Origin of the sequence: Corallincola platygyrae, from assembly GCF_039544265.1 — a bacterium.
GTDB lineage: Bacteria > Pseudomonadota > Gammaproteobacteria > Enterobacterales > Neiellaceae > Corallincola > Corallincola platygyrae.
The window spans coordinates 1-167,309 of sequence record NZ_BAABLI010000009.1; the positions used below are offsets into that span (position 1 = coordinate 1).

Here is a 167,309-nt window from a genome sequence, read left to right on the forward strand (position 1 = left end):
GCGCTGAGTACGCTTTCTGTTTGAGAAAACTAGCTTTTCCATCATAGGTCTCCAATGTGTAAACCTATTTCAGGACGGGACAGTGGGAATAAAAAAGGCGACCATTAGGTCGCCTTTTTTGTCTTCGATGCCAACTAATAGCATCAATTTTCTATCAAAGTTACCGTTCCATCTACTGAACGATATTCAATAGCCAGCAGTGCGCTGTCTGGTGCTGCGTCATCACCGTTGGCACGATAAACGAATGTGCAAATGGATCTATCGCCGTTGCTATCCCGCTGTCGGTACGCTTGGTAATCCGCATCATTGTTGAGAGATACGGTTGGAGGGTTGTCCAACAATGTCGTCCAGAGCGAAGTGCAGCCGGCGTCGCCTCTACCCACGTTCCGCGGTGCGCCCATTGGATTGTTTTTGTCTATGCCCAAGGGATAGCCCTCAGCATTCATATCCAGCTCGCCACCTGCATAATCAGGCAGATCATTGAGCGGGCCGTTGGTGTTAGTGGTTTGCCAGCGGAAATGAGAAAAATCGATTGCCTGCGCAAAACTGGCTTTGACCGCAGCAACCTGGGATCGGTCAGCATCGTCAGACAGATTAATGAACTTACTGATGGCAACCACAGCCAGAATGGAAACCACCAGCAAAACAACAACTAACTCGATTAACGTAAAACCAAATCTTCGTTTCACTTACTACTTGCTCCCTAAACTGCAGGGGACTACTTGAGCGTTGCGATAAAGGCTTCAGATTCAGCTATGGCCTTGTTCATCTCCGTCATCAGCAACTCTGTGTCTTGTTTGATGCGCTGATATTCACCTTTGAGCGAGCCTATCGCTTGTGCATTTAAGTTGTGCTTGAGATACAGCGTGTTGTCCTTCAAGGCGGACAGCACCGGTGCCATTTTGCTCTCTGCACGACGCATCGACTTAAGCAGTTTGCCATACTGGCGTTCAGTGTCTTTGAGCTTCTGCGCACTTTGGCGTTTCAAAGAGGCGTTGGTGTATTGATCCAGCTCGTCTTGCCACTCATCAAACAGGGCATCTGCGACAGACTCGATTGAATCGATCCGTTCGCTGACCTCGTTTGCCGCATCTTCGCTACTCTCATAGGCGTCGAGGGTCTTTTCATACATATCCTGAAGCTCACCGCCGTCGAAGTTTATCAATGCGGACAGCTGCTCAAGCGCATCGCGAAACTCCTCTTGAGCATCAGCCTGAGACTCTTTCGCTTCTTCAACCCTGTCTTTTAAAATATCGCGCTTATGCACGCCCACTTGTTCCATCGTTGCATAGTAGGTGGACTCACACCCTGTAAGGGATAGGAAGCCGATTATCAGGCTTCCCCATAATACCAGGCTCTTAATCATAATTAGCTTCCTGATGGCTTGAATTTCGCTGCATCAATGATGCACCAGAGATGCAACAGCAGCCCTATGATGCCGGGAATTACCAGCCAATAAGTGCCGTAACACACAAAGGTAAATACAAAGAACAACAGTGCTGGCAGGATACGACCTTGCACCAATTGACCCAAACCAGGAATAAAGAAGCTACAAATTGCGGCGATTACATTTCCGCCAGACCCTTGACCAGACATAGTTATCTCCTTCTATCCGCTGGTATCCAATTAGTGAATAAGATTATGAATTTGCTATTGTATGTGTGAACTATTAAGACTTTAGACTTCTCCTATGGAAGATGGCAAGGGTATGCAGTCGATCAGCCAGCAGCAGGTGGTGCACTTCCTTAAAGTGCAATGGGCGCGCAGTCAGGCGCTTTTTATACATATTCGTCAACGTTTGCAGCAGGATCAGATCACCATGGTGGCGGGCTATTTGGCCTATGTCACGCTGCTCTCTTTGGTGCCGCTTATTGCTGTAACCTTCTCAGTTTTTTCGGCTTTCCCTGTGTTTCAATCGGTGCAGGGACAAATTGAAGACTTTGTTTTTAATAATTTCGTGCCAGCCTCCGGAGATGCTGTTCGTCAGCATCTCACTGGTTTTGCCGAAAATGCGAAGCGGATGACGGCGGTTGGTGTTGGCTTTTTGATGGCTGCGGCGTTACTGCTTATTTCGGCGATTGATAAAACACTGAATCGTATCTGGCGTATCGAAGGGGGTCGCCGGATGATCATTTCGTTTTCCATCTATTGGATGGTGTTGACGTTGGGACCGGTACTTATCGGCTCAAGCATTGCTGTAACTTCTTACCTGGTGTCATTGAAGATTTTCAGTGACAGTGCCATCAGTGGTTTGCTTCCAACCTTCCTTCGGATGTTACCTTTCGTGCTCTCTGTGTGTGCGTTTCTGATCCTCTATACCCTGGTTCCCAACACCTACGTGAAGCTTCGTCATGCCCTGGTTGGCGCTATCGTGGCAGCATCACTGTTTGAGATGACCAAGAAGGGGTTTGCTCTTTATGTCACCCAATTTCCCTCTTATGAGGCTATCTATGGCGCGTTGGCGGCGATACCTCTGCTATTCCTGTGGATCTATCTTGCCTGGTGTGTGGTTCTGATCGGTGCTGAGTTAACCGCAGCTTTGGGTGAGATGGAGCAACACGCTGAAGATACAGAAGAGCAAAATGATCAAGATCGTGAGGAGTTGAAGTGATCGCCCTGTTGCAACGAGTAAAAAATTCACACGTCGACGTCGCTGGGGAGTGTGTAGGAAAAATCGGCGCTGGTCTGATGATTTTGCTGGGCGTAGAAAAGGGGGACACCGATGCTCAGTGCGATAAGCTGGCTAAACGGGTGACCGATTACCGCATCTTTGAAGACGCTGAAGGAAAAATGAATCTCAGTTTGCTGCAGACTGGTGGTGAAATACTGGTCGTTTCTCAGTTCACGCTTGCAGCGGATACGCGCAAGGGGCTTCGGCCTAGCTTCAGCAGTGCCGCTCATCCCATTGAAGGGGAGCGGCTCTATCTTCGGTTTGTCGAGCGCCTGCGTAACCTGGGAGTAACGGTTGCGACCGGAGAGTTTGGTGCTGATATGCAGGTATCACTTCAAAACGATGGTCCGGTTACCTTCCAATTGCAGGCATAACTCCTTAGGGCTTAGCTCGTTGCGCCCTCAAGCATGGTGCTGATCAGGTCTTCGGCATTAAATTTGGTCAGAGCTTTGTTGGCGCCCGCGTCACGTGCCTGATCCATGCTGATGGTACTGGACAGTGACGTATGCAAAATAATGTAGGCTTTATTTAGCCGACTATCTGTGCGAATGGAGCGAGTTAACTCATAACCGTCCATCAGGGGCATCTCGATGTCACTGACGATGATATCGATGGCACCTCCCTCTTCAGCCATCTCCTGCAAAAAGGTCAGTGCTTCATGGCCGTTGTTACTGACAAAGTAGGAAGCGCCAATCTCATCAAGTGCATGAGAAATCTGTTTACGAGCAACCAAAGAGTCATCAACCAGCAGAATACTTTTATCAAGCAGTGGTGCCAGTGCAGAAGCGTCTATATTCAGTCCATTCGGAGAGGCTTGAGGTGGGTCGATCTCCTCAAGAATCTTCTCAACATCGATGATCTGAACCAAGCCGCTCTCAGTGCGTATCACACCCGTAATATAGGTTTGCGAGCCCAGGCTCTTTGGGGGCGCTGCAATGCGCTGCCAGTCGGACTCAATAATTTTGTCGATGCTCTTTACCAAAAAACCTGTCTGCTTTCGGCTGAACTCGGTGACTACAATGCTGCAGTTTTTCAGCTCTTCTTCAGGCACTGGCGGATAGCCAATCGCCATCGCCATATCAATCACCGATAGGGTTTCGCCCCGTAAGGTAGTTGCGCCGAGGATCGCTGGATGGCTATGAGGCAATTGAGTCAGTGATTGGAAGTTGACGATCTCTCGTACTTTCAATGTTGCAATGGCAAACGGTTGCTGATTGGTTAGAAAAAACTGCAGCAGGCCCTGCATGCTGTGATCTTGTTCTTTGCTCATAACTGCCAACGTCTAAAGAGTTTTAATCGAGCATAGCCGCGCAGCCTGGGGCTTCCAAGTGGCAAAACGCGAAACCGTGGTTTGGCTCTCGCATGAACTGGCCAGAGGTGTGATTGTCTAGGAGTGACGCAAAACTAATTGACAGCGTTGCTAAAAGGTCGGATAAAAACTGCTCAATAAAAATAATAAGTACGCTGGTGAAACCTCTTTTTCATCAGCGAGGGAAAACAGCGCTATGTTCAGACTGGTTGAACCGGATTCGGAAAAGGATTGGGATACCTATTATCACTTTCGCTGGAAAGTGATGCGGATGCCATTTCAGCTGCCTGAAGGCTCCGAAAAGGACGAATTTGATCCTTATGCTCACCATCGTATGCTGGTCGACGAAGAGGGCCAGCCGAGAGCCGTGGGACGCTTGTATCAGTCAAGCGCTGACGAGGGCCAGCTGCGCCATATGGCTGTTGACCCTGACTATCGAGGACAGGGGCTTGGATCAGAGATGATTGCCGCGCTGGAAGCGCTGGCGCGAGAATTAGGGATGAAGCGGATCGTACTCAATGCTCGTCAACAAGCGATCCCATTTTATGAAAAACAAGGGTATAGCGGTGTCGGAGAGGGGCCTACCCACTTCGGTAAAATCCATCATCAACAGATGCTCAAAGAGCTACCCGCCCTAAACGACAAAACCCGTCACGTAGACTGGTGCGAAGATTTGCAGGAGATTTGGCAAGACGGTATCCCCATTTCTCACGCACTGGGTATCCGTATCCTGCAATACACTGGGGAGCGTTTTGAAACGCGAGCAGCCTTTAACGCAAACATCAATCTGCATGGCTCCATGTTTGCCGGTAGCTTGTATGCGCAGGCCTGTCTGACTGGCTGGGGGATGGTTCATATGATGCTCAAAGAGCAGGGGGTTTCGGGCAGCATTGTTTTGAGTAAAGGGGAAATGAGTCACTTAAGACCAGTAGGTGATGAACCTACTGCCTATGTTAACCGCACTGACGTCGACGGGAGTGTTCACCCCTTACGCCGAGGTGAACAGGCGAACCTAAAAGTGACCGTGATGGTAGAGGAGGGTGATAACCCTATGGCCGCTCGCTTTGTGGGAGAGTACCGCGTACTGCCGTCTGAGAAAGATTAGGGGCTGTTGACCTTTACTGTTTGTTTTTGCAGCAATATGTTGGCGATTTAAGCGAGGCAGAGGCTGTAAAGTTGAGTGTCCCTCAATGATTAGCCGATAACGAAGCATAAATCACCAACAAATGCAGCCCCTTCTTTTTAAAGAAATTGGGGTTCGTTGAAACACTTTCTGAGCCGCGTCATTCGCCACTTAACTTAGATCGCTAAGTTACGTAGATCATTTCTTGCTCTGAACGTGTTTCACTCCAACAAAATCCATACACGAAAGGTCAACAGCCCATAGGCTCCGTTGCTACGGAGCCATCTCTGCTTGTGCTTTTTTCATTTCAAGTTCGGCAAATCGCGCAGCTTCAGGCAGTTGCTCAAGGAGCGCGTTTTCTTCTTGCTGCAGTTTCTCGGCATTTGCTTCAAAGTCAAATTGCTTAGGTGGTTTCACGCGGCCCTGATAAACAGGCTCACAACCATCACCAAAGTACTTTTCTGTACCACTGAATACGCCGCTGAATAAGCCGGTCACTGTACCTGTAATTGCGCTGGCGACCTGAACATCTGGGCCACTGAATGGGCCATCAATTGAGCGAGCCAACCTGACACATGCCTTTTCATCCAGCACGGTAGTTGTCAGCTTTTCAAACTGGCTTTGCGGAAGGTTAATTTGACCGAATAAGGCTATTCGATGCTCTTGCGTAGCAATCGCGGAGTTTTCAAATTTCATCACACCATCGGTAAAGACCAGATGGAGATCGGCATCAGCGAATTTGGTGTCGCCTCCTGCCAGTGCTCCTGCCGCCGCACCACTGATCGCTTTCGCTTTGCTGACCGCGAGACCGATTGGGCCTAGCAGCGCGAAGGCGCCAACATCGGTTAGGGTCAGCTCCTGGCTATCCAGGAAGTTATCCAGAGTGGTATCGATATCGATGTTCTGTAGTGTAAAGTTTTGGCCATCGATGTGAATCGGGCCGTTGAGACTCGATATGAGTGCATCGACAGACGCGGCTTCGCCTTTTATTTCGGTCTTAATGTTCACTCTGCCTGCCAGAGGGTAACCGGTGTCCAATGGGTCAAGTAGGGACAAGTCGACTTGCTTGGCATTAGATATGATTGAGAACGGTAGCTCTGAGTTTTGCGTCTCGACATTGCCCGATAAATCGATTTGGGCTGCGGGCCCTGTGACCTTTACCTGATCCAGCTTAAATGGCTGGCCTCCACTCAGAGAAACGTTGAGCGTATCGACCTTGTGACCCACTGCCTCAATCTTGGCACCGTCCAAAGTAAACACAAACGGTTGTTTGAGGATGTCTGGGTAACCGATCAGATGATATTCCTGAACGGGTGCGAGCTCCGACAGTGCCAGACTTAGATTCTCGGTTGCAAAGCTTGGCTCTGAAAGCGTTAGCGCGAGATCGTTAATTGTGACTTGTTTAATATTGAGTGAGCGCAAAGGCAGCAATGTTTCGGCCTCGTCGGCTTTTGCTGGTTCCGCCTGTTTTTCTATCTCAATGTCTTGGCTTTCCCCATCTTGTGCCTTGCTGTCTGTTCCGTCGTCTGATGGCTCTGAACGCCAAAGCTCATCAGATAGCTTCACGTTGCTAACGGTAAGGTTATCCACTACCAACGGTAAGCCTTGCTCAAGCGCAGCCGTTGCAGCCAATTCTATGGTGCCATCCAGCGCTTTCAGGCTGGACTCTGTCAGCTTGGCTGCACCGTCAGCAATTGACAGTTTGGCACCTATTGCTTCGATTGTGTGTGGAGGGTAGCTAAAGCGGTCGATTGCCAGACTGAGCTCACCCGATAGTCGTTCGGGCGCGATTTGGCTATCGGAGATGATCGCCAGTTGTTTGGCTTCGAATGTCAGGCCTTCGACCTTTGCTCCTGTTGATACCACATCACTGCTGTAGTGAATGTTGCTTAGTGTTGCCGTCTCCACAATCAGGGACGATATGGGTAAATCAATCTTGGGTATCTGTATCGGCTGGTGTTCAGAATGAACCGCTTGCTCTTTCGGCTCTTGCTCGGCGCTCGGCGTCGCTGTCAGCCCAAGAATAGAGTCTGACAGTTTAATGTTACTCAGTGTGAGTTCGTGGATGCGAGTGGCAAAGTTATCAGTAAGCGATGTTGTGCTCTTTAAAGCCAGCTCTCCCGACAGCAGGTTGATGCTGGCGTCGGTAATCTGAACACTGGCTTCACTCATTAATCCGTGTACGGTCAGATCGGTGGCTACGTGCTGTTGCCAACTGACTTCTTCAGCGAACAGGTAAATGGCCAAGTGCCAATTCTCAGGGACAATGGCTGCATCGCGAATGAGATCCCAGTCAGTGACGGAAACGGTAAGTTCTTTTAAACGGATTGGTTTGTCCAGGTCTTCCCAGCGCAATGACAGCCCATCGATATCAAGCTGTTTCAAAGAGAGCGCACTGAGAAAAATGGCTGCTTCACTGTCATCAACGGCTACTGGCTGTGCGATTTCATCCGGTTCGGAGAAGTCATCGACCAGCTGGTCCAGCATCTCTGGGCTGAGATCGACTTCGGGACGATCCAGGCTGATTCCGGCGAGCGTGATCTCTCTTTTGAACAGGGATATCTCATCGATCCTGAGAGCAAAACGCTCTAACCCGAGAATGGTTGTTTCTTGATAACGGAGATCAATGTCGCGGAACGTAATTAAGTAGGGATCGCCCAGGCTGTATTCTATTGGCGACTGGATAGAGAGAGTCAATGGTGTTGCATCGGCAACCAATTGCTCCAAGTCTGAACGAAACTTGTCTGCTTCAAACCACAGAAGAAACCCCGTGATAGCGACAAAGGGTAGCGCCAGGATGGCGATAAATATCCTTTTCAACCATATGCTTATTTTCATTTTTTACTCACAACCGGGCTACCTGTTCAGTATAGAGTAATACCAACCCGAATAAGAATATGAACTATCAGCGGGAATTTAAATCAGGTGATTGAAGGCATACTTGTTCTAAGCCGAAATCAGCTAACGCTGCATAAAGTGATTTAAAACCTGCCCAGGCTTCCTGGTTGACCATACATTTACTAGGATTGGTATAAATCAAAGACAGACCCGCAACTGAATCCGTTGCGGGTCTTTAATCTAAGCAGTTAAGCCAGGCGTACCGTTTCGTCGAAGCTGCTAGCAGCCTGTGCTTGCGCCACTTCATGGCCCACTTGGTTATTTAGCGTGTCAACCAATTGCTGGCATTGCTTAAACGGCAAGCCTTCAAGGGACAGCTTTCGGGGGCTGTCAGTATTGTCGAGATAAAGTGTTAACCTCGGTGAAAATCGGCCATCTATCTTTGCCATTTTTATATGGGTTGAGAGAAAAAACTGAGTTTGACCATGTTGGTCTAAGCGCAGTTGGCTGCCATTCCAGATCAGTTTGGTATCCTGGCCGAAATTATTGCTGATGATGACCATCAGTATGTAGATAGCGCTTAAAACCAGGCCTGGGGCAATAAAGTGACTGGTGAAAAGTAGGTCGGCAAAAGATATTTCACCGTCGATGGCTTCGCCACTGAGTGACGCAATTAACACTAAGCCGAGCCAGAAGAGGGCTTTTTGAGTGGCTTGTTGAAGGTTGTTAAGCATCCGCTGTTCAATAACACACAGTTCCATTGTGTACTCCTTTACGATCCGTGTTGCGAGCTTTATCAGTACGTTCCTGTACTGGCGTGATCCTACCTTAGCTTGCCATCAGAGGTCAAAAAATAAACACGGCCGCGAATGCGGCCGTGTTGACGATTGCGATGGAACACAATGCTTAGCGTTGCACTGCGATCTCTCTTGCGCGGAAGTAGAGGAATCTAATCATCTCGTATTCAAACGCTGATCCCGAACCGTAGTATCGGAATGGAATGTTCTTACGAGTGTCGATGGCTCGCAGCAACGCAAGAGCCAACTCTTCCTCTTCCTTCATACCTAGTTCACTGATAACGGCGTTGTAGACCAGAGTATCTACCAGCGTACCAAAGCCATCCCTTGCACTAGAGGGGCCAAGCAGTGGAATAACAAGATACGGACCGGAATTCACACCCCAGTGGCCAAGCGTCTGACCGAAGTCTTCCCGTTCTTTATAAACACCCATCTTCGTAGCTGGGTCCCATACGCCCAAGAGGCCAATGGTGGTATTCGTTGCAAAGCGGAACGCTGTTGTCATTGCGCGCTCACCTTTCAACTGCAGTACCGAGTTCATAAAGGTAGTAATTTCACCTAGGTTACTGAAGAAGTTAGTGACACCGTCTTGAACCAGCTCAGGTGTGATCCACTGGTAACCATTCACCACCGGTAGAATCACATATTCATCAGCCTTGGCATTGAAATAGTAGGCGCGGCGGTTAAAGCCTTCCCATGGATCGTTATTATTGGATATACCGTTATCTGCACGGTTTTCAGGCAGTGGCAATACCGGCTCGATCGCATCAGCCTCTAGTTCTGGAGTTGCACTACATGCGCCCAGAAGTAGTGCCAGGGCGGCCAGAGATACGTTTCTAAATTGCTTAAAAGTCATCATGATTGCTAGCTCCCTGCCTAATTATCTGCCGCGAAGAAAGCCAGCATGTGGTCAACCCAGACTTTTTCGTCCATGTTGCCGCAGTGACCTCCGTGAGGGAAAATCTTTGCGCGGTCACCAAAGGTCTTAGTGATAAAAGCAAGGTCGGGGCTGGTCAGAATGATGTCATCGGAATTGGTAACAACAGCAATCTTTTCTGAGCTCATCAGATACCCAGCCAAACTGGTAAGGCTCAACCGATCAATCATCTCGGCGCGATCCAAGCCAGGTTCTTTTTCTGAGAAAATAGGAATCATAGCGCGTTCAAAATAGGTCAGGAAACCTATCTGAGATCCGCGTGCAAAACTATGGCTGATACTTTCGTACTTACTGATGGTGTGGTTTTTATAGGTCAGAGCGCCCCAGTTTTGCATCACATCAATAGCGAATATCATATCTGTGGAACTGATACGGAACGCTAAACCTATCAATTGTGCGAGTTCGGCGTCATTTACACCGGCCTTCACAAACATGCTATAGAGGAATTCGTCCGAGAGTTCGACACGCTCAGCGTGAGACACATTTTCGCCGAGACGGGCAAAGATACTATCTATCGTGTTTTTAACCCCTTCAGTGCCGACTGACTCGACATAACCGTCAAGTTTAATCACTGAGTTGTAGAGGCTAACCGGAGGGTTAACGATAAACACTTTCTTGAAGTTGAAGACCTTCTGTTCTTCATCCAGCTTGCTGACGAAGGCTGAGTGGGCACCGCCCAGGCTGTAGCCTGTAAGGTAATAGTCGGTAACCTGCAGTTTGTCTCCAAGCTCACCTTGTGCATGTGCCAGGGTTTTCTGCATTACGCTGTATATTTCGGCGGCATCCTTCTCCAGATAACCTGGGATCTTCATTTCTGACGCCGCCACAATGAAGTTGGCATGTGTTGGAGAAGTTATTGAGATAACGTTGTAGCCCGCCTTATAGAATGCGCGCTCTAACGCCGTCATCTTGCCACCGTCAAATTTACCGCCTGTACCGGCAATGGAGAAAACCAGTGGTGCAGGTTTCTCTTGGTAAACGACGGAGTATTGAAACTCTTCGTGATACCAGAACACTTCTGGCGCATCCTGTTCTGGAAACAGGTCAATACCGTAAACCTTACGGTTGATATCTTCGAGTGCCGGCAAATCCGCTTTGTAGGCTTCGGGGGTGCCAAATACTGTCGCTTTGAAGGGGTCAGTAAATGGGAAATCATAAGCTTCGGCAGCAGATGCGGTGGCAGCACACAACCACATCGCTCCCATCAGGAGTATCCGTTTCATCATTCTTATTCCCGCATGCATTGGAAAACTAAGCCATTTCTTGCGAATGACTTAACTTGATTATGTCTTATTGTGGGTAGATTAGTAGTGCAAATGTGAAAAAAAAGTAAATAGGATGGTCCTGGACTAAACCGAACCATATTGAAGTTGGTAAGGTAACCAGCGTTGCTGCAGAGGGGAGACTAACTGCGGGTGATTTTGCACAATGCGCTGTGCCAGTTGTTGTGCTGAAGGTATTAAACCTTGGTCGCGAGTAAGGTCGGCGATTTTCATCTGTGCCAGACCGGTTTGTCGGGTGCCTAGAAGTTCACCCGGGCCACGAATTTCCAGGTCATGCTGCGCAATTTGAAAACCATCGTTGGTTTGGCGAAGTACACCGAGACGCTTAGTGGCTGTGTCAGAAAGCGGCGCGTGATAGAGCAATACGCAGTGACTGGTAACACTGCCACGACCTACACGGCCTCGAAGCTGATGCAACTGCGCTAAACCAAGTCGCTCAGGGTTTTCAATGATCATCAGACTAGAGTTGGGCACGTCAACGCCAACTTCAATCACCGTGGTGGCGACCAGCAGGTCTATCTCGCCAGCTTTAAAACTGGCCATCACAGCCTGCTTTTCATCCGCTTTCATTCTGCCGTGCACCAGGCCCACACGAATTTGGGGCAACAGTTCCTGCAGTGTAGCTGCCGTATCTTCTGCGGCTTGGCACTGCAGTACTTCTGACTCTTCAATCAGAGTGCAAACCCAGTAGGCCTGCTTGCCGTCGAGGCAAGCTTGACTGACACGTGATATCACTTCATCACGACGGGTATCAGGAACGGCGACTGTGGTGACAGGGGTTCGACCTGGCGGTAGTTCATCAATGACTGAGGTATCCAGATCGGCGTATGCTGTCATCGCCAATGTCCTGGGGATCGGCGTTGCCGTCATAATCAATTGATGCGGGTAGCACGACCCTTCTCCACCTTTCTCACGCAGCGCCAGCCGCTGATGAACACCAAAGCGATGCTGTTCATCAACGATCACTAGCGCTAGCTGCTTAAACTGCACCTGATCTTGAAATATGGCGTGGGTACCGACAATTAATTGAGCGTCACCGCTCGCGATCTGTTCAAGCGCCTGATTTCTGGCTTTTGCCCTCTGTTTTCCAGCCAACCACGCGAGTTTTATGCCCAAGGGCTCAAACCAGCCCGCCAAGTTGATGGCGTGTTGTTCTGCCAGTAGTTCTGTAGGTGCCATCAATGCCACCTGCTGACCCTGTTCCAACACAAGGGAGGCCGCCATCGCCGCCACCAGGGTTTTGCCCGAACCTACATCTCCCTGAACCAGTCGCATCATTGGGTGAGGCTGCCTCAAGTCTGCGGTGATCTCGCTGACAACTCTCTGCTGCGCGCCCGTCGGAGAAAACGGCAAACTGCTGAGCAAGCGAGACTGTAATTCCCCGGAGGACGTCACTGGCTGTGCCTGGTGTTGGTCACTTTGCCGCCTGAGCAGGCGCACCGATACCTGGTGCGCGGTAAGTTCCTCCAGTGCCAGTCGCTGCTGCGCGGGGTCCTGGCCTAATTCGAGGCGTTCCAGTGAAATATCAGGTGGTGGCCGATGCAGTCGTTGCAGTGCTTGGGTCAGTGATACCTTGTGTGTAAGCAGTTCGGCTGGTAGCAATTCAGCAAGTTGATGGCGACCCAGCATAGCGACCGCTTGGTCACTCAGTTTGCGCAAGCTTAATTGCTTTAGTCCTTCGGTTGTCGGATAGACAGGAGTCAGGGCCTGCTCCATTTCTCTCAGTTGTTCTGGCTCACCTATGGTGTATTCCGGGTGGATAATTTCCAGGCTTTGCGCCCCTGTCTTTACTTCACCAAAACAGCGAACCCATTTACCGACGACAAAACTGTTTTTCTGAGCGGCGCTAAAGGTAAAGAACCGCAGGGTGATAAGGCCGCTACCGTCGTTCACTCTGACCCTGAGCATACGCTTGCGGCCAAAACTGATATCGCAGCCAGTTATCTCTCCACAAACAGTACCCGTGATCCCGGGCATTAACGACGCAATAGGATAGATACGGGTACGGTCTTCATAGCGATAGGGCAGGTGAAACAGCAGGTCCTGCACCGTCTTTAAACCGAGTTTTTCCAGCTTTTCTGCCACCTTCGGGCCCACCCCTTTTAAATTGGCAAGGGGATATTGATCCAGTGTTGAGCGAAGCTTACTCGGTGCTGACATCGTTATGATTTATCCAGGTTACGCATACGGTCCCACCATGCCTTGTCAGCGACAATCTCTCCCTCTTGATCCAAAGGTGGATAAGGCAGACCTTTCTGATGGCACTGTTTGGCAAATATCGGGTGGCACGATTCAAACAGCTTTTTATGGCGTATCTTAGGATCTATCGGCTCTGGGTTGTCGTAACTTCCAGCAGCCATGCGCTGTCTTTGCGCCTCGTACAAGAGCACCGCGCAGGCGGCCGATACGTTGAGTGACTGAACCGCACCAAGCATCGGGATAGTGATATTTTTATCTGCGAGCTGAAGCGTTGAGTCTGACACGCCCTCTTTTTCATGGCCCATGATGATGGCCGTCGGCTGGGTGTAATCTATCTCGCGAAAATCAACGGAATCAGAACTCAAGTGTGTCACCAAGAGTTGGAATCCCTGCTGTTTGAGCGTTTGATAACAACTTTCACTGCTTCGGTGGATCTCCACATCGACCCAGCGCTGACTACCAGACGCTGTATTGCCCGATATGTACATCTCATCATCAGGCCAGATAGCATGAACCTTGGGGATGCCGACTGCATCACAGGTACGAATGATCGCCGCCATATTCATTGGCTTATGTACCTCTTCCATCACGACCGTTAAATCGGTTTGGCGTCGGTCTAGCAGCGCAGAGATGCGAGCGAATCGGCTGGTCTTTTCCATTGGCGGACTTTCGGTAAAAATCGGGCCGCGGAAGCGGCCCTGACTTAGTAATTTCTGTCTGACCTAGTCGATGACTAAGATGCCATCCATTTCAACCTGAGCCGCTTTTGGCAGCTCAGCCACGCCAATAGCTGCGCGGGCTGGGTAGGGCTGTTGGAAGTACTCGGCCATGATTTCGTTAACGGTTGCGAAGTGGCTCAGGTCAGTAAGGAAGATATTCAGCTTCACAATATCAGCCAACGAACCTCCTGATGCCTGGCATACAGCGCTCAGGTTATCGAAGACCTGGCGGACCTGGGCACTGAAGTCGTCACCAATCATTTCCATCGTGCTGGGTACCAGCGGTATCTGGCCTGAGAGGTAAACAGTATTGTCGACTTTTACGGCTTGAGAGTAGGTACCAATGGCTTTTGGCGCATTGTCGGTAGCAATGATTGTTTTTGCCATGCTTGCTGTTCCTGAATGTGTAGTTTTAGTTCCGATTACGGCTCACTTTGAGCACGTCAGGCATGACTCGGATCCTACGCATTACATTGGCCAGATGTACACGGTCTCTGATGGTAAGCACTAAGTGGATCACATAGAGGCGGCCATCTTTCTCTTCGGTACTCAAGCTGTGGATGTTGGCATCTGTTTCTGCAATCAGGGCTGTTAACTTTGCCAAGGCGCCTTGGTGGTTAACGATGTCGATTCGCAGTGCTGCCAGGAAGGTCTCATCGCCAAGCTTCGCTTCATCCCAGTCAACCACATAATAACGTTCAGGCTCTTTGTCATAACCGCGTACGTTTTTACAGGATTCGTGGTGGATCACCAGGCCCTTACCTGGACTCACATGAGCAATAATCGGATCACCGGGGATCGGGTGGCAGCACTTGGCATAACTAAGCAACAAGCCTTCTACGCCACGGATTGGGAATCGGGCATCATCTTTGCCCTCAGCCTGGTCAAGGTCTCCCATCAGGCGACGGGCAACCACGGCGCTCATCGCGTTGCCCAGGCCTACTTCGCTGAGCAGATTCTCCAGTGAAGGCTGACGCAAAGCGTCCAGCGTTTTATTAACCTGCTCATCTGAAATCTCTTCCAGACGCACTGAACCAAGAGCGTGGTTCACTAAGCGTCGTCCGAGGGCAACCGATTCTTCACTACGCAGTCGTTTTAACAACTGGCGGATCTTGGCGCGAGCCTTTGAGGTAATAACAAAGTTCAGCCAAGCGGCGTTAGGGCGGGCACCCGGAGAGGTGATAACCTCGACGGTTTGACCGCTCTTGAGCTTCTGCGACAGCGGGAAAGCCTTGCGATCAACACGTGCGCCAACACAGGTATTACCCACATCGGTATGAACGGCATACGCAAAGTCGACCGGGGTGGCACCGTCTGGCAGCTCGATGATTCGGCCATCAGGAGTGAAAACGTAAATCTCTTCCGGGAACAGATCTGTCTTAACGTTTTCAATAAATTCAAAGCTGGAGCCAGCACTCTGTTGCAGCTCAAGCAGGCTTTGCATCCAGCGACGCGCCCGAAGCTGCGCTGTTGTACTGGAACTGTCACCTTCCTGCTTATATACCCAATGGGCCGCGACCCCTTTATCCGCCATCTGGTCCATATCTTCGGTACGGATCTGGATCTCTACCGGTACACCGTGTGGGCCAACCAATGATGTATGCAGAGATTGGTAACCGTTGGCTTTAGGGATGGCGATGTAATCTTTGAAGCGGCCAGGACGTGGCTTGTACAGGCGATGCATTACGCCCAATACGCGATAACTGTCGTCAATTGAGTTAACGATGACACGGAAGGCGTAGATATCCATCACCTCGTGCAACTGTAACTCTTTGTTTTTCATCTTACGGTAGATACTGTACAGGTGCTTCTCACGACCGACGGCTCGACCGGCAACGCCAGCATCTTCGAGACGACCTTCAATTTCGTCCTTAATGCTGCGCATTAATTCTTTGCGATTGCCAGCGGCCTTGCGAACAGCTTCTTTAATGACGCGATAACGGGCCGGATACATGGCATGAAAGCCGAGATCTTCCAACTCGTTTTTGATGTTGTGGATACCAAGGCGGTTAGCTAGCGGCGCATAAACTTCCAGAGTTTCTCTGGCGATGCGACGACGCTTATCTGGACGCAAAACGAAAATGGTCCGCATATTATGGGTGCGGTCCGCCAGTTTGATCAGAATCACCCGGATATCGACAACCATCGCCATGATCATCTTACGGAAGTTTTCCGCCTGGGCTTCTTCTTTCGAATTGAACTGGATCTTATCGAGCTTGGAAACACCTTCCACCAAGTCAGCGATCGTTGGACCGAACAGTTCAGCCAGGTCCTCGCGACTAAGCTCAGTATCTTCAATAACATCATGAAGCAGAGCTGCCATTAAGGTCTCGTGGTCGAGACGCATCTCTGCAAGAAAACGGGCAACGGCGACCGGATGAGTAATATACGGGTCGCCGCTGGTACGCATCTGCCCTTGGTGGGCATCGCGTGATACTATGTAGGCTTGTTGAACCAGACTTACTTGGGCTGGTTCAAGATATCCGGAGATCTGCTCCTTCAATCCTTCAAACAGATACACTCGTGTTCGCCTACCTGTTCGTGATTAGCCTAAACGGCCTTCAGCAATGGCTGCAACAGCCGCCAGTTCAGCAGCTTCCTGTTCGCGAACAGCTTGCATATCTTCTTCGTCCATAGACGAAGTCGTTACCAGGCCGGCTTCGATCTCACGCAGAGCCAATACAGTTGGCTTGTCGTTCTCTTCTTCTACCAGAGGCTCTTTGCCTTCAACTGAGATTTGGCGTGCGCGACGAGCAGCAACCAGCACCAAGTCAAAACGGTTACCAACCTTGTCTACGGCATCTTCTACGGTTACGCGGGCCATCTGTCTCTCCAGTGTTGATGAAGTTTTATCAAAAGGGCGCGAATTCTAGCCGATCTGGCCTTATTCTGCCAATAGTTGAGTGAGCATATCCTTATGACGGATTGCTTGTCCAGCTTGAGCCAGTGAATGACTGCGCACCAGCGCCTCAAGATCGTCCAGCGCTTTTTCGAATTCATCATTCACAATAAGGAAGTCGTACTCGTGATAATGGCTCATTTCGGCACGGGCTTTGGTCATCCGTTTAGCGATCACTTCGTCGCTGTCCTGACCGCGATTGCTCAGGCGTTGCAGCAGGATCTCAGTGGACGGCGGCAGGATGAAAATGCTCTTGGACTCAGGCAGTTGCTCACGCACTTGTTGAGCCCCTTGCCAATCGATATCGAGAAATACATCGACACCCGCAGCCAGGCGCTGCTGGATATTCAGTTTGGATGTACCGTAAAAGTTGCCAAACACTTCTGCGTACTCGAAGAAGGCTTGTTTATCGATCAGCGACTTAAACTCCTCAACACTCACAAAATGGTAATGTTTGCCGTTCTCTTCGCCAGGGCGAGGGGCACGGGTAGTGTGGGAGATACTGACTTCCATTGCTGCATTCGCGTGGCGAGCCAGCAAGGCGGCGATCAGGCTTGATTTGCCTGCCCCAGAGGGAGCTGAAACGATAAAAAGAGTTCCTGGCGCGGTCATGTTGGTTCCTGGCGCAAGTGCTTTCACGGTCACTGAAAGGCGACATAGCCTAGCATGGCAGAAAAAAAATACAATTTCCGTCCAGCTGCAGAGGCAATAGAGAAAGCAGTTCAATCAATTGGTTGATTTTTGTGCGGCCAAACGTGACCTTTTTCACGTTTTGTTCGTTTTAGAAATATTTTGAAATAAATTCTGAACTTTCTTTGATCGGGCCAGTCACATAGATACAAGAAAGTGCTTTGGTTTTAGTCATAAACCGTTTCTTGTAAGACATTCCCTTATTCTTATCCTCGGCTAGTCCGGGGATTTTTTTTATGTATAGGAAGTACGGTATGTCGCGGGTGCAGGACGCACAGGAGCGACGATACCCAAAACACTACGCGGGGCACGCTGTGTACAGGCTGTACGGTCGAGAATTGCTCCTGCATTTACGACATTTCCACCATCCATGACGGTCGAATCTAACTAGGGTCTGTTGACCTTTCATGTATGGATTTTGTTCGAATGAAACACGTTTTGAGTAAGAAATGAGCTACGTAACTTAGCGGTCGAAGTAAGTAGTGAATGACGCAGCGCAGAACGTGTTTCAACGAACCCCATTTCCTTCAAAAGAAGGGGCAGCATTTGTTGGCGATTTATGCTTCGTTATCGGCTATTTGTTGAGGGCCACTCAANATCTCGCAAGCAATTTCGGCCCGCTTGTTTAGCCCGGTACAAGGCCTTGTCTGCGGCTTTTAGGACGACCATCGGCTGGTCATGTTCTTCGCTGCGTTCAGCGACGCCAATACTGATTGTAACTGATACGCGTCTACCACGGATGGCCTGGGAGCCGCGCTGTTGCTTGCCTTGTTTGGCATCTTTGGGGCGAGATGACTTGTCCCTTATCACCAGAGAGTAATCGGCGATGGCTTCTCGCACTGCTTCTAAATGGTCGATGCAATCGTCGATGTGCTTGCCCTTAAACAGGATGGTGAACTCTTCGCCTCCGTAGCGATAGGCTTTGCCGCCCCCTGTGACTTCGCCAATCCGTGCGGCAACCATCTTGAGTACATCATCACCGACGTCGTGACCGTAGGTGTCGTTAAATTTTTTGAAGTGGTCGACATCCATCATGGCGACAACATAACGTCTGCCCACCCCTTTGAATGCGTTTTCTAATGCGCGTCGTGCTGGTAGTCCTGTCAGTTGGTCTCTGAATGCCAGATAGTGCCCTTGAAACAGTACCGACAGCATAAGTACCACTGCCGATGTACAAAACATCAAGCTGGAGATGAGTGGTTTGTTGAACATGGCCCAGGTCAGGGTCATGGCTAATAAACAACCCAGTAGTGTGCCCTGCCATGCACATTGGTTTAACGCTTGTCTGAACAGCAATACCAAGGCCAACAACACCGCCAACAATAGGCTGTAGATAGGGGCAAAAATCGCTTCAGTAGGGCGAATATTGAAAGCTTGTTGCCAACTGGAAGGCTCCGCCACCGACGGCGTCCAAAAGATGGCCGCGACACCGACGAGCGCAATGGTGGGCAAAAGTAGCCAGATAAACTTGCGGTTAAGCGAACCCCACTCTGGCAAAAAGGACAAAGAGACGATAGAAAGTGGAGTGACTATCGTTAGCAGAGCAAACATCTGATGCGCATGCACATCTGCCAGGTTGATTTGCAGTTGGCTCTGAATCAGGGCGTAAGCCAAACCCAATATTAGCGCCAGTGCCACCGGCCGTCCGAGGCTATACATGTGACCAAGCCCTGCCGCGATCAACAATAGAAGGTAAGGTGCCCACTTTAGCAATTGCTGATAGTCGGCGCTGAGATCAGACAGTGGAGCCACCAGGAAAAGCGCCAATAGCGGAAGCAGGGTTGGTAAAGCGAGGGCTGTAACTACCGGCATTCAATCGGGGGAGCGAACCAAACAATGGCTCGACTATATCACTATGTGTTGTCAAATATCATGACAGTGATGGCGTTTTGGGAGGAGGTTGGCAGTCGTATGCCGCTGCGACTGCCAACCCTGTTGCTAGAAAGCGTATTTCACACTGAATGCATAGATGTCGTCCGCACTATTGCCATCGCCATCAGTACTGTCTTCAAACTTAATTTCGAATGCGAGATGAAAATCAGGTGTCCAACGGTAGCGAGAACCAACAACGTAATAATCTAACTCGGCTTCGCCCTGGTAATCATCGTCGTCTTCTTCGAGATGATTCACCGCGCCATAAACCTGAACGTTGTTTTCAAATCCCCACTGCACCAATGCTTCGTAGCCCTTGGCATCGTAGACGATACCATTGCTGTCTGATTCATGATTTTCGCTGACCGCGTAGACTAAACCGGCATACAGCCCTGGCTCACTGATGGTGCCGTACTTCGCACTAGCAGCAATGGCAATGTCATCGTCGGCAGTCGAACCGGCATTGCTTAACGAAATATCTGCTCTGTTGTATGCGGCACCAAGGATGATGCCAATAGGAGTGGTATAGGTAGCAGCGATTGAATACGCTTTATCGATTGTGGCTTCCAAGTCTGGGAAGTCATCAGGATCGAGGGCGATGGAATCGTCTTTGGCTTGATACTGTAGGCCCAACCAGAATGGTCCCCAACTATTGCGGTATTGCAGTGCTTTTTCTGCACGGCCGGTACCAGAAAGACCGCCATCTGTACCAAAGTTATAGGTACCACTGGCTTCACCACCAAAAGATTCGAGCTCATCTGTAGGGTAAGTCACTTCGTAATACACACCCCAACGTTTACCCATGGTGATCTCACCATAGTCATCATGGATGACACCTATGTACCCCAGTCGATTCCAGATGTTTTCTCCGCGGTCGTCGTTCGAGGTTAAGCCGTCACCTTGGGTAACTTTGAGTCCTGATTCCCCTTCAACGATATCAAGGCCCCACTCCAGAACCGCCATTGCACGCCAATCGTGGGTTAACTCGCGACCAAAATGGAAGCCGATTCGAGACGTACCATCTTTAATTTCATCATCATCGTCGGAGTGTTGCGCTTTTATACGGAAAAAACCTTTTATTTCAGCGGATTGCTTATCATCTTTGTAGACTTCTACAGCACTAGCCGGTTGTGAAATGAAGGCACAGGCGATGCCTGCACTAAGAAGTGAAAGTGCGCAAGATTTCATATCCGTTTCCTTGTCGACGTACCCAAGCTTGTATTTGTAGATTGAAATTATTATTGCCTTACGAGTCGAAGCTCTCAGGGTATCTACCTGTTAGAACAATAGTTTAGTGTAGTTTCTGAGTTTTGCTGCTTGATATCAAAGGACGTCTTGAGTGTTTGAATTGAGCTTTAGATATTGGTGTCGCCATTGATTTATCACCTCTGCACCAAAAGAGAGGGCGTAGCTGCCAGTTGGGTGAGTACCGTCTCGTGACATCGTACAGAATACATCGGTGCCTTTTTCATGATCGCTTTTTAAAGGGCTCGACAGCTCAACTAAATAGGAGGTGGGGGTGCTTGTGATGTTGATGACGTCACCATATGTTGCTTCTGCCGAATCTGTACCTGGCGCGATAACTAGCTTTGCCCCCTCAGGCAATGGTGAAGAAACTTGCAGCGCTTGCTCACCCCTGCTGACAGGGCCCTGGAGTTTTGCATTACAACTGAGTTCGCGCCACCGCCAACCATTTTTCGAACCTGTCCATGCCTCTCTCAGGTTGATGATGGAATGCAGCTCTTTGGGCAGGGGGTGTAGCCTATCTTCTAACTGCCAGCGATCACTGCCTGGGGGTGAAAAGCTGCTTTGTTGGGAAAGGCGACTTTGGTACCAGCGGCTGTTTTTCTTAGTTTTTGGAGTCAACGTTGTTTGGGTTATGGGAATCTCAGGCCACTGGTTGTTTAAGAATTTCCAAAAGACCTTCAACTTACCAAATAGGCGTTGACCATCTTTGGCATGAGCGTCGTTTGCTCCATGCTGACTCAGTATTTGAGTAAACCCAGGCGTTCCGCCATTCATGTCTGTGACGTCATCAATCAAACCAGATTTGAATGCAAATGCCCCGCGCTCTTTGCTGGACTGGTCCGATGGTCGGGTACCCTGCACGGAAAGATTGATAAAGGGGGTTCTGGTCGGCATTAGCGATAAGCCTTGAGTAACAAAAGATCGACCAAAGTAGTCTCCAAAGCCAATTGAATCTCCCACTATCAATACGACATCTCTCCCATCCCAGCCGTCTGTTACCATCGCGCTAGGCCCAAAGTAGTGCCTGAAAGAGGAATACCCATTATTATTTAGGGGGGCGCCAGCTAACAGTGACTGATGAGTTTCTATTGAAGAGCTGTAATGAACCCCGAGGCCACCACTATCACCGCTAGATTTTACTCGGTATGAAGTAACCTTAGCGCTACCTTCTTGCACCTTAGAGAAGGTTCGTACTTCGAAATGCTTTCTCTGCCAATTGGGAACAGGGAAAGGATCACTCCAACTGTTTTGCCCCGGTCGGATTGCCACTTGGGACTTACCATCAAAAGTGATGCGTCCGATGACCTCTCCGTCAACTAAAATTGAGGCTTCAACTAGAAGTTCAGTCTCTCCGGCTTTTTCTGGCGATTCTTGCCCCTGACTCTGGGTATACCAGTTCGAAAAGGCCAATCTAAACTGCTTAATCGGATAGTCCGGAGATTGACTAAACACCGAACTGGTCGACATCGAGGTTTTTTGGGATGTGGGGGCAGTTAGGTGAGTCATGGGATGTATATTCTCTGAAGCGAACATCCATTGCTGCTGTTCTTCAGAGAAACACGCTGTTGACGCTAACAGTGATATAGCGCAAAGCGTATAAGTTATTGTTTTAACTTTAAATGATATCTCAGTCTGCATTCAAAGCTATTCCATGTACTGAGTGTTTTAACCGGATACAAACCATAAATGCTTCGTCGCTTATGTGACAAGGGATACCGTGTGTTTTTATATATACGGAAAAGTGTATATGCGATTTTTCGTATATGTGTTAGGGTGCCACCCTATGAAACGAATTCTATTTTTATGCACAGGCAACTCTGCGCGCTCGCAATTGGCAGAAGTAGTGTTGAGAGTGATGGGCGAAGACCGATTTGAGGTCTGCAGTGCTGGCACCGCCCCTGAAACCGTTGATAGCAGGGTTTATCAAGTATTGTCAGAACAGGCCATCGAGCCGGGTGAGCTCACCAGTAAGGCGGTCACACAAGCCATGCTGGAAAACAGCGATCTGGTGATCAGTCTCTGTGATGATGCCAATCAGGAGTGCCGCACCCTGCCTGACGATATTTCCCATCTGCACTGGGAGCTGGATGACCCCAAATCCCACACTGGCCTGGATGCGTTTAGAAACACGCTGGCTGAGCTTCAAGAAAGGATTGGCTTGCTGGTTAAGTTTCAAGGCTCAGCTACCGCAGCGACCGTGGTCCCCAATCAGTTTTTCAAATCACTCACCGACACCACGCGTTTGACCATACTTATGCTGCTGCAGGATGAAGGCGAGCTAAGTGTCGGAGAACTGGTGGAGGCGCTTCAGCTTTCCCAGCCTAAAATCTCTCGTCATTTGGCGCAGCTTAGACAGCAGGGGGTATTGACCGATCGACGTAAAGGGCAGTGGGTGTTTTACGGGCTAAACAATGAACTTCCGACGTGGGCTGAGCATGTGATAGCGGCCACGCGCATTGGTAATCCGGCACTGATTAACAAAGAAAAATCGCGATTAAAAGTAATGGCAGAACGTCCATCTAAGGCAATCGCGTAACAACTAACTTATTTACAGTATTTAGACAGGCTAAGGGTCTCACGATGACAATTAAAGTAGGTATTAACGGGTTTGGTCGTATTGGTCGATTAGCGCTACGAGCGTCGTTCGACTGGCCTGAAGTTGAGTTTGTACAGATCAATGACGTTGCTGGTGATACGGCCACATTGGCACATCTGCTGGAGTTTGATTCTGTGCAGGGCCGCTGGCCACACCTTGTGGCGGTCGATGGTGACCAGATGATTATCGATGGCAAAGCGATCACCTGCACGCAGCAGCGCGACATTGAAGCCGTAGATTGGTCTGGCTGTGATGTGGTGCTGGAAGCGACAGGTGTGCACAAAAAAACCGAGATCCTGCAGAAATACCTGAAGCAAGGGGTTAAGCGAGTCGTGGTTTCAGCGCCGGTAAAAGAGCCGGGTATTGCCAACATTGTGATGGGCGTAAACGACAGCATTTTTGAACCAGAAAACCACCCCATAGTGACGGCTGCCAGTTGTACAACCAACTGCCTCGCCCCGGTGATTAAAGTGATTTACGAAAAACTGGGCATCGAAAGCTGCATGATGACTACGATTCACGATTTGACTAATACGCAGACCATTCTTGATGCACCGCATAAAGACCTGCGTCGCGCGCGCGCCTGCGGCATGTCACTGATCCCTACCACGACTGGTTCAGCGACGGCGATTACCGAAATTTTCCCTGAACTAAAAGGCAAAATTAATGGCCACGCTGTGCGTGTTCCACTGGCCAATGCGTCTCTTACCGACATTGTGTTTGAGGTATCAAGAGACACCAGTGTGGAAGAGGTTAACAGCCTGATTAAAGCTGCCAGCGAGAATGAACTGCAGGGCATTCTTGGCTACGAAGAAAAGCCGCTGGTGTCTATCGATTACAAAGGTGATCAGCGTTCAACCATTGTTGATGCCTTGTCCACCATGGTGGTTGGCAAACGCATGCTGAAAATCTACGCCTGGTACGACAATGAGATGGGTTACGCGACGCGGACCGCTGAGCTGGTGCGTAAAGTGGGTTTGGCAGATAAAGCCTAAGTGCACACCAGTGTTTAAAGTGTCTTAGCAGTAAGAGAACAGAGATCATGAGCCGACTTTCCAGCGAATTGCGCCAGTATCTGGTAGTGACCTTTAACTATTGGAACTTCACCCTGACCGATGGCGCACTGCGCATGCTGGTGGTGCTCTATTTCCATGGGCTGGGTTACTCGCCGCTGCAAGTCGCCATGCTGTTTCTGTTCTATGAGATCTTTGGCGTTATCACCAACCTGGTAGGTGGCTGGTTGGGTGCTCGCATGGGCCTCAACCGCACCATGAATGTTGGTTTAGCGATGCAGGTCGTCGCCTTGTTGATGCTGACGGTGCCGGATGCCTGGCTTAGCGTACCTTATGTGATGGCGGCGCAGGCACTGTCTGGTATCGCTAAAGATCTCAACAAAATGAGTGCCAAAAGCAGCATCAAGATGTTGGTGCCCAATGGCCAACAAGGCGCGCTGTATAAATGGATAGCCATTCTAACCGGCTCCAAAAACGCACTGAAAGGTGTGGGCTTCTTTATGGGCGGTGCATTGCTGGCCTGGATTGGCTTCCGCTCTGCCATGTGGCTGATGGCATCGGTACTCTTTGTGGTGTTGTTGCTCAGCCTCTGGTGGTTGAACAAAGACCTGGGCAAATCCAAAAACAAACCCAAGTTTTCCGATATGTTTTCGAAAAGCGCCAGCGTCAATATCCTCTCTGGTGCGCGCATGTTCCTGTTTGCTGCCCGCGATGTTTGGTTTGTGGTCGCGCTGCCAGTGTATTTAGGCGAAGTGTTTGGCTGGGATCACCACTATGTGGGTGGCTTTATGGCGCTATGGGTGATTGCCTACGGTTTTGTTCAGGGGTTTGCCCCCAGATTTACCGGCAAAGCACAAGGCAAACTGCCTGATGGAAAAACAGCCATGGGCTGGGCCAGCTTGCTGGCAGTGGTCACGTTGGGGGTAGCCCTGGGTGTTCAATTGGGATGGCAGCCGCAGACGGTGATCGTCGTTGGCCTGCTGATTTTTGGTGCCGTGTTTGCGGTTAACTCGTCGCTGCACTCTTATCTCATTGTCAGTTACGCCAAGGAGGATGGCGTATCGCTGGACGTGGGTTTCTATTACATGGCCAACGCCATGGGCCGTTTGATTGGCACAGTGCTGTCTGGGTTGGTATATCAGTATTGGGGACTGGCCGCGTGTTTGTGGTGCGCGGTGTTTATGCTGGTGACAACTTCGTTGATTTCTATTGCGTTGCCTCGGCATAAAACGGCATTATCAGCGTCAACCTGATCTCTGTGTAATCCAATCAACCTAGTCAAACCAAAATGAGCCAACTGATCGACTGCGACTTTCAACGCCATGGCGAGGCGGTCCGAGCCATATTCAACGATGCGATCCTTAATTCCACCGCATTGTACGAATATGAGCCTCGTAGTCTGGCTGATGTCGAGCAGTGGTTTACCCAGAAACAACAAGCTGGCTTTCCCATACTTGGTGTACTGACTGAAACTGGTGCTGTGACTGAGACTGATGCTGTGACTGAGAGTGCGGAGCTGATGGGCTTTGCCAGTTATGGCCTGTTTCGTGATAAACCCGCAGCCTGTCAAACCATGGAACACTCTGTCTACATTCACCCAGACCACAGAGGCAAAGGTTTGGGCGAGTTGTTGCTGCGTGCGCTGGTGAGAAGAGCTGAAGCCGATTCAGTGCATGTGCTGGTGGGCGCCATTGATGCTGACAATCAAGCTAGCATCCGTTTGCATGAAAAATTGGGATTTATACATGCAGGTACACTGACGCAATCTGCATTTAAGTTTGATCGCTGGCTCGACTTAGCGCTGTATCAGAAAACGCTGAACACCTCACCTATATTGCCAGAAACGCCTGAACAATCCTAAAACGCTATTTCATCGCCGTTCGTAATGGCTTTTTAGTGCAAACCCTGTCGCCGTAATAGTTGTCCTGATAATTGCACTCGCAAGCGTCCGCAGACTTTCTCGACGCACGTTGACTGGCGTTGCGCTGGGCTTCTGATTGAAACATGCCGATTTTGCTGAAAAAGTGATTCAAAACACTGTCTCCATCATGTTTACTGTGAGAGCAGGACTCTACGTGAGCTGACTTGTGCGAGAGCAGTCTGCGCTCATTGCTATGATTTCAGTGTTGTTGATCCCTCTGTTCTAGAAAAGTGAGTTAAAACGAAGCTGTTGTTCGATTTTTTCGATGGGTATGGGTGCAACACGCCCTATCAACCGATACTCAGCGCATCTTTGGCTATCTCAGAGAGCGCTTCGATACTCGACATCCGGGTAAAATTGGGCCTGAAAATAAAGGCAATTCGGCGATGAGGTCCCGGCTCACTCAGGTGCACCGCTGAAAGCGCTGGGTTTTGCGATATCAACTGTTCCAGCGCCATGGCGGGGATCAGTGTTGTCCCCAGGTTGCCCATCACCATCTGGATTAGGGTATTCAGGCTGGTGGCACCAAAGCCGTGATTAGCGGTTTGTTCTGTCAGTTTGCAGGCATCCAGAATATGGTCCTTCAGACAGTGGCCATCTTTAAGCAGCATCAGGTTGCTGTGATTCAGTTCGTCAGTAGTAATTTCCGCCTGTTGGGTATGTTTTTCACCTTTTAACGCGACCCAATAAAAGTCCTCCTGCCAGAATTCCAGACTCAACAAGCCTTCACACGGGTAGGGCAGTGCCAGTACCGCGGTATCTATTTCTCCTCGCTGCACCATATCCACAAGTACATGCGACTGCTCCTCAACGATATTCAATTGCGCATCGGGATAAGCCTGCTTAAGTGCGGGTAGAAGTTTGGGCAGCAGGTAGGGCGCGATGGTGGGGATCACCCCCACGGAGATGGGAAAACTCAGCGGGTGTTTCTGGCTATCAGCTAAATGCTGCAGGTCGTCCACCTGCAATATGATTTTTCGCGCTCTATCCAGCACCGCTTGCCCAAGCGGCGTTACCAGTACTTTCTTGTTATCACGTTCGAAGATCTGGATCCCCAACTGCTTTTCCAACTCATTCAGGCCCGTACTGAGGGTGGACTGGCTGACGTGGCAAAGCTCTGCGGCTTTTTTAAAGTGCAGAGTTTTTTCGGCGGCCAAAGCATAGGAAAGCTGTCGTATTGAGATCATGGTGACTCCGAGCGTGAAGATGCATGTTCAACGTTATACTACGATTTATATTCAAAAATATAGAACATTAAATTCAATACGTTCAAATTTACCAAATCATCGCGTCGGCCTAAAGTGTCTCCCGTAGCCAAACGACATTGCGTCTGAAAAGAATGTGTCTGAACAGACTGCAGCAAACAGAAACGCATTTAGCATTTTTTACAAGGAGGCCGACATGGCACTTATCAACACTAAGATCAAACCTTTCAACACGACTGCATTTAAAGACGGTGAGTTTGTAGAAGTGTCTGATCAGGACCTGCAAGGCAAGTGGGCTGTTTTCTTCTTCTACCCAGCTGACTTTACCTTTGTATGTCCTACTGAGCTGGGCGATCTGGCTGATCACTACGAAGAGCTGCAAAGTCGCGGTGTAGAGGTGTACTCAGTATCGACTGACACCCACTTCACTCACAAAGCATGGCACGACTCTTCTGACACTATCGGCAAGATCAAGTACCACATGCTTGGTGACCCAACTGGCGAAATCACCCGCAACTTTGAAGTGATGCGTGAAGGTCAGGGCCTGGCAGACCGCGGTACTTTCATCGTTGACCCAGAAGGCGTCATCCAGGCGATGGAGATCACTGCAGAAGGCATCGGTCGTGATGCTGAAGACCTGCTTCGCAAAGTTAAAGCTGCACAGTATGTCGCTTCTCACCCAGGTGAAGTATGCCCAGCAGCTTGGAAAGAAGGTGAAGAGACGCTGGCACCTTCACTGGACCTGGTAGGCAAGATCTAATTCGGCGTCCACCGAAAAGGCCAGCTACCCAGCAGGGTAGTTGGTGTATTGGGCCCGCCTCCACACGCATTAACTTGGCGCACGGTGGCGGGCTTTCATCGAAGTACTTGGCCGATAACCCCAAAATCAGGCCCATAGCCCGACAGCCGGTGGCAAAAACTTCTGTTGCTGCATCAACCAGAGAAGCGTTTGCCACACGTTGTCAGTGAATCAGTTTTAAGGAGTTCATTATGTTGACACCAGAATTATTGCAAGCCCTGAAAGGTTATGCCGCGAACATGCAGAAGCGTGTCACTTTCGTTCTGCAAAATGGCGAACACAGTAAACGCGCTGAACTGGCCGAATTCCTCGAGAAGTTTGCCAGCGTAGGCGACAAACTGGCGTTTGAACAACGCGATGAAACTGGCCTGCGCAGCCCAATCAGCTTCTATCTGGAAGTTGACGGTGAGCACAGCGGCATCATCTTCTCCGGTATTCCGGGTGGGCATGAATTCAACTCTTTGGTGTTGGCGATACTGCAGGCATCGGGCACACCACTGAAAATGGACGAGTCCCTTCAACAGATGGTGGCCGGGATCAACGAAGAGCTGAAGTTTGAAGTGTTTATCAGCCTGAGCTGTCACAACTGCCCGGACGTAGTTCAGGCGCTGAACCAGTTCGCGTTACTAAATCCCAATATCAGCAGCGAGATGATCGACGGCGGTTTGTACCCAGACCTGATCAAGCAGCGCGATATTCAAGGGGTGCCCAGTGTCTACCTGAACGGTGAACTGTTCGCTAACGGTAAAGTTACGGCTGCTGAGCTGATCGACAAGCTGATTACCCGCGACCCGGCGATCACCCAGGCCTCTGCCAGTGAAAGCCTGCCGCTGCAGGACGTGACTGTGATTGGCGGTGGTCCTGCGGGTGTCAGTGCGGCTATCTACAGTGCACGTAAGGGCCTTAAAGTGACCCTGATTGCCGACCGTATCGGTGGCCAGGTGAAAGACACCATGGATATCGAAAACCTGATCTCGGTGAAGAAAACCACGGGCCCAGAGTTGTCCGGTGCACTACAGGCACATATGAATGAGTATGACGTGACCTTAAAAGAGCACCTGAAAGTGGCCAATGTCGAAAAGGGTGATATCAAACGTGTGACGCTCTCTTCCGGCGAGGTGATCTCTACCAAAACGCTGATTATTGCGACCGGGGCCAAGTGGCGAGAACTGGGAGTGCCGGGTGAGAAAGAGAACATAGGGAACGGTGTGGCTTACTGCCCACACTGCGATGGCCCCTTCTTTAAGGGCAAAGATGTTGCCGTGATTGGTGGTGGAAACTCAGGCATCGAAGCGGCGCTGGACCTGGCCGGTATTGTAAAGTCAGTGACGGTGTTTGAGTTCCTGCCCGAGCTGAAAGCGGACAAGGTACTGGTGGAAAAGGCCGAAGCCAAAGCCAACATCAAGATCCTGAAAAATGTGGCGACACAGGAGATCACCGCCGCCGGTGGCAAGGTGAACGGTATTCAATATCAGGACCGCGAAACCGAGCAGGTAACTACTCAGACTCTGGATGGTGTGTTTGTACAGATTGGTTTGGTGCCTAATAGCGAGTTTTTGGGTGACCTGGTTGATAAGACCCGCTTTGGCGAGATCGTTATTAACGAGAAGTGCCAGACCTCAGAGCAGGGTATTTATGCCGCCGGTGACGTATCAACCGTGCCTTACAAGCAGATCGTTATCGCCATGGGCGAAGGCTCTAAAGCCTCACTGTCAGCCTTTGAATACCTGCTGACCCAAAGTGACCGCCTGGACGATTTGTATGAAGCGGAACAGCAGCAGGTGAAAGCCGCCTAAGGGCTATGTTCAGCTAGGAATCAAAAAAGCCGCTCAAGGAGCGGCTTTTTATTGTTCGACGTATTGAGTCGATTACTCAATATTCTGGATCTGCTCGCGCATCTGCTCAATCAGAACCTTCAGCTCAACCGCGGATTGCGTGACTTCCTGATTGATAGACTTAGACGCCAGGGTGTTCGACTCACGGTTGAACTCCTGCATCATAAAGTCCAAACGGCGGCCGATGGCGCCACCTTTTTTCAGGATCTTACGGGTTTCTGCAACGTGGGCTTCGAGACGGTCCAGCTCTTCCGCCACGTCCAAACGTTGTGCCAGCAGGATCATCTCCTGCTCAAGGCGGCCGGGGTCCAGCTCAGACTTAGCTTCTTCCAGCTTGGTGGTCAGACGTTCGCGCTGCCACTCCATCACGATTGGCATCTGCTCACGCACTTTTGCTACCTCGACCTGTACTCCTTCAAGGCGCTGGCTGATCATCGCTTCCAGGCTTTCACCTTCACTGGCGCGCGCGGCGATAAACTGGTTCAGGGTTTCATCAAACGCAGTCAGTAGCTCTTTTGATATTGCATCAATATCCGCTTCTTCTGACGCCATCACTCCCGGCCAGCGTAGGATATCAACCGGATTAAGGTGCATAGAGCCTGATGTTTGGTCCGACACCCATTGGGCGCAGCGCACCAGCTCTTTGGCCAGATCTTCATTGATATGCAGGTTGGCCTGCTTATCGGCATTGGCTTCAAAACGCAGGTTACATTCCAGCTTGCCGCGGTTCAGGCGCTTGCGGAAACGCTCTCTGAGCACTGGCTCAAGGCCACGGAACTGCTCTGGCAGACGCAGGTAGCTCTCCAGGTAGCGTTGGTTAACAGAGCGAACTTCCCAAACGGCTGTGCCCCAATCCCCTTTCAGGGTGTGGCGGGCATAGGCGGTCATGCTGTGAATTGTCATGGGTGACCTTACGGCTTGAATTTATAGTGATTGGCGGATTATAGGGGAGCACGGACGATCCTTAAACGCCTGATCGCCCTCTGGGATCAAAACTTGGTGTTACCAGGCCAGTTTTTCCCGCTGGAGTGTGATCTTTCCATCGTCGGTTTGCCGGGTAAGGATAAAGAGATCGCCAAAGGCATCGTGGTCCAGCGTTGCCAGCTCAGGCCCGCCCAATGCCTTGATAATCATAGGTACCGTATTGCTATGACCGACGACTAGCACGCTACCGCCTTCCGCGTTGCTCAGCGTGTTTAATACCGCGGTGGCTGTTGCATCGATATGTGCGGAAAGTGGTTTGTTCGCTGCAATGATTTCGATGGTCAATTGATGGACGTTTGCTGTGGGTGTGGCTGTTTGTTGGGTGCGGTCTAATTGGCTGGTGTATATGGCCTGAATCGGCACCTGTTTCAGTCGAGCGGCCAGAGCTTGTGCCATATTCTGGCCTCGCTCGTTCAGGCTGGGATTTTTGGATTTGTCTTTTGTCCCCAACTGTTCAACTACCTCGCCGTGGCGGATTAGATAGATGGTGTCGGTAGCTGCCAATGTGCTACTACAGAGGCTAAGAAAAACACAGGACAGAATGCAGTTGAGGGTGTTTCTGAACGTTCTGGTCATACCGTTTGTTTTTCTCCCTGTACGCTTTTTCCAGATATTAGCGGTGTTGGCTAAATCCTATGCGGTGCCAGCTCAATATGCTGCAGCTTGTTGCCTAACATCTCCACCCGGCCGATATATCTGTCTTCCCCCATGGAAGAGAATTCGAACTGAAAGATGCGCAGGAAATGCAGCTTGCCATCTTTACCACGGCGAATACGCAACTTCTGTTGATAGGCGGTGTAATCCAGCAGTTGCACGTTCATCTGCTCACAATGGGCGCGCGCAGCTTTGAGTGCCAGTTCCTTCACGGCACGTGAACGCCACCAGTAACCAGCAAATAGCATCAGAAGAATAAGCCAGAAAAAGCTGCTGAGATCGATATACATAAGCTCTGGAGCGCTGTCGCCTCGGTTGGAGTTAATCGGATGAATGAGATATCAAGGCTGGATAGCCAAGTTTATAAGTGGGGTATTCAAACCTAAAACCCAAGGCTTTGATGCGTTTGTTACTGCAACGTTTGTTTTGCCGACTGTCTGCCGGGCCTGATACCAGCTGAGGCCGTGGTGAATGCTGAAGCTCGGCGAGAAATGACATCACCTCATGCTGTGGCGCGGGATCATCATCGCTGCCCAGATAAATCTGCTGTAACGACGTGCCTGATAGGTGCTGGTCTATGAGGAAAGCCAGTAGCCGCGCACAATCATCCCGGTGAATGCGATTGGTATAACTCGGTGGCGTGCTCTGCACTTCCGTCAATTGCTGTGCTTTTTGCAGCAACCTTCCGCGACCTGGGCCATAAATTCCCGAGAAGCGAACGACTGTGCCGCTTTGCTGTTGGGCGAACTGCTCGCCTTCAAGCAGCACCTTGCCACTAAAACGTTTTGGTTCAGTGGCGGAGGATTCATCTACCCATTCACCGTCTTGTTGACCATAGACGCTGGTGGAAGAGACATAAAAAAGTTTGGGCTGCGTTTTTAAATGCTGCCAAAGCCGCTTCAGGCCGTCGACAAATACACGACGATAACCCGCTTCATCATGTTGGTCTGGGGTGGGTAGGTACACTAGGTAATCAAACTGCCCCGTAAGCTGAGCAACAGAATTATCCTGGCTCAGGTCTATGGCTTGGTATGCAAAGGTCGGCTCTTTAGGAAGTGAGCGCCGAAGCCCGGTTACCTGATGGCCTGCTTGGGTTAGCAGAACGCCAAGTTGCGTGCCTACGTCGCCGCAGCCTGCAATCAGCACCTTAACCATGAGGGAGGTTGCTCCCTGAGGATTTGTCAGCAGGCAGAATATTCTGTTCGTGTAACACGCGGTCGACCATGGCTTTGACTTCATCCACGGTGATCTGAGCCATCAGTTCAGCCCCTTTGACGCGGGTGGCCCAAGGCAGCTGTTGCCATGGCTTGCCGTGCTGCTCCTGGCATAATCGATCGTAGTGGTTGATCACATAATCAGGCCAGAGGTATGGACCGGTGCGGCGAGGATTAGAGTGGCAATATAAGCCTATAACCGGCGTGCCCTGGGTGACTGCCATGTGAGCGGGGCCGGTATCAGGGGCTAGTACCAGATGAGCCTGCCCGAGCAGCGCCAGAAGCTGCTTGAGGTTGGTCTGGCCCACATAGTTGGTGATATCGCCCTGGGTGGCCTGTTCAATCTGTTGCGCTAAGTTATTTTCTAGCGGTGTTGGGCCGCCGCACAGGATCACCTGCATGCCACGGTTAACTGCATGGTCCGCGATACTGGCATATCCCTCGATGGTCCAGTTGCGTTCCGCCTTGCTGGCTGCCGGCACAATAACCAAAGTAGGTTTGCCTGAATCAAAGAGGGGGGCAATGGCGGACTTGTCCTTTTCGTTTACAGGGATCTGCCACAACGGGTGTGGTGGCGCAGGTACGCCAATCGCTTCGCCAAACGCCTGGAAGCTCTCCAGCACGTGGGCATGTTGCTGTTCTTTGATGCGGCGGTTGGTAAACAGCCACTGACCTTCGCCGGCGCGGGCGCGGTCGAAACCATATTTTTTGTCGGCGCGAATAAACAGGCTCAATATGCTGGCGCGAAAAGCGATCTGCATATGCAATAGCACATCAAAGCGGCGTTTTCCCAGCTGCTGACGAACAGTCTTTATTCCATCCCAGCCCTGTTTTTTGTCATAAACGATGATCTCAACATCGGGCAGGCCTTCAAGTAGTGCCGCTTCAACTTTGCCCAGGATCCAGGTGATAGCAATGCCAGGATAGTGGCGCTGGATCTCCTGTACCGTGGCGACGGCATGGCATACATCGCCAATCGCGGAGAGGCGCAGTAAGCAGATTGAACGTGGGGCCGAAGGCGGTAACGAGGACATGATTTCCAATGGCGATGAACTGATTGCTGGTTATTATGCGTTTGCCTGACGGTTAGCGCAAAATCCTTGGAATTTCTGAGCAGGGCGTCGTAATGGTTAGTGGCTTACAACCCTTATCGGTGTGCCGTTTTTGGCGGCAAGAATATTTTCTTCCACCTGATCGACCAGCAGTTGCCGTGACTGCTGGCTGCCCCAGGCCAGATGAGGGGTAATAATCAGGTTCGGCAGGGAGACTTCCAAAAGCGGATTGCTGTTTACGGGCGGCTCTTTGCTGAGCACGTCGGTGGCAGCGCCGCCGAGTTTTTCGCTCAGCAGGGCATCCAGCAGCGCGTGTTCGTTTACGATGCCGCCGCGCGCCGTGTTTATCAGCAACGCATCTGGTTTCATTAAAGACAGGGCATTGGCATCAATCAGATCGCGGGTTTCCGCGGTCAAAGGGCAGTGTAGGGTAACTACATCAGCGTGTTTGAGCACACGTTTAAATGCTACGCGTCCGGGCCGGATAGTTTCTGCATCGGCCCGTTCTGCGACCAAGACCACCATGCCAAGCGCTTCGGCCAGATGTGCGACAGCTTTGCCGAGCGCACCGTAACCCACAATACCAATGTATTTGCCAGCCAGTTGCATGGGAGGGTGGTTGAGCATGGCGAAATGTGGTGCCTTCTGCCATTTTCGGTCACTGAGCAACTCACGGTTGGCGGGTAGCTGGTTTGCCAGTGACAGCATGAGGGCGAAAGTATGCTGTACAACAGAAGCTGTTCCGTAATTTCTGCAGTTAACTACGGTAACACCATGCTCTTCGCAGGCGATAAGGTCGATATTATTGACGCCTGTTGCGGCAACACAGATCAGCTTTAAATCGGGGGCGGCAGCCAATGCGGCGGCATCAATTTCCACTTTATTGGTGATGATAACGTGGGCTTCGGCGATTCGTTCGTGGAGCTGACTTTGCGTTGTATGGCCATGAAAGTGCCACTCTGTCAGTGACTTCTTTAGTTTTTCCAGCTTGAGATCACTGGGATGAAGAGAATCAAGATCCAGACAAACGCCTTGCCGCAGAGAGGGGAGGTGGATTGATTTCGGTTCACTCACTGATAACTTCGCCTTTTAACGCTCAACTACACGACTATAATAGTGGCCCCTAAAAGATATGTAGCAATTTATCGGAGCCCATATGCGCCCAAGCGGTAGAACCACAGATCAGGTACGCCCTATTAAAATCACTCGCAACTACACCTGCCATGCCGAAGGGGCAGTGTTGGTGGAGTTTGGTAACACCAAAGTATTGTGTACTGCCTCTGTCGAAACCTCTGTTCCGCGATTCCTGAAAGGGAAAGGCCAGGGCTGGGTTACCGCTGAGTACAGCATGTTGCCACGGGCTACCCATAGCCGCAATCAGCGAGAAGCTGCAAAGGGTAAACAAGGCGGTCGAACCTTAGAAATTCAGAGGTTGATCGCACGCTCACTGCGCGCTGCCGTGGATTTGGAAGCACTGGGGGAGAACATGATCACACTAGACTGTGATGTGTTGCAGGCCGATGGTGGCACCCGTACAGCATCTATCACTGGCGCTTGTGTTGCGCTGGTGGACGCGCTGAACTGGATGGTTGAACAGAAAATGCTGCCTGCCAGTCCGTTGAAGCAAATGGTTGCTGCTGTTTCTGTGGGTATCTACAAAGGTCAGGCAGTATGCGATCTGGAGTACCTGGAAGACTCTGACGCTGAAACCGATATGAACGTGGTGATGACCGATGCAGGCAAGATGATTGAAGTGCAGGGCACCGCAGAAGGCGAAGCATTCAGCTTTGAAGATCTGGATCAGATGTTGGCTCTGGCTAAAACGGGCATCGAAAGCATTATTGCGGCGCAGAACGCGGCATTGGCAGAGTAAGAGGCAAGCGGAATGAAAGATTATCAAAAAGCGTTTATCGAGTTTGCTCTGGAGCGCGAAGTGCTGCGCTTTGGTGAATTTACTCTGAAGTCTGGCCGCACCAGCCCCTATTTCTTTAATGCTGGCCTGTTTAACACCGGTCGCGATTTGGCGCGTTTAGGTAAGTTCTATGCTGCCGCGTTGCAGGATGCTGGTATCCAATATGACGTGTTGTTTGGCCCCGCTTATAAAGGGATCCCAATCGCCAGTGCCACCGCAGTGGCGTTGGCAAACGAGTATGATGTTGATACGCCATACTGCTTCAATCGCAAAGAAGCTAAAACCCATGGCGAAGGCGGTAATCTGGTGGGGTCACCCCTCTCCGGTCGAATTATGCTGGTAGATGATGTGATCACAGCGGGCACGGCTATCCGTGAATCAATGCAGATCATTGACGACAATGGTGCCGCTTTGGCGGGTGTGTTGATTGCTCTGGACCGTCAGGAGAAAGGTCAGGGTGACTTGTCTGCGATCCAGGAAGTGGAGCGTGACTTTGGTTGTGAAGTTGTATCCATCGTGACTCTAAAAGACCTGATTGCATATCTGGCACAGCAACCAGGCCGTGAGGCGGAGCTGGCTTCAGTTCAGGCCTATCGTGAGCAATACGGTATCGCGTAACGGCTCCTGAATAGCCGAGGATTAAAGCGCCTGAGGTGCAGTCTTACAGGCGTTTTAATCTCTCTTTGGTCACAACCACAATCCCATCTTCCGTGACCAGAAAGCGTTCTGCATCCAGTTCTGCATCTTCCCCAATCACTGTGCCATCGGGTATCACACACTCCTCGTCGATAATGGCATGATTGATCAGGCAGTTTTTACCTATCTTGGTTTGTGGCAGCAGGATGCAATGGTGCACTTCACTGCCTGCGGCGACACACACATCGTAGCTGAGTACACTGCGGCTTACTTCAGCACCAGAAACAATACTGCCTGCAGAGATCAGTGAGTCAGAAACAATACCGGGCTCACCATTCTTTCCTCTTGAGAGTTTACCTGGTGCGCGTTGTTCCTGGTGGCTGGTAATGGGCCAATAGGGGTCGTAAAGGTTAAGGCGGGGCAGGGGGGCCAATAGCTCCATATTACCGTCGAAATAGGCCTCAATGGTTCCTACATCTTTCCAATAGCCGGGATTGCCCTCGCTATCGACAAAATCATAAGCATGCAGGTGGCAGCCACTGGCAAGCGCTTTTGGCAGAATGTCATAACCAAAGTCGTTCTGCGACTCAGGGCACTGCGCATCATCGTGAAGCAATTCTTTTAGCAGCGGTTTATTAAACGCGTAGATCCCCATAGATATCCGGACCATGCCCGGTCGACTTTCGAGACCTTTAGTATCACTGGGCTTCTCTACGAAGCGCTGGATCCTGCCGTTGGCATCTGTGACAACCACACCAAACTGATGTGCCATATGGCTGGGCACTTCCATGGTGGAGATGGTGATATCGGCATTTGAATCTGCGTGCTGCTCCATCATTGTCAGGTAATCCATGCTGTAAACATGGTCGCCCGCGAGTATCAGTGCGTAGTCGATGGGGTGGCGTTCTAACAACCAGAAGTTCTGATGCACGGCATTCGCTGTGCCTGTGTACCAGTCACATTCGGCGCGCTGTTCTGCGGGCAGCACCGCAACGTACTGACCCTGCTCACCTGTGTATTTTCCCCAGGTGCGCTGAATATGCGCGATTAAGTAGAAGGCGTTGTACTGGGTTAGCACGCCAACGCGATGGAAGCCTGAGTTAAAACAGTTAGATAGTGTGAAGTCTATGATCCTGTACTTACCACCGAAGAAGGTGGCTGGTTTTGCTCGTGCTTGAGTTAAGTCGTGTAGTCGTGTTCCACGACCTCCAGCCAGAACCATGGTAAATGTTCGCTGGCAGACGTCAGGATAAAAGCGTGCGGGTGGCTTCATCACTTTCATAGGCTTAACTCTTTTCGCAAATAACCATTTGATGGTTAAGGGTTAATAAAGTTTAGTCTAAGCCTGCAGATTGTGAAGGAAGTCAACTTGTTGATTTTGTGTGAAAAATGTTGTGATTAATAAAAAGGCTGACATTAGTCAGCCTTTTTCAGCAAAGCTCGGAAGTTACTTGCCTGCGGCTCTGGCTTTAACTTCGCTGGTCAGTTGTTTTGCCCATGCATCCAGTTGCGGATAGAAAGCTTCGATGCCCTGTTCTTTAAGTACTTCAGGGTCAACGTCATCACCAGCCAGGCGTCTGACCGTCTGTGCTACCACTTTGCCACTTTCCTTATCGACGGCTTCGGCTTCCAGAAACAGCACTGGAACCTCATCTCGGTTGCCACTGGCTTCCATGGCACCCGCCACCAAAAGGGTGATAGGCAGGTACTGATAAAACTCCAGATCCGCTGAGCCAGAGCTAAAGCCGGTTATCGCCGGTTTTACGATAAGTGTGTTTGTGCCTTCAGCGCCTGTTTCGATCGCACCAGGAAGGTCTTTATCCAAAGCTTTAACCAGATACTCAGCAAATGCTGCTTGTTTATCTGCGGCAATGCCTTCTTCGTCGCTCAGCTTAGGAGATAACCAAATCTTCGCATCTTGTATTTCGACTGAAGCGTAATTTGCTACATCATAGTCGTCGGCATACCAGGCTAATCGCGTATCATCGTCTGGTACGGGTTTGAGTTTTGAGTAGTCTTCCAGATAGCCTGAGAATGTTTCCTGAGTTTCTGGAGCAGAGGCGCAAGCGCCAAGAAGTGCGATAGATAGCGTCAGTGCCAAAGGTTTCAACATAAGTAACGTCCTGCTTTATTTGAAGTATTTTATTCCTGCAGGCTTCTACATTAGAGAGTTTTGGTTAGAAAAAAAAGACAAGAGAAGTTGAATTAAAGAAAAAACGGGGCACATTCGAAAATGTGCCCCGCTTATAAGGAATTATGTCGTCCACCGAACATATGTCCTTTCAACTTCCATGTTGGCTATTTGCCTCGGCTTTTCCGTCAGCCTGTCCTTTTCTTATCCTTAAGAGGCGTTTATCCTAAACACCGCGCTTCATCCTGAAGCTGTTCCGTTATGAGTCAATCCAGACTCAGTCCTCTGCTTCCTGCATCGAACTCACCTTGAGGTCGAATAGAGACTTCCTGTCCCGTCCAAGTCAGTATCCATCTGACAGTTAAAATATTAGTTATCTGGTGCGCGTTAACAATGCGTTAAAAACAAAGTTTTTTTGTTATGAGTGGATTAAAAAACATTCGTTAGACCATAAAAATAAATAAAACATAAGGTTATGGTTAGGCGGTGGTTTGATCTCTGCGCAAAGATTCCTGAATGTCGCACACAAATGTAAGAGATCTCGCACAAGAAACTGAGGCGATATCTCTTTCTTCCACCAACTGACTTGCTTATCTGTTAGAAATGCTCAGGATAAAAATGCACTCATCAAGTCATAGAAAGGATACTGATGGCACTCATTGAGCTGGTTTATCGCAGCCGAACCGAAATCGAATGGACGCACTCGTCGCTGTCTGAATTGTTGGCGCACAGCCGAGAAAACAACCTGGTTGCTGGAGTCTCTGGTGTATTGCTATACCGCCCAGGAGAGTTCCTGCAGGTGCTTGAAGGGGAAGAGGCTGGTGTTATTTCATTGTTTCAACACATTTCGCAGGATCCTCGGCACTTCGATATCGAAACTCTGCGCATGGGTCAGATAGACGATAGAAACTTTCCGAAGTGGAGTATGGGCTTTGACGCGCCTGTCACAGCAAAACAATCTCAACCGGAGTTGGACAAGCTCGTACTAGACGGTGGTCTGTGTGATAAACGATTTGCGGCACTGAGGGCAAAGTTTTGTTCAGTGACTTATGAACTACTAAAGCAGTTTATTAATCGAGAGCTTTAGAGTGGTCTAGATAGCAAATTAGTGGTTTGGAATTTATTCGTCACAAAAAGAAGCGGGCACAGCTTTCGCTGTGCCCGACAATCGGTCTTGAAACATCCGGTTTCTATGGTGCTTTCCCTGCAGACTTCCGTATCAAGGTGGTTCCGATCCACATCCTAACCAATCCTTTGGAGGTCCTGGCGTCATCCTGACTTGTGACATATCCTATGCCACACTCTTCATCCTGAAGGTGTCCCTTAGCTCGTCCTGAGCGGTCCTTTCAGCGTCCTGCTAAGGCCTACTTCCATCTAAGCCCAACTGCGTCCCTACTTCTATCCTGAGGAAGTCAGCGTCCTGCTGACGTGTATAAGAATACGATCTTGCAGGTATTTAACAATGCATTAACCAGCAATTAGTATTTTTGAATTTTAATGTCACAAACGGAAGTTGATATAAAACATATATAAAACATGGTGATAGATTGATTTGTGAGAGTCTGACGATAGTCATGTCACACAGATCTCTCACGTGTTTGTGCGAGATCTCGCACAAGATTGATAGCCAATGTCGTAAAACGATTTGCTAATTAACTGTCGAACGGGTCACAGTTTTGATGCCTATGCAGCTGTTGTGGTTGTCCACTGGCACAGGAATCTTTATTGTTCTTCGCTAATAGAAGAGTTTTACTGCCGTGCGCTAACGTCTGTACGCGTGGTAACACGAATAAAAAGAACAAGCGCCCCAGCGGTTAAGTCCGTCAGGGCAGCGCCACCTAGGTGGATATCTCTCAGGTAAGTTGCCCGTGTCTTTTAGACACGGGCTTTTTTTATGTTCAAGGATGAACGGTATGACGCGGGTGCATGGATGCACAGGAGCGTCGATGTACAGGAAGAACGGGTGGTACTTGTCCCTCTCCAAGGGGAGAGAGACAGGGGAGGGATTCGATTGCTAGCCCAGACAGGCTCTCAATAACGGGCTTATTAAGCGTTCAGCAACTGACCTTTTAACATCAGCCATAAGGTGTCAAAGTCGGTACTTGGCTTGCGCTTAAAGTCACTGCGTACATATTGGCAGATACGGCCTTCGGCATACGCCAGCAGCATATTCGCCAGAATACCTTCGCTCACTTGGAAGCCTTGACCTTCACGTAGTGCTTTCTCGCGCAGTACCTGTTTGATGTGTACTTCTATTTTTTCTAGTAGAGATTGCACATGACCGCGAAGGCGAATGTGTTCACCGGTCAGAGCATCACCATTCAGGATCCGGCACAAACCCGGGTTACGCTCTGCAAAAACCAGTAGTAACTGAAGGATGTGATGTACGCGATTGAGTGTGTCTTTCTCTTCATCCAGGATCAGGTTGATACGAGACAATAGCGACTCGTCGATAAACGCAATCAGCCCTTCAAACATCTTGGCTTTCGATGGAAAGTGGCGATATAGGGCTGCTTCAGATACGCCCACTTCTGATGCCAGTTTTGCGGTTGTTATGCGCTCTCCTGGCGAGGTTTCCAGCATGCCAGCCAGGCATTGCAAGATCTCTTCACGACGGTTTTTTCGCTGCGTTGCAGCCATAAAATTCCCCTGTACTTCCTAGGGTCTGTTGACCTTTACTACTCTCAGCGGATTGCTGGGCCGAAACTACTTATGGCCAGAAGAGCCAAAGCCACCTTCGCCACGCTCACTGGCATGGAACTCGTCGACAATCGCTAGCTCGGCTTGTACAACAGGCACAAACACCAGCTGTGCGATACGGTCGCCAGGCGCAATGGTGAAGCTCTGGTTGCCGCGGTTCCAGCAAGAGACCATCAACTGTCCCTGGTAGTCTGAGTCAATCAGACCCACCAGATTACCAAGCACGATGCCATGTTTATGGCCAAGGCCAGAACGAGGAAGAATCACGGCCGCCAGTGCCGGGTCAGCGACGTGGATCGCCAAGCCTGTGGGGATCAGGAAGGTTTCACCCGGATCCAGTGTGATCTGGTCGTCTAAACAGGCGCGCAGGTCCATACCGGCTGAGCCAGGGGTCGCATATTCAGGGAGAGGAAATTCGTCGCCAATGCGTGAATCAAGGATCTTAACTTCAATCTGTTTCATCTGTTATTGCTTCCGATAAGCTTGGTTTACCTGCATCAGCAGCTGGCTGGCGAGGTTTGATTTGCTGGTCGCTGGCAGTAACAAACTACCATTGGTCCAATAAAGCGTGAGCGCATTCTGGTCGGAGTTAAATCCGATGCTTGGATCGCTGACGTCGTTTGCCGCAATCATATTCAGTTTTTTCTTTTCTAACTTACCGCGAGCGTATTTTTCGACGTCATGGGTCTCTGCTGCGAAGCCAACGGTAAAGGGGGCGTCAGACAATGCGGCAACATCTGCCAGAATGTCTGGGTTTTTCACCATGGTCACAACCATCTGATCGTTGTTCTTCTTGATCTTGGCATCAGCGACTATTTCTGGCCGATAGTCTGCTACGGCAGCACATCCAATAAAAATATCCTGTTGGCCAATTCGTCCCATGACAGCTTCGTGCATCTCCGTGGCACTGGTAGCGTTGATACGGTCAACGCCTTGTGGGCAAGTCAGTGATACCGGGCCACTGATTAGAGTGACCTGAGCGCCCATCTTCGCAGCCTGTTCAGCGATGGCATAACCCATCTTTCCTGAGCTGTGGTTACTGATGTAGCGCACGGGATCGATCGCCTCGCGAGTGGGGCCTGCGGTGATCATGAGCTTGACCCCTTGCAGTGCTTTGTCAGCGAAATGATGTTCTATATTGGCCAGGATCTCTGCGGGTTCAATCATACGTCCCGGACCGACATCACCACAGGCTTGTTCGCCCTCTGCAGGGCCCCAAATCAGTGCCCCTCGGGAAGCCAGAGTTTGCAGGTTATCCTGTGTCGCATGAGCAAGATACATCTGCTGATTCATGGCTGGCGCAACAGCGATTGGGGCATCGGTTGCCAGACAGGCAGTAGAAAGCAGATCGTTTGCCATTCCCACCGCCATGCGGGCAATAAGGTCGGCGGTGGCAGGGGCTATCACCAATAGGTCCGCCCATTTGGCTAACTCAATATGTCCCATCGCGGCTTCCGCCGCTGGGTCAAGCAGATCATCGCTGATCGGATAACCACTGACAGCTTGAAGCGTAAGTGGGGTGATAAAGGCTTTTGCGCCTTTGGTCATCACGATGCGCACATCGGCGCCACGCTCTTTCAGGCGACGGGTCAACTCAACACATTTATACGCAGCGATTCCCGCGCTGATCCCCAGCAGGATCTTTTTTCCTTGTAACGACATAGGACTGAACTGACTGAAAATTTCCGGCTACTTTACCACAGCCTTATATGGGATCTATGGCCAAAAGGGGCTTTATTGACCCGAGCTGGATTTTTATCTTTCATTGCGCTAAAAACGAACAGTCAACACGCACAGCAAGGCTTCTGGTGGCAGTGAATACTTACTGTTGGCTGTATGTTGTGTCAGCTTTTTCATACAGACAGGGGATCAGGGAGGATCCGAAATCATGGCAATTGTTGATTGGCCCAAGGGAGAGCGGCCGAGGGAAAAATTAATGGCACTCGGCGCTAGCGCGCTATCTGACGCTGAGCTATTGGCTATTTTTTTACGCACAGGTATTCAGGGAATTGATGCTGTCACGCTTTCGCGGCAACTGCTGGAACAGTTTGATGGCCTGCCTCAACTACTGCGTGCAAGCAAACGCCAATTTTGTTCTGCAAAGGGGCTGGGCGAAGCCAAATATGTGCAGTTGCAGGCAGTGATGGAACTCAGTCGAAGAGTTTTCAGCCACGCGATGCATGAAAGCGATGTTCTATCGGACCCGAAAAAGGTTGCTCAGTTTTTGCAGGTGAGGTTAGGGCAAAGTCCTATCGAGCAGTTTGCTGTGCTGTTGCTCGATAGTCAGAACCGAGTGCTTGAGCTCAAGGTGTTGAGTGAGGGGACAATAAACCAAGCGGCCGTCTACCCAAGAGAGGTGATGCGGGCCGTTATTGAATCCCATGCCGCGGCGGTTATATTGGCCCACAATCACCCGTCTGGGGTGTGTGAACCAAGTGAAGCAGACCGATTATTAACAGACAAATTGATCGCAACCCTGGCTTTTATTGATGTTCCGGTGCTGGATCATCTGGTAGTTGGGCGCCACAGTGCTGTATCATTCGCCGCCCGCGGGTGGATTTAATTTCTTCGAAGCGAAGTTTTTCTTGATCTACAGGTGGGACTGCTGTATAAAATGCGCCCTCCTGCGCCTTGGGCGACGGCCGTTAATAGGGGCGCGGTACGCTCGAGCTAAAAAGTTTTATATCGGAGACGACTGACATGTCTAAAGTATGCCAAGTAACTGGCAAGCGTCCGGTTGTCGGTAACAATCGCTCTCATGCGAAGAACGCGACCAAGCGCCGCTTTTTGCCAAATCTGCAATCTCACCGTTTTTGGGTTGAGAGTGAAAAGCGTTTTGTGAAGCTTCGTGTTTCTACCAAGGGTATGCGAATCATCGACAAGAAGGGTATCGAATCAGTTTTGACTGAGCTTCGTGCCCGTGGTGAAAAGGTTTAAGGGGCTAGATCATGGCGAAGAAAGGCGTTGCTGAAAAGATCCGTCTGAACTCATCAGCTGGAACTGGTCACTTCTACACGACGACCAAAAACAAGCGCACTATGCCTGAGAAGATGGAGATCAAAAAATATGATCCCGTTGTTCGCAAGCATGTGATGTACAAAGAAGGCAAAATCAAGTAATTGATTGCGTTTGATTTGTTTGAAAAGCCCGGCTTATGCCGGGCTTTTTGTTATGTACAGGAAGTACGGTATGACTCGGGTGCATGGATGCACAGGAGAGTCGATGTACAGGAAGTACGGTCGAAAAATTGCTCCTGCATTTTCGACATTTCCGCCATTCTTGGCGGTCGTATGACTCGGATGCATAGATACCTCGAACACACCACCCAAAACACTTTAATAGGTCACGCCCTGTTCATGGCGTAATAGCCTCTTAGCTATTCCTTAACTATCTACTTTCTATGACTATTTTCCTTTAGCTTCTTTGCCGATGCCTCCTTGCTGAGTTAGTGATAGCATGGCGTTTTGCGGTACTGGATAAGAGATAACAGCTATGGCACTCACTAAACGGCAATGGAATAACGTGCTGATCTTCGCATCGCTAAGCATGATTCTGCTGTTTAACGTCACCCACAAGCGTTGGCTTTCATCTGATGAACACGAACGTCTTGAACTTGTCCCTGCTGATGCAACGGTGTTAACGCTGGACCTTCCTGCCGCCTCTTTGGAGCTAATTGGCAAAGGATGGCGAGTGACACCTGCCGATGTCATTTCTCCTACTGAAGCTGAAAAACTGGTTCAGCAATGGTTGGGACTCTCGGCCACTCCTGTTCTGCCGGAATTTGAACAAGCCGCCAATGCTGCGTTGTCTCAACCCGACCTGGTGATCCGAGTGTTGCTTGCTGGAGAACAAAACCCGAGAACGATCTTGTTGGCCCGGACGAACCAACGCTGGTTTGTCGCCATGGGTGACAAGAGAGGCGAGCTGTCTGATTTAACCGTCAGGTTTATCCTGCCTGAATATATGAGGTCACCAAGATAAGTTATGCCTGAGTTACCAGAAGTTGAGGTGAGCTGCCGAGGTATTGCACCGCACTTGGAGGGAAAAACAATTACTCAAGTGGAAGTGCGAAACCCTTCCCTGCGTTGGCCTGTACCGGAGGAGGTGCAGCTGCTTGAGGGGCAAACTGTGTTGGCGGTTAAGCGTCGGGCCAAGTATCTGCTGCTGGAAACTAAGGCGGGCACGGCGATATTGCATTTAGGTATGTCGGGAAGGCTGAGAGTGATAGATGCATCTGAAGTTGCTGAAAAGCACGATCACGTCCAAATCCACCTTGATAGTGGCAAGATGCTCAGGCTGACTGACCCCAGACGTTTTGGTGCTTTTTTATGGGGGGCTGACGCTCCGCTCTCTCATCCACTTTTGCAAAAGCTTGGGCCGGAGCCGCTTACTGAGGATTTTGATGGCGAACGCCTCTATCAATTGAGTCGTGGACGGCGTTCAGCTGTTAAGACCTTCATTATGGATAATCATATTGTGGTTGGCGTGGGGAATATCTACGCTAACGAAGCATTGTTTGCTTCGGGTATCAGCCCCAAAACAGCGGCAGGTAAGATTTCTAAGGCGCGTTATCAACGCCTGACTGAAGAGATAAAGCGCGTGTTGGCGAAAGCGATTCAGCAGGGCGGAACGACCCTTAAGGACTTCACTCAGAGTGATGGTAAGCCCGGTTATTTTGTGCAAGAGCTGCAGGTATACGGAAAAGGTGGAGAGCCCTGTCCTGTTTGCGAGAGCCCGTTGAAAGAGATTAAGCTGGGGCAGCGCAGCACGGTGTACTGCGCGCAATGTCAGCGATAGCCAAGGCTATGCATTAGCGAATAAACCGCTGATAGGCAGCCTCCTGAGCTTCCAGCAACTCGATTTCATCAAACTCGATCAGCAGGCGGTCGCGTTTTACCGCAGCGATCTCATTACCCGTCGCTGCTGCAACCGAATAAAGGATATAGGCCTCTTTTAGCTGATACCTATCGTCGTAGTAGCTTTCATGAAGTGTCGCCAGATTCAACGCCGCTTTCTCGCTCCCCATCGAAACGGCTTGCTGATACCAGCGCTTGGCCAAGGACAAATCGATTGCACCATTGATGCCGTGTTGATAGACGACTGCCAAGTTATTCGCTGAAGGTGCGTGGCCTTTTGCTACCGCGCGTTCTAACCATTGAATCGCCTGTCGGCGACTGTTGTCGCTACCTTGGGTCAACAATTTAATGGCTAGTGTATTCTGCGCTTCTATATCGCCTTGTTGAGCCTCCCTTCGGTAGTAGCTGATGCTGCGGTTGCGTTTACCCTGATGCTCAAACAGGTCTAGCAAAGCTTTCGCCTGATTCGTATCAACATCTTGGCCGCGTTCTTTCAGATGACGCTCTAATGAACGTAGCTGGTACTCTGCAGCAGGATGATCTTGCTTGGCCGCTTGCCTATACCAGAACAGGATATCTGCTAGCTCGTCGCGGCTTTGAGCGCGCTCTTCAAGCAAACCTGCCAATTTGTATTGCGCATCTGGATCTCCTCGTTCGGCAAGTCGGGTCAGAAAATTCAGACTTTTTTCCATGTCGCGAGGTGCTAGCGTGCCGTATTCATAAGCAGAGGCGAGTGCAAACATAGCATCTTCATGACCACCATCTGCAGCGATAAGATAGTGCTGCAATGCACGGCCGTTATCCGCGACCACAAGTTCGCCAGTTTCATAGAGTAGACCCATCAGCATATTGGCATCGGCGTTACCTTTATTTGCCGAACTTTCCAGCCAGTACAAAGCACGGTCAGTGTCGGTCAGGATCCCATCTCCCTGCAGCAACTGCCTTCCCAACCTGGCTTGCGCGCCAGCATTGCCTGCCTCGGCGGCTTGTATAGTTAGCTCCAGAGCGCGTTGGCTATCGATAGCAACCCCTAAACCCTCTTCATAACAGATCGCCAGGTTACTTAAAGCTGAGGGCTGAGATTCAAATGCGGCCTTCTGGTACCACTGGAACGCCTGTTGATAATTTTGAGTGACACCGCGTCCCTGCCGAAATAGCACACCAAGGTTGTTTTGCGCTTTTAAGTGACCTTGCTGGGATGCCTGCAGATAATGTTCATAGGCGGCCGTGTAATCGGGCTCCCCCAGTAACTGGCTTTGATAAAGCACGCCCAAACTATATTGGCTGTCAACATGGCCACGCTGGGCTGATTGGCGCCAGTAGGATTCAGCATCCTGATAGTCACCTTCCTGGTAGGCTTTCATACCTTTTTCGTAATTGGCGTAGCAGAGGTGAGACCAAAAAAAGAGGGCAAAAGTGAATAGCGGCGAAACAACAACACGTCGCATTGTGGGTATCCTTATTATCGTTATTAGAGTAAATACTTGACTAAACTAGTCAAGAGATCCGATGAGTGCCAATCGGCTTAACGAAAATTGGATAAAAAATGTGCGGAAGATCGGAAAGCAACAGCTACATCATGCTTATGTTTTGCTGTTGCTTTGGACTATCAATTGAGCTGTAGGCTTTTGCATCACGAGCGCATAGGTTTACCACGACCTAAATTGCGTATCTTTTGCCTGAGGCTCAGTAGCCTCAAACTGAAGAAGTAAAAAACACGTTTTCGCAGCGTCGGTTTTTCCAATTCTGCGAAGTAACAGTGCCAGAATTTCTTCATCACAGTGGCGTCGTAATTCAGCGTGCTGCGGTAGATTTTGAATAACTCACGAGATACCAATATTTGATGGCGCAGGGAGCGAGGCGGCTGCTTGGTGGCCTTGCCAAAATCGATGATCACCGGTGCTTCGCCTGCTTTTATGAAGTTGTACAGGTAGGGGTCGTTGGTTGTGATCCCCTGCTGATGGAGCTTGGTCAGGTAGCGGGCAACACTTGGGAACTGTTTGCTCGACAGGCGTTCAAGCATGCTCCCCTGAATAAATTCACGCAGGTAAAGCGTGGTTTTTTTATCTCCTTCGACCCAAGTTTCAAAGCCATAGCTTTTCGGTCGTAATACACCTTGAATTTGCTCAAGAATTTCGTGCTCAGTTTGCCATGGAGCCCCTTTTTTCGATTTAGTCTTCGAGGTGTATTCAAATAGTTTGGCGACTATAGGTACACCCTCAAGGTCAATCGTCAGAGTGAGTCTTCTACCTTCACCAAAAGTTTGGTCGACCAGGGTTTTTCCTTCGCCTGCAAGGATGCGCTTGTGTATCGCTTTAAAATCGAAGTGAGGTTGTTCGGCCATGATGATTACTGTTTTCTTTCTGCTACCAGGCGCAGCAGCGCCTGACCAACATCGGGGTGTACAAATTGTTCGACATCGCCGCCATGCAAAGCAACTTCGCGAACAAGTGTGGATGAGATAAAAGAGTTGGATTCTGACGGGGTCAGGAACACGCTCTCTAACCCTGGCATCAAGCGTCGGTTCATATTGGCGAGTTGAAACTCATACTCAAAATCGGAAACAGCCCGTAGTCCACGGATCATAACATTGGCGTCGTGGGCTTTAGCGAAGTTAACTAAAAGCCCAGAGAACCCAACGACTCTGACTTTATCGGCTAGGTGCTGAGTGGCTTGTTCCGCCATCACAATGCGTTCTTGTAATGAGAACCATGGCTTTTTACTGGGGCTCTCTGCGATACCCACGATGATTTCATCGAACAACTTCGCGGCGCGTTCAATCAAGTCAGTATGACCATTGGTAATCGGGTCAAAAGTGCCGGGATAGATAACTCGCGTGGTCATTCAGAAAAGTCCTTAAAAGTGCAATTGTTGCCAATAATAGCGTTGCAGTAGGCGTGGTCAAATTATGAAAGTGGCTATCAATCAATGAAGTGTGCCGTCACAAAGTTCGCCATAAAGCACCAGATAGCGGCTTGCTAATTTATCGATGGAATAATTTTTAAGCTCATTGCTCGCCTGCTCGCAAAGTTTCTCTCGCTGGTCGGGGTCTGATGCAAGCTCAATCAATACCTCAAAAAGGCTTGATGTATCTCCTGCGGGAATCAATCGTCCCGTTTGATGATCCTCTATTAGGTCTGGTATGCCGCCAGCCTCACTGCCAATGACGACTGCTTTGTGCTGCCAGGCTTCAAGAATTGTTGAGCCCAACCCCTCAGTAAGAGACGGAAACAATAGGATATCTGTCGCAGACAAATAGTTGCCTATGTCCTGCTGATGGCCAAGAAAGTCCAAATTTCTCAATCCCGTAGCAAGCGCTTTCAACTTTTCTTCTTCCGGTCCCGAGCCCAGTATCAGAAACTGTAGACTTGGGTGTTCCGCTTGGCATCGACGAGCGACATCGATAGTGAGATGAACACCTTTATGGTGTAGTAATTTACCCACCTGAGATACGAGCAGCTTTCCTTTGTATTGGGATCGAATTTTCGCCACTTTATCTGCGTCCGCTGTAAAACTAGAAAAGGTGCTTGGGATAATGTCAGTGCGAATATTCTGATCCAGCTTATTCACTTGTGCAGCAATCGCCCTACTGAGACAAACGACCGAAGCGGCTCTCAAATAAGCGGCTCTTGTGGTTACCTTACTTTTCAGCGGGTTATCTACACGTCGGGTAATTATGTAGGGTATTTTCTTTAGTTTGGACTGTATTGCACACCAGTATACAGCTTTGCCATCGTGGGCATGAAACAGATCGGGTTTGAGCCGACTAAGCGCAAAGTGGCCAAGAAAGTGGTGGGTTACCTCAAAGGTCGTTATTCCGATATCCACTAACATTTGAGTTAAAGGCGAACCCTTGAGTACCACGACAGTTTGTTTCACACTCTGGTTACGCAACTCATTGATCAAATTGAAAGTTTGTCGCTCTCCTCCGCTGAACCCCCGTGCTAGGTTGACGTGACATATGTGCATTTCGCTGGTTTAACTCCGCTGCTTTGCTTGCTGTTTCTTAAGACGCAGCGCGCCTTCGAGCCGCTTTGGCGTCAGCAGAATGAGGCGTAATAGTTTGGTTCTAACAATGTCCGCCAAATTGCCTGGAATCGCGTGTGCAGGGTCGCAGTACTTCTTGTAAAGGCGCTGCCATGCTAGGTGGTGAATATAGGTGATTAAACTGCCAATGCGATTAGCGCGTTCATCACCACTGAATTTGGTATTTAAGCCCAAACCAATCACCTCAGGCTCTCCGATCACCAAGTTGTTGACGTAACAGAGGTCTGAGATGCGTTTCAGTGCTGGACTGTAATCGTGCAGATGTTTGATCTGAATGGAGGGATCGAACTTCTGCAACGCTTTTAGCCAGAATCGCTGGGTACAGTCGGGCATAAAGCAGGGGAAGCCATCGTGTTGCTCTTGGCCTTTGCGCGATTCGTCATAAACCAGGTCGTCAAACCAGGGGATATCCCACAGGGCCAGTACGTCCTCGGTCAGACCAAAATAGAAAAAGTCGCAGGCATGAAACACGACCGGCAGGCCTTTAGCGTAGTCGCGGGTAAAAGTGTTGTTTACCACCACGCGCTCTTTTAAAAAGCAGTACTCACTGGCACGCTTTGGAAAAGCCTGCTGTAGATGTTTGAAGGCGTCACTGGTCAGGAAGTTATCTGAACGCAGTTTCATCGCATACTTGGTTTTGACCCGCTTCAAGCCGTTTAGGGTCGAGACTAACTGGCGATTATTGTTGGTTTTGTCTGCAGTGCCATCGGCCCGATAACGGTTGATATTTGGGCCAGGATCTTTGTTGAGTAGCAACTCGTCGTAGTCCAAACCCTCTGTGGGCTGTCCTTCCCATGTGGATAGCAGGATATGTGCGCCGGGTAGGTATTTGCGAATACTGGCCAGAGAGCGAACTGTGATCCCCTCATCCATATTTCGGTCGGGTAGCGCCTGTACCGGCCCCTGAACGACAACAGTGATATCTTGGTTTGCAATACTCATGGTGTTATCGCTTACTCAGTTGCCAAAAACTCATCATATTCGCTGGGAACACCGCAAAAGATGACCTGCTCTCGCTCAATGAGGTGATAGTTTATCTGTTTGCCATTTTGGATCAGGAGGTTATAGAGCGGGGCGACATACAGTTCGCCATTTTTAAGCTCTTGCTCTGGCCTTTTGGCCTCGGCATCGAAAGCGTTAAGAAAGTCGCTTGCGTCAGAGAAGTAATAGAGGCCATCACTGCATAGGTCTGAAATCGGATTTTTCTCTGCCGTTTCAACTACCTTCAGGCTGCCAGGTGCTTCCGGGCGTGCATAGGACCAGTTATCGCCATCCCCTTTAAAGACTTCGAGGTAGCCATCCACTTGATCAACAAATGCCGGAAAACGGAAATTGGGCCGGAAAGTATCGATGTTAAAAATCGTGATAGGGCCACTTTTGATGCTGGCTTGGCGTAAGCCCAGTTCAACCGTTTCAGCTTGGCCTCGGGTTTCCCGATCTAATATGACTATCTGCCAGTCAGCAATGCCTAATGCTTTACAGCGAGTTTCGATAAAGGCGGGAGTGTCGTAGTCACTGCGGCAGATAAACAAAAACGGCTGACTTTCAAAATAGTGTTGAAAGCTTTCAACTGCATGGTCAAACAGCGGCTTTCCGTGCGCGGGTAACATGTATTTAGGCTGGGTGTAGCCCGCCTTGAAAAAGCGAGAACTGAGTCCTGCCATCGGTATTACGATCATGCTTTAGGCTCCGCAAACGGCAGGGCTTTCATGCGCTGGTACAAGCGCAATGCATTTGCCAGCAATGCCATTTGTCTTTGGTTGTCATCGTTGTGCAGTGGCAGCATAGAAAGAAACAGGTGAATCTGCATCGCTAACAGTTGCTTCTCTGTTCTATCTAAACCTTCTTCGCTGCGAGTGAGGAAAAGTGCTTCCACCTGATCATGGGTATCTGTTGTGGGCAGTGTGAATTCCAACTGATAATTGGTCTGTTTGAGTTGGTAGTAACCCGCAATAATAAAGTCGTATCGACCAACAACGGAATGTGCAAACTTTGCCAGATCGTAATCAGGGTTGCCGAAGATCGTTAGATTATCCTGAGTATCCAGACCTCGGGGATCGATCACTTTGATCGATTGGCTTCGAAAGTCATAAAGGATATTGCTGAAACACAGATCACCATGGACGACACAACCCACTTCAGGTTTAGGGATCTCGGCAAGGGCTTCGGCCGCTATCTGATGCAAACCAGGAACGGCTGAGCCGTTGAGCTGCCATGTTTGGTCGAGATCGATCTGGTTTTCGGTAGAGAACTGAGCGAGTCGCTCGCGGGTTTTTTCGCCGAATAACTTCTCTGCTGATATCTCTGTGTTAGCAGGTGCCGTGTGTTGACGACACTCTTTGAAAAAGTCTAAACAGGCCGCACCTATTCTGCGCCAGACAAAGGCCGGTAGATTACCGAACACCCACATCTCATTCAGGCTGGTTAGATAGAGGTATTCAATGGCGTAGCCGGGCTGATTGTCATCGTCCAATGCGCCAAGGAAGTTTGGCGTGAAACGTTTTAACGTCGTGGGCAAACTGGCAAACCAGTTGGCCTCGGCACGCATTTTCTGTTGTTTGTGACTGCGCTTTTGCACGACCCCATTCTGGATCGCCATTTGATTAAACACCCGCGTAGTCGATACATGGGTTTTAGAGCGGTAATAGGTATGCAGGTGGCCAAAATCAAACCACTCCTGGCATTCGATTGGCGTCAGCGGCTTGAGGGCCGCATAGCGATTAATGCCATCGATAAAGTTTCCGCGAGCCCGCGTGATCGACTGAATCAACAGACGTGCGTCTGAAAATGAGAAATAGCCATTAACCACAGATTCGGCTCTGCGGGTGACCAAGTCACTCTCCTGGAGTTGGCTTAGTGGCGGGGTCTGTTCATGGTTGTAAATCGCCCAAGCGTAGTTGTCATCAACCGGACTGAGCGTGATGGCATCCTGAGCTTGGGTTGGCAGGTCGTAGATCAGGGTGTCGCCATGGAGAATTCGGATCGGTCCATTGGCATGGCCTAACAGGTTCAGCGCGCAGATCACTGACTCACCCAAACTTAATCCTTCGGGTAAGAACAGCGGTTCGATGTTCAGCTCTTCCAGAATACGTCGATCGTACTCTGGCAAAGCAAACTCCTCGGGCAGGGACAGTACGATCCGCTCGTCGGCTGGCAGAACTTCTCTGTGGTATCGGTATAGGCGGCGATTACCTACCGGTAAAAATGCAGGAGGCAGGCGGCCAAACTCAGATGAGAACTCTTGCCCTATGTATGCCGCAGATGTGATCAGGAACATGCGTTTTTCTCTTGCTCGAGCAGGTCGCGGATCTCCTGGTCACTAAGTTTGGCAAATTCAGATGGCCGGATCGATTTATCATCGACATAAAAGCCATCAAAGCCACACCAGGGTTTACCGACTATCACTTCATCAAAGGGCACATCATGCTGCTTTAACCAGTCGAGAATGATAGGCAGTGTGTGAATATTAATTTTACCCACATTGCCCTCGTAAGTGCGCATATTGCGGGCGGTGTGGATCACTATCTCAAATCCCTGCGCTTTGTATTCTCTGAGCTTATTCACAACCGCCAAGTTTGGAGAGACATTTTTGTAATCACTGGTTTCTGCCGCAGTGATGGTGCCATCTAAATCAATAACGATGCGTTTCATCTCGCCTCTCAAGGTTTGAACGTGGTTTCGGATGATTGTGAATCAGTCACTTTGATGCTCTAGCGAAGTTTAAATCAAAAATGCCCGAGCAAAGGCTAATAAACCGTTATAATGCCACAACTTGCCTTACTCAAGGTATGACTAAACGCATTCATGGAGTCTGCTGCATGGCCCTCAAACTGTTAATTATTAGTTCCTATAAAGACACTTGGAACAGCGTAAGGCCCGAAGCAGAGATATTTATTGGCATGGCGAAACTGGGTGTCGATGTGACCCTGATGACCCAGGGCGATGCCGAATACGTGCCACGATTCAAAGAGCACGGCGTCAAGATTATCGATTACCACCCAGCGAAAAAGTTTCAGTGGAGCGCAATTAAGCGTATTCGCCAGGAACTGAAACAGGGGGGCTACGACGCCTGCTACATGTTTAATAACAAAGCGATCACCAACGCCCTGTTTGCTGCCATGGGACTGCCAGTAAAGATGGTGAGTTACCGTGGCCAGACTGGCAATATCTATCGCTACGACCCCACCTGTTATCTGACCCATCTGCATCCAAGGCTCGATGGCATCATCTGTGTGGCAAATGCAGTACGGGATGATTTGCGCAACCGCGCTTACCTGCCAGATGACAATGTGGTGACGGTATACAAAGGTCATGACCTGGATTGGTACAAGGATACGCCAACGGATCTGACTCAGTTTGGCGTACCAGCGGGCGCCTTTGTGGTCGGTTGTGTCGCCAATGCGCGTCCCCGGAAAGGGGTTCCCGTACTATTGCAAGCAACAGCGTTACTGCCTGAAAACGACGATATTCATATCCTGCTGGTGGGCGGCGGGATGGATAGCGACGAGATTAAACGCCAGATCGTCGCCAGTCCTATGGCTGATAGAATACATGTTGCCGGTTTCAGAAAGGATGCGCCTGCGATTATTGCTGCCTGTAACGCATCGGTATTGCCTTCGATTAAGCGCGAAGGCCTGCCCAAAACTGTCATTGAAGCCATGGTCTATGAAGTGGCACCGATCGTGGCAGATACTGGTGGCAGTGCCGAGCTGGTGGTTGATGGTGATAGCGGCTTGGTGGTGCAACCGGGTGATGCGCAAGGCTTAGCCGATGCCATGGCGCGTTTGTGGCAGGATCCGGCGTTCTGCAGGCAGATGGGGATCAGAGCTAAACAGCGTATTGAAGAGCACTTTCATACCGATCTGTCTGCCGCAGATACTAAAGCCTTCTTTGAGCGATTAGTTGGAAAAGATAAAGGGTAAAGCTCCTAAGATGTTCAAAATAACCGGCCGCAGCGCGCCCGGTTAGATCTTTTGATGCTTAGCTATCTGGCTTCTGGCTGACCGAAGCCCGGTGTTTGGATTGCTGGGTCAGCACCCAGAGTGCCAGGTACTTGTTGAAGACGTAATGGGTTGATTGGCACGCCAGCAGAAAGCCGTGTTTGCCATCCAGAAATCCCAGCTGGAAGAAATACTTCTTCACAAAACAGGCCAGGCTGTGGCCGACAATGCCAAACACGCCAGTGCGTTTGCCTTTGGCAAACTTAGCCTGACCCCAGTCGTTTGCGTAGCGCAGTGATTTGGCCATGTAGCCGTGGAATTCGTCCGCGGTGTAGTGCAGCAAGTCACCGCTGAGTGGCTTCACCTTAGACTTTTCGACATTCACTTTTTCATGCACCAGCGCGTCATCGTACTGATATCTGTCTTTGGCGTAGAGTCTGACCACACGATCTGGATACCAACCGCTGTGGCGAATAAAGCGGCCAAAAAAATCAGTCAGACGAGGCACGCTGTAAGCAAAGTCCGGTTCTGGTTGCGCCAATACCGCTTCGATAGAGCGACGCAACTCTGGCGTTACTACTTCATCACTGTCGAGCCAAAACACCCAATCTGAGCTGACCTCTGATTGCGCTCGCTGCCGCTGCGGACCGAAACCGGGCCAGCCTTCACTTTGTACTATTTTGGCGCCAGCAGCTTTCGCTATTTCAAGGGTGCCGTCAGTACTGCCGCTGTCTACGATGACTACCTCGTCTGCCCAGCCCACACTGGCCAGACAGGCCTTAAAACGTGGACCGGCATTTTTGGTAATCAGTGCGACGGTGAGTGAGGCGCGGGCGCTCATGCATCAGCTCCGGCAGGATTAGTTACTGCATCAAAAACGCGTTCGACGCTGATCTGCTTGAGACAGTTGTAATGGCCCAGTGGGCAGGTTTTCTCAAAACAGGGAGAGCACTCCAGCCCAAGGCATATGATTTCATTGTTTTCACTGAGCGGCGGCGTGAAGTCTGGGCTGGATGAGCCGTAAATCGCGACGGTATAAACGCCGGTAGCGGCGGCAACATGCATCAAGCCAGAGTCATGGGTGACGACTGCATCGGCCATGCTGAACAGGTCGATGGTGTCTGCCAGTTTGGTTTTACCGCAGAAGTTGTAAAGATGCGGCATCCCCTCTGGCGCGATCTGCTCGGCGGCGTCATTTTCCTTCGGGGAGCCTATCACCCACACCTGATAGCCCTTTTCTACCAGTTTCAACGCAAGCTCGGCGTGATAGTCGACCGGCCACTGCTTGGCCGGGCCGTACTCAGCGCCGGGGCAGATGCAGACAATGGGGCGGTCGGAGGACAATTCGAATCGGTTCATCAAATCGAATCGGTTTGCCGTATCGATTTCTAACGCTGGTGGCTCAATCTCATATGATTCTTCGGCAGCTTCTTGGGCGCTCACGCCCATGGAAAGAAACCGCTTAACCGTCATATCGTTGATCTTGCCATCAACCACGGTGGGTTTACGTTTGCGTACGTCGGTCAGCATCCAGTTGCGCAGTTCACCACCAAAACCGACTCGCTCAGGAATATCGGCAAAGTAGGGCACAAGTGCCGACTTGAACGAGCGCGGCAGTACAATGCCTTTATCATACTTACGGTCGCGTAATGACTTACCGAGAGCACGGCGGCCACCAAAAGCAAACTCACCATGGCCAAACGGCAGGTCGATGGTATCGTTCACCTCTGGCATACGCGCCAGAATTGGCAATGAGAAGGTGGGAGCGACGACATCAATCACCGCTTCCGCATCGCTGTTTTTGAGATGCTTAAACAGGCTTTGTGCCATCACCATATCGCCTACCCAGGCAGGCCCAACTACGAGATATTTCATTAACGCGACTTCTTGCTCATTGGTATTATTTCAAGACTACTTGTTCAGCCAAGCCAGGTACTCAGCGACGCCAGCGGCCACATCTTTGAACGGCTTGTCGTAGCCTGCATCACGCAATAGTCCCATATCCGCTTCGGTAAAACTTTGATAGCGGCCCTTGAGATGATCTGGGAACGGAATATATTCCACTTCACCTTTGCCATGATAGTTGATCACCGCTTCGGCAACTGCCTGGAAGGGTTCCGCCGCGCCTGTGCCCAGGTTGTAGATCCCAGATGGCGCCTTGCTCTGCCAGCACCAGAGGTTAACGTCACACACATCGCCAACATAGACAAAATCGCGGGTCTGGCCACCGTTGCTGTAGCCGTCACAGCCTTCAAACAGTTTTGGATTTTCGCCGGCTTTAACCTGATTATTCAGGTGGAAAGCGACACTCGCCATGCTGCCTTTATGCTGTTCACGCGGCCCATACACATTGAAATAGCGGAAGCCGATCACCTGACTGTCGATTTCTGGCAGTAGACGACGCACATACTGGTCAAATAGGAACTTGGAGTAGCCATAAACGTTAAGGGGCTTTTCGTTGGCTCGGTCCTCTTTGAATACTGGGCCCATGCCGTAAACGGAGGCTGAAGAGGCGTATAGGAAAGGGATTTGACGATCCAGGCAGTAATGCAAAAGATCTTTCGAGTACTGGTAGTTCACATCCATCATGAACTTGCCATCCCACTCTGTGGTTGCTGAGCAGGCGCCTTCATGGAACACAGCTTCAACATCGCCGAAGGATTCACCCGCGACTATCATGCCGAGGAATTCGTCTTTATCCATGTAATCGGCGATCTCACAATCCACCAGATTCACAAACTTGGTGCCATCTTTAAGATCATCTACGACCAAAATGTCGTCGCAACCTGCCTGGTTAAGGCTTTTTACCAGATTACTACCGATGAAACCGGCTCCACCTGTGACAATAATCATGTGCTGTTCCGCCAAACTGTTAACTAAATCAGGATTATGACTATCTATTTTGCCTCAAGTGCCCCTCAAGAGGAAAATAAGTCTTGCCGTCGCAGTTTAGTTGAACGGACAGATTTCAGGGATGTAAGCACACCATCGGCGACCCCAAATAATGAAAACTAAAGATCGCATCATTCAGGCCAGTCTTGAATTGTTCAATAAGCATGGCGAGCGCGCCATGACGACAAACCATATTGCCGCACATCTGGGTATTAGCCCCGGTAACCTCTATTACCATTTTCGTAATAAAGAGGACATTATTCGCCGCATCTTTAAAGAGTATGTGCATCACATCGACCGCAGTTTCCAGCCGCGGGATGATGGCAGCGTCTCTTTGGAAGTGATGATGGCGTATCTCGATGAGATATTTGAGAGCATGTGGCGCTTCCGATTTTTCTACAGCAATCTGCCGGAGTTGCTTAGCCGCGATCCGGAGCTTCAAGCCCAATACCTACCGCTGCAGGAAAAACTGGCAAAGCGCGTTATAGCGATCTTGTCGATGTTGCAAAAAGCAGGTGCGTTGAACGTTAAAGAGGATGACTTGGCGGATTTGGCCCATACGGTAAAGATTGTGGTGACATTCTGGATCAGCTACCAGACGACACAGGCACCGGATGTACAGATCACCCGCGCCACCATTTATGCCGGGGTTTTGAAAGTTCTGTTTATTCTTAAGCCTTATTTCGCATCTGAGTATCTGCCCGCAATGGAGCGACTACAGCGCCATTACCGCAAGCTTGCTGAGCCGCGTGTTGAGCCAGCTAAAGTGAGTTTTCCATGACGCCAAAACTACTGCCTTTATTGTTAGTGGGGGTATCTCTGCTAAGCGGCTGTCTTCCTACGCCTGAAGGGTATGAAGACCCTTATTCGCTATCTCAGGGTATTAAAGAGTCTGGGATGACAGATACCCGGATGAATGAAGAATTTTCACTGGCTAAATGGCGTCCTAAGAAAATCCTCGTTTTGCCCGTCAACTCTTCGGTTATGTCTAATAGCTTGGGTGGTTTGTCATTACACTCAGACCAATCAGCTGCTATGAACTTTCGAGAGCTAAAATTGCTCACCGAGCAAGCGCTTGTTAAGAGAGGGTATGTTATCGCAGAGGATATGGGTAACAATCCGGTTAGCCTTTTTGATATTGGTTGTCCGCTGGGCGAAGACTATGCAAGCATTCGCACCAAGCTATTTATGCCAAATAAGATTGACATCGAAGAGGCTGACAGTTTTGAAGCTGCGTTAAATCGCTTCAGCCCAGAGTGTATTTCGCGATCAGATGTGGATGCCATTTTTATCGTCAAATATGCCAAATGGTATGTTGATGACGAAGCTAAAAACGCCGATTTCGCTGTTAATTTAGCAACTGCTTTAATCGCTGGAGCCATCGGTGCCAACACTACCTCTACAGTTAATCATCGCGAAGGTGAGTACTTTGAAAGTGCAATGTTTAGCATGGATGGAAATCTGCTTTGGAGCCGGGTGACTTTTAATGAATTTCACTTCGATGGTGGCGTTATTGATTGGAGTTTAGAGCAGCTACCTAATTTCAATGAGACTGCACCCGAAATGAGAACGCGGATAATAAAGCAGATGATGGGCTGCGATCGCCCCGGGACTGTCTGCTATTGAGGACTCAGACGCTATGCTCCCAGTTATTTCTGTAGAAGCCCTGGCGGCGTTAATTGGTCAACCAGAACTGGTGATTTTTGATGCCACCATGCTGATGCCGACGCCCCAAGGAAAGGTTGCTTATCAACCATCCGAGATGATTCCTGGCGCCAAATACTTCAATTTTGATACCGAGATTTGTGATAAATCGGCATCACTTCCTCACATGATGCCCCCTGCAGATCAGTTTCAGGCACAGGTGCGTGAGCTGGGCGTAAATCAGGATAGTCATATTGTTGTGTATGACACATTGGGGCTGTTTTCTGCAGCTAGAGCTTGGTGGATGTTCCGCGCCATGGGCCATAAAAAGGTACAGGTATTAGACGGTGGATTACCAGCGTGGAAAGCCGCAGGCTCACCCACCACCGATGACATGGTCACAACACTGGATTCAGGTAACTTTGTTGCCAAGCCTCAAGTCGGAATATTCTGTGATGCTGCGGTAGTCCTCGAAGCGCTTAACCAAGAAGAAGTATGTGTGTTGGACGCCAGAGGGCGAGAGCGCTTTTTAGGTCAGGCCGCTGAACCTCGTCCTGGTATGCGCTCGGGTCATATGCCGGGCGCCAAAAACCTTCCTTTTGCCTCTCTGCTAAATGCAGACGGCACATTAAAACCTATCGAGCAATTAAGGCCGCTGTTTGAGCCTCAGGCTGGTGATGCTGAGAAATTTATCTTTAGCTGTGGCTCTGGTGTCACCGCCTGTATTCTTGCTTTGGTCGCTGAACTGCTCGGACATCACAGCCTGACGGTTTATGATGGCTCATGGAGCGAGTGGGGCAGTCGGCAAGATTTACCTGTCACGCAGGATGAACCTTGATATTGACTCAGTCTGCTCTGACCTGCGAATTCTCAGCCTTATTTTCAGTTCAACTATGCTATAAACAGCGCCGCATTTTCTTTATCAACAAAAGTGCTGTAGGAGCCTGAGCTTGCTGGTTGAACGCATCAAACACATCACCAATCCCAATTTTGAAAAAGCTGACGGTACGCCTCTGATTATTAAGCGGCGTGAAGGCGTGATTATCGCGGTAAGAACTGAGCAGCCTGAACGGTTATATCGGGTGTCGGCCGCTGTCGGGCGTGATGATGAGGGCAAGCCGCTAGGCTTTGTGAAAGTGACGCTGGACCATGTCGAGGACGCCCGAGAAGGCGCCCTGTTTGCCTGGCAAACGGCCTGCAAGCAGGCCAAACGAAAAACAGGCCAATCTTAACGCGCGTTGATGTAAGGCGTATTCACGCGCGCTTGTCGTTTTTTCTGCGGCATGTCAGCAGGCTTAAGCCCAATAGGCATAGGGTGACAGCTGCTGGCGCAGGTACGTCGATATCTGCGCGGGTGTTAGTAAACGAAAAGCTCAGATCATTAAAGTCGAATGGGCCGTTAAACAGGTCTTCAAAGCTCACTAAAGTCTCACCCGGCTGCCACTCAGACTGGACCCGTGCATGGGCTTGGCCGTCTGGATTGCGTGTGCTGTCGCCGGTGAAAAACTGATAGCTGGTGTCATTGACGTTTAATCTGAAGATCAGCTCGTCACCCGCGTCAAATGAGCCCAGATCCAGCGTATCGCCAATATTCGACGCGTGATTGTTAAAGATAAATAGGTCGTTGCTGGTATCGCCATCGTCACCCGGGTTGCCAAACGCATCTAGCATCAGATACAGGTCGTTGCTGTAATCTGCTGAATTTCCAAGATAAGTCGCAACCACAGAACCCGTCTGCTTCACCACCACGCCCAGTCCTTCAGTGCCGGGATCTGCAATGGGAAAAGCAAAAGCGAGTTTGCAGGTCAGCATAAGTGGGAGTGCGGTAAGCGAGATCAGTGATTTCATTTTAATATCCATAACTACAACATCAGTAAGCGGATAAAAACCATAAAGAAAAAATGGTTAAATTTCGAGCTGAAGTGTTTAAAATTTGAACCAAGCTCAAATTAAAGTTATTCCTAAACAAAGAGTTAGGCACATCCATGGAACAGCGCCAAACAGAGCATCTGTTTGTATATGGCACACTGATGCCGGGCGAAAGCAATCACCATTACCTGCAATCGGTTCCGGGTAAATGGCAACCGGCGGCTGTTATTGGTTGTTTTGCAAAGAGTGGTAGTGGCATCAACCGTGGATATCCGGTGCTACGTTTATCGGGTGCTAATTTATCGGGTATACATGTTGAGCGGGTGGAGGGCTGGTTACTTAGTTCAAAACAACTCAGGTTTTTGTGGCCCAGATTGGATAGGTTTGAAGGGCCTGGCTATCGACGCGTGCGATGTTTGGCAATAGTAAGAGCGGGCACCGAAGTGCCCGCTTGGATATATGAATCTTTATTCGGGCCCTAGCCCAGAACAACTGCTGTTAATAGTACTTCAGGTCCTGCACCTTGCCCCAGAATACGCGGTAGGAGAAAAAGGTGTAGAGCAGGATCACTGGCACCACCACAATCGCCCCCCACAGAATAAACTGCAGGCTTTCCGGCGCACTGGCTGACTCCCAGATGGTCAGCTTACCCGGCACGATATATGGGAAGAAGCTGTACCCCAGACCGCTGAAGCAGAACATAAAGATAAACATAGCGCCGATAAACGGCAGCCAGCAGCCTTTGTCCTCATCCAGTGGGAAACGCTTAAGCACCTGGTCAACCACCGCAAACAGGGCAAAACAAACCACAGGGATCGCCCAAACAAACAGCGCATTCGGGAAGCTCAACCAACGATTGAGAATATCTGGGTTAACCAATGGATTCATCGCACATACCGCCAGTACCCCAGAAAAACAGATCCAGCCAGCACGGCGTGCCCATCTTGCAGCACGCAATTGCAGCTCGTCAGAGGTTTTCATCACCAACCAGGCGGCGCCGATGTAGCAGTATGCTGCGGCGACACCAAAGGCCGCCAAGGCGCTAAACATATAAGCGGTTAGGCTATGCTCGAAGCCCATCACGTACATACCCAGCATATAACCCTGGGCAAGAGCGGTTATCAATGAACCTGCCTTAAAGGTCTTATCCCATGTTGGTTTGTTGGAAACCGCCACTTTGGCGCGAAAGTCGAAAGCGACACCACGCATAATCAGGCCGATTAACATGATAGCCGCTGGGATATATAGCTCTTTCAGGACCACGGAGTGAGCTTCAGGGAAGGCGATTAGCAGCAGACCAATGGCCAGTACCAGCCAGGTTTCATTGGCATCCCAGAACGGACCAATGGATGCGATCATACTGTCTGCCTGGGCTTCATTTTCCAGCGGCAGCATGATACCAACCCCCAGATCATAACCATCCAGAATGGCGTAGATAAGCACTGCCAGCCCCATCAGGCCGACAAAAATAGCGGGTAACCAATCTGCTGGGATCATGCTTTGCCTCCTTCAACTGCAGGCGTAGTTGATTTGTTATCCAGTTGGTGGAAGTTGGGATTCTCTTCCGGGCTGATCTCTTCAATCTCAATCGCCCTGCGTGCCATCAGGAACAAGGTACGTATGTATGCCACTAACAACACTGCGTAGGTGACCATGTACAGGGTGAAACTGAACCAGACTTTACCGGGTGGCACATCTGTGACGGCGTCTTGAATTGTGAGAACGCCCGTTACGATCCAAGGCTGACGACCAATTTCGGTGACGTACCAGCCAGCCAGAGTGGCGACCCAGCCAGCAAAGGTCATCACAACCAAACCTTTGAGTAACCAGGGGGAAAGCTCACCTTTGCGTTTAAGTTGCCATACGCCAATCCAGGCGGCGGCAATCATCAGGATGCCTATACCTACCATGACCCGGAATGAGTAGAAGACGGGGGCCACTGGCGGGTGGTCATCTCCAAATTCACTGATCCCTTTGATTTCACCATCCAGATCGTGGGTCAGGATCAGGCTGGCCATTTTCGGAATACCGATCTCAAAATGGTTGGTCTGATTCTCCTGATCTGGAATGGCAAACAGCAGCAGTGGTGCACCTTTCTCTGTATGCCAAACCCCTTCCATCGCAGCGATTTTTTGCGGCTGATGTTCAAGGGTGTTCAGACCATGGAAGTCTCCAACCACCGCTTGGGCAGGGGCCAAAATCGCGGCAAATATCAGGCTGGTTTTAAGAGTCAGTCTTGGCCCGCGCTTGTCATCGCCTTTGAGGATGCGATAGGCAGAGATCCCTGCCATCAGGAAACACGCGGTAAGGCCGGACGAAATCAGTACGTGGGTTAATCGATAAGGAAACGATGGATTAAAGATGATTGCCCACCAATCGACGGCGTGAGCGACGCCTTCACGCATCTCAAAGCCCACAGGTGTTTGCATCCAGGAATTCAGCGCAATAATCCAGAATGCTGACATGGTTGTGCCCAGTGCAACCAGAGCCGTAGCCAGGGTATGCAACCACGGTGGGACTCGGTTGATACCAAACAGCATAATGCCGAGGAAGGTTGCTTCAAGGAAGAAAGCTGTCAGCACCTCGTAACCCAGTAGCGGTCCGGCAATGTTACCAACTTTCTCCATAAAGCCAGGCCAGTTAGTACCGAACTGGAAACTCATGGTGATGCCGCTGACGACGCCGAGGGCAAAGGAAAGTGCGAAGATTTTCACCCAAAAACGGTAGGCACGCATCCACACCGGATCTTTGGAGAAATCGAAGCGGATTTTGAAATACATTAGCAACCAGCACAGTGCGATCGTGATGCTGGGAAAGAGGATATGAAAGCTAATATTGGCCGCGAACTGTATTCGGGAAAGCAGCAGCGTATCTAACATAGCGTTACCTTAGAAATTCTGGGGTGTTAAAACCCCAAGGTCACCAAATGAAATGTGTCAGCCTTTATCAGCGCTGCCACGTTTGAACTTTTCTGAAATATCGAGCACTTTGCTCACCCCTGCGCCCAAACGCATCAGCGTATTTAGCTTCTCTGGGCTCAGGCGTTGCAGCTCGGCGCTCCACTGGGTAATGGTTTCCAGCAAGTCGTGAATTTCCGTGACACGCTCGCGGGCATAACGCTCTGGTGGCGCTTCATTAGTGTCATCCATGATGTTGTTGCGAAGCAGCGATAACGTAGGATCTATCTCACGCTTGCGTCGCTCTTCGAATACCGTGTTGGCCATATCCCAAATAGAGCCTGCCGCAGCGTAATACTCCTTTCTGTCCCCAGGCAAATGGCGAAGTTGGATCAGCCGCCACGACTGCAATTCTTTAAGGCCCATGCTGACGTTGCCCCGTGAAACATTGAGCGCTTCACGGATCTGATCAGCGTTGAGCGCGTCTTCGCTCAACACGATCAGAGCCAGCATCTGGCCTACGGTGCGATTGAATCCCCAGCGGCTCCCCATCTCCCCAAAGTGGAGAACCAAAGACTCAATCATGGGTGTCATTTTCATAGTTTTTATAGTTTCAGAAATTTCTGAAAATTATAAACAGAAATTGACATGGATCAATATGCAGAATAGGGCTAGTTGTAGGAAGAAGTTACTAACGGAAGGGATATTGGGGGTAAGTTGGCGCTAAAATCTTCTAACCTACAGCTATATTGCGAGAATTATTTTTTCTGAAGGTAAGGCTAACAGATACCAAGGACGCTGACCTACTGAGTGTGAGAGGCAGTAGATAGCGCCATTGTCACTTAGTTAGCTACTCTAGCCCCTGATACAGGGTATCTATCCAGCGGTGCTCATCAATAAATCGCCACGACCAGGACTTCCACTCCGTGGGTACGCCTTCTGCTTTTAGCGTCTCGGCGGATTTACCAGCGGCTTTTGATTTCTTCACCCAATCGATTTGTGTTTCTAACATTCGTATCTTGGTGGCCAGATCGGCTTTGGTAGCCAATGGTCCATGGCCTGGGATGATTTTGGTATTGTCATCAGTTTGCTGATAGATGGCTTTGACATTGTTCAGATAGCCCATCACAGAACCACCGCGTTTTAGGTCGATAAACGGGAATCTGCCGCTAAAAAACAGGTCGCCCATGTGCAGGACGTTGGCGTTTTTAAACCAGATAACACTGTCACCATCCGTATGGCCGCTGGGATAATGAACGACCCTGATGGTCTCGCCATTGAAGTGAAACGTAACCCCATCATCGTAAGTCACCACGGGCATGGCGGATCTGGGTAACTCGTTGTTCTCAGACAGGCGCTCTAATACAGCGTGATGAGCAAAAATGGTGGCCTGCTGGCCAAAGTGCGCATTGCCGCCTGTGTGGTCGCCATGAACGTGGGTATTGACCACAAACTTAAGTGGGTTGGGTGAAAGCTCTTTCAGTGCCGCCGCAATCTTATCCGCCAGGGGAGCATATTGGTCATCCACCATTAGCATGCCATCTTCTCCGGCAGATACCCCAATGTTTCCGCCACTTCCGGTCAGCATATAGATCCCGTTACCCAGTGAAGTCGTTGTTATCTTCACCTTGGCGAAGCGGTCATCTGCCTGGGCTGCAAACACAATAAGCAGCAGAGAGATAAAAGCTAGAATCTTCATTTGATACCCATACGTCTGTGGTTTATCCCTATGTCCAAGATAGGGGAAGTGGTTTGGAATAACAAAACCTTACGAGTTGTGGCGTGGTGAAGATCATCAGTGCGACAGGCAATAAAAAACCGCGCTAAGGCGCGGCTTTTTATTGGTAATTCAGACTACTTAACTTTCCATTGCAGCGTGTTGCCAGCATAGAAGGGCACCATAGGCTCGCCCGCAACATCTACGGTGTCAGGGATCTGCCAGGGGTCACGTACCAAAGTCACTGTGCCGGTATTGCGTGGCAGGCCATAAAAGTCTGGGCCGTTGAAGCTGGCAAAGGCTTCCAATTTATCCAGGGCACCAATCTGTTCAAAGATCTCTGCATACAGCTCAAGCGCAGCGGGTGCACTGTAACAACCGGCACAACCACAGGCGCTTTCTTTGGTATGCTTGAGGTGAGGAGCAGAGTCGGTGCCAAGGAAGAACTTATTAGAACCACTGGCAACGGCTTCTTGTAGCGCCTGCTGGTGGATATTGCGCTTCAGCACGGGCAGGCAGTAATTGTGGGGCTTGATGCCGCCAACCAGCAGGTGGTTTCGGTTGTACATCAGGTGCTGTGGTGTCACTGTCGCTGCGACGTTGGCATCTGAGGCAAACACAAACTCAGCAGCATCCTTAGTGGTGATATGTTCAAACACCACTTTCAGCTGTGGGAACTTAGCCACAATGTTGCTTAGGTGTTGATCTATAAACGCCTTTTCACGATCAAACACGTCGATCTCGTCAGCCGTGACTTCGCCGTGAACCAGCAGCAACAAGCCTACTTCTGCCATCGCTTCGAAGGTGGCATCTAAACCTGCCAGGTCCGTCACGCCGTGGGCTGAGTTGGTGGTCGCATTCGCTGGGTACAGTTTACAGGCTTTAACCAGGCCGCCGGCGGCCGCTTCCCGTACCATCTCTGGAGTGGTGTTGTCTGTGAGATACAGAGTCATCAATGGCGTGAAGTTACTCTCTGCAGGCGTCGCACCTTGAATACGCTCATAATATGCCTTGGCATCCGCAGGGGTGACTACCGGCGGCTGCAGGTTCGGCATAGCGATGGCACGCGAAAACACCCTGGCGGTTGCGGGAACGGCGGTATGCAGCATGGCGTCATCACGAAGGTGGATATGCCAATCGTCAGGCTGAATGATGGTCAAAGTATCGGACACACGCGACTCCTAGATGGAAAACGAATTGGACCAGTCTGTAGCTGGTTAGTTATCCAAATAGTGTAACCTGCCTGTTGCAACTTGTCTGTGGATCACAGAGTACAAAACGGCTTGAAGAGATTCGCATTGTTCACTTTTAAATCAGCAAACTCTGCTCTAATCTGCCTTTATCTACCGTGTTACTGAGGTTCTGGAGTTCTTGATGGCGATCGCAACTGGCGTATCGGAAAGTAAGGTGCTGGAAAACGTGGTGATCCCACCGCGCCCCGAAGTGTTGCTGCAGGTAAGTGAAGAGCTCAAGCAAAACGAGCCTGATATCAGGAAGATTGGCGACGCTATCGCCAAGGATGTCAGTATTTCGGCTGGTGTCCTTCAGGTTGTTAACTCCGCCGCCTATAAACGCGAAAAAACCATTGAGTCTATTCATCAGGCCGTTATGTTGCTAGGCATGAACCGGGTTTACGCCGTCGTGCGAGCGGTCGCTCTGCGAAACATGGTAGCGGACAGCTATCACCTCGAAGCATTCTGGGACACCGCATCCAATGTTGCCAACGCCTGTGTCATGGTCGCTGAAGGTTTGGGCATGGGAGATGAACTGGATAATGCCTATCTGATGGGCTTGTTCCATATGGCGGGTGTGCCGGTGATGATGCACAACTTCGCCGATTATGGTCGTGTCAAAGCCACCGCGGATTGCAGTGGTTGGGATGCCGTGGTTGAAGAGGAGATGGCCAGTTACGGCACCTCTCACATCGCTATCGGCGCCCGTTTAGCTGAGAAATGGCACCTACCAGAAGCCGTTGCTGAGGCTATCTATCTGCAGTATTCCCCTGAACAAAGCCTGATTGATGCAGATGCATCAGAAGGCTTGGTGAAGATGATTGTGGTTCTGAAGATTGCTCGCCAGGCAATCATGGTGGCAAGTGAAGCGCTGGTAACAGAGAATGACTGGCACCATTTTGCTGAACATGTGGCCGAGCGTTTAGGCTGGTCCGAGAGTGAATTGGAGCAGTTTGTAGAAACTCTGGCCAACAACCTGCGAGAAGAATAAGTCGCTTATCAAATCTGATTGATCAGCCATCTGTATATTTGTGGCTGTAAGTAAGGGTTTACATCCTTTGGACTGTAAACCCGGTGAAATCCCCACCTGGACTATCCTCATAAAGCGCCCACCCGCTTTAAAATAGCGGGCTAAAATTTGTCTTCTACCGGTCTTCTATGCCGGCGTCTCAGACGGGGTCTATCAATGAATCAGGCGTTTTTCGACCGACTGCAGCAGCAGTTACAGGAAGTTACCGAGCAGGGATTGTTTAAACAAGAACGCGTCATCACCAGTGCTCAACAAGCCGCGATCGCGGTAACCGGCGACCAGCAGGTACTTAACTTCTGTGCCAACAACTATTTGGGTTTGGCTAATCACCCACGCCTGATCGAAGCGGCTAAGTCAGCATTGGATAGCCATGGTTTTGGTATGGCATCTGTGCGCTTTATCTGTGGTACGCAAGACCTACATAAGCAGCTTGAGCGAGAGCTCTCTGATTTCCTGGGAATGGATGACGCTATCCTCTACAGCAGTTGTTTTGATGCCAATGGTGGTCTGTTTGAGACGCTACTTGGCCCAGAAGATGCCATTATCTCTGATGCCCTCAATCACGCCTCGATTATTGATGGTGTCCGCCTCTGTAAAGCCAAACGTTTCCGCTACAGCAACAACAATATGGCTGAGCTGGAAGCTTGTCTGAAGCAGGCGGATGAAGCGGGGGCTCGCACTAAGCTGATCGCGACTGATGGCGTGTTTTCAATGGACGGTGTTATTGCAGATCTGAAAGCAATCTGCGATCTGGCAGATAAGTATGATGCACTGGTGATGGTTGATGATTCTCACGCGGTGGGTTTTGTCGGCGAGCAGGGCCGCGGCAGCCACGAATATTGCGATGTGATGAGTCGTGTCGACATTATCACAGGCACCCTGGGTAAAGCGATGGGTGGAGCTTCAGGCGGATACACTGCAGCAAAACAGCCTGTGATCGACTGGTTACGTCAACGCAGTCGTCCTTACCTGTTCTCTAACTCGCTGGCGCCAGCCATTGTTGGGGCGTCACTCGAAGTACTTAAACTGCTCAAAGAGAGCGGCGAACTGCGGCTGAAACTCAATGAAAACGCCCGGTATTTCCGCGAGCGTATGCAAGCTGCCGGCTTTACCCTTGCTGGTGCCGACCATGCCATCATCCCAGTGATGTTGGGTGACGCCAAATTGGCCAGCCAGATGGCTGATGAGATGCTCAAGCGTGGTATTTATGTGGTTGGGTTCTCTTTCCCTGTCGTTCCTCAGGGGCAGGCAAGGATCCGTACTCAGATGTCAGCGGCGCACACCCGCGAGCAGCTTGACCAGGCTATCGATGCCTTTATCGAAGTCGGTAAAGAGTTGAAGGTGATCTCATGACCATGATGAAGGGGCTGGCTAAGCTCAAGGCGGAGCCGGGCATCTGGATGACAGAGGCGCCACTGCCAGAACTGGGCCACAATGACCTGCTGATTAAGATCCACAAAACCGCCATCTGTGGCACTGACTTGCATATCTATAAGTGGGATGAATGGTCGCAGAACACGATTCCCGTGCCCATGATTGTGGGCCATGAGTATGTTGGCGAAGTGGTTGCTATGGGCCAGGAGGTCCGTGGTTTCAGTGAAGGTGATCGCGTCTCTGGCGAGGGCCACATCACCTGTGGTCATTGTCGTAACTGCCGTGCTGGCCGCCGTCACTTGTGCCGTAATACCGTGGGTGTAGGGGTCAACCGACAGGGTGCATTTGCCGAGTACCTTGTGATCCCCGCTTATAACGCATTCAAGATCCCAGAAGGGATCAGTGATGAAATGGCATCGATCTTTGACCCGTTCGGTAATGCCGTGCATACCGCTCTGAGTTTTGACCTGGTCGGTGAGGATGTACTGATCACAGGCGCAGGCCCCATAGGCATTATGGCGGTAGCCATCGCCCGCCATTGTGGCGCACGCCATGTGGTGATTACTGACGTTAACGACTACCGATTGAACCTGGCGGCACAAATGGGGGCTTCCCGAGTGGTGAACGTCGCTAAGGAGTCATTGGCCGATGTTATGGTTGAACTGGGCATGACCGAAGGTTTTGATGTCGGCATGGAGATGTCCGGTGTGCCGAGTGCTTTTTCTGACATGCTGAGCAAGATGAACCATGGTGGCAAAGTCGCATTGCTTGGCATTCCGCCTTCCGATATGGCTATTGATTGGAATCAGGTGATCTTCAAAGGTCTGGTGATTAAAGGGATTTACGGTCGCGAGATGTTTGAAACCTGGTACAAGATGGCGAGCCTGCTGCAGTCAGGCTTGGATATCTCGCCAGTGATAACCCATAGAATGGATGTATCAGAATTCCAGCAGGGCTTTGACATTATGGCCTCTGGCCAATGTGGCAAGGTGATTTTGGATTGGGGTAAGTAAAGCCCGTTTTGCTCACAGAGCGAATGGCTTAAACCTGTGTCACACCCTCAGTCATAAAACTGCAGTACAGACTTGCTACTGTGCGCGCATCGAGTCGGACAACTATTCAGTCAACGATTAAAGGTGCGACATGTCATCACAGTCTCGAATCTGCCCTGAGTGCGAAGGCACAGGTATCTTCACTCTGGTGAGTCAACGCGGCATGGAAGGCTTGTACCGCGAGGTTATCGACTGTCCTGAGTGCCAGGGATCTGGTATTCAGCTTCAGCAACAGCACAAGTTGGTAAAGCCTCAATGGCAGACCATAAAGCACTCAGCGACTCCATCGCTTTCTGAAGCGGCTAAATAGCATTACTAAATAACTCTGTTGAGTTCTTGAAAGGAAGCGGTATCGCTTCTTTTTTCATTGTTTATCCCCATTTTTGCTAGGTGTTTATCAACACGAGTCTGGCGTACACTGCCTATGACTAATGGGTAGGTGTGGTATGACTGACTTCCAACATATTGATATTGAAAAAACTAAGTCGATGCTTGAAGCCGGCGAAGCGTTGGTGGTGGATATCAGAGATGACGCTTCGTTTAGTGCTGCCCACATTCCAGACTCGATTCAATTGAGTAATGGCAACCTCGCTCGTTTCATGGCTGAGGCGGATTTTGATAAGCCTTTAATCGTGACCTGTTACCACGGAATCAGCAGCCAGGGGGCGGCACAGTACCTGGCGCAACAGGGTTTTGAGCAGGTCTACAGCATGGACGGAGGTTTTGAAGCCTGGCGTCGCAGCTATCCATTCAACTCCCTCACAGAAGAGTAATACCAATCCGCATAAGAATGACCAAGGTCGTCGGCTGGGGCATAATGGGGTCTTGGTTTTCGATTTGGTGATGCTGTGATTGAGATAGCCACTCTTTCTTCTCCCCGAGCCGCTCAGGCATTTGTAGATTACATGGCAACCAAGGGCGTTCGCTGTCAGCTTGGCTCGGCCCCTGAAGGGGTCGCCTTGATTCTGCTGGATCCCGAACATGAACAGCGAGTGCGTGACGAGTTGCAGCAGTTTGCGGCGAACCCCAGTGATCCCAAATACCTGGCCGCGTCTTGGGAGCGTACTGATAACGCTGGCGCGCAACTTGATTATGGTGCCCCCGGCACGGGTTTAATGCGTAACTTCTTGCTGCATATCGGTCCGGTCAGCCTGATTGGTTTAATCATTTGTGTTGGTGTGTTTCTGCTCTCATCCATCGGCCTTCACCCCTATGTTGCCTATTGGCTCAAGTTCTTCTCCTCTGTAGATGCTATGGCATCAATCGAACAGTGGCGTTGGCTGACCCCTGCGTTTATTCACTTCAGCTTTATGCACTTGGTTGGAAATGCGTTGTGGTGGTGGTATCTGGGCGGACAGTTAGAGCAGCGTGAAGGTAGTCGTGTACTACTTTTGCTGTTTTTAATGACAGCCGCAATTCCTAATCTGGCGCAGTTTATGTTGAGTGGCCCCAATTTCGGAGGGCTTTCGGGTGTGGTTTATGGGCTGTTTGGCTACTTCTGGGTCCGTGGCATGATGGCACCTAATGTGGGCTTGGGTTTAACTCCAGGTTTAACAGGATTCATGCTTATTTGGCTGGTGATAGGCTTTCTGGGTTGGTTCGGTCCACCCATGGCCAATATGGCGCATTTTGGTGGCCTGATTGTAGGAGCGGGTTATGCCGCTACCCGCAGTATCAATGGCAAGTCGAATAAAGATCAGGACATCGCCGTTTGACCCTGTTGGGGAGTGAGCGTGGAAATCTCATTTGAATTCGATCGCGCGCATAAAAAAAGCTGCCAACGGGCAGCTTTTTTTATCGAACAGGAACACATCAATGATAGATGTACTTGGTAAACAGCAGCTCAGCTGCCAGCTCCTGACCTGTTTCCTTCTTCAGTAACTGATTTACTGTGGTGAAACAGAGTTTACGGATCTCTTCACGACCTGCCAGTGATTTCACGCGCTCTTCTGGCTGGCGACCTAACACATCCACCAAGGCGGCACGAAGCAGGGGAGCATGATGCTCCATGATCTTCAGGTTATTTTCGCCCTCAACCATCAATTCGATAGTGACGCGGACAAAGCCGAGCTTTTTCCCTGTGCTGATATAGTTGGTGATAATGTCCGGCTCAAAGCCGTAATACATAAAATTACCGCCTTCAGCCTGGGCCGCTTTGGAGGTCAGGCCAAACACCATGCTCATGCATATAGCCACAATTAGATGGCGAAACTTCACTTCTTCTCTCTCCCGAATATCAAATCGAGCTAATTGTTGTCGATTATTTTGCAAAGTCTAAAGGGGAAGCTGCGCAACGCCAAGTGTTAGTCCCAGAAAAGTGTGGATATCTTTTGTTCACTGACAACTAAACTCGCTTGTGGCTTCCTGTTACTATATCGGCGTTTATTGACCAAAATTTAGTATCAAGTGACACAACCTGCTAAAAACTTTACTTTTCCTGTTGGCTTTCAGATGCAGTGGCAGGCGCCAGCCTGTCTTGAAGATGCGGATGAGGCGGTGACAGACTGGTTACTTGATCAAACCTCGTTGACCGCACGCTTAAAGCAACAATGCCAAACATTCACTGTCAAAGTGCTGGGTGAGGGAGTGCAGGCATTTACGCCCGACGAACAGATCCTTTTGCACTGCCGGGGACAACGTGGTTTTGTCCGTGAGGTTGTTCTGCTGTGCGATGATCGACCTTGGGTTTTTGCCCGCACTGTAGTCCCTAGCGCCACTCTCGAGCGAGGCAAAGAGCTGGGTCAACTTGGCTCTAAGCCCCTTGGCGCTTTGCTTTTTTCTACTCCAGGCATGTCCCGGGACCTGGTGGAATTTACTCAGTTGTCATCTGAGCATGGGCTGAATCAGTTGGCATTAGCCGAAGGTGCTCAAGCTAAACCACGTGAGCTGTGGGGCCGACGTTCTCGCTTTTGTCTGCCCGCTGGGGAGCTGTTGCTCTCGGAGATTTTTCTGCCTGATTGTCAGGCTTATCGATAGGAATCACTTGATGGATACCCGCCGCCTATCCGCCTATGGTCGACTGATGAGAGTGGATCGTCCCATCGGTACCTTGCTGTTGCTATGGCCAACACTTTGGGCGCTGTTAATGGCGGCAGAGGGATTGCCTAGTCTGCATTTGGCTCTTGTGTTTGGTGCCGGCGTATTCTTGATGCGCTCCGCGGGATGTGTGATTAACGACTTTGCAGATCGCAAATTCGATGGTCATGTAAAACGCACTGCCCAAAGACCCTTGGTGACGGGCGAGGCCACCGCGAAAGAAGCTATATGGCTGTTTGTTGGACTCTGTCTTGTCGCGTTTTTACTGGTGCTTACGCTTAACACCTTTACGATCATATTAAGCGTTGGCGGAGTGCTGCTGGCGGCCGTGTATCCATTTACCAAGCGGTTTACTCATCTTCCCCAGTTTGCACTCGGTGCAGCATTTAGCTGGGCTATCCCTATGGCCTTTGCTGCTGTTCAGGGGCAAGTGCCTGCCTATGCCTGGTTACTGTTCGTTGCCAATCTTTGTTGGACGGTTGCGTACGACACGCTATACGCCATGGTGGACCGTGATGACGACGAGAAGGTTGGTATCAAATCTACGGCGCGCCTGTTTGGACGTTTCGACCTGCTTGCAGTGGGTTTGCTTCAAAGCGCTACTCTGGTACTGCTTTTGGTGCTATTCAAGCAACTTGAATTGAGCTGGCCGGCCTGGCTTTCTTTGGCAGTTGCCGCGTTTCTCTTTGTGCGACAGCAGACTCAGGTCAAAGGCCGGGACAGAGATGCCTGCTTTAACGCATTTTTGGCCAACAACAGTGTGGGATGGGTTATTTCGCTGGGATTAGCGGCCAGTTATCTGGCGCCCGCTTGGTTTTTATCAGCTTGAAATTAGCTTTGGATTTTTATCTGTCCTGAGAAAAGAAAAAGGCTGCAATAACAGGCAGCCTTTTTTGTGATTGATAGTCGGTGTGTGACCTATCAGGCCACCGCTTCTTCAATGGTTTGTGCAATCTCGGTTGCCAGCAACATGCTCAGTTGCTGATGCAGTGATGACAATCGTTGGTGATCACCATCTTCACCGATGTATCCCTGCTCACGCAGTGATGAGATAAAGATCGAGAATACCTTCTTATCAAAGAACTCAGGGGCGCTGATGCCATGCAAAGCAGAGAGTCTTTCTGCAATTTTCTGGCTGCTCGACTCTAGCTGCCCACGCTCCAAACTTGGGTTGCGTGTCAATTGAGCCAGCGTAATGCAGTATCTTTGCAGCGTTTCCTGAATTACGTTAGCAAGCAAGATCAGCTGATTACGCTTGCTGGATTGGTGCGGAGGCACCTGCAACAGCTCGCCCTGTCGGATCAACAGCCCTAACTGCTCAAGTGCAGTCAGTTGCTGCTCAAACTGGGAAGACAGTGCTTCATCATCCCAATCCATAAACAGCTCGGCCTTCAGCATCGGATAGACTTCGCACACCGTTCGCTTAAGTGATTCGACGCTGATCTGACGGTGACGCAGCACGTTACAGGCGATCAGGCTGGGCAGGGCAAACATATGGATAATGTTGTTGCGGTAATAGGTCATTAGTACCGCGTTTTTACCCTCGAGACTGATGATCTCTCCCAAGCCATCTTCCTGTACTGCAAATTTGTCCATCTCCAGAGCGTGAGTGACCAAACTGCTTGCGTCACCCTCAGGCAAGGTTGATTGCGGGTGATAGGGCACAGCTTTCGCCAATGCCAGATAGAGAGTGATTTGTGCTTCAAGCGCTTTGCGGCTCAGCGAGCGTTGCTCGGCACAAAGCAGCGTAAGCGCACACAGGTTGATAGCATTAAGAGCACCCGCGTTGTTAATTTCACGCATCACACGCTGGCTGAGCTGATTAACCGTTGGGGTCAGCCAGCTCGGTTTTTGTGCTTCCAACTCATTGATAGAGTCGCGCCACTCAGGTGCATGCTGGTTCATAAAGCTGGTGAGCGGAATAGGGTCACCAAAGTTTACATAGCCTAAACCGAAGTTACGCAGCTTGCGTACGGCGCCGAGTACCTGCCAGGCGCTCTCTTTCTGTTTACGCTTGCCCTTAAGTTCCTTCATATAGGTGCCGATTTCCATTACGTGTTCATAGCCCAGATAAACGGGGACTAAAGTAATGGGGCGCTCACAGCCACCGCGTAGCAGTGTCTGTACTGTCATCGCCAGCATACCGGTTTTGGGTGGTAGCAGGCGTCCAGTACGACTGCGGCCGCCTTCGGTGAAATATTCAACCGAATAGCCTTTCTGGAACAGTAGGGCCAGATACTCACGGAATACCGTGCTGTAGAGCTTGTTGCCTCGGAACGAGCGGCGCATAAAGAACGCGCCACCACGGCGGAAAATGGGGCCCGCAGGCCAGAAATTCAGGTTAATACCCGCGGCGATATGCGGCGGTACCAAACCTTCGTAGTAGAGCACATAGCTAAGTAGCAGGTAGTCCATGTGGCTACGGTGGCAGGGCACATAAACCAGTTCATGGCCTGATTGCGCCAGGTTACGGACTTTTTCAGAATTATTAACTTTGATACCGCGATAGATGCGATTCCACAGCCAGGTCATAAAGCGGTCGAGAATGCGGATCAGATTGCTGGAATAGTTCGCAGCGATCTCGTCCATGTACTTAACCGCTTCCTCTTTGACGGCTTGTTCCGATTTACCCTTGGCCTGCACCTCATCATTGATCGCCTTGCGCATGGCGGGCGTGGTCAACAATTGCTGGAACATGGCCTGGCGGTCTGCAAGGCGAGGGCCTGTAACCATCAAACGCTGGCGATAGAAGTGCACGCGAGCGACACGAACGACGCGGTGCGCAGTGCGGTCATCAATACCAAAGTCGTTTGCCATACGGCGCAGTGACACGGGTTTGCTGAAACGGATAAAGCTATCGCGACCAAGGAACAGCACCATGATCATTTTGCGGAACCAGTTGGGTGAGCCTTTATCACCTAATCCGGCCAGCAGAGAAGGTTTTTCATGGCCTGGCGCGCGTCCCCAGTAGATTCCTGTGGGTACCAGCTGAACATCCAGCTCTTCATCACGACGGTGGGCTTCAAGTAAGCTCAATACCTGCTTACGGAAGGGCAGATCAGCTTCCTCTTTGTTGAACCAGCTTTTGGCTTGATCAACACAGATGATGCGAGACTGCAGGCGACCATTGATTTCTACCGGTTCAAATGGATCCGGCATCTCCAGCGCTGCACAGCGGCGGGCAAGGGCGACACGATCTGTGGCGCTATCTTCCTGCAGCACATAGATAACCGGCTTTTCAGGAACAAGCCCATGCTCTTCGATGGGGTTTTCGGGAATGGGTGTGCCTTTTACCAGCAGACGGACAGGCCACTCCAGCAAAGAGTGATACCAACGCTTTCGCTCGGCCATAGTGATAATTCAGTAACTTGTGAATAAGGTTGATGGGGCGGAAGATAGCAGAAATTCGCCCCGATGGCTTGTGTCTGAATCAGGCTTACGTCATTCCGCAAGCGGCATTTGGGCCAGTGCGCTGGCGATTTGCTCGCTAAGTTGCAGTAACAATTGGCTGTAGGCCTGGACTTTGCCTTCAGTCCCCGTTGCTGCGATCTCAGAGAATGAGAAGGCCTGATGTTTTAGCTCTTGGTGGGTTGCTGATAGCAATTGCCAGCTTCCCTGAAGCCTGGCCGCACCGTCGCTGCTTGCATCAAATCGGTCGACTGTAATTCTTATGGAGTGTTGCGGCTGCATGCCAACGACACCAAAAGAACGCAGGTGCTCAGAGCCCGTCAGCGTGGCCAGATTCTGCTTCACTATCAACGCTATCTCGGTATCGAGTTGTCCTGCCCACAGTTCATCGTCATGTATCTGGTAGGCGACATCGCTGTCACGGGAGACCATGCCCTGACGATTAAGGTAATCCGCCAGATAAACTGGACCTACAGTCAACGCCAGCTCAGGGTTCGTAAATTTTGCTTCTGACGCTTCAGCGCTCAGCAGGTAGTAATTGGTGGGTACCGAACTACTACAACCGGTCAGTCCGGTTAGCATGGTTGAGATAAGTAATGTTGCAGTCAGTGCATGCTTGGCAAACCCTGACATTGGCTTTCTTCCTTTCATCTCTGGTCTCACCCTCTACTTACCAAAAACGACGGACTCGGGGCGTCGCTGCAAGGTGTCGATTAATGTTCTGGCACTTTTCAGTGTGGCGTTTAGCTGTTGTAGGCTTTGTTCCGCAGAGTGCTTAAGCTGTGAGTCATGATCTGCCAGAGACTGATAGGTCAGCAGCGTCGCTTCGGCCTGGGCTAGGGTGGCGTCTACCTTAGCGAGTGTTTCGGTGCTCTGTGCGATAGTTTTTTGGCCTTCGGCAACCAAGCCTTCCGCACTTTTACTTAGGCCTGACACATCCTTTGCTGTTTGCTCAAACGTACTTAACGTACCCGAGAGTTGCGTTGTTAATGCTGGCATATCCCTATTAAGTTGCGCCAGCAAAACATTGAGTTCACGGCTGGCGTGATGCAAGTCAGCAAGACTCTCTTTCACTCCTTGGCTTTCGGTTAGCTGCCTGGTTTGCTCCAGAATAGCGTTGAGGTTATTGGCGATATCTTCAAGCGGTAGCTTGGCCACCTTCTCCATGGTTGACGAAAATGCCTGTCCAACAACTTCCAAGGCCGATGGCATGGTTGGGATCTGTGGGTATTTGAGATTACTTGGATGGAGTTCGCCTGATTGCATGGGCTCAAACTCGATCTGAACCATCAAACGACCGGTGACTAAACTTTGAGGCACCAGCTTAGCTCTCAATCCTTGGGTCGCACGCTCCATATCTTTATCTGCGACACCCTCAAAAAACTCGTTCAACAAGTCAGAATTTACATCGACCAGCACTGGGACCAGGATCTGGCGGGTCTTGGTTGCATAGTGGATCCTTACATCAACCACTTCGCCGATGGTGACACCCTGAAATGAGACTGGAGACCCTTTGACCAAGCCCTGAACGGAGCCCGGGAACACGACTAGATAACGCTCATAGGTTCTGAACAGGCGGTCTGAACTGAACATAATAATGCCCGCTACGAGCAGAGCTAACGCCGTTACTACAAACAATCCTATTTTTGCCGCGTTGGCATTTTGTCCCATTAGATCAGGCCTCTTCTAATAATTCGCCCCGGCGCAAAAACATCTGCACCTTGGGGTCGTTGCAATCAGCTAACAGTTGATTTGGGTCGCCTTGGGCGATCATGGTTTTTGTCTCTGGGTCGAGAAACACCGAGTTAGTACCAATAGCAAAGATACTGGCAAGCTCATGTGTCACCATGACGACGGTGGCCCCCAGGCTGTCCCTTAATTGTAGGATCAGGTCGTCAAGCAGTCGGGCGCTGACCGGGTCCAGTCCGGCGGAAGGTTCATCAAAAAACAGCACTTCCGGGTCCAGCGCAATGGCACGCGCAAGCGCTGCGCGTTTGCGCATGCCACCACTGATTTCAGATGGGTAATATTCACCAAACTCGGCCAAACCTACTAAAGCAAGTTTGAGCGCAATTACATCCCGAATATCTGAGGGGGTCAGGTCTGTGTAGGTTTCCAATGGCAGGGCGATGTTTTCAGCCAGGGTCATAGAGCTGATAAGTGCACCAGACTGATAGGTGATACCAAACTTTTTCACCATGGATTGGCGGTACGCGAAGTCGCATTCCCACATCGCCTCGCCATTAAAAAGGATCTCTCCTCTGGCCGGGGTTAGCAGGCCGATCATATGCTTCATCAAGGTGCTTTTGCCGCAGCCACTGCCGCCCATGATGATAAAGATGTCGCCACGGCCAATGGTGAAGTCGAGATCGCGCTGTATCAGCGTGCTGCCGTATGCCATGGTGAGGTCGCGAACTTCAATATGCGCCTGGGTCATATGCCGAGTACCGTTGTAATAATGGTGACGACGGCATCCACCACGATAATAAATACTATGGCCATTACAACGGCCCGAGTGGTTGCCTGACCTACCGCGGTAGCGCTTCGACCACAGGTGATACCATTCATGCAGCCAGCAACAGCGATAACCAGCGCAAACAGCAGGCTTTTCACAAACCCGATCACGAAATGATGTAGCGGTACCGTTGAGGTCATCTGCTCAACGTATTGGGTAATGGTTATATCCAACATCAATAGCGCAACCAAACTGCCGCCAGCAATACCCAGCACTGTTGAAAAGATGGTTAAAAGCGGCAGCATGATGAGCAGCGCAATAAAGCGCGGTAGCACCAGAAATTCCATCGGCTTCAGGCCCATGGTTTCCAGCGCATCTATCTCCTCGTTAACCTGCATACTGCCCAACTGAGCGGCGTAACTGGCACCGGTTCGGCCAGCCATAATAATGGCCGTCATCATGGCACCCATTTCGCGAGCCATACCCAGGGCGACCAGAGACGCGACAAATATAGAGGCACCAAATTGTTGCAGCTGAACGGCACCAACAAACGCCAGGATCATACCGATCAAAACACTGATAAGAGCAACAATCGGAAATGCGCTGGGGCCCGCATCTTCCATGCATAGATAGACATCACGCCAGCGTAGCTTGGTCTTGCCGGAGAGCATACGTCCCACAGCAAAAAGCAACTCACCGATAAATGCCATGCTGACTCGGGTACTTTTCCACCAAGCCAATGTTGCCAGGCCGACCCGTTCAACAAACGGTGGTTTGGCTTCGTCCCTGCGGGACATATCTTTGCGCTTGGGATGGCTGGCAGCGAGTGCGCGGAGTTGCCTTACACCTGTGGGGAGGGACGAGATGTCGACCTTGAGTTCGTGCTCATCGGCGTAGCCTTGAACCTTTTCTATCAGCACAACCAGTGCGCTGTTCCATTCCTCTATGCCCGCATCGACAAAAGTCAGGCGCTCGCCCGCCGCGACTTTGGTTTTGAGATCATTTAGCAGCTCGGCCACGCGGGTATCTCCGCGCTGAAGCAGCCACTTTCCTGTCAACGCCAGTTCCCAACCTGTATCGTCGGGAAGGCGGCTGATGTTCAACTCTTGCATGCAATTCGAACAGTGAGGGATCGACCTTGATGTTCTCAGTCTGCAGTAGTTTCTGCTGAACTGCAAAAGCAGAACTGAAAAAAGAATGATGAATCAATGGATTGTCCAATCTGAAAATACTGATCAAAAAAACAGCGATTGTACTTGCCATACAGTAGTTACTGTATATACTCACAGTGTACTGTATGAAACAACAGGTATTGATATGCGCCCATTGACGCCCCGCCAGGCGGAAATCCTGGCCTTGATTAAGGACAACATCGAAGCAACCGGAATGCCGCCTACGCGAGCTGAGATCGCTCGTCGGTTAGGTTTCAAGTCGGCCAATGCGGCTGAGGAGCACTTGAAGGCGCTGGCCAAGAAAGGGTTGATTGAGATATTGCCAGGTACTTCTCGTGGTATCCGAGTGATACCCCAGGAAGGTGATGAAGCCGCAGCGAATGATGATGGCTTACCTTTGATCGGTCAGGTTGCAGCGGGTACGCCAATCTTGGCGCAGGAGCATGTTGAAGCTCACTACAAGGTTGATCCTCACCTGTTTCGTCCGAATGCGGATTTTCTACTCCGCGTCCATGGCGACAGTATGAAAGATATTGGAATTTTGGAAGGCGACTTACTGGCGGTACATAAAACCACCACTGCGAATAATGGTCAGGTGGTTGTGGCTCGTGTCGGTGACGACGAAGTGACCGTGAAACGGTTCGAGCAGAATGGACGCCAAGTGTTGCTGCATGCAGAAAATGAAGCCTACTCACCTATCAAAGTAGACCTGGGTGCGGAGAGCCTCTCGATTGAGGGCCTGGCAGTGGGCGTTATTCGAAATGGAGAATGGTTATGAGCCAGTTTCAACAAGCCAGTCTGTACAGCCGCCGTTTTGTCAGAGCCGAGGTTAAGGCCAACACGTCTCGTGCTTGGAAACGCTCAGAACGTGCCAGCAAGTTAGTGAGTGTCGAAGGCCAACATCAATCACTTTTAAACAGTATTCTTGCCAGTCAGAAAAGTAATCAATGGGTCGTATTAGTCGCGGCGCCAGATAAGCAGGTCGTAGATTGGCTGGTCGCTAATGGTGTCGATGGAGGCCGTCTGCTGCAGGTGCATCCAACCAGTGATCGTCAGTTGATGGCCGCGGTAATGAATGGTTTGGCTTCTAATCATTGTTGCGCCGTTGTCGGCTGGACAGATCTTTTGGATGAAACTCAATGGCAGGCACTGATTAGCGAAGCGCAGTGCTACAACACCAACAGCTTTCTCTTTCACAGACCCGTAGGCCGTTGCCATACGGGAACCCCATGGTCTTCAGCTGCCCGCGCTGCTGCCATGGTTGCAAGTGTGTCGGTCCACTGATCCCCCACAGTTTCAGTGTTCCAACCTAAGCCGCCTTCAAGGCGGCTTTTTTTATGTACAGGAAGTACGGTCTAAAATTGCTCCTGCATTTTAGACATTTCCGCCATCCTTGGCGGTCGTATGCCCAACGCTGGCGCATGGTACCCAATACACTTCGCGGGGCATGCTAACGCGCAGGAGCGGCGATACCCAAAGGGCACGCTGTGTATAGGAAGTACGCCCAACGCTGACTCCAGCCAATAAGAACTATCAGGGCATATATCAAAGCGCCTTAAAACTACCGCTACCACTAATCTATCTAATTAAAACATCTGCCTAAGGCATAAAATCGAGATTGATAGCCATCGCCAGGCTTTTGACCTAGATCAATCTCTCATCGTCACTTCTAATTGCAGCCCCCTTCAAATTTTTTGATTAATTCTTAGACGATTCAGGAATTATGAACAATTCTTACTTCAGGCCCGACAGCTGCATCCGCGATAAAAAATAAACCATAACGTGGACAGTAGCCGCTGCTGGGGTTTTGGGGAAAACGCTCCTAAACGAGCGTTTCAAAAGTGCGAGGAGAAGCCTCTTGTTACGGACTGCCACACGCCTAACGGCTGGGGTTGGTGCCCTTCTGCCGCTAATTACTGCCGCAGCGGAAACGCCGCTGAATATGACCAAAGGGGTCACGGCTGTTAGCCAGGATGTCTACCAGCTCCACATGACCATTTTCTATATCTGCTGTGTTATTGGTCTTATTGTTTTCGGGGTGATGTTCTGGTCGATCATCCATCACCGCAAGTCTAAAGGCGTCAAGCCTGCCCAGTTCCATGAAAGCACCAAGGTAGAAATCTTTTGGACTGCTGTGCCGCTACTGATCTTAATCGGTATGGCAATACCGGCCACCCAGGTCCTGATGAACATGGATGACACCAGTGAAGCGGACGTTACCGTGTTGGTGACAGGTTCTCAGTGGAAGTGGCACTACAAATACATAGATGACGACGTCGAGTACTACAGTCTGTTGGCTACCCCCAGGGCAGAAATTGAAAACAAGTTAGCCAAAACAGATAACTACCTGCTTGAAGTTGACCGTCCGTTAGTACTCCCAATCGGTAAAAAAGTGCGGTTTCTGATGACCTCTGACGACGTTATCCACAGCTGGTGGGTACCAGAATTTGCGGTTAAAAAAGACGCCAATCCAGGCTTTATTAACGAAGCGTGGACAAGAATTGATGAGCCTGGCACTTACCGAGGCCAATGTGCCGAGCTCTGCGGTAAGGATCATGGCTTTATGCCTATCGTCGTTATCGCTAAACCAGACACTGAGTATCGGGCTTGGTTGACCAACCTGAAAGCTGAGCAAGCCCAAGCCAAAGCTGAAGAGCAAAAGCTGCTCGCTATGAGTATGTCTATGGAAGAGTTGATGGCAGAAGGTGAAAAGGTCTATCTGGCAGCGTGTGCCGCGTGCCATCAGCCAAATGGTGAAGGCCTGAAAGGTGTATTCCCGGGGCTAAAAGGCAGCCCGCTAACCATTGGTGATATTAACGGCCACATCGACATCGTCATACATGGCAAAAAAGGCACTGCGATGCAGGCGTTTGACAAACAGTTGAGCCTGCGCGAGTTAGCCGCCGTGATCACCTATGAAAGAAATGCCTGGGGCAACGATACCGGGCAGATGGTTCAACCCAAAGATGTGGATGCCCGCATCAAAAGTGCCATTTGACCGGAGGATATAGCTTATGAGCAGCGTAGCAGAGCCGGTTGACGGCCACGAACACCACCACGGACCAGCGACAGGCCTCAAGCGCTGGTTGTTCACCACAAATCACAAGGACATCGGCAGCCTCTACCTTTGGTTCAGTTTTGCCATGTTCCTGGTTGGTGGCGCCATGGCGATGGTGATCCGCGCAGAACTGTTTCAACCAGGGCTGCAATTGGTGGACCCTAACTTCTTTAATCAGATGACCACGGTACACGGCTTAATCATGGTATTCGGTGCCGTCATGCCAGCGTTTACCGGCTTGGCCAATTGGATGATTCCGATGATGATAGGTGCGCCAGATATGGCCTTACCGCGAATGAACAACTGGAGCTTCTGGATCCTGCCTTTTGCCTTCAGCATGTTGCTGTTCTCGCTATTTACCGAAGGCGGTGGTCCCAATTTTGGTTGGACCTTCTATGCACCACTGTCAACGACTTACAGCCCGGAAAGTACCGCGTTGTTTGTTTTTGCCGTCCATATCATGGGGATCAGCTCCATTATGGGGGCTATCAATGTGGTCGTAACCATAGTGAACATGCGGGCGCCGGGCATGACTTGGATGAAACTGCCGCTGTTTGTCTGGACCTGGTTGATTACCGCGTTCTTACTCATCGCCGTTATGCCGGTGTTGGCAGGTGCTGTGACCATGGTTCTGACCGATAAGTACTTTGGTACTAGCTTCTTTGATGCGGCAGGTGGCGGTGACCCCGTTATGTTCCAGCATATTTTCTGGTTCTTCGGCCACCCAGAGGTCTACATCATGATCCTGCCGGCGTTTGGCGTGGTCTCAGCGATTATCCCTGCGTTTAGCCGCAAACCCTTGTTCGGTTACGCGTCGATGGTTTATGCCACCGCTTCTATCGCCATCTTGAGTTTCCTGGTATGGGCTCACCATATGTTCACAACCGGAATGCCTCTGTTCGGGCAGCTCTTCTTTATGTACTGCACGATGCTGATTGCAGTGCCGACCGGGGTCAAAGTCTTTAATTGGGTGGCGACAATGTGGCGGGGGGCACTGACCTTTGAGGTGCCGATGTTGTTTGCCGTTGCCTTTGTGATCCTGTTTACCATTGGTGGCTTCAGCGGCCTGATGCTGGCTATTACGCCTGTCGATTTTCAGTATCACGACACCTATTTTGTGGTGGCGCATTTCCACTATGTGCTGGTCACGGGCGCTGTGTTCTCGATTATGGCGGCGGTCTATTACTGGCTACCGAAATGGACCGGGCATATGTATGACGAAGGGCTAGGTAAGATGCATTTTTGGTGCTCGCTGATTTCGGTCAACGTGCTGTTCTTCCCCATGCATTTCCTGGGCTTGGCCGGCATGCCGCGTCGCATTCCCGATTACGCTTTGCAGTTTGCAGATATCAACCAGATCGTTTCTATAGGTGGTTTTGCCTTCGGCTTATCACAACTGATTTTCCTTTGGTTGGTGATTAAGTGTGTCAGAGGTGGAGAAGCCGCTGCCGCTAAGCCTTGGGAAGGATCGGAAGGTCTGGAGTGGACGGTGCCATCACCTGCGCCTTACCACACCTTTACCACACCGCCTGAGGTGAAATAGGCATTTCGCGTTAGTGGATAACAGAAGGCGAGAACGAGACGGTATGAGTGAACGACCCCACAGCCAACCAAACAAGCCGGATCACAGACGACTGTTGATCAAGCTTGGTTTTGCTGTGTTGGGCATGTTTGGTTTCGCTTTCGCCCTGGTGCCGCTGTATGACGTTTTCTGCGATATCACAGGTTTGAACGGACGCACGTCAGATGTTGCCGCTGTCTATGATGGACCGACGATAGATACCAGTCGTAAGGTGACCATTGAGTTTATTGCCCGGACACAAGGGGAGATGCCCTGGGGTTTCAAACCGACAGTAAAACGCATGTCGGTACATCCGGGCGAAATGCACATGGCTGAGTTCGAAGTGCATAACCTGACGGGGCGGCCAATGGTGGGGCAGGCGGTGCCTTCTGTATCTCCTGGCACGCTTGCTACCTATCTGCACAAAACAGAATGTTTTTGCTTTAACCAACAGCCATTAGCGCCGGGTGAAACCAAGGCGCTACCACTGAGATTTTTCATTGATACCGACTTCCCAGAGGGGATGACGACTATCACTTTGTCTTACACCTTGTTTGACATTACGGACACTGAAGCGGGGATCGCAGCCAGCCAGGCCGCGGCAAGCCGCTAATGAGGGGGAACTATGGCGACTGAGCCACTACCTGGACAAACGCCAGCCTATTACGTGCCAGAGCAAAGCCCTTGGCCGATTGTGGGTGCGATAGCTTTGTGCCTTATTGCCGTTGGCGCAGGATACACAGTTCAGCAGATGTCCGGAGACGCGACTTGGGGCAAGTGGATTCTATTCGCAGGTTTGGTGATGTTAGTGGTGATGCTGTTTGGCTGGTTTGGCAACGTCATCCATGAATCCATGTCCGGCTTCTATAGCGACCAGATGGACAGATCATTTCGCCAAGGCATGAGTTGGTTCATCTTCTCTGAAGTGATGTTCTTTGCTGCGTTTTTTGGCGCACTGTTTTATGCCCGTATTTTTGCGGTGCCCTGGTTGGGCGGCTCATCAAACAACGCGATGACTGCAGCCATTCTGTGGCCCGAGTTCACTTCACAATGGCCGCTGATAAAAACGCCGGACGGTACTGAAACACAAGCCATGGGCTGGCAGGGGTTACCTCTGTACAACACCATTATCCTGCTGACCTCGTCTGTGACATTGCATTTTGCTCATGTCGGTTTGGAGCAAAACAAACGTAAACAGCTCATCAGCATGTTATCGCTGACCGTATTGCTCGGCGTTATTTTCCTGTTCTTGCAGGTAGAGGAGTACATCCACGCCTATCAAGAAATGGGGCTGACACTTGATGCGGGCATTTATGGCAATACCTTCTTCCTGTTAACAGGTTTCCACGGCATGCATGTGACGTTGGGTACCTTAATCCTGTTCATTCTGCTGCTCCGAATTATCAAAGGGCATTTTAGTGCTGAACAGCATTTTGGTTTTCAGGCTGGCGCCTGGTATTGGCATTTTGTGGACGTGGTTTGGCTCTGCTTGTTTGTGTTCGTCTACATCATATAACGCGGGATCAGTAGGGGCGCGGATTCATAGGAATCAAGCCCGAAGCCATTAATAGCAGGAGCAGAACGATAACGGCGGCGGAGAAAAACACCCGTTTACCAAGGAAGTGAGACATGGGGCGTTTGTTTTCTGGTTTCAGCATGGCGGCGAGACCACTGAACAGGTTGAAAACAACAAAGCCCAATAAAACGAGGATGATGCCTTTGAAAATCATCGACATAGCTGTACCAGAGGTGATCCTTGACTAGCTATCAGTTTGACCTGCCGGGAGGCAGCTATCAACTCAACTTTACCTGGACCGTGGCGTTGCCTGCACTCGCGGTGTTGTCACTGCTTGTAGCGCTGGGCACTTGGCAGCTGGGCCGAGCCGACGAGAAAAAGCAGCTACTGGCTCGTGCAGCGTTGGCGCCTGATGAAAGCGTGTTGAGCTACGCTTCGTTGCCCAGCGAGCCCAGAGCGCTTCAGCCGCTGCTAGGTACACAACTCGCATTAATTGGAAGTTGGCAGGCAGAGCAGGTGATTTTACTCGACAACAGAATGTGGAATAAGCGAGTTGGGTATCAGGTGCTGGTGCCTCTGCGCTTGCACGACAGCAATCAGCTGGTATTGGTCAATCTTGGCTGGGTCGCCGCACCACTCAGCCGTGATCAGTTGCCTGACTTATCCCAGCAACTGCCACAGGCGTTGGCAGCCATTTCGACAATTCAAGGGCGACTTCGCTCGCTCGACTCCCAAGTGATGGTGCTTGCTGAACAAACGTTACAAAACCAATGGCCGCTTCGGGTTCAAAGTTTAGACCCTCAATTACTTTCGCCACTGCTTGTCAGCAAAGAGCAGGCTGGCGACCTGGTTAATGGCGTGTTGTTGCTAGATGAGTCAGTTGAGGGCGGCTTTCCCCGTCAGTGGCCAGTTACCACCGTAAGCGTCGAGAAGCATCAGGCCTACGCATTTCAATGGTTCACCATGGCGCTGGTATTTGCCTGCATCATGCTGAGCGTGGGACTCAGAAGAACAAAAGAGCATAAAACAAGAGAGCATTATGAGCAGTAGCGCGAAAACAAACTCGAAAAAGCCGAATCGCAAGCCGTTAATCGCGATCTTTCTAGCCTTCATTTTGCCGGTTGCCGCGGCCTACCTAGTGTTGAATCAGGGGTGGTACGAAGGTGGCGTATTGAACAAGGGCGAATTGATCGCCACCGGCGAAACCATCGATGAAAAAGGTGGTGGTGACTCTACCGGCGCTTGGCTGGTGGTGTTTACTGTTGATCGCCCTTGTCGAGAGCTTTGCCAACAGTCCATCGACACCCTGGAAAACGTCTGGCTTGCTTTGGGACGCAAACAAGATAGAGCGCAACTGCGCGCTTTGGGGACGGGTCAGCCTACTAACTGGAAGTTACCGGTTGGGGTTCCTCTGCAGTTTCAACAAATAACGTCGATGGATAAGCGGTACTTCTCGGATGCGCTGTTTGTGGTCGATCCCCTGGGCAATCTGGTACTGCGCTATCCCTTCGAAGATGAGGAGGGATTAACACAGCAAAGTCAGGCGCTGATCAAAGACCTTCGCAAACTGATGAAGAATTCCAAGATAGGGTAGTGGGATGAAGACGTTAACTGTGGTGTCTGCTGTTTTGGCTTTGGTTGTGATAACCCTGGGCGCCTACACCCGTTTAACGGATGCCGGTTTGGGCTGCCCGGATTGGCCCGGCTGTTACGGTCACTTGTTGGTGCCAGATGAATCAAAGGCCGCGCAATTAGAGCAGGCATTCCCTGAACGCCCCTTGGAAACCCAAAAAGCCTGGAACGAGATGATCCATCGTTATGTTGCCGGTGTGTTAGGGCTGTTGATAGCGGCATTGGCGTTTATGGCGTGGCGCAAGCGCAGTCAGCAAATAGAGGCGCCGTTTGCTCTTCCTATCTTGTTATTGGCCTTGGTGATATTTCAAGCTGCACTGGGCATGTGGACCGTCACCATGAACCTTATGCCTGTGGTTGTGCTAGCACACCTGCTGGGCGGGTTCAGCACATTCTGCCTGTTGATCCTGTTGGCGATGCGACTGCACGACTGGCATATCCCAGGTGGGGATATTCAACTGCGGCGTTTTTCCGCATTGGGCCTATCGGTGTTATTGGCGCTGGTGCTGCAAATCGTGCTGGGCGGTTGGACCGCAACAAACTATGCCGCGCTGGTTTGTACTGAGTTGCCGATTTGTGAGGGTAACTGGTGGCAGAAGTTGGATCTGGGTGCGTTTCAGTTGTGGCAGCCGGGTCATGAAAACTACGAGTTTGGGGTGCTGAACTACTCCGAACGCATGACGATCCATGTGTTTCATCGTTTTTGGGCGCTAGTAGTCACGGCCATGCTGGTTTGGCTTTGCTGGCGCCTTTTCCAGCAGGCCAGTAGCAAATTCTTTAAACGACTTGCCGTCGCGATGTTTGCCGTTTTGCTGGTCCAGGTTGGATTGGGTATCAGCAATGTGGTGATGAGTCTGCCACTTGCTGTTGCCGTGGCACACAACGCCGTGGCCGCTTGTTTATTGGCATTGGTGGTTGCAGCGAATTATGCATTGCAGCGCAAAGTGTAAACGTTAGGCCGCAAACATTGCGCAATTTGGCGAAGGTGCCTTCGCAATTGTTATAGGAGAAGGGTTGATGGATAAATCAGTGACGAAATCGGTAGGGATCTCGCCTGCTCAATCCTGGCGTCAGTGGCTGATGGGAGAAGCGGGGTGGCGTGACTACTACCAGGTGACAAAACCCAAGGTAGTTATGCTGTTACTGTTAACAGCATTGGTGGGGGCTTGCCTCGCCTCTGATAGTTTGCCTAATGCATTTACCCTATTTGCCGCCATGTTAGGCATTGGTTTGATGGCGTCGGGCGCGGCTGCTTACAATCACTTGTTGGATCGAGAGATAGATGCGCGCATGATGCGCACCCGTCACCGCCCGTTGGTGCGTGGCGAGTTGACTGCGCTACGCTGCGTTAGCTTTGCGACTTTAATTTCTATTGCTGGATTCGCTGTACTGGCGCTTTGGGTCAATATGCTGACGGCCTGGCTGACGGCGCTCAGTCTCGTGGGTTACGCCCTTGTTTATACCCTCTACCTGAAACGCGCCACACCGCAAAATATCGTGATTGGTGGTATCGCAGGTGCGGCGCCTCCGCTATTGGGTTGGACGGCAGTGACCGGTGAAATGCATGCCCATGGACTGTTGTTAGTGCTGATTGTGTTTACCTGGACCCCTCCGCATTTCTGGGCGCTGGCGATCCATCGCCGCGATGACTACGCCCGGGTTAATATGCCGATGCTGCCAGTAACCCACGGTATCGAGTTCACCAAAACCTGTGTGTTGCTCTACACCGTTTTGTTAACGCTGGTTTGCCTGTTGCCTTATCTCACAGGCATGAGTCATGGTTTGTATCTGGTGGGTAGCAGCGCATTGAATCTGGTGTTCCTTTATTACGCCTGGAAACTGAAGTTTCGCAGTGAGATGGGTACCGCGATGGCAACTTTTAAATATTCCATCGTGCATCTGATGCTGCTGTTTATTATTCTGTTGGCAGACCATTACCTGCTATCGAATTAATGCCATGGCCGTTATCTATCGTATTGTCTTTGTTGTCGTTTTAGTTGCTGCCGCTGCGGGCGGCTGGTGGAGTTACCAGCAGATCAATAAACAGCCTGAGCTGGGCGCTCAGCAGTTTACCCCGTCGAAGACGCTGCCTGAGTTTACGCTGAGAGATCAGCAGGGCAGTGACTTCACCAATACGTCGCTACAGGGCCATTGGACGCTGCTGTTCCTCGGCTATACCTTTTGTCCGGATATCTGCCCCACCACCATGGCCAAGTTGACTCAGGTCTATCCCAAGTTGAAACAGCAGGTACCTAACCTGCAGGTGGTGATGTTAAGTGCGGATCCAGAGCGCGATTCTGCAGAGCGGCTTGCAGAGTATGTCGGTTACTTTGATCCGGAGTTCCTTGGTGTCAGTGGGGAACACAAAGAACTGTTCCCACTCACCCAGCGCATGGGGCTGGTGTACGCCATGGTGGATTCCACCGATAACGAATACTACACCGTTGACCACAGTGCCAGCCTGGTACTGCTGGATCCCAACGGGCAGATGCATGCCCGCTTCCGTCCCGAGTCTGAGCCGGGCTCGATACCTACCGTAAGTACTGAGCAACTGCTCGAAGAAGTGCCTGTTATTGTCAGTCGTTTTAACCGTTAAGTCTGACTAGGGACTGACAGAGTGCACCCGCTTACTCAATGGCAGGGCCATCGTCGCGTACTGGCGTTGGCGTTGCCTATGGTGATCTCCAATATCTCTGTGCCGCTACTCGGCCTGGTCGATACCTTTGTAATTGGCCATATGGAGCAGAGTTACTATCTGAGTGGCGTATCACTGGGCGCGATGATTATTTCATTGCTGTTCTGGCTACTGGGATTTCTGCGAATGTCCACCACGGGATTGGTAGCCCAGGCCAATGGTGCGAATGACAACCTGTTGTCGATGCAGCGACTGGCGCAGGCAGTGCTATTGGCGCTGGGGTTGGCAACCGCGCTGCTGTTACTGCAATGGCCAATAAAATCTGCCGCGTTATGGTTAGCGGGTGGTGGTAGCGAAGAGGTTCGTCATTACGCCACCGTGTATTTTGATATCCGCATATGGAGCGCACCCGCTGCATTGACCAATCTGGTGCTGATGGGGTGGTTTTTGGGCATGCAGAATGCACGTGCGCCCATGTACATGCTGTTACTGACCAATATCGTCAATATCCTGTTGGACCTTTTGTTTGTCCCTGTTCTGGGGTGGGGCGTCTCCGGAGCCGCGTTGGCCAGCGTGATCGCCGATTACAGTGGCCTCGTTCTGGCACTGGTGCTATTGCGCGGCGCGATGGGGCATACCGGCATGCCCAAACTCGCCTGGCAGCAGGTGGCGGACCTGCCGATGATTAAGCAGTTGCTGGGGTTGAATCGGGATATTTTTATCCGTGCCTTAATGTTGCAGCTTTGCTTCGCATTTCTGACATTTCAGGGCGCACGCCTTGGTGACAACATCATTGCTGCCAATGCGGTACTGCTGAACTTCTTGATGCTGGCTTCCTATGGCCTGGATGGATTTGCCTACGCTGCAGAGGCGCTGTTCGGTCGCGCTTTGGGGCAGGCCAAACGTCATAAAGCCGTTGAAATCCTTTGGTTGACTGGGATTTGGAGCGCGTTGCTGGGAATTGCGTTGACCTTGATATTCGGATTGTTTGGTGAACAGATTATTCATCGACTCACTGATATTGAATCGGTGCGAGAGACCGCCACCCAATACTTACCCTATCTGGTTTGGTTACCGCTGGTAGGCACCTGGTGCTTCTGGCTCGACGGCTTATTTGTTGGGGCCACCCTGGGCAAAGCGATGAGAAACAGCATGCTGCTTTGCACGCTGGGTGTATTTTTCCCAACCTGGTGGTTGATGCAATCGCAGGGCAATGATGCACTTTGGATTGCCATGTTGCTGTTTATGGCTGCGCGAGGTGTTTCGCTGGGCTGGATGCTGATGCGAGATTGGCGGAACGAAAATAAACCGTTCTGCTGGCAATCAGGCTGCTAGCGTTAAGAGCATAAAAAACGGGCTATCTGGTTTCAGATAGCCCGTTTCTCGATATGTCTTACTCACAGCATTTAGTAGTACGAGTGCTCGCCGTGCTGGTGTTCGGTTGCGTCACGCACACCTTTCAATTCGCCTGCAAAGGTTTCCAGCATTTCTTTCTCGATACCTTCTTTGAGTGTTACGTCCACCATGGAACAACCATTACAGCCGCCACCAAACTGCAGGATGGCATAACCGTCTTCGGTGATTTCAATCAGTGTGACCTTGCCGCCATGATTGGCTAGCTGCGGGTTGATCTTAGATTGCAGAATATATTCAACACGTTCAATCAGAGGTGCGTCATCTGAAACCTTACGCATGCGTGCGTTGGGTGCTTTCAGGGTTAACTGAGAGCCCAGATTGTCAGTCACAAAATCAATAGACGCTTCTTCAAGAAAAGGCGCACTCTGCTCGTCAACCACCACTTTAAATAGCGGGTAATCGAAGTGCAGATCATCCTCTTCAACCGCTTCTGCCGGGCAGTATGAAACGCCGCATTCTGCATTTGGGGTGCCTGGGTTCACAACAAACACTCGAATACGAGTATCTTCTGCCTGCTTCTCCAGCAGTTTGCCGAAATGCGCTTGTGCCGTCTCGGTAATTTCAATCATCTGTTCCTCACCCACCACACACATATAGTGCTTGACTAATTTACTCAGGTATCATCATACCGTAGATTCGCACCGGGCAGAACCTCCCGTTGCTCATCCATGATAATTAGATGATTTGTCTCTGTAAAAACCAATCTTACTCGGATTGGTTTTTTACCCTCGTGGTGAAGGCGCCCGCGCCAGACACCATACAATGACCTCTTTCGCCCCTGCAGATTTAAGTTTCTGCGCCAGGGCGTTGCATGTCGCACCCGTCGTCATCACATCATCAACCATAGCGATACGTTGTCCCTCGAGGTCTTGAAGGCAGGCAAAGGCGGCACGCATATTCGCACGTCTTTCTTTTGCGCTGAGAGATCTCTGCTCTTTGGTTGCCTTCTTGCGAACACAGAGGTTGGCCACAAGTGGGATTTCAGTCTGCCTGCTGATTGCCGCCGCCAGTATCTGGGATTGGTTGAAGCTGCGTTGCCGTTGTTTTTTAGGATGCAAAGGTATTGGGATGATCCTGTCCGGACGCATATGTGGCTCTCGCGTCAGGCGATACTGAATGTTGTAAGCCATCAATTCTGCCAGTACTTTGCCCGTAGTCAGGTCGCGCTGGAACTTAAAGTCGCTAATCAATGAGCGAATTGGAGGAGCATATAGGTAGCTACTCCATGTGGCATCAAAGTGTGGGGTGTTGTTCTGACATTTGCCGCACTGTTGTTGGCTGACCTGCATCGGTTCACCGCACTGCCGACAGGCGTGCGGTAACGAGGGCAACTCCTCGCGACAGCAATCGCAGAGTAGCTGGCTCAAGGATGACGTTTTCTGATGACACAGCAGACATCGACTGGTTAGCACTGGGCGTTGAAAAAAGCGACGTGGGTGTAACGCTGAGATTGTGAATCCCGGAAAGATCATTACCATGGGCCTCCTTGCCCAAATGACAGACAACTGAACATGCAGCCATCTTCTACTGACAAGCTAACCACTGCCGACCATGCAACGCAAGCCTCCGTGAGCGCAGATGCGTTACATATCGAAGTGCAGGGTAGTGGACCGGACTTGGTGTTGCTGCATGGCTGGGGGCTAAACGGTGCGGTCTGGTCCGGCATCGCCGAGACACTGGCGCTGCACTATCGAGTGCACATGGTCGATCTTCCCGGTTTTGGCGGCAGCACCCCGTTAGACGAATACAGCCTCAAGGCGATGGCGGAATGCGTGTTGGCGAAGTTACCTGAAAGAGCCGCCTGGATCGGCTGGTCGTTGGGAGGCTTGGTCGCTACCCAAGCGGCATTGTTGGCACCGACGAGGGTTGAGCAGTTGGTACTGGTCGCCAGTTCGCCAAAATTTGTTGCTGATGGCGAGTGGCCGGGGATCAAGCCGGAAGTGCTGTCTCAATTTCAATCCCAGTTGGGCGCAAATCTGATGCGCACCCTTGAGCGTTTTTTGGCGATCCAGGCCATGGGTAGTCCTAATCCCCGAGAAGACGTCAAAGCATTAAAACTGCAACTGGCAAAGCGGCCGGAACCTCATCCGGAAGCGCTGGCTGCAGGCCTGAAACTGCTAGAAACGGAAGATTTGCGGCACCAATTGGCAGAGCTTCAAATGCCCGTCTCCCGGCTGTATGGAAGACTGGATGCTTTGGTACCTGCTGCGGCTCAGTCGCTGGTTGCGGAACTGAAAGCGGGTCGTGATGTCTGTTTTAACAAGGCATCTCATGCGCCCTTTATCAGTCATCCGGAGGAATTCGTTTCAGAACTTCTGGATCTATTAGGAAGCGCTTGATTGCTTTAAATTTAATCAAAAATGATTAATAATTAGCCATAAGTGTGCGTATGTCTGGAGGTGAGTGATGGAAATACCCAGCGCGATTAACTCGGGCATTGAAGGTGTGCGTCGTGCCGAGCAATCGGTGGCAGAGAGCGCCAATAACATAGCGACGTCGGTTGTAGAGCCTGAAGTTGTGGAAGAGCCAGCACTGCAGACCGAAGAAGCCATTAATCTCAGTGAAGAGCTGGTCAACCTGCGAGTGCAGGAATTTAACGCCAAAGCCAGCGCGCAAGTGATCCAAACGGCTGATGAGGTCATAGGAACACTGTTAGATACCAGCGCCTGAGTCAGCAGTGCGACTCAGGCGGTTGTTCAATTAGATTCGTTTAATTGAATTTGTTTAACTGAATTCTTTTAATTGATAGTCACGCTCGATAGCAGGTACGAGCTAAGACCGGGAGAGAAAGGGGGCCGCGTATGAACATTGTCATGCCTAGTATGCCTACCATCAATCTCAATCCGTCCAATCCGCCGACGGATTCGGTTCGTCGTGACAATCAAATGCGTGAAATGGTCACGCAGACCCGCGAACTTAGTCCTTACAACCGCGAAACGCCTTTGGGGTCTGAAAAAGATCAGACCCGTCATGTAGCTAATCCCCTGAACCTGTCCCAGCAGTATGATCTGCAGGAAGCGCGTTTTGCCCGCCCCGATATCACCGAGCGAGAAGGCGAGAACGGTCAGCAGCAACAAGGCCAGGGCGAGCAGAGTCAGGATCAAGAGCGCGAACAACGCCAGCAGGCGGAACAGCAACAGTTGCAAGCGGCCATTGAAGCCGCAGAAGGTGAACTGATCCGCGAGCTGAAAGCACGTGATCTTGAGGTTCGCAATCACGAACAAGCCCACGCTTTAGTTGGCGGGCAATACGCCTCCGCCCCCACTTATACTGTTGAGCGCGGGCCTGACGGTGTCAGTTATGCCATTGCCGGCGAAGTACAGATTGATACATCCGAGGTAAAAGGCGATCCCGAGGCAACGCTGCAGAAACTAGAAACCGTTTATGCAGCGGCATTAGCCCCTGCTGAGCCATCGTCCCAAGATCGACAGGTAGCAGCAGAAGCGCAAGCCAGAATTGCGCAACTTCGAAATGAGATCGCGTTAGAAACCAACGAGCAGTATCAGCAGCAGTTTGCTGATGAAGAAAATGCCGAGGGTCCCGGCTTTGCCGAACCCCTCTCTCGCATTGCGGTGCGTTTTTTCCGACAGCCTTCCGGGCAGGAGATAGATGGCCCGCAGCTAAGTAACTTCGCGCCCGGTGGCTCACGCAGCCTTGAGATAGCGGCAGAGATACAGGAACGTGCCAATCGTATTCAGGACTTCTATCAACGCCAGGTCAATTCATTGAATACCCCTGAGCTACTCGGCACCGCCTGATATAGATTTACACTCCGGTTCAAACCAAAAAGCCTGCTTTTCAGCAGGCTTTTTTAATCAAACAGATGCCTGGTTCCGTTGCCCCAAAAGGAACTAATTTGTCTTCTGACCGTCGTATGAAATGCCGTCATATTGCGGTATGTAGGCTAATGCTGAAAACTCGGAGTGCATATGTTGTTTAGCCCAAGAAACGTCTTTACACCGTTTAACAAGGTCAAGCGCCAAGGCTTAGTTGCCTCACTATCCAGGCTGGTCCTGTTGGCGGTCGGTATCTTGCTCTTGCCAATCGTGTTGATCTTGTCTGTTGTTAGTTTTCTGATCGTTAAACTCTTTGTGGTGGCACACCTGAATAATCTCAGAAAACGGTATCAAGAGCAGAGCGTTCATAGGGACTCAGAACATCAGCAGGAGCGCTACACACAGGGGCGTACGTTTGAGCACGAACCTGGGTAGGGACATGCCAAACCCATCTTTGCATGTGAGCGTCCATTAACGATAACGTTATTCAAAACTGGATGACTCACGATGAGAACCAACACTGGAGGAGAATCACTATCCTCCAGTGCTGGTTTTATTGAGCAGGGTCTTACAGCTGTATGAGTAGATCGAAACAGTCATGCTGAATGGCTTCGTCATGACTGTTTACGTATCTTGCTACTAACGTTTTTTCGCATTGGCAAAGGCATCGGCAAAGGCGCTGTTTATCGGCGCGGCATTGCCACCACGATTTCCAGCTCCCTGATTTCGACCGCCTTGGCTTCCTCCACGTTGATTTCCGCTATGGCTAGCGCGTGTTTGGTTGCGGGCGGGCTTAGCCGCTCCGCGACTGTCACCACCACCTTGGATCACTTCCGCTTCCATCCGGCATGACAGGCTGATCCGCTTCCGAGGCAGATCCACTTCCAATACCTTCACTTTGACCACCTGACCCGCTTTGACGACGTCGCGGGGATCAGAAACAAACTGGTCTGAAAGGTGGGAGATATGTACCAGGCCATCCTGATGTACGCCGATATCGACAAAGGCACCAAAGTTAGCGACGTTGGTAACTACGCCCTCAAGGATCATGCCCGGCACCAGGTCAGCCATGGTCTCGACACCTTCCTGGAATGCCGCTGTTTCAAAAGCAGGGCGGGGGTCGCGACCCGGCTTTTCCAGCTCCCTCAACACATCTTTGACCGTGGGCAGACCAAAGCTGTCGTCGGTGAGCAATTCCGGGTTCAGTTTGCGCAATTTGCCAGTATCACCCATGACACTGGTGATGGGGGCGGCGGCTTGCGTCAGGATCTTTTCAACCAGAGGGTAAGCCTCTGGGTGAACAGAGCTTGCGTCCAGTGGGTTATCGCCATCATTGATGCGCAGGAAGCCGGCACACTGTTCGAAGGCTTTTGGCCCTAAACGGGGCACCTTCAGCAGTTGTTTACGGTTCTTGATGCCCCCTTCGCTATCACGGAATGCCACGATGTTGGTTGCCAGCGTAGTGTTTAGACCGGATACGCGGGTCAGCAGGGGGGCCGATGCCGTATTTACGTCAACGCCGACTGCGTTTACGCAGTCTTCGACCACAGCATCCAGGCCTTTGGCCAACATGCTTTGGGTCACATCATGTTGATACTGGCCGACACCGATAGACTTGGGTTCAATTTTTACCAGCTCTGCCAGTGGATCCTGCAAACGACGGGCAATAGATACAGCACCACGGATCGATACGTCCAGATCTGGAAACTCCCGGGCCGCGAACTCGGATGCTGAGTAAACCGAAGCCCCGGCTTCGCTGACCATCACCTTCTGCAACTTACTGTCTTTGGCTAACTTGAGCAGCTCGCCCGCCAGTTTGTCTGTTTCACGGGAGGCAGTGCCGTTACCGATGGCGATCAGCTCGACTTGGTGCTTCACACACAAGGCAGCCAATATCTGCAGCGATTTCTGCCACTGATTTTGAGGCGCGTGTGGATAGATTGTTGCGGTATCCAGCAATTGACCGGTACTGCCGACAACGGCGACTTTGGTACCGGTGCGCAGGCCCGGATCTAATCCCAACGTGACTTTGCGACCTGCAGGTGCAGCCATCAGAACGTCTTTCAGGTTGTTGGCAAAAACCTTAATCGCTTCCTCTTCGGCGGTTTCCCGTACCTTGTTAAGCAGTTCGGTTTCCATGTAGAGGTTAATTTTGATTTTCCAGGTCCACTGCACCACCTGCTGTAGCCAGCGGTCTGCCGCACGACCACTAAAATGCAGATTCAGATGGCTGGCGATAATTGACTCGCAGTGACTTGAGCTTGGCGCTTCCTGGCCGGGGTCGGCATCCAGAGATAACTGCAGTACGCCTTCATTGCGACCCCGGAACATTGCCAATGCACGGTGGGAAGGAACCCTTTTCAATGCTTCGCTGTGTTCAAAGTAGTCGGAGAACTTAGCGCCAGCCTGTTCCTGACCTGCTACAACTTGGCTGCTCAATTGAGCATTGTGCCAGAGGTACTCGCGGATCTGTTGCAGTAGCGCTGCGTCTTCGGCAAATCGTTCCATCAGGATATAGCGTGCACCATCAAGTGCCGCTTTGGTGTCGGCAATGCCTTTGTCGGCATCAACAAAACTCTCTGCCGTACTTTCTGGTTCTAGCGTAGGGTCACTCAGTAGCTGGTCAGCCAAGGGCTCTAAACCGGCTTCAATAGCGATTTGGCCCTTGGTGCGCCGTTTGGGTTTGTAAGGCAGGTACAGCTCTTCGAGACGGGTTTTGGTATCCGCTGCGTTTATATCTGCTTCGAGTGCAGGTGTCAGTTTGTCCTGCTCTCGGATGGAACCTAGGATAGTTTCGCGGCGCTGCTCTAACTCGCGCAGATAGCCTAAGCGCTGTTCCAAGTGGCGTAACTGGGTGTCATCCAGGCCACCGGTGACCTCTTTACGGTAACGGGCAATAAAGGGAACGGTAGAGCCTTCGTCCAGCAAGTTCACGGCCGCAGTAATTTGGGCCTCTTTTACCGCCAGTTCGTCGGCGATAGTCCGGTTTATGTTCAGCATGAAAAAAGTGACCTTTCGGGTGGGCGGGCGCAATGATGAAAAAACCGCCGCTATCCGTTGATATCAAAGGTTCGCAGGCTAACCCATTTGGCACAAAAATGCAGGAGGTAAATAGCAGAAACCGGGGTGAGGCGACAGTTGTAATGGCGGCGGTGAGCGATCACCCGCCGTTCGTTACTTTGGCTTTGAGAATCACGCCCGGGATGCCGTCGAAAGTAATTTCCACCTTTCTGTACGGGTCCCAGGCGCAGCGGCTTACGCGAAGGCTTCCTGCAGTGGTGGTACCACCTGCTTCTTACGGCTTAAGACGCCGTCCAGCCACACTTTGCCATCGACCAAGTCCTTGGCGTAGGCACGCTCAACAACGGAAGTGTCATCGCTGACTACTAGAAGCTCAGAGCCCTCTTTCATGATGTCAGTCAGCAGCAGCAGGACCGAGTGGCGGTTACCTTCGGCTTTCAGCTTGGCGATATCTTCCACCAGATCGGCTTTTGCCGCATCCAATACTGAAATATCAATCACTTCCAGCTGACCGATACCAACCAGATTGCCGTTCATGTCGAAGTCTTTAAAATCACGCAGCACCAGTTCACGGGCAGGGGTGCCTTCGACGGCAGATTTAACCTTGAACATCTCCATGCCCAGTGCCTTGAAGTCTTCAATGCCGGCGATTTCAGCCAGAGCTTCGACGCAGCGGATATCAGCAGTAGTGCAAGTCGGTGACTTAAACAGCACGGTGTCGCTGAGGATCGCGCACAGCATGATGCCAGCGATGTTCTTAGGAATGTCCACACCGTAGAAGTCATACATCATCTTAATCACGGTGTTTGAGCAGCCAACTGGACGGATCCAGCACTCCAGTGGTGTCGAGGTAGTCAGGTCGCCCAGCTTATGGTGGTCAACGATGCCCACGATAGTCGCTTCGGCGATATCGTCCGGGGCCTGGGTCACTTCAGAGTGATCCACGATGTACACCTGCTCGCCGGCATAGCTCAGTTTCAGCTCAGGGGCTTCAAGGCCAAATTTGCCTAGGATGAAAGCAGTCTCTGGCGACAGCTCACCCAAACGAGAGGCAACGGCCTCCTCACCAATCTGGTTTTTCAGGTAAGCAAGGGCAATAGCACCACAGATTGAGTCTGAGTCGGGGATCTTGTGACCTACGCAGTAAATCGGCATCGAAGTTGTCTCCATGTAGTTTGGCGTGATTTTACAAAACCAAGTCCAGCACGGGAATAAGCGGGCCACATATTTTTTCTGCTGTGTTTTCTGGCGCGCAGCGGGGCTACCGCAGGAAAGCTATTTCGTTGAGAGGCTGGCGGGAGGGTAGTTCCACACAGGCTATGTTGTGTGCTGTCACGCCCTACGGCGTGATAGCCGCCTACGCAAGAGGGCTATCAGCTTCCCTAAGTTAATGGGGAGTCGATAGAGATATAGGTATTACGGTCAGAGGTTTTTAGGAGGAGCCTGAGCTCTTCACCCGTTTCGTTTCCCACTTCGAACCAGTTACCAAAGAGGGCCTTACTCTCCTGCTCCGGCGGGGATCTATACTCTTGGGTCGTTCCAAATTTTTGTGAATATGACTGATACGGCTTCGAACCCATATGGCTCCGAAATACAGAAGGCTAATGATAGAAAAGGGCGCCGGACAACAGTTTTTATCCGGCGCAAAAGGGAGTGGCACTAATTTCCTAATAGCAGTAATAAAGTCTGTGTTTGTGCCAGGTGTGCCGCTGCTCACAGTGGGATGCATCCGGGCTATTGGCGCTATTTATCGATCCTTTAACGACGAGGTAATAGGGCGGTTGATGGTGATTCGCTGCCAACAGTTTGGCTTTACCCTGAGAATAGAATTGCCCTGAAAATGGCCGTTCTTTGAGATAGTACAGTGGCGTATTCGCAATCTCTGGTTGTGTCTGCAGTGCAGCCTGCAGCAATGGCTTCTGAGAGTTTGGCGGTATAGCTTCTGTTAACAGCGCGACCGACGCAGCCAGCAGCAAAGCTGGCGTTAGGCAACCTACCAAAAACACTTTGGGAGACCAGCAAAGACGGGACTGGTAATGGACGATCAGCAACGCCATCGCAGGTAGGCCCGGCATGATGTAGCTGTAGAGAATATTGCCCGAAAAGGTAAATAGAATGAGTGGGGCCAACATCCAGCTCCACAAAAATCCCGCATAACCTATTAGGCCTTTTGTTTTGGTTGTCTGGTGACGCTCCCTGACGCGGATTATCTTGGCAAATTGGGTTAGCAGTATTGGTGTCCATGGCAGGGCGGTGATCAGCCAAAGTAACCAGATCATGCCGCGCACTTCTTTATGCGCGGTCCCGTACAAATCTCCTTGCCAGCCACTGACCACAAATCGCTTGAAGTGCTCACCAACCAGGAAGTAGTTAAGAAATCCCGGCGTTGCTTGTTCTGCAATCATATACCAGGGCAGGGTCAATGCCAGCATCAGGACTGGGCCTGTTAGTAGCGGAAGCCTGGCCGTGAAGTGGCGCCAACGCCCTTCGGGCACCAGCCACAAAAACAGCGAGATCCCAACTAATACCAGTGTTAACGGCCCTTTGCTCATCAGGCCAATGGCCAGCCCGACAAAAAACAGGTATCCCCAATGTCTGCCTTGCTGCTGCCAGGCACGCCAGAAGCTGACCATCGCCAAGGTAATGCCCAGCGTGAGGGCGGTATCTGTCATCACAGCGCCACTGATTAAACTGAACGCGGTGGTCGATGCCAGAATGGCTGCGGCCAACCATGCGTCACTGCTATTTTGTCTGGCAAGGCGAGCTGTTTTCCACACTAATAACAGCACGCCAAAGCCAACCAGAAGGTGGGGGAGACGGGCGGCAAACTCGTTGATACCCAGTAAAGAAAAGCCTGCTGCGCTAAGCCAGGTAAACATGGGTGGTTTACCCCAGAATGGGATGCCGTAATCAAACATGGGCGTGACCCAGTTTCCTGTTTCCACCATGATCCGAGCCATTTCGCCGTAACGCGCTTCCGTCGTATCCATCAGCGGATACAGGCCGAGGCTTATCAAACGAACTAGCAAGGTACTAAGGCAGAGGGCACAGGCAAATCGCCCGATGAGTGAGAGTCGTTTAAAAGCAGCCAGCATTAATGTACTTCCTGATTTTCGTTAACGGCAGCGCTGGTGGTCTCTTCCATCACTATGTAAAGCGGTCGCTGCTTGGCTTCGATAAATAGTCGTCCGACATACTCGCCAAGCAATCCAACGGCCAACAGTTGGATCCCGCCGAGAAGCAAGACGATGGTGAGGTTCAGGTGGCCAGATAGGCCACTCAGGCCAGTAGTCGCGCCTTGATATGCAAGAAACAGGGCCGACACCAGTGCCGTGGTCAGTGAAATCAATCCTGCAAAGGTTGCTAGCCGCAGCGGGCGGGTACTGAAGGAGGTGATCCCCTCAATCGCCAGGTCAATCAGTTTGGTGTAATTCCATTTGGTTTCACCAGCCAGGCGAGGGTCCCTGTCGTATTTGAGCGTAGTGCGATTAAACCCAGGCCATGCAAATAGCCCTTTCATATAGCGGGTGCGCTCTGGCAATTGGTTAATCTGATCAACGACACGCCGGTCCAGCAAACGAAAGTCCCCGACATTCTCCGGCACAGGCATCTCTGACAGGCGTCCCATGATTTTGTAAAACGCGGCCGCAGTACTGCGTTTCAGCCAGGTTTCACCGGCACGTTTACGGCGCTGCATCTCCACTACATCTACGCCGGTTTGCCAGGCTTCAACCATCTCAGGGATAAGCTCCGGTGGGTCCTGCAGGTCCGCATCAAGAATGATCACGCCTTTGCCTTTGGTTTGCTTTATCCCGGCAGACATCGCGGCTTCTTTGCCAAAGTTACGACTTAGTTTTAACCGTACAGTCTGGTGTCTTAGGCTGGTGAGTTGCTGTAACAGTGCCCAGCTTGCGTCACTGCTACCGTCGTCGACATAGACGATTTCACAATGCTGCTCCAGTTGGTCGAGCGCACTGCAAACTCGCAGGTGGCAGGTAGCGATACTGGCTTGTTCGTTGAATATCGGAATCACCACTGAAATCAGGGGCGTTTCATCAACCAATGGGCGTGTCTTTTCACGTGGCTCTAACAGCATGGCGACGGATGACATGAGATTCCTCACAGGTTTTTTTAAGTTGGTCGCTAAGCTACAGATGGCAATGTGAAAAAAGGGTCATCAACAACTTTTTCACAAGTAGCTGTGTCATCATGAAGATAGAAACATGCGATCGCTGACGGCGAATTTGGCGAGCAAGGTAGAAGCTACATATGAACATACTATTGGTTGAAGACCATCAGGATATCGCCGGGATCATCTTTGATTATTTCGAGCTGAAGGGATTCACCCTTGATCATGCTGCCAATGGCCAGTTTGGCTTGGCGTTAGCGGCTGAAAACGTTTATGACCTGATCATTCTCGATATTATGCTGCCGAGAATGGACGGCCTGACCGTTTGCCAAAAACTGCGAGAGCAAGGCATAGATACACCCGTGTTGATGCTGACCGCACGTGATACTCGAGAGGACATACTCAAAGGATTTGGACAAGGGGCGGATGACTACTTAGTGAAACCGTTCGATCTTGAGATCCTAGAAGCCAGGGTGATGGCACTGCATCGCCGCCGGCAGGGACTGGCGGCGGCTAAGAAACTCTCCTTTGGAGAGCTAGAACTGGATCTGATGTCCCGAGAGGTCAGTCGACGCAGTTATCGCATGCCGTTGAATCCTACCCTGTTTGCCATCCTTAAATTGCTGATGACCCGCGCGCCAGATGTTGTCTCCAAGTCAGAGATTCTTGAGACAGTTTGGAAAGATGATGAACCCGATTCCGACTCTCTACGCTCACACATCTATCAGTTGCGGAATATTGTCGACAAGCCATTTCCTCACGCCTATATCGAGAATGTGCCAAAAGTTGGGTATCGATTAGTCAGGGAGTCACCCTTATGACGATGACCTCCCGGCGCCTGACCTTTATCTATTTCTCCATTGTTGCCTTTGCGATTATTGGGGCGCACATTGCCATCTTTGATTTGACCCTGGACGACATTGAATCTCTGTATGCCCGTAATCGGCTCAACGCGGCGTATGAAAGCAATAGAATCGAAATTGAACAGTTGGATGCTGGTCGCTTGGTTTTATCGCCATCTATTACCGCCTATGTTGGGCGCGATTCTTTACCTCAATACGTGACTCTTCCCGACGACTTTGAGGCTGGGTCCGTTATTGAGCAGGAACTGATACCGGTTGAATTTCCAGATCTCACGGGTGACCAGCCGGAGTACCAATATTTCTTGCTGTTTCAGTCAGGCCCCAAGCCAGGACAAGAGATATTTTTGCTCAATATGGATATGAGCTATGAGCAGGCTGAAGACGAGGTATTGCTGAATCAGACCAAACAGCTAGCCATGTCGTTAATGCTGTTGGTAGTAAGTTTGATGGTGGTCCTACGTATCTCTACTCACTTAAGTCGTCCGCTCTCCATGTTGGCTGAAAAGCTACGGATTAGAAAGCCAGAAGATTTTTCACCGCTTGAACTGCCCGATGTCGGCACCAATACCACAGAAGTGGAGTTGCTGGTGGGTAGCTTTAATCAGTATCAGCAGCAAATAGAAACATTGCTAGATAGGGAGCGCTCATTTAATCGTTACGCCAGCCATGAGCTTAGGTCACCCTTGATGGTAATAAGAGGTGCCAGCTCATTGCTTAAGCAGTCCGCAGATCCTGCCTTTGTCGATAAGCAGCGCCAACGGATTGAAGTGGCTTGCACTGAAATGAATGACATTGTCACCACCTTATTGTCGCTTACGCGAGATGAGAAGGATGCAGACCAAGCGCTGGCAAGAGAGATCTCAGAGCAGGAAATCATAGATATCTGCATCGATCACGAACACTTGCTGCAAGGGCGAAATGTGAGCTGGCGAGTTCACGTGGCAGCAGGCACACAGCTGGCGATACCAGAAGTCAGTTTTAAAATCCTGTTGGGCAATTTGATAAAAAACGCCTTTGCGTATACCGAACAAGGTAGTGTTGACGTTGAGCTAGACAGTGAAGTCATGCGAGTAAAGGATACCGGCGCAGGCCTATCTGCAGACCCCAGAGGCATTGAGGGATATGGCTTGGGTTTGGTGATCGTGCGAGATATCTGCCGAAAGTACCATTGGGCTTTTAACTTGAAAGATCAGTCTCGGCAGGGGTGTGTTGCCGAAGTGGTGTTTAAGCACGAGCAAACACCCAGCGATCAGCCAGTTGATAGTTGACCAGCATCCCAGCCAACACGCCTGGGATCATCGCCAGACATAACCAAAGGCTTTCGGTGAAGGGGACAAAGTATTCAGGTAGCAAGGAACAGAGCTGACTGGGTTGGGGAAAGGAGAACATCAACAGGCTGATACCCCAGTTGGGTAAAAACGCGACGCAAGAGGAAAGCAGAAACTGCTGATACTGATCTGCTTTGGGCTTGTCTGCGGTGTCATCTTCGCCTGCCGTGTAGCTAAAGGTCCAACGCCTGTTTAACACCCAGTTAGAACTCGCCGCGGACCAGAACGCTAAGGCCCTGGCAACGGGCAAGGGCAGCAGACTATGCAGGCATACCATCACCAGGCTATCGACAAAAAAGCCAAACCCGCCAACCAGCGCAAACTGCCCAACTTTTCTATAAGAGCTTTCCATTTACTGCGAACCACATTCCAACACTTTTCTGAATAAAGCATGAGGCCGTTAGGGTGAAAAAAGTGTCAGTGGGTGGTGCTAGTAAACAGATTAAGTAATCACACCACTAAATTCCTGATTACAGAACTTCAGTCTCAACTCTCTTTCATTCTCAAACAGGCATCCAGCTTGATGCTCGATTAGTTGCGATGGAGAAAGGGTTTGTGGGGCTAAATAGGTAGAAGAAAAAACTTCTATCCCAGCTGGTAGGTTTTCGAAAGGCTCAAACACGTCAATGAATCCCAAGTATTCTTGAGTTACATCCTGGCCATATGGATTAACGAAGGATGTTTCCTTGGCGTATTTTTCAGCCTCCGCTTCACCCCATTTGATTGCGTCATCAAATGAACGCGCTTTTATTGAGACAACTCTCTCTTCAATCAGGACCAGATCGCTTCGATAGTGCTCGTCGATTGCAATTGGGTCACCATTGGCAACTGTTCGATAGAGTGTCTTGGCTGTGTAAACTGTCCACATGGCAGTGTTTCTTCCCAAAGCTTAAAAAACCATCGCATGGTCCACAAGGTAGCGTCCTTCCTTAAAAACCAGCACAATTTCAGCGACAAACTCCCCTTCAGCTTTTGAGCAATACTGTTTCCATATCACAGCCGCAGAATCCGGACGCCTGAATACGGCCACGGGCTCTCGATGCAGCCACTGGCCTTTCTCCCGCTGATAGCGAGTACACACCTTCTGCAGATGTTCTGGCGTCACAATCGCCTTGGCTCGGTCGGTGAAATCACGCACATGTTTGTCGTGATTAATCTCAGTCGAGCCTTGCATCAGGTTATCCATAATGGGATTAGCGATATCCCAGATTTCCTGTTCTGACAGCGATTCGAAGTCCATCTGATTTTCTATTGATGTCATTGGCTTAACGCTCGACAACGTAGTGGGTTTTAACCAGTTGATTTAGCAATACTCCTGAGGACGTTAGCTTTAATCGTACCGATTTTTCGCTATGGCCAAACAAACGAATACCCTCACCCAGGATGACAGGTACGGTGGTGATAATAAGCTCATCGATTAGATCCTCGCGGATAAAGCTTTGAATCAGTGCGCCACCATCAATGTAAAAAGCCGAATGACCTTCGGCTTTGAGCTTTGAGAGCATCTGGTGAGGGCTACCATTAACGATAAAAGCCTTGCCATTCAGTGTCTCGGGTATCTCCGTTAGTTGACTGGAAGCGACATACACAGGTTTATCGTAAGGCCACTGACCAAAGCTCAAAACTTTTTCATAGGTGTTTCGGCCCATAATCAGGGCATCTACCTGAGACATGAACTCGGTAAATCCGAAATCATCATGGGTAGGGTTATCAATTTGCTCCAGCCAGTCCAGCTCGCCATTAGGGCCTGCAATATAACCATCTAGGCTTTGAGCTATGTATACGATATTGGTCATCTTCAATCTCTGAGAGGAATGTGGCGAAGCCGACTCCCGCTAAATTCTCGGATTACTGAGGTATAGGCAAGTCATGGGCGCGCAGAAAGCTTAACTTGTCCCAGTAGCCTCGCTGAAAAACGATTAAACCATCTTTGATTTGAAAGAAACCGCAACCTCGTAAACCAACAGGGTCCTTCCACTCCAGAATGGCCCAATCACCGTCCTGTAAAATCTGCTCAATAATGCAGGTCATCTCTGCATTGGCAAACTCAGCAGTAAACATAGCGTGAATGGCTGTTTTTCCTATGACGGGCTCGTTTGCCACTTGATGGTTGACGGCGTTTGGGGCGTAGAAATCAGCGAGCTTGTCAGCATCCCCCTCATTGAAGGCGAGAACCCACTGTTCGACGATCTGCTTTGGTTGCATTGGATAACACACTGATTAACGTTGTTGACTAGCAGCATATGACCGAATACTTAGTTTTTAAAGCGCCGATTTGGGGCAAAGTGTCGGTGATCTCCTAGAGCGCAAACACGTAGATAAGCGCCGCTAGTTCAGCAATAAAAAACAAAGTGCTGAAAAGCAGGTCAAAGACACTGCCGAAGATTGACATGCGCGCGTATTCCTCGCGAACAACTGTGCGGTATTGTGCAGAGCACAGCCATAGCCAGCCTCGGTAAACCCAATGTACCGAACTAGCCAACTCTCCTATTACGTCAAGCAACGTTTTATCCTTTTAACTATCAATATTTTCAATGCCCTCAATGGTTACATCACTCAACTTTGGAGGGAATTTAGCCCAGATTGGAAGTTGGGTTATCAGTCATCAGACGCCCGGCTGGCAATTTGATAAGGAGTTCGCTTTGAACACTAAAGCTGAAAGCCGAGTTGTACCGTATGTAATTATGATAAATAAATATTGCAACTAACAAACATTTAAATTTGAAAGTAATCAATATTGGATTGATGTAAATCTAAAGCTGAGGTTTTCCATGCCTAAATATAAATTGACTGTGTTTTATGCCCTAAGTGCACTGAAAGCTAATTGGTTTTATCGCAAAGCAATTGATTCATTTGGAATGATTATAGATAAATAAAAAATCTACCCGCCCATCGCTATCCTAAGATCTCTTTGATTTTACTATTAGAGATTGCAACCCATGAATCATCTTTACTTGATTGAAGTAAGAACCCATCTGCATTACCTGAATTTATTATCATTTCAAGTGCTTTTTCCCCTCTCATTCCAGCGACCCTTTTTCCTGCTGCAGCCCCACTCCGACTGGTGTGGAATACAACCATCTTATTTCCATCAATATCGGCTGTTTGTAAAGATATCTTATTGCCAGATTCTTCGACAACGGAGAAAATCTCACTAGTCTTGATTAAAGAATATAGCTCTGGTTTGCTATCATTTGAATTGGATTCGGCCAATGAAGATATTATTTCATCCATTTGTTTCACACTAAGTTCACTCATGAGTTTTATCCAAATTTTTAATAATTGACACCCTCAAATTACTCTAAATTGAAACAGGCTTAATTGGATTTCCCTATAATGATTAATGCAGGGTGAAAATTACACGAATCATGGTAAGGCGAAGGTTTTTAGTTGGGTAATATTGTTCATATATTGACTTGGTAAGGGTTGCCGTTGTAGGGTATAACTCAATCAAATTTATCTTGCCTTCCCCATGCATCCCACAGGGAAAGCAATTGTTTATTTCAGCTCTATATTTTATATAAGTAGATTTTTAATCTTTTGGGTCTTCACAACGCAGCTGAACAATCAGGTGTTAATACTCATAACCAGATTAGTCATCCAATAGCTCTGACACTCTATCAATGAGCTTTTTTACTTTTAATTCTTCAGGGCTGGCGAGTTCTCTAGAAGAAGTAATTCCAAATGTGAATAGCGTTCCTGGTGGTAATTCTTCTTTTGGGTTTAAACCGTTCTTTGACTTTTGCTCTATAAATTCAAGTTGATTTATAATACTAAGAAGAGCCGTGGAATCTGGGTGCTTCACATAAAGAGATTTAACTTTTAGCAAAGCTTTAGTGGTTTGTTCTTTCAATAGCTTAAAGTTCAAATTGAAGACCCATCTATGGTTGTATTTTCAAAGCCTTTTAAAATCTATAATCGCTCAAGACTTTAAACCTATCAAAGAGGTTTTCATTAGGTTAAGTATATCTTCAGAAGTATCAGCAGGTGGCTTGAAGTATATTCTTATTTCATTCCTGTACTTATACCCCCTCTAAAAATTATTTTAAGCTATCATGCCTGTTAATCTTACACGCTAGCTAGATGAACTGTAACCAATAGATTTCATCAGTTCTAAAAGATAATGTTTCTTGTTTATATCACCACTTCTTAGAACTATGTAGTGTTTCTTATATTCTTCATCCCCAAACTCAAAACCCATGATAGACAATACTTTCTGGACACCCTGGATGAAGGTGGTTTTATCACTCTCTTCATTAACCAGAGTTATCAACTGTTCTAGCCAAGTTGACTTGACATCTTTCACTGGAAAATAATTTATGGCTAAATTTCTGGCATCTGTAATTGAGCTTGAAAAGGCTGCAATTAGTCCGGTAACACAAAAATCAAGCTCACCATCCAGCTTGTATTTTTGCATGTGGAATTCAACTTTAGCTTCGTCACTCATTGATTCAAATAGTTTTTTTTCTCCGAGCTTTTTTAAAGCCATAATATCATCAATTAAAAAAAGAAATGAAACAGTCTCTCTACTTATAGAAACAGTTTCTCTACCAATTACAAAGTCAAACACATCAGCTCTATTACTAGAATTTATTTCTGAAATTAAAAATTCTGGCGGCCCATCAAGCCTAGCTCTTCCATATGAACTATAGTAATCGTTTAGTAGGTTTTTTAGTTTTTCATCCATTCTAATTTACCGGAGTGTATTCCATTAAGGTATTTACATAGGTTTGGGGAAGCTCTGCATAAGTTCCATCAGATTTAACAACGTGAATAGATAAGCTATCAACCTCACCCATAAGAATTTTATCTTTAACCAATGCTTTTTCCTTATTATGCCAAATAGTTCCTGGATCCCATAACTTATTATCTGTCTGAATTAAGTTTACTTTTCCGCTTATCCCATCTGCATACTTTTCAGATACTTGACTCCATAGGTCTTTTGACCATGGTGGGGGCCCCTCTCCTTCACTCCATACATGCCCAGTATCCCATTGGTCAATAATCTTCCCACCTAAGGTAGTTTCAAGTGTCACTCCATCTATGTTTTGGGCAAACTCTTTTGCTTTGTCTGGACTACCAGACCAAAATACCGCTCCATCTTTAGGAGAGGTTACATCTAACCTTTCTATGACCTCGTCCCAGGATTGTTCTGGACTTCTCGGCAAGTAAGGGCGGAGAATATCTCGAGCCTCTTCAATTCTCTGTCTAGCTAATACCGCATTTCCAGATTTTTCAGCTAAGGACGCCTCTTTTGATAATCTGGATATTTCAGCTCTGTCCTCTGCAGCTGTCCTAATGAATCTTTTAGTCTGTCCCTCTGCAATATCTGCCCCTTCAGGCTTATCCAGTTTCGCCTCAATCTTGCCGTTGGTTGCTCCACTCTGCTTCTTAAACTTAGCTTTCTTCTTCAGTTGTTTGGCGAGTTGCTGGAACAGTGCGCCGAGCTTTTTAAGTTTGGCTAACTTACTGGCACCCAAGGCAACGGCGGCAGCACCGCCGGTGGCTACGGCGAGCAATGCGGCAAGTACAATTTCGAAAACTGCGCCGCCGCCTATCTCGGTTAGTTCGGTATGGTGTTGCAGGCTGACATAGTCTTTACCGAATTTGACCAGTTGCGCTTGTGTCTCGGCGTCATCATAGACAAAGCTGGCAACTTCATAGGCTTCCGCCATCATCTCTTTGGTGATCTGGCTCGGATCAAAGCCAAGCGCTTTGACCAGTGCCTGGTGCTCTGAATCCTGCCATTTGGATACAAATGTCGTGGACCAATCATCTGATTCTAAGTTGTAGGCCTGCCAGGCTGCACCTACAGCACGTTTGAGTTGCTGCTGAGGGTGAACAAGGTCATAGACGTTGTAAGCAAATTCAGCCGTATCTTTGCCAGCATTCCACAGGCCAGTGAGCAGTGCACCTGTGCTAACCGCGGCTTTCTCCGCTAGGTTGAGCTCATCATAAGTTGCCTTTCTCGCTTCAAATTCCGCTCTTTCATCCACCAAAATACCTGCCAAGGCGGCACTGATTTTTGAGCGCGTGGCAAAAATAGCAGACTCATCTGGTTGTTCACCAAACTCGACATGTGCGGTCGCCGGTTTCAGGTTGTCATGGTGCGCTTTACCATTGCCATCAAGTGTTCCAGACAGCACCTCTCCGGTAGATAGTGTGGCTGTATAGGGAAGTCCAATCGCAGGCTTACCATTGGGTAATACAGCTAGCAGATCCAGCGTTTCGAGTATTGGCGCTGCTTGTTTGCCACCTTGAACGGTAGGCGCGGATGTACCTAACCCAGGGGTGTTTTTTGTTGCTTCTGCTTTTACCGCGGGATCTGGTGTTTCGGAGCGAGATGCCATCGGCACCTGTTTCCATAGGTGTGCAGGGCGATTGGCTTCAATTTGTGTGGGCTCTTTGAATACTAACAATTCGCCAGATGCCATTAGTTTGGCGAGTTCACTCCTGAGTTGATGGTCTGTTTTGCTCTCCATTCCCCAATGGGTGGGTCTCACTTGCTTGTAGAGCTCGCGAATGCAGAACTGTATACCCCAAGAGTCGCAGTGGCTTGTTAATAGTTGCTGACCGTACGCGGGCATTCTGTATAGATGCAATGCCTCGTCGATTGGTTTGTCCAAGTTATTCGTCGGGCAGCGAAACACAAATGCGTTTGCAACAGCATCAACGAGCAGTGTTCTGGAAAGGCGAGCTTCCCTACCTTGCGGTGTTTGACAGAACCAGTCACTTTCAGTCGTCATAAGCGCCTCATCCTGAGCGGACTTATGAGTTGGCGGTACATTATCACTGTCCTTGTGAAATTGTGTTCAGCTAATCCTAGCTGGAATTTGATGATCAGAGCGTGACAATAACACCATATGAATTCAGAGGAAATATGCGCCAAAAAGGTTAGGTGGTGCTAATTAAGTTACACTTTTAATAGCTTTTTCAAAGCTGAGTTCTGGGTGTTAAAACCAATATGTTCAGTCACTGCTTCATCCACTAGTGTATGAGGGCGATTTGCCGGACGAACGTCCACTATTAGTCTGAAAGTGTTAGGCTGACGAGGTAGCCCTGAACGTCAAGTCTCGCTAAAAAGCTCCGGCTGGATGCACTAACCCTTCGGATACTCAATTGAGTTAATAAACCAGGTTTTCTCCCCTTCAGGGGTTCTGACGATGGCTTCGTCGTCCACCTCTTTTTTCAGCAGGGCACGCGCCATGGGGGAGTCGATGGAGATATAGTCATTCCGACCAAAGATCTCATCGTAACCCACGATTCGGAACTTGAGTTCTTCACCGGTTTCACTTTCTACTTCAACCCAGGCACCAAAGAATACCTTGCCCTCCTGCTCTGGGGCGTAATCCACGATTTTGAGTCGCTCCAACGCTTTGCGGATATAGCGGACGCGGCGGTCTATTTCGCGCAGGCGTTTTTTGTTGTACTGGTAGTCAGCGTTTTCGCTGCGATCACCCAGGCTGGCTGCCCACGTCACTTTCTTGGTGGTTTCCGGACGCTCGGTACGCCAGAGGTGTTCCAACTCCTGTTTCAGTTGGTTGTAACCTTCGCGGGTGATTAACGGTGTTCTCATCGGTTCAATTTGGTTTTTTACTTGCTGCTCAGCGGATTATGCCACTAATCTGACCTAGTTTCTGCCGGTGCGGCCACCTTGTGAACCCCCCTGATTTCTCAGCCCCACCAACCAGCGTTTCAGTGGATTCCAGAATGCCAGGTGCACGCTGTTGCCGTTCTTGGTGTGCATATCGCGGGAGAGTGGGATAAAGGTCTGGCTATTGGTACCTCCGAAGTCCAGCGGCAGCATATGGTGGATCTCGGTTTGTTCACCGATACGGGTATCCCATTGCTGATAGAAGTGGTCTACGCGATATTGGCTGGGGTGGTTATCAAATGCATTCAGCATGTTTTGTTTACGTTTTGGTTGGCTGCCATAGGCTCGTCGCTCAGCGGCATTAAACAGGCTGTGGATATAGGTCCACTTGCGAGTGCCCGCTTGCAAGCCGCGTTTGTTGCCTGTCATCAGCCAGCCTCGGGTGATCAGGCGCTGCACGCTTTCACTGCCACTATCGACACCGCGCCACCAACGCCGCTTAAAACGATCAAAGGCGTGGCGATGACCGTTGTAGGTGGAGGCTTCTTCCGGGTTGCTGCTATCGACAATGCCTGCAATACGGGCCGGTGGTGCATAGTCGCCATTAGCGGCAGCAATGGTGTACTGAATACGCTGACCACTGCCCAGACTTTGGGTTTGCTGACGACCGCCCTGGGTAAAGCGTGCCTGATTCAGGGTAATGGCAGCGCCGCTGAATATTGAGCGGGGCAGGGCACCTGCACGGCGACTGCGAGAGTAACCCTGGATCTGAACTGTGCCACCACTGTCTAGAATATCTATTTGGTCCGGCAGTGCGGCGGCTACCTCGCTGGCATTGTCTCGATTGGCTTCGACACCACTATCTATCCCCGTACCCGGATTGATTCGGCCAAATACCCACCAACGGTTGTTCTGAATTCTTGGCTCAAGAGTGCGGAAACCATAACGGGTTTTAATGACGGCAAGCGCACGTCGGATAATGGCGGCCCCCAAATTATTGCGAGGCATTCGGCGAACCACCTGTTTGGCCGCATTTAGGCCGCGGCGCAGGCGTTCTCGGGGATCTCTGGGAACACCTGTTCGTGCTAAGCGGCGCAGGAATCGTCTACCTTGCCTCACTATCCAACGGATCGCGCGGTCCAGAGCTCGGTCTATCGGGCGGCGGATACGGTTGATAATGCGCTGAATCGCACGGGAGATCCCTCCCAGCCCCAGTAGCCTGGCAAGGAAGCTGATCACCAGCGTCAGGCCGCCGACCATGGCGCGTTCAACCCTTGCCGCTGCAGGCCTGATTCGGCCAGCGGCGATGGCAACAATGGAATTAATCACCGAGCGGGCGACCTGCATAATGGTGCGCAGGCGTTCAACAAAGAACATGATGGTGTTGTAGATCGCCAGAATCGCCTGAACAAATGCGCCAGCGGGGTTAAGCATGGACACCAGACGGATCACGGCGGCCTGGACAATGCGTACGGCGACAAAATTCATGATCTGCTGGATCACCATCTGTCGCAAATTGGTAATGCCCTGACGTATCTGTTGCCAGAGGGCGGCTGGGCCTTCGGTGATCAGGGTACGCACCAGTGCGAAGCCTCGCTCCATGGCGGCTACCGGACGCTCGCCGATCACCCGAACCAGCTTGCGCCGCACGTTTTGCCAGGTCAGTCCCAGCACACTGAGGACAAACTTGATCAGTTCACGCAAGTTAAACGCTTGTGGGATATAAACACCGGTACCTTCCAATGTGCCGGTCAGCCAGTTGATGAGTGCAGTGCGCAGATGGGTGAGGAAGTTCCGGGAGAACTGACGGAAGCCAAGAATACCGGCGCGTACCAGGTTGCGGATAAAACCCACCGGATTACGAATAATACGACCAAAGGCACTGCGTACCCGGCGCAGATAAGGCATCAGGCCGGGCGCCACAACCTGAAAGATAATCTCCAACAGTTTCATTACCTGACGGCCTGCCCAGCGAATAAAACGCAGGGCAAATCCGGCAAAGGTACGGGCAATATGGCCAAAGATCCCCAGCACATTCACCAGTTGGGCGATACGCAGGGCGTTCAGTGCATTCATCACCAAACGGGGGATGGCCCTGACAAATCCCATCAGCCCAGCAAGCGCACCCTGGAACCAGGCCCAGGCGCGGGGGATGGCGTTGGCACGCTGAATGTTTTGCCACACCTCTTCCTGGCCTATCAACCGCATAAAGCCACCGATCAGGTTTTCGGCATTGCGCTCGACTGCTTCGCCAGTAATCGGGTTACGTCCCAGTACGGCACACAGCAGGTTCCAGCCGCGGGTTTGTGCTGCCATTCGTGCCAGCGGCATTAACACCGCTTCTTTGATAAAGCGGAGAATACCGCTCATCAAACTTCTGGCGAAGTTGATGATGCGGGTGATGGGCTCGGTAAAAATACGCCGCGCCCGCTGCCAGACGCCACTGAGGTCAAAGATGTCTCGCCAGCTCAGGGAGTCGAGGAAACGATTGATGGCATTGCGAATAGCCGTACCGGTAATGGAGAGAGAGTTCAGCTGTTGGCTGATCCAGTTACCGACCCGTTCAAACACGCCATGATTGTCCAGCGCCTGGGTGATCAATCCACCGCCTGGAAGAAACTCAACAATGGCCCTGAGGATATTGGCGGGACTGCGCACCACTCGGCTCATATTGATTGGGTTAATGCCCAACAAAATGGTGAACATACGGAAGCCGGGAATGTGATGGGCACGATCGGCAAAGTAATCGAGTGCATCGCTGATCCCTAGTCGTTGCACCTGATCGCCCGTGCGATGGCTGACTTTGACGGCGCGTTGCACATTGGCTGTATCACCCGATGTCGACATTGGCGCTGGCGCTGCTGTTAGCGTAGAAACGGGGCTAGCGGCTGTTGTTGGCGAGGCGGCAGCTTCTGTTGTTGAAGGTGCTTCCTGAGTTGATTGAACGGGCGCAGAAGCAGCGGAACTGCCCGTTGAAGATGTCTCTGAGCTGGGCGATTCGGCGCTATTTTGATTAGAACCGCTTTGCTGAGAACGGTTGTTCTGGGTTGCTGCACCCTGCTGAATGGTATGAGTCAGCTCATGGGCTATCAGGCGTTTGCCATCATCAGAGTCAGGCTGGTACTGGTTATCACCAAAAAACAGATGATTGCGATAGGCGAAGGCGCGGGCGCTGACACGACGGTTTAATCGTGATGACTGGTTGTCAGTATGAATGCGGATATTACTAAAGTCGGCGTTAAATCTGGGCTCCATAAATTGGCGAACCGAGAGAGGCAGTGGGCGTCCGGCGCTTGTTGCTGCGCGGATTTCTGCCTGAATATTGCCTGCCATATTGGGGCGGCCTTCAGCCTTAGCTGCAATCTTTTCCGGCTCCTCTTTTTCACTATCCTCAGAAGAATCAGGCGCCGCTTTTGTCTGTACCGGCTCCTCCTCTTCGTCGCTCGATTTTTCTTTGGCAGTAGCATTTTCTTGTGGAGACGTTTTGCGCTGCAGTGACTCGCCGTCAGTTTGTTTCTCTGCCTGCTCTTTTTCCTGTGTTGAATCGTCCTCAGTTGCCGCCCGATACAGGAAACGATAGAGCTGGCTGCTGCCCTGTTTGACTTCGGTGATCTGATTGGCAGGCATCCGCATCACTTTGTCGGCGGTGTTGTCAGCCTCTTTCTCTTCTGGATCGTCGGGGGAGGATACCCGCGTTGATTTCAGTGCGGCGCGCACCAAGCCCGGCTGTGCCTGATCCTTGTCTTGTTCTTTGCTTGCAGCGGCCCGCAGCACGGCTTTTGGCTGAGTCGTCTGAACCTTATTGGCCGAGGTCTTATTTACCGAGGTCCTGGTTGCTGAACGTGACAGTTTGGCCGCTTGCATCAGATCCGCCTTCCCTCTTTGGCGAACTCCCGCTTAAGCCCCTGTACGATATCAGCCTGACTGATCAGATTGCTGTGTTGGCTGATGGCGTTGAGGCTGCAGTAACGCACGACATTCATGATGGTGCCACCGGAAACATCGTACTTTTCAGCAATGGCCGGCAGATCGACACAATCGGCAAATTTCACCTTGTCGGAAAAGGCCTGCTGCCAAATCCGTAGACGTTCAGGGGCGGCGGGCATCGGGAATTGAATGATGCTCTGAAAGCGGCGCATAAACGCTTCATCGATATTGGTTTTCAGGTTGGAAGCCAATATCACCACTCCGTTGAACTCCTCTATGCGCTGCAAAAGGTAACTTACTTCCTGGTTGGCGTAGCGGTCGCGGGCGTCATCCACCTGAGTACGTTTGCCAAACAGGGCATCAGCTTCATCAAAGAACAGGATCCACTCTTTGTGCTCCGCTGCGTCGAAGATACGGGACAGATTCTTTTCAGTTTCACCGATGTATTTTGAAACGATCAGGCTGAGATCGATTTTGTACACCTCACGCTGGCAAAACTGCCCCAACAGGCAGGCCGATAAGGTTTTCCCTGTGCCTGGGGGGCCGTAAAACAGCGCCGTGTATCCGGGACTCAGCCGGTCCTCCATCTGCCAGTCGCTCATCAATACGGCACTGTATTTAACCCAGTTTGCTATCTCCTGTAGTTGGGTGTGCAGTGATTGTGGCAACACCAGTTGGTCCCAACTACGTTTGGTATTGATCCGGCGGGCAGGAAAGTCGGCGCTGAACGCGGGCTTGAACGGGTTGCCTGTGGTGAGGTGATCCTGCACATCTTTTGGCATGGTCAGTGCGGCACTGGTCCACGGCTCCAGAGGCCCCAATGACCGAGCTTGAACAAAACCAAGGGCAAACAGCGTGGAGCCGGGCTCTAAATATTGGTTGACCTCAAAACGTTCATCTAACACATCACCTGCCAACAAAAACAGGGCGGTTTCTATGGTGGGTAGAAAGCCCCCGTGTCCTTGGGCCTGAAGACCACCAAATTCGGTGTGGCCGCGCTCGGTAAACTTGTTGCGCGCAAACAGCACATCCAGCATCTGCGGCCGGATATAGGGGGTAAGCACCAAAGCCAGGATTAGACGTTGGGCCGGCGTCAGTGAATGGGATTCAACCAGTCGAGTAAGGTTGGCGCCCTTGGGCAATTGCGGTGGTGGCAGCTTGTCGAAGCGAAAATGCATCGGTTCGCCGTCGGTATAAAAGTACGCTTCCAGCCGCGCTTCCAGCACCTGGGCCAACCAGTGCAGCTCTAACTCCAGTGCATCAGCATTCAGTGTGCGCTGACTTACCAGCTTACCTGTATCGGGTGCTGCATCCATGGAAGTTTCACCGTAGTTATAGAAAACGGAAGTTGGTCGAGCAACAGATCGATGCCTTGTCGCTCCAGGGTCAGTTGCCAGTAACAGGCATCAGGTTGACCATGTTCTGAATTGAAGCAGATAAGCCCTTCACGGCTGAGGAAGCTTTGGCGCAACCCTTCCACTGAACTGCTTTTCAGCGCTGTCCAATGAGCTAGCAGACTGCGAAGTAAGGTGTCGAGCTCGACTATGACCTCGGTTGGCAGTGGCGCGTCATCTAACAGCAGTAATGCGTCGGGTTTTAATCCGAGCAAAACCTTAAACCAGCCAAGTTGATGCTCTGGGAGCGCTTGTTCACCTTGTTCGCGTTGAACACTTTGTTCACTTGAGTAGCAACCGGCCGCCAAATAGGCGAGCGCTTTGGCCGCCTTGCTAAGCGCCGTGCTTCTAAGTGCGCTTTCATCATCGAGCCAATTTAATTGGCGAAATAGCCGGGGTAGATAGGGATGCAAAAGTATGAGCCCTGCGCCATATACCCTTAGTGTATCGGGTGAAATCTCTGCCTGTAATGACTGTTCGGCTCCAGGTCTGTTCGCGGATGCTGTGGTTTGCGAAGGCTTAAGGCTGCCACTCCTGTCATGCGTAGCCTTGTCGCGCGTTGTCTTGTCCTGCGCTAGCTCGTCGCCTAACAGGCCATAGCTTTGCAGTCGGTCTGAAAGCCACTGTTGCTGTGCGGGTGACCAACCCAGTTGTTGTTCTATTTGGCTTAGCTGTGCTGATGACAATGGCAGATGGTAGTGACCTATCGCTTGCATCTGCTGTTGAGCACTGGCTGCCGCCAGCAAGGCGATACCTTGTTCGTGAGAGAGCAACTCTCGCTTTTGGACCAGTTGCAGTAAGTCGTTAAGTTGTTCTGGCTGCGCCGTGCCCGTTTCTACGTTAGAACCTGCGTTTGAAACCGCTTTTGAGCCCATGTTTGAACTTAAGGAGGTTACCGCCTCTATCCACAGATCGCCTGATTGATGCGTCAGGGCGAGATCCAGCAGTCGTTGCAGGGCGTCAAAATGGGTTACCTGCTCCATAAGTCTGAGCAGGTTTGAGCTTTCGGTGAGCTGTGTTTGCCACTCTGATCTCAACTCGCTCATTCCGGTGGCATACCAGGGCAAACTACCATGATTAAGGTAATGCCACAGCGAGTCTTTGGTTATTTCTGCTGGCGTTAGTTGGCGCGCACCTGCTATCTGCTCTGGACTGTTTTCTGGCCCTCTCTCAGAACTGGAGCCCTGCCCGCTAAGTGCGTTTTCCTGCCGAGTAGGAGAGGACGATGAGACGATGCTGTTTTCCCAATCGTCAGTGGAGAGTTCGATATCGGACAGCTGCGAAGCGAGTGCAGGATGCTCTGTCAGCGCTGAGAAAACATCGCTCAGCTGGTTTTGAATCGCCTGAATCAGGGCAGACTTATCCACTAGCTGGTCGGGTGGCAGAGTAATGTTCAAATGTAGCTTTGGCAGGTGGATCCAGGTCTGCTTCGGGTAAGAGATCTGAGCGGCGTTAGTTAAGCTGTCTGAAAGGACTTCATCCACAACATCATGCATCGCAGGCAGGCTATGGTGCAGCATGGTTCGGAGCGCCAAGCCTGTCTGTTGGTCAGGCGCCTGTGTATGAATCGTCAGGCGCCTGATGCGATGGGGATGGTTAGAATCCACCGAAGCGGCCTCCCAGCCTGCTGGCTAAGTCGGTCCTTACTGCTGAATCACCCATGTTATTAATGCCCAGTTTTAAGCTGTCGATCGCCTTTTGGTTGCCTTTGATGGCGTCACTGTGCATGACGATGGTCTCGACGGCCTTGGTACCACCTTCGCCACGCATGGTGGTGTCATTGGCGGCATATTCCGCCAGCAAGACGATGCTTTCGGCCATCTTCTCCTGGGCTTGCGAGCGTTTTTCTTCAAGTATCTTTCTTTCGTCGACGTTATCCGTTTCCCGGATCTTCCTGTTGTAACTGTCGACCAGTTTCTCTCGAGCCAGCAGATCTTCAGCCATGGCATCGGCCAGGGGATCGCCCAATAGACTGTCGATATCAAGATCCCGTCCTTTGACATTGGCATCTTCGATATAAAGGTCTCGAACAATGCCCAGAGAGTCTTTAAACACATCACCGTAAACAGACTGGAACTGGATCTTCTCGTCGATCTGCAGATTCAGGTTGGCGCCAAAATCAGTGAACTTGTGTTCAAACTCGAATTCCAGTGATGGCAATACCTTGATGCCGGGGATCGGGATCGCCTTAAACGGCGGTTCAAACTTGGGCAACTCTGGACGTACTGTTTCCTGTTGAACAGGCTCGATATAGTGGGACAGCATGGCACTGCCAACAATGATGCCACTGCTGTTATACAACAGTACAAAGGAGCCGCCTCTGGGTACGCCATTCATCACTTCCATGCCGGGGTGGGCATTAACGAAGTTGGGCAGCAGATGTTTTTCGGTGTCTTTTTTATCCTGCTCTTTGTCGATGCGGTCGATCCAGTCCACCCATATCGGGGTGCGATTGACGATCAGTTGATCGAATGAGGTGGGGAAGTGGGTATTCGATACTTTGGCAACATCGTTCTTAAACAGGCCACTATTTTTCATCAGCAAGCTAATGTCGGCGTTAAAGGTTAGTTGCTCTTCTTGGGTCAATTTGGGTTTGCTGAGCAGACCCAATGACTTTTTCGCGACACGGTTTATTTCGGCATCGCGGGTACGGGCCTGTGTTTTAACATCAGCGACATCGCCATCACGGATTTTGCCTGCATCGGCTTCTTTGATCACCGCATCCCGGAACTGGCCGCTGAACTCGGTCACCTCCTGGAGTTGATGAGTGAGGTCCTGTTTCAACAAATACTGGAAATCTTTCAGCCCCCAGCGCGGCTTAAAAATCGGGCCGAGTACCTTATCAAACGAACCTTCGACCAAGGTGCCAGTGACACTGAATGGCAGGTGATGCTGCCGGATCAATTTGCGCAATGTGGATTCGGTACTGGCGTAGTTTTTACCTATCACGCCTTCAATGCGGAAGAAGTCGAAGCCAGACTGGCGTCTCAGCAGTGGGTTTTCTGCGCCGCCGCGCGGATTGTTTTTATCGGCGTGATAACCCAGCAGATAGCGATTTTTTCCCTGACGGCTGGCCTCGTAAGACCAATGTTCAAATGCGCCTGTTTGATAGTACCCAGGGACGCTGGGGTGGGTATGGCTGGAGGGGGTCACTTTGAGTGCGCTGATGTTGGTCCAGCCAAATTGATTGAGCAGACTGGTGATTTTTGCAAGCTGAAAACGTACCTGTTCCAGACTGTTATCGCTGTGGGCGGGTGAGGGATAAAATCCGGTGCGTTCGCCTCGGCCGCCGCGGCCATCAAGGCCACCAAGCAGCAGATGTTTGTCACCGCCGCCTGGCGGGATCAAATACCCGAGTTCGAGATCCGCCAGGGCATCAATCAGTGCATTCCAACTGTCACAAAGATCGCCTAGAAATTCGTAGTAGTACTGCAGACGAGTGGTTTCTGTGGCGGCTTTGCTATGAATGGCTGTCAGCCTTGTGACCCAACCGTTACTGGGGTTACCTTCAAACTGTGTTTGCAGGTAGGGCTGCAGTAGCTTCCAGAAGTTGGTCAGGTTTGGCTGTAACTGTTTGAAGGTGCTGGTGCATGCTTCTCTTATCGCGCCAAACCATTCGTTTTGGGTATTGATGGAGGGTTTGAACGCGATGGCGGGCAGATAAGCGCGTGGCAACAGATCCAGCGGCAGGGTTGTGTCTGGAAAGGGTTGAAGCAGCAGTTCGACAAACTTGGCCGGTGTCGCCAGCAGGCGTGTGGTATTAGTGTAGAGATGACCGTTGTTGTCGCAGTCGGTGTCTGTGCAGATATCTTTGGTTTGCACATAGGTCTCTGCCAACAGGAGAAAGACCATCTCTGAGAACTGATCTTCGAGTGCGCCAAGGGGCTGGGCATCCTCGTCGCTTTGTCCTTTTTCCACCAGCTGATAGAGAGGAATACGCTCGTCATCGATCATAAACGGCGCATAGATGGGGGCTTTCTCCGGGTAGTTTTTGTAACGGTCAAACCGTTGTGGCTGATGGTTCACCATCAGATCGCCATCTGTGGTGATGCCTAATCCTCGCGACAGCGACAGCTCTTTGCCCTGCTCTTTAACGACCAGCCCTTCAATAATGCCGATGCCAGTGAGTGCGGTGCGGGTAAGCCGGCCTTCGTCATCAAGATAGGCCGACAGGGTATTGAGCTGCTGTGCGGTCAGCACCTGGTCTTTAACAAACACCGTGTACTGCCGTGATATCTCCGCAAGGCTGTTGTGTAAGCTGGTCATAATGACTCCTTGAAGGTACCCAGAGCGGTTCTACCTAAAACGAAACCTGTCTGTTCCGATTCGCAGTCGTGGAGTTGTTCCACCGGGTAAACGTTATTGAGTTGGCCGAGTACATCGATAAAGCGTTGTTTCTTCTGTTCCGGATTACTCCGACTGGCGCCGTGTAAAACGCCGAGCCAGTCCTTGTAGGCTTTTTCCAGCATCGCCATCTGATCTTTGTCTATCCAGCACACCCGCGGCATGATGTGGGCGGGCACCTCACTGCGGATCACCGACTCGCAGTAGCGCCGAAAATCCATACTGGCGAAGCGGGCGCCATAGGCGGGCAGGACCACGTGCAGTTGGTAGCTATAGGGATCGATGCAGTCGTCACAGCCATCATCCAGACAGATAGGCATATGCGGTTCGTCATCGGTTGCTGGCAGCAGCAGGCTATGTTCGATCAGGTACATGCCTTCATCGCTGTAATTGATACTGAGGTAAGTGACCACCTCATCAATGGCTTCTAGTGCTGCGGCTTCGCTGTCGAAGTATTCGATGCGACGGGCAATGATCTCTTCGCTGTCGTCGACCAAGTTGAAGTAGTGGCGACCATCCCGTGATTGGGCGAGTCGATAATGGCTCGGCATCATGCCCATCAGGATCGCCTGGCGCATCTCCCTCTTCGCTGCACGCTTGGTTTCGTATCGGGTGCTGCTGCTGAGCAGAATGGTGTCGTTATCGCGGTTACGAATACGGAAGCGGAATTCATCATCGGGTGTTTCATCTATCTCGGCGTAGATATCAAACGCCACGTCACCCAGGTTGCGGCGCTGGTGATTGGTGATGCCGAGCAGACGGCATAAACGCTGCTCTAAACCGGACACGTTTTCTGTATTCCAATAGGCATTCTTCAGGCTGACATCATGCCCGAGGCCGCGGTTGCGACTGACGTTCGGTACTGCTTGATGAAACTCGCTTTTGTAACGCAGGGTGGCGACGGGGGAGTGACCAAACGCATTGAGCATAACGTCGGTCAGCCCTGTCAGATCTTCCCCAAACCGGGCGGCTAAAAAGTCGAGGAAACGGTTACGGCGGTCCAGATCGCTATCGCTGTTGTTGAGCAGGCTTTGCAGCATTGGCGCCGCAGTGGCCTTGTCGCCATACAGTTTCTGCCAGTCCCGTATTGTTTCCGGTAGTTGACCGAAGTAGCTGGTCTGTTGCTGGTCATCCAGTGAAAGCAGGTCGCGCAGGTGACTGGTTTGTGCCAGGTAGTTGGCGGCAAGCTGGTCGAAGAAAGCGAGATAGCCGCGAAGCTGCAGTACCTGTGCTTTTCTTTGCTCGGAGGCATCGCCGGGCAGGCCTGCTTCACTAAGCCCATAGACGGCTGGCATATCAGTTTGAATGGTTTGGTATGCGCTGATTTGCCGGTTTTGGCCGGGTGTTGCCTGCAACTGGTAGCTGACCGCCTGCTCCTGTTGCGCCTGACTCTGTTTCAGTTGGGCTTTTAACAAGGCGATGGCCTGTGCTTTGTCGTAAAACGCAGGCATCTGATGTTTGAAGAATGCCAGATGGCCAGACTGAGGTTTTAGTACTGCCTTGCGACCCGGCATCACGGGCACAACCCAGACATTTTTTAACGGTTGTGTCTGACCGTCAGGGTTGATAATCAACTCGCGTACGGCAACGACATCATCGATATCCATGATCAGATTGATCAGGTCAGACAGGCGGATCTCCTTTTTCAGCTCCGCCTGACCAATCGCCTGATCCGAGATGTAGCCATGGTCAAGCAGGGGGCCATTAAACAGGGCATCTGCCCAATCGACACTGTTTAGACTGAGTTCGGGTGGTTGACTGGTGATCGGCGCCTGCAGGTGTTGATGAACTGCCTGCATCACATCGGCAAACACCTGTTTGGCATCCGCTTTTGGTGCTATCTCTATTTCGCCACAAAGAATAAAGGCCTGTTTGCTGATCAGTCTGGGTTTGGTGAACCACTCACAGAGATTTCGTTGCTGGTGCAGCAGTGTTTCGGCGGCGGCGACGGTTTCCGCTTTAGCTTGCGCGTTGAGTCCGTCGGCCAGTTCCAGACTGACCTGATAACCGCCAGCGACAGATAATTTCTTAATGTTTTTTCCGTTTCGCGCCTTACGGGTTACTTCGCCGGTTTTGCAATCCAGGTAGAGCTGAACGGGTAGGGGGGCGAGCCAGGCGTTTTGTATATTGGGTAGGTCGACCAGCAGTTTGCGATAGTCCCTTTCTGTCAGTGCCGCGGCGGGCAGCACTTCATCCGCGGGTGGGAAGTGCGCAGCCATCAGGCTCTCACGGCTGGCGCTATCACTGTCTGCAATGCCATCGACCAGAATATCCTGCACTGGCCAATCCAATCGGTAACTCAGCTCTGTCAACAGATAGCTGAGCACCTCCAGCATGGTGATACCCGGATCATGACGGTTGTAGTCGCTCCACAACTCGCTACTGAGCGAAATGATCTGGCTGATCCCCTGATTGTAGAGATAGATGGGATCCTGGCTGCCATTCAGGTCTGCCTTGGGGATTATTGCGTTGAAAGCGCCGAGTGCCGAGGTGTCAGTCATTGGCGACCCCCTTGATGATATGGGCACTGTCCGAGGTAAGGATCTGCATCGGTGAGGTCGGCGTTACCCGGTGGGCATCGGCTGAGTATGTTTCGCCATCGGTGGTGGTCTGCAAAGCCACTTGGGTAATGAAATCGACGTAGGGCAACTCTTCGATGAAATCCATCAATATCGACTTGTAGATCACGCCGCCAAACTCAGGCCCCGGGCTGCCTTCATCGAGCCACGGAGATAGGTAGGTTTGCAGTGCCGACTGCAACTGTTGCTGGTAATAACTGAACTCGTAGCCGGTTTTAAACTGCACCTCAAAGCTAAGACGCACCGCGAGATATTGTGGGTTACGGACGTGAATTTTCGCCTGCATCGCCTTGCGTGCGTCCAGGTAACTGCTGACCAGGTCCAGGGTTTGGCTATCGGCCTGAGGTTTTAGTGGGTCCACCGCGTTATGGCTATTGACGTAGGGCAGCAGCAAAAACAGGGTATGGCCGGGGGCTTTCCAGTTTGCTCCCGTCTCTGTGGCCCTGGCGTGGGGTATCGCTTTAACCCGGTACAGCTGCGGAAACGCCTGCAAAACCAGGGTTTCATAATCGTGAATGCTCAGCGCACGGTCTTTGTGGCGCAATCGCTCTGACACCCGCGCTGCCAGTGCTGATGCGGATTCCATGGCGCTACCACCAAAGCCATCGAAGGGTTGGGCAACGGTTTTAATCTCCGTCATTGCCGATTTGAACTTGCTGATCCCCCCGGCGGGAAGCGGATCATATGTGGTATTCTCGCTGCCGTCGGAGACATTGGCGACATTGGGGAATGCGACCACCTCGATAGCGTTGCTAAGCACAGTGCGTAGTTGGCAGACCGAAGTGACATTTTCGGCGATCGCCAGTTTTAGCCATAACAGCCCGGTGGGCATTAACGAATGCTCGGTGGTGGCCTGTTTGGGGATCACCAGTTTGACTATGCCGCTGGTCAGCAGACCATTGCTGTTATCGTAAATAAGCTCCTGGTCTGACAGTGCTTTCCAGTAGTTATCACATAACACCGACCACGCGATATCCGCCGGCTTTAATCTGGGATCGGCGCTGCCGTCGACCACTTGAAACAGCAGTTGGCAGCTTTCACCGCCAGTTAGTCCACTCAGACCTAACAGCAGCGCTCCCTCTTCTGTGTGTTCTGGCAGCAGGCTGACCTGTTTATCGACAACAAAATCCAGCTGCTGGCGTTGGTAAGCGTGTTCCCGTCGCTGGCCAAAACAGTCCAAATGGAACAAACGAATATCGTCATTGGCAAACGCCTGTGCAGAGGCGGTGCCGAACTGCACTGTGTTTGTGTAGGCTTCGTAGTCTAAGGTCAGCTCGCTAAGCTCAGGGGTATAGGGCTCGCTGATCATTGGTAGGGTTTCAGTCGCGTTCACCGCCAACACGTTTTTAACGTAGGCGTTGCGATACTCCTGATGGAAGAAGTCCCGGTTCAGCGATAGCTGCAGTTGGTTTTTGCCCGGACTCGAGGTTGGCAGGGAAATCTTCCTTCGTTGCCTGATTGTCGCGCCATTGAGGCCATCCCGCATCGGTCTGAATACGGGGTTTATCTGGCTGAATTTGTCGAACCTCTGTTTGGCCCAGCCGCTTTGGTATTGGCTGAGAGTGCGAGCGTAGCCCTTTTCCTCCGCAGCGGGCTCTGCCGCTGCCGTTTCAGATACCGACACTGACTGAAGCAGGGTGGCATTGCTGCTGTGAAATAGTGGCTGCTCGTTTTCACTGAAGGTTCTGGCAAGGCCGTCAGAGACACTGGCATCAACGGTGAAGTGGCTGTTGCTGACACTGGCAGGCACGCTGCTGTCGTAGGTCGACCAATGATTGTAGCGTGTTGAAAAGCGGCTTGGAGGGCTCTTCCAGCGCAAATGGGCTGTGACTTTTTTGAGTTGCTTGCTGAATGCCTCGTTACTGCCTATCACCAGCGTTGACCCCACTTTCGGTTGTGGTCCAAATGGCATGAAATCGCTTGAGGGATCAACGGGGCCAATGTCGGATTTAACGCTAAGCTGCCGCATGCCTGTGACGACAACTGAGAGCTTGGCGGAAGCCAGCTTGGCTTTGGTGAGCTTGGTGATGAGAGGATGTTGGCGCTCAATATTTACCAGCAATTGGAGCACAGGTGTTTGAGCGTCAAGCTGATAACCGTGAAGACCCGCCTGATAATCAATAATGGCTGGGCTATCACTGTCCAACGTGATACTAAGCGAGACTTGTTTTCCGGCAAAAGTCGCGTCGACCAGTTGCTGTTCTGTCCAGCCCTCTTGGGTGCTGAGATGCGCTTTGAACAGGTCAGAGACCTGGGTTTCACCGCTGATGATATCGGTTGTCAGAGTCAGGGTTACATCAATACGCCGAGTGCCTTCACTGAGCCGCAGTAGCTGAGAAGAAAGCGCTAGGCCGATTTCGCCGCTGGGCAACGCCTCATGACCAAAACCAAACCACTTCTGATCCTCTTCCGGTAGAGCCTCACCTAAACCGTCAAGAGAATCGGCGACGGTGGCGATCTTTAGTGCGCCGGGGCTGGTCTGGGAGCGAAAAACCGAACGCTTTTCAACGATCAGGCTTTGATTCACCAGCGCATCTGTTTGTGGCTGCACCAGTATCTCTGATTTGTCTTCACGTTTGCCCGCTGATAGCTGATGTTGCGGTGTAATCAGTAAAGACGAGACCTGTTTTTTCAGTGTCAGAACAAGGTGGGCATGCGCTTGTTTGGCTGGCAAGGGTTGGAATTTGAGAACCTGTTGGTAGTAGAAATCCAAATAGCGCTGTTTGACTTGGTTTAGGGCGGCCTGTGGCCCTTGCTGGTAAGCGTCTATAAATACCTTGATGAGCGCCAGGTGAGGTGGCACCTGTCCGCTGTTTTCAGTCAGCCAGGCTTGTGCCTGACCTTCATCAAAGGGGAAAAAGTTGCGCCAGTTGCCATCGGCGATTTCATCGTTCTGGCTGTAAAAACTGAGCTGGTTTGCGAGTGATTGCAGAAAAGTGAACAGGGCTTCCTGGGCACGCTCATCGACGTTGACGTATTCATCGGCAAGGGGGTTGGGCAGACGCTGATCCTGACTCCGTCCCTGCACTGGCAGGGTGAGTTGAACTATCTGTTTGTCGGCATTCGCGTCGGGCATTGGCTCTATCCGTCAATCTGTTCTAGTTAAACGGTTGGAGAAACTTCAGAACCATCGTGCAGGTAATAGGGATACACGAGGTTGAAGCGCGAATTGCTGGCGCGAATTTCATAGTCCAGCAACACCAGTAATTTGCCCTCGTTGAGGGCGCTGTCATCGAGCTTTATCGACAGCAGATTTATCCGTGGTTCATACACCAGCAGGGTGCGTTTTATCTTGTCAGTGAGAAGGGTTTTGGCTGTGGTATTGAGTGATTCAAATAGCTGTGACTCCAGATTCAGGCCGTACCCTGGCGCCATAAAACGTTCGCCTTGCGTCGTGCCGAGCAGGATCCTGAGACTATCCTCGATCTCTCGCTCACCTTCGGCCATCGCGACCTGGCCATTGTCGTTGTTAAAACTGGGCGGAAATTGCCAGCCTCTGCCCCAGAAAGATTTTTCACTCATTAGCGCTGCCCCCCATACCTTGCTTAGCCTGCTTAGCTAGTTAGCCAATGATGACGGTGGGATCGCCCACCACCACGGATGCACCGCACAGGCAGGTATCACCGGCTCTTACTGCCGGTATATTGCCGATTAGCACTGTGCTGCTACTCATTACAAACGGACTGACGGTGGGCTGATGACCGTTGGGCGGCAGGCTGCAGACATGGTTGTCTCCCATAACGGCCGCGGGCATACCGCCTATCAGTACTGTGGCGTTGCCCGGGCCAACCAGCGTGCCACCATGATTCGTGCTGTCGCCAACCCTTGCTGCACTGGGCATAGCTCTCTCCTAATTCAATTTCACCAGTGACCCTTTCACGTTGGTCACTGCTGAGCTGTTGATGTCGATACCCGCCGAACCTTCCGCGCTGAAATTAGCGCTGGCTTTGAGTTCGATGTTGCTGTCCGCCTCTAGCGAGATATTGCCGGTGGCGCTGAAACTGATATCTCCGGCGCTTTCGATTTGAATTCCGTCGGCATTAAGCACCAGCCGATTGTCACTTTCGTCTTCCAGTACCAGGCCTGGCTCCTGATCAGTGAGTTTTAGACGGTTGCCGTTTGGTGTTTCCAGGGTCAGTTCACTGTTCTCATCATCGAGTTTGAGCAATAGCCCGCTGCGGGTTTTCAGCAGCTTGATATGGTTGTCATCGGATGGCTGTTCCGGGGCTGGATGTGCGCTGCTGTGCAGCATGCCAAGAACAACGGCTTTGCGGGGGTCACCCTGAACAAAGCCAACGATGACTTCGTCATCGACTTCTGGCCGAATCATCAAACCTCGGTCATCGCCTGCATCCAGGCTGGCAATGCGAGCCCAGATGCCGTCACTTTCGTTGTTTAGCAGCGGTAGCCGGAGCTTGACCCGAAACTCATTGTCGGGGTCCTCATTGCTCACCACGATGGCGATCTGCAGACCAGAGACAATCTCTGCGGTGGCGGATGATTTGGTGCTGGGTTTTGCTGCGATGGCGTCTAAACCCCCGACCTGAAAATAGCTGCGCCAGCCAGACACTCTGTCTGTTTCGTGGCGCACGCCAGTGACAAGGGCATTGCCATTAAACGCGTCACCCAACCCCGATAGCTGGACGACGTCGCCTGGATTGACGGTAGCGATCCCCTGGCTTTTGAGGGTGCCATTAACGCGGCTGAGCTCTGCATATTGGCGTTCGGCGTCTGCCTGTTGCTGCGCTTCCGCTTCCTGCTCTGCTGCTTGTCGCAACACGGCTTCCGCGCCGCCAAGATTGTCGGCGAGCGCTGAAGGTTCGGTATTGCCGGGCATCGCCTCCAGGTTACTTTCACCTTCGGGCTCACTGAGTGTTTGCTCGCTGCTATCCCAGAACGGGTTTTTATAACTACTGGCCTGAGTGCGGGCGTCGGTTTCCAGATCCGCAGAGAGGAGAGTGGCACCAAATTCCAGGTTACATACGGGGTCGCCAGACAGATCGGGCGCGGTGATCTCCAGCTGATCCCCGCGAGTGAAAATAACTAGGCCATTGGCCATCGCACGCTGCAGACAAAAATCCCAATCGCTGCAGTCGTATTGCACTAATTGCTTGTGGGTGACGGAAGTGGCCTCGACTTCGGCCAGCAGCGAGTATTCTTGTAACAGGCTTTGAATTATGTCGCTGTCGCTCTGCTCTTCGAAGTAACGACCGTTTTTGGTCAAGGTTGCTTTTATGGCGGCGTGTTTGCAGGTAACGATCAGCTGTGGTGCTGAATCTTCCCGTAATTTAATCCGCTGAGCGACCACAATTCCGCTGAAGATCAGAGTGCTGTCGTCACTGCCTCCTGCGAGGATTTCGATAGTGTTGCCCTGGGCAAATAGGTTGTCATTCAGCAGATGAAACTCACCAGTGGCTGCGGCACCGTCCTGGTAAACCAGTTTAGCTGATGCGATCTTATTAACCGGTGCCGATATTGAGGCGGATAGCAGGTGCTGACTTCTGGGCACCGGTTCGCCGTTCACCTTCACGGTTAACTCGCGATGTAGCTGGCTGACGGGGAGGGTGCGCTGGCCTCGACTCATGTTTTCTCCAGGGGGGGGAACACCAATCGGGTACCTGGCGCAATATTGCGAAAACTGCTGAGTCCATTGATACGAGCGACCTGGGGGTAGTAGCTGGCATTGCCATAGATCTGGTGGCACAACATGGGCAGTGAATCGCCGGATCTAAAAATGCGCTGATGGGTCAGATCTGGCGATTGGTCCTGCGCTTCGGCGACTCGGGTTTCATCATCTGAGTTATCGGTGAAGGTGGCGCTAATGACGGCTCTGAGCGGCTCACCACTGGGGCGAAATAGCTTATAAGCGACAGAGGCGGATTTGAGAATGCAGCGTCTCACTTCCATGGTGCCCCAAGCCACAATCAGGTAGTTGGGTCGGTGAATATCGCCGTTGTAGCCGGTGGTCGATTTAAACGCTTCCACCTGCTCCTGTACATCGACCAAGTTACCGTTGGCGCCAGTGCCATCGATAAAGAAACTGAGGGAGAGGTCGCCGGGTTTTACCTGTTTGAACTCCATCCGACTGCCCGTGGTGCCGCTGCCCTGAGCACTGTCGTACTCCATCTCGTAGGCCAGAGTCAGTTCGCTGGGGTTTACATAGGCGTGAAACTCCGACAACACGGAGCCCGAATAATCGGCTTCGGTGTAGGCTTGGATTTTCAGCTTTTCCAATTCACCAGGCATGGGCTAGGGCTCTTCCTGTTGCTTGAGGATTTCCATCACCTGCTCGACGCACTCTTCGATGATTTGCTTTTTCGACTCACTGTCGCTGGGACGGGTGTTGCTTCCGCCACTGGCACGATTGCCGACATTCACAGAGATCACCACTTCATCTATCACGATGGGCATAGGCGGCTCGCTTTACCTTGTTGTTCTCAAAACACATCTCTCTGACACCGGACTGCTAACTCGGGGTCACGCTAAAGCGTTGGTAGTAAAACTGGAGCGTTTCCACCACGATGCTGTTGCTGGTGGCGGAGAAGTCAGACACCGACCATTTGATTGGATAGGCATTGACGATATGCCAGGTCATCAGCGGCTCGTGTTCGGCGTTGAGCAGCTTAATATCCATATCCTTGGGGGTGATGCTGAAATCTTCGATACACTCCTTGACCCAATCCACCAGCTCGGACTGCTTGAGCAGACCGCGTTTGAGTGTCAGTTCAGTGTGTTTGGCGCGCACCGGGTACTTTTGAACAAAGCGGTTCTGCCCGCCCTCGGCGACCTCTTCGGTGGAGAGTTCCTCACTCAGGCCTGACACATCGGAAAACCGAGAGTCCTGGCTATCGCCGGCAAAACCGGCAACTTCCACTTTGAAGTGAAACCCTACGGGCGGGTAGTACAGCGTCATACTCAGTACCTCGATGGCGATTTAGTCGTTTTGAAGTTCCAGCCCCTCGTGGGCCAGCTCTATCGACTCAATAGCGACTTCGTTACCTGACGCTTTCAGACTCGGGCCTTCAACTTTCACTGGAAACGCGTTGTGGATCTTCCAGTTCATCACCGGGATATGCTCTTCATTGAGCAGGGATATCACCAGGTCGCGGCGCTCAACTGTGTTCATCTTCACTGTGTTTAGCCAGTTGAAGAACTCGTTGTCTCCGGCGGTTATTCCCCGTTTCAGGGTGACGTTGCTGTACTTCTTGAGTCCCGGCATCTTGATGGTGGAATATTCAGGGAATGAGCCGTCGCGATACTCGATGGGTTGCACTTCCTGGGTCAGGCCGGACACTTCAGAAAAGCCGATCCGGATGCCGCCCCACTGAACCACAAAATGAAACACGGGCAAGGGATATAAAGCAGACATTGTCTTCGCTCCTTGTTATGGGTTCAGGGTTAGGAATTCTGCAACTTGTGCGAGAATTTCAGGATGATGAACTCAGCTGGACGCACGACAGCCATACCGATTTCGACGTTCATCCTCCCCTCCAGAATGTCCTGCGCGTTCATGGTGACGCCGAGACCGCAGCGGACAAAATAGGCATCTTCTGGTTTGGCTCCAGCTAGTGCGCCTTCCCGCCACTTCTGGTTGAGATAGGATTCGATCATGCCGCGCACCTTGACCCAGGTATTGGCGTCATTGGGCTCAAACACGGCCCAGTCCGTGGACTTTTTCACCGACTCTTCGACCATATTGAAGAAGCGCCTGACTGATACGTAGCGCCACTCATTGTCATTGCCTGCCAGGGTGCGAGCGCCCCAAACCAGAGTGCCTTTACCCATAAAGGCGCGAATGGCATTGATAGATTTGCCTGTGGTGGTATCCACATTGAGATCGTCCTGGTATGGGTTATCAATCTTAATCACTGGCTCCAGCACATTGGCCAGACTGACATTGGCGGGTGACTTCCATACACCACGATTGCCGTCGGTTGCTGCATATACCCCAGCGACAGCCGAAGAGGGAGGCAGAGTGACGTAGGCTTCTTTGATCTTGTTTTTGGCAAAGTTGAAGGCTGCCGTCTGGGTGGTTTCCAAGGTGTTGAGTGTGGTCTCTGCATCCGCGTTGACCGTCACTCTCACATTGGTCATATCGACTTTGACCTTGTGAGACATCCCTGTTTTCACAAACGGGTAGTAACTGGCGCCATATTTGAGATGGTTGCTACCGAAGTAACCTCGATTGGTGGTTAGCCCGGCAGGGTCTAGTTTGGTATCACCCTGGAGTATGTCGAAGATGGCGAAGCGGTCCTGCAGTGTGTTGCACTGGGTCAGCATTGCCTGCACCAGCGCCTGGTACTCGGCGGCTTCCAGTTTGACCGCCTCCGGTACCACTAACAGGGTGGGTTCGTCCTCATTCTGTACCGCCTGGATACCATCCAGCAGCCCTGAATTGACGGTAACATCATCACTGTCATCGCCGGAGTTATCGACCACCGCCGGTGTCTGATACAGACCCACCGACACGATGTAGCACTTGCCGCCGCCGTTATCGAAGAACATCTTCATCGCATACCAAAGCAGGTAGTCCGGGTCTGGTGGGGTAAAGCTATTAGTGACGAAGCTGTCGCCACTGGTGGCTATGGTCAGGCTGATATCATCAAACGCACAATCTCCATAGTACTGCTCAAACTCGGTCATGGAGGAGATCTTGGTGGGTTTTAATATCAGGTCGTTAGTGGTGCTCTTGGTGGCTTTTTGGGTGTATCCCACGAAAGCGGGGATCGCAGTTTCCACTTCAGCCACTGAGGGCGGAAATACAGAGATTTCCTCTACATAAACGCCCGGTGTTTTATAGGCAGGCATGGATCAACTCTCCTAGGGCTTGGCAAGGTGAATAAAAAAGTCCGCCTTAGCACTGGTACTTCCGGGGGTTGGCAAACTTGAGATCAATACATCCCCATCCAGTTTCAGCTGCAGCTTTTTGGGGCCTTGCTGACGTCGGCTGATGCTGGCCTGGGAATGAAACAGGGTGACTTTACTGTTGTTGCTGTTCAGTAGTTCGGGACTGATTTGGCTATCACCAAAACTGGTCGACTCGAGGCGCGAGAAGGTGATTTCGCTGCGGCTCTGTTCGGCAAAGCCCGCATCAGTCAGGGTCAGGTTCCCGAACTCAGTGTCAGAGTAATTGGAAGCGATAATGTAGTAATTCAGGGTGTCGCTTCTGGCGGCAAACTGCAGGCCAAATGCTGGTGGCGCAGTGTAAAAGCTGGCGTCGATTTTAATCTCCAGCAGAGCGATCGACTGAGCTGGCAGTTGAGGTTGATAGCTGACCAGAGTTTGCGCGTTGTCTGCCCCTGCCGCTTCATTGATGCGATAAAAACCTGGGCCTTGTTTTTCCAGCAGCAGGCTTTGTGTGGACGCCTGCATATCAGCGGTGATGGCATGACTTTCTATCTGCTCACCTGCGTCCGATAAAAGTTGCACCGTGGCGGGTCTGGTACCGAACTGAAGCGGATAGCTGAAACGCCCGCCAACGTTTTGGTAGTTAACGGCCACGTCGAAACTGTCGGGAGATAGCGTATTTCGGTAGATAGGGAGTTGGTTCTCAGCAGCACCCAGATCGGTCACAACCGCAAATGCCGGATTGGTTACCACCACTGCTATTTGTAACGTCGCCCCAGCGATTGAGTTCACCGGATTATTGTCAGCGCGCTTTTTAAAATAGAGGCTGATGCCGCCGGGTTGATTGACTAAGCGAATAGCCCCGGTATTGAGCAAGCGGGAGGATGGTGAAAGCAGGGCGCAGCGCAGATCCTGACTAGGTCCCTGGTAGTAGTCATGGTTGAGGTTAATCTCCAACAGCTTGCTAAATTCCATCTTTTATTTCTTCTGTTCCTGTCTGTGCGATTAATCCGAGTTTTGTCGAAGAGTTACAACGACGTCAGGTCGTTGTTTACCGCTAAGATTGGTGGCCCGATATCTGGCGCATCTTGGTCACGCAGCGCGACCACGCGCATTTTGTAAAGCGCTGAGGGCAGGTGTTTCCCTCCCAGATAAGCCCATATCTGATTTAACTGGTCATAGTTGGGTGATTGCAGGTCCAGGCTCAGGCGCGCCAGTTTTGGGTCCAACGCGGGATAGTCATCTGAACTGAACAGTGGCCGGGTCTGGAAGAAGTTCATGATGTGCGAGAGATATTTAAGTGCCTGGTCATACAGAGTGAAGCGGGCAACAAACATCAGGTATAGATTGAGCCTGAGTTCCGGCGGCAACGTCACGTTTTGTCCCTGAACAAAACTGGATTCTGGAAGCTGCTGCCGGGTGGTCGTTTCCTGTTCGATATTGACCAGGGTGAGCGCGACGCTCTCTTTGGATAGCGCGTACTTGCCGTTGTCATCGATCACCTGGCCAAGCTTGACCACGTCATCGGTTATACCGGTTTTCGCTTTGAGGTATGAATTGAGCTCGTCGGTGACGAAGCTGAGCGCTATATCAAGCATTCCTTCTCTCGCGCCTTTTGTTTATCTGTTTTGATCAATCCACTTGAACAACAAAACAACGCAAGAAGAGCAGGAAAAACTGATCGACTTCGAATTCAGGCTAGCAGACAGATCTGGGTCTCGCCACAAACGCGAATTAGATAGTCTTTGGCTTTATTAGCAATAAGTTATGAAGTGGGTCGTGTAAGTAAAGGCAAATCGGCATCGGCTGTTGCAAATGCAAACATTTCATTTGCCGCGAATGCCATATGCCTGAACCCGCTGCAAAACTGCAACCTGTACCAAAGTTCGGGGTAACAGTTTGTAACAATGAAAGTTTTGGCTACTAATTTGGGTAGATGACACTATTATCGAAAGTAGTTATTTCGGTATAGCAAGCCGTTTGCTTGCGACCATGACAGGAGGTTCTCGTTCATGTCCCAGGAAACCACAAAAATACTGGTTGTCGATGATGACATGCGTCTGCGTTCATTGCTGGAACGTTATCTGGTGGAGCAGGGTTATCAGGTGCGTGCAGCAGCCAATGCCGAGCAGATGGATCGTTACCTGGAACGTGAAAACTTTCACCTGTTGGTACTCGACCTGATGTTACCGGGTGAAGATGGTCTTTCTATCTGTCGCCGCCTTCGCCAAAAAGGGACTGAGCTACCCATCGTGATGCTGACTGCCAAAGGCGATGAAGTTGATCGTATCATCGGTTTGGAAATGGGCGCCGATGACTACCTGCCGAAACCTTTTAACCCCCGTGAACTGTTGGCGCGAATCAAAGCGGTGCTGCGCCGTCAGATACGAGAAGCGCCGGGTGCGCCTTCATTGAGCGAAAACCTGGTCTCATTTGGTGAGTTCAGTTTGAATCTGGCTACCCGCGAAATGAAACGAGGTGAAGAGTTGATGCCGCTGACCAGTGGTGAGTTTGCCGTGCTCAAAGCCTTGGTCACTAATCCACGCGAGCCAATGTCTCGTGACAAGCTGATGAACCTGGCCCGTGGCCGTGATTACAGCGCCATGGAGCGCTCTATTGATGTTCAGGTCTCGCGTCTGCGTCGTATGCTCGAAGATGATCCTTCCAACCCAAGATACATTCAAACCGTCTGGGGATTGGGCTATGTGTTTGTTCCTGATGGGCAGGAAAGGTAGGCCGGTTATTTACTGATGAAACTTCTGCCCCGCAGTGCCTTTGGCCAAACCGTACTGCTGATCGGCACGTTGCTGTTGATCAACCAGTTGGTGAGCTACGTTACCGTCGCCCTTTACGTGATTAAACCTAACTACCAGCAGCTAATGCACCTGCTGGGTAATCAGGTCAAAGTGGTGTTTATGGACGAGCCCATAGATGGGCGTAAGCGGATCTGGATCCCGAGGGAACTTAGCCTGCGTTTTCAGGAAGCCACTGGGATCACCGCCTATACCGAGCCTGCAGCGATGCACAATGGCTTGGAAAACGCGTCCTACTATGCCTTTCTCTCGCAGCAGATGAGTGAAGAGTTGGGCGGTGAAGCGGAAGTCTGGATCGAACAAAACGAGAACTATCGAGTCTGGGTGAGGCCGCCGCAAGCCCCCGACCTTTGGCTGCGAATACCCATGAGTGGTCTGGAAGAGACCGCCTTCAGTCCCTTAACCCTCTATCTGGTTGTGATTGGTGTGCTCAGTGTTGTCGGAGGTTGGTTATTTGCCCGCCAACTCAACCGGCCATTGAAGTCGCTGGAGAAAGCCGCAGCCGCCGTTGGGCGAGGTGAGCACCCGGCACCACTGGAAGAGCGCGGTGCATCTGACGTGGTGGAAGTAACCCGCGCCTTTAATCAGATGACCCAGGGGGTGCAGCGGTTGGAAGCTGATAGGCAGCTGTTGATGGCGGGTGTCTCCCATGACCTGCGCACCCCATTAACCCGTATCCGTCTGGCGACTGAGATGATGAGTCAGGAGGAAGACTATCTGAAAGATGGCATCGTGGCTGATATCGAAGATATGAATGCCATCATCGACCAGTTTATTGACTATGTAAGACATGATCGTGATGAGAGTCTGACACCGGTAGATCTTAATATGTTGATAAGCGACGTTTGTCGGGCTGAAGAGAGCAAACTGCATCATATCGATTTCCGCCCCGGTCAGATCCCTGACGTGCCGATCCGAGAAACCAGCATTAAGCGAGTGATTACTAACTTGCTGGATAATGTGCACAAATACGGCGGCGACAAAGTTGAGATCTCAACGTCATTCAATCCCAAACAGCAACAGGTGATAACGCTATTGAGGGATTTTGGTAACGGGATCCCAGAGCAGCATATCGACAAGATGTTTGAGCCCTTTACCCAAGGCGACGAAGCCCGTGGTGGTGAAGGTTCTGGTTTGGGATTGGCCATTATCAAACGCATTGTTGATATGCATGGTGGCCAGGTCAGTCTGTCGAACCATTCTGAGGGTGGACTGGTCATAGAGATATTGCTACCTACCAGTCACGTCTAAGGTATTTGTCGATGTTAGAGCGCGTAAAACAGTTTTTTTCTGATCTGCAAGGCAGTGAAATTCAGCAAACACAGATAGATATGAAACTGGCAGCGACAGCGCTATTGGTCGAAGTGGCTCGTGCTGATGATAACCGTAGTCATGTCGAACAGGAGACCATCTTCAAGCTGCTGAAAAAGCACTTTGAACTGTCAGACGCTGAAACGCAAGAGCTGCTTACCGCGGCTAATCAACAATCTGATGAATCGGTATGCCTTTACCAATTCACCTCAACCATCAAGAAAAACGCCAGCCGAGAGCAACGCATAAAACTGATCCAGGGGTTATGGGTTGTAGCCTATGCGGACGGTGAGGTCGATCCTGAAGAGGAAGCGACCATACGTAAAATTGCCGATCTGCTTTATGTATCTCACAGTGACTATATTCAGGCCAAGTTGAAGGCGGCATCTTAAGTAACGATGCCTCCATATATTTGAAGCACGCTCACCAACTGCTGTAGGTACTATTGTGGGCCTTATAGCTGTACGCTCACGTAGCCCACAGCGTAAGGCGGGAAAATCGATTTGTAGTGGGCTTTTCGAATGGCGAAGGTTCCCCGGCTTTTAACGCCTACACCCCATTTGACGTTGACATAGGGAGCGAAAACCGTTCCTCCCAGTTTATAGAGCGAAAACACAGGCCCTAGCTCGGGCATGTATTCCAAGTGGTAGTAAAGTCCGAGCCCCTTGGCATGCGCTTTTACCTTTTTACTATCTGGTTTTACCTCAAGAACCTGTCCAAATTGGGTCGCACTGAATACGTTTGTCAGCAGCTTTTTGAGTAACGAGAGGTCAAGCTCTAAGTTGTCACTGTTTATCAAGTCACCATTTAAGCCTGTTACAAACAGCGTGTCATTGGGACCAAACTTTGCGTAAAAGGGTACGAAACTCTCGGGAAGGCGCACTTTGTCAGACTCTATGACTCCCGTATCTGTGAGTGATAGCTGAGTCAACTCTCTGGGAAGCTCCACTGTGCCTTCGGTGGGCTCCGCGAATAGTCGCTGAACCTCGGTTAGTGCATTGGAGGCCAAGGCTCGTAGATTTGGGCCGGACAATACCCAGAATCGATCGGGGTTGTTTGGGTCGATTTCCAGATCTACGGCTATTGGCAGGTCTACGTTTGGATAAACCTCATAACTACTTTTTTGTTTGGGATTGCTGGCTTCACTAATGTCATAAATGATTATTTTATTGCCGTAGGTTTCGAGAACAGCCAATAGCTGTCCCTGCTGCAGAGTAATGACATCCATGTAGTGATACTTTTGAGTAGCCTCTGCGAGATTAAATCTCACCACTTGGCGAGGTTTAATTTCTTCGCTGATATCTATGATCGCAGCATCTTTGGCACCCAGTAAAATAATCTGGTTGTTTTCACTCATGGTTACAGCGACAGGTTGCGAATGAAGATCAACATGGAACTCTGAATGCAGTTCAGGTTTTTTGTAAGCAGCCAGATGTATCAGATTCATCGATACCTGATAGCTGAAACCTGTGATGGATGAACTATTTACCTTTTTGCTCTCAACGCCAAATGAATAAAGAAAGCCGCCACTTGGAGATATCTGAGATACGAGCGCGCGCTTTTGATCCAGCGTCATGTCATACGCTGTCTCCATCTCTATATAGCCCTTTTCCTCAGGAGCGGTTCTCATAAAGTGGAGCTGGTTATTGTCAGTATCGGTAGCTGCGATGAAATGACGGCTATAGAAGTTGATTGAATCGCTGCCAAAGTTATTGCTAACAGTAAGTTTATGTTCCCGGACTGGATTTAGGCCTGTCGGCAAGCGCAGCAACAAGGACTTTTGCTCATGGTAGAAGGTAGGGATGGGAACCCCATCGATAGTCACTTCTGCATCTGATAGTCGATCGCCTTTTATCGCGACAAATTCGCCAGGATAGATCAGTTGATCAGATTTATTTTCGAAAAGCATGTCTGCTTTTGGCTTTATCGCTCCAATGTCACGATAACTATCTATTTCCGGGGGGCCACTCTTCGCAGTTTCATCAATATTGTTAGATTGGCAGGCGATTAGAAGAAATACAGAGGCGAAAGCTGCAATAAAAGTTCTTTTTGACAAATCAATCACGTAGATAACCATTCCCTGGAGTTGGTACGACTATTATAAGGATTGTTTAATGTAAAAAAAGCCGATATTACACGGGGTTAACACGCTCGTAGGTCGAACTGGAAAAAGACTTATGGCTCTGAAAATCAAAGACCCGCTTTATGTCTGCCGAACTCTCTTATTAAGGTTTTTGTCGGCTGTTGTTGAGTACTACTTAGAATAAATTTTTCTAACCCTAAAACGTTAAAAACTCGTTTTTCCATATTTGAATTGTGGTTTATAAATCGCGCTGAATCAGGTGGTTAATCAACCGTAGCTTCTGGGCTCTGGTTAGCGCTTTGATCTCGGCTTCTCTTCTACAGGCAGAGGTTCGGTCCTTGTGACCTTCGCTATAGGCCAGGCTCACAGGACGACGGGCGCGAGTATACCTCGCGCCTTTTTTGTTGCACTGGTTGTGCTCTCTCAATCGCCTTTCCAGATCGGTGGTGACACCGGCATAGAGGCTATCATCTGCGCAGCGCAGCAAGTAGACAAACCAGGATTGAGAGGGTGACTCTGTTTTCATGCAGGTATTTTGCGTCGAAGAGCTAAGTAGGTAAAGAAAAGCCACCCGAAGGTGGCTTTTATAAAGACTTAAAATCTGTTGACTAGGTGATTATTAGTCCAGCTGAGGGCCAGCCTCTACCAAGCGCTTACCTTCTTCGTTGTCGGTGAACTTCTCAAAGTTCTTCACAAACAATTCGCCTAAGTGCTTAGCTTTGCGCTCCCACTCGACAGGATCTGAATAGGTATCTTTAGGATCCAGAATACCTGTATCCACACCCGGCAGTGCGGTAGGCACTTCCAGGTTAAAGATTGGCAACACCTTGGTATCCGCTTTCTCGATAGAACCATCCATAATAGCATCGATGATGGCGCGGGTATCTTTGATTGAGATACGCTTACCAGTACCGTTCCAGCCGGTATTAACCAGATAAGCGGTTGCACCAGCAGCCTGCATACGTTTAACCAGCTCTTCACCATACTTGGTGGGGTGTAGCGTCAGGAACGCTGCACCGAAGCATGCAGAGAAGGTAGGAGTCGGTTCGGTAATGCCGCGCTCGGTACCTGCCAATTTGGCCGTGAAGCCAGACAGGAAGTGATACTCGGTCTGGTCTGGCGTTAACTTAGCTACAGGAGGCAATACGCCAAATGCATCAGCTGTCAGGAAAATCACCTTCTCAGCGTGACCACCTTTGTTCTCCGCAGAGATATTTGCGATGTGATGCAGCGGGTAAGAAACACGAGTGTTCTCGGTACGAGAGCCGTCGTTAAAATCGATCTTACCGTCAGCATCTACAGTGACGTTTTCCAACAATGCATCACGCTTAATCGCGTCGTAGATGTCAGGCTCAGCTTCGCGAGTCAGGCGAATCGTCTTGGCGTAACAGCCACCTTCGAAATTAAATACACCTTCATCGTCCCAGCCATGTTCATCATCACCGATCAATGCACGCTTAGGATCGGCAGAAAGGGTGGTTTTACCTGTGCCAGACAAGCCGAAGAATACAGCAACGTCACCTTCTTCGCCGATATTGGCTGAGCAGTGCATGGATGCCATACCGTTCAGAGGCAGGTAGTAGTTCATCAGCGCGAACATACCTTTCTTCATTTCACCGCCGTACCAGGTACCACCGATCAGCTGCAATTTCTCGGTTAGGTTAAAGGCAACGAAGTTCTCAGAATTCAGGCCGTGCTGTTCCCACTTAGGGTTAGTGGTCTTGGCGCCATTGAGCACAACAAAGTCAGGTTCGAAACCAACCAACTCTTCTGGCTCAGGGCGGATAAACATGTTTTTCACGAAGTGAGCCTGCCAGGCGACTTCCGTGATGATGCGTACTTTCATACGCGTGTTTTCATTGGTGCCACAGAACGCGTCAATCACGAATAAGCGTTTGCCAGACAACTCTGTCATCACCAAGTCTTTCAAGTCGTCCCAGACGGCTTTATCGATAGGTTTGTTGTCGTTTTTGGCTTTTTCTGAGGTCCACCAGATGGTGTCGCGGGTGACGTCGTCTTTTACGATGAATTTGTCTTTTGGCGATCGGCCAGTGAAGATGCCGGTGTTGACGCTGACGGCACCAAGTTCGGTGACCACGCCTTTTTCGAATCCTTGCAGATCCGGGTTGGTCTCTTCTGCGAAGAGCTCATCGTAGGAGGGGTTGTAGACTATTTCCTGCACATCGGTAATACCGTAATTCGACAGGTCAAGCTTCTTGGCTAGCGCCTTGTTGGTAGCAATGTCCATAAGGGCGTCTCCTGTAGGGGTCAGATTTTTAGATGTTTTAGTTTTAGTGTTTCTCGTACAGAACCTTTATTTTTCTGAGCTTGGTTTTAGAGTTTTTGCTCAGTTTTTATACTTTAACAAGGATTCTAGACCTACGGACAGCATTCGTTACGATTTAAATCAAAAAAGTTGCCGCAAGCGGGGGCGGCAACTGTCAACTTTTCATTAATGTGCGCTGTGATCACTTATTTGTGGACTATCTGTGAAAAGGGCATCGATATCGATGGCATCAAAATACTGCTTGTCCCGGCAGTACTCGCACACGATCTCTATTTTCCCTAACTCGTCGATAAGTGCGTCTAACTCCGCTTTGGGCATGGTTTTGAGCGCGCTAGCGGTGCGCTCTCGGCTGCAACCACAGTGAAACTTGACGGGTTGAGGATCAAACAGGCGTACCTCTTCCTGGTGATAGAGGCGGTGTAAAACTTCCTGAGCAGAAAGTGTAAACAGCTCTTCCGCACTAATAGTCCCGGTCAGCTGTGCTAAATGTTCAAATTGCTCTTTAGCTTGTTCCGCAACGGGTAACACCTGCAGCAACATGCCTGCACATTGGGCTTCGCTGGCAAACAAGCGCACTTGTGTTGCCAACTGTTCAGATTGTGCAAAGTAGTTTTCTATGGTGGCACTGAGAGACGAATCCAAAGCAACTACGCCCTGATAACGCTCACCTTCATCTGGAGCAATGGTGATCACCATATGCCCTTTTCCCAACAGAGTGCTTAGATTGTCACCTTCGGGTGTGCCTTCAAAGCGGGCAACTCCGCGCATCTTCTGTTCATGGTCACCATTGATGACTGCCAGTCGTAAAGGCCCATCACCTTGCAGTTGCACGGTAATACTGCCCTCAAATTTAAGGGTTGCCGTAAGCAGACTGGTCACGGCAAACAACTCACCCAGCAGTTTGGCGACCGCAGGTGGGTAGTCGTGATTCGCAATCATCGCCTGGTAGGCGTCTTTAACTTGAACTAACTCGCCGCGAACATGGGCTTCTTCGAACAGATAGCGATAAAGCGCATCCGGCTGTTGATTAGTAGGCATGGGGTCTCCCATTGACGAATTACTGGTTTTTTACTTTTAGCAGCTGACGGCGCTGCTTTTTGTCAGGCTTACGCTCTGGATGTGGCATTTGATCAGCGCTGAGCTTGCGAAGCTCTGCCCGCTGCTCGCGTTTGGCAATGCTGGCATCGGTTTCACTGTATAGCAGTCTGGCGTCTGGCGCGCCACGGCGCTTGTCGGATAACTGAACGACAACAATTTCCCGCTCATCGTAGCCAGCTCGAAGTGTAATTATGGCGCCGATATCAACATTTCGAGAGGGCTTACAGCGTTGCCCGTTGTAGTGAACTTTACCGCCTTGTACCATCTCGCGAGCAAGTGAACGGGTCTTGTAAAAGCGTGCTGCCCACAACCATTTATCCAGTCGGACAGGGTCGGTCTTGTCAGATGCGTCACTCATTTAGGAAAAACCTCAGTTTATTTCGAGTATTGACGGGCTTCACTGTTTGCGCTTGGGACCGCGAAAACTATCATATTTATATGATATAAACCACGAATTACCCTTTGCGCCAAAGTTTTGGCGCTTTTTCGACCAATTGTGGTTCATGCGCGGTGTTAAATCCCGCGAACAAAAGCAATGACAAGGGCTTGGGATGGATTTCGTTGCTCAATTTGAGCGTTATTGGGAAAAGGTACCTCATCAAACAGTGGCCCGCTGGGTTTGCTGGCTGTTGGTGATTTACCTGCTTTACTTGGCAGCAAAGCTAACTTGGGCGATCTTACCGGTCAATAAAAGTGTCGAGCAGTGGGAGCCACCTTCAGCAAAGTCATACCAGGCAGATGACCCAAGTGTGAACTTGTCTTCTATTCTGTCGCTAAACCTGTTTGGTAAATATCAGGAAGTTAAGCCCCAGGTTCAGCAACAGGTTACAAAGGCACCTGAAACTAAGTTGAATTTAACGCTGACAGGTGTGGTTGCCAGTACTGACCCAAAATTCAGCGCGGCAATTATTGAGAACGGTGGCAAGCAGGCTACGTACTTTATTGGTGACAAAATTGAGAAGACCAGCGCCACGCTGAGGGAGATTCATCCGGATCGTGTCATTATCCGCAACCGTGGGTCTCATGAAACCTTAATGTTGGCAGGGATCGACTACTCTGGCACAGAGCGCACCCAAGCTAAACGCCCAACGCCGACTCCAAGAGAGCAAGTCGACCAACGACGTAACCGCAAGTTGGCGCAAAGCCTGCGTAAAACTCAGCAAGAAGCAGGCAGCAATGAAGAGTTAATGAAGAAGCTAACTGACTACATCAGGATCTCCCCGGTGAGGGAAGAGGGCGAGTTGAAAGGCTTTCGAGTTAACCCAGGTAAAGACCCTGCGCTGTTTGAGAGCATGGGGCTGAAGCCAAACGACTTAGCCATTGGGCTCAATGGCATTGATTTAACTGACAAGTTGCAAGCGATGTCAGTGATGGATGAATTAGCTGAGATGGAAGAGATGTCGCTGACCATTGAGCGTGAAGGTCAGCAATATGAGATCCTGTTTGCTCTGCCAGGTGAAGAATAATGAAGAAGGACGCTAAGGTGCAGTTATTTAGAAAGATGCGAATTGGCCAGCGGTTAATGCAAGGCATTTTTGCAGCATTGTGTATCACCTGGATGGCGCAGGCGCCTGCAACGGAGTATTCCGCCAGCTTCAAAGGCACAGACATCGAAGAGTTTATCAACATTGTTGGTAAAAACCTCAACAAAACCATCATCATCGATCCAGGGGTGCGCGGCAAAGTTAATGTCCGTAGCTATGACCTGTTATCAGAAGCTCAGTACTACCAGTTCTTCCTGAATGTGTTGGAAGTCTATGGTTACGCAGTTGTCGAGATGGACAATGGTATTGTCAAAGTCATCAAGAACAAAGACGCCAAGACAGCAGCGATTCCGGTGGTTGGCGATCGTAACCCCGGTAAGGGTGATGAGTTTGTTACGCGAGTTGTTCAGGTTAAGAATGTTTCGGTAAGAGAGCTCGCGCCGTTACTTCGTCAGCTAAACGATAACGCTGGTGGTGGTAACGTGGTGCATTACGACCCATCTAACGTAATTATGCTTACTGGTCGTGCAGCGGTCGTAAATCGCCTGGTAGAGATTATCCGCTTGGTCGACAAAGCAGGTGACCAGGAAGTCGAGATCGTTAAACTGAACTTTGCTTCTGCCGCCGAAATGGTCCGTATTACCGATAACCTTCTCCGCACCACGGGCGGTAAAGATGCAACGCCAGGCTTCCTGAAGCCTAAAGTGGTTGCCGATGAGCGTACTAACAGCGTGCTGGTGTCTGGTGAGCCCAAAGCTCGTGACCGTATTGTGCAACTTATTCGCCGTCTCGATAACGAATTGGAAACCGACGGGAATACCAAGGTGTTCTACCTTAAGTACGCTCAGGCACCCGATATGGTATCTGTCCTCAAAGGGGTGAGTGACACTATTGCTCAAGAAGCTGCTGGTGGTGGTAAAGGGAAGAAAGCTTCTACCCAGCGTAATATCTCTATTGAAGCCCATGAGGACAGTAATGCGCTGGTGATTACCGCTCAGCCAGATATGATGAGAACGCTGGAGGGGGTTATTCGCTCTCTGGATATCCGTCGAGCTCAGGTTTTGGTCGAGGCGATTATTGTCGAAGTTCAGGATGGCGACGGCATAAACTTGGGTGTGCAGTGGTTCTCTGAAGATGCAGGCCTGATGCAGTGGAACAATGGCACTCAGGCTCCGGTGTCCGCGCTTTGGGCGGCTCAGCGAGAAGCTCAGCCTGAGGGTGGTGAAACCATCACGACCATTGACGGCAATGGTAACCCTGTGACTACAACTAACCCAGAGACTGATGGTGATATCAGTTTGCTGGCTCAGGTTTTGGGCAATATCAACGGTATTATGGTCGGTTCAATTAATGATGACTGGGCCGCAGTCATCCAAGCCGTCAGCACGACGACAAATTCCAATATATTGGCTACCCCTTCTATCACTACTCTGGATAATCAAGAAGCCTACTTTATTGTCGGCCAGGATGTGCCTGTACTAACTGGTTCAACATCTTCCAGTAGCAACGATAATCCGTTCCAGACCATTGAGCGTCAGGAAGTGGGTGTGAAGCTGAAAGTGACACCTCAAATCAATGAAGGTAACGCGGTTCAGTTGGTGATTGAGCAGGAAGTTTCCAGTATCTCAGGAACGACCGATGTGGACATCACAATTAACAAGCGCGAGCTCAAAACCACGGTGATGGCTGATGACGGCGGCACCATTGTTCTCGGTGGCCTGATAGATGAAGATGCCCAGGAAAGTGTGTCTAAGGTTCCTCTGTTGGGCGATATTCCATGGATCGGTGAGCTATTCCGCAGTACAAACACCACTAAGCGTAAGCGCAACCTTTTGGTGTTTATTCGTCCAACTATCGTTCGTGACGATATGACCATGAACGAGATCAGCAACCGTAAATACAACTTTATTCGTGCACAGCAGTTACGTAAAAATGAAGAAGGTCTGCGTCACCTAGACACCAGCGTACCTCTGTTACCTGAGTGGAAGTCTGCGGATCTACCTCCTCCAAGTTTCGAAGATTACATGCGTGAGCGAATCGAAGCTGAAGCAGAAGCTCGTCGCCGAGCGGAAGAAGATTAATATGGCTGATATCGAAGAGCTGAAAGAGGTCGATGCGCAGCCACAAGAGTCTGCGCTGGAGGCGCTGCAGGATGACCCTGAGCTAGGCGAAGAAATTTCTGAGCAGGAACTAACAGGTCAGGTCTTGCCATTCGCGTACGCAAAACGTAACCGCGTAGTGCTGGAAAGTCAGCATGATGGTTGGCAGGCCCATTATACCGGTGTGTTACCCGTTGAGGTGCTGGCTGAAGTTCGACGTTTTGCCGCTGCCCCTGTGCGTTTTACCGCGCTGGATGAAAATGACTTCGATCAGATGCTGACGGCCGTTTACCAGCGCGACTCCAGTGAAGCCAAGCAGTTGATGGAAGACATTGGCAGTGAGATGGATCTGTTCTCTCTCGCCGATGAGTTACCTGAAACAGAAGATTTGCTGGAAGGGGAAGATGACGCCCCGATTATCAAGCTGATCAACGCTATGCTTTCTGAGGCAATCAAAGAGGGTGCTTCAGATATCCATATCGAAACCTTTGAGACCTCGTTGATTATCCGCTTCCGGATTGATGGTGTACTCAAGGAGGTTTTGCGACCTAACCGCAAACTGGCCAATATTCTGGTATCCCGTGTAAAAGTAATGTCCAAACTGGATATTGCCGAAAAGCGGATTCCCCAGGATGGTCGAATCTCTTTGCGAATTGGTGGCCGGGCAGTTGATGTACGTGTGTCGACTATGCCGTCTAGCCACGGCGAACGTGTTGTATTGCGTTTACTTGATAAGAATGCGGCGCGCCTGGATCTCGAACAGTTGGGAATGACCGAGCGGAACCGCTCTATTTTCCAAGAGCTGATTCATCGCCCTCACGGGATTATTCTGGTTACCGGCCCTACCGGTTCGGGTAAGAGTACGACCCTGTACGCAGGCCTTAGCCGTATTAATAGCAAAGACCGCAACATTTTAACGGTAGAAGATCCGGTTGAATTCGATCTGGACGGTATCGGCCAAACCCAGGTTAACCCCAAAGTGGATATGACCTTTGCACGTGGCTTGCGCGCTATTTTGCGTCAGGACCCGGATGTGGTGATGATTGGTGAGATCCGCGACTTGGAAACGGCCCAGATCGCTGTTCAAGCCAGTTTGACCGGACACTTGGTACTTTCAACTCTGCATACTAACACCGCTGCAGGTGCCGTCACCCGTATGGCGGATATGGGAGTAGTGCCCTTCCTGTTGAGTTCAAGTTTGTTGGCGGTATTAGCACAACGACTGGTGCGTACACTATGCCCTGAGTGTAAACAGCCTCAGCAGGCTACAGAAGCAGAACTGGAGCTGATGGGGCTACCAAAAGGCACCGACCAGGTGATATTCCACCCTGCGGGTTGCGAAGTTTGTAATCAAAACGGTTACAAGGGGCGAACGGGTATTCATGAGCTGTTAGTGGTGGATGAAGAGGTACGTGAACTGATCCACAACGACGCTGGCGAACAGGCCATTGAAAAGTATGTCCGTCCATTTACCCCCAGTATCCGCCAGGATGGCATAGATAAGGTACTGGCAGGCCAAACCTCGCTGGAAGAGGTGATGCGCGTGACCCGCGAGGAATAAGTTGTGGCGGTATTTGAGTACAAGGCATTAGATGCCAAGGGGCGTCAGAAGAAAGGGGTGATCGAGGGCGATAGTGCTCGTCAGGTTCGTCAGCTTTTACGGGAAAAAGGCATGATCCCGATGGAGTTGACCCATGCTAAAGCCGCGGAAGAGAAGAAAAAGAGTGGTGGGTTCGGCTTTAAGCGAGGTGTTTCTGCACCCGACTTGGCGCTTATTACTCGTCAGATGGCTACCTTGGTTGCCTCTTCCATGCCGCTTGAGGAATCGCTTAAAGCAGTCGCCGAACAGTGTGAAAAGCCGCGTTTGTCCACCATGATGATGGCGGTGCGTGGCAAAGTGCTTGAAGGTCATACGCTGGCGGATAGCATGCGCGAGTTCCCTCATGTATTTGATGAGCTGTTTTGCGCCACTGTATCAGCAGGTGAAAAATCGGGACACTTGGATACGGTACTGAATCGCTTGGCAGATCATACCGAGCAGCGTCAAGCTACACGTTCCAAGCTTATTCAGGCTCTGGTGTATCCTATTGTACTTACCGTAATTGCGAGTGGCGTGATTACCCTGCTTTTAGCCGTGGTTGTTCCGAAGATCGTGGCTCAGTTTGAGCATATGGGGCAGGGACTGCCAACTACCACCAAGGTCTTGATTGGTGCCAGCGATTTTGTGCTGGCTTATGGCTTGTACATTGGCGTTGGATTTATGCTGTTGATGGTTGGTTTGCAACGCTTGTTTGCCAAACCCAATTGGAAACTCAAGTACCACAACTGGCAGTTGTATTTTCCTGTCATTGGCAAAGTGGTGCGAGGCATGAATACCGCCCGCTATGCACGTACTTTGGCTATTTTGACAGCTTCTGCCGTGCCCTTGTTAGAAGCGATGCGTATTGCTTCTGACGTACTGACAAATCTACGTATTAAAAATGCAACCCATGACGCTACTGGCCATGTGCGTGAAGGTACCAGCCTTAGGGCGGCTCTCACCGAAACCAAGCTGTTTCCTCCTATGATGCTGCATATGATTGCCTCGGGTGAGCGCTCCGGTGAGCTGGAAGAGATGCTGACCCGGGCGGCAGATAACCAGGAACGTGAGTTTGACTCACTTATGACGGTAGCCATGGGATTGTTGGGGCCTTTGGTCCTGGTGCTGATGGCGGGAGTCGTGTTGTTTATTGTGGTAGCGATTCTTCAGCCTATTATCAACTTGAATAACCTTGTTGGGGTTTAACCCCTGTTTTCCTGAGAGGATGTTTTCATCATGAATACGTTTGAAAAACGAAACACCGGCTTCACCCTGTTGGAAGTAATGGTTGTTATCGTGATCCTGGGTATCCTGGCATCTTTGGTTGTACCCAACTTGTTGGGTAACAAAGAAAAAGCTGATACTCAGAAAGTTATCAGCGATATTACTGCGTTGGAGCAAACTTTGGATATGTATAAGTTGGATAACGCAATGTATCCAACCACAGAGCAAGGCTTGGAAGCTCTGGTAGACAAACCAACTAGCGCACCTGAACCACGCAAGTACCGTGAAGATGGTTACATCAAACGTCTGCCAAAGGATCCTTGGGGTAATGAGTATATGTATCTGAGCCCAGGTGAACGTGGCAAATATGATCTGTATTCACTGGGTTCAGATGGTGAAGAGGGTGGTGAAGGTACTGCTGCAGATATCGGAAGCTGGAACCTGCAGGATTATCAATAAGTTGTTACTACATCACACCCATCCGATTCGGCACGAGCAGGGTTTTACCCTGCTCGAAGTGCTTTTGGTGATCGCATTAATGGCGATTGTCTCGGTGGGTGTTGTATTGAACCTGGACCTTGCTGGTCCTGAACAAAAACTGGAAAGAGAAGCAACCCGATTCGGTGCTGTTGTTGAAATGGCTGCTGAGCAAGCTTTGATGCGTGGCGAAGAATATGGCATGCGTGTGGATGATAAGCAGTATCGCTTTTTCCAACTTGATGAAGAAAACAAATGGCAGCCAATAGAAGACGACCGACTGTTTGCTCCTCGCAATTGGCCTGACATTATTGGTGCCAAGTTAACCTTGGATGATCTTCCCTGGGAACAGGAAAACAAGCTGACTCGCTCGGGTTCTATGTTTGAAGGTGTGGAGATCGAGCGGGAAAAGAAAGAAGAGCGCCCGCAAGTTCTGATCTTTTCCAGTGGTGACGTTACTCCATTCAGTGTGCTGCTTTCATTGCAGGATGTGGCGGATGATGACATGGCTTATTTTCGGATCAATGGGTTTGATACTGGAGAGATCCAGATTGAAGGACCACTGGATAGACCATGAAGATAGCAAGTGGCAGGCGACTTAGCCGGGGCATGACATTACTGGAAGTGCTGGTGGCATTAGCTATTTTTGCCAGTGCTGCAATCAGTTTGGCGCAAGCGACATCTGGGCATCTGAACAGCTTGTCGTACTTGGAACAGAGCACCATGGCCAGTTGGGTTGCGAGTAACCGAATGACTGAAATCGCTCTGGCCAATGAGTGGCCAAAACTATCGATCAGTCGCGGCACCATGGAGATGGCGGGACACACCTGGCACTGGACCCAGCAAGGGCTGGAAACCCCTGACAAAGAGTTTAGAGGTGTTAGGGTTGAGGTCTTTTTAAATGAAAAAGACAAGTCACCCATGGCGAGTCTGGTGACTTATCGGAGTAAACCCGAATGAGGCGTGCTCTGGGTTTTACCCTGCTTGAGATGTTGGTTGCGATTTCAGTTTTTACTGTTGTTGGCATCGCCTCATACACCACGTTAAACAATATTCAGAAAAGTGAAGCAATTTCCCGCGATAAATCGGAGCAGATGAAAACACTGCAACGAGCAATGACCATTATCGAACGGGACATAATACAGGCCACCAGGCGGCAGGTGAGGATTGATGAAAGAGAAGCCAGCGAGGGCTTTTTGTGGGCCGGAGAGTATTTGGTTGAAAGCCAGTTTGATGGCTTGGTATTGACTCGGCAGGGCTGGCGCAACCCTACTGCGATGTTGCCACGAAGTACACTGCAGTCCATATCGTATCGCGTGCAGGAAAATCGCTTGGAGCGACTTTATTTTGTTTACCCAGATGCGGTTAGCGGCACGGAGCCTAAAGTTTCTCCTGTTCTGGAAGGGATCAATGGCTTTAAGGTCAGTATTTATGACGAAAATGGCTGGCAGCGCCCTTGGGAAGGAAAAACCATCCCTAAAGCGATCTCGGTTGAGTTGGATATCGAAGGGGTTGGCGTAGTCAATCGCATGTTCCTTTTGGCCGGAGATGGAAACGCCCACCGTCAGGTCGTTACTGACCAAGGTGGCTCAGGCGGCAGTGGTGGCAGTGGCAACGGCAACGAAGGCAGTGGCGACGGAAGCAGCGGCTCAGGAGACCGGAGGGCCGCTGGCGATGGTAGTAACTAGCTCGTCACCGAAGCGTCAACGCGGTGTGGCGATTATCACCGTCATGCTCGTCGTAGCCCTAGCTGTGATTATTGCTGCCAATATGACTGAGCGCTTGGGATTGCAGATGCGCCGGGCTGAGAACCTTATCCTGGGTAACCAGGGTCTTTGGTATGCCATGGGTGCAGAGCAGTTTGCTATCAAAATTTTGCAGCAGGATATCAAGGATGACGAGGATGTGATCCACCTTGGCCAGAACTGGGCACAGGAAGGGAATGAGTTTCCTGTTGAAGGTGGGACTTTGGGCGGGCAGGTCATAGATATGCAGTCCTGCTTTAATCTTAACAGTGTCGCCGGCAGCGATCCGAAAAAAGAGCTCAAAGCCAGGCCTGTACAAAGCCGGATGTTTCAAGCACTGCTCGAAGAGCTGGAAGTCGACGCTTATGAGGCCGAACAGATTGCCGAGGCGTTGCGGGACTGGATTGATGCCGACAGCATTATGGCATCCAGTGTAGGGGCTGAGGACGCTGAGTACGAGTCAATGGCTGTCCCCTATCTGACAGCAAACAGTTTGTTGGCCCACGCCAGTGAACTGAGGGCGATCAGAGGGGTAACCGCTGAAATCTATGAGAAGGTCAGGCCTTATGTTTGTGCATTGCCAGAAAATCCAACACTCAAGGTGAATGTTAATACCATTAAGCCTGAGCATGCGGCCATATTGGCTGCGGTGCTGACGCCACGGATTAATTTAAGCGAAGCTCAGGATCTGATAAACAATCGACCTAAAAATGGCTTTGAAAACATCGACGAGTTTTGGCGGCAACCTGAAGTAAGTGCGGTGGGTAGTGGCAATCAAGGTCAAAAGGAAGCACTGGTTGTAAATAGCCATTATTTTCTGTTGCAGGCAAAAACTGAAGTGGCAGATCTAAAATTCAAACTGGAGTCGCTGATGAAACGCGGGCAAGACAATAAACTTGTTGTGATAAGGCGACAGATGGGAGGAACCCAGTGAACGAACAATTAGTGATAAGACTGGGGCATAAAGAAGATGCGCCAGTTCACTGGCTGGTTTGGTCCTATAGCGAATCTGAAGTGATTGCTTCAGGCACATTACCCAATGTTGCTCAACTCACCACCCTGCATGAACGGGCAGGCGGACGTAAGCCTGTTGTGCTGGTTCCTAGCAGTGAAATTGCGTTACATCAGGTTGAGCTGCCGCCTAAAGCCGGACGTGCAGTACTTAAAGCGCTGCCATTTATGCTTGAAGAGCAGTTGGCTCAGGATGTAGACAGTTTGCACTTTGCTCTGGGTGAGCGGGTTGAGAATGTTCAGCAGGTGATGGTGGTTAGCCGTACCCGTATGGCGCAATGGATGGATTGGCTGGCTGAAGCGGATATCACTCCGCAGCGGCTTGTTCCGGATCTGCTTGCCTTACCTTTTCACGAGCAGGATTGGACATCGCTTGATTTTGAATCTCAGCTTCTGCTCCGCACCGGTCTGTTTTCGGGCATTGTCGTTGAGCCTGAAAACGCTGAGTTATATCTACAAAGCCTTGTGGCTTCAAGAGAAAGTAGTGATGAGCCTCAGGCACTGCATACCTACCAACCTTGGATCCTGCCAGAAATCGATGACTTAAGTATCGTGCGAGAACCCGAAGAGTTGCCTATGCAACTGTTGGCTGAACATCTTCCATCGCACCAATGGAACCTTCTTCAGGGCAACTTTGAACAAAAGAGGGAGTTTGATAAGCGTTTGCTGGCGTGGCGTAACGTGGCTGCGGTGGCAGTGTTCTGTGTACTTCTGAACATGTTGCTTGATGGTATGGCCTTATGGCGGTTGAGCGGTGAGCGCGAGCACACCCAAAATCAAACCCTGGAAGTGTTTAAAGTGGCTTTTCCTGACGTCAAAGCCAGCTCTGTAAGCAAAGCCCGTTCAATCATGAAAGCCAAGCTGTCTGAGCTTGGTGGCAGTGGCGAAACAGATCTGGGCTTGTTCAAAATGCTCAGTGAACTGAAAGAGCCATTTGAGTCCGTAAGCGCATTTAAGCTTGCTTCGATGAAGTTTGATAAGCGCCGTCAGGAGCTGCGCATTCAAGCTGAAGCAAAAGCATTTGCTGATTTCGAGAAGTTTAAAAGTGCGGTGTCAGACAATTATGAGATCGAAGTAGGTTCGTTGAACAATCAATCCGGCACTGTCTCTGGCTCTATGATCATAAGGAGCAAAGGATGAATGCGATAAAAGCTTATTTGGACGGTTTGGATAGCCGGGAACGCCAGTTACTCATTGTCGCAGCCATCGCAGTGGTATTCGCGATTTTTTATTGGGGGATCTGGGCACCTCTCGATAGCGCTGTAGACAATGAGCGTCAAATGCTTAGCTCTGATGAAAGTCGCTTAGCCGAGATGAAGCGTGCCGCAGTGGAAGTGATTAGTCTGCGTGGAAAAGCGTCTGGTGGCCAGGCACGGGGTGGCAGTTTATCTTCCATCGTGAACCGTACAGCAAGAGCACAGAAAGTTACGATTGCACGCATACAACCGCAAGGCGAAGACCTTCAGGTCTGGATTGACCAAGTTTCATTTAATGCGCTTATGAACTGGCTTGGCGTGCTTAAGAAGCAGTACGGCATCGATGTGGCCAGCTTGGATCTTACCAGCGAGCCTGATAGTGGTGTGGTTCGTATCCGACGCCTGCAACTGACAAGGAGTTAATATCTTGATTTGGGTTCGCCGTGGCGCAGTTGTTTTAGTTGTTTACCTGTTCTTTCTGATCATGACGCTCCCAGCTGCCTGGCTGGTTCGCTTTCTTCCCCTGCCTGAAACGACAGTTTTGCAAGGTGTGAGCGGTACCGTATGGCAAGGCGAGATCGCAGTGTTACGAGATCGTCGAATAGTGTTGGATAAAGTTAAATGGGACCTCTCGTTCTGGCCATTAATAATGGGCGACCTGGATGCTGAGGTGAACATCGGCACTCGCCATTCTGATATTCGAGGTCAGGCGCGAATCATCGCTGATCCAGGTGGTATCGCGATCTATGACGGTTCGTTAATCGTTCCTGCACAGTTTGTCGGTGCCGTTTCAAACCTTCCGGGACGTGCCACATTGGATGGTACGATGAAATATTTTGTCGAAGAGTTTGAACATGGCTTGCCTTGGTGTGAAACCCTGGTTGGCGACATCTTTTGGGAATCAGCAAGCTTCAATAACAACATGATCAAGACGCCAGTGGCTCTGGGTCAAATAAGTACTCAACTCAGTTGTGTTGATGGGCAGGTTGTATTTGATCTTGATGGCAGCCAGAGCCCGCTAGCGGCCTCGGGGAGCATTCGTTTACCAGATCGTCAGCGTGCTGTTGGCACCATAATGCTCAACCCTGACCGTTCACTGCCAAAAGAGGTCATCGAAGGCCTGGAATTTCTCTCTGAGAAAACCCCTGAAGGGCTGAAGTTTGAGTTTGATACCAAACTGCCCTAGTGAATCTGCTTATCCGGCTGCAGCCTAAATAGGGTGCTGCCGGATATCACTGAGTAAGGTTCGATAATCCTTAATATTGTGGTAACCGGCCACCTGCCTTGCGGGTTGTTGGCTATCAGGGTTGGCAACAGCTAATAAATGTTTAATGCCATAAGTGCGTGCTGCTGCCAGTACACTGGCACTGTCATCCACAAATAGCGTTTTTTCTTTCTCAAATCCCAACTTTCTCTGCAACTGTGACCATAACTGTTGCTGCTCTTTGGCCGCACCAAACTCATGACTGGTGTACAGCTTATGCAGGTGCTTATCCAGCTGAGTTCGCTCTACCTTTAGAGACAAGCTATCTGGATGTGCATTGGTCAGGAGGATCACCTGTCTGCCGGTGTCTTTAAGCGTATCCAGAAAGGGCAGGGTATCAGGGCGAAGGCTGATACGATTAGCGACTTCCCGCTTCATTGCGACTATGTCCATCTGCAGGCGTTCCTGCCAATAATCCAGGCAGTACCATTTAAGCGAGCCCATGACTTCTCGATAGGCTGATGTCAGCAGGTCGTGGGCCTGTTCAAAGCTAATCTCTTTCTCTTCTGCATAACGCTGAGGCAAGTGGGTCAACCAGAAGTGGTTGTCAAAATGCAGGTCCAGCAAGGTGCCGTCCATATCCAATAGCACGGTTTCAATCTGATCCCATTGCAGCACGATTATTCCCCCAGAAATGCTAAAAAACTTGGCACGATGGCGTTAGACCGCTAGTGTAATCCTAGCCTTCTTAACTTTGCATTAAATAATAAGACTAAGCCCGTCAAATGAGCCAGGACCCTACTGACAAGAAAAAACCCACCATACTCGCAAGTCGTGTAGTTGCCCAAAGTCGTCTGTTCACCATCGAAGCGATTGACCTGGCGTTTTCCAATGGGGCACGCCGAGAATATGAACGTATGCGCGGCAGTGGCCGTGGCGCGGTAATGATGGTGCCCCTGATCGACGATCAGGTCGTTTTGGTTCGTGAATATGCGGCAGGTACAGATAGTTATGAGCTAGGCTTTCCGAAAGGGCTGATAGATCCAGGGGAATCGCCAGAGCAGGCTGCGGATCGAGAACTTAAAGAAGAGATCGGCTTTGGTAGCCATGAGTTGACCAGGCTCAAGACTCTGACCATGGCGCCCGCCTATTTTGGTAGCCAGATGACGATCATGCTGGCTCGGGAGTTGTATCCAGAAGTGTTGCAGGGCGATGAGCCTGAACCGCTGGAAAAAGTTTACTGGCCGGTAGCGGATATGATGGGTTTGGTACAACAGCCTGAATTTTGCGAAGCACGCAGTATCGCCGCACTGTATTTGGCGAATGAGATGCTGCAGAGAGAGGGGAAGTGATGGAGCCGATTGCGTTGCTCAATGATGTAAGAGCGATGGCGGTGGACGCCGGTAATTTGATTGTTGATATCTATCAGCAGGGCCGTTTCGAAAAGCTGACCAAGCAAGATGAAACGCCGGTCACAACCGCAGACTTGAGAGCCAACCAACTCTTGATGGAACGACTGACTCAACTGGCGCCTGAGATCCCCATTCAATCTGAAGAGGTGACCGATGTTGGTTTCAATAAGCGTTGTCACTGGGACCGTTATTGGCTAATCGACCCGCTTGATGGCACAGGTGAATTTATTGCGGGTAGTGGTGACTTTGCCGTAAATATTGCCCTGATCGTAAAGGGCGTACCAACCTTGGGCGTGGTTCATGCGCCAGTTTCTGGCATCACCTATTTTGCTACTCGAGGTCATGGCGCGTTTAAGAGTCACGGTGGAGAAACTAAGGCAATTAGTTCAACCAAGTTTGCCAGTGAAACGCCAAAGTCACTGCGTATTGCCGTCAGTCGCCGCCAGAATCTAGAGTTGATCACCGACCAGTTGCGAGAAGACGTACAGGCTGAGTTTATTCCTTTTGGCAGTGCCACACTTAAGAGCTGCATGGTGGCTGAAGGGGTTGCCGACTGCTATTTGCGTATAGGGCCCACCGGCGAATGGGATACTGGTGCGGCGCAGTGCATCGTTGATGAGGCAGGGGGAAGGATCCTCGATCTTGACCTGAATCCGCTTAGCTATAACGAACGAGAGTCGTTGGAGAACCCCAACTTTATCGTGTTGGGAGATGAGTCTCTGCCCTGGGACAGCTTACTAAAACATTAAAAAAAGCCGCTCAATAGAGCGGCTTTTTTATTTGACCCCGATCCTGACTTGGCTTCTAGAATAAACGGTTCAGGCCATTGAGTGCGGCGACACGGTAGGCCTCCGCCATGGTTGGGTAGTTAAATGTCGTTCGAATAAAATACTCGATTGTGTTTGCTTCACCTTCCTGTTCCATGATCGCCTGACCAATATGGAGAATCTCGGATGCATTTACACCAAAACAGTGGATGCCCAGGATCTGTTTGGTTTCGCGATGGAACAAGAGCTTCAAGCAGCCAACCCCTGCATTGGCGATCTGTGCGCGCGCCAAGCTAGAGAAGTGTGCCTGACCGATCTCATAAGGCACTTTCGCTGCTGTCAGTTCCTGCTCTGTTTTACCGACAGAGCTGATCTCAGGAATAGTGTAGATACCGGTCGGTATGTTGCCGATAAGCTTGGCTTCCGCTTTGCCATCTACCATGGCGTCAGCGGCGATCCGGCCCTGGTCATAAGCAGCACTGGCCAGACTGGGATAACCGATGACATCACCCACGGCGTAGATGTTGTCGACGTCGGTTTGATAGTGTTCATTCACTTCCAGTTGACCACGGTGGTTAGCTTTGAGGCCCACCTTGTCTAACTGAAGTGTATCGGTATTACCGGTGCGACCATTAGCAAACAGCAGAGCATCCGCTTTTAAACGTTTACCCGATTCGAACTGCACAACGACACCGTCGTCTGTCCCTTCAACGCTGGCATAGGTTTCGTTATGACGGATCATCACGCCTGAACTGCGCAGGTGATAACTAAGTGCGTCGGAGATCTCTACGTCAAGGAACGACAATAAGCGCTCTCGGCTGTCGATAAGGGTGACTTTGCAATCCAGGCCTCGGAAAATCGACGCGTATTCACACCCAATCACGCCTGCACCATAAATAATGATATGGCGTGGGTGGTGGGTCAGACTGAGTATGGTGTCACTGTCGTAAACGCGAGGGTGGTCAAAGTCGATGTTTTGAGGACGGTAAGGGCGAGAGCCGCTAGCGACCAGAATCTTGTCCGCGGTGATTGTTTCAATGCCGCTTTCCGACACTACCTTGATGGTGTGATTGTCGACAAACTCCGCATTACCATGGAAGACATTCACATCATTGCGGTTGTAAAAGCCTGTGCGCATCCGCGTTTGTTTGGTTACCACTGATGCTGCTTGTTTCAGGATCTGATCAAAGGTCCAGGTCCGGGGTTTGTGAAAACCTTCAACAAACAGGGGGTTGTTATTGAAGTCTATCAGGCGCGACACCGAATGACGCAGCGCCTTTGAGGGAATGGTGCCCCAGTGGGTACAGCCACCACCGACATCAGAATGCCTTTCAATCACGGCAACGCGCTGACCACGCTTGCTCAAATTCATTGAGGCGCCTTCGCCGCCGGGACCTGAGCCTATGATAATGGCATCGTAGTCATAGACTGGTTTTGTCTTGGGGGCAGGGGGGGTAGTGTTATTCTTTTTGGTCACGGGCGTTGCTTCTTATTCTGTTTTCCCAAAGTGCGCATAGTTTACCTTCACGCAGCAAGGGACAGAAGCAATCAGCGCACAAAAGCAGAGATCAAGATGGAAACTGCCTGCAAATGTGCGCAATTGGCCGTGTTAATCCCGGTTAACTTATAAAGACCAATGAATCGCCTTCAGCAGAGCTGACGATTTCCCCAATGGGTTTGGCTGGCATCTCATCCATAGCCAGAAGTTCAGATACACCGTCAGCATGTTCGCTGTCCACCGCGATCAGCAGGCCACCACTGGTTTGGGGATCGCACAATAACTGTTTCTGTTTTTCGGTCAGTGGTGCAGCTTTGTGGCCATAACTGGCAAAGTTGCGCTCTGTGCCTCCCGGTATACAACCTTGGGCTCGATAATTCTCAACTTCAGGCAGGGTCTTGATGGCATCAAAGTTCAATTGCGCTTTTACGCCGCTGCCTTCGCAGATCTCGATTAGATGGCCCAGAAGGCCAAAGCCGGTAACGTCAGTCATTGCACAAACGCCAGGTAACTTGGCCAATTCAAAACCCAGTTTATTTAGTTGGCACATAGCGTCAGGCGCTATCTGCTCATGCTCTGGTAACAGCTTTTTCTGTTTTTGTGCCGTGGTCAGGATCCCTATCCCCAACGGCTTGGTAAGAAACAACTTTGCGCCAGATCTGGCTTGGTCATTTCGCTGTAACTGTGTCAGCGGCACTTCCCCAGTGACTGCCAAGCCAAAAATTGGCTCTGGAGCATCAATGCTGTGACCTCCAGCTAACAAAATGCCGGCATCGGCGCACGCCTGACGCCCACCATCAACGACATTGGCTGCAATCTCGGGTGATAGTTTCGCCGTTGGCCAACCCAGGATCGCAATTGCCATAAGTGGGCGCCCGCCCATGGCGTAAACATCACTGATCGCATTGGTGGCCGCTATTCGGCCAAAGGTAAAGGGGTCATCCACAATTGGCATGAAGAAGTCTGTGGTACTTATGACGCCGCGACCATCACCAAGATCGTAAACCGCTGCATCATCTTTACTTTGATTGCCGACGAGCAGTTTAGGATCGGTGGGCAGGTTGAGTTGGCTATGTAGGATCTGGTCGAGTACCGCAGGAGCAATCTTACAGCCGCAGCCGGCGCCATGGCTGTATTCAGTGAGTTTTATTGGTTCCATCTAAAAGGCGTATGCAGCTAACAATGTGCATTTAGCATAACCGGGCTCACTGCTAAGGCAAACCCGTTAGACATTATGGCTACGCATATTGCGCTGTGAACTGTCGCCATAATTTGTGTTGCTCTTGCCAACGTAGCTGCAACTCCCGGCATTGAGCAGCGAGTTGACTCTCTTCGTAACGCTTAAGCATGCGATATTTTTTCATCTCCAGCAGGCGTTTTCGGGTGCTGTAAAAAGCATTGAGTTTTTCCAACAGCAGTTCGTATTCCGCCTGAGCCTTTGCCAGTAACTGCTCACTTTGTTCGCTTGTCGGCAATTTGTCCTGTAAACTTTTTAACTGCATTTGATAGCGAGCTGCCTGGATACGTTCTTCTGGGCTTTTTTTCAATTTCGAGGTGAGGCCAATCCAGCTGCAACTTTTGATCAGCCACTTGGTAGGATCGAACTGCCACCAACGGATGCCATTGCGGTAGTCGTATTCGAAAAGGTGATGGAAGTTGTGGTAGCCCTCGCCGTATGTCAAAAAGGCTAGGAAGCCATTGTCTCGGGCGCTGTTTTTGTCGGTGTAGGTTTGTTTACCCCAGATATGAGCTAATGAATTGATAAAGAAAGTGAAGTGGTGACTCAGAACCAAACGTAAAACACCACACAGTAGAAAAGCCCCGATCACGTCACCGCTAAACAGACCAAACAGCACCGGAATTCCCAGATTAGTGGCAAGTACCAATGGCAGGTAGTACTTGTGCTGCCACATAACCACCTTGTCTTTGGTCAGATCACGAACATTGCGGTAATCATCGTAAGATTCAGTTTGGTACTCACGCAACATCCAGCCGATATGGCTGTACCAAAATCCGCGGCCCGCAGAGTAGGGGTCTTTGTCATTATCATCGACATGCCGATGATGAACACGGTGATCAGAAGACCAGTGTAATGCACTGTTTTGTAGTGCAAATGCCCCGCCTATGGCAAAAATCACTTTAAGTACCGGGTGTGCTTCATAGGTTTTGTGAGACCAAAGCCTGTGGTAGCCAGCGGTAATCGATATCCCGGCATATCCCAATAACAACACACAGCCAATGACTTCGGCCCATCCATAACCATGATAAATGCCCCAGGCAGGCACTAGGGTGACAGCAGCCAGCAGCGTTAGGGAGAATAGCAGCACATTGGTCCATATAATTGGCGGTTTGGCGTGTTCAGGCATAACTAACAGACTCGAAATTATTTCAGCGTACAAGTGTTCGCTGATTTTATATGGATGTTCTGCGACTGCCAACCATTCTTATCTAATCCACGCTTGGGTATCATGTCTGAATTAAGGCAACCCAGATTGACACTTCAGGAGATCGGACGTTGGGCGTAAGGGCTGAGCAAAAGTTAAGAACACGGCAGGCGCTGGTGGATTCGGCGTTGTCGCAGTTAAGCGCAGAGCATGGCTTTGCCAACCTCAGTCTGCGAGAAGTTGCCCGCGAAGCGGGAATCGCTCCGACCTCTTTTTACCGCCATTTTCGTGATATGGATGAACTTGGCCTGACGCTGGTGGACAGTGCCGGTTTAACCCTGCGTCAACTGATGCGCCAGGCACGGCAGCGAATCAAGGATGGTGGTTCGGTTATTCGAACGTCGGTTGAAACTTTTATGGAGTTTGTTACCGACACGCCAAACGTATTTCGCCTGTTGCTTCGCGAGCGTTCTGGCACATCCGCTCCTTTCCGTGCGGCGGTCGCGCGGGAGATCCAGCATTTTATCGAGGAGTTAGCTCATTACCTGATGCAGCAGGTCGGTGGGCGCTCCGCCGATGCCTACATTCAGGCCGAAGCTATGGTGACCTTGGTGTTTAGTGCGGGTGCGGAAGCGTTGGATCTACCCGAGGAGCAGATCCCGGAGCTGACCGAACGGGTCATTAAACAGCTTAAGTTAGTCGCACGGGGCGCGGCCAGTTACCGCGCCCAAGAGTTGGACTAGTTTTTGGTTAGCCTTGTTGGCGTCGCTTAAGTAGCACGCCGGCTTCGCAGTGGTCGGTATAGGGGAACTGATCAAACAGTGCAAATCGAACGATGTCATGGGTTTGATGCAGCTGTTCCAAGTTATCTGCCAGCGTGTCCGGGTTACATGAAATGTATAGAATGTTGTCGTAATTCTGTACCAGATTGACCGTGTCTGCATCCAGACCCGCCCTCGGCGGATCGACAAAAATGCTATCGCACTGGTAGCTCGTCAAATCGACACCTTTCAGACGATTGAACTGGCGCCCACCCATTGCTTCAGTGAACTCTTCGCTCGACATCCGGATCACGGTCACGTTGTCGACCTGATTCAATTTCATATTCAGCTGTGCAGACGCCACCGATGGCTTTGCGATTTCCGTCGCTAGTACTTTGTCGAAGTTTTGCGCCAGAGGCAGAGTAAAGTTGCCATTGCCACAATAGAGTTCAAGCAGATCACCTTGACTGGCTTTGGTGCATTCCACTGCCCAGCCCAACATTTTTTCGCATACCCCAGCATTGGGTTGGGTGAAACTGTTTTCAATCTGCTGGTACTGGTAGTCACGGCCATTCACATTCAGTGTTTCCATGACGAAATCCTGGTCCACCAACAGCTTCTGTTTTCTCGCTCTACCGATTAACTCGATTTTGCCATGCTGCTGTAGCCGCTGTTTCAACTCTGTGGCGGCTTGTTGCCATGCGTCGTCTAGCTGACGATGGTAAAGCAGGGAGATAGTCGCTTCGCCGGTTTGGGTAGAAAGAAAGTCTACTTGAAACAGTTTGCGGCGCAGAACTGGCCAATCTCTGATTTCATCGAGCAGGGCAGTCATCAGAGTGTTGATCAGCTGCGAAGCCTGTGGGAACGACGTCACTTTATAGTGATTGCGTGTGCCCTTATCGAACATGATGTAGTCGATGTCATCGCCTTCATGCCATACGCGAAACTCCGCACGCATACGATAGTGTTTGGATGCTGAGCTGAAAACTTCCAGTGAAGGCGGGGAAAACTGCGCAAAGCGGTCCTTCATCCAGCGAGCTTTTGCTTCCAGCTGCTGGTCATATTCATCTTGGGTAAAGGACAGATCTGCCATTGTGTTGCTCCGAGCCATTGGGGGCGCAAATTTTAGGCAATCCTGGCGTAGAGTCAAAAACTCTTTTTTGTGAAGTAATAAAACATGGGTTGCACAAAAAATGCTCAAGCTTAGTTTTCTGTGGCCGATAAGAAACCAGGCGCGGTTAGGAGGTACGCAAAACGAATACGAAGAGGAAAAGGGCTTCGTCATGTTTCAATCAAATTTTCAGTTTTATTCACAAACCAGCTTTAGTAGTAGCAAACCTTCCGGCTACGTTCAGCAACCCGGCACCGTCAGTCAGCCTCCGCAGCAAAGCCCATCGTTATCATCGCCCAGCGCAATGCCTGACAAGGTAGCGCCAGACGCTTTGTCAACCCCTGTTGCACTGCCAACAGCTAAACAGTTATCTGAAGTCGCACTTTCTCAGGCGCTGACTGAGAAGTTTGGTGCCGCCGGGGACAATACGTCGGCCAAGGAGCAGCTGCAGAGTCAGGTTGGGCGCCTCTATCAGCTTCAATCAGAGGGAGCCAGTCGCAGTGAGCTAAAGGCCGAATACCGTGAACTTCGTAAAGAGGCGCGTTTGGCGTTTAAAGAAGCAAGAGCAGATTTGAGAGAGGCAGGCCTCTATAGCCGAGATACACGTCATGCCTTGCAAGCTGAATGGAAAGAGTTTGCTAGCACCTTAAAAACGTTTAAGGAAGGGCTCAACGCACCCCAGCCAGAGCCTGTCAGTTACAGCAGCTATCAGTCCGTGCAGTTTTCAATGATCGCGAGCAGTGGTGAACAGGTCCAGTTCAGCTTTAGTGAGCAGCGTTTCGAACAAGGTATGTTGCCTTCCCCTTCATCGTTGAAAGATGGCCCACTGCAGACCCCACAGAAAGATGGGCCCTTACAGCAACCTGAGCAGTTGAAAGACGGCCCGTTACAACAGCCTGCTCCAACAAAAGACGGCCCCTTGCAGCAGCCGGCACCTGCTAAGGACGGTCCTCTGCAGCAACCCGAAGCATTGAAAGATGGTCCTTTGCAACAGCCGGCACCGGTGAAGGATGGCCCACTACAGACACCTGAAATGCAGGCCACAGGAACTTTACCTTTCACTACCAATCCTTTCCGCGAGATGTTTGAGAGCTTGCCTGGTGTTGCCAACCTGTCCGACTTTATGACTCCGGCTGCCAGTCAGTTCGCATTTAGTGCAAGTTTTAGTTTTCAGTATTCTTCAGTTCAAGGGCAGACCAGCTTTAGCTACAGTGGCAGTAGCAACTTTTACTATCAGGTAGGTGGAGCCACATCACAACAAACTGAGCAGGTAGCTAGTGCCGTCGGTGACTTGGCGCAACTAGCAGATCAATACCAAAGTGGCTCAATAGAATCAGCATTGGTTGAAGCGGACGCCGAGCGAGAAGAGGCTGGTACTTACTCAGCGCAAATGGGGAACTCTGCACAGCAGGAAGTTAATGAATATCTGAATCAACTCGGTTCCGTGGAGCAAGCGTTTGCTACACAGTTCAGTGATGAAAACGATATGTACCTCATGGCGAGCTATCTGTTTGCACAACTCGGCAGTACTGGTTCAGGCCAAAATGATGTCTTTCAGTTCCAGCAATTCAATCAGCAATTAAAGATGCGCAGTACCGCAGGCTAGGGTTTAGGCTCTTTTCTTCAAGAGCCCACAGCACTAACATAGCCCCGGCTAAGTCCGGGGCTTTTTAGTGCTAATTACTTAGCATCCGAAAGTTATGCTTTTAAAAGGGTGTGCGCGCTTGAGTGCGAGAATATTAATATTTGATTCTGGTGTTGGTGGGCTGTCTGTTTGGCAGGCGATCCATTCGCGCATGCCTGAGTTGCAGCCATTTTATCTGATGGACAACGAAGCACAGCCTTATGGTGAGCTTGCCGATGATTACCTGGTTAAACGTGCCGTCGCATTAATAAGTGATGCTGTTGCGCAATGTGCACCCGCCATGGTGGTGGTGGCGTGTAACTCTGCCAGTACTTTGGTGCTGCCCGAATTAAGAGCAAAGCTTGAGATCCCAGTGGTGGGCGTTGTTCCTGCGATTAAGCCGGCCGCGTTACAGAGCAAAAATAAACACATAGGTATTCTGGCGACGCCAGGTACGGTTGCTCGTGCTTATACTCAGGCGCTGATCGATGAGTTTGCTGCAGATTGCCAAATATCCAGGCTTGGCAGCAGCGAACTGGTGTTGATGGCCGAACAAAAACTGGCAGGGCAAGCACCCTCACTACCTTTACTGCGGCAATTGCTGTCTAGCTGGGCTGGAATCGAAGGGCCCGACACTATTGTGCTAGGGTGCACTCACTTCCCGCTATTAGCTTCAGAGATCCAGCAAGCATTGCCCCAGGTATGTTGTATCGATAGTGGCGATGCTATTGCTCGCAGGGTTGAAGCCTTGTTCCAGGATGCCTCAATAGATGCAGGGCCGACGGAGGTTCCTTCGACACTCTGGTTTACTAAACGCAGTGAAAGTCTGGGGGCGCAGTGGGCAGCGTTTTCTGCAGCTGGATTAGTAGAGAGTCAGGAAATAAAAAGCCGGCACTAATGGCCGGCTTGTTGATCACTCGTTAGATAAGCTTACTCTTCTTCTTTACGCTCTTTAGCTTCTCTCACTTTCAGCGTGCGCTGCTGGAATTCGTTGTCATTAAGCGCCTTGATCGCCTTGTTTGCGCCGGCCAACTCCATTTCCACAAAACCGTAACCTTTACGGCGGCCTGTTTGGCGATCTTTCATCAGTCTGACAGAGAACACTTTGCCGTGATCTTCAAACAGGGTGCGAACCGCTGCTTCATTCGCACGATAAGGCAGGTTGCCTACGTAAAGTGTTTTGACTTCTCCGACACTAGCACTGCTCTCCTGAGCTTCTTCGCCACCTTGGCTTGGCAAAAATAGAGGAATCAGCACACCGCCAATCAGAATACCTACAGCGAACAAAATATCGCTACTGACAGAATCCCCAAGTGTTTTAACTGAAAAGAAACCAAGTAGAGCCAAGACGGCACTAAAAAGGAGAGATTTTGTAAAATTAACTGCATTCATTGCATTGCTACTCAATATTGTTATTTGTAAAACGTTTTGAAGGCAAAAAAGTATGATTTTCCATAGTAACGGGGTTTTTTATACCCAACCACCTTCGCCCTACATTAAGGCCTCCTGTTGTTACAAAATTTAAACATATCTCTCATTTTTACTGGTTTGTACGACTTTTGACCGTTTGAACCAGATCACACAAAAAAAGCGTTGACGATGAGATTAAGGTCCCTATAATGCCGCCTCACTCGCTCAGGGCGAGGCAGCGGAAAGAAATAAC

At 50.6% G+C, this 167,309-nt stretch carries 166 protein-coding genes and 1 pseudogene; 68 read left to right on the top strand and 99 right to left on the bottom strand.

Annotated elements, in window-relative coordinates:
- Positions 1–143: 143 nt before the first annotated feature.
- The 3 genes from ABEA14_RS08100 to ABEA14_RS08110 are packed head-to-tail and all read right to left on the bottom strand — an operon-like array spanning position 144 to position 1,596.
- Positions 144–689 carry a prepilin-type N-terminal cleavage/methylation domain-containing protein gene (locus ABEA14_RS08100; RefSeq protein ID WP_345339422.1) on the bottom strand — a complete coding sequence of 182 codons (546 nt, stop codon included), beginning with the start codon at positions 687–689 and terminating at the stop codon, positions 144–146.
- Between the two features lie 29 nt (positions 690–718).
- Positions 719–1,366: a DUF2959 domain-containing protein gene (locus tag ABEA14_RS08105; protein WP_345339423.1), complete on the bottom strand. Its 648-nt coding sequence runs from the start codon at positions 1,364–1,366 to the stop codon at positions 719–721.
- A gap of 2 nt (positions 1,367–1,368) precedes the next feature.
- Positions 1,369–1,596, bottom strand: a complete 228-nt coding sequence (locus ABEA14_RS08110; protein ID WP_345339424.1) for a hypothetical protein — start codon at positions 1,594–1,596, stop codon at positions 1,369–1,371.
- 112 nt (positions 1,597–1,708) lie between these two features.
- Here ABEA14_RS08110 and ABEA14_RS08115 point away from each other — a divergent pair, with 112 nt between their 5' ends.
- Positions 1,709–2,611, top strand: a complete 903-nt coding sequence (locus ABEA14_RS08115; protein ID WP_377776226.1) for a virulence factor BrkB family protein — start codon at positions 1,709–1,711, stop codon at positions 2,609–2,611.
- Positions 2,608–3,045, top strand: a complete 438-nt coding sequence (gene dtd / locus ABEA14_RS08120; protein ID WP_345339426.1) for a D-aminoacyl-tRNA deacylase — start codon at positions 2,608–2,610, stop codon at positions 3,043–3,045. The genes ABEA14_RS08115 and dtd overlap by 4 nt, the downstream gene beginning before the upstream one ends.
- A gap of 11 nt (positions 3,046–3,056) precedes the next feature.
- Here the strand turns inward: dtd and ABEA14_RS08125 are convergent, their stop codons facing one another.
- Positions 3,057–3,941: a chemotaxis protein gene (locus ABEA14_RS08125; RefSeq protein WP_345339427.1), complete on the bottom strand. Its 885-nt coding sequence runs from the start codon at positions 3,939–3,941 to the stop codon at positions 3,057–3,059.
- A gap of 235 nt (positions 3,942–4,176) precedes the next feature.
- On the opposite strand from ABEA14_RS08125, the gene ABEA14_RS08130 reads away from it, so the two are divergent.
- Positions 4,177–5,085, top strand: a complete 909-nt coding sequence (locus ABEA14_RS08130) for a bifunctional GNAT family N-acetyltransferase/hotdog fold thioesterase (protein ID WP_345339429.1) — start codon at positions 4,177–4,179, stop codon at positions 5,083–5,085.
- A 291-nt stretch (positions 5,086–5,376) separates the two neighbouring features.
- On the opposite strand, the gene ABEA14_RS08135 is transcribed toward ABEA14_RS08130, so the two are convergent.
- From ABEA14_RS08135 to ABEA14_RS08195, 13 genes are all read right to left on the bottom strand, one after another.
- On the bottom strand, positions 5,377–7,941 hold the full coding sequence (locus ABEA14_RS08135) for an AsmA-like C-terminal region-containing protein (RefSeq protein ID WP_345339431.1): 2,565 nt from the start codon (positions 7,939–7,941) through the stop codon (positions 5,377–5,379).
- A gap of 248 nt (positions 7,942–8,189) precedes the next feature.
- Positions 8,190–8,702 (bottom strand): hypothetical protein, encoded by a 513-nt coding sequence (locus ABEA14_RS08140; protein ID WP_345339433.1) that lies wholly within the window; start codon positions 8,700–8,702, stop codon positions 8,190–8,192.
- Between the two features lie 145 nt (positions 8,703–8,847).
- Entirely contained in the window at positions 8,848–9,597 is a 750-nt protein-coding gene (locus tag ABEA14_RS08145) for an MlaA family lipoprotein (RefSeq protein WP_345339434.1), read from the bottom strand.
- A gap of 17 nt (positions 9,598–9,614) precedes the next feature.
- Positions 9,615–10,898, bottom strand: coding sequence for a hypothetical protein (locus tag ABEA14_RS08150; protein ID WP_345339435.1), 1,284 nt, complete (start codon positions 10,896–10,898; stop codon positions 9,615–9,617).
- 126 nt (positions 10,899–11,024) lie between these two features.
- A complete protein-coding gene (recG, locus tag ABEA14_RS08155; RefSeq protein WP_345339436.1) occupies positions 11,025–13,118 on the bottom strand; it encodes an ATP-dependent DNA helicase RecG in 2,094 nt (697 codons plus the stop codon).
- Between the two features lie 2 nt (positions 13,119–13,120).
- Positions 13,121–13,816 (bottom strand): tRNA (guanosine(18)-2'-O)-methyltransferase TrmH, encoded by a 696-nt coding sequence (trmH, locus tag ABEA14_RS08160; protein WP_345339438.1) that lies wholly within the window; start codon positions 13,814–13,816, stop codon positions 13,121–13,123.
- A gap of 63 nt (positions 13,817–13,879) precedes the next feature.
- Positions 13,880–14,263 (bottom strand): RidA family protein, encoded by a 384-nt coding sequence (locus ABEA14_RS08165; protein ID WP_345339439.1) that lies wholly within the window; start codon positions 14,261–14,263, stop codon positions 13,880–13,882.
- A 25-nt stretch (positions 14,264–14,288) separates the two neighbouring features.
- Complete coding sequence (gene spoT, locus ABEA14_RS08170) at positions 14,289–16,397, bottom strand: bifunctional GTP diphosphokinase/guanosine-3',5'-bis pyrophosphate 3'-pyrophosphohydrolase (protein ID WP_345339440.1); 2,109 nt, start codon at positions 16,395–16,397, stop codon at positions 14,289–14,291.
- A gap of 24 nt (positions 16,398–16,421) precedes the next feature.
- Entirely contained in the window at positions 16,422–16,700 is a 279-nt protein-coding gene (gene rpoZ / locus ABEA14_RS08175; RefSeq protein ID WP_345339441.1) for a DNA-directed RNA polymerase subunit omega, read from the bottom strand.
- Between the two features lie 60 nt (positions 16,701–16,760).
- Positions 16,761–17,387 (bottom strand): guanylate kinase, encoded by a 627-nt coding sequence (gene gmk / locus ABEA14_RS08180; RefSeq protein ID WP_345339442.1) that lies wholly within the window; start codon positions 17,385–17,387, stop codon positions 16,761–16,763.
- Between the two features lie 645 nt (positions 17,388–18,032).
- On the bottom strand, positions 18,033–19,277 hold the full coding sequence (locus ABEA14_RS08185; RefSeq protein ID WP_345339443.1) for a GGDEF domain-containing protein: 1,245 nt from the start codon (positions 19,275–19,277) through the stop codon (positions 18,033–18,035).
- Positions 19,278–19,403: 126 nt separating this feature from the next.
- Positions 19,404–20,525: a porin gene (locus ABEA14_RS08190; protein WP_345339444.1), complete on the bottom strand. Its 1,122-nt coding sequence runs from the start codon at positions 20,523–20,525 to the stop codon at positions 19,404–19,406.
- Positions 20,526–20,660: 135 nt separating this feature from the next.
- Positions 20,661–22,091, bottom strand: a complete 1,431-nt coding sequence (locus tag ABEA14_RS08195) for a hypothetical protein (protein WP_345339445.1) — start codon at positions 22,089–22,091, stop codon at positions 20,661–20,663.
- Between the two features lie 277 nt (positions 22,092–22,368).
- On the opposite strand from ABEA14_RS08195, the gene ABEA14_RS08200 reads away from it, so the two are divergent.
- Genes ABEA14_RS08200 through ABEA14_RS08215 form a run of 4 tightly spaced genes read left to right on the top strand, consistent with a single transcriptional unit; the run spans position 22,369 to position 26,055 of the window.
- Complete coding sequence (locus ABEA14_RS08200; protein WP_345339446.1) at positions 22,369–23,121, top strand: metalloregulator ArsR/SmtB family transcription factor; 753 nt, start codon at positions 22,369–22,371, stop codon at positions 23,119–23,121.
- A gap of 44 nt (positions 23,122–23,165) precedes the next feature.
- Complete coding sequence (locus tag ABEA14_RS08205) at positions 23,166–24,176, top strand: ArsJ-associated glyceraldehyde-3-phosphate dehydrogenase (protein WP_345339447.1); 1,011 nt, start codon at positions 23,166–23,168, stop codon at positions 24,174–24,176.
- Positions 24,177–24,223: 47 nt separating this feature from the next.
- Positions 24,224–25,447 (top strand): organoarsenical effux MFS transporter ArsJ, encoded by a 1,224-nt coding sequence (arsJ, locus tag ABEA14_RS08210; RefSeq protein WP_345339448.1) that lies wholly within the window; start codon positions 24,224–24,226, stop codon positions 25,445–25,447.
- Positions 25,448–25,482: 35 nt separating this feature from the next.
- The gene (locus ABEA14_RS08215; protein ID WP_345339449.1) at positions 25,483–26,055 is read left to right on the top strand and encodes a GNAT family N-acetyltransferase; all 573 of its coding nucleotides are present in this window, start codon (positions 25,483–25,485) and stop codon (positions 26,053–26,055) included.
- A gap of 350 nt (positions 26,056–26,405) precedes the next feature.
- Here the strand turns inward: ABEA14_RS08215 and ABEA14_RS08220 are convergent, their stop codons facing one another.
- On the bottom strand, positions 26,406–27,302 hold the full coding sequence (locus tag ABEA14_RS08220; protein ID WP_345339450.1) for a hydrogen peroxide-inducible genes activator: 897 nt from the start codon (positions 27,300–27,302) through the stop codon (positions 26,406–26,408).
- A gap of 214 nt (positions 27,303–27,516) precedes the next feature.
- On the opposite strand from ABEA14_RS08220, the gene ahpC reads away from it, so the two are divergent.
- Positions 27,517–28,080 (top strand): alkyl hydroperoxide reductase subunit C, encoded by a 564-nt coding sequence (gene ahpC, locus ABEA14_RS08225; RefSeq protein WP_345339451.1) that lies wholly within the window; start codon positions 27,517–27,519, stop codon positions 28,078–28,080.
- Positions 28,081–28,310: 230 nt separating this feature from the next.
- Positions 28,311–29,915 carry an alkyl hydroperoxide reductase subunit F gene (gene ahpF / locus ABEA14_RS08230; protein ID WP_345339453.1) on the top strand — a complete coding sequence of 535 codons (1,605 nt, stop codon included), beginning with the start codon at positions 28,311–28,313 and terminating at the stop codon, positions 29,913–29,915.
- 72 nt (positions 29,916–29,987) lie between these two features.
- Here the strand turns inward: ahpF and ABEA14_RS08235 are convergent, their stop codons facing one another.
- The 6 genes from ABEA14_RS08235 to ABEA14_RS08260 form a co-directional block, all read right to left on the bottom strand.
- Positions 29,988–30,857 (bottom strand): YicC/YloC family endoribonuclease, encoded by an 870-nt coding sequence (locus ABEA14_RS08235; RefSeq protein WP_345339454.1) that lies wholly within the window; start codon positions 30,855–30,857, stop codon positions 29,988–29,990.
- A gap of 99 nt (positions 30,858–30,956) precedes the next feature.
- On the bottom strand, positions 30,957–31,514 hold the full coding sequence (locus ABEA14_RS08240) for a phosphoglycerate mutase family protein (RefSeq protein ID WP_345339455.1): 558 nt from the start codon (positions 31,512–31,514) through the stop codon (positions 30,957–30,959).
- A gap of 50 nt (positions 31,515–31,564) precedes the next feature.
- The gene (locus tag ABEA14_RS08245; RefSeq protein WP_345339456.1) at positions 31,565–31,882 is read right to left on the bottom strand and encodes a DUF3301 domain-containing protein; all 318 of its coding nucleotides are present in this window, start codon (positions 31,880–31,882) and stop codon (positions 31,565–31,567) included.
- A gap of 31 nt (positions 31,883–31,913) precedes the next feature.
- Complete coding sequence (locus ABEA14_RS08250) at positions 31,914–32,747, bottom strand: SDR family oxidoreductase (RefSeq protein WP_345339457.1); 834 nt, start codon at positions 32,745–32,747, stop codon at positions 31,914–31,916.
- A complete protein-coding gene (locus ABEA14_RS08255) occupies positions 32,740–33,840 on the bottom strand; it encodes a glycosyltransferase family 9 protein (RefSeq protein WP_345339458.1) in 1,101 nt (366 codons plus the stop codon). Before ABEA14_RS08255 ends, ABEA14_RS08250 begins: the two co-directional genes overlap by 8 nt.
- Before the next feature lie 96 nt (positions 33,841–33,936).
- Positions 33,937–34,932 carry a D-2-hydroxyacid dehydrogenase gene (locus tag ABEA14_RS08260; protein WP_345339459.1) on the bottom strand — a complete coding sequence of 332 codons (996 nt, stop codon included), beginning with the start codon at positions 34,930–34,932 and terminating at the stop codon, positions 33,937–33,939.
- Positions 34,933–35,014: 82 nt separating this feature from the next.
- Between ABEA14_RS08260 and rph the strand changes: the two genes are divergently transcribed.
- Entirely contained in the window at positions 35,015–35,731 is a 717-nt protein-coding gene (gene rph / locus ABEA14_RS08265) for a ribonuclease PH (protein ID WP_345339460.1), read from the top strand.
- A 12-nt stretch (positions 35,732–35,743) separates the two neighbouring features.
- A complete protein-coding gene (gene pyrE / locus ABEA14_RS08270; protein WP_345339462.1) occupies positions 35,744–36,388 on the top strand; it encodes an orotate phosphoribosyltransferase in 645 nt (214 codons plus the stop codon).
- A gap of 43 nt (positions 36,389–36,431) precedes the next feature.
- On the opposite strand, the gene glgC is transcribed toward pyrE, so the two are convergent.
- Complete coding sequence (glgC, locus tag ABEA14_RS08275) at positions 36,432–37,688, bottom strand: glucose-1-phosphate adenylyltransferase (RefSeq protein WP_345339463.1); 1,257 nt, start codon at positions 37,686–37,688, stop codon at positions 36,432–36,434.
- A gap of 165 nt (positions 37,689–37,853) precedes the next feature.
- The gene (locus ABEA14_RS08280; RefSeq protein WP_345339464.1) at positions 37,854–38,519 is read right to left on the bottom strand and encodes a DUF3313 domain-containing protein; all 666 of its coding nucleotides are present in this window, start codon (positions 38,517–38,519) and stop codon (positions 37,854–37,856) included.
- A gap of 667 nt (positions 38,520–39,186) precedes the next feature.
- Between ABEA14_RS08280 and ABEA14_RS08285 the strand changes: the two genes are divergently transcribed.
- The gene (locus ABEA14_RS08285; protein WP_345339465.1) at positions 39,187–39,624 is read left to right on the top strand and encodes a BLUF domain-containing protein; all 438 of its coding nucleotides are present in this window, start codon (positions 39,187–39,189) and stop codon (positions 39,622–39,624) included.
- A gap of 959 nt (positions 39,625–40,583) precedes the next feature.
- Here ABEA14_RS08285 and slmA read toward each other — a convergent pair.
- From slmA to coaBC, 3 genes are all read right to left on the bottom strand, one after another.
- Positions 40,584–41,177, bottom strand: a complete 594-nt coding sequence (slmA, locus tag ABEA14_RS08290) for a nucleoid occlusion factor SlmA (RefSeq protein WP_345339467.1) — start codon at positions 41,175–41,177, stop codon at positions 40,584–40,586.
- A 66-nt stretch (positions 41,178–41,243) separates the two neighbouring features.
- On the bottom strand, positions 41,244–41,699 hold the full coding sequence (dut, locus tag ABEA14_RS08295; protein WP_345339468.1) for a dUTP diphosphatase: 456 nt from the start codon (positions 41,697–41,699) through the stop codon (positions 41,244–41,246).
- 3 nt (positions 41,700–41,702) lie between these two features.
- Entirely contained in the window at positions 41,703–42,899 is a 1,197-nt protein-coding gene (gene coaBC, locus ABEA14_RS08300; protein WP_345339469.1) for a bifunctional phosphopantothenoylcysteine decarboxylase/phosphopantothenate--cysteine ligase CoaBC, read from the bottom strand.
- Positions 42,900–43,125: 226 nt separating this feature from the next.
- Here coaBC and radC point away from each other — a divergent pair, with 226 nt between their 5' ends.
- The 5 genes from radC (at position 43,126) to mutM (ending at position 46,034) form a co-directional block, all read left to right on the top strand.
- A complete protein-coding gene (gene radC, locus ABEA14_RS08305) occupies positions 43,126–43,800 on the top strand; it encodes a RadC family protein (RefSeq protein WP_345339470.1) in 675 nt (224 codons plus the stop codon).
- Between the two features lie 137 nt (positions 43,801–43,937).
- Positions 43,938–44,174, top strand: a complete 237-nt coding sequence (gene rpmB, locus ABEA14_RS08310; RefSeq protein WP_345339471.1) for a 50S ribosomal protein L28 — start codon at positions 43,938–43,940, stop codon at positions 44,172–44,174.
- Between the two features lie 11 nt (positions 44,175–44,185).
- Positions 44,186–44,356, top strand: a complete 171-nt coding sequence (gene rpmG, locus ABEA14_RS08315; protein WP_345339472.1) for a 50S ribosomal protein L33 — start codon at positions 44,186–44,188, stop codon at positions 44,354–44,356.
- 373 nt (positions 44,357–44,729) lie between these two features.
- Positions 44,730–45,218, top strand: a complete 489-nt coding sequence (locus ABEA14_RS08320; protein WP_345339473.1) for a hypothetical protein — start codon at positions 44,730–44,732, stop codon at positions 45,216–45,218.
- A gap of 3 nt (positions 45,219–45,221) precedes the next feature.
- Complete coding sequence (gene mutM, locus ABEA14_RS08325) at positions 45,222–46,034, top strand: bifunctional DNA-formamidopyrimidine glycosylase/DNA-(apurinic or apyrimidinic site) lyase (protein ID WP_345339474.1); 813 nt, start codon at positions 45,222–45,224, stop codon at positions 46,032–46,034.
- Between the two features lie 13 nt (positions 46,035–46,047).
- On the opposite strand, the gene ABEA14_RS08330 is transcribed toward mutM, so the two are convergent.
- The 9 genes and pseudogenes from ABEA14_RS08330 to ABEA14_RS08365 all read right to left on the bottom strand — a co-directional run bounded on the left by ABEA14_RS08330 (position 46,048) and on the right by ABEA14_RS08365 (position 53,791).
- A complete protein-coding gene (locus tag ABEA14_RS08330; RefSeq protein WP_345339475.1) occupies positions 46,048–47,541 on the bottom strand; it encodes a tetratricopeptide repeat protein in 1,494 nt (497 codons plus the stop codon).
- Positions 47,542–47,726: 185 nt separating this feature from the next.
- Positions 47,727–48,437 (bottom strand): BUD32 family EKC/KEOPS complex subunit, encoded by a 711-nt coding sequence (locus ABEA14_RS08335; RefSeq protein ID WP_345339476.1) that lies wholly within the window; start codon positions 48,435–48,437, stop codon positions 47,727–47,729.
- Positions 48,438–48,442: 5 nt separating this feature from the next.
- On the bottom strand, positions 48,443–48,937 hold the full coding sequence (coaD, locus tag ABEA14_RS08340; protein ID WP_345339477.1) for a pantetheine-phosphate adenylyltransferase: 495 nt from the start codon (positions 48,935–48,937) through the stop codon (positions 48,443–48,445).
- 81 nt (positions 48,938–49,018) lie between these two features.
- Positions 49,019–49,585 (bottom strand): glycosyltransferase family 4 protein, encoded by a 567-nt coding sequence (locus ABEA14_RS08345; RefSeq protein WP_345339478.1) that lies wholly within the window; start codon positions 49,583–49,585, stop codon positions 49,019–49,021.
- 96 nt (positions 49,586–49,681) lie between these two features.
- A pseudogene (locus ABEA14_RS19345) lies at positions 49,682–50,062 on the bottom strand (hypothetical protein); the annotation flags it as partial.
- 9 nt (positions 50,063–50,071) lie between these two features.
- Complete coding sequence (locus ABEA14_RS08350) at positions 50,072–51,082, bottom strand: WavE lipopolysaccharide synthesis family protein (RefSeq protein WP_345339479.1); 1,011 nt, start codon at positions 51,080–51,082, stop codon at positions 50,072–50,074.
- Positions 51,083–51,093: 11 nt separating this feature from the next.
- Positions 51,094–51,819: a glycosyltransferase family 2 protein gene (locus ABEA14_RS08355; protein WP_345339480.1), complete on the bottom strand. Its 726-nt coding sequence runs from the start codon at positions 51,817–51,819 to the stop codon at positions 51,094–51,096.
- Positions 51,816–53,417, bottom strand: coding sequence for a capsular biosynthesis protein (locus tag ABEA14_RS08360; protein WP_345339481.1), 1,602 nt, complete (start codon positions 53,415–53,417; stop codon positions 51,816–51,818). Before ABEA14_RS08360 ends, ABEA14_RS08355 begins: the two co-directional genes overlap by 4 nt.
- Positions 53,408–53,791, bottom strand: coding sequence for an HAD hydrolase family protein (locus ABEA14_RS08365; protein WP_345339483.1), 384 nt, complete (start codon positions 53,789–53,791; stop codon positions 53,408–53,410). The genes ABEA14_RS08360 and ABEA14_RS08365 overlap by 10 nt, the downstream gene beginning before the upstream one ends.
- 167 nt (positions 53,792–53,958) lie before the next feature.
- Between ABEA14_RS08365 and ABEA14_RS08370 the strand changes: the two genes are divergently transcribed.
- The gene (locus ABEA14_RS08370; protein WP_345339484.1) at positions 53,959–55,062 is read left to right on the top strand and encodes a glycosyltransferase family 4 protein; all 1,104 of its coding nucleotides are present in this window, start codon (positions 53,959–53,961) and stop codon (positions 55,060–55,062) included.
- A 58-nt stretch (positions 55,063–55,120) separates the two neighbouring features.
- On the opposite strand, the gene ABEA14_RS08375 is transcribed toward ABEA14_RS08370, so the two are convergent.
- From ABEA14_RS08375 to rfaD, 3 genes are read right to left on the bottom strand one after another with little or no spacing between them, the layout of a single operon-like run.
- Positions 55,121–55,921: a glycosyltransferase family 2 protein gene (locus tag ABEA14_RS08375; RefSeq protein ID WP_345339485.1), complete on the bottom strand. Its 801-nt coding sequence runs from the start codon at positions 55,919–55,921 to the stop codon at positions 55,121–55,123.
- On the bottom strand, positions 55,918–56,955 hold the full coding sequence (gene waaF / locus ABEA14_RS08380) for a lipopolysaccharide heptosyltransferase II (protein ID WP_345339486.1): 1,038 nt from the start codon (positions 56,953–56,955) through the stop codon (positions 55,918–55,920). The genes ABEA14_RS08375 and waaF overlap by 4 nt, the downstream gene beginning before the upstream one ends.
- A gap of 36 nt (positions 56,956–56,991) precedes the next feature.
- The gene (rfaD, locus tag ABEA14_RS08385; RefSeq protein ID WP_345339487.1) at positions 56,992–57,933 is read right to left on the bottom strand and encodes an ADP-glyceromanno-heptose 6-epimerase; all 942 of its coding nucleotides are present in this window, start codon (positions 57,931–57,933) and stop codon (positions 56,992–56,994) included.
- A 151-nt stretch (positions 57,934–58,084) separates the two neighbouring features.
- Here rfaD and ABEA14_RS08390 point away from each other — a divergent pair, with 151 nt between their 5' ends.
- The 4 genes from ABEA14_RS08390 (at position 58,085) to ABEA14_RS08405 (ending at position 60,848) form a co-directional block, all read left to right on the top strand.
- Positions 58,085–58,753: a TetR/AcrR family transcriptional regulator gene (locus ABEA14_RS08390; protein WP_345339488.1), complete on the top strand. Its 669-nt coding sequence runs from the start codon at positions 58,085–58,087 to the stop codon at positions 58,751–58,753.
- On the top strand, positions 58,750–59,598 hold the full coding sequence (locus ABEA14_RS08395) for a hypothetical protein (protein ID WP_345339489.1): 849 nt from the start codon (positions 58,750–58,752) through the stop codon (positions 59,596–59,598). The genes ABEA14_RS08390 and ABEA14_RS08395 overlap by 4 nt, the downstream gene beginning before the upstream one ends.
- Before the next feature lie 13 nt (positions 59,599–59,611).
- Positions 59,612–60,454 (top strand): sulfurtransferase, encoded by an 843-nt coding sequence (locus ABEA14_RS08400; RefSeq protein ID WP_345339490.1) that lies wholly within the window; start codon positions 59,612–59,614, stop codon positions 60,452–60,454.
- A gap of 112 nt (positions 60,455–60,566) precedes the next feature.
- Complete coding sequence (locus ABEA14_RS08405; protein WP_345339492.1) at positions 60,567–60,848, top strand: hypothetical protein; 282 nt, start codon at positions 60,567–60,569, stop codon at positions 60,846–60,848.
- 22 nt (positions 60,849–60,870) lie between these two features.
- Here ABEA14_RS08405 and ABEA14_RS08410 read toward each other — a convergent pair whose 3' ends face one another.
- Positions 60,871–61,464 (bottom strand): hypothetical protein, encoded by a 594-nt coding sequence (locus ABEA14_RS08410; RefSeq protein ID WP_345339493.1) that lies wholly within the window; start codon positions 61,462–61,464, stop codon positions 60,871–60,873.
- A 137-nt stretch (positions 61,465–61,601) separates the two neighbouring features.
- Here ABEA14_RS08410 and ABEA14_RS08415 point away from each other — a divergent pair, with 137 nt between their 5' ends.
- Positions 61,602–61,967 (top strand): gamma-glutamylcyclotransferase family protein, encoded by a 366-nt coding sequence (locus ABEA14_RS08415; protein ID WP_345339494.1) that lies wholly within the window; start codon positions 61,602–61,604, stop codon positions 61,965–61,967.
- A 16-nt stretch (positions 61,968–61,983) separates the two neighbouring features.
- Here the strand turns inward: ABEA14_RS08415 and cydB are convergent, their stop codons facing one another.
- The 5 genes from cydB to pyrC all read right to left on the bottom strand — a co-directional run bounded on the left by cydB (position 61,984) and on the right by pyrC (position 67,271).
- On the bottom strand, positions 61,984–62,982 hold the full coding sequence (gene cydB / locus ABEA14_RS08420) for a cytochrome d ubiquinol oxidase subunit II (RefSeq protein ID WP_345339495.1): 999 nt from the start codon (positions 62,980–62,982) through the stop codon (positions 61,984–61,986).
- Positions 62,979–64,364 carry a cytochrome ubiquinol oxidase subunit I gene (locus tag ABEA14_RS08425; protein WP_345339497.1) on the bottom strand — a complete coding sequence of 462 codons (1,386 nt, stop codon included), beginning with the start codon at positions 64,362–64,364 and terminating at the stop codon, positions 62,979–62,981. The genes cydB and ABEA14_RS08425 overlap by 4 nt, the downstream gene beginning before the upstream one ends.
- A gap of 57 nt (positions 64,365–64,421) precedes the next feature.
- Positions 64,422–64,982: a GbsR/MarR family transcriptional regulator gene (locus ABEA14_RS08430; protein ID WP_345339498.1), complete on the bottom strand. Its 561-nt coding sequence runs from the start codon at positions 64,980–64,982 to the stop codon at positions 64,422–64,424.
- Between the two features lie 250 nt (positions 64,983–65,232).
- Positions 65,233–66,081, bottom strand: a complete 849-nt coding sequence (locus tag ABEA14_RS08435; protein ID WP_345339499.1) for an MBL fold metallo-hydrolase — start codon at positions 66,079–66,081, stop codon at positions 65,233–65,235.
- Between the two features lie 155 nt (positions 66,082–66,236).
- Complete coding sequence (gene pyrC, locus ABEA14_RS08440) at positions 66,237–67,271, bottom strand: dihydroorotase (RefSeq protein WP_345339500.1); 1,035 nt, start codon at positions 67,269–67,271, stop codon at positions 66,237–66,239.
- Between the two features lie 202 nt (positions 67,272–67,473).
- Between pyrC and ABEA14_RS08445 the strand changes: the two genes are divergently transcribed.
- The 6 genes from ABEA14_RS08445 to glpG all read left to right on the top strand — a co-directional run bounded on the left by ABEA14_RS08445 (position 67,474) and on the right by glpG (position 72,502).
- Positions 67,474–68,322, top strand: coding sequence for an HDOD domain-containing protein (locus ABEA14_RS08445; protein WP_345339501.1), 849 nt, complete (start codon positions 67,474–67,476; stop codon positions 68,320–68,322).
- A gap of 195 nt (positions 68,323–68,517) precedes the next feature.
- Positions 68,518–69,714, top strand: coding sequence for a glycine C-acetyltransferase (locus tag ABEA14_RS08450; RefSeq protein WP_345339502.1), 1,197 nt, complete (start codon positions 68,518–68,520; stop codon positions 69,712–69,714).
- Between the two features lie 5 nt (positions 69,715–69,719).
- Positions 69,720–70,748: an L-threonine 3-dehydrogenase gene (gene tdh, locus ABEA14_RS08455; RefSeq protein ID WP_345339597.1), complete on the top strand. Its 1,029-nt coding sequence runs from the start codon at positions 69,720–69,722 to the stop codon at positions 70,746–70,748.
- Between the two features lie 130 nt (positions 70,749–70,878).
- Positions 70,879–71,097 (top strand): hypothetical protein, encoded by a 219-nt coding sequence (locus ABEA14_RS08460; protein WP_345339503.1) that lies wholly within the window; start codon positions 70,879–70,881, stop codon positions 71,095–71,097.
- A 136-nt stretch (positions 71,098–71,233) separates the two neighbouring features.
- Positions 71,234–71,560, top strand: a complete 327-nt coding sequence (gene glpE / locus ABEA14_RS08465; protein WP_345339504.1) for a thiosulfate sulfurtransferase GlpE — start codon at positions 71,234–71,236, stop codon at positions 71,558–71,560.
- A 75-nt stretch (positions 71,561–71,635) separates the two neighbouring features.
- Positions 71,636–72,502 (top strand): rhomboid family intramembrane serine protease GlpG, encoded by an 867-nt coding sequence (gene glpG / locus ABEA14_RS08470; protein ID WP_345339505.1) that lies wholly within the window; start codon positions 71,636–71,638, stop codon positions 72,500–72,502.
- A gap of 97 nt (positions 72,503–72,599) precedes the next feature.
- Here the strand turns inward: glpG and ABEA14_RS08475 are convergent, their stop codons facing one another.
- A complete protein-coding gene (locus tag ABEA14_RS08475; RefSeq protein WP_345339507.1) occupies positions 72,600–73,004 on the bottom strand; it encodes a flagellar basal body-associated protein FliL in 405 nt (134 codons plus the stop codon).
- Between the two features lie 234 nt (positions 73,005–73,238).
- Here ABEA14_RS08475 and ABEA14_RS08480 point away from each other — a divergent pair, with 234 nt between their 5' ends.
- Both ABEA14_RS08480 and ubiA read left to right on the top strand, forming a co-directional pair.
- Positions 73,239–73,763 carry a chorismate--pyruvate lyase family protein gene (locus tag ABEA14_RS08480; protein ID WP_345339508.1) on the top strand — a complete coding sequence of 175 codons (525 nt, stop codon included), beginning with the start codon at positions 73,239–73,241 and terminating at the stop codon, positions 73,761–73,763.
- A 10-nt stretch (positions 73,764–73,773) separates the two neighbouring features.
- On the top strand, positions 73,774–74,652 hold the full coding sequence (gene ubiA, locus ABEA14_RS08485; protein ID WP_345339509.1) for a 4-hydroxybenzoate octaprenyltransferase: 879 nt from the start codon (positions 73,774–73,776) through the stop codon (positions 74,650–74,652).
- A gap of 92 nt (positions 74,653–74,744) precedes the next feature.
- On the opposite strand, the gene plsB is transcribed toward ubiA, so the two are convergent.
- The 5 genes from plsB to ABEA14_RS08510 all read right to left on the bottom strand — a co-directional run bounded on the left by plsB (position 74,745) and on the right by ABEA14_RS08510 (position 80,798).
- Positions 74,745–77,174, bottom strand: coding sequence for a glycerol-3-phosphate 1-O-acyltransferase PlsB (gene plsB / locus ABEA14_RS08490; protein ID WP_345339510.1), 2,430 nt, complete (start codon positions 77,172–77,174; stop codon positions 74,745–74,747).
- 90 nt (positions 77,175–77,264) lie between these two features.
- On the bottom strand, positions 77,265–77,882 hold the full coding sequence (locus ABEA14_RS08495) for a PqiC family protein (protein WP_345339511.1): 618 nt from the start codon (positions 77,880–77,882) through the stop codon (positions 77,265–77,267).
- A 15-nt stretch (positions 77,883–77,897) separates the two neighbouring features.
- A complete protein-coding gene (locus ABEA14_RS08500; protein ID WP_345339512.1) occupies positions 77,898–78,902 on the bottom strand; it encodes an MlaD family protein in 1,005 nt (334 codons plus the stop codon).
- A gap of 4 nt (positions 78,903–78,906) precedes the next feature.
- On the bottom strand, positions 78,907–79,668 hold the full coding sequence (locus ABEA14_RS08505; protein WP_345339513.1) for an ABC transporter ATP-binding protein: 762 nt from the start codon (positions 79,666–79,668) through the stop codon (positions 78,907–78,909).
- On the bottom strand, positions 79,665–80,798 hold the full coding sequence (locus ABEA14_RS08510; RefSeq protein WP_345339514.1) for an MlaE family ABC transporter permease: 1,134 nt from the start codon (positions 80,796–80,798) through the stop codon (positions 79,665–79,667). Before ABEA14_RS08510 ends, ABEA14_RS08505 begins: the two co-directional genes overlap by 4 nt.
- 205 nt (positions 80,799–81,003) lie before the next feature.
- Here ABEA14_RS08510 and lexA point away from each other — a divergent pair, with 205 nt between their 5' ends.
- The 6 genes from lexA to ABEA14_RS08540 all read left to right on the top strand — a co-directional run bounded on the left by lexA (position 81,004) and on the right by ABEA14_RS08540 (position 86,993).
- Positions 81,004–81,636 (top strand): transcriptional repressor LexA, encoded by a 633-nt coding sequence (gene lexA, locus ABEA14_RS08515; RefSeq protein WP_345339515.1) that lies wholly within the window; start codon positions 81,004–81,006, stop codon positions 81,634–81,636.
- Entirely contained in the window at positions 81,633–82,142 is a 510-nt protein-coding gene (locus tag ABEA14_RS08520) for a hypothetical protein (RefSeq protein WP_345339516.1), read from the top strand. Before lexA ends, ABEA14_RS08520 begins: the two co-directional genes overlap by 4 nt.
- Before the next feature lie 619 nt (positions 82,143–82,761).
- Positions 82,762–83,856 carry a cytochrome c oxidase subunit II gene (gene coxB, locus ABEA14_RS08525; protein ID WP_345339598.1) on the top strand — a complete coding sequence of 365 codons (1,095 nt, stop codon included), beginning with the start codon at positions 82,762–82,764 and terminating at the stop codon, positions 83,854–83,856.
- A gap of 16 nt (positions 83,857–83,872) precedes the next feature.
- Positions 83,873–85,459 (top strand): cytochrome c oxidase subunit I, encoded by a 1,587-nt coding sequence (ctaD, locus tag ABEA14_RS08530; protein WP_345339517.1) that lies wholly within the window; start codon positions 83,873–83,875, stop codon positions 85,457–85,459.
- A 43-nt stretch (positions 85,460–85,502) separates the two neighbouring features.
- The gene (locus tag ABEA14_RS08535) at positions 85,503–86,090 is read left to right on the top strand and encodes a cytochrome c oxidase assembly protein (protein WP_345339518.1); all 588 of its coding nucleotides are present in this window, start codon (positions 85,503–85,505) and stop codon (positions 86,088–86,090) included.
- 12 nt (positions 86,091–86,102) lie between these two features.
- Positions 86,103–86,993 carry a cytochrome c oxidase subunit 3 gene (locus ABEA14_RS08540; protein WP_345339519.1) on the top strand — a complete coding sequence of 297 codons (891 nt, stop codon included), beginning with the start codon at positions 86,103–86,105 and terminating at the stop codon, positions 86,991–86,993.
- Positions 86,994–87,000: 7 nt separating this feature from the next.
- Here the strand turns inward: ABEA14_RS08540 and ABEA14_RS08545 are convergent, their stop codons facing one another.
- The gene (locus ABEA14_RS08545) at positions 87,001–87,213 is read right to left on the bottom strand and encodes a DUF2909 domain-containing protein (protein ID WP_345339520.1); all 213 of its coding nucleotides are present in this window, start codon (positions 87,211–87,213) and stop codon (positions 87,001–87,003) included.
- A 20-nt stretch (positions 87,214–87,233) separates the two neighbouring features.
- On the opposite strand from ABEA14_RS08545, the gene ABEA14_RS08550 reads away from it, so the two are divergent.
- The 6 genes from ABEA14_RS08550 to ABEA14_RS08575 all read left to right on the top strand — a co-directional run bounded on the left by ABEA14_RS08550 (position 87,234) and on the right by ABEA14_RS08575 (position 92,595).
- Positions 87,234–88,043, top strand: coding sequence for an SURF1 family protein (locus tag ABEA14_RS08550; protein ID WP_345339521.1), 810 nt, complete (start codon positions 87,234–87,236; stop codon positions 88,041–88,043).
- Complete coding sequence (locus tag ABEA14_RS08555; protein WP_345339522.1) at positions 88,033–88,587, top strand: hypothetical protein; 555 nt, start codon at positions 88,033–88,035, stop codon at positions 88,585–88,587. The genes ABEA14_RS08550 and ABEA14_RS08555 overlap by 11 nt, the downstream gene beginning before the upstream one ends.
- 4 nt (positions 88,588–88,591) lie before the next feature.
- Positions 88,592–89,575: a COX15/CtaA family protein gene (locus ABEA14_RS08560; protein ID WP_345339523.1), complete on the top strand. Its 984-nt coding sequence runs from the start codon at positions 88,592–88,594 to the stop codon at positions 89,573–89,575.
- A gap of 79 nt (positions 89,576–89,654) precedes the next feature.
- The gene (cyoE, locus tag ABEA14_RS08565; protein ID WP_345339599.1) at positions 89,655–90,578 is read left to right on the top strand and encodes a heme o synthase; all 924 of its coding nucleotides are present in this window, start codon (positions 89,655–89,657) and stop codon (positions 90,576–90,578) included.
- Between the two features lie 4 nt (positions 90,579–90,582).
- Positions 90,583–91,221: an SCO family protein gene (locus ABEA14_RS08570; protein ID WP_345339524.1), complete on the top strand. Its 639-nt coding sequence runs from the start codon at positions 90,583–90,585 to the stop codon at positions 91,219–91,221.
- Positions 91,222–91,242: 21 nt separating this feature from the next.
- Entirely contained in the window at positions 91,243–92,595 is a 1,353-nt protein-coding gene (locus ABEA14_RS08575; protein ID WP_345339525.1) for an MATE family efflux transporter, read from the top strand.
- Between the two features lie 71 nt (positions 92,596–92,666).
- Here ABEA14_RS08575 and nfuA read toward each other — a convergent pair whose 3' ends face one another.
- Together nfuA and ABEA14_RS08585 are read right to left on the bottom strand one after the other, a co-directional pair.
- Positions 92,667–93,245: a Fe-S biogenesis protein NfuA gene (gene nfuA / locus ABEA14_RS08580; RefSeq protein WP_345339526.1), complete on the bottom strand. Its 579-nt coding sequence runs from the start codon at positions 93,243–93,245 to the stop codon at positions 92,667–92,669.
- Between the two features lie 153 nt (positions 93,246–93,398).
- Positions 93,399–94,154: a ComFC family protein gene (locus tag ABEA14_RS08585; protein WP_345339527.1), complete on the bottom strand. Its 756-nt coding sequence runs from the start codon at positions 94,152–94,154 to the stop codon at positions 93,399–93,401.
- 33 nt (positions 94,155–94,187) lie between these two features.
- On the opposite strand from ABEA14_RS08585, the gene bioH reads away from it, so the two are divergent.
- From bioH to ABEA14_RS08600, 3 genes are all read left to right on the top strand, one after another.
- The gene (gene bioH, locus ABEA14_RS08590) at positions 94,188–95,015 is read left to right on the top strand and encodes a pimeloyl-ACP methyl ester esterase BioH (RefSeq protein ID WP_345339528.1); all 828 of its coding nucleotides are present in this window, start codon (positions 94,188–94,190) and stop codon (positions 95,013–95,015) included.
- 67 nt (positions 95,016–95,082) lie between these two features.
- A complete protein-coding gene (locus tag ABEA14_RS08595) occupies positions 95,083–95,346 on the top strand; it encodes a hypothetical protein (protein ID WP_345339529.1) in 264 nt (87 codons plus the stop codon).
- 131 nt (positions 95,347–95,477) lie between these two features.
- Positions 95,478–96,434 (top strand): putative metalloprotease CJM1_0395 family protein, encoded by a 957-nt coding sequence (locus tag ABEA14_RS08600; protein WP_345339530.1) that lies wholly within the window; start codon positions 95,478–95,480, stop codon positions 96,432–96,434.
- Positions 96,435–96,674: 240 nt separating this feature from the next.
- On the opposite strand, the gene ABEA14_RS08605 is transcribed toward ABEA14_RS08600, so the two are convergent.
- The 5 genes from ABEA14_RS08605 to ABEA14_RS08625 form a co-directional block, all read right to left on the bottom strand.
- Positions 96,675–96,821 (bottom strand): hypothetical protein, encoded by a 147-nt coding sequence (locus ABEA14_RS08605; protein ID WP_345339531.1) that lies wholly within the window; start codon positions 96,819–96,821, stop codon positions 96,675–96,677.
- 270 nt (positions 96,822–97,091) lie between these two features.
- The gene (locus ABEA14_RS08610; protein WP_345339532.1) at positions 97,092–99,452 is read right to left on the bottom strand and encodes a Tex family protein; all 2,361 of its coding nucleotides are present in this window, start codon (positions 99,450–99,452) and stop codon (positions 97,092–97,094) included.
- Positions 99,453–99,707: 255 nt separating this feature from the next.
- Positions 99,708–100,628: a manganese-dependent inorganic pyrophosphatase gene (locus ABEA14_RS08615; protein ID WP_345339533.1), complete on the bottom strand. Its 921-nt coding sequence runs from the start codon at positions 100,626–100,628 to the stop codon at positions 99,708–99,710.
- Positions 100,629–101,140: 512 nt separating this feature from the next.
- Positions 101,141–102,568: an ArnT family glycosyltransferase gene (locus ABEA14_RS08620; protein WP_345339534.1), complete on the bottom strand. Its 1,428-nt coding sequence runs from the start codon at positions 102,566–102,568 to the stop codon at positions 101,141–101,143.
- A complete protein-coding gene (locus ABEA14_RS08625) occupies positions 102,568–103,584 on the bottom strand; it encodes a glycosyltransferase family 2 protein (protein ID WP_345339535.1) in 1,017 nt (338 codons plus the stop codon). Before ABEA14_RS08625 ends, ABEA14_RS08620 begins: the two co-directional genes overlap by 1 nt.
- 158 nt (positions 103,585–103,742) lie before the next feature.
- Here ABEA14_RS08625 and ABEA14_RS08630 point away from each other — a divergent pair, with 158 nt between their 5' ends.
- Both ABEA14_RS08630 and ABEA14_RS08635 read left to right on the top strand, forming a co-directional pair.
- Complete coding sequence (locus tag ABEA14_RS08630) at positions 103,743–104,423, top strand: response regulator transcription factor (RefSeq protein ID WP_345339537.1); 681 nt, start codon at positions 103,743–103,745, stop codon at positions 104,421–104,423.
- Complete coding sequence (locus ABEA14_RS08635) at positions 104,420–105,733, top strand: sensor histidine kinase (protein ID WP_345339538.1); 1,314 nt, start codon at positions 104,420–104,422, stop codon at positions 105,731–105,733. The genes ABEA14_RS08630 and ABEA14_RS08635 overlap by 4 nt, the downstream gene beginning before the upstream one ends.
- Here the strand turns inward: ABEA14_RS08635 and ABEA14_RS08640 are convergent.
- The 27 genes from ABEA14_RS08640 to ABEA14_RS08770 form a co-directional block, all read right to left on the bottom strand.
- Positions 105,690–106,145 carry a GtrA family protein gene (locus tag ABEA14_RS08640; protein ID WP_345339539.1) on the bottom strand — a complete coding sequence of 152 codons (456 nt, stop codon included), beginning with the start codon at positions 106,143–106,145 and terminating at the stop codon, positions 105,690–105,692. The genes ABEA14_RS08635 and ABEA14_RS08640 overlap by 44 nt on opposite strands.
- 90 nt (positions 106,146–106,235) lie before the next feature.
- Positions 106,236–106,661, bottom strand: coding sequence for a DUF4288 domain-containing protein (locus ABEA14_RS08645; protein WP_345339540.1), 426 nt, complete (start codon positions 106,659–106,661; stop codon positions 106,236–106,238).
- 21 nt (positions 106,662–106,682) lie between these two features.
- A complete protein-coding gene (locus ABEA14_RS08650) occupies positions 106,683–107,054 on the bottom strand; it encodes a hypothetical protein (protein ID WP_345339541.1) in 372 nt (123 codons plus the stop codon).
- Between the two features lie 4 nt (positions 107,055–107,058).
- Entirely contained in the window at positions 107,059–107,589 is a 531-nt protein-coding gene (locus tag ABEA14_RS08655) for a dihydrofolate reductase family protein (RefSeq protein ID WP_345339542.1), read from the bottom strand.
- A 52-nt stretch (positions 107,590–107,641) separates the two neighbouring features.
- Complete coding sequence (locus ABEA14_RS08660) at positions 107,642–107,998, bottom strand: nuclear transport factor 2 family protein (protein ID WP_345339543.1); 357 nt, start codon at positions 107,996–107,998, stop codon at positions 107,642–107,644.
- Between the two features lie 94 nt (positions 107,999–108,092).
- Positions 108,093–108,296 carry a hypothetical protein gene (locus ABEA14_RS08665; RefSeq protein ID WP_345339544.1) on the bottom strand — a complete coding sequence of 68 codons (204 nt, stop codon included), beginning with the start codon at positions 108,294–108,296 and terminating at the stop codon, positions 108,093–108,095.
- Positions 108,297–108,688: 392 nt separating this feature from the next.
- Positions 108,689–109,051, bottom strand: a complete 363-nt coding sequence (locus tag ABEA14_RS08670; RefSeq protein WP_345339545.1) for a hypothetical protein — start codon at positions 109,049–109,051, stop codon at positions 108,689–108,691.
- Between the two features lie 334 nt (positions 109,052–109,385).
- Positions 109,386–109,646 (bottom strand): hypothetical protein, encoded by a 261-nt coding sequence (locus tag ABEA14_RS08675; RefSeq protein ID WP_345339546.1) that lies wholly within the window; start codon positions 109,644–109,646, stop codon positions 109,386–109,388.
- 222 nt (positions 109,647–109,868) lie between these two features.
- On the bottom strand, positions 109,869–110,480 hold the full coding sequence (locus ABEA14_RS08680) for a hypothetical protein (RefSeq protein ID WP_345339547.1): 612 nt from the start codon (positions 110,478–110,480) through the stop codon (positions 109,869–109,871).
- A gap of 1 nt (position 110,481) precedes the next feature.
- Positions 110,482–112,539 (bottom strand): hypothetical protein, encoded by a 2,058-nt coding sequence (locus tag ABEA14_RS08685; RefSeq protein ID WP_345339548.1) that lies wholly within the window; start codon positions 112,537–112,539, stop codon positions 110,482–110,484.
- 353 nt (positions 112,540–112,892) lie between these two features.
- Positions 112,893–113,369 carry a transcription elongation factor GreB gene (gene greB / locus ABEA14_RS08690; protein WP_345339549.1) on the bottom strand — a complete coding sequence of 159 codons (477 nt, stop codon included), beginning with the start codon at positions 113,367–113,369 and terminating at the stop codon, positions 112,893–112,895.
- A 54-nt stretch (positions 113,370–113,423) separates the two neighbouring features.
- Positions 113,424–117,251, bottom strand: coding sequence for an eCIS core domain-containing protein (locus tag ABEA14_RS08695; protein ID WP_345339550.1), 3,828 nt, complete (start codon positions 117,249–117,251; stop codon positions 113,424–113,426).
- Positions 117,251–118,630 (bottom strand): ATP-binding protein, encoded by a 1,380-nt coding sequence (locus ABEA14_RS08700; protein ID WP_345339552.1) that lies wholly within the window; start codon positions 118,628–118,630, stop codon positions 117,251–117,253. Before ABEA14_RS08700 ends, ABEA14_RS08695 begins: the two co-directional genes overlap by 1 nt.
- Positions 118,597–120,315, bottom strand: a complete 1,719-nt coding sequence (locus tag ABEA14_RS08705) for a contractile injection system tape measure protein (RefSeq protein ID WP_345339553.1) — start codon at positions 120,313–120,315, stop codon at positions 118,597–118,599. Before ABEA14_RS08705 ends, ABEA14_RS08700 begins: the two co-directional genes overlap by 34 nt.
- On the bottom strand, positions 120,305–122,974 hold the full coding sequence (locus ABEA14_RS08710) for a hypothetical protein (protein WP_345339554.1): 2,670 nt from the start codon (positions 122,972–122,974) through the stop codon (positions 120,305–120,307). Before ABEA14_RS08710 ends, ABEA14_RS08705 begins: the two co-directional genes overlap by 11 nt.
- Positions 122,971–125,553 (bottom strand): DUF1508 domain-containing protein, encoded by a 2,583-nt coding sequence (locus ABEA14_RS08715; RefSeq protein ID WP_345339555.1) that lies wholly within the window; start codon positions 125,551–125,553, stop codon positions 122,971–122,973. The genes ABEA14_RS08710 and ABEA14_RS08715 overlap by 4 nt, the downstream gene beginning before the upstream one ends.
- Positions 125,546–128,707: a baseplate J/gp47 family protein gene (locus tag ABEA14_RS08720; protein ID WP_345339556.1), complete on the bottom strand. Its 3,162-nt coding sequence runs from the start codon at positions 128,705–128,707 to the stop codon at positions 125,546–125,548. Before ABEA14_RS08720 ends, ABEA14_RS08715 begins: the two co-directional genes overlap by 8 nt.
- A gap of 26 nt (positions 128,708–128,733) precedes the next feature.
- Positions 128,734–129,153 carry a GPW/gp25 family protein gene (locus ABEA14_RS08725; protein WP_345339558.1) on the bottom strand — a complete coding sequence of 140 codons (420 nt, stop codon included), beginning with the start codon at positions 129,151–129,153 and terminating at the stop codon, positions 128,734–128,736.
- A gap of 40 nt (positions 129,154–129,193) precedes the next feature.
- Positions 129,194–129,472 carry a PAAR domain-containing protein gene (locus ABEA14_RS08730; RefSeq protein ID WP_345339559.1) on the bottom strand — a complete coding sequence of 93 codons (279 nt, stop codon included), beginning with the start codon at positions 129,470–129,472 and terminating at the stop codon, positions 129,194–129,196.
- Between the two features lie 9 nt (positions 129,473–129,481).
- On the bottom strand, positions 129,482–131,215 hold the full coding sequence (vgrG, locus tag ABEA14_RS08735; protein ID WP_345339560.1) for a type VI secretion system tip protein VgrG: 1,734 nt from the start codon (positions 131,213–131,215) through the stop codon (positions 129,482–129,484).
- Complete coding sequence (locus ABEA14_RS08740) at positions 131,212–131,877, bottom strand: CIS tube protein (RefSeq protein WP_345339561.1); 666 nt, start codon at positions 131,875–131,877, stop codon at positions 131,212–131,214. Before ABEA14_RS08740 ends, vgrG begins: the two co-directional genes overlap by 4 nt.
- 3 nt (positions 131,878–131,880) lie before the next feature.
- Positions 131,881–132,042 (bottom strand): DUF5908 family protein, encoded by a 162-nt coding sequence (locus ABEA14_RS08745; protein WP_345339562.1) that lies wholly within the window; start codon positions 132,040–132,042, stop codon positions 131,881–131,883.
- A 55-nt stretch (positions 132,043–132,097) separates the two neighbouring features.
- A complete protein-coding gene (locus ABEA14_RS08750; protein WP_345339563.1) occupies positions 132,098–132,544 on the bottom strand; it encodes a phage tail protein in 447 nt (148 codons plus the stop codon).
- A 21-nt stretch (positions 132,545–132,565) separates the two neighbouring features.
- Positions 132,566–133,000, bottom strand: coding sequence for a phage tail protein (locus ABEA14_RS08755; protein WP_345339564.1), 435 nt, complete (start codon positions 132,998–133,000; stop codon positions 132,566–132,568).
- Positions 133,001–133,029: 29 nt separating this feature from the next.
- On the bottom strand, positions 133,030–134,439 hold the full coding sequence (locus ABEA14_RS08760) for a phage tail sheath family protein (RefSeq protein ID WP_345339565.1): 1,410 nt from the start codon (positions 134,437–134,439) through the stop codon (positions 133,030–133,032).
- 12 nt (positions 134,440–134,451) lie between these two features.
- The gene (locus tag ABEA14_RS08765) at positions 134,452–135,453 is read right to left on the bottom strand and encodes a hypothetical protein (protein ID WP_345339566.1); all 1,002 of its coding nucleotides are present in this window, start codon (positions 135,451–135,453) and stop codon (positions 134,452–134,454) included.
- A gap of 53 nt (positions 135,454–135,506) precedes the next feature.
- The gene (locus ABEA14_RS08770; protein ID WP_345339568.1) at positions 135,507–136,076 is read right to left on the bottom strand and encodes a Pvc16 family protein; all 570 of its coding nucleotides are present in this window, start codon (positions 136,074–136,076) and stop codon (positions 135,507–135,509) included.
- A 414-nt stretch (positions 136,077–136,490) separates the two neighbouring features.
- On the opposite strand from ABEA14_RS08770, the gene ompR reads away from it, so the two are divergent.
- The 3 genes from ompR to ABEA14_RS08785 are packed head-to-tail and all read left to right on the top strand — an operon-like array spanning position 136,491 to position 138,994.
- Positions 136,491–137,213, top strand: coding sequence for an osmolarity response regulator transcription factor OmpR (ompR, locus tag ABEA14_RS08775; protein ID WP_345339569.1), 723 nt, complete (start codon positions 136,491–136,493; stop codon positions 137,211–137,213).
- A gap of 15 nt (positions 137,214–137,228) precedes the next feature.
- On the top strand, positions 137,229–138,542 hold the full coding sequence (gene envZ / locus ABEA14_RS08780; RefSeq protein WP_345339570.1) for a two-component system sensor histidine kinase EnvZ: 1,314 nt from the start codon (positions 137,229–137,231) through the stop codon (positions 138,540–138,542).
- Between the two features lie 11 nt (positions 138,543–138,553).
- Complete coding sequence (locus ABEA14_RS08785) at positions 138,554–138,994, top strand: tellurite resistance TerB family protein (protein WP_345339571.1); 441 nt, start codon at positions 138,554–138,556, stop codon at positions 138,992–138,994.
- A 62-nt stretch (positions 138,995–139,056) separates the two neighbouring features.
- On the opposite strand, the gene ABEA14_RS08790 is transcribed toward ABEA14_RS08785, so the two are convergent.
- From ABEA14_RS08790 to hslR, 5 genes are all read right to left on the bottom strand, one after another.
- Positions 139,057–140,658 (bottom strand): LVIVD repeat-containing protein, encoded by a 1,602-nt coding sequence (locus tag ABEA14_RS08790; RefSeq protein ID WP_345339572.1) that lies wholly within the window; start codon positions 140,656–140,658, stop codon positions 139,057–139,059.
- 265 nt (positions 140,659–140,923) lie between these two features.
- Positions 140,924–141,211, bottom strand: coding sequence for a GIY-YIG nuclease family protein (locus tag ABEA14_RS08795; RefSeq protein ID WP_345339573.1), 288 nt, complete (start codon positions 141,209–141,211; stop codon positions 140,924–140,926).
- A 93-nt stretch (positions 141,212–141,304) separates the two neighbouring features.
- Entirely contained in the window at positions 141,305–142,933 is a 1,629-nt protein-coding gene (gene pckA, locus ABEA14_RS08800; RefSeq protein WP_345339574.1) for a phosphoenolpyruvate carboxykinase (ATP), read from the bottom strand.
- Between the two features lie 204 nt (positions 142,934–143,137).
- Positions 143,138–144,010 carry an Hsp33 family molecular chaperone HslO gene (gene hslO / locus ABEA14_RS08805; RefSeq protein ID WP_345339576.1) on the bottom strand — a complete coding sequence of 291 codons (873 nt, stop codon included), beginning with the start codon at positions 144,008–144,010 and terminating at the stop codon, positions 143,138–143,140.
- 19 nt (positions 144,011–144,029) lie between these two features.
- Positions 144,030–144,428, bottom strand: coding sequence for a ribosome-associated heat shock protein Hsp15 (gene hslR / locus ABEA14_RS08810; RefSeq protein ID WP_345339577.1), 399 nt, complete (start codon positions 144,426–144,428; stop codon positions 144,030–144,032).
- A gap of 193 nt (positions 144,429–144,621) precedes the next feature.
- Here hslR and gspC point away from each other — a divergent pair, with 193 nt between their 5' ends.
- The 12 genes from gspC to ABEA14_RS08870 are packed head-to-tail and all read left to right on the top strand — an operon-like array spanning position 144,622 to position 156,071.
- The gene (gspC, locus tag ABEA14_RS08815) at positions 144,622–145,536 is read left to right on the top strand and encodes a type II secretion system protein GspC (protein WP_345339578.1); all 915 of its coding nucleotides are present in this window, start codon (positions 144,622–144,624) and stop codon (positions 145,534–145,536) included.
- Positions 145,537–145,571: 35 nt separating this feature from the next.
- Positions 145,572–147,635, top strand: a complete 2,064-nt coding sequence (gspD, locus tag ABEA14_RS08820) for a type II secretion system secretin GspD (RefSeq protein ID WP_377776230.1) — start codon at positions 145,572–145,574, stop codon at positions 147,633–147,635.
- A gap of 1 nt (position 147,636) precedes the next feature.
- Entirely contained in the window at positions 147,637–149,214 is a 1,578-nt protein-coding gene (gene gspE, locus ABEA14_RS08825) for a type II secretion system ATPase GspE (RefSeq protein ID WP_345339601.1), read from the top strand.
- A 3-nt stretch (positions 149,215–149,217) separates the two neighbouring features.
- Entirely contained in the window at positions 149,218–150,438 is a 1,221-nt protein-coding gene (gspF, locus tag ABEA14_RS08830) for a type II secretion system inner membrane protein GspF (RefSeq protein WP_345339580.1), read from the top strand.
- Positions 150,439–150,468: 30 nt separating this feature from the next.
- Positions 150,469–150,915 carry a type II secretion system major pseudopilin GspG gene (gene gspG, locus ABEA14_RS08835; RefSeq protein WP_345339581.1) on the top strand — a complete coding sequence of 149 codons (447 nt, stop codon included), beginning with the start codon at positions 150,469–150,471 and terminating at the stop codon, positions 150,913–150,915.
- Positions 150,860–151,510, top strand: coding sequence for a type II secretion system minor pseudopilin GspH (gene gspH / locus ABEA14_RS08840; protein ID WP_345339582.1), 651 nt, complete (start codon positions 150,860–150,862; stop codon positions 151,508–151,510). Before gspG ends, gspH begins: the two co-directional genes overlap by 56 nt.
- Complete coding sequence (gene gspI, locus ABEA14_RS08845) at positions 151,507–151,893, top strand: type II secretion system minor pseudopilin GspI (RefSeq protein WP_345339583.1); 387 nt, start codon at positions 151,507–151,509, stop codon at positions 151,891–151,893. The genes gspH and gspI overlap by 4 nt, the downstream gene beginning before the upstream one ends.
- Positions 151,890–152,621: a type II secretion system minor pseudopilin GspJ gene (gene gspJ, locus ABEA14_RS08850; protein WP_345339584.1), complete on the top strand. Its 732-nt coding sequence runs from the start codon at positions 151,890–151,892 to the stop codon at positions 152,619–152,621. Before gspI ends, gspJ begins: the two co-directional genes overlap by 4 nt.
- Entirely contained in the window at positions 152,608–153,612 is a 1,005-nt protein-coding gene (gene gspK, locus ABEA14_RS08855; protein WP_345339602.1) for a type II secretion system minor pseudopilin GspK, read from the top strand. Before gspJ ends, gspK begins: the two co-directional genes overlap by 14 nt.
- Positions 153,609–154,829, top strand: a complete 1,221-nt coding sequence (gene gspL, locus ABEA14_RS08860) for a type II secretion system protein GspL (protein WP_345339585.1) — start codon at positions 153,609–153,611, stop codon at positions 154,827–154,829. The genes gspK and gspL overlap by 4 nt, the downstream gene beginning before the upstream one ends.
- Positions 154,826–155,308, top strand: coding sequence for a type II secretion system protein GspM (gspM, locus tag ABEA14_RS08865; RefSeq protein WP_345339586.1), 483 nt, complete (start codon positions 154,826–154,828; stop codon positions 155,306–155,308). The genes gspL and gspM overlap by 4 nt, the downstream gene beginning before the upstream one ends.
- 4 nt (positions 155,309–155,312) lie before the next feature.
- Positions 155,313–156,071 (top strand): type II secretion system protein N, encoded by a 759-nt coding sequence (locus ABEA14_RS08870; RefSeq protein ID WP_345339587.1) that lies wholly within the window; start codon positions 155,313–155,315, stop codon positions 156,069–156,071.
- A 24-nt stretch (positions 156,072–156,095) separates the two neighbouring features.
- Here ABEA14_RS08870 and yrfG read toward each other — a convergent pair whose 3' ends face one another.
- Entirely contained in the window at positions 156,096–156,773 is a 678-nt protein-coding gene (yrfG, locus tag ABEA14_RS08875; RefSeq protein ID WP_345339603.1) for a GMP/IMP nucleotidase, read from the bottom strand.
- A 101-nt stretch (positions 156,774–156,874) separates the two neighbouring features.
- Between yrfG and nudE the strand changes: the two genes are divergently transcribed.
- Entirely contained in the window at positions 156,875–157,441 is a 567-nt protein-coding gene (nudE, locus tag ABEA14_RS08880) for an ADP compounds hydrolase NudE (RefSeq protein WP_345339588.1), read from the top strand.
- Positions 157,441–158,250 carry a 3'(2'),5'-bisphosphate nucleotidase CysQ gene (gene cysQ / locus ABEA14_RS08885; RefSeq protein WP_345339604.1) on the top strand — a complete coding sequence of 270 codons (810 nt, stop codon included), beginning with the start codon at positions 157,441–157,443 and terminating at the stop codon, positions 158,248–158,250. The genes nudE and cysQ overlap by 1 nt, the downstream gene beginning before the upstream one ends.
- A gap of 55 nt (positions 158,251–158,305) precedes the next feature.
- Here the strand turns inward: cysQ and sthA are convergent, their stop codons facing one another.
- The 3 genes from sthA to ABEA14_RS08900 form a co-directional block, all read right to left on the bottom strand.
- Positions 158,306–159,745 (bottom strand): Si-specific NAD(P)(+) transhydrogenase, encoded by a 1,440-nt coding sequence (gene sthA, locus ABEA14_RS08890; RefSeq protein ID WP_345339589.1) that lies wholly within the window; start codon positions 159,743–159,745, stop codon positions 158,306–158,308.
- A gap of 142 nt (positions 159,746–159,887) precedes the next feature.
- Positions 159,888–160,925 carry a selenide, water dikinase SelD gene (gene selD, locus ABEA14_RS08895; protein ID WP_345339590.1) on the bottom strand — a complete coding sequence of 346 codons (1,038 nt, stop codon included), beginning with the start codon at positions 160,923–160,925 and terminating at the stop codon, positions 159,888–159,890.
- A 79-nt stretch (positions 160,926–161,004) separates the two neighbouring features.
- Positions 161,005–162,132 carry a fatty acid desaturase gene (locus tag ABEA14_RS08900; protein WP_345339591.1) on the bottom strand — a complete coding sequence of 376 codons (1,128 nt, stop codon included), beginning with the start codon at positions 162,130–162,132 and terminating at the stop codon, positions 161,005–161,007.
- A gap of 149 nt (positions 162,133–162,281) precedes the next feature.
- On the opposite strand from ABEA14_RS08900, the gene fabR reads away from it, so the two are divergent.
- Positions 162,282–162,893: an HTH-type transcriptional repressor FabR gene (fabR, locus tag ABEA14_RS08905; protein ID WP_345339592.1), complete on the top strand. Its 612-nt coding sequence runs from the start codon at positions 162,282–162,284 to the stop codon at positions 162,891–162,893.
- A 7-nt stretch (positions 162,894–162,900) separates the two neighbouring features.
- On the opposite strand, the gene trmA is transcribed toward fabR, so the two are convergent.
- Positions 162,901–164,004 carry a tRNA (uridine(54)-C5)-methyltransferase TrmA gene (gene trmA / locus ABEA14_RS08910; protein WP_345339593.1) on the bottom strand — a complete coding sequence of 368 codons (1,104 nt, stop codon included), beginning with the start codon at positions 164,002–164,004 and terminating at the stop codon, positions 162,901–162,903.
- Between the two features lie 190 nt (positions 164,005–164,194).
- On the opposite strand from trmA, the gene ABEA14_RS08915 reads away from it, so the two are divergent.
- Together ABEA14_RS08915 and murI are read left to right on the top strand one after the other, a co-directional pair.
- Positions 164,195–165,628 (top strand): hypothetical protein, encoded by a 1,434-nt coding sequence (locus tag ABEA14_RS08915; RefSeq protein WP_345339594.1) that lies wholly within the window; start codon positions 164,195–164,197, stop codon positions 165,626–165,628.
- 118 nt (positions 165,629–165,746) lie between these two features.
- Positions 165,747–166,544: a glutamate racemase gene (gene murI / locus ABEA14_RS08920; protein ID WP_345339595.1), complete on the top strand. Its 798-nt coding sequence runs from the start codon at positions 165,747–165,749 to the stop codon at positions 166,542–166,544.
- A gap of 32 nt (positions 166,545–166,576) precedes the next feature.
- On the opposite strand, the gene ABEA14_RS08925 is transcribed toward murI, so the two are convergent.
- Positions 166,577–167,038: an RNA recognition motif domain-containing protein gene (locus tag ABEA14_RS08925; RefSeq protein ID WP_345339596.1), complete on the bottom strand. Its 462-nt coding sequence runs from the start codon at positions 167,036–167,038 to the stop codon at positions 166,577–166,579.
- Positions 167,039–167,309: the final 271 nt, after the last annotated feature.

Coding starts and splice junctions, on each gene's coding strand:
- ABEA14_RS08105 (WP_345339423.1), bottom strand. CDS start 1,366: ATGATTAAGAGCCTGGTATTATGGGGAAGCCTGATAATCGGCTTCCTA.
- ABEA14_RS08110 (WP_345339424.1), bottom strand. CDS start 1,596: ATGTCTGGTCAAGGGTCTGGCGGAAATGTAATCGCCGCAATTTGTAGC.
- ABEA14_RS08115 (WP_377776226.1), top strand. CDS start 1,709: ATGCAGTCGATCAGCCAGCAGCAGGTGGTGCACTTCCTTAAAGTGCAA.
- ABEA14_RS08125 (WP_345339427.1), bottom strand. CDS start 3,941: ATGAGCAAAGAACAAGATCACAGCATGCAGGGCCTGCTGCAGTTTTTT.
- ABEA14_RS08130 (WP_345339429.1), top strand. CDS start 4,177: ATGTTCAGACTGGTTGAACCGGATTCGGAAAAGGATTGGGATACCTAT.
- ABEA14_RS08135 (WP_345339431.1), bottom strand. CDS start 7,941: ATGAAAATAAGCATATGGTTGAAAAGGATATTTATCGCCATCCTGGCG.
- ABEA14_RS08140 (WP_345339433.1), bottom strand. CDS start 8,702: ATGGAACTGTGTGTTATTGAACAGCGGATGCTTAACAACCTTCAACAA.
- ABEA14_RS08145 (WP_345339434.1), bottom strand. CDS start 9,597: ATGATGACTTTTAAGCAATTTAGAAACGTATCTCTGGCCGCCCTGGCA.
- ABEA14_RS08150 (WP_345339435.1), bottom strand. CDS start 10,898: ATGAAACGGATACTCCTGATGGGAGCGATGTGGTTGTGTGCTGCCACC.
- recG (WP_345339436.1), bottom strand. CDS start 13,118: ATGTCAGCACCGAGTAAGCTTCGCTCAACACTGGATCAATATCCCCTT.
- trmH (WP_345339438.1), bottom strand. CDS start 13,816: ATGGAAAAGACCAGCCGATTCGCTCGCATCTCTGCGCTGCTAGACCGA.
- ABEA14_RS08165 (WP_345339439.1), bottom strand. CDS start 14,263: ATGGCAAAAACAATCATTGCTACCGACAATGCGCCAAAAGCCATTGGT.
- rpoZ (WP_345339441.1), bottom strand. CDS start 16,700: ATGGCCCGCGTAACCGTAGAAGATGCCGTAGACAAGGTTGGTAACCGT.
- gmk (WP_345339442.1), bottom strand. CDS start 17,387: ATGACCGCGCCAGGAACTCTTTTTATCGTTTCAGCTCCCTCTGGGGCA.
- ABEA14_RS08190 (WP_345339444.1), bottom strand. CDS start 20,525: ATGAAATCTTGCGCACTTTCACTTCTTAGTGCAGGCATCGCCTGTGCC.
- ABEA14_RS08195 (WP_345339445.1), bottom strand. CDS start 22,091: ATGACTCACCTAACTGCCCCCACATCCCAAAAAACCTCGATGTCGACC.
- ABEA14_RS08200 (WP_345339446.1), top strand. CDS start 22,369: ATGAAACGAATTCTATTTTTATGCACAGGCAACTCTGCGCGCTCGCAA.
- ABEA14_RS08205 (WP_345339447.1), top strand. CDS start 23,166: ATGACAATTAAAGTAGGTATTAACGGGTTTGGTCGTATTGGTCGATTA.
- arsJ (WP_345339448.1), top strand. CDS start 24,224: ATGAGCCGACTTTCCAGCGAATTGCGCCAGTATCTGGTAGTGACCTTT.
- ABEA14_RS08215 (WP_345339449.1), top strand. CDS start 25,483: ATGAGCCAACTGATCGACTGCGACTTTCAACGCCATGGCGAGGCGGTC.
- ABEA14_RS08220 (WP_345339450.1), bottom strand. CDS start 27,302: ATGATCTCAATACGACAGCTTTCCTATGCTTTGGCCGCCGAAAAAACT.
- ahpC (WP_345339451.1), top strand. CDS start 27,517: ATGGCACTTATCAACACTAAGATCAAACCTTTCAACACGACTGCATTT.
- ahpF (WP_345339453.1), top strand. CDS start 28,311: ATGTTGACACCAGAATTATTGCAAGCCCTGAAAGGTTATGCCGCGAAC.
- ABEA14_RS08235 (WP_345339454.1), bottom strand. CDS start 30,857: ATGACAATTCACAGCATGACCGCCTATGCCCGCCACACCCTGAAAGGG.
- ABEA14_RS08240 (WP_345339455.1), bottom strand. CDS start 31,514: ATGACCAGAACGTTCAGAAACACCCTCAACTGCATTCTGTCCTGTGTT.
- ABEA14_RS08245 (WP_345339456.1), bottom strand. CDS start 31,882: ATGTATATCGATCTCAGCAGCTTTTTCTGGCTTATTCTTCTGATGCTA.
- ABEA14_RS08250 (WP_345339457.1), bottom strand. CDS start 32,747: ATGGTTAAGGTGCTGATTGCAGGCTGCGGCGACGTAGGCACGCAACTT.
- ABEA14_RS08255 (WP_345339458.1), bottom strand. CDS start 33,840: ATGTCCTCGTTACCGCCTTCGGCCCCACGTTCAATCTGCTTACTGCGC.
- rph (WP_345339460.1), top strand. CDS start 35,015: ATGCGCCCAAGCGGTAGAACCACAGATCAGGTACGCCCTATTAAAATC.
- pyrE (WP_345339462.1), top strand. CDS start 35,744: ATGAAAGATTATCAAAAAGCGTTTATCGAGTTTGCTCTGGAGCGCGAA.
- glgC (WP_345339463.1), bottom strand. CDS start 37,688: ATGAAAGTGATGAAGCCACCCGCACGCTTTTATCCTGACGTCTGCCAG.
- ABEA14_RS08280 (WP_345339464.1), bottom strand. CDS start 38,519: ATGTTGAAACCTTTGGCACTGACGCTATCTATCGCACTTCTTGGCGCT.
- ABEA14_RS08285 (WP_345339465.1), top strand. CDS start 39,187: ATGGCACTCATTGAGCTGGTTTATCGCAGCCGAACCGAAATCGAATGG.
- slmA (WP_345339467.1), bottom strand. CDS start 41,177: ATGGCTGCAACGCAGCGAAAAAACCGTCGTGAAGAGATCTTGCAATGC.
- dut (WP_345339468.1), bottom strand. CDS start 41,699: ATGAAACAGATTGAAGTTAAGATCCTTGATTCACGCATTGGCGACGAA.
- coaBC (WP_345339469.1), bottom strand. CDS start 42,899: ATGTCGTTACAAGGAAAAAAGATCCTGCTGGGGATCAGCGCGGGAATC.
- radC (WP_345339470.1), top strand. CDS start 43,126: ATGGCAATTGTTGATTGGCCCAAGGGAGAGCGGCCGAGGGAAAAATTA.
- rpmB (WP_345339471.1), top strand. CDS start 43,938: ATGTCTAAAGTATGCCAAGTAACTGGCAAGCGTCCGGTTGTCGGTAAC.
- rpmG (WP_345339472.1), top strand. CDS start 44,186: ATGGCGAAGAAAGGCGTTGCTGAAAAGATCCGTCTGAACTCATCAGCT.
- ABEA14_RS08320 (WP_345339473.1), top strand. CDS start 44,730: ATGGCACTCACTAAACGGCAATGGAATAACGTGCTGATCTTCGCATCG.
- mutM (WP_345339474.1), top strand. CDS start 45,222: ATGCCTGAGTTACCAGAAGTTGAGGTGAGCTGCCGAGGTATTGCACCG.
- ABEA14_RS08330 (WP_345339475.1), bottom strand. CDS start 47,541: ATGCGACGTGTTGTTGTTTCGCCGCTATTCACTTTTGCCCTCTTTTTT.
- ABEA14_RS08335 (WP_345339476.1), bottom strand. CDS start 48,437: ATGGCCGAACAACCTCACTTCGATTTTAAAGCGATACACAAGCGCATC.
- coaD (WP_345339477.1), bottom strand. CDS start 48,937: ATGACCACGCGAGTTATCTATCCCGGCACTTTTGACCCGATTACCAAT.
- ABEA14_RS08350 (WP_345339479.1), bottom strand. CDS start 51,082: ATGAGTATTGCAAACCAAGATATCACTGTTGTCGTTCAGGGGCCGGTA.
- ABEA14_RS08355 (WP_345339480.1), bottom strand. CDS start 51,819: ATGATCGTAATACCGATGGCAGGACTCAGTTCTCGCTTTTTCAAGGCG.
- ABEA14_RS08360 (WP_345339481.1), bottom strand. CDS start 53,417: ATGTTCCTGATCACATCTGCGGCATACATAGGGCAAGAGTTCTCATCT.
- ABEA14_RS08365 (WP_345339483.1), bottom strand. CDS start 53,791: ATGAAACGCATCGTTATTGATTTAGATGGCACCATCACTGCGGCAGAA.
- ABEA14_RS08370 (WP_345339484.1), top strand. CDS start 53,959: ATGGCCCTCAAACTGTTAATTATTAGTTCCTATAAAGACACTTGGAAC.
- ABEA14_RS08375 (WP_345339485.1), bottom strand. CDS start 55,921: ATGAGCGCCCGCGCCTCACTCACCGTCGCACTGATTACCAAAAATGCC.
- waaF (WP_345339486.1), bottom strand. CDS start 56,955: ATGAAATATCTCGTAGTTGGGCCTGCCTGGGTAGGCGATATGGTGATG.
- rfaD (WP_345339487.1), bottom strand. CDS start 57,933: ATGATTATTGTCACAGGTGGAGCCGGTTTCATCGGTAGTAATCTGGTA.
- ABEA14_RS08390 (WP_345339488.1), top strand. CDS start 58,085: ATGAAAACTAAAGATCGCATCATTCAGGCCAGTCTTGAATTGTTCAAT.
- ABEA14_RS08395 (WP_345339489.1), top strand. CDS start 58,750: ATGACGCCAAAACTACTGCCTTTATTGTTAGTGGGGGTATCTCTGCTA.
- ABEA14_RS08400 (WP_345339490.1), top strand. CDS start 59,612: ATGCTCCCAGTTATTTCTGTAGAAGCCCTGGCGGCGTTAATTGGTCAA.
- ABEA14_RS08410 (WP_345339493.1), bottom strand. CDS start 61,464: ATGAAATCACTGATCTCGCTTACCGCACTCCCACTTATGCTGACCTGC.
- ABEA14_RS08415 (WP_345339494.1), top strand. CDS start 61,602: ATGGAACAGCGCCAAACAGAGCATCTGTTTGTATATGGCACACTGATG.
- cydB (WP_345339495.1), bottom strand. CDS start 62,982: ATGATCCCAGCAGATTGGTTACCCGCTATTTTTGTCGGCCTGATGGGG.
- ABEA14_RS08425 (WP_345339497.1), bottom strand. CDS start 64,364: ATGTTAGATACGCTGCTGCTTTCCCGAATACAGTTCGCGGCCAATATT.
- ABEA14_RS08430 (WP_345339498.1), bottom strand. CDS start 64,982: ATGAAAATGACACCCATGATTGAGTCTTTGGTTCTCCACTTTGGGGAG.
- ABEA14_RS08435 (WP_345339499.1), bottom strand. CDS start 66,081: ATGAAGATTCTAGCTTTTATCTCTCTGCTGCTTATTGTGTTTGCAGCC.
- ABEA14_RS08445 (WP_345339501.1), top strand. CDS start 67,474: ATGGCGATCGCAACTGGCGTATCGGAAAGTAAGGTGCTGGAAAACGTG.
- ABEA14_RS08450 (WP_345339502.1), top strand. CDS start 68,518: ATGAATCAGGCGTTTTTCGACCGACTGCAGCAGCAGTTACAGGAAGTT.
- tdh (WP_345339597.1), top strand. CDS start 69,720: ATGAAGGGGCTGGCTAAGCTCAAGGCGGAGCCGGGCATCTGGATGACA.
- ABEA14_RS08460 (WP_345339503.1), top strand. CDS start 70,879: ATGTCATCACAGTCTCGAATCTGCCCTGAGTGCGAAGGCACAGGTATC.
- glpE (WP_345339504.1), top strand. CDS start 71,234: ATGACTGACTTCCAACATATTGATATTGAAAAAACTAAGTCGATGCTT.
- ABEA14_RS08480 (WP_345339508.1), top strand. CDS start 73,239: ATGCAGTGGCAGGCGCCAGCCTGTCTTGAAGATGCGGATGAGGCGGTG.
- ubiA (WP_345339509.1), top strand. CDS start 73,774: ATGGATACCCGCCGCCTATCCGCCTATGGTCGACTGATGAGAGTGGAT.
- plsB (WP_345339510.1), bottom strand. CDS start 77,174: ATGGCCGAGCGAAAGCGTTGGTATCACTCTTTGCTGGAGTGGCCTGTC.
- ABEA14_RS08495 (WP_345339511.1), bottom strand. CDS start 77,882: ATGAAAGGAAGAAAGCCAATGTCAGGGTTTGCCAAGCATGCACTGACT.
- ABEA14_RS08500 (WP_345339512.1), bottom strand. CDS start 78,902: ATGGGACAAAATGCCAACGCGGCAAAAATAGGATTGTTTGTAGTAACG.
- ABEA14_RS08505 (WP_345339513.1), bottom strand. CDS start 79,668: ATGACCCAGGCGCATATTGAAGTTCGCGACCTCACCATGGCATACGGC.
- ABEA14_RS08510 (WP_345339514.1), bottom strand. CDS start 80,798: ATGCAAGAGTTGAACATCAGCCGCCTTCCCGACGATACAGGTTGGGAA.
- lexA (WP_345339515.1), top strand. CDS start 81,004: ATGCGCCCATTGACGCCCCGCCAGGCGGAAATCCTGGCCTTGATTAAG.
- ABEA14_RS08520 (WP_345339516.1), top strand. CDS start 81,633: ATGAGCCAGTTTCAACAAGCCAGTCTGTACAGCCGCCGTTTTGTCAGA.
- ctaD (WP_345339517.1), top strand. CDS start 83,873: ATGAGCAGCGTAGCAGAGCCGGTTGACGGCCACGAACACCACCACGGA.
- ABEA14_RS08535 (WP_345339518.1), top strand. CDS start 85,503: ATGAGTGAACGACCCCACAGCCAACCAAACAAGCCGGATCACAGACGA.
- ABEA14_RS08540 (WP_345339519.1), top strand. CDS start 86,103: ATGGCGACTGAGCCACTACCTGGACAAACGCCAGCCTATTACGTGCCA.
- ABEA14_RS08545 (WP_345339520.1), bottom strand. CDS start 87,213: ATGTCGATGATTTTCAAAGGCATCATCCTCGTTTTATTGGGCTTTGTT.
- ABEA14_RS08555 (WP_345339522.1), top strand. CDS start 88,033: ATGAGCAGTAGCGCGAAAACAAACTCGAAAAAGCCGAATCGCAAGCCG.
- ABEA14_RS08560 (WP_345339523.1), top strand. CDS start 88,592: ATGAAGACGTTAACTGTGGTGTCTGCTGTTTTGGCTTTGGTTGTGATA.
- ABEA14_RS08570 (WP_345339524.1), top strand. CDS start 90,583: ATGGCCGTTATCTATCGTATTGTCTTTGTTGTCGTTTTAGTTGCTGCC.
- nfuA (WP_345339526.1), bottom strand. CDS start 93,245: ATGATTGAAATTACCGAGACGGCACAAGCGCATTTCGGCAAACTGCTG.
- ABEA14_RS08585 (WP_345339527.1), bottom strand. CDS start 94,154: ATGGTAATGATCTTTCCGGGATTCACAATCTCAGCGTTACACCCACGT.
- bioH (WP_345339528.1), top strand. CDS start 94,188: ATGCAGCCATCTTCTACTGACAAGCTAACCACTGCCGACCATGCAACG.
- ABEA14_RS08595 (WP_345339529.1), top strand. CDS start 95,083: ATGGAAATACCCAGCGCGATTAACTCGGGCATTGAAGGTGTGCGTCGT.
- ABEA14_RS08600 (WP_345339530.1), top strand. CDS start 95,478: ATGAACATTGTCATGCCTAGTATGCCTACCATCAATCTCAATCCGTCC.
- ABEA14_RS08605 (WP_345339531.1), bottom strand. CDS start 96,821: ATGAACGCTCTGCTCTTGATACCGTTTTCTGAGATTATTCAGGTGTGC.
- ABEA14_RS08610 (WP_345339532.1), bottom strand. CDS start 99,452: ATGCTGAACATAAACCGGACTATCGCCGACGAACTGGCGGTAAAAGAG.
- ABEA14_RS08615 (WP_345339533.1), bottom strand. CDS start 100,628: ATGCCGATTTACTGCGTAGGTCACAAGATCCCCGACTCAGACTCAATC.
- ABEA14_RS08620 (WP_345339534.1), bottom strand. CDS start 102,568: ATGCTGGCTGCTTTTAAACGACTCTCACTCATCGGGCGATTTGCCTGT.
- ABEA14_RS08625 (WP_345339535.1), bottom strand. CDS start 103,584: ATGTCATCCGTCGCCATGCTGTTAGAGCCACGTGAAAAGACACGCCCA.
- ABEA14_RS08630 (WP_345339537.1), top strand. CDS start 103,743: ATGAACATACTATTGGTTGAAGACCATCAGGATATCGCCGGGATCATC.
- ABEA14_RS08635 (WP_345339538.1), top strand. CDS start 104,420: ATGACGATGACCTCCCGGCGCCTGACCTTTATCTATTTCTCCATTGTT.
- ABEA14_RS08640 (WP_345339539.1), bottom strand. CDS start 106,145: ATGGAAAGCTCTTATAGAAAAGTTGGGCAGTTTGCGCTGGTTGGCGGG.
- ABEA14_RS08645 (WP_345339540.1), bottom strand. CDS start 106,661: ATGTGGACAGTTTACACAGCCAAGACACTCTATCGAACAGTTGCCAAT.
- ABEA14_RS08650 (WP_345339541.1), bottom strand. CDS start 107,054: ATGACATCAATAGAAAATCAGATGGACTTCGAATCGCTGTCAGAACAG.
- ABEA14_RS08655 (WP_345339542.1), bottom strand. CDS start 107,589: ATGACCAATATCGTATACATAGCTCAAAGCCTAGATGGTTATATTGCA.
- ABEA14_RS08660 (WP_345339543.1), bottom strand. CDS start 107,998: ATGCAACCAAAGCAGATCGTCGAACAGTGGGTTCTCGCCTTCAATGAG.
- ABEA14_RS08670 (WP_345339545.1), bottom strand. CDS start 109,051: ATGAGTGAACTTAGTGTGAAACAAATGGATGAAATAATATCTTCATTG.
- ABEA14_RS08680 (WP_345339547.1), bottom strand. CDS start 110,480: ATGGATGAAAAACTAAAAAACCTACTAAACGATTACTATAGTTCATAT.
- ABEA14_RS08685 (WP_345339548.1), bottom strand. CDS start 112,539: ATGACGACTGAAAGTGACTGGTTCTGTCAAACACCGCAAGGTAGGGAA.
- greB (WP_345339549.1), bottom strand. CDS start 113,369: ATGAGAACACCGTTAATCACCCGCGAAGGTTACAACCAACTGAAACAG.
- ABEA14_RS08695 (WP_345339550.1), bottom strand. CDS start 117,251: ATGCAAGCGGCCAAACTGTCACGTTCAGCAACCAGGACCTCGGTAAAT.
- ABEA14_RS08700 (WP_345339552.1), bottom strand. CDS start 118,630: ATGGATGCAGCACCCGATACAGGTAAGCTGGTAAGTCAGCGCACACTG.
- ABEA14_RS08710 (WP_345339554.1), bottom strand. CDS start 122,974: ATGACCAGCTTACACAACAGCCTTGCGGAGATATCACGGCAGTACACG.
- ABEA14_RS08715 (WP_345339555.1), bottom strand. CDS start 125,553: ATGACTGACACCTCGGCACTCGGCGCTTTCAACGCAATAATCCCCAAG.
- ABEA14_RS08720 (WP_345339556.1), bottom strand. CDS start 128,707: ATGCCCGACGCGAATGCCGACAAACAGATAGTTCAACTCACCCTGCCA.
- ABEA14_RS08725 (WP_345339558.1), bottom strand. CDS start 129,153: ATGAGTGAAAAATCTTTCTGGGGCAGAGGCTGGCAATTTCCGCCCAGT.
- ABEA14_RS08730 (WP_345339559.1), bottom strand. CDS start 129,472: ATGCCCAGTGCAGCAAGGGTTGGCGACAGCACGAATCATGGTGGCACG.
- vgrG (WP_345339560.1), bottom strand. CDS start 131,215: ATGAGTCGAGGCCAGCGCACCCTCCCCGTCAGCCAGCTACATCGCGAG.
- ABEA14_RS08740 (WP_345339561.1), bottom strand. CDS start 131,877: ATGCCTGGTGAATTGGAAAAGCTGAAAATCCAAGCCTACACCGAAGCC.
- ABEA14_RS08745 (WP_345339562.1), bottom strand. CDS start 132,042: ATGCCCATCGTGATAGATGAAGTGGTGATCTCTGTGAATGTCGGCAAT.
- ABEA14_RS08750 (WP_345339563.1), bottom strand. CDS start 132,544: ATGACGCTGTACTACCCGCCCGTAGGGTTTCACTTCAAAGTGGAAGTT.
- ABEA14_RS08755 (WP_345339564.1), bottom strand. CDS start 133,000: ATGTCTGCTTTATATCCCTTGCCCGTGTTTCATTTTGTGGTTCAGTGG.
- ABEA14_RS08760 (WP_345339565.1), bottom strand. CDS start 134,439: ATGCCTGCCTATAAAACACCGGGCGTTTATGTAGAGGAAATCTCTGTA.
- ABEA14_RS08765 (WP_345339566.1), bottom strand. CDS start 135,453: ATGGAATTTAGCAAGCTGTTGGAGATTAACCTCAACCATGACTACTAC.
- ABEA14_RS08770 (WP_345339568.1), bottom strand. CDS start 136,076: ATGCTTGATATAGCGCTCAGCTTCGTCACCGACGAGCTCAATTCATAC.
- ompR (WP_345339569.1), top strand. CDS start 136,491: ATGTCCCAGGAAACCACAAAAATACTGGTTGTCGATGATGACATGCGT.
- envZ (WP_345339570.1), top strand. CDS start 137,229: ATGAAACTTCTGCCCCGCAGTGCCTTTGGCCAAACCGTACTGCTGATC.
- ABEA14_RS08785 (WP_345339571.1), top strand. CDS start 138,554: ATGTTAGAGCGCGTAAAACAGTTTTTTTCTGATCTGCAAGGCAGTGAA.
- ABEA14_RS08795 (WP_345339573.1), bottom strand. CDS start 141,211: ATGAAAACAGAGTCACCCTCTCAATCCTGGTTTGTCTACTTGCTGCGC.
- pckA (WP_345339574.1), bottom strand. CDS start 142,933: ATGGACATTGCTACCAACAAGGCGCTAGCCAAGAAGCTTGACCTGTCG.
- hslO (WP_345339576.1), bottom strand. CDS start 144,010: ATGCCTACTAATCAACAGCCGGATGCGCTTTATCGCTATCTGTTCGAA.
- hslR (WP_345339577.1), bottom strand. CDS start 144,428: ATGAGTGACGCATCTGACAAGACCGACCCTGTCCGACTGGATAAATGG.
- gspC (WP_345339578.1), top strand. CDS start 144,622: ATGGATTTCGTTGCTCAATTTGAGCGTTATTGGGAAAAGGTACCTCAT.
- gspD (WP_377776230.1), top strand. CDS start 145,572: ATGCGAATTGGCCAGCGGTTAATGCAAGGCATTTTTGCAGCATTGTGT.
- gspE (WP_345339601.1), top strand. CDS start 147,637: ATGGCTGATATCGAAGAGCTGAAAGAGGTCGATGCGCAGCCACAAGAG.
- gspG (WP_345339581.1), top strand. CDS start 150,469: ATGAATACGTTTGAAAAACGAAACACCGGCTTCACCCTGTTGGAAGTA.
- gspI (WP_345339583.1), top strand. CDS start 151,507: ATGAAGATAGCAAGTGGCAGGCGACTTAGCCGGGGCATGACATTACTG.
- gspJ (WP_345339584.1), top strand. CDS start 151,890: ATGAGGCGTGCTCTGGGTTTTACCCTGCTTGAGATGTTGGTTGCGATT.
- gspK (WP_345339602.1), top strand. CDS start 152,608: ATGGTAGTAACTAGCTCGTCACCGAAGCGTCAACGCGGTGTGGCGATT.
- gspM (WP_345339586.1), top strand. CDS start 154,826: ATGAATGCGATAAAAGCTTATTTGGACGGTTTGGATAGCCGGGAACGC.
- nudE (WP_345339588.1), top strand. CDS start 156,875: ATGAGCCAGGACCCTACTGACAAGAAAAAACCCACCATACTCGCAAGT.
- cysQ (WP_345339604.1), top strand. CDS start 157,441: ATGGAGCCGATTGCGTTGCTCAATGATGTAAGAGCGATGGCGGTGGAC.
- selD (WP_345339590.1), bottom strand. CDS start 160,925: ATGGAACCAATAAAACTCACTGAATACAGCCATGGCGCCGGCTGCGGC.
- ABEA14_RS08900 (WP_345339591.1), bottom strand. CDS start 162,132: ATGCCTGAACACGCCAAACCGCCAATTATATGGACCAATGTGCTGCTA.
- trmA (WP_345339593.1), bottom strand. CDS start 164,004: ATGGCAGATCTGTCCTTTACCCAAGATGAATATGACCAGCAGCTGGAA.
- ABEA14_RS08915 (WP_345339594.1), top strand. CDS start 164,195: ATGTTTCAATCAAATTTTCAGTTTTATTCACAAACCAGCTTTAGTAGT.
- ABEA14_RS08925 (WP_345339596.1), bottom strand. CDS start 167,038: ATGAATGCAGTTAATTTTACAAAATCTCTCCTTTTTAGTGCCGTCTTG.